Source organism: Georgenia halophila (assembly GCF_039541595.1).
In genome coordinates, this window is sequence record NZ_BAABGN010000009.1 from 57,672 (window position 1) to 238,093 (window position 180,422).

168 protein-coding genes, 1 tRNA gene, 7 pseudogenes and 2 riboswitches (1 of these 178 only partly in view) are annotated in these 180,422 nt (G+C 71.3%); of the genes and pseudogenes, 94 read left to right on the forward strand and 82 right to left on the reverse strand.

Going from position 1 to position 180,422, the window contains the following annotated elements:
- Nucleotides 1-571: the 3' portion of a ribulose-phosphate 3-epimerase gene (rpe, locus tag ABD907_RS10635; RefSeq protein ID WP_345216233.1), read on the forward strand. 95 nt of this gene lie to the left of the window's left edge; 571 of the gene's 666 nt are visible here — the last part of the coding sequence; its start codon lies off the left edge, out of view; the stop codon is at nt 569-571.
- A gap of 43 nt (nt 572-614) precedes the next feature.
- Here rpe and ABD907_RS10640 read toward each other — a convergent pair whose 3' ends face one another.
- Nucleotides 615-1,466, reverse strand: a complete 852-nt coding sequence (locus ABD907_RS10640; RefSeq protein WP_345216234.1) for a DeoR/GlpR family DNA-binding transcription regulator — start codon at nt 1,464-1,466, stop codon at nt 615-617.
- 50 nt (nt 1,467-1,516) lie between these two features.
- Here ABD907_RS10640 and ABD907_RS10645 point away from each other — a divergent pair, with 50 nt between their 5' ends.
- The 10 genes from ABD907_RS10645 (at nt 1,517) to betC (ending at nt 14,506) form a co-directional block, all read left to right on the forward strand.
- Nucleotides 1,517-2,968, forward strand: coding sequence for an FGGY-family carbohydrate kinase (locus tag ABD907_RS10645; protein WP_345216235.1), 1,452 nt, complete (start codon nt 1,517-1,519; stop codon nt 2,966-2,968).
- A complete protein-coding gene (locus ABD907_RS10650) occupies nt 2,965-3,861 on the forward strand; it encodes a hypothetical protein (protein ID WP_345216236.1) in 897 nt (298 codons plus the stop codon). The genes ABD907_RS10645 and ABD907_RS10650 overlap by 4 nt, the downstream gene beginning before the upstream one ends.
- Nucleotides 3,858-4,544, forward strand: coding sequence for an aspartate/glutamate racemase family protein (locus ABD907_RS10655; protein ID WP_345216237.1), 687 nt, complete (start codon nt 3,858-3,860; stop codon nt 4,542-4,544). The genes ABD907_RS10650 and ABD907_RS10655 overlap by 4 nt, the downstream gene beginning before the upstream one ends.
- Before the next feature lie 266 nt (nt 4,545-4,810).
- Nucleotides 4,811-6,235: an extracellular solute-binding protein gene (locus ABD907_RS10660; protein WP_345216238.1), complete on the forward strand. Its 1,425-nt coding sequence runs from the start codon at nt 4,811-4,813 to the stop codon at nt 6,233-6,235.
- A gap of 5 nt (nt 6,236-6,240) precedes the next feature.
- Nucleotides 6,241-7,194: a carbohydrate ABC transporter permease gene (locus tag ABD907_RS10665; protein ID WP_345216239.1), complete on the forward strand. Its 954-nt coding sequence runs from the start codon at nt 6,241-6,243 to the stop codon at nt 7,192-7,194.
- Complete coding sequence (locus ABD907_RS10670; RefSeq protein WP_345216240.1) at nt 7,191-8,114, forward strand: carbohydrate ABC transporter permease; 924 nt, start codon at nt 7,191-7,193, stop codon at nt 8,112-8,114. Before ABD907_RS10665 ends, ABD907_RS10670 begins: the two co-directional genes overlap by 4 nt.
- Nucleotides 8,115-8,223: 109 nt before the next feature.
- Nucleotides 8,224-9,606 carry a GH1 family beta-glucosidase gene (locus ABD907_RS10675; RefSeq protein WP_345216241.1) on the forward strand — a complete coding sequence of 461 codons (1,383 nt, stop codon included), beginning with the start codon at nt 8,224-8,226 and terminating at the stop codon, nt 9,604-9,606.
- A gap of 21 nt (nt 9,607-9,627) precedes the next feature.
- Nucleotides 9,628-11,487, forward strand: a complete 1,860-nt coding sequence (locus tag ABD907_RS10680) for a hypothetical protein (RefSeq protein ID WP_345216242.1) — start codon at nt 9,628-9,630, stop codon at nt 11,485-11,487.
- The gene (locus ABD907_RS10685) at nt 11,484-13,040 is read left to right on the forward strand and encodes an FAD-dependent oxidoreductase (RefSeq protein ID WP_345216243.1); all 1,557 of its coding nucleotides are present in this window, start codon (nt 11,484-11,486) and stop codon (nt 13,038-13,040) included. Before ABD907_RS10680 ends, ABD907_RS10685 begins: the two co-directional genes overlap by 4 nt.
- Nucleotides 13,037-14,506 carry a choline-sulfatase gene (gene betC / locus ABD907_RS10690; protein ID WP_345216244.1) on the forward strand — a complete coding sequence of 490 codons (1,470 nt, stop codon included), beginning with the start codon at nt 13,037-13,039 and terminating at the stop codon, nt 14,504-14,506. Before ABD907_RS10685 ends, betC begins: the two co-directional genes overlap by 4 nt.
- Here betC and ABD907_RS10695 read toward each other — a convergent pair.
- Nucleotides 14,463-16,940, reverse strand: coding sequence for a glycoside hydrolase family 84 protein (locus ABD907_RS10695; protein ID WP_345216245.1), 2,478 nt, complete (start codon nt 16,938-16,940; stop codon nt 14,463-14,465). The genes betC and ABD907_RS10695 overlap by 44 nt on opposite strands.
- A 116-nt stretch (nt 16,941-17,056) precedes the next feature.
- Between ABD907_RS10695 and ABD907_RS10700 the strand changes: the two genes are divergently transcribed.
- Both ABD907_RS10700 and ABD907_RS10705 read left to right on the forward strand, forming a co-directional pair.
- Nucleotides 17,057-18,097, forward strand: coding sequence for a LacI family DNA-binding transcriptional regulator (locus ABD907_RS10700; RefSeq protein WP_345216246.1), 1,041 nt, complete (start codon nt 17,057-17,059; stop codon nt 18,095-18,097).
- A 139-nt stretch (nt 18,098-18,236) separates the two neighbouring features.
- Nucleotides 18,237-21,266 carry an alpha-mannosidase gene (locus tag ABD907_RS10705; protein WP_345216247.1) on the forward strand — a complete coding sequence of 1,010 codons (3,030 nt, stop codon included), beginning with the start codon at nt 18,237-18,239 and terminating at the stop codon, nt 21,264-21,266.
- Between the two features lie 11 nt (nt 21,267-21,277).
- Here ABD907_RS10705 and ABD907_RS10710 read toward each other — a convergent pair whose 3' ends face one another.
- Entirely contained in the window at nt 21,278-23,800 is a 2,523-nt protein-coding gene (locus ABD907_RS10710) for a glycoside hydrolase family 38 N-terminal domain-containing protein (RefSeq protein WP_345216248.1), read from the reverse strand.
- A 104-nt stretch (nt 23,801-23,904) separates the two neighbouring features.
- Here ABD907_RS10710 and ABD907_RS10715 point away from each other — a divergent pair, with 104 nt between their 5' ends.
- The 9 genes from ABD907_RS10715 to putP all read left to right on the forward strand — a co-directional run bounded on the left by ABD907_RS10715 (nt 23,905) and on the right by putP (nt 36,513).
- Nucleotides 23,905-25,872, forward strand: a complete 1,968-nt coding sequence (locus ABD907_RS10715; protein ID WP_345216249.1) for an MBL fold metallo-hydrolase — start codon at nt 23,905-23,907, stop codon at nt 25,870-25,872.
- Nucleotides 25,869-26,885 carry a LacI family DNA-binding transcriptional regulator gene (locus ABD907_RS10720; protein WP_345216250.1) on the forward strand — a complete coding sequence of 339 codons (1,017 nt, stop codon included), beginning with the start codon at nt 25,869-25,871 and terminating at the stop codon, nt 26,883-26,885. The genes ABD907_RS10715 and ABD907_RS10720 overlap by 4 nt, the downstream gene beginning before the upstream one ends.
- A gap of 217 nt (nt 26,886-27,102) precedes the next feature.
- Nucleotides 27,103-28,077 (forward strand): ROK family protein, encoded by a 975-nt coding sequence (locus tag ABD907_RS10725; protein WP_345216251.1) that lies wholly within the window; start codon nt 27,103-27,105, stop codon nt 28,075-28,077.
- Nucleotides 28,064-28,660 carry a D-sedoheptulose-7-phosphate isomerase gene (locus tag ABD907_RS10730; RefSeq protein WP_486334075.1) on the forward strand — a complete coding sequence of 199 codons (597 nt, stop codon included), beginning with the start codon at nt 28,064-28,066 and terminating at the stop codon, nt 28,658-28,660. Before ABD907_RS10725 ends, ABD907_RS10730 begins: the two co-directional genes overlap by 14 nt.
- The gene (locus ABD907_RS10735) at nt 28,657-31,539 is read left to right on the forward strand and encodes an alpha-mannosidase (RefSeq protein ID WP_345216253.1); all 2,883 of its coding nucleotides are present in this window, start codon (nt 28,657-28,659) and stop codon (nt 31,537-31,539) included. Before ABD907_RS10730 ends, ABD907_RS10735 begins: the two co-directional genes overlap by 4 nt.
- A 2-nt stretch (nt 31,540-31,541) precedes the next feature.
- Nucleotides 31,542-33,566, forward strand: a complete 2,025-nt coding sequence (locus ABD907_RS10740) for a hypothetical protein (RefSeq protein WP_345216254.1) — start codon at nt 31,542-31,544, stop codon at nt 33,564-33,566.
- Between the two features lie 161 nt (nt 33,567-33,727).
- Nucleotides 33,728-33,982 (forward strand): STAS domain-containing protein, encoded by a 255-nt coding sequence (locus ABD907_RS10745; protein WP_345216255.1) that lies wholly within the window; start codon nt 33,728-33,730, stop codon nt 33,980-33,982.
- Nucleotides 33,983-34,034: 52 nt separating this feature from the next.
- On the forward strand, nt 34,035-34,799 hold the full coding sequence (locus tag ABD907_RS10750) for an SDR family NAD(P)-dependent oxidoreductase (protein WP_345216256.1): 765 nt from the start codon (nt 34,035-34,037) through the stop codon (nt 34,797-34,799).
- 199 nt (nt 34,800-34,998) lie between these two features.
- On the forward strand, nt 34,999-36,513 hold the full coding sequence (putP, locus tag ABD907_RS10755) for a sodium/proline symporter PutP (protein WP_345216257.1): 1,515 nt from the start codon (nt 34,999-35,001) through the stop codon (nt 36,511-36,513).
- Nucleotides 36,514-36,646: 133 nt separating this feature from the next.
- Here putP and ABD907_RS10760 read toward each other — a convergent pair whose 3' ends face one another.
- The 5 genes from ABD907_RS10760 to tkt all read right to left on the reverse strand — a co-directional run bounded on the left by ABD907_RS10760 (nt 36,647) and on the right by tkt (nt 44,195).
- Nucleotides 36,647-37,570 (reverse strand): glucose-6-phosphate dehydrogenase assembly protein OpcA, encoded by a 924-nt coding sequence (locus tag ABD907_RS10760; protein WP_345216258.1) that lies wholly within the window; start codon nt 37,568-37,570, stop codon nt 36,647-36,649.
- 16 nt (nt 37,571-37,586) lie between these two features.
- The gene (gene zwf / locus ABD907_RS10765) at nt 37,587-39,113 is read right to left on the reverse strand and encodes a glucose-6-phosphate dehydrogenase (RefSeq protein WP_345216259.1); all 1,527 of its coding nucleotides are present in this window, start codon (nt 39,111-39,113) and stop codon (nt 37,587-37,589) included.
- On the reverse strand, nt 39,110-40,807 hold the full coding sequence (locus ABD907_RS10770) for a glucose-6-phosphate isomerase (protein ID WP_345216260.1): 1,698 nt from the start codon (nt 40,805-40,807) through the stop codon (nt 39,110-39,112). Before ABD907_RS10770 ends, zwf begins: the two co-directional genes overlap by 4 nt.
- Entirely contained in the window at nt 40,804-41,943 is a 1,140-nt protein-coding gene (gene tal / locus ABD907_RS10775; protein WP_345216261.1) for a transaldolase, read from the reverse strand. The genes ABD907_RS10770 and tal overlap by 4 nt, the downstream gene beginning before the upstream one ends.
- 65 nt (nt 41,944-42,008) lie before the next feature.
- Nucleotides 42,009-44,195: a transketolase gene (tkt, locus tag ABD907_RS10780; RefSeq protein WP_345216262.1), complete on the reverse strand. Its 2,187-nt coding sequence runs from the start codon at nt 44,193-44,195 to the stop codon at nt 42,009-42,011.
- A 148-nt stretch (nt 44,196-44,343) separates the two neighbouring features.
- Between tkt and ABD907_RS10785 the strand changes: the two genes are divergently transcribed.
- Together ABD907_RS10785 and xerD are read left to right on the forward strand one after the other, a co-directional pair.
- Nucleotides 44,344-45,360 carry a heme o synthase gene (locus ABD907_RS10785; protein ID WP_345216263.1) on the forward strand — a complete coding sequence of 339 codons (1,017 nt, stop codon included), beginning with the start codon at nt 44,344-44,346 and terminating at the stop codon, nt 45,358-45,360.
- Between the two features lie 11 nt (nt 45,361-45,371).
- Nucleotides 45,372-46,307 (forward strand): site-specific tyrosine recombinase XerD, encoded by a 936-nt coding sequence (xerD, locus tag ABD907_RS10790; protein ID WP_345216264.1) that lies wholly within the window; start codon nt 45,372-45,374, stop codon nt 46,305-46,307.
- Nucleotides 46,308-46,396: 89 nt separating this feature from the next.
- Here xerD and ABD907_RS10795 read toward each other — a convergent pair whose 3' ends face one another.
- Entirely contained in the window at nt 46,397-47,332 is a 936-nt protein-coding gene (locus ABD907_RS10795) for a type IV toxin-antitoxin system AbiEi family antitoxin (RefSeq protein ID WP_345216265.1), read from the reverse strand.
- A 392-nt stretch (nt 47,333-47,724) separates the two neighbouring features.
- Between ABD907_RS10795 and ABD907_RS10800 the strand changes: the two genes are divergently transcribed.
- The 11 genes from ABD907_RS10800 (at nt 47,725) to ABD907_RS10850 (ending at nt 57,070) form a co-directional block, all read left to right on the forward strand.
- Nucleotides 47,725-48,585: a ParA family protein gene (locus ABD907_RS10800; protein ID WP_425555754.1), complete on the forward strand. Its 861-nt coding sequence runs from the start codon at nt 47,725-47,727 to the stop codon at nt 48,583-48,585.
- A 7-nt stretch (nt 48,586-48,592) separates the two neighbouring features.
- The gene (locus ABD907_RS10805; RefSeq protein WP_345216266.1) at nt 48,593-49,549 is read left to right on the forward strand and encodes a segregation and condensation protein A; all 957 of its coding nucleotides are present in this window, start codon (nt 48,593-48,595) and stop codon (nt 49,547-49,549) included.
- Nucleotides 49,546-50,160 carry an SMC-Scp complex subunit ScpB gene (scpB, locus tag ABD907_RS10810; RefSeq protein ID WP_425555750.1) on the forward strand — a complete coding sequence of 205 codons (615 nt, stop codon included), beginning with the start codon at nt 49,546-49,548 and terminating at the stop codon, nt 50,158-50,160. Before ABD907_RS10805 ends, scpB begins: the two co-directional genes overlap by 4 nt.
- Nucleotides 50,157-50,897, forward strand: coding sequence for a pseudouridine synthase (locus ABD907_RS10815; RefSeq protein WP_345216267.1), 741 nt, complete (start codon nt 50,157-50,159; stop codon nt 50,895-50,897). The genes scpB and ABD907_RS10815 overlap by 4 nt, the downstream gene beginning before the upstream one ends.
- On the forward strand, nt 50,894-52,012 hold the full coding sequence (locus tag ABD907_RS10820) for a prephenate dehydrogenase (RefSeq protein WP_345216268.1): 1,119 nt from the start codon (nt 50,894-50,896) through the stop codon (nt 52,010-52,012). The genes ABD907_RS10815 and ABD907_RS10820 overlap by 4 nt, the downstream gene beginning before the upstream one ends.
- Before the next feature lie 13 nt (nt 52,013-52,025).
- The gene (gene cmk / locus ABD907_RS10825) at nt 52,026-52,793 is read left to right on the forward strand and encodes a (d)CMP kinase (RefSeq protein ID WP_486334076.1); all 768 of its coding nucleotides are present in this window, start codon (nt 52,026-52,028) and stop codon (nt 52,791-52,793) included.
- Nucleotides 52,790-53,494 (forward strand): lysophospholipid acyltransferase family protein, encoded by a 705-nt coding sequence (locus ABD907_RS10830; RefSeq protein ID WP_345216270.1) that lies wholly within the window; start codon nt 52,790-52,792, stop codon nt 53,492-53,494. Before cmk ends, ABD907_RS10830 begins: the two co-directional genes overlap by 4 nt.
- 32 nt (nt 53,495-53,526) lie before the next feature.
- The gene (der, locus tag ABD907_RS10835; protein WP_345216271.1) at nt 53,527-54,978 is read left to right on the forward strand and encodes a ribosome biogenesis GTPase Der; all 1,452 of its coding nucleotides are present in this window, start codon (nt 53,527-53,529) and stop codon (nt 54,976-54,978) included.
- On the forward strand, nt 54,978-56,006 hold the full coding sequence (locus ABD907_RS10840; protein ID WP_345216272.1) for a hypothetical protein: 1,029 nt from the start codon (nt 54,978-54,980) through the stop codon (nt 56,004-56,006). The genes der and ABD907_RS10840 overlap by 1 nt, the downstream gene beginning before the upstream one ends.
- Nucleotides 56,007-56,105: 99 nt before the next feature.
- Nucleotides 56,106-56,179, forward strand: a tRNA-Pro gene (locus ABD907_RS10845).
- A gap of 243 nt (nt 56,180-56,422) precedes the next feature.
- The gene (locus tag ABD907_RS10850; protein WP_345216273.1) at nt 56,423-57,070 is read left to right on the forward strand and encodes a group I intron-associated PD-(D/E)XK endonuclease; all 648 of its coding nucleotides are present in this window, start codon (nt 56,423-56,425) and stop codon (nt 57,068-57,070) included.
- Here ABD907_RS10850 and ABD907_RS21260 read toward each other — a convergent pair.
- Nucleotides 56,997-57,494 (reverse strand): annotated as a pseudogene (locus ABD907_RS21260) (cation:proton antiporter); the annotation flags it as partial. The gene ABD907_RS10850 and the pseudogene ABD907_RS21260 overlap by 74 nt on opposite strands.
- A 315-nt stretch (nt 57,495-57,809) precedes the next feature.
- Here ABD907_RS21260 and ABD907_RS10855 point away from each other — a divergent pair.
- Entirely contained in the window at nt 57,810-59,459 is a 1,650-nt protein-coding gene (locus tag ABD907_RS10855; protein ID WP_345216274.1) for an NAD(P)/FAD-dependent oxidoreductase, read from the forward strand.
- Nucleotides 59,459-60,847, forward strand: a complete 1,389-nt coding sequence (locus tag ABD907_RS10860) for a sensor histidine kinase (RefSeq protein ID WP_345216275.1) — start codon at nt 59,459-59,461, stop codon at nt 60,845-60,847. Before ABD907_RS10855 ends, ABD907_RS10860 begins: the two co-directional genes overlap by 1 nt.
- A 29-nt stretch (nt 60,848-60,876) precedes the next feature.
- Here the strand turns inward: ABD907_RS10860 and ABD907_RS10865 are convergent, their stop codons facing one another.
- Entirely contained in the window at nt 60,877-62,067 is a 1,191-nt protein-coding gene (locus tag ABD907_RS10865) for a cation:proton antiporter (protein WP_345216276.1), read from the reverse strand.
- A 394-nt stretch (nt 62,068-62,461) separates the two neighbouring features.
- Between ABD907_RS10865 and ABD907_RS10870 the strand changes: the two genes are divergently transcribed.
- Nucleotides 62,462-64,615, forward strand: coding sequence for a DEAD/DEAH box helicase (locus tag ABD907_RS10870; protein WP_486334077.1), 2,154 nt, complete (start codon nt 62,462-62,464; stop codon nt 64,613-64,615).
- 56 nt (nt 64,616-64,671) lie between these two features.
- Here ABD907_RS10870 and ABD907_RS10875 read toward each other — a convergent pair whose 3' ends face one another.
- A complete protein-coding gene (locus tag ABD907_RS10875) occupies nt 64,672-65,184 on the reverse strand; it encodes a DUF421 domain-containing protein (protein WP_345216278.1) in 513 nt (170 codons plus the stop codon).
- Between the two features lie 601 nt (nt 65,185-65,785).
- On the opposite strand from ABD907_RS10875, the gene gdhA reads away from it, so the two are divergent.
- Nucleotides 65,786-67,123: an NADP-specific glutamate dehydrogenase gene (gdhA, locus tag ABD907_RS10880; protein ID WP_345216279.1), complete on the forward strand. Its 1,338-nt coding sequence runs from the start codon at nt 65,786-65,788 to the stop codon at nt 67,121-67,123.
- Nucleotides 67,124-67,191: 68 nt separating this feature from the next.
- Entirely contained in the window at nt 67,192-67,479 is a 288-nt protein-coding gene (locus ABD907_RS10885; protein ID WP_345216280.1) for a hypothetical protein, read from the forward strand.
- Between the two features lie 176 nt (nt 67,480-67,655).
- On the opposite strand, the gene ABD907_RS10890 is transcribed toward ABD907_RS10885, so the two are convergent.
- The 6 genes from ABD907_RS10890 to ABD907_RS10915 form a co-directional block, all read right to left on the reverse strand.
- On the reverse strand, nt 67,656-68,957 hold the full coding sequence (locus ABD907_RS10890) for an ADP-ribosylglycohydrolase family protein (protein WP_345216281.1): 1,302 nt from the start codon (nt 68,955-68,957) through the stop codon (nt 67,656-67,658).
- Between the two features lie 58 nt (nt 68,958-69,015).
- Nucleotides 69,016-69,867, reverse strand: coding sequence for a carbohydrate ABC transporter permease (locus tag ABD907_RS10895; RefSeq protein WP_345216282.1), 852 nt, complete (start codon nt 69,865-69,867; stop codon nt 69,016-69,018).
- Nucleotides 69,864-70,850, reverse strand: coding sequence for a carbohydrate ABC transporter permease (locus tag ABD907_RS10900; RefSeq protein WP_345216283.1), 987 nt, complete (start codon nt 70,848-70,850; stop codon nt 69,864-69,866). The genes ABD907_RS10895 and ABD907_RS10900 overlap by 4 nt, the downstream gene beginning before the upstream one ends.
- Nucleotides 70,850-72,136 (reverse strand): ABC transporter substrate-binding protein, encoded by a 1,287-nt coding sequence (locus ABD907_RS10905; protein ID WP_345216284.1) that lies wholly within the window; start codon nt 72,134-72,136, stop codon nt 70,850-70,852. Before ABD907_RS10905 ends, ABD907_RS10900 begins: the two co-directional genes overlap by 1 nt.
- Nucleotides 72,137-72,296: 160 nt before the next feature.
- The gene (locus ABD907_RS10910; RefSeq protein WP_345216285.1) at nt 72,297-73,454 is read right to left on the reverse strand and encodes an ROK family protein; all 1,158 of its coding nucleotides are present in this window, start codon (nt 73,452-73,454) and stop codon (nt 72,297-72,299) included.
- On the reverse strand, nt 73,447-74,499 hold the full coding sequence (locus ABD907_RS10915; protein WP_345216286.1) for a zinc-dependent alcohol dehydrogenase: 1,053 nt from the start codon (nt 74,497-74,499) through the stop codon (nt 73,447-73,449). The genes ABD907_RS10910 and ABD907_RS10915 overlap by 8 nt, the downstream gene beginning before the upstream one ends.
- 211 nt (nt 74,500-74,710) lie before the next feature.
- Between ABD907_RS10915 and ABD907_RS10920 the strand changes: the two genes are divergently transcribed.
- The 8 genes from ABD907_RS10920 (at nt 74,711) to rlmC (ending at nt 85,634) form a co-directional block, all read left to right on the forward strand.
- Nucleotides 74,711-75,121, forward strand: coding sequence for a glycosyl hydrolase 53 family protein (locus tag ABD907_RS10920; protein ID WP_345216287.1), 411 nt, complete (start codon nt 74,711-74,713; stop codon nt 75,119-75,121).
- Nucleotides 75,122-75,232: 111 nt separating this feature from the next.
- The gene (locus ABD907_RS10925) at nt 75,233-77,134 is read left to right on the forward strand and encodes an ABC transporter ATP-binding protein (RefSeq protein WP_345216288.1); all 1,902 of its coding nucleotides are present in this window, start codon (nt 75,233-75,235) and stop codon (nt 77,132-77,134) included.
- The gene (locus tag ABD907_RS10930; RefSeq protein WP_345216289.1) at nt 77,131-78,957 is read left to right on the forward strand and encodes an ABC transporter ATP-binding protein; all 1,827 of its coding nucleotides are present in this window, start codon (nt 77,131-77,133) and stop codon (nt 78,955-78,957) included. Before ABD907_RS10925 ends, ABD907_RS10930 begins: the two co-directional genes overlap by 4 nt.
- 15 nt (nt 78,958-78,972) lie before the next feature.
- Nucleotides 78,973-79,743 (forward strand): LamB/YcsF family protein, encoded by a 771-nt coding sequence (locus tag ABD907_RS10935; protein WP_345216290.1) that lies wholly within the window; start codon nt 78,973-78,975, stop codon nt 79,741-79,743.
- Entirely contained in the window at nt 79,743-81,374 is a 1,632-nt protein-coding gene (locus ABD907_RS10940; protein ID WP_345216291.1) for a 5-oxoprolinase subunit B/C family protein, read from the forward strand. The genes ABD907_RS10935 and ABD907_RS10940 overlap by 1 nt, the downstream gene beginning before the upstream one ends.
- Nucleotides 81,371-83,110, forward strand: coding sequence for an acetyl/propionyl/methylcrotonyl-CoA carboxylase subunit alpha (locus ABD907_RS10945; protein WP_345216292.1), 1,740 nt, complete (start codon nt 81,371-81,373; stop codon nt 83,108-83,110). The genes ABD907_RS10940 and ABD907_RS10945 overlap by 4 nt, the downstream gene beginning before the upstream one ends.
- Nucleotides 83,111-83,183: 73 nt before the next feature.
- On the forward strand, nt 83,184-84,464 hold the full coding sequence (locus tag ABD907_RS10950; RefSeq protein ID WP_345216293.1) for a cation:proton antiporter: 1,281 nt from the start codon (nt 83,184-83,186) through the stop codon (nt 84,462-84,464).
- 30 nt (nt 84,465-84,494) lie between these two features.
- Entirely contained in the window at nt 84,495-85,634 is a 1,140-nt protein-coding gene (gene rlmC, locus ABD907_RS10955; protein ID WP_345216294.1) for a 23S rRNA (uracil(747)-C(5))-methyltransferase RlmC, read from the forward strand.
- Nucleotides 85,635-85,637: 3 nt separating this feature from the next.
- Here rlmC and ABD907_RS10960 read toward each other — a convergent pair whose 3' ends face one another.
- From ABD907_RS10960 to ABD907_RS10985, 6 genes are all read right to left on the reverse strand, one after another.
- Nucleotides 85,638-86,927, reverse strand: a complete 1,290-nt coding sequence (locus tag ABD907_RS10960) for an MFS transporter (protein WP_345216295.1) — start codon at nt 86,925-86,927, stop codon at nt 85,638-85,640.
- Entirely contained in the window at nt 86,924-87,508 is a 585-nt protein-coding gene (locus ABD907_RS10965) for a winged helix-turn-helix domain-containing protein (protein ID WP_345216296.1), read from the reverse strand. Before ABD907_RS10965 ends, ABD907_RS10960 begins: the two co-directional genes overlap by 4 nt.
- A 66-nt stretch (nt 87,509-87,574) precedes the next feature.
- Nucleotides 87,575-88,504: a nucleoside hydrolase gene (locus tag ABD907_RS10970; protein ID WP_345216297.1), complete on the reverse strand. Its 930-nt coding sequence runs from the start codon at nt 88,502-88,504 to the stop codon at nt 87,575-87,577.
- 2 nt (nt 88,505-88,506) lie between these two features.
- Nucleotides 88,507-90,957, reverse strand: a complete 2,451-nt coding sequence (locus ABD907_RS10975) for a transglutaminase TgpA family protein (protein ID WP_345216298.1) — start codon at nt 90,955-90,957, stop codon at nt 88,507-88,509.
- On the reverse strand, nt 90,954-92,201 hold the full coding sequence (locus ABD907_RS10980; RefSeq protein ID WP_345216299.1) for a DUF58 domain-containing protein: 1,248 nt from the start codon (nt 92,199-92,201) through the stop codon (nt 90,954-90,956). The genes ABD907_RS10975 and ABD907_RS10980 overlap by 4 nt, the downstream gene beginning before the upstream one ends.
- 5 nt (nt 92,202-92,206) lie before the next feature.
- The gene (locus ABD907_RS10985; RefSeq protein WP_345216300.1) at nt 92,207-93,175 is read right to left on the reverse strand and encodes an AAA family ATPase; all 969 of its coding nucleotides are present in this window, start codon (nt 93,173-93,175) and stop codon (nt 92,207-92,209) included.
- 89 nt (nt 93,176-93,264) lie between these two features.
- Here ABD907_RS10985 and lhgO point away from each other — a divergent pair, with 89 nt between their 5' ends.
- Nucleotides 93,265-94,449, forward strand: coding sequence for an L-2-hydroxyglutarate oxidase (lhgO, locus tag ABD907_RS10990; RefSeq protein WP_486334079.1), 1,185 nt, complete (start codon nt 93,265-93,267; stop codon nt 94,447-94,449).
- A gap of 34 nt (nt 94,450-94,483) precedes the next feature.
- Here the strand turns inward: lhgO and ABD907_RS10995 are convergent, their stop codons facing one another.
- On the reverse strand, nt 94,484-95,029 hold the full coding sequence (locus tag ABD907_RS10995) for a DUF6328 family protein (protein WP_345216302.1): 546 nt from the start codon (nt 95,027-95,029) through the stop codon (nt 94,484-94,486).
- Between the two features lie 165 nt (nt 95,030-95,194).
- Between ABD907_RS10995 and ABD907_RS11000 the strand changes: the two genes are divergently transcribed.
- The gene (locus tag ABD907_RS11000) at nt 95,195-95,953 is read left to right on the forward strand and encodes a ribonuclease H family protein (RefSeq protein WP_345216303.1); all 759 of its coding nucleotides are present in this window, start codon (nt 95,195-95,197) and stop codon (nt 95,951-95,953) included.
- 116 nt (nt 95,954-96,069) lie between these two features.
- Here the strand turns inward: ABD907_RS11000 and ABD907_RS11005 are convergent, their stop codons facing one another.
- Nucleotides 96,070-97,059 carry an LLM class F420-dependent oxidoreductase gene (locus tag ABD907_RS11005; RefSeq protein WP_345216396.1) on the reverse strand — a complete coding sequence of 330 codons (990 nt, stop codon included), beginning with the start codon at nt 97,057-97,059 and terminating at the stop codon, nt 96,070-96,072.
- An 80-nt stretch (nt 97,060-97,139) separates the two neighbouring features.
- Here ABD907_RS11005 and clsA point away from each other — a divergent pair, with 80 nt between their 5' ends.
- From clsA to ABD907_RS11045, 8 genes are all read left to right on the forward strand, one after another.
- Nucleotides 97,140-97,736: a cardiolipin synthase ClsA gene (clsA, locus tag ABD907_RS11010; RefSeq protein WP_345216304.1), complete on the forward strand. Its 597-nt coding sequence runs from the start codon at nt 97,140-97,142 to the stop codon at nt 97,734-97,736.
- On the forward strand, nt 97,733-98,695 hold the full coding sequence (locus ABD907_RS11015) for a DUF881 domain-containing protein (RefSeq protein ID WP_345216305.1): 963 nt from the start codon (nt 97,733-97,735) through the stop codon (nt 98,693-98,695). Before clsA ends, ABD907_RS11015 begins: the two co-directional genes overlap by 4 nt.
- Nucleotides 98,696-99,028, forward strand: a complete 333-nt coding sequence (locus tag ABD907_RS11020; protein ID WP_345216306.1) for a small basic family protein — start codon at nt 98,696-98,698, stop codon at nt 99,026-99,028.
- Nucleotides 99,029-99,035: 7 nt separating this feature from the next.
- Complete coding sequence (locus ABD907_RS11025; protein ID WP_345216307.1) at nt 99,036-99,842, forward strand: DUF881 domain-containing protein; 807 nt, start codon at nt 99,036-99,038, stop codon at nt 99,840-99,842.
- Nucleotides 99,843-99,960: 118 nt separating this feature from the next.
- A complete protein-coding gene (locus ABD907_RS11030; protein WP_345216308.1) occupies nt 99,961-100,452 on the forward strand; it encodes an FHA domain-containing protein in 492 nt (163 codons plus the stop codon).
- Nucleotides 100,449-101,246: a transcriptional regulator FtsR gene (gene ftsR / locus ABD907_RS11035; RefSeq protein ID WP_345216309.1), complete on the forward strand. Its 798-nt coding sequence runs from the start codon at nt 100,449-100,451 to the stop codon at nt 101,244-101,246. Before ABD907_RS11030 ends, ftsR begins: the two co-directional genes overlap by 4 nt.
- A 93-nt stretch (nt 101,247-101,339) precedes the next feature.
- Nucleotides 101,340-101,939 carry a bifunctional nuclease family protein gene (locus ABD907_RS11040; RefSeq protein ID WP_345216310.1) on the forward strand — a complete coding sequence of 200 codons (600 nt, stop codon included), beginning with the start codon at nt 101,340-101,342 and terminating at the stop codon, nt 101,937-101,939.
- A gap of 279 nt (nt 101,940-102,218) precedes the next feature.
- Nucleotides 102,219-102,740 carry a MerR family transcriptional regulator gene (locus ABD907_RS11045; RefSeq protein WP_345216397.1) on the forward strand — a complete coding sequence of 174 codons (522 nt, stop codon included), beginning with the start codon at nt 102,219-102,221 and terminating at the stop codon, nt 102,738-102,740.
- A 49-nt stretch (nt 102,741-102,789) separates the two neighbouring features.
- Here the strand turns inward: ABD907_RS11045 and ABD907_RS11050 are convergent, their stop codons facing one another.
- Nucleotides 102,790-103,884 (reverse strand): hypothetical protein, encoded by a 1,095-nt coding sequence (locus ABD907_RS11050; protein ID WP_345216311.1) that lies wholly within the window; start codon nt 103,882-103,884, stop codon nt 102,790-102,792.
- Nucleotides 103,885-104,039: 155 nt separating this feature from the next.
- Here ABD907_RS11050 and ABD907_RS11055 point away from each other — a divergent pair, with 155 nt between their 5' ends.
- Nucleotides 104,040-104,435 carry a DUF2695 domain-containing protein gene (locus tag ABD907_RS11055; RefSeq protein WP_345216312.1) on the forward strand — a complete coding sequence of 132 codons (396 nt, stop codon included), beginning with the start codon at nt 104,040-104,042 and terminating at the stop codon, nt 104,433-104,435.
- Nucleotides 104,436-104,459: 24 nt separating this feature from the next.
- On the opposite strand, the gene ABD907_RS11060 is transcribed toward ABD907_RS11055, so the two are convergent.
- The 3 genes from ABD907_RS11060 to ABD907_RS11070 all read right to left on the reverse strand — a co-directional run bounded on the left by ABD907_RS11060 (nt 104,460) and on the right by ABD907_RS11070 (nt 107,240).
- Nucleotides 104,460-105,317: an NAD-dependent epimerase/dehydratase family protein gene (locus ABD907_RS11060; RefSeq protein ID WP_345216313.1), complete on the reverse strand. Its 858-nt coding sequence runs from the start codon at nt 105,315-105,317 to the stop codon at nt 104,460-104,462.
- A 7-nt stretch (nt 105,318-105,324) separates the two neighbouring features.
- Nucleotides 105,325-106,341 carry a ketopantoate reductase family protein gene (locus tag ABD907_RS11065; RefSeq protein WP_345216314.1) on the reverse strand — a complete coding sequence of 339 codons (1,017 nt, stop codon included), beginning with the start codon at nt 106,339-106,341 and terminating at the stop codon, nt 105,325-105,327.
- 92 nt (nt 106,342-106,433) lie between these two features.
- Nucleotides 106,434-107,240, reverse strand: coding sequence for a carbon-nitrogen hydrolase family protein (locus ABD907_RS11070; protein WP_345216315.1), 807 nt, complete (start codon nt 107,238-107,240; stop codon nt 106,434-106,436).
- Between the two features lie 134 nt (nt 107,241-107,374).
- Here ABD907_RS11070 and ABD907_RS11075 point away from each other — a divergent pair, with 134 nt between their 5' ends.
- Together ABD907_RS11075 and ABD907_RS11080 are read left to right on the forward strand one after the other, a co-directional pair.
- Complete coding sequence (locus tag ABD907_RS11075; protein WP_345216316.1) at nt 107,375-107,794, forward strand: GNAT family N-acetyltransferase; 420 nt, start codon at nt 107,375-107,377, stop codon at nt 107,792-107,794.
- 57 nt (nt 107,795-107,851) lie between these two features.
- Nucleotides 107,852-108,139 carry a hypothetical protein gene (locus ABD907_RS11080; RefSeq protein WP_345216317.1) on the forward strand — a complete coding sequence of 96 codons (288 nt, stop codon included), beginning with the start codon at nt 107,852-107,854 and terminating at the stop codon, nt 108,137-108,139.
- Nucleotides 108,140-108,166: 27 nt separating this feature from the next.
- Here the strand turns inward: ABD907_RS11080 and ABD907_RS11085 are convergent, their stop codons facing one another.
- Together ABD907_RS11085 and ABD907_RS11090 are read right to left on the reverse strand one after the other, a co-directional pair.
- Nucleotides 108,167-108,952 carry an aminoglycoside 3'-phosphotransferase gene (locus ABD907_RS11085; protein ID WP_345216318.1) on the reverse strand — a complete coding sequence of 262 codons (786 nt, stop codon included), beginning with the start codon at nt 108,950-108,952 and terminating at the stop codon, nt 108,167-108,169.
- Nucleotides 108,949-109,584, reverse strand: coding sequence for a TetR/AcrR family transcriptional regulator (locus tag ABD907_RS11090; RefSeq protein ID WP_345216319.1), 636 nt, complete (start codon nt 109,582-109,584; stop codon nt 108,949-108,951). The genes ABD907_RS11085 and ABD907_RS11090 overlap by 4 nt, the downstream gene beginning before the upstream one ends.
- 140 nt (nt 109,585-109,724) lie before the next feature.
- Here ABD907_RS11090 and ABD907_RS11095 point away from each other — a divergent pair, with 140 nt between their 5' ends.
- Together ABD907_RS11095 and ABD907_RS11100 are read left to right on the forward strand one after the other, a co-directional pair.
- The gene (locus tag ABD907_RS11095; RefSeq protein WP_345216320.1) at nt 109,725-110,429 is read left to right on the forward strand and encodes a DUF981 family protein; all 705 of its coding nucleotides are present in this window, start codon (nt 109,725-109,727) and stop codon (nt 110,427-110,429) included.
- 125 nt (nt 110,430-110,554) lie between these two features.
- Nucleotides 110,555-111,136 carry a dihydrofolate reductase family protein gene (locus tag ABD907_RS11100; RefSeq protein WP_345216321.1) on the forward strand — a complete coding sequence of 194 codons (582 nt, stop codon included), beginning with the start codon at nt 110,555-110,557 and terminating at the stop codon, nt 111,134-111,136.
- Between the two features lie 68 nt (nt 111,137-111,204).
- Here the strand turns inward: ABD907_RS11100 and ABD907_RS11105 are convergent, their stop codons facing one another.
- Nucleotides 111,205-112,041: a VOC family protein gene (locus ABD907_RS11105; protein WP_345216322.1), complete on the reverse strand. Its 837-nt coding sequence runs from the start codon at nt 112,039-112,041 to the stop codon at nt 111,205-111,207.
- 168 nt (nt 112,042-112,209) lie between these two features.
- Here ABD907_RS11105 and ABD907_RS11110 point away from each other — a divergent pair, with 168 nt between their 5' ends.
- Nucleotides 112,210-113,019 (forward strand): nucleotidyltransferase domain-containing protein, encoded by an 810-nt coding sequence (locus tag ABD907_RS11110; protein ID WP_345216323.1) that lies wholly within the window; start codon nt 112,210-112,212, stop codon nt 113,017-113,019.
- Nucleotides 113,020-113,084: 65 nt separating this feature from the next.
- Nucleotides 113,085-113,789, forward strand: coding sequence for a hypothetical protein (locus tag ABD907_RS11115; RefSeq protein WP_345216324.1), 705 nt, complete (start codon nt 113,085-113,087; stop codon nt 113,787-113,789).
- 70 nt (nt 113,790-113,859) lie between these two features.
- On the opposite strand, the gene ABD907_RS11120 is transcribed toward ABD907_RS11115, so the two are convergent.
- The 4 genes and pseudogenes from ABD907_RS11120 to ABD907_RS11135 form a co-directional block, all read right to left on the reverse strand.
- Nucleotides 113,860-115,002, reverse strand: a complete 1,143-nt coding sequence (locus ABD907_RS11120; protein WP_486334081.1) for an RNA polymerase sigma factor — start codon at nt 115,000-115,002, stop codon at nt 113,860-113,862.
- An 8-nt stretch (nt 115,003-115,010) separates the two neighbouring features.
- A pseudogene (locus ABD907_RS21265) lies at nt 115,011-115,417 on the reverse strand (YciI family protein).
- Nucleotides 115,418-115,598: 181 nt separating this feature from the next.
- The gene (locus ABD907_RS11130; RefSeq protein ID WP_345216325.1) at nt 115,599-116,639 is read right to left on the reverse strand and encodes a hypothetical protein; all 1,041 of its coding nucleotides are present in this window, start codon (nt 116,637-116,639) and stop codon (nt 115,599-115,601) included.
- Entirely contained in the window at nt 116,636-117,169 is a 534-nt protein-coding gene (locus ABD907_RS11135) for an RNA polymerase sigma factor (protein WP_345216326.1), read from the reverse strand. The genes ABD907_RS11130 and ABD907_RS11135 overlap by 4 nt, the downstream gene beginning before the upstream one ends.
- 222 nt (nt 117,170-117,391) lie before the next feature.
- Here ABD907_RS11135 and ABD907_RS11140 point away from each other — a divergent pair, with 222 nt between their 5' ends.
- Nucleotides 117,392-117,712: a hypothetical protein gene (locus tag ABD907_RS11140; RefSeq protein ID WP_345216327.1), complete on the forward strand. Its 321-nt coding sequence runs from the start codon at nt 117,392-117,394 to the stop codon at nt 117,710-117,712.
- Nucleotides 117,713-117,743: 31 nt separating this feature from the next.
- A complete protein-coding gene (locus ABD907_RS11145) occupies nt 117,744-118,367 on the forward strand; it encodes a Pr6Pr family membrane protein (protein ID WP_345216328.1) in 624 nt (207 codons plus the stop codon).
- Between the two features lie 314 nt (nt 118,368-118,681).
- On the opposite strand, the gene ABD907_RS11150 is transcribed toward ABD907_RS11145, so the two are convergent.
- Entirely contained in the window at nt 118,682-118,927 is a 246-nt protein-coding gene (locus ABD907_RS11150) for a hypothetical protein (RefSeq protein WP_345216329.1), read from the reverse strand.
- Between the two features lie 209 nt (nt 118,928-119,136).
- A complete protein-coding gene (locus ABD907_RS11155) occupies nt 119,137-119,661 on the reverse strand; it encodes a GNAT family N-acetyltransferase (protein WP_345216330.1) in 525 nt (174 codons plus the stop codon).
- Nucleotides 119,662-119,754: 93 nt separating this feature from the next.
- Between ABD907_RS11155 and ABD907_RS11160 the strand changes: the two are divergent.
- Together ABD907_RS11160 and ABD907_RS11165 are read left to right on the forward strand one after the other, a co-directional pair.
- A pseudogene (locus ABD907_RS11160) lies at nt 119,755-119,874 on the forward strand (DUF2332 domain-containing protein); the annotation flags it as partial.
- Nucleotides 119,829-120,737, forward strand: coding sequence for a DUF2332 domain-containing protein (locus tag ABD907_RS11165; protein WP_345216399.1), 909 nt, complete (start codon nt 119,829-119,831; stop codon nt 120,735-120,737). The pseudogene ABD907_RS11160 and the gene ABD907_RS11165, both read left to right, overlap by 46 nt.
- Here ABD907_RS11165 and ABD907_RS11170 read toward each other — a convergent pair.
- The 5 genes and pseudogenes from ABD907_RS11170 to ABD907_RS11190 form a co-directional block, all read right to left on the reverse strand.
- Nucleotides 120,719-122,221: a recombinase XerD gene (locus tag ABD907_RS11170; protein WP_345216331.1), complete on the reverse strand. Its 1,503-nt coding sequence runs from the start codon at nt 122,219-122,221 to the stop codon at nt 120,719-120,721. The two genes, ABD907_RS11165 and ABD907_RS11170, sit on opposite strands and share 19 nt — an antisense overlap.
- Entirely contained in the window at nt 122,211-122,543 is a 333-nt protein-coding gene (locus ABD907_RS11175) for a helix-turn-helix domain-containing protein (RefSeq protein WP_345216332.1), read from the reverse strand. Before ABD907_RS11175 ends, ABD907_RS11170 begins: the two co-directional genes overlap by 11 nt.
- Nucleotides 122,544-122,546: 3 nt before the next feature.
- Nucleotides 122,547-123,648, reverse strand: a pseudogene (locus ABD907_RS21270) (tyrosine-type recombinase/integrase).
- A gap of 646 nt (nt 123,649-124,294) precedes the next feature.
- Nucleotides 124,295-124,795, reverse strand: a complete 501-nt coding sequence (locus tag ABD907_RS11185; RefSeq protein ID WP_345216333.1) for an HIT family protein — start codon at nt 124,793-124,795, stop codon at nt 124,295-124,297.
- A gap of 138 nt (nt 124,796-124,933) precedes the next feature.
- Nucleotides 124,934-125,386: a GNAT family N-acetyltransferase gene (locus ABD907_RS11190; protein WP_345216334.1), complete on the reverse strand. Its 453-nt coding sequence runs from the start codon at nt 125,384-125,386 to the stop codon at nt 124,934-124,936.
- A 497-nt stretch (nt 125,387-125,883) separates the two neighbouring features.
- Here ABD907_RS11190 and ABD907_RS11195 point away from each other — a divergent pair, with 497 nt between their 5' ends.
- Nucleotides 125,884-126,600: a DNA alkylation repair protein gene (locus tag ABD907_RS11195; protein WP_345216335.1), complete on the forward strand. Its 717-nt coding sequence runs from the start codon at nt 125,884-125,886 to the stop codon at nt 126,598-126,600.
- Nucleotides 126,601-126,812: 212 nt separating this feature from the next.
- Here ABD907_RS11195 and ABD907_RS11200 read toward each other — a convergent pair whose 3' ends face one another.
- From ABD907_RS11200 to ABD907_RS11230, 7 genes are all read right to left on the reverse strand, one after another.
- Nucleotides 126,813-127,301 carry a pyridoxamine 5'-phosphate oxidase family protein gene (locus ABD907_RS11200; protein WP_345216336.1) on the reverse strand — a complete coding sequence of 163 codons (489 nt, stop codon included), beginning with the start codon at nt 127,299-127,301 and terminating at the stop codon, nt 126,813-126,815.
- A gap of 60 nt (nt 127,302-127,361) precedes the next feature.
- Entirely contained in the window at nt 127,362-129,764 is a 2,403-nt protein-coding gene (locus tag ABD907_RS11205) for an ATP-binding cassette domain-containing protein (protein ID WP_345216337.1), read from the reverse strand.
- Complete coding sequence (locus ABD907_RS11210; protein ID WP_345216338.1) at nt 129,761-130,249, reverse strand: nitroreductase family deazaflavin-dependent oxidoreductase; 489 nt, start codon at nt 130,247-130,249, stop codon at nt 129,761-129,763. Before ABD907_RS11210 ends, ABD907_RS11205 begins: the two co-directional genes overlap by 4 nt.
- A 5-nt stretch (nt 130,250-130,254) precedes the next feature.
- A complete protein-coding gene (locus tag ABD907_RS11215; RefSeq protein WP_345216339.1) occupies nt 130,255-130,665 on the reverse strand; it encodes a VOC family protein in 411 nt (136 codons plus the stop codon).
- 5 nt (nt 130,666-130,670) lie between these two features.
- The gene (locus ABD907_RS11220) at nt 130,671-131,120 is read right to left on the reverse strand and encodes a helix-turn-helix transcriptional regulator (protein WP_345216340.1); all 450 of its coding nucleotides are present in this window, start codon (nt 131,118-131,120) and stop codon (nt 130,671-130,673) included.
- A gap of 83 nt (nt 131,121-131,203) precedes the next feature.
- Entirely contained in the window at nt 131,204-131,767 is a 564-nt protein-coding gene (locus ABD907_RS11225) for a GrpB family protein (protein ID WP_345216341.1), read from the reverse strand.
- Between the two features lie 58 nt (nt 131,768-131,825).
- On the reverse strand, nt 131,826-132,263 hold the full coding sequence (locus tag ABD907_RS11230; RefSeq protein ID WP_345216342.1) for a hypothetical protein: 438 nt from the start codon (nt 132,261-132,263) through the stop codon (nt 131,826-131,828).
- Nucleotides 132,264-132,556: 293 nt separating this feature from the next.
- On the opposite strand from ABD907_RS11230, the gene ABD907_RS11235 reads away from it, so the two are divergent.
- The 3 genes from ABD907_RS11235 to ABD907_RS11245 are packed head-to-tail and all read left to right on the forward strand — an operon-like array spanning nt 132,557 to nt 133,469.
- Nucleotides 132,557-132,787: a hypothetical protein gene (locus ABD907_RS11235; protein WP_345216343.1), complete on the forward strand. Its 231-nt coding sequence runs from the start codon at nt 132,557-132,559 to the stop codon at nt 132,785-132,787.
- Nucleotides 132,788-132,835: 48 nt separating this feature from the next.
- A complete protein-coding gene (locus ABD907_RS11240; RefSeq protein WP_345216344.1) occupies nt 132,836-133,222 on the forward strand; it encodes a hypothetical protein in 387 nt (128 codons plus the stop codon).
- A 22-nt stretch (nt 133,223-133,244) separates the two neighbouring features.
- Nucleotides 133,245-133,469 carry a VOC family protein gene (locus ABD907_RS11245; protein WP_345216345.1) on the forward strand — a complete coding sequence of 75 codons (225 nt, stop codon included), beginning with the start codon at nt 133,245-133,247 and terminating at the stop codon, nt 133,467-133,469.
- Between the two features lie 90 nt (nt 133,470-133,559).
- On the opposite strand, the gene ABD907_RS11250 is transcribed toward ABD907_RS11245, so the two are convergent.
- Nucleotides 133,560-134,372 carry an APH(3'') family aminoglycoside O-phosphotransferase gene (locus ABD907_RS11250; RefSeq protein WP_345216346.1) on the reverse strand — a complete coding sequence of 271 codons (813 nt, stop codon included), beginning with the start codon at nt 134,370-134,372 and terminating at the stop codon, nt 133,560-133,562.
- Between the two features lie 141 nt (nt 134,373-134,513).
- Between ABD907_RS11250 and ABD907_RS11255 the strand changes: the two genes are divergently transcribed.
- The 4 genes from ABD907_RS11255 (at nt 134,514) to ABD907_RS11270 (ending at nt 137,402) form a co-directional block, all read left to right on the forward strand.
- Entirely contained in the window at nt 134,514-134,933 is a 420-nt protein-coding gene (locus ABD907_RS11255; RefSeq protein WP_345216347.1) for a MarR family winged helix-turn-helix transcriptional regulator, read from the forward strand.
- A complete protein-coding gene (locus ABD907_RS11260) occupies nt 134,930-136,027 on the forward strand; it encodes a flavin-containing monooxygenase (protein WP_345216348.1) in 1,098 nt (365 codons plus the stop codon). Before ABD907_RS11255 ends, ABD907_RS11260 begins: the two co-directional genes overlap by 4 nt.
- A 58-nt stretch (nt 136,028-136,085) precedes the next feature.
- Nucleotides 136,086-136,637 (forward strand): P-loop nucleotide/nucleoside kinase family protein, encoded by a 552-nt coding sequence (locus ABD907_RS11265; RefSeq protein ID WP_345216349.1) that lies wholly within the window; start codon nt 136,086-136,088, stop codon nt 136,635-136,637.
- 120 nt (nt 136,638-136,757) lie between these two features.
- Nucleotides 136,758-137,402, forward strand: coding sequence for a DUF2238 domain-containing protein (locus ABD907_RS11270; RefSeq protein WP_345216350.1), 645 nt, complete (start codon nt 136,758-136,760; stop codon nt 137,400-137,402).
- Between the two features lie 55 nt (nt 137,403-137,457).
- Here ABD907_RS11270 and ABD907_RS11275 read toward each other — a convergent pair whose 3' ends face one another.
- Entirely contained in the window at nt 137,458-137,871 is a 414-nt protein-coding gene (locus ABD907_RS11275; RefSeq protein WP_345216351.1) for a hypothetical protein, read from the reverse strand.
- Nucleotides 137,872-137,898: 27 nt separating this feature from the next.
- Nucleotides 137,899-138,414, reverse strand: a complete 516-nt coding sequence (locus ABD907_RS11280; RefSeq protein ID WP_345216401.1) for a DinB family protein — start codon at nt 138,412-138,414, stop codon at nt 137,899-137,901.
- Nucleotides 138,415-138,595: 181 nt separating this feature from the next.
- On the opposite strand from ABD907_RS11280, the gene ABD907_RS11285 reads away from it, so the two are divergent.
- Together ABD907_RS11285 and ABD907_RS11290 are read left to right on the forward strand one after the other, a co-directional pair.
- A complete protein-coding gene (locus ABD907_RS11285; protein WP_345216352.1) occupies nt 138,596-139,369 on the forward strand; it encodes a sugar isomerase domain-containing protein in 774 nt (257 codons plus the stop codon).
- Nucleotides 139,370-139,384: 15 nt separating this feature from the next.
- Nucleotides 139,385-140,401, forward strand: coding sequence for an N-acetylglucosamine kinase (locus tag ABD907_RS11290; protein ID WP_345216353.1), 1,017 nt, complete (start codon nt 139,385-139,387; stop codon nt 140,399-140,401).
- A 128-nt stretch (nt 140,402-140,529) separates the two neighbouring features.
- Here ABD907_RS11290 and ABD907_RS11295 read toward each other — a convergent pair whose 3' ends face one another.
- On the reverse strand, nt 140,530-141,549 hold the full coding sequence (locus ABD907_RS11295) for an LLM class flavin-dependent oxidoreductase (protein WP_345216354.1): 1,020 nt from the start codon (nt 141,547-141,549) through the stop codon (nt 140,530-140,532).
- A gap of 103 nt (nt 141,550-141,652) precedes the next feature.
- Here ABD907_RS11295 and ABD907_RS11300 point away from each other — a divergent pair, with 103 nt between their 5' ends.
- Nucleotides 141,653-142,213: an MOSC domain-containing protein gene (locus ABD907_RS11300; RefSeq protein WP_425555755.1), complete on the forward strand. Its 561-nt coding sequence runs from the start codon at nt 141,653-141,655 to the stop codon at nt 142,211-142,213.
- 65 nt (nt 142,214-142,278) lie between these two features.
- On the opposite strand, the gene ABD907_RS11305 is transcribed toward ABD907_RS11300, so the two are convergent.
- Both ABD907_RS11305 and ABD907_RS11310 read right to left on the reverse strand, forming a co-directional pair.
- Nucleotides 142,279-143,544 (reverse strand): RNA polymerase sigma factor, encoded by a 1,266-nt coding sequence (locus tag ABD907_RS11305; protein ID WP_345216356.1) that lies wholly within the window; start codon nt 143,542-143,544, stop codon nt 142,279-142,281.
- Between the two features lie 3 nt (nt 143,545-143,547).
- The gene (locus tag ABD907_RS11310; RefSeq protein ID WP_345216357.1) at nt 143,548-143,985 is read right to left on the reverse strand and encodes a YciI family protein; all 438 of its coding nucleotides are present in this window, start codon (nt 143,983-143,985) and stop codon (nt 143,548-143,550) included.
- A gap of 545 nt (nt 143,986-144,530) precedes the next feature.
- Between ABD907_RS11310 and ABD907_RS11315 the strand changes: the two are divergent.
- A pseudogene (locus ABD907_RS11315) lies at nt 144,531-144,665 on the forward strand (DinB family protein); the annotation flags it as partial.
- A 62-nt stretch (nt 144,666-144,727) separates the two neighbouring features.
- Here the strand turns inward: ABD907_RS11315 and ABD907_RS11320 are convergent.
- On the reverse strand, nt 144,728-145,561 hold the full coding sequence (locus ABD907_RS11320) for a hypothetical protein (RefSeq protein WP_345216358.1): 834 nt from the start codon (nt 145,559-145,561) through the stop codon (nt 144,728-144,730).
- Between the two features lie 62 nt (nt 145,562-145,623).
- Between ABD907_RS11320 and ABD907_RS11325 the strand changes: the two genes are divergently transcribed.
- A complete protein-coding gene (locus ABD907_RS11325; RefSeq protein ID WP_345216359.1) occupies nt 145,624-146,082 on the forward strand; it encodes a GNAT family N-acetyltransferase in 459 nt (152 codons plus the stop codon).
- Between the two features lie 94 nt (nt 146,083-146,176).
- Nucleotides 146,177-146,707, forward strand: coding sequence for a ferritin (locus ABD907_RS11330; protein ID WP_345216360.1), 531 nt, complete (start codon nt 146,177-146,179; stop codon nt 146,705-146,707).
- Nucleotides 146,708-146,719: 12 nt separating this feature from the next.
- Here ABD907_RS11330 and ABD907_RS11335 read toward each other — a convergent pair whose 3' ends face one another.
- Nucleotides 146,720-147,082 carry a VOC family protein gene (locus ABD907_RS11335; protein ID WP_345216361.1) on the reverse strand — a complete coding sequence of 121 codons (363 nt, stop codon included), beginning with the start codon at nt 147,080-147,082 and terminating at the stop codon, nt 146,720-146,722.
- 221 nt (nt 147,083-147,303) lie between these two features.
- Here ABD907_RS11335 and ABD907_RS11340 point away from each other — a divergent pair, with 221 nt between their 5' ends.
- Nucleotides 147,304-148,164 (forward strand): dioxygenase family protein, encoded by an 861-nt coding sequence (locus ABD907_RS11340; RefSeq protein ID WP_345216362.1) that lies wholly within the window; start codon nt 147,304-147,306, stop codon nt 148,162-148,164.
- Nucleotides 148,165-148,176: 12 nt separating this feature from the next.
- Here the strand turns inward: ABD907_RS11340 and ABD907_RS11345 are convergent, their stop codons facing one another.
- Entirely contained in the window at nt 148,177-148,764 is a 588-nt protein-coding gene (locus ABD907_RS11345) for a biotin transporter BioY (RefSeq protein WP_345216363.1), read from the reverse strand.
- Between the two features lie 327 nt (nt 148,765-149,091).
- On the opposite strand from ABD907_RS11345, the gene ABD907_RS11350 reads away from it, so the two are divergent.
- A complete protein-coding gene (locus tag ABD907_RS11350) occupies nt 149,092-149,445 on the forward strand; it encodes an RNA polymerase-binding protein RbpA (RefSeq protein ID WP_345216364.1) in 354 nt (117 codons plus the stop codon).
- 103 nt (nt 149,446-149,548) lie between these two features.
- Here the strand turns inward: ABD907_RS11350 and ABD907_RS11355 are convergent, their stop codons facing one another.
- The 13 genes and pseudogenes from ABD907_RS11355 to ribD all read right to left on the reverse strand — a co-directional run bounded on the left by ABD907_RS11355 (nt 149,549) and on the right by ribD (nt 162,800).
- Nucleotides 149,549-150,298: a polyprenol monophosphomannose synthase gene (locus ABD907_RS11355; protein WP_345216365.1), complete on the reverse strand. Its 750-nt coding sequence runs from the start codon at nt 150,296-150,298 to the stop codon at nt 149,549-149,551.
- Nucleotides 150,295-152,085: an apolipoprotein N-acyltransferase gene (lnt, locus tag ABD907_RS11360; protein WP_345216366.1), complete on the reverse strand. Its 1,791-nt coding sequence runs from the start codon at nt 152,083-152,085 to the stop codon at nt 150,295-150,297. The genes ABD907_RS11355 and lnt overlap by 4 nt, the downstream gene beginning before the upstream one ends.
- A gap of 345 nt (nt 152,086-152,430) precedes the next feature.
- On the reverse strand, nt 152,431-155,301 hold the full coding sequence (locus ABD907_RS11365; protein ID WP_345216367.1) for a DEAD/DEAH box helicase: 2,871 nt from the start codon (nt 155,299-155,301) through the stop codon (nt 152,431-152,433).
- Nucleotides 155,298-156,299, reverse strand: a complete 1,002-nt coding sequence (locus ABD907_RS11370; RefSeq protein ID WP_345216368.1) for a diacylglycerol/lipid kinase family protein — start codon at nt 156,297-156,299, stop codon at nt 155,298-155,300. The genes ABD907_RS11365 and ABD907_RS11370 overlap by 4 nt, the downstream gene beginning before the upstream one ends.
- A gap of 19 nt (nt 156,300-156,318) precedes the next feature.
- Nucleotides 156,319-157,059, reverse strand: coding sequence for a twin-arginine translocase subunit TatC (gene tatC / locus ABD907_RS11375; RefSeq protein WP_345216369.1), 741 nt, complete (start codon nt 157,057-157,059; stop codon nt 156,319-156,321).
- 51 nt (nt 157,060-157,110) lie between these two features.
- Nucleotides 157,111-157,437 (reverse strand): twin-arginine translocase TatA/TatE family subunit, encoded by a 327-nt coding sequence (gene tatA, locus ABD907_RS11380; RefSeq protein ID WP_345216370.1) that lies wholly within the window; start codon nt 157,435-157,437, stop codon nt 157,111-157,113.
- An 89-nt stretch (nt 157,438-157,526) separates the two neighbouring features.
- A complete protein-coding gene (locus ABD907_RS11385; protein ID WP_345216371.1) occupies nt 157,527-157,868 on the reverse strand; it encodes a hypothetical protein in 342 nt (113 codons plus the stop codon).
- Between the two features lie 5 nt (nt 157,869-157,873).
- The gene (locus ABD907_RS11390) at nt 157,874-158,866 is read right to left on the reverse strand and encodes a helix-turn-helix transcriptional regulator (protein ID WP_345216372.1); all 993 of its coding nucleotides are present in this window, start codon (nt 158,864-158,866) and stop codon (nt 157,874-157,876) included.
- The gene (locus ABD907_RS11395; protein WP_345216373.1) at nt 158,859-159,926 is read right to left on the reverse strand and encodes a helix-turn-helix transcriptional regulator; all 1,068 of its coding nucleotides are present in this window, start codon (nt 159,924-159,926) and stop codon (nt 158,859-158,861) included. Before ABD907_RS11395 ends, ABD907_RS11390 begins: the two co-directional genes overlap by 8 nt.
- Nucleotides 159,927-159,961: 35 nt before the next feature.
- Nucleotides 159,962-160,432, reverse strand: a complete 471-nt coding sequence (gene ribH, locus ABD907_RS11400) for a 6,7-dimethyl-8-ribityllumazine synthase (RefSeq protein ID WP_345216374.1) — start codon at nt 160,430-160,432, stop codon at nt 159,962-159,964.
- A gap of 44 nt (nt 160,433-160,476) precedes the next feature.
- Nucleotides 160,477-161,130 (reverse strand): annotated as a pseudogene (gene ribB / locus ABD907_RS11405) (3,4-dihydroxy-2-butanone-4-phosphate synthase); the annotation flags it as partial.
- Nucleotides 161,127-161,714, reverse strand: a complete 588-nt coding sequence (locus ABD907_RS11410) for a riboflavin synthase (RefSeq protein ID WP_345216375.1) — start codon at nt 161,712-161,714, stop codon at nt 161,127-161,129. The gene ABD907_RS11410 and the pseudogene ribB, both read right to left, overlap by 4 nt.
- Nucleotides 161,715-162,800, reverse strand: coding sequence for a bifunctional diaminohydroxyphosphoribosylaminopyrimidine deaminase/5-amino-6-(5-phosphoribosylamino)uracil reductase RibD (gene ribD / locus ABD907_RS11415; RefSeq protein ID WP_345216376.1), 1,086 nt, complete (start codon nt 162,798-162,800; stop codon nt 161,715-161,717). It abuts the gene before it with no gap.
- An 82-nt stretch (nt 162,801-162,882) separates the two neighbouring features.
- A riboswitch (FMN riboswitch) is annotated at nt 162,883-163,012 on the reverse strand.
- A gap of 93 nt (nt 163,013-163,105) precedes the next feature.
- On the opposite strand from ribD, the gene ABD907_RS11420 reads away from it, so the two are divergent.
- Nucleotides 163,106-164,254, forward strand: coding sequence for a DUF3866 family protein (locus ABD907_RS11420; protein ID WP_345216377.1), 1,149 nt, complete (start codon nt 163,106-163,108; stop codon nt 164,252-164,254).
- A 7-nt stretch (nt 164,255-164,261) separates the two neighbouring features.
- Here ABD907_RS11420 and ABD907_RS11425 read toward each other — a convergent pair whose 3' ends face one another.
- The 8 genes from ABD907_RS11425 to pcaH form a co-directional block, all read right to left on the reverse strand.
- Complete coding sequence (locus tag ABD907_RS11425) at nt 164,262-164,720, reverse strand: PH domain-containing protein (protein ID WP_345216378.1); 459 nt, start codon at nt 164,718-164,720, stop codon at nt 164,262-164,264.
- Between the two features lie 3 nt (nt 164,721-164,723).
- Nucleotides 164,724-165,566, reverse strand: a complete 843-nt coding sequence (hisG, locus tag ABD907_RS11430; RefSeq protein WP_345216379.1) for an ATP phosphoribosyltransferase — start codon at nt 165,564-165,566, stop codon at nt 164,724-164,726.
- A 46-nt stretch (nt 165,567-165,612) separates the two neighbouring features.
- Nucleotides 165,613-165,876: a phosphoribosyl-ATP diphosphatase gene (locus ABD907_RS11435; protein WP_345216380.1), complete on the reverse strand. Its 264-nt coding sequence runs from the start codon at nt 165,874-165,876 to the stop codon at nt 165,613-165,615.
- Nucleotides 165,877-165,886: 10 nt separating this feature from the next.
- Nucleotides 165,887-166,936: an ABC transporter substrate-binding protein gene (locus ABD907_RS11440; RefSeq protein ID WP_345216381.1), complete on the reverse strand. Its 1,050-nt coding sequence runs from the start codon at nt 166,934-166,936 to the stop codon at nt 165,887-165,889.
- 10 nt (nt 166,937-166,946) lie between these two features.
- Nucleotides 166,947-167,696: an ABC transporter permease gene (locus ABD907_RS11445; protein WP_345216382.1), complete on the reverse strand. Its 750-nt coding sequence runs from the start codon at nt 167,694-167,696 to the stop codon at nt 166,947-166,949.
- A gap of 92 nt (nt 167,697-167,788) precedes the next feature.
- A riboswitch (FMN riboswitch) is annotated at nt 167,789-167,916 on the reverse strand.
- Between the two features lie 61 nt (nt 167,917-167,977).
- Entirely contained in the window at nt 167,978-169,327 is a 1,350-nt protein-coding gene (locus ABD907_RS11450; protein WP_345216383.1) for a lyase family protein, read from the reverse strand.
- Between the two features lie 3 nt (nt 169,328-169,330).
- Nucleotides 169,331-169,945: a protocatechuate 3,4-dioxygenase subunit alpha gene (gene pcaG / locus ABD907_RS11455; protein WP_345216384.1), complete on the reverse strand. Its 615-nt coding sequence runs from the start codon at nt 169,943-169,945 to the stop codon at nt 169,331-169,333.
- The gene (pcaH, locus tag ABD907_RS11460; RefSeq protein WP_345216385.1) at nt 169,938-170,717 is read right to left on the reverse strand and encodes a protocatechuate 3,4-dioxygenase subunit beta; all 780 of its coding nucleotides are present in this window, start codon (nt 170,715-170,717) and stop codon (nt 169,938-169,940) included. Before pcaH ends, pcaG begins: the two co-directional genes overlap by 8 nt.
- A gap of 379 nt (nt 170,718-171,096) precedes the next feature.
- On the opposite strand from pcaH, the gene ABD907_RS11465 reads away from it, so the two are divergent.
- The 7 genes from ABD907_RS11465 (at nt 171,097) to ABD907_RS11495 (ending at nt 177,875) form a co-directional block, all read left to right on the forward strand.
- Nucleotides 171,097-172,086 carry an ABC transporter substrate-binding protein gene (locus ABD907_RS11465; RefSeq protein WP_345216386.1) on the forward strand — a complete coding sequence of 330 codons (990 nt, stop codon included), beginning with the start codon at nt 171,097-171,099 and terminating at the stop codon, nt 172,084-172,086.
- 23 nt (nt 172,087-172,109) lie between these two features.
- Nucleotides 172,110-172,934 carry an ABC transporter permease gene (locus ABD907_RS11470; RefSeq protein WP_486334082.1) on the forward strand — a complete coding sequence of 275 codons (825 nt, stop codon included), beginning with the start codon at nt 172,110-172,112 and terminating at the stop codon, nt 172,932-172,934.
- Nucleotides 172,931-173,752, forward strand: a complete 822-nt coding sequence (locus ABD907_RS11475) for an ABC transporter permease (RefSeq protein WP_345216388.1) — start codon at nt 172,931-172,933, stop codon at nt 173,750-173,752. Before ABD907_RS11470 ends, ABD907_RS11475 begins: the two co-directional genes overlap by 4 nt.
- Nucleotides 173,752-174,615 (forward strand): ABC transporter ATP-binding protein, encoded by an 864-nt coding sequence (locus tag ABD907_RS11480; protein ID WP_425555753.1) that lies wholly within the window; start codon nt 173,752-173,754, stop codon nt 174,613-174,615. Before ABD907_RS11475 ends, ABD907_RS11480 begins: the two co-directional genes overlap by 1 nt.
- Complete coding sequence (locus ABD907_RS11485) at nt 174,612-175,820, forward strand: 4-hydroxybenzoate 3-monooxygenase (RefSeq protein ID WP_345216389.1); 1,209 nt, start codon at nt 174,612-174,614, stop codon at nt 175,818-175,820. The genes ABD907_RS11480 and ABD907_RS11485 overlap by 4 nt, the downstream gene beginning before the upstream one ends.
- Nucleotides 175,821-175,887: 67 nt before the next feature.
- A complete protein-coding gene (locus ABD907_RS11490) occupies nt 175,888-176,691 on the forward strand; it encodes an IclR family transcriptional regulator domain-containing protein (protein ID WP_345216403.1) in 804 nt (267 codons plus the stop codon).
- Entirely contained in the window at nt 176,688-177,875 is a 1,188-nt protein-coding gene (locus ABD907_RS11495; RefSeq protein ID WP_345216390.1) for an MFS transporter, read from the forward strand. Before ABD907_RS11490 ends, ABD907_RS11495 begins: the two co-directional genes overlap by 4 nt.
- A 111-nt stretch (nt 177,876-177,986) precedes the next feature.
- Here ABD907_RS11495 and manD read toward each other — a convergent pair whose 3' ends face one another.
- Entirely contained in the window at nt 177,987-179,225 is a 1,239-nt protein-coding gene (manD, locus tag ABD907_RS11500) for a D-mannonate dehydratase ManD (RefSeq protein WP_345216391.1), read from the reverse strand.
- A 320-nt stretch (nt 179,226-179,545) separates the two neighbouring features.
- On the opposite strand from manD, the pseudogene ABD907_RS11505 reads away from it, so the two are divergent.
- Nucleotides 179,546-180,422 (forward strand): annotated as a pseudogene (locus ABD907_RS11505) (hypothetical protein); the annotation flags it as partial.

The following is a 180,422-nucleotide window of genomic DNA, read 5'->3' on the forward strand; positions in this document are numbered from 1 at the left end:
GGACGTGATGGACAACCACTTCGTCCCGAACCTCACGCTCGGCCTGCCCGTGATCGAGTCGATCCTGCGGGCGACGGACGTGCCGGTGGATGCCCACCTGATGATCGAGGAGCCTGACCGGTGGGCCGTGGCCTACGCCGAGGCGGGCTGCGCGTCGGTGACCGTGCACGCCGAGGCGGCCGCCGCGCCGGTGCGGCTCGCCCGCGAGCTGCGCCGCCAGGGGGCGCGGGCCGGTCTGGCGCTGCGGCCGGCCTCGCCGGTGGAGCCCTACCTGGACCTGTTGTCGGAGTTCGACATGATCCTCGTCATGACGGTCGAGCCCGGATTCGGGGGCCAGTCCTTCATCGACGGGACGTTGCCCAAGATCACCCGCACGCGGGCGGCCGTCGAGGAAGCAGGACTCGACGTGTGGGTCCAGGTCGACGGCGGCATCTCCCAGGAGACGATCGAACGCGCCTCGGACGCGGGCGCCAACGTGTTCGTCGCCGGCTCGGCCGTCTACAAGGCCGAGGACGCGGCCGCCGAGGTGTCAACCCTGCGCGAGCTCGCCACGGCGGCCCACCAGCACTGAGGGATGGCACGCGCCATCCGAGCTGCGCCGAGGCGCGGGACGATCACGCGGGTCGTGCCGCGCCGGCACCGGTGCCGGCACCGGCGTCATCCCTACCGACCTCGGTGAGCACCAGGTCCGGTCGGTGCCCGTCGGGCCCGCCCAGCCCGTCCAGCCAAGGCGGGGACTCGTCCGTCACGATGACGTCGATCTGGTCCAGCGCGGCGAACCGGATGGGTGCCCGGCTCTGCAGCTTCGTCCCGTCCACCATGAGCACCGCACGACGGGCGACGGCGAGCATGGCCTGCTTGATCTCGGCGTCGCGAGCGTTGGCGCAGTAGAGGCCGTCGGGCCCGTAGGCGGTCGCGGCGAGCAGCACGACGTCGGCCGCGAGGTCGCCGAGCGCCCGCCGGGCCTGCGGGCCGGTGAAGCTGCGGGTGCTGTGCTCGTAGCTCCCGCCCAGCGCGATGAGCTCGACGTCCGGCCGACCGGCGCACCCGGTGAGCACCGGCAGGGAGTGCGTGGCCACGGTGATGCCGGCCGGGAGCGAGGGCGTGATCGCCGCGACGGTGGTCCCGGCGTCGAGGGCCAGCGTCCGGGCGCCCTCGATCACCGGCAGCGTCGCCGCGGCCACCGCCCGCTTGGCCCGGGTGCTGCTGGCGTCGCGCTGCTCGAAGGGGGCGCCGCCGGAGTCCGGCAGGAGCGCCCCGCCCAGCACGCGTTCCACGGCGCCCTCGTTCTCCAGCCGTAGCAGATCCCTCCGGATGGTCATCTCGGAGACACCCATCGCCGCGGCCAGGTGCTGGGAGGAGACGTAGCCGCTCTCGGCCAGGCGCCGCAAGAGCTCCTCGCGACGCAGCGGGGCGGACGCGTAGCGCACGCCAACCAGCGAAGCAGTGTCGGCGAACTCTGTCAATGCACGAACATCCTGTTGCCAGACTGTTCGACCACGCACAGACTGGCCCCATGCTCGCCCTGGGCCTGGACATCGGCAGCACGAACCTCAAGGTCGCGCTGGTCGAGATCGACGCCGACCCCGAACCACGCGTGCGGGCCGTGGAGAGCCGCCCCACCCCGCGCGACGGCGCCGCCCTGCTCAGCACCGCCGGACGGCTGCTCGAGTCGATGACCGCCTGGTCCGAGACGCCGCCGCGGTGCGTCGGGATCGCGTCGATGGCCGAGAGCGGAGTCCCCCTCGACGCCGACGACCGACCGCTGGGGGAGGTGGTCCGGTGGGACCCGCAACGGGCGCAGCAGCAGGCCGAACGGCTCAGCGCGAGGCTCGGGCGCGAGGAGCTCGTCCGCGCCACGGGGGTGCGACCGAGCGGCAAGGTGCCCCTGGCGACCTGGGCCCACCTGCGTGAGCACGAGCCGGACCGATGGGCCACCATGCACCGGTGGGCCGGCGTCGCGGACCTCGTCGCGCTCGGACTGACCGGACGGCTCGTCACCGACCACACCCTCGCCGGCCGCACCATGGCCTACCGCCTCCCCGCGCCCGGGGCCGGCCTCCCGCCGTCGTTCGACGCCGACCTCCTCGCCGAGGTGGGCCTCACACCGGACAAACTTGCCGAGGTCGCCCCTCCCGGCCAGGTGGCCGGCGGCGTCCGTCCCGGAGCGCCGTTGGCCTCCGGCCTGCCGGTCGGGACGCCCGTGATCGTGTCCGGGCACGACCATCCGGTGGGCGCCTGGGCCGGCGGGGTCCGGGAGCCGGGACAGGTGGCGGACTCGGTCGGGACCGCCGAGGCCCTCGTGCGGGTGCTCCGCGCACCCGTCGACCCGGTGTCGGCGGCGGACGCCGGGATGAGCCTCGTACGCACCGTCGACGGCGAGCACGAGGCACTGCTCGCCGGGGCCTCCAGCGCGGGTGCCATGGTGGCGTGGTGGGCCGAGCACATGGCCGACGGCCACGACCTCGCCGAGCTGTTCGATCGAGCCGCCAAGCGCGGCGCCCCGTCCGCCAGCCTGCTCGTGCTGCCGTATCTCAGCGGCCGGCAGACCCCGCGCCCGGACCCGTCGGCCCACCTACGCATCCTCGGTGAGCCCGCCGACCACGACGTCGTCGGCGGCGCCCGCGCCCTCCTGGACGGCCTGAGCCTGCACGCACGCTGGATGCACGAGGAGCAGGCGCGGCTCGCCGCCGAGGACCCGGCCGACGGTCACGTGCACGTGCTCGGTTCCGCGGCCGGTCCCGGGACGCCCTGGCTGGCGACGAAGGCCGCCGTCGGCCCGGCCCGGCTGCGCGCCGTCCACGTCGGCGAGCCCGTCGCCGCCGGCGCCGCGCTGCTCGCCGCCCACCGGGCCGGGCTGGCCCAGGCGCCCATGCTGCCCGGCGGGCCCGTGGCGCAGGGACCGGACCCGACCTACGAGCCGCTCTACGACCTGTTCGTCCGTGCCGCGAGCCAAGGAGGACCATGACCGACCCACCGATCGACCTCGACCCGATCGCTCGTCCCGCCGGCACCCTGGCCATGGTGGCCATGGACCAGCGTGAGAGCCTGCGTGCGATGTTCGACGAGGCGGGCGCCGGGCGGGTCGACGACGCGCGCCTCGTGGACTTCAAGGTCGCCGTCGCCCGCGCCCTGGGCCCGCTGGCCTCCGGCTTCCTCATCGACCGGCACTACGGCTTCGAGACCGTGCGGGACGACCAGGTGCTGCCGCCCGACACGGGGCTCATCCTGGCCGCGGACGCCCTCGAGCAGCACCCCGGCGGCCCCGTCGAGGAGACCGCCCTGGACGACGTCGTCGTCGCCCCGGAGCTCGACCTGGAGCCGGTGGCCGCGATCAAGCTGCTGATCATCTGGCGCCGGGACGACCGGCGTACCCGGCGCGTCGACCTGGCGCGGGAGTTCGTGGCCGCCGCGCGGCGGCTGGGGGTGCTCAGCGTGCTCGAACCGGTCGTGCGCGCCACCCCCGCGGAGCTGGAAGCCGGGACCTGGGATCTCGACACCGCCATCCGGGAGGCCGCCGAGGAGCTGTCCGGCCTCGGGCAGAGCCTGTACAAGGTCCAGGTACCGCGCCAGGGCCGCGGCACCCCCGCGGAGCTGCGAGCTGCCTGCGGCCGGCTCGACCGGTCCATCACCGGGCCGTGGGTGGTGCTCTCCCAGGGGGTCGACAGGGAGAACTACCTCGGTGCCGTGACCGCCGCGTGCCAGGCCGGCGCCAGCGGCTTCCTGGCCGGTCGTGCCCTGTGGAGCGACGTCGTCGGCGCACCGGACGTCCCCGCCCGGCTGCAAGAGGTCTCGGTGCCCCGCCTCGAACGACTGGTCGCCGCCGTCGACCGCTACGCCCGACCCTGGAGGGAACCATGACCGAGCGCATCACCCTCGGGCTCGTGCACACCGCGCCCGCCCTCGCCGACAGCTTCGAAAGACTCGCCAAGGAGATCGGCCCGGACGTCCAGCTGCTCCACGTCGTCGACTCGTCCTTGCTCGCCGCAGCCATCGAGGACGGCGTCACCGAGGACCTCAGCGCACGCACCACCGCGCACGTCGGCTACCTCGCCGGGCAGGGCGCGGACGCCGTCCTGGTCACCTGCTCCTCGATCGGCGAGTGCGCGGACGTCGCCGCCGACCGGTCCGACATCCCCGTCCTGCGGGTCGACAGGCCGATGGCGGTGCGGGCCGTCGAGACCGCTGCGGCCGGGCGGGGGCGCGTCGCCGTGCTCGCCACCCTGAGCACCACTCTCGGCCCCACGCGGCGACTGCTGGAGGCCGAGGTGGACCGGTCCGGCGAGGAGATCTCCATCGAGGCCACCGTGGTCGAAGGCGCAGCCGCAGCACGGGCCGCCGGCGAGCTCACGAGACACGAGGAGCTGATCCGCGCCGCGGTGGCCGAGCTGGCCGACCGCTGCGACGTCGTCGTCCTGGCTCAGGCGTCCATGGCGGCCGCCCTGGACGAGGCGGGCGACGGCGGAGGCGCCGACGTCCTCAGCTCGCCGCTCTCCGGGCTGACCGAGGCCGTAACGATCGCCCGCGCGCACGAGCCCGGATAGGTTCGGCCGGTCCGAGCGGCTCCGGCCGGGCCGGAGGCTGTCGCCAGATCGTTAGGTCGGCGGCGTTGACGGACCCACCACGTGTGGGTACGTTCTCATACACGGCGACGGAGCCATCGGCGGCGCCGCCCCGCATCGGCGATCGAGGGGGTCCGACGACGCAAACCTTGACCGGGACGACCGAGCGTCCGGAGGCCGGGTGCGCGAGAACCGCACCATGCCGATGTGCCGACCGGCACGCCCTCATCACTTCGAAGGAGAGGTTCATGAGCACTCGAACCACACGGGCCGGGGCCGTCGCGATCGCGGCGTGCCTGACCCTGGCGGCCTGCGCGGAAGGCGCCTCGCAAGACCCCGACGACGTCGGCGGTGGCCAGAACGGGAACGGCAACGGCGCTGAGGGATCGGCTTTCGACGCCGGCGCCGAGCTGTCCGGCGAGCTGCAGATCATGGGCTTCGGCCTGGGCGACGACGTGGCGACCTCGCGCTTCGACATCGCCAAGGAAGCCCTCGGGCAGGACGTCACCATCAACCACGTCGAGGGCGCCCTCGACATCCAGCAGTTCCTCACGTCGGTGGCCTCCGGCAACCCGCCGGACATCGTCTACGCCGCCCGGGAGGAGATCGGTTCCTTCGCCTCGCGCGGCGCGATCATGCCGCTCACCGAGTGCATCGAGGGCGAGGGCATCGCCATCGATGACTTCAAGGACAACGCGATGAACCAGGTGACGTTCGACGGCACCGTCTACGCCATCCCGGAGTTCAACACCGTCCAGATCACCTACGCCAACTCGGAGCTGCTCGACCAGGCCGGGCTGACGGTCGAGGACGTCAACGGATCGGACTGGGAGGCGCTCAGCAGCGCCAACGAGGCGCTTACCCAGACCGAGGGCGGCGACCTCAGCGTCATCGGTTACGACTCCAAGCTCCCCGAGTTCTTCCCGCTGTGGGCCCGGTCCAACGGCGTGGATCTCATCTCCGAGGACTCCCGGACCTCCCAGCTCAACGACCCGGCCGTGGTCGAGGCCCTCGAGTACGCCGTCGGCATCTACGAGGCCCAGGGCGGCTTCGGGGCCGTCAAGGCGCTGCGGGACTCGGCGGACTTCTTCGGCGAGGGCAACCAGTTCGCCAGCGACACGCTCGGCGCGATGCCGATGGAGCAGTGGTACCTCAACGTCCTCAACGACGTCACTCCCGACGTGCCGCTCGCCTTCGACGCCTACCGCGGGAAGGACGGCGAGCCGATCGCCTACGCCGGCGGCAGTGCCTGGGCCATCCCGGCGGACAGCGACAACCCCGAGGCAGCCTGCCGGTTCGCCCGGAGCATGACCGAGGTCGACACCTGGATCGCGGCCGCCGAGAACCGGATCCAGCTGCGCGAGGAGGACGGCGGGATCTTCACCGGCCTGCTCACCGGCAACGAGGTGGCCGACCAGGAGATCTACGAGATGGTCGAGCCCACCGGCAGCGAGGTGTGGGACGCCGGCATCGAGGCGATGTACAACGCGAACGACTACGCGTTCAACTACAACGCCAGCCCGGCCGACGCGCAGTTCAAATCCGCGTGGGAAGACGCGGTCAACTCGGTCCTCAGCGGGCAGCAGAGCCCGCAGGACGCCCTGGACAAGGCTCATGAAGAGGCGCAGGCAGCCCTCGACGAGGCCTGGGCGGTCTGGGACGAAGAAGGCTGAGCAGCGTGAGCTCCACCCAGTCGAGCACCCGGGGCGTTTCCGGCACCGACCGGAAACGCCCGGGGCTGCGCAAGAAGGAACGACGCAACCTGCGCGCCGCCCTGCTCTTCATCAGTCCGTGGCTCGTCGGAGCGGTCGTGTTCACGCTGTGGCCGATCTTCTACAGCGGGTACCTGTCCTTCACCGACTACGATGTGATCAACGACCCCGAGTTCATCGGGCTGGACAACTACCGCCGGCTCATGGAGGACCCCAAGGTGCGGTCGGCGCTGTGGAACACGACGTTCTACACCGTGATCCTGGTGCCGTTGCAGATCCTGTTCTCGTTGGCGCTGGCGATGCTGCTCAACGAGGCCGGTCGCGCCGCCGGCTTCTTCCGCACGGCGTTCTACCTGCCCAACATGACCCCGCCCGTGGCCGTGGGCATCATGCTGCTGCTGCTGTTCAACGGCAACAACGGCCTGATCAACGAGGTCCTCGGCTTCTTCGGCGTCAACGGCCCCAACTGGACCACCGACCAGGACTGGGTCAAGCCCGCGCTGATCATGATGAGCCTGTGGTCCGTGGGCTCCACCGTCATCATCCTGTTGGCCGCTCTGCGCAACGTGCCCGCCGAGATGTACGACCAGGCCAAGGTGGACGGCGCGAACTTCTGGCATCGCACCACCCGGATCACCGTGCCGATGGTCAGCGGCACCATCTTCTTCTTGGTGGTGGTCAACACGATCGCCGGCTTCCAGACCTTCACCGAGGCTTACACGGCCTTCTTCGGGACCGACTACGCGAACGAGGGCGCGCTGTTCTACGCGATCTACCTCTTCCAGCAGGCCTTCGAGTTCCTGCAGATGGGGTACGCCTCGGCGCTGGCCTGGCTGCTGTTCGTGATCATCATGGCGATCACCGCGGTGCAGTTCGTCGTCAGCAAACGCCTGGTCTACTACGAGGGAGAGCAGAAATGACCTCGACGGAGACCGGCACCGGCGCGCGGCTGGAGGCCGCCGAGAAGGCTGCGCTCCCCGCGCACCTGCAGCACCGGCCCGATCGCTCCAAGCGCCCGATGTGGCTCAAGGTCCTCATCGGGATCCTGCTGAGCGCCTTCACGCTGATCTTCATCTACCCGTTCGTCTGGCTGGTCAGCGCCTCGTTCAAGCCGCGTGGTGAGGTCTTCGACAACAAGATCATCCCGGAGACCTTCGTCCTGGAGAACTACGTCCGGGTGTGGCAGGAGGCCCCGCTGGCGCTGTGGATCTTCAACACCGTGCTGGTGACCGTGCTGGCCGCGACCGCCGTGACGATCTCGAGCGCGATGGTGGCCTGGGGCTTCTCGTACTTCCGGTTCAGGGGCCGCGGCCCGCTGTTCGGCGTGGTCCTGGCCACGATGATGCTGCCGGGCGCTGTCACCATGGTCCCGGTATTCTTGATCTGGAACCAGCTCGGGCAGGTCGGGACGCTGACCCCGCTGTGGGCGCAGAACCTCTTCGGGAGCGCCTTCTACATCTTCCTGCTGCGCCAGTTCTTCCTCGGCCTGCCGAGGGACCTGTTCGACGCCGCGAAGGTGGACGGGGCGAACAACTGGGGGATCTTCTACAAGGTTGCGATGCCGCTGTGCAAACCGGCGTTGATCGTCACGATGATCTTCGAGTTCCAGGCCTCGTGGACCAACCTGATGGCTCCGCTGATCTATCTGCGGGACTCCGACACCTTCACGGTCCCGCGCGGTCTGAAGGCGATGCTCGACCAGTTCGGGTTCGGCGGGAACTGGCACTGGGAGATCATCGTCACCGCCAGCGTGATCACGACAATCCCGATGATCGTCCTGTTCTTCCTCGCCCAGCGGCACTTCGTGGAGGGCATCGCGACCACGGGCGTCAAGGGCTGACGTCGCCTGGGGCCGCCGTCCTGCACGGCGGCCCCTGCCGCGTGCCCACAGAGTGCCGTTGTCCTCGAACGACCCTCGAACCACCCTCGACCTCAGGAGGATCCGACCCATGCCCCTGCAGATTCCCCCGGACTTCCTCTGGGGGGCGGCGACCTCCGCCTTCCAGATCGAGGGCAGCCTGGACGTCGACGGCCGTGGGGAGTCGGTCTGGGACGCATTCGCCCGCCGGCCCGGGGCGATCGAGGGTGGGGCGGACGGGTCACGGGCCTGCGACTCCTACCGCCGGTGGAGGGAGGACCTCGCGCTGCTGACCGAGCTCGGCCTGGGTGCCTACCGGTTCTCCGTCGCGTGGTCGCGGATCATGCCGGAGGGCACGGGCCGTGTGGAGCAGCGCGGGCTGGACCACTACGAGCGGTTCGTCGACGGGCTGCTCGAGCGTGGCATCGTCCCCGTGCTGACGCTCAACCACTGGGACATGCCGCAGGCGCTGATGGCGTCCGGCGGCTGGGCGGGGCGGGAGAGCGTCGCCGCATTCGGGGAGTACACCCAGGAGGTCGCGGAGCGGCTGGCCGACCGGGTCGAGTGGTGGATCACTCAGAACGAGCCGTGGATCATCGCCCTGCTGGGCTACCGGTTGGGTCTGCACGCCCCGGGTGTGACCGACCTGCGCGCCTCGGCCGCTGCCGGTCACCACGTGCTGCTCGGCCACGGCGCCGGCGCGGACGTCCTGCGGTCCTTCCCCGGGACCAGGGTGGGGGCCGCGCTCAACCTCCTGCCCTGCGTACCCGCGACCGACAGCGCGGCCGACGCCGAGGCCGCCGTCGGCTCGGACGGCTACTGCAACCGCTGGTACCTCGACCCCCTCCTGCGGGAGGGCTATCCCGAGGACATGCACCGGCACTGGGAACGGGCGATCGGCGGCCCGCTGGACTTCATCCACGACGGCGACGAGGCCGCGATCAGCGGCCGCAGCGACTTCCTGGGCGTGAACTACTACACCCGCCGGGTCATGGTGGCGGCGAAGCCGGGCCCGGGCCGGCCCTTCCCCTGGCAGGTCGTCAGTCCCGGCGGGGACGTCGCCCGCACCGACGACGGCTCCGAGATCGCACCGCAGGCCTTCGAGGACCTGCTGCTGCGGATCCATCACGAGTACCCCGGCACGCCGGTGATCGTCACCGAGAACGGCGGCGCGTTCGGCGAGACGCCCACCCACGACGGCCGGGTCCACGACACCCGGCGCATCGCGCAGCTGCGCGACCACGTGAGCGCCATGTCGCGCGCGATCGAGGCCGGGGCCGACGTCCGCGGCTACACCTACTGGTCCCTCATGGACAACCTCGAGTGGGCGATGGGCTACCGCCCCCGGTACGGCCTGACCTACATCGACTACCCGACCGGTTGCCGCACGATCAAGGACTCCGGGCACTACTACGCCGAGCTGGTGCGGACGGGGCAGCTCCCGCCGCCGCCCACGGTGGAGCCGTTCGGCTGACCACAACACCGAGGGAGACCCATGGAGATCGATGCCCACCCCGGGGCGACGACCATCACCGCCGAGACGTACCTGGTCGAGGTGCGCCGCGACGCTCCCAAGGCCGTCCTCGCCGATCTCGACGGACGGATCTGGTCCCACCTGAGCCTCCTCGCCTCCGTGGACTGCGCGGACGGGGCCGACGAGTCCTACCCGGACGGGCCGGCCGTCGTCGAGCGCACCGAGGAGGGCGCGGTCGTCCGGGCCCGGTACCGCACCACGCGGTGGGCCGAGAAGGAGGTCCGGCTGCTGTGCCGCCCGCAGTCCCTGGAGCTCACCGTCACGGTCCGCGGTCGCGGCGACCTCACCGACGTCACGCTCCTGGGCGGGTGCGCCGTCAGGGCGAGCGGCGCCAGCGGCACCTTCCGCTCCTCGATCGACTTCCGCAGCGTCTTCAACCCCACGCCCACCGAACCGGTCCAGGTGGTCCGGCCGGCGCACAGCACCGCCGTCCTCGGCGTGGTCGGGGACGCCCACGCCGGCCGGCTGCACGCCGTGTTCTCCCCGCCGCCGCTGTGCCTGGTGCTCGGCCGGCACGAGGCCGCGCACGCCACCGACATCCCCGCCGGGCCGTGGCTCGCCCTGGCGCTGCGCGCCGGCGTGGAAGCGATGACCTTCACCGAGCTGCGCTACGAGCCGGTCGACGGCGGGTTCCTCCTGACCCTCGATTACGACGGGCACACGCGCGTCGACGGCGAGCTCACCACCCCGGCGCTCGTCCTGCGGCCCACCACCGACCCGCTCACCGCCGTCGCCGAGCACCGCGAGGACCTGATCGCCCACGGCCTCGCGCCCACCAGCCCCTCGTACCCGCCGGCCGCCTGGTGGTCCGAGCCGATCTTCTGCGGCTGGGGCGCCCAGTGCGCCCGCGCACCGCTGCCCGGGGCGCCACCGAGCCACCCCTACTTCCTGGCCGACCTGGCCCCCGCCGTCGTCCCCGACGGCGTCCCCGTCGCCGCCGACGTCGCCCGGCAGGACGTCTACGACGAGCTGCTCGCACACCTGGCCGACCACGACGTCGTCCCGGGCACCATCGTGCTGGACGACCGGTGGCAGGCGGCCTACGGCACCGCGTCGCCCGACGTCACGCACTGGCCGGACCTCAGGGCCTGGATCGCCGCCCGGCACGAGGCCGGCCAGCGGGTGCTGCTGTGGTGGAAGGCCTGGGACCCGGCCGGGGTGCCCGCCGAGGAGTGCGTGCGAGACCCGTGGGGCCGGCCGGTCGCCGTCGACCCGGGGAACCCGGCGTACCGCCGTCGACTGGCGGACATGGCCGCCTACCTCGTCGGCTCCGACGGCCTGGGCGCCGACGGCGTGAAGGTCGACTTCACCCAGCGGGCACCGGCCGGGCGGTCGCTGCGCGCCCACACCGGGCCGGGGACGTGGGGCATCGCCGCCCTGCACACGATGCTCGCGGTGATGTACGAGTCGCTGAAGACGGCCAAGCCGGACGCGCTGATGATCACCCACACCCCGCACCCCGGCTTCGCGAACGTGTGCGACATGGTGCGGCTCAACGACGTCCTCGAGCGGGACCCGTCCACCGAGGTGGTGCCCGTCGCCGCGCAGCTGCGCTTCCGGAACGCCGTCGCGCGAGCCGCCCTGCCGCACCACCTCGTCGACACCGACCAGTGGCCCATGCCCGACCGGGCCCAGTGGCGCGCCTACGTCGCGGAGCAGGCCGGCCTCGGGGTGCCGGCCCTGTACTACGCGGAGGCCATCGACCGCTCCGGGGAACCGCTCGACGGCACCGACCTCGCGCTGGTCGCGCAGAGCTGGGCACGGTACCGGTCCGCCCGCTCCACCGGCGCGACGCCAACCGGCACGACGAGGCAGTCATGAGCACGCCCGGCGCCGCACCGGCACGCTCGGCCGAGGTCGTGGTCTACGCCGCCACCTCGGCCGGGGTCTGCGCCGCCCTCGCCGCCGCCCGGCACGGCGCCCAGGTCGTACTGGCCGAACCCGGACGCCACCTCGGCGGCATGACCAGCGGGGGCCTCGGCTACACCGACATCGGCGACACCCGGGTGCTCGGCGGCGCGGCCGCCCGGTTCCGCCAGGCCGTCGCGGACCACTACGGTGTGGCCCCGGGCACCTACGCCGGCCCGGAGCCGCACGTGGCCGAGGCCATCTTCCGCCGCTGGCTCGAGGAGGCCGGCGTGGAGGTGCTGCTCGAGCACGAGCTGGGAGAGGTCGCCGCCGAGGACGCTCGGATCCGGTCGGTCGTCGTCGGCGGCGTCCGCATCGAGGGCGGGGTATTCGTCGACGCCAGCTACGAGGGCGACCTGCTGGCCCGCGCAGGGGTGCCCTACGCCGTCGGCCGCGAGGACCGCTCCCGGTACGGCGAGACCTACGCCGGCCGGCAGGAGGTCGTCCCGGGGCGGCACACCATGCCGCCGTGGATCTCACCGTTCGCCGGCGACCCCGACGGCCACGAGGAGGGCCCGCTCCTCCCGCAGGTCAAGCCCGGACCCATGGCGCCGGTCGGCGCCGGCGACGGCGGCGTCATGGCCTACGGCTATCGGGTCTGCCTGACCACCGCCGACGACCGCATCCCGTTCACGCGCCGGGACGGCTACGACGAGAGCTACTGGGAGCTGGGCCGGCGGCTCTTCGACCACTGGGCACGCCAGGGCGTCGAGGAACCGGCCGGACGCCTGCTCGGCCTGGAGCCGAACCTCCCGGGTGGCAAGTGCGACGGCAACTCGCTCGGACCGTTCTCCCTCAACGTGCTCGACGGCTCCGCCTGGGAGTATCCCGAGGCCGACGCCGCCCGCCGGCAGCAGCTGCGGATGCACCACCGGCACCACACCGAGGACTTCCTGTGGTTCCTCGCCAACGATCCCGCCGTGCCGGCCTCGGTGCGCGCCGAGATGCAGCGCTGGGGGCTCCCGCGCGAGGAGTTCGCCGACACCGGCCACCTCCCGCACCAGCTGTACGTCCGCGAGGCGCGCCGGATGATCGGGGAGCTGGTGCTCACCGAGGACGACCTGCTGGCCGGCCGGGCGTTCTGGGACGTCGTGGCGATGGGCTCCTACCACCTGGACGTGCGCGAGGTGCAGCGCACCTGGCGGTGGGTGCACGAGCACCCGCGCCCCGTGGCGATGGTCTTCACCGAGGGGTACCTCTCGGTGCCGGTGCCGCCCTACACCGTCCCGTACCGGGCAATCGTGCCGCGTGCGCAGGACTGCACGAACCTGCTCGTCCCGGTGTGCGTCTCCGCGTCCCAGGTGGCCTTCTCGTCGGTGCGCATGGAGGTGCAGTACCAGATGCTCGGTCACGCCGCCGGGCTCGCGGCCGCCCGGGCCGCCGCCTCGGGACGGGCCGTGCAGGCGGTCGACGTGACCGAGCTGCAGGAGACCCTCCGCGACGAGGGGCAGGTGTTGTCGCTGTGAGCCGGGACCGGCCGAACATGCTGATGATCGTGGTCGACCAGATGGCCCACGACGTCATCGCGGGCCTGGGGCACCCGTGCGTGCGCACCCCCAACCTCGATGCGTTGCTCGCCCGCGGCACGGCCTTCACCAACGCCTACTGCAGCTCGCCGATCTGCCTGCCGTCCCGGATGGCGCTGATGACGGGCCGGCTTCCGCGGCGGGACGACATCTACGACAACGGCTCCGAGCTGCCGGCGAGCGTGCCGACCTTGGCCCACCACCTCAACAGCGCCGGGTACACCACCGTGCTGTCGGGCAAGATGCACTTCGTGGGCCCGGACCAGCTCCACGGCTTCACCGAGCGGCTCACCCCCGATCTGCCGCCGGCAGGTCTGGACCTAACCCCGGACTGGACGCTGGGACCGGTGGCCAACCCGGGCACCAGCGTCGACCTGCTGCGCCTGCCGCCGGTCCAGGACTGGAGCCAGCAGCTGTCCTACGACGACGAGGTGCTGCACACGTCGCTGGCGAGCCTGCGCAGGCTGAGCCGCGAACCCGGCCCGTTCTTCCTGTGCGCCTCCTTCGTCCACCCGCACGACCCGTTCCTCGTGACCCGGGAGTACTGGGACCGGTACGCCGACCGGGACATCCCGCCGCCGACTGTGCCGGGTCCGCCGGCGGACCACCCCTTCGTGCGGTGGATCCAGACCCACCACGAGGCCGACCGGGTCCCGCTCACCGAGGCCGAGGTGCTGCGGGCCCGCCGCGCCTACTACGCCGCGGTCAGCTACGTGGACGACGTCCTGGGCACGCTCGTGCGGGAGGTCGAGCGTCTGGGGCTGGCCGAGGAGACCGTGGTGGTGTTCACCAGCGACCACGGGGAGATGCTCGGTGAGCACGGGATGTGGTTCAAACGCACCTTCCACGACGGCGCCACGAAGGTGCCGCTCGTCATGACGGTGCCCGCCGCCGTGGGCGGGCGGCGCCGGGACGAGATCGTCTCGCTGCCGGACCTGACCGCCACCCTGCTGGACCTCGCCGAAGTGCCGGACAGGACCGAGCGCCTGGCCGGGCTCGACGGCCGCTCGCTCCGCTCCGTGCTCGCCGGTGGTGACGGCGAGGGCGGGTGGCGGGACCGGGCGGTCGTGGAGTACCTGGCCGAGGGCACGATCGCGCCGATGCTCATGCTCCGCACCCGCCGCCACAAGTACGTCTACGTCCACGGGCACGCGCCGCTGCTCTTCGACATGGTCGAGGACCCGCTCGAGCAGCACGACCGCGCGGCAGACCCCGACCTGGCCGAGGTGCGCGCCGCGCTCCACGAGGAGCTCGTGGGTGCCGTCGACGTCGACGCGCTGACCGAGCAGGTGCTGCGCAGCCAGCGAGAACGGTTGCTGACCCTTGCCGGGACCCCGCCGGGACGGTCCTGGAAGCTTCAGGTCACCCGGGACGCGACCCGGCTGTTCCCGCGGCCCGGCTCCTGAGCTCCCCGCCCGTGACCGTCCGACCCGTGACGCCGCCGACGAGCTCGGTCAGCGCGGCGTCCACCAGGGCCAGGCCGTCCGCGCTCAGCAACCACGGCGCCAGCGCGGGACGGCCCAGGAAGATCCCGATCCTGGGAGCCGCCGCGGCCGAGCCGTCGGCCAGCGTGGCGCCGGCGGGGTAACGGAAGATCGCCGGACGGGCGCCCTCCACGGTGCGGGCGACCACGGTGGCCCCGGCGGCGGGTTCGCCCCACGTCACCTTGCCCGGCCCGCGGTAGACCGTCACCCGACCCGAGAACCCGGCCGCCAACGGGTCCTCCGGCGCTACGACGTCCACCCGGTCGTCGACGAGGATGACCGCGGACTCGGTGGCCAGTCCGGCGTCGATCAGGTGCGCCCAGGCCAGCAGCGGCACGGGTGCCCCGCCGGCGGTGGCCGCAGCCGCCGGGTCCGCGCTGCGCGCCACCACGACGAGGGACGCGGGATGCGTCGGGTCGTGCTCACCGAGGTCGCCGGTCGCGCTGAACCGGACCTCCAGCCCCCGACGGCGCAGCGCCCGCGCGAAGGTCTCCTCGCCGGCCTCCGGCTCGGGCGCCGTCACGATCATCGCCCACGGGCCGGCCGGCGCGCCGGGTGCCGAGGCGCGTGCCGGGCGCAGCACTGCCCGCACGAACGGGGGCACGACCTCCCGCAGCACGTTCGGGTAGTGACGTTCGGCGGCGTCCAGGGCGGCCTCCGCACTCGCTACCAGATCGGTGACGCCCGTGCCATCACGACCCGTGCCCTGGTCCGCGCCGTCGAGCCGTGCGAGCAGCAGCTCCACGCCGCGGCGGCCGGCTCGCGCCATGTCGGTCCCGGCGACGATCCACGGCTCGAGCTGCCGCACGAGGACACCTGCGTCCGTGGCGGTGTCGGTGACCGCGTCGTGGACCGCCTCGAGGCCCGCCAGCGCGGCGTGGATCTCATCGGCGGCTGTCCGGGCCGCGTGCCGGTCGGGCCCGAGCGCGATACCGCTCAGCTCGACCAGCCGGGCGTCCTGGGCTGCCCCGGGCGGCCACGCGCTGCATGCGTGGACCAGCGGCGCGATCGCCTCGGCGGCCGGACCGGCCACCGCAGCCAGAGATCGCGAGGCCGACGCCGCCGGGTCGTAGGCCGCCGGGTTCCAGGCGTAGTCGGCCACCGCCGCCAGGGCGAGCTGGGAGGGCGCCTCCTCGATCATCGGGTTGGCGCTGATCCCCGCCAGCGCGGAGCCCTCCAGACGGGTGGTCCGTCCGGTGAGCGGCCCGAGGAAGAGGCGGGTGCGGTCGAAGTCGTTGACCGGGAAGTTGTCCCACAGCAGCAGCCGGCGGCCGTAGCTGGCGGCGGCGGCGTCGATGTCCTGTCGAGTGACCTCGCCGACGACGATGTCCCGCCCGGTCCACCACACGAGCGCGTCGGCGGGCAGCGTGGCGGCCAGGTGCTCGCGGTAGCGCGACGTCGTCGTGCCGGCGTAGTCGGTCGGGACCATCAGCAGCGGTTCGCTCACCGTGCGCGGCGCGAGGAAGTGCTCGACGAACTGTGCGCAGGTGTATCCGTGGGCCGCGCCGGCGGCGCCGGTGCCCTTGCCGAACCTCGCCCGGTCCCCGGGGTGAGTCAGCTCGGTGGGGATGTCGTCGAAGAGCAGCGCGAAGTCGCGCACCCCGATGTCCCAGAGCTGCTCGGTCTTGGCCCGCAGCAGCTCGTGCTCCCGGGGGTCGCAGTAGCGCATCGACAGCCCGGGGGAGAGGGCGTAGACGAACCGGACGTGCTGGGCCCGCGCGGCGGCGGTGAGCTCGGCCAGCCGCGCGAGCTCCTCCGGCGGGTACGGCTCCCGCCACCGGTCCCGGTGGAACGGGTCGTCCTTCGGTGCGTAGACGAAGTGGTTCAGCTTGTGACGGCCGGCGAAGCGCAGGTGCTCCAGGCGGTCGGCGTGCGTCCACGGCGGCCCGTAGAAGCCCTCGACCGTGCCACGCCATTCGAGGCCGGGCCAGTCCCGGACGGTCAGCCGTGGGACGTGACCTGGTCGTTGGCGTACCAGCTCCACCAGTGTCCGCGCGCCGTAGAACGCGCCGGCCGGGTCGGCGGCGCGGATGGTGGCCGTGGGACCCTCGCCCGCCGGCGCGACATCGAGCGTGCAGCCCTCCGGCGGCAGGCCGGTGTCGACGTCGATGGTGACCGTGAGCGGCTCGATCGTGCCGCTGGACGAGGTCCCTCCGGATGCCGAGCCTTCGAGCGCTCGACCCGGACGCTCGAGCTCGTCCGCCAACAGCCGGCGGGCCTGCTCCCAGCCCGAGGGAGCGGACACCTCCACATCCCGGAACGCCAGCGGCTCGCCGTCGCCGCTCACCTCCCGGGGGACGGGCGTCAGACCCGCGGCGACGGACGGAGCGGACCTGGGCACTCGTTGCCGCTGCATCGCACGGACGCTATCGAAGTCGGGTCCGCCGGTCCATGGGATCGATACCACTTTGTTGCCGCGGCAGGCTTATAGTGGCGCTCCCTGTACGGAAGCACGCAGACGAAGGGTGCGCAGTGGCCGAGGCGGGACCTGGCACGGTGACCGTCCCGCCGCGTCGCATCACGATCAACGACATCGCCGAAGCCGCCGAGGTGTCCCGCTCGACCGCGTCCCGGGCACTCACGGACCGCGGCTACGTGGCCGATGCGGCCCGCCGGCGGGTGCTCGAGGTGGCCGAGTCGCTGGGATACGTGCCCGACGCCACCGCCCGGCACCTGCGTCGCCAGCGCAGCAACTCCATCGGCGTGCTGCTCTCAGACCTCACGAACTCCTTCTACGCCGAGCTCGCCGCCGGCGCGAGCAAGCAGGCGAGGCAGCGCTCGTACACGATGGTGCTCAGCGACGCCGGCGGCGGCGACGAGGTCGAGGCGGCGAAGGCGTTCGTCGGCCTCCGGGTCGCCGGGGTCATCGCCACGGCCGTCTCCGAGGACGTCGGCACCTACCTGGGCCGGCACGGCGTCCCGGTCGTCGAGGTCGACCGGCAGTTCGCCGAGGGCATCTCCGACGCCGTCGTCGTCGACAACGTCGCGGGCGCCTACCGCACGACCGAGAACCTGCTGGAGCAGGGGCACCGGCGCGTCGCCCTGTTCATCGACGAGACCACCTGGACCACCGGACGCGACCGGCACGCCGGCTACGCGCAGGCGCTCGCCGCCGGAGGCCTGGACCTCCTTCCCGAGCTCGTGGTCTCCTCCGGATGGGACGTGCGCACCGCCCTCGCCGCAGCCCTGCGCCTGCTCGCCGACGACCACCGTCCCACCGCCGTGTTCGCCGCCAACAACGTGCTGGCCGAGGGCGTGTGGCGAGCCGCCGCGGAGCTGGGCCTGCGCATCCCCGAAGATCTGAGCCTCGTGTCGTTCGACGACGCCCCGTGGATGTCCATGGTCACTCCGGGAGTCACTGCTGTGGCCCAGGACGTCATGGCGCTGGGGGAGACCGCCGTCGAGATGCTGCTCGAGCGGTTGGCCGAGCCGGACGCACCGGCCCGTACGATCGTCCTTCCCGCGCCGGTGGTCCATCGCGGCTCGACCGCTCCGCCGGCGATCCGGGCCTGACCTCGGCCGCCGGCCGTTGACCCCTCCAGAGCGTATGGGTACGTTCTCATAGAGCCGCGGACCTGCCGACCGGTCCGGGCGTTCCCGCCCGGAGCACGCGCGACCGCTGCCCGGACACCCCAGCTACGACGGAGCAGCCATGCACCGGACCGTGTCCGACCTGACCGAGCGAATCGAGCGGACGCTGCGCGAACGGATCGTCCCGGCGCGGTACAGCGACGCCGTGCCGGTCGCCGTCGGCGTCGCCCACCTGCCCGGCGAACCGGTGCCACCGGCCGAGGCTTTGGCGATGGAGTACGCGCCGACCACGGTGGGCGAGCGCTGGGGCCGTGCCTGGGGCACGACCTGGTTCCACCTGACCGGTGCGGTGCCCGAGACCATGCGGGAACGGCGGGTGGAGCTGTTGGTGGACCTCGGCTTCGGCACCGGCGGACCCGGCTTCCGGTGCGAGGGGCTCGCGTACACCCCCGACGGCGAGCCGATCAAGGGCATCGAACCGCGCACGAGCTACGTGCCGGTCACCGGCTCCGCACGAGGCGGAGAAGAGGTGGACGTGTACGTCGAGGCGGCCGCCAACCCCACCTTCCGCGGCGAGGTCTCGCCGCTCGGTGACCTCGCCACCGTGCCCGACACGTTGCTGTACGAGCTCGAGCAGGCGGAGATCGCCGTCGTCGAGGACGAGGTGCACGCCCTGGTCCTCGACATCCAGGTGCTCCACGGGTTGGCGCAGGAGCTCGCGGACAACGACCCGCGACGTCACCAGATCCGCCGCGCCCTCGAGCTCATGCTCGACGAGCTGGACGTGCAGGACGTGGTCGCCGGCGCCGCCTCGGCACGGGCGCGGCTCGCACCGGCCTTGGCGTCCCCGGCGGCGCCGAGCGCCCACCGGATCGCCACGGTCGGGCACGCGCACATCGACTCGGCATGGCTGTGGCCCGTGCGGGAGACGATCCGCAAGTGCGCCCGCACCTTCACCAACGTCACCACGCTCGCGGAGGAGTACCCCGAGCTCGTCTTCGCGTGCTCCTCGGCGCAGCAGTACGCCTGGATGCGGGAGCATCACCCGGCCGTCTACCGGCGCATCACGGACAAGGTGGCCTCCGGGCAGTTCCTGCCCGTGGGCGGCATGTGGGTCGAGTCCGACACGAACATGCCCGGCGCCGAGGCGACGGTGCGGCAGTTCACCTACGGCAAGCGCTTCTTCGCCGAGGAGTTCGGCGTCGAGCCGGAGGAGGTCTGGCTGCCGGACTCCTTCGGCTACTCCGGGGCGCTGCCGCAGCTGGCCCGCCTGGCCGGCTTCCGGTGGTTCCTGTCCCAGAAGATGTCCTGGAACCAGACCAACCCGTTCCCGCACCACACCTTCTGGTGGGAAGGCATCGACGGCACCCGCATCTTCACGCACTTCCCGCCGGCCGACACCTACAGTTCCAAGCTGTCCGCGGACGAGCTGGCCCGCGGCGTCGACAACTTCACCGAGCACGGCCGCGCCACGCGCTCGCTGCTGCCGTTCGGCTACGGCGACGGCGGCGGCGGCCCCACCCGGGAGATGCTGGAGGTCGCCAAGCGCGTCGCCGACCTCGAGGGCTCGCCGAAGGTGGCGATCCAGACGCCCGCCGCGTTCTTCACCGCCGCCCAGGAGGAGTACCCCGACGCCCCGGTGTGGTCCGGCGAGATGTACCTCGAGTTCCACCGCGGCACCTACACCAGCCAGCACGAGATGAAGCGCGGCAACCGGCGCACCGAGCACCTGCTGCGGGAGGCGGAGCTCTGGGCGGCGACCGCCGCGGTCGCCGGCGCGACCGACTACCCCTACGCCGAGCTGGACTCGCTGTGGCAGGAAGCGCTGCTGCTGCAGTTCCACGACATCCTGCCGGGCAGCTCCATCGCCTGGGTCCACGGCGAGGCCCGGGAGACCTACGGCCGGCTGGCCGAGCGGCTCGAGCGGATCGTCGACACCGCCCTCGACGCGCTGGCCGGTGGCGGCGAGCAGCCCCTCGTGTTCAACGCCGCCCCGCACGAGCGCGACGGCGTCCCGGCCCTGGGCGCCGCCGTCCCCACGGCCCCGGCCGACCAGGTCGAGGCTCGCGAGGATGCCGCCGGAGTGCTCCTGGACAACGGTCTGGTGCGGGTCCGGGTCGGGGCGGACGGCACCGTGACCTCGGTGCGTGACCTGGTCGCCGACCGCGAGGTGCTCGCCGGACCGGCGAACGTGCTGCAGCTCCACCCGGACACGCCCAACCGCTTCGACGCCTGGGACATCGACGAGTTCTACCGGAACCGGAGCCGGAACCTCATCGATGTCACCGAGCTGTCCCTGGACACGACCGACCCGTACCGGCCGGTCGTACGCGCCCACCGCGTGGACAAGAGCTCCGCGTACAGCCAGAGCATCGCCCTGGCGGCCGGGCAGCGCCAGGTGGAGTTCACGACGGAGGTGGACTGGCACGAGCGCGAGGCGCTCCTCAAGGTCGCCTTCCCCCTCGATGTGCACGCCGAGCGTTCGACCTCGGAGATCCAGTTCGGACACCTGCACCGCCCCACGCACACGAACACGTCGTGGGACGCGGCGAAGTTCGAGATCTGCGCCCACCGCTGGGTGCACGTGGCCGAGCCGGGGTACGGCGCGGCCCTGGTCAACGATTCGACGTACGGCCACGACGTCACTCGTCCCGGACCCGGCGAGGCCAGCGGCGCAGGGCCGACCACCGTGCGCCTGTCCCTGCTGCGCGGCCCGCGCTACCCCGACCCGGACACCGACGAGGGCCGGCACCGCCTGGGTTACGCACTGGTCGTCGGTGCCCAGATCGACGACGCCGTGCGCGCCGGGTATCGCGCCAACCTGCCGGCGCGGCGGCGCACGGGTGCGGGGCCGGTCGAGCCGCTCGTGCGGGTGAGCTCACCGGCGGTGGTCGAGGCGGTCAAGCTCGCCGACGATCGCTCCGGCGACGTGGTCGTGCGCCTGTACGAGTCCCTGGGAAGCCGGGGAACCGTCCATCTCACTGCCTCGTTCGCTTATCAGCGCGCCTGGGTGTGCGACCTGCTCGAGCGCGAGGACGCAGAGATCGCCGCCCTCGCACCGCTGAGCGCGGAGCCGGGCGCCGGGACGATGGAGCTGGCCCTGCGGCCCTTCCAGGTGGTGACCCTGCGCCTGCGGCCGACCGACTCCTGACGCCGGCCACGTCACGACCGGCGGGCGAGGAGATCGACGACGCCGTGGCGTGGCACCACGACCCGCACGGCGCCCCGACCGTCGTCGCCGCCGGGGCGGCCGGCCGGCCCCGCCTCGAGCTCCACGCTGCCCGGACCCGTCCACCGGACCGTGGCCGGGACGTCGCTGTCCCGAACGGCGCGTAGCCGGATGCGCACTTCTGCCTCGTCCGCGCCGGGAGCCAGGTCCACCAGCACGTCCTCCGCCGGCTCGACCTCCAGCCCGGCGCTGCCCCGCATCGCCGTCGGGCCGGTCATGACCCGTGGCGCGAGGGGCTGGAGGACCGCGCGCCCCAGGTGGCGCACGTCGGCCCGGTCCAGCCCCCGCCCTGGGGCGAAGCGGTAGCGGAACGTCGCGGTCCCGCCCTGCGCGGCCCGGAAGTTCGTGAAGTGCAGGTTGTTCATGATCCAGCTGTTGAGGTGACCGGTGGGGGTCCGGAGCTCGCGGGCCCACCGCCCGGTGTGGACGTCGCCGACCTGCACCAACGGGGCGTCGAAGCTGCCCCAGAGCACGCCGTCACCCGCGCCGTCGACGACCGCGGCGGCGTGCTGGATGGAGTACCAGTCCATGCAGGTGTCCGGCAGCTGCTCGTCGCCGGCCCGGAAGACCGCTCCGGCCGTCTCGAGCCAGAAGTGCCGTCCGGGCACGTCGAAGGGGAAGGCGACGAACACGCTCTCGGGCGCGAAGACCTCCGGCTTGGTCACCCGGACCTCGACGTCGACCAGGTCGACGTCGTCGTACAGGCGCACCGTCGTCCGGACCTCGTCGAGGTGCGGGCCGCTCGCGCGCCAGGTGATGGCGGCATGACCCGGTCCGTACTCCGTCGTCGGCTCCGCCTCCTGCCGGGCCAGGGCGAGCACGAACTCCGGCCCCGGGTCCTCGGGACGAAAGTGCTTCGGGTCGCGGGTGACCATCGGGTGATCCGAACCGGGCGCCACCTGCTCCACCACGACGGCGCCGAGCCCGTGCTCTGCGTCGCCGTCCACCAGCTCACGCCCCGTCGCACGCTCCACCAGGGAGGCGACGCCGCCGCGCCGCGGATCGACGGTGAGCTCGTACCTGGCCGTGGCGATGGTCCGCGCCGGCGGACCGGGCCGGGGCGAGGGCGGCAGGTCGAACCAGGCGACGCCGAAGGCGGGGACGTCCCGCGCGAGCAGCACGCGTCTCCGCAGATCGACCTCCACGCTCACCGGCTCGGTCCGTGGACGCGCCGTCGGGTTGAGCACCGCCACGCGGGTGGTGTCGGGTCCTCCGCCGCCGGAGTCACCGAGCAGGCGGACCATGCCTTCCACGGCGACGTCCCGGCCCCAGTCGTGCGCGGCGCAGGCGAACCCAGCCTTGGCGTTCCAGTGCGAGTGGGTGAAGTCCGAGCCGGCGCTCGAGTAGCTCTCCCAGGAGCCCCAGGTGTGCTCGTCGAAGAGGAGGAGCTGTTCGTCGACCATGGCGAGGTCGGCGGAGAGCTCGGCGGCGTCGCGGAGCTGGACGGGCCCGCGGCGGTAGCCGATGACCTCCGCCGTGGGCACCGGGACCGGCTCGCGCAGGCGCGCGAGAGCGTGCGCCACCCGCCCCGTCAGCGCGAACGTGCGAGCCGAGCGGTACAGGGCGACGTCGCGGGCGGTCGAGCCGTGGCCGTGGGACCACCAGTCCGACCACTCCCCGCGGACCGTCGGCGCCGCCGTGCGCTCGGCCGTCGGCAGCACCCGGTCGAGGGCCTCGTCGACGGTCGCCGTGCGCATCGGGGTCTCGGGATGGGTGGCGTTCCAGTGCCGGACCACGTCGAGGAACCTTGCGGTCGGCCACCGGTTGTCGTTCGCCGCGTGCACCAGCGCGACGCCGTAGGGATAGTCGGCGCGCGACTCGAGCTCGCAGACGAACCGCGCGATGTGCTGCTCGGCGGTCTTCACCTCGCCGTCGACGATGCCCCACTGCTCGCCGATCCCGTAGTGGGTGGACAGCCACACGAAGACCGCCTCGCCGTCGGGCCCCTCCCACCAGAAGCCCGTCGGCTGGGTGAAGGGCGGTCGACCGTGGTCCGGGTTGAGCGCCATGACGAGGCGGTCGATGCCTGCCCGGCGCATGGCCGTGACCGCTCCCCAGGCGATTCCGTTGACGTCGCCGTGCTGCTCGGTCCGCACGCGGATCCCGGCTCGGGCCAGATCGTCGAGCTGCTCGTAGGAGGCGTCGAGCTCGTGCTCGCCGATGAGCTGGGTCATGTTCAGGTAGCCGCCGGTGACGCTGATCCGGCCCGCACGCACCAGCTCGGCCAGGCGCTCGACGTCCCGCCGCGGGGCGGTCCGCACGAACTCCAGCACGGGCCGGGCCACCTCGAACGTCCACCGGAACTGTTCGGGGCCCGGCTCGGCGTGCCGGTCGCACAGGTCGAGGACCTCACCGACGGCTCGGCGGTGCCTCCGGTCCACCACCCGCGGGCTGCCGGTGTAGCCGACGTCGTGATGGGTGTGGCCCAGGAGAAGGATCTCCGTGATCCGCGGCATGACGGCTCCAGGTCGGCATCGACTGTGGGATCGTTGTCAGAACGTTACCAGCGCCGGTGGCCCGTGCTTGGAGCGCACGTGTGGAATCGATACCATCGACAATCGTGAGCACACCGACGGAGGTAGCGCCCGGGGTCTTCTGCCTGGAAGACACCTGCAACGTGTACGTGGTGCTGGCGGAACCCCGAAGTGGTGAGCAGACCGCCGTCGCGATCGACTTCGGGTCCGGTGACGTGCTCGACCACCTCGAGACCATGGGTGTCGACCGGATCACCGACGTCCTGATGACACACCACCACCGGGACCAGGGGCAGGGTCTCTGGCGGGCGGTGGAGGCCGGTGCGGCGGTGCACGTGCCGCCGGTCGAGCGCGATCTCTTCGGCAACGTCGACGAGATGTGGCGCACGCGCAACGTCGTCAACGACTACAACCTGCGCCAGGACCGGTTCTCCATCCTCGAGCCGGTCGAGGTCGCGAGCACCGTGCCGGAGTATCGCTCGGCCGACTACCACGGCGTCACGGTGGAGGTGCACGTGACGCCTGGGCACACCCCGGGCTCCGTCACGTACATCGTCGAGCGTTCGGGCGAGCGGATCGCCTTCACGGGCGACCTGATCTACGCGCCCGGGAAGGTGTGGTCGCTCGCGGCGACGCAGTGGTCCTACACCGAGAACGAGGGCCCCGCCATGACGGTGCTCAGCTGCTACCTGCTCCTGCGCGAGCGGCTGGACCGTGCCCTCCCCTCGCACGGCGAGCCGATGGAGGACCCGATCACGGCGCTGGAGCTCCTCGCCGAACGCATGCAGAGGTACGTGGACTCCCGCCGCCCCTACCCCTGGGACCTGCGTCCGCGCCTGCACTCGCCGTACGTGCCGATCACCGACCATCTGCTGCTCAACCGGACGAGCGTGTCCTGCAGCTACGTGCTGATCTCCCGCTCCGGCGCGGCGATGATCATCGACTACGGGTACGACATGACCACCGGGCTCCCGGCGGGTGCGGACCGGGCCTCGCGCCGGCCGTGGCTGGCGTCGCTGTCCGCGTTGCGCAAGAACCACGGGGTCACCGACCTCGAGGTCGCCCTCGCGACGCACTACCACGACGACCACGTCGCGGGGCTGAACCTGCTGCGGGACGTCGAGGGCACGCAGGTGTGGACGGCGGAGAACGTCGCGCCGATCCTGGCCGAGCCCATGCGGTACGACCTGCCGTGCCAGTGGTACGACCCCGTCCCGTCCGACCGGGTGCTGCCCGTCGGCGAGTCGTTCACCTGGCGGGAGTACGAGATCACCGTGCACGATCTGCCCGGACACACGCTCTTCCACACCGGCTTCGAGGTCGAGGTCGACGGCGTCCGGGTGCTCGTCACGGGCGACCAGCAGAACGGCCTCGGTGTCCCCGGGGAGCGTCGCGAGATCCTCAACTACCAGTACCGGAACCGCTTCCGGGTCCAGGACTACCGCGCCAGCGCCGACCTCTACCGACGGATCGCGCCCGGGGTCATGGTCAGTGGCCACTGGGAACCGCGCTGGGTCGACGAGGCGTACCTCCAGATGCTCACCGACGAGGGCGAGGAGCTCGTCCAGACCCACCACGACCTGCTCCCGCTCGACGAGATCGACCTCGGGGCCGACGGCACGATCGCGAGGATCGCCCCGTACCTGTCACGGGCCGAGGCCGGCAGCACGGCGACCTTCGACGTGACGGTGCGCAACCCGCACGCGCACACCGCTCGGGCACGACTGGTCCCCGTCCTGCCCCGCGACTGGCAGACCGACCGGCCGGCGTTCGAGACGGAGCTGCCACCCGGAGGCGAGCGGACGGTGCGGATCGGTGTGACCATCGGGGCCCAGCTGCTCCGCCGCGCGCGGCTGGCGATCGACGTCACCGTCGGTGACCTCCGCCTGGGCCAGCACTGCGAGGCGATGGTCGACGTCGTCGCCTCGTCCGTCCCCGACGGCCGGGAAGGCGCGGTGCACGGCGGCGCCGCGGACGGTGCGGCCGGCGACGACGCAGGAGACGGTCAGCAAACGCCGGCCCCCGCCGGCCCGGCGATCGCGACGTCACGGTGATCCCGCCGGAGAAGCGGGCGACGATCCGTGACGTCGCCGTGGCCGCGGGCGTCTCGCAGTCGACGGCGTCGCGTGCCCTGACCGGGCGCGGCTACGCCGCGGAGGCCGTGCGCGAGCGGGTGCAGGAGGCCGCGCACCAGCTCGGCTACGTCCCAGACGCGATGGCACGCCACCTCAAGCAGCGCGTCAGCCGTTCCGTCGGCGTGCTCGTCCACGACCTGCGCAACTCCTTCTACGCCGATCTCGCCGCGGGCGCCGGCAACGCGGCGCGTGCCCGTGGGTACACCATCACGCTCACCGATCTCGGCGGCGGCGCGACGGACGAGGTCGAGGGCGCCGAGGCCTTCGTCGCCATGCGGGTCGCCGGCGTCGTGGTCACCCCCGGCTCCGCCGCGATCACCGATTATCTCGGCAGGCACCGGGTGCCGTCCGTGGAGGTGGACCGCCAGTTCGCCCCGGCAACGTGCGACGCCGTCGTCGTGGACAACCGCAAGGCGGCGCGGGAGGTGACCGAGCACCTTCTCGACCTCGGCCACCGGCGCGTGGCGCTGCTGATCGACGAGACCGATTGGACCACGGGACGGGAGCGCTACGAGGGCTACTGCACCGCGCTGGAGGCGCGCGGCCTCGAGGTGGACCGCGGCCTCGTGGTGGCCTCCGGCTGGGATGTCGCCGCGGCGAAGGCGACCGCGACCACGCTCTTCGCCTCGCCCGCCCGACCGACGGCGCTCTTCGCCGCGAACAACGTGCTCGCGGAGGGGGCCTGGCGCGCTGCCGCGGACATGGGCCTGCACATCCCCTCCGATCTCAGCCTGGCGTCCTTCGACGACGCCCCGTGGATGACGATGGTCACCCCGACCGTGACCGCCGTGGTCCAGGATTCGGTGGCGGTCGGTGAGGCGGCCGTGACCCGCCTGCTGGACCGGATCGAGGACCCGGCAGCGCCTCCGCGCACGGTGGTCCTGGCCGCCCCGCTGACTGTGCGCGGATCGACGGCGCCGCCCGCCTCCTGAGTCGCTCGTCCTGGCACAGTGGTGCGGGTCCGGCAGGAATGGCCTTCGCATGTCGCCCCGCTGTTGCCCCGCTGTCGTTGGCGGCGGTCGAGAGCGCAGGAGCAAACGATGTGGCAACGTTGCCATGGTCGGCCGGTGCTGCGTAGCATGCGTGTGGTAACGATGCCAGATGCCGTCGCGCGGCCCGCACCTTCGCAGGCCTGACCGAGGAGACCCAGTGGGAGCAACGTCGCCCCCGGTGCTTGCGCTCGATATCGGCGGCACCAAGCTGGCGGCGGCCGTCGTCACCGCGGACGGGCGCACGCACTCGTTACGCATCGTGCCCACGCGGCGTGAGCAGGGGCCGGACACGGTGATCACCCGGCTGCTGGAGGTGGGCCGGCGCGTGCTGGACGACGTCGGCACCGCGGTCGCCGCCGTCGGCGTCGCCTGCGGCGGACCCCTCGATGCGACCTCCGGTGTGCTGCTGCGCCCGCCGCACCTGCCCGGATGGGTGGATGTCCCGATCGGTAACCGGGTCAGCGAGGCGTTCGGCGTGCCGTCGTCTCTCGAGAACGACGCGACGGCGGCCGCCCTGGCGGAGCACCGGTTCGGCACGGGCCGGGGAACCTCGACGATGGTCTACCTGACCGTCTCGACCGGCGTCGGCGGCGGCGTGGTCGTACACGGCCGGCTGCACCGCGGAGCGGCCCTGAACGGCGGCGAGCTCGGGCACCTGATGGTGCGCCGCGGCGGCCGCCGGTGCACCTGCGGACGCACCGGGTGCGTCGAGGCGTACGCCGCGGGGTCCTCGATCGCCGAACGGGCCGCCGAGGCGCTGGCCTCCGGGGCCGACGGCCACGAAGCGTCGCTGCTCCGCGCCTCGGACACGCCCACGGCGGAGGACATCGCCCGTGCCGCACGCGCAGGGGACCCGCTGGCGAGGTCCCTCTGGGCAGACGCCGTCGACGCGCTCGGCAGCGCGGTCACCGACCTCGTCAACGTGTTCGAGCCGGAGCTGGTGGTGCTCGGCGGGGGAGTGGTCCGCTCCGGCGAGCAGCTGCTCGCACCGGTGCGCAGGATCGTCGCCGACGAGGCCATGGGGCCGGCCGGGCGCGCGGTCCGGATCCGGGCGGCCGCCCTGGGCGAGGAGGTCTGCGTGGTCGGCGCGGCTGCCGTGGCCCAGGACATGCTGGAGGATGTCCGTGTCTGAGGTGACCAGCTGGATGGAGCGGCATGTCGCCGACCACGTGTCGGCCGCAGAGAGCCTGCACGGGCTGCTCCCTGCCGCGGCCGCGGTCGGGGACCTGCTGTGCCGGGCCTATGCCACCTCGCCGTCCGGTGTGCTCTACACGTTCGGCAACGGTGGCAGCGCCGCCGACGCGCAGCACCTCACCGGTGAGATGGTCGGCCGGTACCGCCGGGAGCGCCGCCCGTTGCCGGCGGTGACCCTCACCGCTGACGCCACGGTCACCTCGTGCATCGCGAACGACTACACCTACGGAGACGTCTTCGCACGCCAGGTGACCGCACTGGCGCGTCCGGGTGACGTCGTCGCCGGTTTCACCACCAGCGGCCGCTCCCCGAACGTCGTCGCCGGTCTCGCGGCGGCGCGCGGTGCCGGCGCGGCCACCGTGCTCTTCGGTGGCGGCGACGGCGGCCATGCGCACGACCACGCGGACCACGCCCTGCTCGTACCGTCCACGACGACCCCCCGGATTCAAGAGATGCACACACTTCTGCTGCACGTGATCAGTGAGATGGTCGATGCATGGGCCGCGAAGGAGGACCTATGAGTGCCGCTCGCCGGACGACCGCCCCCGGCTCGACCGCCGGGGACGCACCGTCGCGGAGAGGACCGCTGTCGAACGCGCCGCTGGGGGAGCAGCCGAAGGACCTCCAGCCGGAGCGGCCGCTGGCCACGCCGGACCGCACGCTGCACATGGTCGGTAACGCCCACCTCGACCCGGTGTGGCTGTGGCCGTGGCAGGAGGGGTACCAGGAGGCGCGGGCGACGTTCTGGTCGGTGATCCACCGGATGGAGGAGTACCCCGACTTCATCTTCACCTGCGACCAGATCGTGCTGCTGTCCTGGGTGGAGGAGTCGGACCCGAAGCTCTTCGCCAAGATCCAGGAGCGTGTCCGCGAGGGCCGCTGGCAGATGGTCGGTGGCTGGTGGGTGGAGCCGGACTGCAACATGCCGTCCGGGGAGTCCTTCGTCCGGCAGGGCCTCTACGGGCAGCGGTACCTCGCGGAGAAGTTCGGGGTGACGGCCGACGTCGGCATGAATGTGGACCCGTTCGGCCACAACGTCATGCTGCCGCAGATCCTCCGGGGCCAGGGGATGGACTCCTACGTCTTCCTCCGGCCGGGGCCGCACGAGTCCGAGCTCGACGCGACGGCGTTCTGGTGGGAGTCCCCGGACGGCAGCCGGGTGCTGGGCTACCGGATCCCTTACGAGTACGGCAGCCCGCCCGGGCAGGTGGACGGGCAGACGGACAAGTCGCTCGGCCAGGCCGACCGCGGCCTCGGCGACCTGATGGTCTTCTACGGGGTCGGCAACCACGGCGGCGGGCCCACCCGGGCGAACATCGAGTCGATCTACCGCTACGACCGGATGGGGTCCTTCGGACGGCTGAGCATGTCCTCGCCGCGGCGCTACTTCGACGCGCTGGCCGCGGCCAAGGGCCCGGAGGGTATGGCCGAGCTACCCGTGTGGCGCGAGGACCTGCAGCACCACGCGGCGGGCTGCTACTCGGCGCACTCGGGCATCAAGGCGTGGCAGCGTCGCGCGCAGGCGAAGGTCCTCTCCGCCGAGCGGTGGGCGGCCCTCGGGGCGCTCTGGCAGGGCATGGACCACCCGCGCGACGAGCTGGCCCGCGCGTGGAAGGAGGTGCTGTTCAACCAGTTCCACGACGTCCTGCCCGGCTCGGCGATCGAGCCGGCGTACGACGACGCACGCGACCAGCTGGGTGAGGCGATCTCCATCTCGCAGCGGATCATCACCCGCGTGCAGAACGTCCTGGCCGGTCAGCTCGAGATCCCGCAGGACGAGGGGACCCAGCCGGTCGTGGTCTTCAACCCGCACCCGTGGCCGGTGACCACGCAGGTCGAGCTGCAGTACGGCGCCCAGCAGGGCGGCGTCCACGTGGTCGACGGTGACGGCCGCCAGACCGCGTCCCAACGCATCCAGCCGGTGGCCACGACCAACGACAAGGGACGGGCGGCGCAGGCCTTCCAGGCGGAGGTCCCGGCGCTCGGCTACCGCCTGTACCGGTTGCGCGGCGGGGCTGCGCCCGAGGACCTCGCGTGGAGCGGCGAGGCGCCCGGGCCGCTGCACGCCACCACGGCGGTGCTGGAGAACGACTTCCTCCGCGTGGAGGTGGATCCGCGGACCGGATGGCTCAGCTCCCTCCTCGACAAGCGTTCCGGTGCCGATCTGGTCGCCGGGGCACCGGGCGAGCACCTGCAGGTGTGCGAGGACCCCACCGACACGTGGGGGCACCGGGTGGTCTCCTACGCCTGGCCCGGAGAACCGATGAGCACCACCCGGGTGGTGCTGCGCGAGGCAGGACCGCTGCGGGCACGGCTGCGTGTCGAGCGCGAGTGGGGCCGCTCGACCATGGTCGAGGAGCTGGTCCTGGGGCACGCCAGCGACCAGCTCGAGGTCCGCGTGACGCTGGACTGGCGAGAGCGCTCGCACCTGCTCAAGATGCGCTTCCCGACAGCGCTCGAGCAGCCCACGGCCACCTACGAGGTCCCCTTCGGCTCGATCGAGCGGCCGGTGGACGGCGCCGAGGAGCCCGCCCAGTCCTGGGTCGACCTGACGGGCACGCTGCCCGGCCGCGACGCCGACGCGACGGCGGGTCTCGCCGTCGTCACGGAGACCAAGCACGGCTACGACGTCTCCCCGGCGGACGAGCGCAGCGGCGCGAGCATCGGCGTGACCGCGGTCCGCAGCCCGGTCTACTCCTGGCACGACCCGCGACTGCTGGACCCGGACGGGATCTACGCCTATCAGGACCAGGGCATCCAGTCCTTCCGGTACCTCGTGGTGCCGCACGCGGGGGACTGGCGGGCGGCGGGGCTCACCCGGCGCGCCGCGGTCCTCGAGTCACCGGTGCGCGCCATGCTGGAGAGCTTCCACGCCGGCCCGCTCCCGGACGCGCTGTCCTGCGCGAGCGACGGCGACGGTCAGGTGATGATCACGGCCGTGAAGGCGAGCGAGGACGATGTCGACGTCGGCCTCGGCGACGGTGACGGTGGCGACGCCGGCGAGGGACAGGCCCGCCAGGACCTCGTGGTGCGTGCGGTGGAGACCACCGGCCGGCCGGCTCGCGCCAGGCTGGAGCTGCCCGTCGTGGGCCGGACCCTGGAGACGGACTTCGGGCCGAGCCAGATCCGCACGTTCCGCGTCCCACGCGACGTCGCACGTCCCGTGGTGGAGGTCGACCTCGTCGAGTGGGAGCTCGCCGACGGCCCGCGTGGCGACCTCGAAATCACCGAGCTGGGTACCGGGCCGTTCGAGCGTGGCGCCGTCCTGGCCCCGAGCAAGGGCAGATGGTCCACCCGGGCGGAGCAGCAGTCCGGCCGGGACCAGTCCACCGACCGCGACGCCTCCGACACCCTCGACCAGGCCGAGCGGAACGCGCCGGGACAGCGGGAACGTCGCTGACGATGACTGACCGGCCGATGACCGAGCTGGCAGGCACCACCGTCCGTTTGCGCTCCGACGACGGCCGGCGGCCCGCGTTGGATCTCCACGCCGAGCTGGTCAGGCCGGACGGCACCGTGGCACCGCTCGACGAGACCCTGGCGGGCGCCGTGACCGTGACGCCACGAGGTGCCGGGTGCCACGACGTCGTCGTGACGGTCGAGAACGCCACAGCCGCGGCCGTCGAGGGTGCCGTGCGGGTGCGCCTGGAGATGGCGCACGTCGACGACCCGTGGTGGCTCGTGCCGGGCGCGTTCTACGGCGAGAACCGCCCGCTGGACTGCGAGCGGCTCTACCCCCGCTTCGCCGTCGGGCACCGTGACCCCCGAAGCATGGTCAGCGACCACTGGGAGATGCGGGCGGACCGGGCGGCGTCGCCGGCCGTCTTCGGCTGGGGCGCCGGAGCCGGGATGGCGCTCGTCGGGGAGGAGCTCTCCCCCCTGGGGATGGTTGGCCTCGGTCTGCGGCACGACGACGACGCGAAGACGGCGAGCGTCCACCTGACCTTTCCGTACCGCGAGGACCCGATCACCTACGACGGGTCCGAGACGCCGCGCCCGGCGGACGTGCGTACCTGGACGTGGCAGCCGGGGGACCGCACGACCCTCCACGCCCGGGCCTACGTGCTCGGCGAGGACCGGCACGGCTACGCCCCGGTGCTGCGCGAGCTCCGCGACGGCTTCGCGGCGCACGCACCCGTCGAGCCGTGGGTCTCCGTCGAGGAGGCCGCCGGAATCGCCGCGCACGGGCTGTACCGGTGGCACTACGACCCCGATCCCGGTGTGCTGCTCGAGACGGTCGGCTTCGACCGGGGCGTGCGCGGCGGCGACGGCGCCCCGGTGGACCGCCAGGCGATGCACGTCGGGTGGGTGAGCGGCATCCCGTGGGCCTTCGCGCTGCTCGCGCACGCCCGCCGGGTCCGCGGCACGCGCGCCGCCGGGGACGACGCAGCCGTCGACGACAGCGCGGCCCAGGCCCTGGCCGCGGAGTCCGTCATCGACCTCATCTGCTCCGAGCGGGCGCCGTGCGGCACCTTCTGGGGCCGGTGGGAGCGCGAGACGGGGTGGTCGCAGAGCTGGTCGCCGGTCGCGGGCGCCCTGCACGCGCGCACTCTCGGCGAGGCCACGCTGTTCCTCCTGCGTGCGCTGGCGCTCGGCGACGACGTGGGCGGGCCGTCCCGCCCGACGTGGGTCACGGCCGCGCGCGCGAACCTGGACGCGATGGCCGCCCGGCAGCGCGAGGACGGCAACCTCGGGGCGATGCACCACGCGGCCACCGGTGAGGTGCTCTCCTGGTCCGGAGCCTCGGCCCTGATCTGGATCGCCGCGCTGTGCGAGGCGGAGCCGCTGGACGCCGACGGGCGATACCTGGTGGTCGCCGAGCGGGCCGGCCACTACTACGCCCGGTTCGTCGAGCAGGAGTTCATCCACGGCGCACCCGAGGACGTCGACCTGGCACCCAGCTCCGAGGACGGCTACGCCGCGGTGATGGCTTACGTGGCCCTGCACCGGCGCACCGGGAAGCCGCGATGGCTGGAGCTCGCGCGTCGCGCGGCGGACTGGATGCTCACCTTCCGCTACACCTACAACGTCACCTTCGAGGCGCTCACCACCCTGGGTGTCTACGACTTCGCGACGCGTGGCGCGGACCAGGCGTCGCCGCCGAACCAGCACCTGCACGCCTACGGACTGGTGTGCACCCAGGAGATGGTGGAGCTCTCGCGCGCCTGCGGCGACGACCATTACGCCGAGCGCGCCCTCGAGCACCTGGCGTGCTTCCGACAGCTCGTCCCCCGCACCGACGGCGAGCTCAACGCCTACCGCGGCATGATCACCGAGCGGTACTACCAGACCAGCTGCTTCCAGCCGAAAGGCATGCTGCTGACGCTGTCGCACGCCTGGAGCGTCGGGGTCCTGCTGCTGGGGTGCGAGCAGGTGATCGCGCTGGGGCTGGCCGATGCGCCGGCCACCGACCCGCCGGACAGCTGACCCCAGCACGAACAAGCCCGAGCTGCCCGTCCACCCGCCCGCACGAGACTTGAGGGCTTGTTCGGCGGGGCGGTCGTGACGGACCGCTTCGAGTCGCCGGAGCGGCTCGTGCGTCGTACCGTCGCCTCAACGTGGTGCTGCCGCGATTCGAGGAGGTGTGCGTGTTGAACTTCAACGTCCGGATGGACGATCCGATCGGGACCACGCGGGTGCAGGTCGCCGGCATGCTCGACGTCCACAACGCCACCGAGTTCTCCCACATGGTTCACCAGGTCAGCGAGGCCGCCGGGACCAGGGCCTGCTACGACTTCACCGAACTCGACGTGGTCGACAGCGCCGGGTGGGCCGCCGTGCGGACCTTCGTCCGCGACGCGCAGGAGTACGGCGGCGACGTCCGCCCGCCCGCGAACGCCTGACGCGGCCCATCGTGGCGGGCACGTCCGCCGGTACCGGCCAAGGAGGACGGTCATGAGCACGGACGCACTCTCGCAGGACGTCACGGGCAAGGTCGCCGTCGTTACCGGCGGCGCCCAGGGCATCGGCCGGGCGATCTCGGAGGCGCTGGTGGCGGGCGGCGCCCAGGTGGTGATCGCCGACCGCGACGGCGAGACCGGCAGGGCCACCGCCGGGCAGATCGGCGGCAGCTACGTCGCCCTCGACGTCACGTCCTCGGCGTCGGTCGCCGACGCGGCGGACGAGGTCGTCGCCGCTCGTGGCGGCATCGACATCTGGATCAACAATGCCGGGGTCGCGCGGAACGCCCCGGGCGAGGACATGAGCGACGAGGACTGGCGGACCGTGATGACCGTCAACCTCGACGGCGTCTTCTACTGCTGCCGCACCGCCGGGCGGCACATGCTCGAGCAGGGTGGTGGCGCCATCGTCAACATCGCCTCGATGTCCGGCATCGTCTCGAACCACCCCCAGCCCCAGGTCGCGTACAACGCCTCGAAGGCGGCGGTCATCATGGTCACCAAGTCGCTCGCGGGGGAGTGGGCCCAGCGCGGGGTCCGGGTCAACGCGGTATCACCCGGGTACACGGCGACGGCGATCCTCGACCAGGTGACCGCGAGGCAGCCGGAGTGGACCCGGACGTGGTTCCGCGAGACGCCGATGGGGCGCCCGGCCGAGCCGGCGGAGGTCGCCGCGGTGGTCCGGTTCCTCGCCTCGGACGCGGCCAGCTACATGACGGGAAGCAACGTCGTCGTCGACGGCGGCTACACCAGCTGGTGAGCCGCCGGCACGGAAACTCTTCTGTCGAACGTCCCGTACCGGGAAGTCCGCGGGAGTACGGTGAGCATCATCACCGAACCGGGCTCCCGAGAGTGGTCCGGCCCGGGGCACGGGGTAGTGTCGCCGGGCCCCAAGCCCACGGGAGCGCCGATGGCACGGCGTGGTGCCACCGGGCTCGCGAAAGGAACAGGACCCACACATGAGTGAACAGGCGTACGAGATTCTCGCGCTCGCCGTGTACTTCCTCGGCATGCTCGGCATCGGGTGGTACTTCCTCCGGAAGAACACCAGCCTTGACGAGTACATGCTGGGCGGTCGAGGGCTGCCGACCCCGGTGGCGGCGTTGAGCGCCGGGGCGTCCGACATGTCGGGCTGGCTCCTCCTGGGTCTGCCCGGCGCGATCTACCTCACCGGCCTCGACGGGGCCTGGATCGCCATCGGTCTGACGATCGGTGCGTGGCTGAACTGGAAGTTCGTGGCGCCGCGGCTGCGGATCTACACCCAGGTCTCCCAGAACTCCATCACCATCCCGAGCTTCCTGGGCAACCGCCTGCGTGACAAGACCCGGATCCTGCGGATCGCCGCCGGTCTCATCATTCTCGCGTTCTTCACGTTCTACGTCTCCTCCGGCATGGTCGCCGGCGGCGTGTTCTTCACGGCCTCCTTCGGTCTCGAGTACCGCGTCGGTATGCTGCTCGTCGCGGGTGTGACGGTGCTGTACACGCTCGGGGGCGGGTTCCTCGCCGCCAGCTACACCGACTTCGTCCAGGGCACGATGATGTTCTTGGCCCTCGTCGGTGTCCCGATCGCGGGCCTGATCGCCGTCGGCGGCTTCGGTGAGGCCGCCGCGGCCATCCGCGAGGTCGACCCGGAGCGGCTGTCGTGGTTCGCGGGCGCCGGTGTGCTGGGCATCATCTCCGCCCTCGCGTGGGGCCTCGGATACTTCGGGCAGCCGCACATCCTCGTCCGGTTCATGGCGCTGCGGAACGGTCGGGAGGCCGTCGCCGGCCGCCGCATCGGGATCGGCTGGATGCTCGTCGCCGTCATCGGCGCGATCTGCACCGGCCTCGTCGGACTCGCCTACACCCAGCAGCAGGGCCAGGTGCTCGAGGGCAACGACGCCGAGACGATCTTCCTCGTCATGGGGCAGATGCTGTTCCACCCGCTCGTGGCCGGCTTCATGCTCGCCGCGGTGCTGGCCGCCATCATGAGCACCATCTCCTCACAGCTGATCGTCACCTCCTCCGCCCTGGTCGAGGACATCGGCAAGGTGGTCCTCGGGCGCCGCTTCTCCGACCGCGGGCAGGTCATGCTCGGCCGCGCCGGCGTCCTGCTCGTCTCGCTCGTCGCGGCCACCATGGCGTGGACCCAGAACGAGACGATCCTCGCGCTCGTGGCGTTCGCCTGGGCCGGGTTCGGCGCCGCCTTCGGCCCGACGATCCTGCTGTCGCTCTACTGGCGCAAGCTCAGCACCGCGGGCGCCCTCGTCGGCATGGTCGCGGGCGCGGTGACCGTCGGCTGGTGGGGAAACACCACCGGCGGCATCTTCGACCTCTACGAGATCGTGCCCGGATTCGTCATCAACCTGGTGCTCGCCGTCGTCGTCAGCCTGGCGACCCACCGTCTCCAGTCGGGCGTGACGGACGAGTTCGACGAGACGATGCGGGTGCTGAAGGAGTCCTCCGAGGCGCCCACCGCGCCGGCGAAGGCCTGACCTCTCGCACCTCACCCACGAGAGCGGCCCGGGCGGCGAGCACCCGCCCGGGCCGTTCTCGCGTGCACGGCGTCCCCCCTTGGATGTCGTCCAGCGCGGACGTCGTCGTTCCGTGGCGACGTCCTCGACGCGCTCAGGCCTCCTGGAGCTGGGTGAGTCCCTGCGTCAGGACCCGTCCGTACGTCCGGTCCGGGTCGAGGCGGCGAAGCTCCTCGATGAGCGTGGTCTCGGTGTTCCGGCGGGGCAGGTTCACCGGCTGGTCCGGACGGTGCGGCCTGGTCAGCGTCGCCACGGTCGACCCCGCGGGCCGGACCAGCCGGATCGCACCGGAGGGTCGTTCGAGGACCACTTCACGCATCGCGTCATTGCCCACGTAGTCGACGGAGACCACGCAGCCCAGCGAGACCCGCAGCCACGCGGCGAGCAGCTCCACCGACGGGTTGCCGGCCTCACCGGAGACCCGGGCCGCGGTGATCTGCTCGCTCGGCGACTCGTCCACGGCGGCGGCGAGCAGGCCGCGCCACAGCGTCAGGGCGCCCCAGGCGAGGTCCGTGTCGCCGGGCGCGTAACCCTGGCAGAGGGCGTGGAGCGTGCGCACGGGGTCCGGCGTGCGCCGCGACTCCGTGATCCGGCGCTGGGCCATCGCGCCGATGGCGTCCGCCGACGGGCGCGCCGGGGGCGTCGAGGGCCACCACGCCACGATGGGCGCGTCGGGTAGCAGCAGGGCCATCACGAGCGTGCCGGGGGAGGCACCAGCACCGCCGCGCGGACGCAGCACCACGACCTCGGACGCACCGGCGTGCCCACCGACACGGATCTCCGCGTCGAGGCCGGCCTCGCGGTCGGCGTCGTCGGGCAGCACGACGATGACGCGCATCGGGTGCTCGTGCGAGGCGCCGTTCGCGGTGCGGATCGCCCGCTCGGTGGATTCGTCGTCGTCGGGCTGGACGACGAGGGTCAGAACCCGTCCGAGGGCGACGGCGCCGCCCTCGTCACGAAGCGACACGAGCCTCGAACCGACCTCGGCGGCGTTGGTGTTGCGCAGGGTGACGATCATCGGGTGCGCTCCTCCGTCAGGGCCGGCGCCATGCGCGGCCGTCGCGGGCAAGCATGCGGTCGGCCGACGGCGGACCCCACGTTCCGGGCTCGTACTGCTCCGGCCGGCCGCGCCGCGACCAGTGCGCCAGGACGGGGTCGAGGATCTGCCAGGACAGCTCGACCTCCTTCTGGCGCGGGAACAGGGGCGGGTCTCCCAGCAGCACGTCGAGCATGAGCCGCTCGTACGCCTCGGGGGAGTCCTGGGTGAAGGCGTGGCCGTACCCGAAGTCCATCGTGACGTCGCGGACCTCCATCGCCGTCCCGGGGACCTTCGCGCCGAACCGGATGGTGACGCCCTCGTCGGGCTGGACCCGGATCACCAGGGCGTTCTCACCGAGCTCCTGGGTGGCGGTCATGTCGAACGGCAGGTGCGGCGCGCGCTTGAAGACGACGGCGACCTCCGTGACCCGGCGGCCCAGCCGCTTTCCCGTGCGCAGGTAGAAGGGCACGCCCGCCCAGCGGCGGGTGTCGACGTCGAGCCGGACCGCTGCGTAGGCCTCGGTCTCGGAGTCCGGCGAGATCCCGTCCTCCTCGAGGTAGCCGCGCACCTGCTCGCCGCCCTGCCACCCGCCGGCGTACTGCCCGCGGGCGCTGTGCGCGTCCAGGTCGTCGGGCAGGCGGAGCGCCGAGAGGACCTTCTCCTTCTCGGCGCGCAACGCGTCCGCGTCGAAGGAGACCGGCTCCTCCATGGCGGTCAGCGCCAGCAGCTGCAGGAGGTGATTCTGGATGACGTCGCGGGCCGCGCCGATGCCGTCGTAGTAGCCGGCGCGGGAACCGATCCCGATGGACTCGGCCATCGTGATCTGCACGTGGTCGACGTAGTTGGCGTTCCAGATCGGCTCGAACAGCTGGTTGGCGAACCGCAGGGCGAGGATGTTCTGGACGGTCTCCTTGCCGAGGTAGTGGTCGATCCGGAAGACGGCGTCGGGCGAGAAGACCTCCGAGACCACGGCGTCGAGGTCACGCGCCGAGGACAGGTCGTGGCCGAACGGCTTCTCGATGACCACCCGTCGCCAGCTGTCCCCGTCCGAGCCCGAGAGCCCCGACCGTGCCAGCTGGCGCAGCACCAACGGGAACTTGTCGGGCGGCACGGAGAGGTAGAAGGCGTGGTTGCCGCCGGTTCCGCGCTCGGCGTCGAGGGCCTGGACCGTCCGGGCGAGCTCGTCGAAGGAGGCGTCGTCGTCGAGCTCGCCCTGGACGAAGCGGAAGCCGGAGGCGAGCTGCTCCCAGGCGCGCTCGTCGAACGGCGTGCGGGCGTTCGCCCGGACGGCGTCGTGGACCACCTGCGTGAAGTCCTCGTCGCTCCAGGCCCGCCGGCCGAAGCCGGTGAGCGCGAACGACGGCGGCAGCAGGCCACGGTTCGCCAGGTCGTACACGGCCGGCATGAGCTTGCGCTTGGCAAGGTCGCCGGTGACCCCGAAGATCACGAGCCCGGCGGGGCCGGCGATCCGCGGGAGGCGTCGGTCTCTGGGGTCCCTGAGCGGGTTGTCGGAAATCGTCACGCCGGGGGTCCCGTGAGGACGCCCGCCAGCCACGCCAGGGAGTCCTGGTCATTCACGTGCAGCCGGAGCACCGGACGGCCCAGGTCGGCGAGCACGTCGGCGTCGCCGTCGGCCTGGGCGGCGATCAGGGTGGTGAAGTCGAAGTCGCTGCCCGGGATGTCGACGACGGCGGACGGCGTACCGGTGAGCTGCAGGAACACGCCGGTCGCCGGGCCGCCCTTGTGGTACTGGCCGGTGGAGTGCAGGAACCGCGGGCCCCAGCCGAAGGTCACGGGCCGCCCGGTGCGTCGCGCGAGCGCGGGCCGCACGCCGCTCAGGATGGTTGCGGCGGGCCCCTCCCGGTCGAGGTAGGCCATGACGGCGAGGTAGCCGCGGTCGCTGTCCAGCCGGCCGAGGAGCGCGCCGAGGGCGTCCGCCACGGAGGTCGCGCCGTCGAGCAGGCCGTCGGAGCCGCGGACCTCGACGCCGGAGTCGGTGAACGCCGGCGGCTCCGGCGTCGGGGTGGACTCGAGCATGCCGCGGGCGGCCTTCTTGGCGGCCTCCACGTTCGGCTGGTCGAACGGGTTGATGCCGAGGATGGCGCCGGCGACGGCGACCGCGTGCTCCCACAGGAGGAACGCCCCGCCGAGGGAGCCGGACACCGTGACCTCGGTGGTCTCGGCGCCGCTGTCGTCGACGTCCGCGGCGTCGTCGGTCATCGGCGTGAGCAGCACGGGCAGGATGTCCCCGGCCCTCGCCCCGTCCCTGAGCTCGGGGGCGCCGGGCTCGACGGCCACGGGAAGCAGCCCCGTGCCCTCCTTGCCCGTGGACTCCGCGATGAGCTGCTCCGCCCAGTCACCGAGATGGAACAGGCCGGAACCGGCGTCGCGGATCACCACCTTGTCTCTGAGCGGTGATGTGCCCGCGAGGGCCGCGCCGAGGACGAGCGCCGGGTTGGCCTCGTTGTCCTCGGCGAAGAACTCGGCCACGGCCGCGGCCTCGTCGAGCAGCTGCTCGACGTCGGCGCCCGCCAGAGCGGCGGGCACCAGGCCGAAGGCGGTCAGGGCGGAGAAGCGGCCACCGACGTTCGGGTCGGCCTCGAACACGGCGCGGTAGCCCGCGTCCTGCGCGGCCCGCTGCAGCGCGGAGCCGGGATCGGTGACAGCGACCATCCGGCTGGGTGCGTCGATCCCGGCCGCCGTGAAGGCGGCCTCGAACGCGCGTCGCTGGGAGTCGGTCTCCACGGTGGAGCCCGACTTGGAGGAGACGACGACGACGGTCGCCGACAGGTCGCCGTCGAGCGCGCGGCGGACCTGGTCGGGATGCGTCGAGTCCAGCACCACCAGCTGGCAACCGGCCGTGCCCGCGATGACCTCCGGCGCGAGCGACGAGCCGCCCATGCCGCAGAGCACCACCCGGTCGACGCCCTCGGTGGCCAGCTCGGCGCGAAGCGCCCTGAGCGGCTCGAGCAGCGCGCGGGACGTCTCGTGCAGGTGCGTCCAGGCGAGCCGGATCGACGCCTCCTCCCGCGCCGCCTCGCCCCACAGGGTGGGGTCCTGGCCGCTCAGCCGGCTCGCGGTCCGCTCCGCGAGAAGGCCCGGCAGGTGTGCGGAGACGGCGCGGGCGGCGGCGCCGGTGGCGCTGACCTCGATGACGGCACCCTCGTCGGGCCCCGCCCAGGCGATGGTCGCGGCGGCGCCTGGCCCTTCACTCACGACGCCGCCCCCGCGCGGGCCGAGTCGAGCGCGGTCCGGACCGTCTCGAGGAGCTCGTTCCAGCTCTTCTCGAACTTCTCCACGCCTTCCCTCTCCAGGAGCGCGGTCACGTCGTTGTAGGAGACCCCGATCCGCTCGAGGTCGTCCAGGACGCGCCGGGCCTCGGCGTACGTGCCGTGCACGGTGTCCCCGGGCACCTCGGCGTGGTCGGCAGCGGCGCGCAGCGTCTTCTCCGGCATCGTGCTGACCACACGCTCGACGATCAGCTGGTCGACGTACATGGTGTCCGGGTAGTCCGGGTCCTTCACACCGGTGGACGCCCAGAGCGGGCGCTGGGGCTTGGCCCCGAGCGCGGCGAGCTCGTTCCATCGCGGCGTGGCGAAGATCTGCTCGAACGCCTCGTAGGCGAGCCGGGCGTTGGCGATCCCGGCCCTGCCCTTGAGCTGCTTCGCCGCGTCGGTCCCGATCTTGTCGAGCCGCGTGTCGATCTCGCCGTCGACCCGGGAGACGAAGAACGAGGCCACCGACCGGATGGTGCTCAGGTCGATGCCGGCGGCCTGGGCACGCTCCAGCCCGTCGAGGTAGGCGTTGGCGACGGCCCGGTACCGGTCGAGGGAGAAGATCAGGGTCACGTTGACGCTGATCCCCTCGCCGATCGCCTGGGTGATCGCGGGAAGACCCTCCATGGTGGCGGGGATCTTGACGAAGAGGTTCGGCCGGTCCACGGTCTGCCAGAGGACACGGGCCGCCTCGATGGTCCCCTCGGTGTCCTTGGCCATGCGGGGGTCGACCTCGATCGAGACCCGACCGTCCTCGCCGCCCGTGCTCTCGTAGACGTCCGCGAACAGGTCGCAGGCGTCACGCACGTCGTCGGTCGTGACCGCGAGAACGGCGTCGTCGACCCCGGCGCCCTGGGAGGCCAGGGTCTCGATCTGGGCGTCGTACGCGGTGCCCTTGCCCAGGGCACCGGCGAAGATCGTCGGGTTCGTGGTCACACCGACCACGTGGTAGTCGTCGATCAGGGCGCGCAGCGCCCCCGACTTGAGGTTCTCGCGGGAGAGGTCGTCCAACCACACGGAGACCCCGAGCTCGCTGAGTCGGCCGAGCCGGTTCGTGCCGGTGCTGCTCTCGCTCATCGTTGCTCCTTGCTCGTTTTGATGCTCGTCGGCGCCGGCGCACCCGGCGCCGGCTTACCTGGCGCTCACTTGGGCAGGTCGCCGGTACCCGCCTGGGTCGGTGCCTCGCCACCGCTGGGCGGGGCGTCGCCGCGCGCGGCGGCGAGCGACTCCTTCGCGGCGGCGGTGACCGCCTCTGCCGTGATGCCGAACTTCTCGTAGATGATCTGGTACGGAGCCGACGCGCCATAGTGCTCGAGCGAGACGGAACGTCCGGCGTCGCCGAGCAGGTGGTGCCAGCTCATGGCGATGCCCGCCTCGACGGAGACGCGGGCGCGGACCGACGAGGGCAGGACCTCCTCGCGGTAGCTCGCGTCCTGCTCCTCGAACCACTCCTGGCTGGGCATGGAGACCACGCGGGCGTTCACGCCCTCGCCGGCGAGCTGCTCGCGGGCCGTCAGGGCCAGCTGGACCTCGGAGCCGGTGGCGAGCAGGAGCACGTCGGGCGTGCCGCCGGGCGCCTCGGCGAGCACGTAGGCGCCCCGCAGGGTGCCCTCGGCGCTGGCAAGCGTGTCGCCATCGGCCGGCCCGTCGCCGCGCTCGGGGTTGGGGACGTTCTGCCGGGTCAGGACGAGGCCGGCGGGGCGGTCCGTCCGCTCGAGGATGCCGCGCCAGGCGTAGACCGTCTCGGCGGCGTCGGCGGGCCGGACGACGTCGAGCCCTGGGATGGCCCGCAGCGCCGTCAGCTGCTCGACGGGCTGGTGCGTCGGCCCGTCCTCACCCAGACCGATGGAGTCGTGCGTCCACACGTAGGTGGCCGGCGCGCCCTCGATCGCGGTGATCCGGACCGCTGGGCGCATGTAGTCGGAGAAGGTGAGGAAGGTGCCGCCGTAGGGCCGGGTCAGGCCGTGCAGGGTGATGCCGTTGAGGATGGCGCCCATGGCGTGCTCGCGGACGCCGAAGTGCAGCGTGCGGCCGTACTCGTGACCCGGGAACATCTTGGTCGAGCGGGCCACCGGGTGGAACGACGGCTCGCCCTCCATCGTCGTGTTGTTCGACCCGGCGAGGTCGGCGGATCCGCCCCAGAGCTCGGGGAGGGTCTCGGCGAGCGCGCCGAGCACCGCTCCGGACGCCTTCCGGGTGGAGACGTCCTTGCCGGGCTCGGGGGTGGGCAGCGAGTCGGTCCAGCCCTCCGGGAGCTCACGTGCGCGGAGGCGATCGAGGAGGGCCGCGCCGTCGGCGTTGGCGGTGCGCCAGGCGTCGAAAGCGGTGTCCCACTCGGCCTTCGCGGCCGCGGCACGCTCGCGGGCGTTGTTGCGGGTGTACTCGAGGACCGCGGGATCCACCTCGAAGTTCTTCTCCGGGTCGAAGCCGAGGATCTTCTTCACGGCGGCGACCTCGTCCTCGCCCAGCGCGGAGCCGTGCGCGGCGCCGCTGTTCTGCTTCGTCGGGGCCGGCCAGCCGATGATCGTGCGCAGCGAGATGAGCGAGGGACGCTTGGTCTCGGCCTTGGCGGCCTCGATCGCCGCGTACAGCCCGTCGACGTCCTCGGAGTAGTCCGTGCCGCCGTTGGTCCAGTCGACCCGCTCGGTGTGCCAGCCGTAGGCCTCGTAGCGGGCGAGGACGTCCTCCGTGAAGGCGATGTTCGTGTCGTCCTCGATGGAGATGTGGTTGTCGTCATAGATGACGACGAGGTTGCCGAGCTCCTGGGTGCCGGCGAGCGAGGACGCCTCGGAGGTCACGCCCTCCTGGAGGTCGCCGTCGGAGGCGATGACGTAGATGTGGTGGTCGAACGGGCTGGTTCCCGCGGCGGCCTCGGGGTCCAGCAGACCACGCTCGCGGCGGCCCGCGTAGGCCATGCCGACGGCGGCCGCGAGGCCCTGGCCGAGCGGACCGGTCGTGATCTCGACACCGGTGGTGTGCCGGTACTCGGGGTGGCCGGGGGTCTTCGAGCCCCAGCTCCGCAGGCCCTTGATGTCCTCCAGCTCCATGTCGATACCGGCGAGGTACAGCTGGATGTACTGGGTCAGCGAGGAGTGGCCGGCGGAGAGCACGAAGCGGTCACGGCCGAGCCACTGGTCGTCCGTCGGGTCCAGCCGCATGATCCGCTGGTAGAGCAGGTAGGCGGCGGGGGCGAGGGCCATGGCGGTGCCCGGGTGCCCGCTGCCGATCTTCTGGACCGCGTCGGCGGCCAGCACCCTGACGGTGTCCACCGCCTTCTGGTCCAGATCCGTCCATGTGAGGGGAGTGGTGGTTGCGGGCGTCGCGTTCACTGATCCTCTTTCCTTGTCCCGGACCGGGAAGGGGTCTTCCGTCTACCTCCGCGACTCTACCGGGGTGTGTCGAACCTGTCGGGCCGAGAGAACGGATCGTGGACACCTCGACCTGTAACGCCGCGCGAGGGCACGTAGACTCGCGGCCGTGCCCACCGCTCAGCCTGCCGCCACACCTGACAGCGAACCTGTGGCCGGCGCCGGTAAGCGGGCCGAGCAGAACGCCGGGCCGTCGGCGGCGCGACACGACGGGGCTGCACGGGCACCCTCCTCAGCACCTCCGCGCCGGTCTCGGCTGCGTGCTTACCTGGCGCTGACCAAACCGCGCATCATCGAGCTGCTGCTCGTCACCACGATCCCGACCATGATCCTGGCGGCGCAGGGCTGGCCCGGCACCATGCTGCTGCTGGCCACACTCGTGGGCGGGTCGTTCGCGGCGGGATCGGCGAACGCGTTCAACATGTACCTCGACCGCGACATCGACCGGGTCATGAACCGCACGAAACAGCGGCCGCTGGTCACCGGCGAGCTGAGCGAGCGGCAGGCGCTCGTGTTCGCCGCCACGCTCGGTGCCGTGTCGATCGCCTGGTTCGCGGTCCTCGTCAACGCGGCATCGGCGTGGCTGACCCTCGCCGCCATCCTGCTCTACGTCGTCCTGTACACGATGGTGCTCAAGCGACGTACCTCCCAGAACATCGTCTGGGGCGGGGTCGCCGGGTGCATGCCGGTGCTCATCGGCTGGTCCGCGGTGACCGGCTCGGTGGGCCTGCCGCCGCTGCTGCTGTTCCTCGTGGTGTTCTTCTGGACCCCGCCGCACTACTGGCCGCTGTCGATGAAGTTCAAGAGCGACTACGCGCGCGCCGGCGTGCCGATGCTTCCCGTGGTCGCCGACGACCTGCGCGTCGCCCGGCAGATCCTCTTCTACGCGGCACTCATGGTGGCCTGCTCGTTGGCGCTCCTTCCCCTCAGCGATCTCGGCTGGGTCTACGGCGCGATCGCCGCCGCCGCCGGCGTCTGGTTCCTCGTCTCGTGCGCGCTGCTGTACCGGCGTGCCCGGCACCCGGAGCGCGGCAAGCTCGCCGCGATGAAGGTCTTCCACGGCTCGATCACCTATCTCACGGTGGTGTTCCTGGCCGTCGCGGTGGATCCGCTCCTGCCGCTGTAGGGCGCGGGGGGATGACGATGACGTCGCTCGAGCGGGCGCGTGGGGAGTACCTCGCCCACCTGGGGGTCGAGCGAGGGGTCAGCGATCACACCTTGTCCGCGTACACGCGGGACCTGGAGCGGTACTGTGCCTTCCTCACCGTCCGCGGCCGCACGGCACTCGGTGAGGTCACGGAGGACGACGTCGTCGCGTTCACCGAGGCGCTGCGCACCGGGTCCGACGGCGGCACCGTCCTCGCTCCGTCGTCCGCGGCCCGAACAGTCACGGCCGTGCGGGGCTGGCACCGCTTCGCCCTCGCGGAGGGGACGACGGCGTCCGACCCCAGCGCATCCGTCAAGCCGCCGCCCAGCTCGCGCCGCCTGCCGAAGGCGATCCCGGTCGACCGGGTGGAGGCGTTGCTGGAGGCGGCGTCCATCGGGGACGGAGCGGTGCCGCTGCGCGACCGTGCGCTGCTGGAGGTGCTGTACGGCACGGGCGCGCGGATCAGCGAGGCGGTCGGGCTGGCCGTCGACGATCTGGACCTCGACGGCGACGTCGCCGCCGTCCAGCTGTTCGGCAAGGGGCGGAAGGAGCGGGTCGTGCCGGTGGGCCGGTACGCCGTCGACGCGCTCGAGGCGTACCTCGTCCGTGGCCGTCCGGAGCTGGCGCGAGCCGGACGCGGCAACTCGGCCGTGTTCCTCAACACGCGTGGGAACCCGCTGAGCCGCCAGAGCGCCTGGGCCGTGCTGCAGACGGCCGCCGACCGTGCCGGACTCACGGAGCACATCAGCCCGCACACGCTGCGGCACTCCTTCGCCACGCACCTGCTGGCCGGGGGAGCGGACGTGCGCGTGGTCCAGGAGCTCCTCGGGCACGCGTCGGTGACCACGACGCAGATCTACACCCAGGTCACGGCCCAGACCATGCGTGAGGTCTACGCCGCAGCACATCCCCGAGCCCTGGCCTGACCGACCCCCCACCCACCCCGTGAGTCGTCATTCCCGTGCCGATTCGTCATCGATGTGCCGATTCGTCATGCGTGTACGGCCGTCCGGCCTCAAGCCCAACGCAGCCGGGAAGGCACCATCCCGAGGCCGAGGTCCTGGATGATCACCTCCTCCACGGCGGGCCTACGACCGAGGACGTGCCCCGCGTGGAACGAACGGACGCGCCATCTCCAGCGCTCTTCGATGTCCTGACTTCGGCGCCCGTTGCGATCCGACTGATCCATCGCCGAGTAGTGGTAGGCGACACCGTCGTACTCGATGGCCAACCGGGCCTCCTCGTACCCCAGATCGAGCCGGTAGACGACGTGACCGTCACGGCCGACGAGCTCGACCTGCAGGTCAGGCAGGGGCAGGTCCGCCTCGACGATGCGCAGCCGTAGCCACGACTCGCCCGGTGACTCGGCCCGCGGATCGGCCATCTTCCAGACGCAACGCGCACGACCGATCCACCGGTGCCCCGTCAAGCGCGCGATCCGCTCGCCGATCTCGTCCAGATCCACAAGTCCCCGGTTGCTGAACATGTCCAACGCGGCGAGACCCATGTAGCGCTCACTGAACCGGGCAAGGTCGAGCGCGGTCCGCGAAGGCGTGGTGACGGCAACGCCGGCGATCGTCATCAGGTCCGACGGCGGAAGGACGACGAGATGTCCGTGAACGCCGTCGCGCCTGATCGCGTTCAGCGCCAGAGACGACGCCGACGCCACCTCCAGCACCGGTGGCGCACGGAAGCGCTCGGGAGGCCGAACGTCGACCCCGTGCACCCAGGCTGCCGATTCTCTGACCAAGGCTGTCCCGGGCGGCAGCAGACGCCCGAGCGCACGGATTCGTTCACCGACGTCGTCCGCGACGGCGGTGGGCAGGTAGACGCCGATGAACGGACGCTCGAGCACTCCCTCGTCCAACAGCATCCGTAGATCGCGGGGTGACAGGTCGGCGGCGACCGCTTCGGCTCTGGTGAATGGGCCCTGGAGGAGAGAGTCGTCCATCGGAGCACCATCGGACCTGGTGCTGGCGAACGTCGCGCGGGCTTCGTCGTGCTGGGGACGAGTTGACGTTCGGGGGTCGCCTGTGGACGCACGGCTGCACGGCGCCGTCCCGCCGGAGGGCAGCTGTCGGGCAATCTCCCGGCAAGGGCTCGGCGCGGACCACCGGCGGCACGTGCCCGCGAATGACAAATGAGCACACAGATGACGAGTCGGCACGTAGATGATGACGAGTCGGCACGTAGATGACGAGTCGGCACGTAGATGACGAGTCGGCACACAGATGACGAGTCGCGGCAGGGTTGGGCGGATGTGCGGGCGACTCGCGCCGGGGGTGTTAGGGCCGGTGCGCAGCGTCTACTAGCGTGTGGGCGGTGAGCAGTGAGCAGCCAGGACTGATACCGGAGAGCGCCGTGGGAACCGCCGACAGCTCGGCGGACCCGGCGGACTTCCCCGTCCCCGCGCCGCTGAGCAGCCACGGGCCCGCCCGCGTGATCGCCATGTGCAACCAGAAGGGCGGCGTCGGCAAGACCACCACCACCATCAACCTCGGTGCGGCGCTGGCCGAGTACGGCCGCAAGGTCCTGCTCGTGGACTTCGACCCGCAGGGCGCCGCCTCCGCGGGGCTCGGCATCAACGCTCATGAGCTCGACCGCACCATCTACAACCTGCTGATGGAGCCGCGCGCGGACGTGCGCGAGATCATCAGGCCCACCGAGGTCGACAACCTGGACCTCGCGCCGGCGAACATCGACCTCTCCGCCGCGGAGGTCCAGCTCGTCAGCGAGGTCGCCCGCGAGCAGGCCCTGGCACGGGTGCTCCGGCCCGTCCTGGACGACTACGACGTCATTCTCATCGACTGCCAGCCCTCGCTCGGACTGCTGACCGTCAACGCGCTGACCGCGGCGCACGGCGTGCTCATCCCGCTCGAGGCGGAGTTCTTCGCGCTGCGTGGCGTCGCCCTGCTCGTGGAGAGCATCGAGCGCGTCCAGGAGCGGATCAACCCGCGGCTGCGCATCGACGGCATCCTCGCCACGATGGTCGACATGCGCACGCTGCACTCGCGCGAGGTGCTCGACCGCGTCCGCGAGGCCTTCGGGGAGAAGGTCTTCAAGACGAAGATCTCCCGCACCGTGAAGTTCCCGGACGCGTCCGTCGCCACGGAGCCGATCACCACCTACGCCCCCACCCACTCGGGCGCGGAGGCGTACCGCAGGCTGGCACGCGAGCTGATCGCCCGCGGCGACGCCGCCTGAGTCGCCGATGCCGCAGTCCGAGGCCGCGACGGCGCCCGGGGGTGACGCCGCCGCGACCGGTCCGCGCACGCTCGGCTCCTTCGCCATCACCCTGGAGAACTTCGAGGGTCCCTTCGACCTCCTGCTGTCGCTGATCGCCAAGCACCGGCTCGACATCACCGAGGTGGCGCTGGCGACGGTGACCGACGAGTTCGTCTCCTACATCAGCGCGCAGCAGGACTGGAATCTCGGCCAGGCCAGCGAGTTCCTCGTCATCGGCGCCACCCTGCTCGACCTCAAGGCCGCCCGGCTGCTGCCGCGCGGCGCGGTGGAGGACGAGGAGGACCTCGAGCTGCTGGAGGCCCGGGACCTCCTGTTCGCGCGGCTGCTCCAGTACCGCGCGTTCAAGCAGGTCGCGGGCGCTCTGGCGCAGGAGTGGGAGCTGGGCGCGCGCACGTTCCCGCGCAGCGTCTCCCTCGAGCCGCAACTCGCCGCCCTGCTGCCCGAGCTGGTCATGCAGGTCACGCCCGACGACGTCGCTCGCCTGGCGGCCGGAGCCCTCGCCCCGAAGCCGGGCCCACCGACCGTCGACATCACTCACCTGCACAATCCCGTCGTCCCGGTCCGGGAGCAGGCCGCCCTGCTGGTCGACCGGCTCCGGCGGATGCGCCGGGCCAGCTTCCGTACCCTCACCGAGGACGCCGAGTCCCTGCCCTACGTCGTCGCCCGGTTCCTCGCGCTCCTCGAGCTGTTCCGGGAGGGCGCCGTCGCCTTCGAGCAGGCGGAGGCCCTCGGCGAGCTGACGATCCTGTGGTCGGGCAGCGACGAGGGAGAGGTCGACGTCGGCGACGACTACGACGACGACGAGCGCGAGCGAGGAACGAGCGGAGCGCGAGGAGGCGGCGACATCGGGCACGACGACGACGAGCGCGACGAGACGGCCGCCGATGCAGCGGTGCCGGCCCCAGAGGAGGACGACAAGTGACCGACCCACCGCGTGAGGGTGAGCCGCAGTACGAGGCCGTGCCCGACGACGCGCTGCCCCAGAAGCAGCTCGCCGCCGTCGAGGCCGTGCTCATGATCGTCGACGAGCCGGTTCCGGCCGCGCAGCTCGCCAGCGTGCTCGGGCTGCCCACCGGGCAGGTGACCGAGCTGCTCGAGGAGCTCGCGGCGGAGTATCGCGGGGAGCACGGGGGCCGGCCGCGCGGGTTCGAGCTGCGCGAGCTCGCCGGCGGGTGGCGGGTCTACAGCTCGCCCGCGTACGCCGACGTCGTCGGGAAGTTCGTCGTGGACGGGCAGACCGCGCGTCTGACCCAGGCCTCGCTCGAGACGCTCGCGGTCATCGCGTACCGACAGCCGGTCAGCCGCGGCCGCATCGCCGCCATCCGCGGGGTGAACGTCGACGGCGTGGTGCGTACCCTGCTCGCACGGGGCCTGATCGAGGAGGCCGGGGCGGACGAGGAAGGCGGCGCGATGCGCTACCGCACGTCCGCCTACTTCCTCGAGCGGATCGGCCTGTCCTCCCTCGAGGACCTGCCGCCGCTCGCCCCCTACTTGCCGGACACGGCAAGCCTGGACGACGGAGAGCTGCGATGACCGACCCTGCCGACGAGGGCGTACGTCTGCAGAAGGTGCTGGCGGGCGCGGGCGTGGGTTCCCGCCGCGCCTGCGAGGCACTGATCAGGGCGGGCCGGGTCTCGGTCGACGGCAAGGTCGTGCGCGAGCTCGGCACGCGGGTGGACCCGGACAATGCCGTCCTCCACGTCGACGGCATGCGGGTCCAGCAGGACGACTCGATCGTGACGATCGCGCTGAACAAGCCGGTCGGCGTCGTCTCCACGATGTCCGACGAGCAGGGCCGCCCCTCACTGGCCCAGTACGTCGAAGACCGGCCGGAGCGGCTGTTCCACGTCGGCCGCCTGGACGCCGAGACGTCCGGCCTGATGTTGCTGACGAACGACGGCGACCTGGCGCACCGTCTCGCGCACCCCTCCTACGAGGTGCTCAAGACATACCTGGCCACGGTGGAGGGCCGCGTGCCCCGCGGCCTGGGCAAGCGACTGGCCCAGGGCGTCGAGCTCGAGGACGGACCGGTCACCGTCGACAGGCTCACCGTCAAGGAGACGACGCCGGACGCCTCGATCGTCGAGATCTCCCTCCACGAGGGCCGCAACCACATCGTGCGGCGGCTGATGGCCGAGGTCGGCCACCCCGTCACCCGGCTCACGCGCACCCGAGTCGGCCCGGTCTCGCTCGGCAGCCTGAAGGAGGGCCGCACGCGGGTCATCGGCGGACGCGAGCTCGGCGCACTCATGAGGGACGTGGGCCTGTGACCGTCCCGACCCGGCCCGTGGCCACGGTCGGGCCCGTCAAGATCGTGGGCACCGGCCTGCTCGGCGCGAGCCTCGGCCTGGCGCTGCGCGCCGCCGGCGTCGCCGTCCAGCTCGACGACGCGTCCCCCTCGGCCCTGGCCCTCGCCCGGGACATCGGCGCCGGCACACCTGTGGAGTCGGGCGATCCCGAGCCCGCCCTCGTCGTCGTCGCGGCACCGCCCGACGTCACGGCCGTCACCGTCCTCGCGCAGCTGGAAGCGCACCCGGACGCCGTCGTCACGGACGTGGCGAGCGTGAAGGCACCGATCGTCGCCGAGGTCAGGGCAGGCGGCACCACCGGGGCCGGCCGCTACGTCGGCTCCCACCCCATGGCGGGCCGGGAACGCTCGGGTGCCGCCGCCGCGGACGGAGACCTGTTCGCCGGTCGGCCCTGGGTGATCGTGCCGGAGGACGCGTCCGGCGACGCGGTCCTCGCCGTGCGCAACCTCGCCGCGGACGTGGGCGCGGCGCCCGTCACCCTCGGCGCCCAGGAGCACGACGACGCCGTCGCGCTCGTCTCGCACCTGCCTCAGCTCGCCGCCTCGCTGGTGGCGGCGCGGCTGCGCGAGACCCCGGAAGCGGCGCTCGGCCTGGCCGGTCAGGGCCTGCGTGACGTGACGCGGATCGCGGCCTCGGACCCGCAGCTCTGGTCGATGATCCTGGTCGGCAACGCCGCTCCCGTCGCCACGGCGCTTCGCGAGGTCCGCGCGGACCTCGACGAGCTGATCACCGCGCTCGACCTGGCCGCGCAGCACGGTCCGCTCACACCAGGTGCCGCCGGACCGCTGGCAAGCCTGGTGGCAGCCGGGAACGCCGGTGCCGGCCGCATCCCCGGCAAGCACGGGGGAGCGCCGCGCCGGTACGGCGAGGTCACGGTGCTGATCCCCGACGAGCCCGGCGCGCTGGGACGACTGTTCTCAGACGTCGGCGAGGCCGGCGTCAACATCGAGGACCTGCAGCTGGAGCACTCGGCCGGCCAGAAGGTGGGTCTCGCGGTGGTGTCCGTGCTGCCGGCCGCCGTCGCACCGCTGGAGGCCGAGCTCGACAGGCGAGGATGGCGGCTCGTCGCCCACTGAGCGGCGGTGACCGATGAACGACACGGCGCGCAGGCGCAGCAGGAGGAGATCAGTGGAGAACGTCAGCGACCGCGGCGTCGTCGTCGCGATCGACGGGCCGTCCGGCTCGGGGAAGTCGACCGTCTCGCGGCGCGTGGCCGCCGAGCTCGATCTGGCGTACCTGGACACGGGTGCGATGTACCGGGCCGCGACCTGGTGGTGCCGGCGGGCAGACGTCGACCTCGACGACGCCCCGGCCGTCACCGGTGCGGTGCACGCGATGCCGCTGCGGATGGTCACCGACCCGGCCGACCCGCGCGTGGTGTGCGACGACGTCGACATCACCGCTGCGATCCGCGAGGCGGTGCTGACCGCCGTCGTCTCGAAGGTCGCCACCAACCTCGACGTGCGCACCGAACTCGCCCGCCTGCAGCGCGCCATCATCGCCGAGGAGACGACGCCCGGCACCGATTCCCGCAGCGGCGGGCGGGGTGTGGTCGCGGAAGGCCGGGACATCACCACCGTCGTCGCGCCGGACGCGGACGTGCGGATCCTGCTGGTCGCGGACGAGCAGGCCCGCCTGACGCGCCGGGCCCGTGAGCGGCACGGCAACGCCGACCACAGCACCCTGGAGGCCACGCGGGACGAGGTGCTGCGCCGCGACGCCGACGACTCCACCGTCTCGACCTTCCTCACGGCCGCCGACGGCGTGGTCACCGTCGACTCGAGCGCGCTCGGCATCGACGAGACGGTCGACGCCGTGCTCACCGTCATCGCCGGCGCACGGCAGGCCCGGCCGTGAGGGCACCGACCCGCGGTCAGCGTGTGCGCGCCGAGGACATCTACCGCTGGGGACCGAGCTGGTCCCGCAGAGTGGGCTGGGTGCTCGACCACGTCTGGTGGAACACCGTGGTCCACGACGCCGAGAACGTCCCGGCGTCCGGGCCGGTCATCATCGCCTCGAACCACACCGGGATCATCGACGGACCGCTGCTGCACGGTGCGCTGCCGCGCGACAGCCACATCATCGTCAAGCAGGAGTTCTTCGACTCTCCCATCGGGTTCCTGATGACCTGGGCGGGTCAGATCCCGGTCGACCGCCGTTCCGGCCGCGCAGCGCTGACGGTGGCCCGGCAGCTCCTCCTCGAAGGACGGGTCGTCGGGATCTTCCCCGAGGGCACCCGCGGCCGGGGCGACCTCACGTCGGTCCGGGCGGGGGTGGCCTGGCTCGCTGTCCAGACCGGCGCACCGGTCGTGCCGGCAGCGATCCTCGGGACCCGCCGGACCGGGAACAAGCGTGGGCACGTGCCGTGGCCGCGCAGCCGCCTGCACGTCGTGTACGGCGAGCCGATCAACCTCGACACGGCGGACCGGACCGGCCGCCAGGCGATGGCGACGGCGATGACCGCGATCGGCGCGGGGATGAAGGCCCACGTCGAGCACGCGATCGAGCTGACCGGCGTGGACCTGCCGGTCGACAGTGAACTCGGTCTCGGCGAGTGAAACACCCGCCGTCCGGCTGAGACAATCGTCCGATGAGCACCGACCCCGCCGCCGACTCGCGGCACGCCGAGGCGCTGCGCGCCGGCCTGGCCGACTACGCCCTCGAGGACGAGGACCTGGACGTTCTCGAGTCCGGGGAGTCGTCCGAGGACGCGCAGAGCCAGGCCGCCCTTCCCGTGCTCGCCGTCATCGGCCGGCCCAACGTCGGCAAGTCGACCCTGGTCAACCGGGTCCTGGGGCACCGGGAGGCGGTCGTCCAGGACGTCCCCGGCGTAACCCGGGACCGTGTCATGTACCCCGCCGAGTGGGCCGGTCGGAACTTCACCCTGATCGACACCGGCGGGTGGGAGCTCGACGTCGCCGGTATGGCCGCCTCGGTCGCCAAGCAGGCCGAGATCGCGGTGGAGCTGGCGGACGCCGTCATGTTCGTCGTGGACGCCACGGTCGGGCCGACGGACACCGACGAACAGGTGGTGCGACTGCTGCGCCGGTCGGGCAAACCGGTGGTGCTGGTCGCCAACAAGGTCGACTCGTCGATGCAGGAGGCGGACGCCACCACGCTGTGGTCGCTCGGACTGGGGCAGCCCTGGCCGGTCTCCGCGCTGCACGGCCGGGGGAGCGGTGACGTCCTAGACGAGGCCATCCGGGTGCTGCCCGAGGTCTCCGCCGTGGCCGACCGGATGCCGGAGGGCGGGCCGCGGCGCGTCGCCCTGGTCGGACGCCCGAACGTCGGCAAGTCCTCGCTGCTGAACAAGCTGGCCGGCAACGAGCGGGTCGTCGTCGATGAGGTCGCCGGGACCACGCGCGACCCGGTGGACGAGCTCATCGAGCTCGACGGGAAACCGTGGTGGTTCGTCGACACGGCCGGGATCCGCCGTCGGGTGCACCAGACCTCCGGTGCCGACTACTACGCCTCCCTGCGGACCCGAGCGGCCCTGGAGAAGGCGGAGGTCGGCGTCGTCCTGGTCGACGCGTCCGTGCCCATGACGGAGCAGGACACCCGCGTGATCCAGCAGGTCATCGACACGGGTCGGGCGCTCGTGATCGCGTACAACAAGTGGGACATCCTGGACGAGGACCGCCGCCCCTATCTGGAGCGCGAGATCGAGATGGACCTCGTCCAGGTCCAGTGGGCCCCGCGGGTGAACCTCTCCGCCCGCACCGGCTGGCACACCAACCGGCTCTCCAAGGCCCTGGACACCGCCCTGGAGTCCTGGGACACCCGCATCCCGACCGGGCGGCTGAACGCCTTCCTCGGCGAGCTGACGGCAGGTCACCCGCACCCGGTCCGGGGTGGCAGGCAGCCACGCATCCTGTTCGCGACGCAGGCGTCCAACCGGCCCCCACGATTCGTGATCTTCGCGACCGGCTTCATCGAGGCCGGCTACCGACGGTTCATCGAGAACCGGCTGCGGGAGAACTTCGGCTTCACCGGCAGCCCCATCGAGATCAGCGTCCGCGTCCGGGAGAAGCGGCGGCGCTGATGGCCGCTGAACGGTTCCGGGGCTCACGGCACCGGCTGCTGCGCTGGGGGCTCCCGCGAGATCCTCGCGCGGCCGAGCACGTCCTCGGCTTCGCCGTGGTTGCGGTCGTGACCATCGTCGTCACCCGTGGCTTCCTGGCGCTGACGGGATTCCCGCAGATCGGCGGGGAATCGCTGCACGTGGCGCACGTGCTCTGGGGCGGGCAGCTCATGGCCGTGGCCGTCGTGCTGGCCCTGTCCTTCGCGGGTCCGGTGGTACGGCCGATCGTGGCGTTCGTCGGTGGCGTGGGTTTCGGGCTGTTCATCGACGAGATCGGCAAGTTCCTCACCGCGGACAACGACTACTTCTACGCACCGGCGCCGATGATCATGTACGTCATCGTTGTGCTGCTCATGGTGGCGGCCGACGCGGTGCACGGCCGACGCGTGCACGACGGGACGGAGTACGTGGCGGCCGCCGCCGACTACGCCGTCTCGGGCATCGCCGGCGGCCTGAGCGAGGAGCGGCGCGCCGTCGCGGAGGAGATGCTGGCACGTGGTGCGGGTTCACGCGGAGCGGCCGAGACCGAGGCCCTGCTCGCCGCAGTGCCCGCGGACGAGACGCAGGCTCCGGATCCCCTGACCGCGGTGGCCTACCGGCTCCGGGCGTTGTTCCGTGCGGTCGTCACCCGACGCTGGGCTACCGTGGCGACCGTCTGGCTGGTGGTGGCCGTCGCCGCCGGCACCGCGATCACGGTAGCGCTCACCTGGGGCAAGGACCCGGTCTGGGCGGAGCTGGTCACCGTGGTCTCCGTCCTGCTTTCGCTGGTCGCCGGCGTGCGGGCGTGGATGCTGCTGCACGAGGACCGGTACGCGGCGTTCCAGTGGCTGCGGCGCGGTGTGCTGGTCAACGTGCTGGTGACGCAGGTGGCGCTGTTCCGGATCGAGCCTTGGCCCGCGACGGCCGCACTGCTGCTCGCGCTCGCCACGCTCGGCGTCATCGCGGCGGAGAAGCACCGTCTCGAACGGCTTCACGAGGCCGACGTCTGAGAGCTCGCGGGTCGTCAGGGTCACACCTCCAGCGATTCGGAGAGGACCCTGCCGCTGGGGTAGCATCGTCCAGTCCGCACGGCAGCAGCCGGCGGGCCACGGGCTGTGGCGCAGCTTGGTAGCGCACCTGACTGGGGGTCAGGGGGTCGTGGGTTCAAATCCCGCCAGCCCGACAGACCGAGAGGCCTGGAACCATGCAGTTCCCGGGCTTCTCGCCTTCGATGCCCTCGAACGCTGAGACCTAGCGATCGAGACCGGCGGTGGCAGAGCCGGATGTCAGTAGCGCCCCATAGGTTCCGACCATGGTCCATGGGAGAAAGTACTCGGACAGTCAGCTTGTCGAAGCTATCGCCGCGTCCGTCTCATGGCGGGGAGTGCTCCGTCACCTCGGGCTGGCCGGTACGTCCGCTGCCGCGATGCGGTCGATCCGTGCTCATGCTGATCGGCTGGCCCTCGACTACAGCCACTTCACCGGTCAGCGTCGGTGGACCGAATCCGCGCTCCGCGAGGCCGTCGCTGCCGCCGGCAGCTGGTCCGACGTCGTGACGACCCTCGGGCTGCGCGGCGGGTCCGCCGTCGCCTCGGTCAAGGGCCACGCGGCCCGGCTGCGCCTCGACACGACCCACCTCGCTGTGCAGGCAATCGAAACGGCGCCGCATGGCCTCCGCCCCGCCCTGGACTGCCTCGGGAGCGCCGGCTCGATGATGGCGGCCGCCTGGTTCAAGCTCTGCGGTTGTGGCGTCGCGTGGCCGCTCGAGCCGGCTCGTTACGACCTACTGGTCACGAAGGGCAAGAGGATCCGGCGCGTACAGGTAAAGACGACGACCGTCGCAGCCGGCAAAGCAGGTTGGAAGGTTCAGCTCTCGGTCAGTCGGAAAGAATGCAAGACCTACGACCCCGACGAGATCGACGACTTCTTCATTATCGACGGCGATTTCAACTACTACCTGATCCCCGTCGAAGCGGTGGGTGGTCTCTACGCGATCCACGTCAACGCCTACGCTCGCTACCGCGTGAGCCAGCTCGCCGTGGGCACCGCGGCCATAGACCATGCGGCTTCCTGACCGGATGCGTCGGGGCCGTAGGTTCGAATTCCGCTGCCAGACCGTGTGAAGTCTCAGGACTTCGCGGACGGCCGCACTGACGCGCGAGGACCACGTCCGTCGAGGAATGGGCGACGACCGACAGCACGATCAGGCCGTACACCACTGACGCGAACCCCTTCGGGCCGAACCACATGGCCGCCAGCTGCTCACGTACCGGCAACCTGGTCCCGACGAACGCCACCAGCAGCGCCAGTGGCCTGGCGAGCACCAGGGCCAGCACCGCGAAGATCCAGCCCACCAGTGGGATCTCCCCGAACAGGAATTCCGGGGTGATCAGGGCACCGAAGACGAGGATCGCCGCCAGCTTCAGCAGCTCGGTGACCAGCTCACCAAAACGCTCCAGCCAGGGGAAAGCACCGCGGCGGACAGCACCGTGCGATGCGCCCGCTCGGATATCAGCACGGCGACGACGGGGAGCCCCGCGAAGGACAGCAGTGGGGCATCGTCACGCGTTCCCTCGGTCTCACGTCGATTCTTCAGCCCCACCCTTCCAGCAGCCGGCTGACTGTGCTCATGCGGGAGGTCCTCGAGCCACCATGCTCATCCCTTCGGCGATGTCGTCGGTCCGCATACCGAGTCTTGTGCCAGTCCACGGCTATTGCTCATACCCCTGACCAGGGGAGGACAGCGGCGGTACTGTCCCCGTGTCGGACAGCGGATTCCCGTATCGGTCCGGCACAGCTTCCAGGAGGAGCCGATGGCCAAGCCGGCGATCCTCGCGGTCGACGACGACGCCGCGGTCGCCGCGGCCGTGGTCCGGGACCTGCGGGCGCACTACGGGGCCGACTATCGAATCCTTCGCGCCACCTCGGGCCCGGAAGCCCTGGAGATGATGGCGGCCCTCGTCCTGAAGGACCAACCGCTCGCCGCGGTCGTCACCGACCAGCGGATGCCGGCGATGACGGGCATCGAGGTCCTCCAGGAGGTCCGGCAGCAGTCACCGGCGTCGAAGCTCGTGCTGCTGACCGCATACGCCGACACCGACGTGGCCATTCAGGCGATCAACGACATCGCGCTCGACCACTACCTGGTCAAGCCGTGGGACCCACCCGAGGAGCGGCTCTACCCGGTGCTGGACGAGCTCCTCGGCGACTGGGTCCGGGCGCACCCGGACCGCGACTCCGAGGTACGCGTCGTGGGGCACCGGTGGTCGGAGCGCACGCACGAGGTGAAGTCCTTCCTCGCGCACAATCACGTTCCCTATCGCTGGCTCGAGGTCGACCAGAGTGAGGAGGCCCGGCGGCTGCTCGACCTCGCGGGCGCCGACAGCGCGGAGCTCCCGGTGGTGACGCTGCCCGAGGGCGCCTGTCTGCGCGCCCCGACCACCCTCCAGCTCGCCCACGCCCTCGGACTGCGCACCCGGGCCGAGCGCCCGCTGTACGACCTGTGCATCGTGGGTGCAGGGCCGGCCGGTCTCGCGGCAGCCGTGTACGCGGCTTCCGAGGGCCTGCAGACCGTGGTTGTCGAGCGTGACGCCCCCGGGGGCCAGGCTGGTCAGAGCGCCTCGATCGAGAATTACCTCGGCTTTCCCAAGGGACTCTCCGGTGCCGACCTCACTCACCGCGCGGTGGCGCAGGCGTCCAGGTTCGGTGCTGAGATGGTCCTGGCGCGCGACGTGGTCGGCTTCGAGACGCGCGGGCCGGTTCGCGCGGTGCTGCTCGACGGCTCGGCCGACATCGAGGCGCGGGCGGTGCTCGTGGCCAGCGGTGTCTCCTACCGCCGGCTGGAGGCTCCGGGCCTCGACGATGTCGTCGGTCGCGGTACCTACTACGGAGCGAGCGCCAGCGAGGCGAGCCAAGCCATGGGGGAGGACGTGTACGTCGTCGGTGCGGCGAACTCCGCCGGCCAGGCGGCACTGAACCTTGCCCGCTACGCCAGGCGCGTGGTGCTCGTCGCTCGGGGGGTCACGCTCGAGGCTTCGATGTCGCAGTACCTGGTCAGCCGTATCCGGGCCACCTCGAACATCGACGTACGGCTCCGGACCGAGGTCGTCAGGGCCCGCGGTGGGGACCACCTCGAAGCCATCACGTTGGCCGACCGGGCCGCAGGGACCGAGGAGGAGGTCGCCACGAGCTGGATGTTCGTCTTCATCGGGGCCGCCCCGCGGACGGACTGGCTCGGGACGGACGTCGCCCGCGACGCCCGCGGCTTCATCCTCACCGGCCCCGACCTGCCGCAGGAGATCGGTTGGCCACTCGAACGCACGCCCTTCGCCCTCGAAACGAGCGTCCCGGGCGTCTTCGCCGCCGGGGACGTTCGCCTCGACAGCATGAAGCGGGTGGCCTCGGCCGTCGGCGAGGGCGCCATGGCCGTCTACCTCGTGCACCGTTACCTGGCGACCGTCTGATGCTGTACGACGACTTGCGTGGCATCCCGCTCCTCGACGGGCTCACCGACGAGCAGGTCGCCGAGCTCGCGGCCTCCGGGGAAGAGGTGTTCTTCGAGGACGGTGAGCACCTGTTCGACGAGGGCCGGCCCGCCGACCACTGGTGGCTGCTGCTCGACGGCAGCATCGACCTCGTGCGACGGATCGGCCACGAGGACACGGTGCTCGCCACGATGCAGACGCGCGGGCAGTGGGCGGGCGGGCTACGGGCCTGGCACGAGCACAGTGTCTACATGGGCAGCGGCCGAGCCAACCAGGCCGGCCGGGCGTTCCGCCTCGCCGCCGATCGGCTCTCCGCACACGGTGAGGAATGGTTCCCGTTCGCGGTCCACCTGCTCAGAGGGCTCATGGGCACGGCGCGCCAGATCGAGCAGAACGCTCGTCAGCGCGAGGCGCTGGTGGCCCTCGGCACCCTGGCGGCCGGCATGGCCCACGAGATCAACAACCCCGCCGCCGCCGCGGTGCGCGCCGTCGACACGCTCCGCGACAGCAACGACGACGTGCGCGACTCACTGCACCGGCTCGCCGCGGAATCGGTGAGCACCTCCCAGCTGGTCGCCCTGGACGAGCTGCGCCGCGAGCTCGACGGGGCACCGGCATCGACGGGCGTCGCGCTGGCCGAGCGCGAGGACGCGCTGTCTGGCTGGCTGACTGACCATGGGGTCGACCGGGACTGGCTGCTCGCTCCGGCGCTGGCGGCCGCCGGCGCGGACGTCGGTTGGTGCGAACGGGTCGCGGCGACGTTGGACGGCGCGGCGCTCCAGGCGGGCTTCGAGTGGGTCGCCGGCGCGGTCACGACCACCGCGCTGATCTCGCAGGTGCAAGACTCGGTCCGCCGCATCTCCGAGCTCGTCGCCGCTGTCAAGTCCTACTCGCAGCTCGATCGGGCCACCGTCCAGCAGGTCCGGGTCACCGACGGGCTCGAGAGCACGCTGGTGATGCTCGGCCACAAGCTGCGCGCCGGCGTCACCGTGCAGCGCGAGTATGCCGACGACGTGCCCGCCGTCGACGCCTCGCCCGGCGAGCTCAACCAGGTCTGGACGAACCTCATCGACAACGCGATCGACGCCATGGAGGGCACCGGGACGCTGCACGTGCGCACCTACGCGGACGACCGCGCCGTCATCGTGGAGATCGCAGACACCGGTCCGGGCATGACCGACGACGTCGCCGCGCACGCCTTCGAGCCGTTCTTCACCACCAAGGAGGTGGGCAAGGGCACAGGCCTCGGGCTCGACATCTCACGGCGGATCGTCGCCGAGCGGCACGGCGGGGAGATCACCGTGCACTCCCGTCCCGGGGACACCGTCGTCCGCGTACGCCTGCCACGGACCCGCCCACACGCCTGAGGCGCTCCCCGCACGACGTCGCGGGCTACCTACTGCTCCTGCTCGCCCCACTCCTGGAGCTCCTCGTCCGTGTCGAACTGACGCGCGAGGACCACGTCCGTCGAGGAATGAGCGATGATCGACAGCACGATCACCAGAGCGATCAGGTGATAGAGCTGGTCCGCCGCCGGGATCCCGGACTCCAGCACGATCAGGCCGTACACCACTGACGCGAACCCCTTCGGGCCGAACCACATGGCCGCCAGCTGCTCACGTACCGGCAACCTGGCCCCGACGAACGCCACCAGCAGCGCCAGTGGCCTGGCGAGCACCAGGGCCAGCACCGCGAAGATCCAGCCCACCAGCGGGATCTCCCCGAACAGGAATTCCGGGGTGATCAGGGCACCGAAGACGAGGATCGCCGCCAGCTTCAGCAACTCGGTGACCAGCTCACCAAAACGCTCGAACTCCACCCGGAACTCCGGACCACTGGTGGCGACGGTCACGCCGGCCGCGAACGCGCCGAGGAAGAGGTTGGCGTGCGTGGCCTCGCAGACACCCAGAACCAGCAGCCCGATGGAGACCGCCACCAGCGGTTGATGCGCGCGGACGGCCGCGAAGGCCGGGAGCCGTTCCAGCCGCAGCACCAGGTACGGAACCACCACGCCGACGGCGATGCCGAGCCCGATCTCTTCCGCCAGCTGCCAGCCGCTTGCCTCCGTGCCACCCGCGAGCGCAAGCAGTGCAAGCACCACCGGGAGCGCCAGGCCGTCGTTGACACCGGACTCGACGTTGAGCATGTGGCGCAGTCGCCCGGGTACCTCCTTGCGCCCGACGATGGCGGCCGCGAACACCGGGTCGGTCGGCGCGAGCACGGCACCGAGCAGGAACGACTCCAGCCAAGGCAGCCCGACCACGAAGTGCCCGAGGAGAGCAGTGATCCCGAGCGTGAGAGGCATCCCGAGAGCCAGAGCCCTACCGGGCAACCGCCAGGCCGCGCGCAGGTCAGCAAGCCCGACGCGCATGCCGTCGGTGAAGAGCACCGAGAACAAGGCCAGCTCAGCAAGGCCGCCGACGATCGGGTCACCGGCCTCGATCTGCAGCACATCCGTGACGCCTGGGCCCAGCAGGAACCCACCCAGCAGGAACAGCACCGCGGTGGACAGCACCGTGCGATGCGCTCGCTCGGATATCAGCACGGCGACGACGAGAAGCACCGCAAAAGGCAGCAGCAGGTGCATCGTCACAGTTCCTCTCACGTCTCGCGTCGACTCTGAGGCCTCACTCTCCCAGAACCCGCCGTGCCTGCCCATGCGGGAAGGACGAGACGCCCTTGTGCCGCCCGCGCCGGCAACAGACGGTAGGGTGGAATTTCACCGGCTTCAATCTCGTTGTGCTACTGAAGAGGGCTGGTGCACCGAGGTCGGTGAGGGTGCCCTCGTTCGAGGGCCGGATTCACTGGTCGGCGGGCCGTTCGGCCCGAGCGTCGATCTCCCGGAGATCCGCGTGACCAGCGCACGATCCGGTCCGGGCGGCCAGCAGGCCGCACCGTCGGACGCCCGTCGGCCCGATCTCGGTGCTGTGTGCGGATTGACCCGGCCCGATGAGCGGCCGGACATGCTAGAGGAGGACTCTGTGGCTCGAGGAGCCCAGCGCCAGTCAGGCGCGCGCAGTACCAGTCAGCGCAACCAACGACGTCGCCACCGCGACGAGGACGGCATCATGCCCGTGCTGGCACGAGTGTCGCGGGAGGTCGAGGGCGCGGTGCAGCGCGCTCGCGTGAAGCCATCGGTGCGGACGAAGTTCCAGGTCACCGCGCTACTGATGCGCGAGGAACGCGCCCGGGTGAAGGCCGACCCGGACCTTACCGAGGCCGGTCGGGACGAGCAGCTCAAGCGGCTCGACGGGATCGCCACGATCCTCGCGAAGACCGCGGCCCGCGACACCTCGCTGCTCGGGCTGCTCGACGAGCACGCGGTCGTCTCGGACGCCGCGAGGTCCCTCAAGCGTGAGCTGCTCGAGGACGCCGGCGTCGAGGCCCCGGCGGAGGAGATCGAGCCGTCCGAACCGGAGCTGGCCTCAGCGCCCGCCCAGCGTCAGGTCGTGCCCCAGTCGGTCGTGTCGCGACAGCTCGCCAACCCGTTCCTCGCCCCGGACTTCTCCTCAGCCCAGAACCGCCGCGTCCAGCCGCGCCGCCTGGCCGGCTGGGAGCTGCTCGGGCCGCTGTTCAAGTCCTTCGAGTACGGCGGGGCCTCATCGTGCATGGAGCTCCCCGAGCAGTCACCCGTCCGCGCCCCCAGCGACCTCGAGCTGATGCCGCACCAGGCACGGATGGTCGCTGCCGCCGCGGGCGGGCACCGCACCTTCCTGCTCGCCGACGAGCCGGGTCTCGGCAAGACGGCGCAGGCGCTGCTGGCCGCGCAGGCGGCGAACGCCTACCCCCTGCTGGTCGTCGTACCGAACGTCGTCAAGACCAACTGGGCACGTGAAGCCGCGCTCTGGACGCCCAACCGTCGGGCAACGGTGGTCCACGGCGACGGCGACACGATCGACGGCTTCGCGGACGTCGTCGTCGTGAACTACGAGGTGCTCGACCGGCACATCGGTTGGCTCGGTGACCTCGGGTTCCGCGGCATGGTCGTCGACGAGGCGCACTACATCAAGAACAAGAAGTCGCAGCGTTCCCAGCACGTGCTGGAGATCTCCGAGCGCATCCGCTCGCGCACCGGCAACCCGCTGCTGATGGCGCTCACCGGCACTCCGCTGATCAACGACATCGAGGACTTCAAAGCCATCTGGCAGTTCCTCGGCTGGATCGACGACAAGAAGCCGCTCGGCGAGCTCATGGAAGCCCTGGAGGAGACCGGCCTGACCCCCGCCGACCGCGGGTTCTACCCGGCGGCACGCACCAGCGTGATCGAGCGCGGGATCGTCCGTCGCCGCAAGGTGGACGTGGCGGCCGACATCCCGGCTCGGCGCGTCGCCGACCTGCCCGTCGAGCTCGACGACAGGGCCGGTCGGTCCATCCGCGCGGCCGAGCACGAGCTCACCCGTCGCCTCGTGAGCCGCTACGAGAGCGCCCTGGAGGCACGTCACGGCGACACCGTCGTCGAGGAGATCGATCGCGATCTCGTACGCCAGGTCGCCCGTTGGGAGCTGGCCGACAAGGCCGCCAAGTCCGACGAGAACGTGTTCTCCATGATGCGACGCATCGGTGAGGCGAAGGCCGGTCCCGCGGCCGACTACGCCGCCCAGCTCGCACGCAACGTCGGCAAGGTCGTGTTTTTCGCCAAGCACGTCGACGTGATGGACGCCGCCGAGGCGATCTTCGCCGAGCGCGGGATCCGGTTCGCGTCCATCCGCGGCGACCAGACGGCGTCGGCACGGCAGAAGCACATCGACGCGTTCACGAACGACCCAGACGTCGCCATCGCGGTCTGCTCGCTCACCGCGGCCGGCGTCGGCCTCAACCTGCAGGCCGCGTCCGACATGGTGCTCGCCGAGCTCTCCTGGACGGACGCGGAGCAGACACAGGCGATCGACCGCATCCACCGCATCGGGCAGGAGGAGCCCGTCACGGCGTGGCGCATCATCGCCGCGCAGACCATCGACACACGGATCGCGGAGCTGATCGACAGCAAGGCCGGGCTGGCCGCAAGGGCGCTCGACGGTTCCGACGAGGAGATGTCCTCCTCGACCGACGTGCAGCTCGACGCGCTGGTCGCTCTCCTCACGGACGCGCTCGCTGAGTCACTGCCGACGCCGCGACTGACCCCGGTCGGGGACTGATCCGGCTCGCAGCGTCCGCACGGCGGGCGACCGAGTCGCGCCGTCATCAGCAGCGCCTACCGCTCTCGGTCGGAAGGCTCGAGAGCCGAGCCGTCACCAACTTTGCCGACGGGGATCACGCTCAGCGTCCCGTCCGTCTCGAGGACCACGCGGGCCACCTTGTCCAGGCCGCCCACCCCGTTGCTGCGGACCGCCTGCCGGACCTCGGCGGGGGTCAGGCGTTGTCTGCGTAGGGCCACATGGTCTACGACACCGTCCCTGAGCACCGTGGTGGGCCCGGCCGTGACGGCCAACCGCCCGGGGCCCGTATGCGCAGTCGTCCAGGACACCGCCATCTGCAGGACCACCAGGACGGCCAACGCGATCGCACCCTCGCTCCACGAGACGTCGGCACTCAGCAGGATCGTCGCGAGCGTCGAGCCGAGCGCGACCGTGACCACGAAGTCGAACGCGTTGAGCTTGGCCAGCGTGCGTTTGCCGGAGATCCGAAGCAGCACGACCAGGACGACGTACGCTGCCGCGCCGACGGCGACGACACGTCCCAGGTCTGCCCACGAGTCGAACCACATCGCGTATCACCTCCGTCGACCGGCTGCTGCCGGAGCTCAAGTGCTGCCGGAGCCACCATGGCCCGGCACGCGGCAGGGCGCAGGCCGAGGGCCGCGCCCGCTGGTCCGTGAACCCGCCCGGGGAATCGATCACCGGAAGCAGGACCACCAGTTCGCCGGTCCGGCGGAGTACCGTCACGGTTCTCGGCGGACGGTGCGAGACGCGGGAGAGATCATGACCGACGGGGACGCGATACGCCTGAAGCCCGTCTACGAGCCGGCGGTGTACGCCGCGCGCGAACCACGCCGTGGTGCTTGAAGAATTCCTCGAGGAGCGCACGTGAGACCGGACCAACCCGACGTGCCGCCCGGTCAGGAGCCGAGCTGGGAGGGCGAAGCGAGCTGGGAGCCCGAAGGAGGGGAGGCCGCGTGCTGGCTCGGCAACGTCTGCACCGAGTGCGGTGCGCTCGTCGAGGACCGCGGCACTCCGTGCTGGCGGTGCGGCGAGCCCCCAACGGTCCATGGCTAGCAGTGTCGTCTCGCGTCTTGAGGGACAAACGAGCACACTCACTTCCTACACGCGTATGGTCTGTTGGCGTTTGTCCCCGCGTGAAGGAGTGACATGGATCCCCAGCTAGAGACCGTCCTCGACGAAGTGCTTCGTCGCAACCCGGGAGAGGCCGAGTTCCACCAGGCCGTCCGGGAGGTCTTCGATTCCCTTGGCCCGGTGCTCCGCAAGCACCCGCAGTACGTCGAAGCGGCAGTGCTCGGGCGGATCTGCGAGCCGGAGCGCCAGATCATCTTCCGCGTCCCGTGGGTCGACGACGCCGGTCAGGTCCAGATCAACCGCGGGTTCCGGGTCGAGTTCAACTCCGCCCTCGGCCCGTACAAAGGTGGCCTTCGGTTCCACCCGTCCGTGTACCTCGGCATCGTCAAGTTCCTCGGCTTCGAGCAGGTCTTCAAGAACGCCCTCACGGGCATGCCGATCGGTGGCGGCAAGGGCGGATCCGACTTCGACCCTCGGGGGCGCTCCGACGGCGAGATCATGCGGTTCTGCCAGTCCTTCATGTCTGAGCTCTACCGGCACATCGGCGAGTACACCGACGTCCCGGCCGGCGACACCGGCGTCGGTGGCCGCGAGATCGGTTACCTGTTCGGCCAGTACAAGCGCATCACCAACCGGTACGAGTCCGGAGTGCTGACGGGCAAGGGCATCACCTGGGGCGGCTCGCTCGTGCGCACCGAGGCAACCGGGTACGGCACGGTCGTCTTCGCCGAGCACATGCTCAATACCCGCAACGAGAGCCTCGACGGCCAGCGCGTCGTCGTGTCAGGATCCGGCAACGTCGCGGTACACGCGATCGCCAAGGCCCAGAAGCAGGGCGCCCAGGTGGTCTCGTTCTCGGACTCCTCGGGCTACGTCGTCGACGAGGGCGGTGTCGACGTGGATCTCCTCCGCCAGATCAAGGAGGTCGAGCGCGGCCGCGTCGCCGACTACGTGGAGCGCCGGCCCGGGGCGCGGCTGGTCGAGGACGGCCGGATCTGGGACGTCCCGGCGAACGTCGCCCTTCCCTGCGCCACCCAGAACGAGATCACCGAGGACGACGCGAAGCGCCTGATCGCGAACGGCGTCTCCGCCGTCGCCGAGGGTGCCAACATGCCGACCACGTCGGAGGCCGCCTCGCTCCTGCAGCAGGCGGGCGTGCTCTTCGGCCCCGGCAAGGCGGCCAACGCCGGCGGCGTCGCCACATCGGCGCTCGAGATGCAGCAGAACGCGTCGCGGGACTCGTGGTCCTTCGAGTACACCGAGGAGCGCCTCGAGGGAATCATGGCGGACATCCACGACCGGTGCATCGAGACCGCGGACGAGTACGGCGAGCCCGGAAACTACGTGCTCGGCGCCAACATCGCCGGCTTCACAAAGGTGGCCGACGCGATGATCGCCCTGGGCGTGGTGTGAGCGGCGGGGCGCGCGGGGGACGGGTACCACGCCGCGCGCCCCGGCCTGGGCAGTGGTAGACAGAAGCCATGTCGCAGGCCCACCCCTTCCAGCCGAACCTGCATCCCGACGACGAGCAGGGCATCCCGGCGGCGGACCCGGGCCCGGGCGCGCCGCCCACCGCACCGGGGTTCGGCGAGGGTTACGAACCCTCGGAGTACGACGACGAGGAAGCCCAGGACGAGGGCTCGGACGACCGCGAGTCGGACGACGAGGACGTTCCGGGCAAGGACGACGAGCCCTCCGGCACCGAAGCGAACGTGTTCGAACCACCTGACCCGGATGATGTCCGGCGCGACGGTGCATCGTCCGAGTGAGCACGCCGCCGCACTGCCATGACCCAAGGCTGTCAGGCGAGCAGGAGCAGCACCGCCGCGAGCGCCAGGAACGCCGAGGTGGCGCCGTGGATGCCGTAGACGCCACGGGGTGCGGGCCGGGACATTCTTGACCACCCCGACGCGTCCGGTCGGCAGTGAGCTGCGTCCACCCCGTCTCATACCCGCCCGGAGCCGATCACAGCGAGCGTGCGCCGCGTCAGCTCGTCGATCGTGATCCGGTCGAAGTCGCGCACGGCGCTGCGCACGTGCACGTGCGTCGTGCCCACGAGCTCGCTCGGCACGGCAGCCGCACCGTGTAGAGCGCCGTAGACGCTGCCCACGGTGGCGCCGTTCGAGTCGGTGTCACGACCGCCGGCGATCGTCAGACCGACGGCCTCGATGAACGACCCACCCCACAGCAAGCCGATCGCGATGAGGGCGGCGTTGTTGACCGTGTGCACCCACGGGTACCGGGAGAACGTCCGGTCCACCGAATCGAGGGCCTCGGTGGCGGTCGCACCGCTCGCGCGCAAGCGCAGCATGTCGTTGATCGCGACCGCCAACCGGGAGCCGGCCGGCACCAGCTGGAGCGCGGTGGTCACGACCTCCTCGATGTCATCCGCGGCGAGGGCGCACGCTGCTAGCGCCGCCGCCCAGAGCTCGCCGAACACGCCGTTGCCCGTGTGGCTCAGCCGGGCGTCGACCAGCGCGAGCCTGGCGGCGGCAGCGGGATCGCCGGGGTTGACGTATCCGAAGGCATCGCCCCGGATCAGTGCTCCGATCCACTCGCGGTACGGGTTGGCGCGCGTCGCGGTCTCCGGCGGGCGAACACCGTGGACGAGGTTGCGGTACGCGGCCCGCTCCGCGGTGTAGGTCTGCGTGAACGGCACCCGGTCCAGCCACTCGCGCGCCACGTCCTCGGTGGTGAGGTCCGTTCCGTAGGTTTCCAGCAGGTGCAGAGCGACGATGGTCCAGTCGATGTCGTCGTCCCGGGGGACGTCGGAGAAGCGGCCGGCGGTGGCGACGGGCGCGGAGGGGTGCAGTGCCGGCACGCCCTCCGGGAGCGGGTCGAGCAACGGCAGGTAGCCCCGCAGCGGCCACTGACCGGCGGCACGCAGATAGATCTCGACCTGGCGGGGGTCGAGCCCCTCGATCGGCTTGCCGAGGGTGTTGCCCACGCAGCGCCCCAGCCACGCTCCGCGGATACGCTCGGCGAGCTCGAGGGACTCGTACGGTGCCGGCGCCACGATCTCGGCCAAGGCGTGCAGCGTCGCGTCGTCGTCCGGCTCGTCGAAGGTCCAGTCGGGGGAGCGGACCGCCCGCGCGAGCCGGACGGCGATCAGGTCGAGACGCGCCAGGTCTCCGTCGGCGGCCGCGGCCCTGGCTTGCTCCTCGAGGTCGTCGACCACGAAGCCGCTGATTCGCAGCTGCTCCGCCTCGTCGGGAACCAGGTCGCGCGGGTCCAGGACATCGTGCACGGTGTTGCTCCCTCGTGGTTCGTACGTCTTCCGGATGCTTGCCGCCGCGCCGGCGGGCTCACCCCTTGACGGCCCCGGACAGGAATCCCTGGGTCACCTGCTTCTGCAGGACCAGGAAGACGAGGACGACCGGAAGGATCGTGATCAGCGTTCCGGCCGCCAGCGGACCGATGTCGATGGAGCGGCCGCCCATGAAGACGTACAGCCCCGTGGTCAGGGGGCGATAGTTTCCGCCAGGCAGGTACAGCAGGGGGACGAGGAAGTTGTTCCAGTTCTGCACGAACGTGAAGACGGCGAGAGCGGCGGCGCCGGAGCTGACCAGCGGCGTCATGATCCTGACGAAGATCTGCCACTCCGACGCACCGTCGATGCGCGCGGCCTGCTCCAGCTCGTTCGGAAGATCCGTGAAGAAGGCCCGCATGAAGAACGTGCCGAAGGCGAGCCCCGTCGAGGCGAGCACGAGGTTGACGCCCAGCAGGGTGTCGAGCAGGCCGAGGCCGCGGAGCTGGAAGTAGAGCGGGATCATGTAGGTGAAGAAGGGGACGAGCAGCCCGGCGACCACCAGGTAGAACACGATCGTGCGGCCGGGGAAGGGCAGGCGCGCGAACGTGTACCCGGCCATGGTCGAGAGCACGACCACGAGAAGGGTGCTCGGCACGCTCAGCAAGAAGCTGTTCACGACGTAGCCGCCGAACCCGCCGACGGTCCAGGCCGAGATCAGGTTCTCGGCCGAGACCGAGGAGAAGAACCCGAACGGGTTCACCTGGACGTCCTCCGGCGTCTTCAGGGTCGTGGACAACGTGAGGATGACCGGGAAGAGAGCCATCAAGGAGAGCACGATCAACAAGGCGTGCTTTCCGGTCAGTGTGGCGAGGCGCCGCGACGGTGTGCGGTTCTGCTGTGCGGTCATGCTCCGGTCCCTTGCATCGACATCCGCCGCTGGAGGCGGTTGAGCGCGACGGTGAACGGGATGGCCAGCAGCGTGATGACCAGGGCGAGGGCTGTCCCGTAGCTGATGCGGTTGAGCTCGAACGCGCTCGAGTACGCGTACGTCCCGAGGACCTCCGTGGCGCCCGCGGGACCTCCGCCGGTCATCACGAAGACGATGTCGAACACGCCGAACCCCCCGATCAGCGTGACGGTCGTGACCATCAGGAACACGGGCATGATCTGCGGCAGGATGACGTACCAGAGGCGCTGGACGTTGTTGGCGCCGTCCAGGGTCGCTGCCTCGACGAGCTCGATGTCGACGTTCCTCAGCGCGGACAGGAAGATCACGAAGACGAACCCCGCGGTCGCCCAGATGGCGGTTCCCAGGACGGCGTAGAGCGCCGTGCTCGGGTTGCCCAGCCAGCCGGTCTGCAGCTCGCCGAGACCGATGACCTCGAGGACCTGGTTGAGCCAGCCGCGGATGGGGTCGTAGATCCATCCCCACACCACACCGATCGCAACCTGGGGCAGGACGTACGGCAGGAAGAACGCCACCCGGTAGACGGCGTGCGCGCGCCGAACGTTCCACACCATCAGCGCGAGCACGAGCCCGATGACGAGCGGCGCAGCCGTACCCAGTGCGATCCAGATCGCGTTGTTCTTCAGCGCTTCGCCCACCCGCGGGTCGACGAGCAGCTCCGCGAAGTTGGCGAGCCCCACGAACGGGGGGCTCGGGTCCAGACCGTCGAAGTCGACGAGGGCGAAGTAGACGGCGTTGACGAGCGGCACGAGGAAGAACAGGGTCACCATGACCGCCAACGGCGCCACCAGCAGGATTCCGAGGCGGGCCTGCGCGCGTCGGGTCACCCGCGGCGCCTGGTACGTCGCCGAGCGCTTGCGGGTCCGCCGGCTCCGTGCCGATCTCGTCCCGGCCGCCGGCCGGACGTCGGTCTGCGCCGTCATCAGCCCTGGGCCGCGTCCTGCAGCTGCTGCGCGACCTCGTCGGCCGTGGCCTGGTCGGACAGGATCGCCTGCATGCCGTTGAACATCACCTCGTTGAAGGCAGGAGTGGTCAGCACGTCGATGTTGAGGCCGAAGTCACCCTGGCCCGACCCGAACGCCTCGGCGTCCGCCAGCACCTCCTCGAACAAGGGCGAGATGTCCACGCCCTCCGTGTCGGCCGGGAACGGCGGGATGACGGTGAGGTTCTCGACCATCCACCGCCCGTGCTCCGGGGAGGCGAGGAAGTCGAGCAGCTTCAGCGCCGCGTCGGGATGCTCGGTCTCCGCTGTGATCATCGGCCCGGACCCGAGTCCGGCGCTGAAGATGCCGGGGCCGTCCGGGGCGGGGAAGGGGATGTAGCCGACCTCGAAGTCGGTGTTCTGCGTGATGCCGTCGGCGAGCCAGCTGCCGGTCGGGATCATTGCCGCGTCGCCCGAGTAGAACAGCGCGTTCCCGGAGTCGTACGAGATCGACGTCGGCGACGGCGGCAGGTATCCGGCCTGCTGCCAGCGCTCCCACAGCTCGAGCGCCCCGACCACCTCGGGGGAGTTCCACGACCGCTCGCCGTCGATGAGCTCCTGCATTCCCTCCGAGCCGATGCTGCTGGACAGCGCGATGCTGAGCAGGTGACCGCCCTGCCAACCCTCCTGGTCGCTCACCGCCAAGGGCACGAGATCGGCCTGGCGGACGGTCTCGGCCGCGGCCTCGAGGTCGGCGAGGTCCTGCGGTTCCTCGATGCCGAGCTCGTCGAAGACCTCGGCGTTGTAGAAGATTCCGAGGGTCTCCATCTCGCCCGGTATCCCGTAGACCATCCCGTCCTGGGTGACGCGCTCTCGTGCGAAGTCGTAGACCTCCCAGCCGTACTCCTCGTAGGCGTCCGTCAGGTCGTAGAGGAGGCCGGCCTCGGCCAGGGCGCCGCCGAAGCTCGGTCCCGATCCCCAGCTGATGACGTCCGGCGCATCGCCGGAGCGCAGCTGGGTCTGCAGGACCGTACGCATGGTGTCGAACGGCATGGTGTCCAGCTCCACCGTGATCCGGGGGTTCGCGGACTCGAACTCGTCGAGCCGGGAGCGCAGCCGGTCCTCCGCGGCCGCATCCTCGAGCTGCTCGACGAGGTAACGCAGCGTCACGCCCTCGCCATCGGCCGAGGGTTCCGATCCGGTGTCTGTGTTGTTGGTTCCGGTGCACGCCGTGACCGCCAGCATGAGGGCGGTCGCGAGCGGTACGGCAAGAGTCCGAGGCTTCATCGTCGTCGCAATCCGTTGGCGTTCGTCTGCCGCGGCCCGAGGTTCGATCGCTGCGGCATTGATCAGGGCGATGCCGGACCGGCGGCCGGCTGTTTGCCGGACTCTATCTTTTCAGCGCGCAATCAATTGTGTCAACCGTCACACTCGCCCGCGTACAGCGTCAGGCGGTCGCGCCGGCGGAGCCGCGCACCCGCGGGAACTCGGCCTGGATGGCGAGCGACGCGGCGCCGCGCGCCCACTCCAGGAAGTCCATCGGTCGCACGATGAGCTCGGCGCGCGGTGTCGGGTGGATGTCGTACTCCCGGAAACCCTCGTGCAGCGCGTCCGGCGCGATCTCGGCGAGGTGAACGCCCTCGCCGGAGAGGATGATGCGCTCCACGCCGGTCAGCACGGCCACCGCGTTGGCGGCGCGGCCGAGCGCGTGCGAGGCCTCTCGGACGACACGCAACGCGACGACGTCGTCCGAGGTGGCCAGGCGGAGGGCCTCCGCGAAGCTCGTCGCGCGATGGTGCCCGACGGACACGGCCGCCGCGATCGCGTCGGAGACGAGATAGGCGCTCATGCATCCGCGGTGGCCGAGCGGGCACAGCGGGCCCGAGGGCTCGACCGGGAGGTGGCTCACCGGCGTCGCCTCCGTCGGGACGATCTCGTCGTTGACGACGAGGCCGTAGCCGATCCCCGCTCCCACCGTGAGCAGGGCGAAGCTCTGATGCCCTCGTCCGTGGCCGAACCAGTGCTGCACCGTGGTGAGGCCGACGACGTCGTTGTCCACGTAGACCGGCACGTCGAGCCGTTCGCGGAGCAGAGCACGGAACGGGACGTCCTGCCACCCGAGGAAAGGGGAGTCGACGACGTTCTCACCTTCGGCCACGTGGCCACCCACGGTCACGCCGACGGCGTCGAGCGGCACGTCACCGCCGGCGCGGAGCTCGGCGACCACGCGTGCCACGGTCTCCACCACGTCCGAGGTCCGGCTCGGCCGGATCGGCACCGTCACGGTGTCCAGGACGCGTGCCCGCAGATCGGTCGCCACCGCGTACAGGGTGTCGGTCGTGAGCTTGACGCCGATGTACCGGTGCCGTTCCGCGAGCACGTCCAGGGCGAGCGCGGTCCTTCCGCGCTCGGCCGTGCGGACGGTGGCCGACTCCACGAGGAGTCCGGCGTCCAGCAGCGGTCGTACGATCCGTGTCACCGTCGCGGCAGAGATGCCCATGCGGTCGGCGAGGCTTGCCCTGGACTGCGCGCCGTGGACGAGGATGTCGACCGCGACGTTGCGCGCGAGGTTGGGCAGGCCGACGTCCGGCCGGATCTCAGACAACGTCGGCCTCTGCGCGATAGTCGAGGACCACCTGGAGGACGTCCTGGTCGGCGTCCAGCATCTCGAACGCCGCCGGGGCCTCATCGGCAGGCACGGTGTGGGAGATCAGACCGACCAGGTCGATCGACCCTCGGCGGGCGAGATCCAGGACCGTTCGGGACATCCGCAGCTCGTCCCAGCGGTGCTGCAGAGCCGGCGCGACGCCGGAGATCTGGGAACCGACGATCGCCACGCGGTTGTGATGGAACTCCTCGCCGAGCCGCACGGCGTCGGCGCCGCCCTGGTAGAAGCCGGCCGCGACCACACGCGAGCTGTACGCGACCGAGCGCACCGCCTCGTGCAGCGCGCCATGGTTCCCACTCATTTCGATGGCGACGTCCGCGCCGCGACCATCGGTCAGCTCGCGGACCTGGACGGCGATGTCCTGGGAGACGGGATCGAGCACGTGCGCGGCGCCTAGGTCAGCGGCGGTGTTCCGGCGGATCGCGACGGGGTCGACCACGACGACGTCCGCCCCGTTGAGTCGGGCGAGCTGGGCGGTGAGCTGACCCGGGACACCACCACCGAAGACGACGACCGCCTCACCGACGTGGATGTCGGCGTCCAGGACGGCGTTGAGGGCGATGGCGCCGATCTTGGCGAAGACTCCCGTAATGTCCTGGGCCCCTGCCGGCATGACCCTGGGCGCGACCCAGGCCGCGTCCCGGACGACCGATGAACGATGCCCCCACGTCCCCCAGACGAGGGCACCGGCAAGGGCCGGGTCCACGCCGGGGCCGAGCTCCGAGACCCAGCCCACCTCTTCGTATCCCCAGGCGTCCAGCGGGTAGGTGTGGGTCGCCTCGCCGGGGACGAACAACCGGCGCTCGGCGTCCCACCGGTTGCTCAGGTAGGGGTTCGTCCCTCGGTATGCGGTCAGCTCTGTGCCGGCCGAGATGCCCGACCATGCAGTCGTGAGCCGGACCTGACCTGGCCCGAGCGGCTCGTCGTCGACATCGACGACCTCTGCCTGACGCGGCCCGCTGAATCGGACGAGTCGTCCCACGAGGAAATCCCTTCTCGGTCGGCCCGCACCCGGCGGCCTGGACACCATTGCCGCGTCAATCCTTGCAACATGCAAAGAAGGAGGTCAAGGGGCCATGCCACCCGTGGGTCCGCCAGCGCCCCGCTCAGGCCGACCGGCGCCGCACGAACGTGGCCGAAAGCCACCGACGGCGACGTCACCTCCATGAGCGAGCGATAACGGGGCTGCCCGCGTGGGAGGACACGACGACGACCTCGTCGACGTGCGGCGGCTCGGTCACCAGCAGCACCACCGAGTTGGACCGCCCGGTTGGGAGAACATCAACGACCTCGAGCCCGAGCTCCTCGACGACTACCCGGCCACGCCCGAGGGCCAGGCATCGTGGTTGCGCGCCGGCCGGGACGTCGTCGCCGGCGCCCTCGGCGGGCGGGGCCCGGGGATCGTCTACCGGGAGCCGGCCTGGACGGCCGTGCACGGCGCCGGGTGGGATCCCGAGGACCCCACGTCCGGCCCATGCGGGCTGAACGGGCGAGCATGCCGTAGCGGTCCCAGCTGTTCCATCCCTCGGCGGGGCAGCGGCTGGGGAACGGTACGGGTCGGTCTGGTGGTTCACGCGACGCTCCTCGCCGCCGCGGGCAGTTGATGATTCCTTCTCCACAAGATGGCGCATTCTTTATGCGCGAAATTGTCCGTTCGTCTCATTCTGAGAATTGACGCGGCACATGTGGGCGGGTTGGGGAACAATGTGAGTGCGATGCCCCCTGATACCCCCGCCGGGTCCCACCTGACGACCCCTGCCTCCATCCGCCGTCTCTACCCCTATGTCCGCTCGGCGCTGCCGCATCTCCTCGGCGGCATGCTCGCGGCGCTCGGTGCCAGCCTCGCCGCGCTGGCGATCCCGCGGGTGCTCGAGAGGATCGTCGACGGCCCGCTGTCCGCGGCCGTCGGCGAACGCGACTTCTCCGCGCTCGTGTGGCCGGTGGTCCTCGTCCTCGCTCTCGGGATCGCGGAGGCGGGCCTGATCCTGCTGCGCCGGACGCTCGTGATGTTCCCGGGCACGCGCGTCGAGTCCGAGATGCGCATGGCGATGTTCCGGCACCTGCAGGACCTGCCCATCGCCTTCCACGACCGCTGGTCGGGCGGGCAGCTGCTGTCCCGGAGCATGGCCGACCTCGGCCTGCTGCGCCGTTGGCTCGTCTTCGGTGCGCTCCAGCTCGTCGTCAGCTTCCTCACGATCATCGTCGGTATCGGGATCCTGCTCGCCACGGCCGGGTGGCTCGGCCTGATCTATCTGGCCGGCTCCATCCCGGTCACGGTCATCGCTTATCGGTTCTCCCGCAGGTACCGGGTCATCGCCCGCATGTCGCAGGACCAGTCCGGCGACCTCGCGAACACCGTCGAGGAATCCGTGCACGGCATCCGCGTGCTCAAGGCGTTCGGACGCGGCCGGGACGCCCTCCACTCGTTCACGGGCCAGGCCGAACAGCTGCGCCAGACCGAGATCCAGAAGGCCAACACGCAGTCGATGGTGGTCGTCGCGCTGCAGCTCATCCCGGAGGTGACGCTGGCCGTCTCGATGGTGGTCGGTGCGGTGCTCGTCGCCGACGACCAGATCAGCGTCGGTGCGCTGGCGGCGTTCTTCGCGACGGCGGCCGTCATCAACGGCCCCGTCGTCGACCTCGGGATGACGCTGTCGATGACCTTGAACGCCCGGACCGCCATCGACCGCTACTTCGAGGTGCTCGAGACGACCAACGCCGTCACGGACCCGGCCGACCCCGACGAAGCGGGCACGCCGGCGTCCGAGAAGGGCTCGCACGTGCGCCTGCGTGAGGTGACGTTCGCGTACGACGACGCCTCCGCCCCCATCCTCGACAGGGTCGACCTCGAGCTGCCCGCCGGGACCACCACCGCGCTGGTCGGTCTCACCGGCTCCGGCAAGTCCACGCTGTCCATGCTGGTGCCCCGGCTCTACGACGTGACGGGCGGCGCTGTCGAGATCGACGGCGCCGACGTCCGGCGGCTTCGGCGCGCCGACGTGCGTTCCGCCGTCGCCGTCGCGTTCGAGGACCCGACGCTGTTCTCCGCCTCCATCCGCGAGAACGTGCTCCTCGGGGTCGACGACGCGATGCCCGACGAGGACAAGGAAGCGCTGCTGCACGAGTCGATCGACGTCGCCCAGGCAGCTTTCGTCTACGACCTGCCGGAGGGCGTCGAGACTCGCATCGGGGAGGAGGGTCTGTCGCTCTCGGGCGGGCAGCGCCAACGCCTCGCCCTCGCCCGGGCGATCGCCTCCCGGCCTCGGGTGCTGGTGCTCGACGACCCGCTCTCCGCGCTCGACGTCACCACCGAGGAGGCGGTCAGCGTCCGGTTGCGGGAGGTGCTCGCCGGCACCACCAACCTGATCATCGCCCACCGGCCCTCGACCGTGGCGCTGGCGGACCGGGTCGCGGTCCTGCAGCAGGGGCGCATCACCGCCGTCGGAACCCACCGCGATCTGCTGGCCACCGACCCGCACTACCGGTACATCATCTCCACCCTGGAGGAGGACGCCGCCGACCACGGCGTCGGACACCTGCCCGACGGCGACGCCTTCCCCGACGAGGACGGTTCCGCCTCCGGGGCCGAGGACCGGACGAGAGGAGCGCGGCTGTGAGCGCGACGCCACAGACCCGGCGCGTCACCGCGACGACGAACGAGGACGAGACACTCCTGAGCCTCGAGCAGAGCCACGCGGTCCGCAGCCGTTCGCTCGGGCTCCTCGGCAACCTGCTCTCTCCGCACAAGAAGGCCCTCGCCATCACGGGCATCCTGGTCGTCCTCTCCACGGTCGGCCAGGTCGCCGGCCCGGCGCTCGTCGCGCTCACCATCGACCGGGCTATCCCGCAGCTCGTCGAGGGCGACGCGACCCTCCTCAGCGTCTACGGGGCCGCGTACGTGCTGGCCGCGGTGGTCGGCGGGCTCGCCGGCGGTGCCTTCATCCGGCACGCCGCGCGCATCGCGCAGGGCGTGCTGCTCGACCTGCGCCGCCGCGTCTTCCGCCAGACACAGCGGCTCTCGCTCGAGTTCCACGAGACCTACACCTCGGGGCGGATCATCTCTCGCCAGACCTCCGACCTCGAGGCGTTGCGCGAGCTCCTCGACGGCGGCCTCACCGGCGTCATCTCCTCGATGATGCTCATGGTCTTCATCGCCGGGAGCCTCACCCTCCTCGACTGGCAGTCCGGCCTCATCCTGGCGGGTGCCATGGTGCCGGCGGGCATGCTGACGCGCTGGTTCCAGAAGCGCTCGCAGGTCTTCTACCGCCAGCAGCGCACCGCCTCGGCCCGGCTGATCGTCAAGTTCGTCGAGACCATGACGGGCATGCGCGCCGTCCAGGCCTTCCGGCGCGAGTCGACCACCGAGGGCGACTACGGCGACCTGTCGAACGACTACCGGGAGGCGAACCTCAGGACGTTCGGCCTCAACGGCCGGTACCAGCCCGGGCTCATGCTGATCGGCAACGTCACCGTCGCCGTCGCGCTCGCCGTCGGCGGGTGGCGGGTGCTGAACGGCACGATGGACGTCGGTGTCCTCGCCGCCGCGCTGCTGTACGTCAAGCGCTTCTTCCAGCCGATCCAGCAGGTCGGCATGTTCTACAACGCGTTCCAGTCGGCGGCGGCCGCCCTGGAGAAGGTCTCCGGCCTGCTGGCGGAGGAACCGACCGTCGTCGAGCCCGAGAAGCCGAGACCGCTGGAGAAGCCCCGCGGGGACCTGCGCCTCGACCACGTGCGATTCGCCTACGGTGACGGGCCGGTCGTCCTGCCGGACCTGGACCTGCACATCCCGGCCGGGCAGACGGTCGCGCTGGTGGGGACCACGGGCGCGGGCAAGTCGACGCTGGCGAAGCTCGTCACGCGGTTCTACGACACCACCGACGGTCACGTGCTGCTGGACGGCATCGACCTGCGCGAGCTGTCCTCGAAGGACCTACGGCGCGCGGTCGTCATGGTGACCCAGGAGGCGTACCTGTTCAGCGGCTCGGTCCGGGAGAACATCGCGCTGGGACGGCCGGACGCCCCGCAGGAGGACATCGAGGCCGCTGCCCGGGCGGTGGGCGCGCACGAGTTCATCCTGAACCTGCCGGACGGTTACGACACCGAGGTGAACAAGCGCGGCGGCCGCGTCTCCTCGGGCCAGCGTCAGCTGCTCTCGTTCGCCCGCGCGTTCCTCGCCGATCCCGCCGTGCTCGTCCTGGACGAGGCGACATCGTCCCTCGACATCCCGGGGGAGAAGCTGGTCCAGCACGGGCTGCAGACGCTGCTCTCGGACCGCACCGCGATCATCATCGCGCACCGCCTGTCCACGGTGGCGATCGCGGACCGGGTGCTCGTCATGGCGCACGGCCAGGTCGTCGAGGACGGTACGCCGGCCGACCTGATCGCCGGGGACGGTCGGTTCGCCGCGCTGCACACGGCCTGGCAGGACTCGCTGGTCTGACCCGGGAGGAGCCACGTGGCCACCATCGACCTCAACTCCGACATGGGGGAGGGCTTCGGGCGCTGGGAGCTCGGTGACGACGAGGCCATGCTCGGCGTGGTCACCAGCGCCAACATCGCCTGTGGTTTCCACGCCGGGGACCCCGAGGGCCTCGGCCGCACGGTCGAGGCGGCACACCGACGCGGCGTCGTCATCGGTGCCCACCCGGCGTACCGGGATCTCGCCGGCTTCGGCCGCCGCTACGTCGACGCCACGCCCGCGGAGCTGCGCGCCGACGTGATCTACCAGGTCGGCGCCCTGCAGGGACTGGCCCGCTCCGTCGGCGCGACCGTGCACTACGTCAAGGCGCACGGCGCCCTGTACAACACCATCGCCCACGACGAGTTGCACGCGTCCGCCGTCCTCGCCGCCGTCAAGGACGTCGACCCCTCCCTCGTGGTGCTCGGCCTCGCCGGTTCCCCACTCCTGGACAAGGCACGCGAGGCCGGCCTGGCCGTGTGCGCGGAGGCGTTCGCCGACCGCGCCTACACCTCCGGCGGCGAGCTGGTCTCGCGGCGGGAGCCCGGCGCGGTGCTGCACGACCCCGACGTCGTCGCCGAGCGGATGGTGCGGCTCGTCGAGTCCGGCACGATCGAGGCCATCGACGGTTCCGCGGTCCGGGTCCGGGCCGACTCGATCTGCGTGCACAGCGACTCCCCGGGCGCCGTGGCCATGGCGCGGCAGGTCCGCTCCGCGCTGGCACGCGCCGGCGTGGGACTCCGGGCCTTCGCCGGCCCAGCCGGCTGATGCGCGTGCTCCGCGCCGGCCTGGACGCGGTGCTCGTCGAGGTCGACACCCTGGACGAAGCCCTGGCGCTGCTCGGCTCGCTACACGAGGATCCGCCCGACGGCGTGACCGACCTCGTGCCCGGCGCGCGCACCGTGCTGCTGCGCTACGTCCCGGCACGCACGACGGCGGAGCGGCTGGCCCAACAGGTCGGCCGGCTACGTCCGGGCTCGACCACGCCCGCCGCCTTCGAACCTGCCGCCGGTGAGCCTACCGCCGGCGAGCTGGTCGAGGTGCCGGTCGTCTACGACGGCGAGGACCTCGCCGAGGTGGCCGAGCTCCGCGGCCTGAGCACCGGGGAAGTGGTCGGCCGGCACACCGCGCCGGTGTACTCGGTCGCGTTCACGGGTTTCGCCCCGGGCTTCGCCTACCTCTCCGGCGGCGACCCGGCGCTTCGTGTGCCGCGGCGAGAGACCCCGCGCACCTCGATCCCAGCGGGATCGGTGGCGATCGCCGGCGAGTTCAGCGGTGTCTACCCACGCGCCGGCCCCGGCGGCTGGCGACTGATCGGCCGCACGGACGTCGTGCTGTTCGATCTGGACCGGGAGCCGCCGGCGCTCCTGCGTCCGGGCGGGCGCGTCCGGTTCCTCGCCGTGCGCGAGGAGGTCCGAGCACGACCGACCGCGACGGGCACCGGCTCGGCGCGGCTTTCCACCGCTGCCACCCAGCCGACCGGTCAACGACCGCGGGGCACCCTGGAGGTCCTCGACCCCGGGGCGCAGGCGCTCCTGCAGGACCTCGGCCGCTCCGGCGTCGCCTCGCTGGGTGTCTCACCGTCCGGCGCCATGGACCGTGGCGCGCTGCGGCGCGCGAACCGCCTCGTCGGAAACCCGCCCGCGGCGACGACGGTCGAGGCTGCCCTCGGTGGGCTCACCCTCCGCGCGCACGGTGACGTCGTGGTGGCCACCGCCGGTGCGCCCGCTTCCGTCACGGTCGCCGGCCGAGCTTTCCCGCCCGGGACCGCCGTCGCCGTCGACGACGGCGAGACCCTCGAGCTGGGTGCCCCGGCCACCGGCGTCTACACCTATGTCGCGGTCCGCGGCGGGCTGGACGTGCCGGTCGTCCTGGGCAGCGGCTCCCGCGACGTGCTCGCGGGCCTCGGTCCGGAACCCCTGCGCGGGGGCGACCGCCTCGCCGTCGGGACGGACGCCGTCGCCGCGGTCGCCATCGAGGAGGTGGCCCCTGATCTGCCGGCGCCGGGGGAGACGGTGACGCTCGACGTCGTCCTCGGCCCGCGGACCGACTGGTTCCCGCCCTCGGCGCTCGACCTCTTCATCGCGCAGGACTGGGCCGTCAAGAGGTCGAACCGGGTGGGGCTGCGCCTGGCGGGCGAGGTGCCGCTCGAGCGCATCGACAACGCCGAGCTGCCGAGCGAGGGGACCGTACGCGGCGCGCTGCAGGTGCCGCCGGACGGTCAGCCGGTGCTGTTCATGGCCGACCACCCGCTCACCGGCGGCTACCCGGTGGCAGGAGCCGTCGCCGCCTACGATCTCGACCGTGCGGCACAGTTGCCGGTCGGGGCCTCCGTCCGGTTCCGTATCGCCATCTCGTTCGCCGAGCTGGCCACGACCGAGCAGGAGGGCGCTCGATGAGGAAGGTGCTCATCGCGAACCGGGGCGAGATAGCGGTGCGCGTCGCCCGGGCCTGCGCCGAGTACGGGGTCGCGTCGGTCGCGGTCTACGCCGACGCGGACGCCGACGCGCCCCACGCCAGGCTGGCCGACGAGGCGTACGCGCTGCCGGACGGTTACCTCGACGTCGACGGTCTCCTCGACGTCGCCGCACGCGCCGGCGCGGATGCGGTGCATCCTGGGTACGGCTTCCTGTCGGAGAGTGCCGCGGCCGCGGCGCGGGTCGAGGAGGCCGGCCTGGTCTGGATCGGGCCGACGCCGGCGACGATCGCCCGGCTCGGGGACAAGGCCCTGGCCCGCGAGGTGGCCCGCTCCGTCGGCGCGCCCCTCGCGCCGGGCAGCGACGGACCCGTGGGCTCGGCCGATGACGTCGTGGCGTTCGCCCGCGAGCACGGGCTGCCCGTGATGATCAAGGCCGCCCACGGCGGCGGCGGCCGCGGGCTCCGGGTGGTCCGGCGGCTGGAGGAGGTCACCGGCCTCTACGACGCCGCTGCCCGCGAGGCCGCGGCAGCGTTCGGCCGCGGGGAGTGCCTCGTCGAGAAGTACCTGGAGCGACCCCGGCACGTGGAGGTGCAGGTTCTCGGTGACGGCACCGGCGGCGTCGTGGTCCTCGGCACCCGGGACTGCTCGGTGCAGCGTCGCAGCCAGAAGCTCGTTGAAGAGGCGCCGGCCCCGTTCCTCACCTCCGAGCAGGAGCAGGTGCTGACCACGGCCGCGCGGGACATCTGCGCGGCGGTCGGCTACCGCAGCGCCGGAACCGTCGAGCTGCTGCTCGACGCCGACGGCCTCATCTCCTTCCTCGAGGTCAACACCCGCCTGCAGGTCGAGCACACCGTCACCGAGGAGACCACGGACATCGACCTGGTCCGCCAGCAGCTCCTCCTCGCCGACGGCCGACCCGTGGAGGTCACCGAGGACGTCCGACCGAGCGGGCACGCCATCGAGCTGCGTATCACCGCCGAGGACCCCGGCCGTGGGTTTCTGCCCGGACCCGGCACGCTCACACGCTTCGACCCACCCGGCGGCCCGGGCGTGCGGGTCGACGCCGGGGTGGTGGCCGGGTCGACCGTCCCGGCATCGTTCGACTCCCTCGTCGCCAAGCTCGTCGTCCGCGCACCCGACCGGACGACGGCGCTGCGGCGCGCCCGCGCGGCGGTCGCCTCGTTCACGGTCGAGGGGGTGCCGACGGTGCTGCCGTTCCACGTCCGGCTGCTCGAGGACCCGGCCTTCACCGCGCCGTCGGCCCGCTCCTTCGCGGTCCACACGCGCTGGGTCGAGGACGAGTGCACCTGGCTGGACGAGCTGGGGGAGAAGCGCGCGGAGCCGCCCCACGAGGACCCGGTGGTCCGCACCTGGGTGGAGATCGACGGCCGCCGCAGTCTGCTGGGACTGCCGACGGCGCTGCTCGCCCAGCTCTCGACGACCGGTCACGCGCAGTCGCCAGATCCGGCGCAGGAAGCCGGCACGGCGCCGGACGCCTCGTCCGACGGCGACGTGAGCGCACCGGCGGCCGGCATCCTGACGTCCTGGTCGGCGCCCGACGGCGAGCGCGTCGAGGCAGGCGAGCGGGTCGCCGTCGTCGAGGCCATGAAGACGGAACGCCCGATTGCCGCACCGCTCGCCGGCGTGCTGCGTCACGTCGTCACCGAGGGTGCGCAGGTCGGTGCGGGCGACCGGCTGGGCGTCGTCGAGCCGTAGCGCGTCCGGCCTCCGGGGGCCGAACCGGTCCGACCGTGGTTTCCTGAGCGGCACCGCCGAGGAAAGGGCACACGTGGAAGCGAGCGCGATCGTCTACGTCGCGGCAGGACTCACGGCGCTCCTGGCCGCCATGCTGCCCCGGGTGCTGAGCCGCGCGCCGGTGTCGATGCCCATGGTGCTGCTGGCCGCCGGCGTCGTGGCCTTCGCGCTGCTGGACCACCTCCCGGACCCAGACCCGGTCGCGCACCAGGCGATCGCCGAGCACGTCACCGAGATCACCGTGATCGTCTCCCTGATGGGTGCCGGACTCGCGCTGAACCGACCGATCGGGTGGCGCCGGTGGATCAGCACCTGGCGGCTCCTCGGCATCACGATGCCGCTGACCATGCTCGCGGTCGGGCTGCTCGGTGGCTGGTTGCTCGGAGTGGGCGCCGCCGCCGCCGTCCTGCTCGCCGCGTGTCTGGCGCCGACCGACCCCGTGCTCGCCAGCGAGGTCCAGGTCGGTGAGCCGTCCGACGAACCGGACGAGGAGGACGAGGCGAGGTTCGCTCTGACCTCGGAGGCGGGACTCAACGACGGCCTCGCCTTCCCGTTCACCTATATGGCCATCGCCATCGCCACCGCCGGTCTCGCGCCCGCCGGTTGGCTCGGGCGCTGGCTCGCCGTCGACGTGCTCTGGCGGATATCGGCCGGTGTCGCGGTCGGGCTCGCGGTGGGCTGGCTGCTCAGCAAGCTGTTCTTCCGGGCGCCGTCGCGCCGGCTCCGCCTGGCCGAGCACGGCGAGGGCTTCGTCGCGATCGCCGCCACGTTCGCCGCGTACGGCATCGCCGAGGTGATCGAGGGATACGGGTTCATCGCCGTCTTCGTGTGCGCGGTGACCATCCGGGCGACCGAGCGTGACAGCGGCTACCAGCGGGTGCTCCACGAGTACGTGGAACAGATCGAACGCCTGCTGACGGTCGTGGTGCTGGTGCTGCTCGGCGGCGCCGTGGCCCGGGGCCTGTTCGCCGAGCTCACCTGGCAGCAGGTGGTCTTCGCCGTGGTGGTGATCGTCCTGGTCCGCCCCCTCGCCGGCTGGGTCGGTCTCGCACGCGGCGACACCGATCTGCGCGAGCGGGGCGCCATCTCCTACTTCGGGGTCCGGGGGATCGGCTCGCTGTACTACATGTCCTACGCGTTGGGTGAGACCGCGATCCCCGAGGCGCGGGACCTGTGGGCCGTCGTCGGGCTCGTCGTCGTCAGCTCCGTGGTGCTGCACGGCAGCACCGCGACGCCGGTGATGTCCTTCCTCGACCGGCGACGACGGCAGAGCCTCCCCGCTCGCGACGACGAGGCGCCGGGGCCGCCCGCCTGACCGGCCTGATCCGCCTAGACTCGACCCGCCATGCAGTGCTCCTACTTCGACGCGGCCCTGTGCCTGTCGTGCACGCTCATGGGACAGCCCTACGCCGACCAGCTCGCCGCCAAGCAGCGCCACTGCGCCGACCTGCTGACCGCGTACCCGGACACGGAGTGGTTGCCGCCGGTGGCGAGCACCGAGTCGGGATATCGCAACAAGGCCAAGATGGTCGTCACGGGGACGGTCGAGGCCCCGCGACTGGGAATCCTCGACGCCGCCGGCAACGGCGTCGACCTGCAGGGCTGCGGCGTCAACAGTCCCGGCCTCCGTGCGGTGCTCCCCACGCTGGCGGCCTTCGTCACGCGCGCACGGCTCATGCCCTACGACGTTCCCGCACGGCGCGGTGAGCTGAAGTACCTGCTGCTCACCGAGTCGCCCGACGGGCAGGTCCTGCTCCGGTTCGTGCTGCGGACCGACGAGTCCGTGCCGCGCATCCGCAAGCACCTCGGATCTCTGCTGGCGGAGCTGCCGCAGCTGGCCGTCGTCACGGCCAACCTCCAGCCCGAGCACAAGGCCGTCCTCGAGGGCGAGCGCGAGATCCCGCTGACCGCCCGGACCACCATGCGGATGCCGGTCAACGGTCTCGGGCTCCAGCTGCTGCCGAAGAGCTTCTTCCAGACCAACACGCAGGTCGCGGCCGCCCTGTACCGCCAGGGCCGGGACTGGGTCGACGAGGTCGCGCCGTCGGACGTGTGGGACCTGTACTGCGGCGTGGGCGGCTTCGCGCTGCACAGCGCCGGACCCGGACGGACGGTGACCGGCATCGAGATCAGCCGGGAGGCCGTGGCCGCGGCCGAGGCCGCCCGGGACGAGGCCGGGTTGACCGGCGTCCGGTTCGCGGCCAGGGATGCCACCGCGTTCGCTGTCGGGGCCGCGGACGTGCCGGACCTGGTGGTGGTGAACCCGCCGCGGCGCGGCATCGGGGCGGCGCTGAGCGGGTGGCTCGAGTCCTCGGGCGTGCGCCACGTCGTCTACTCCAGCTGCAACGCCGTCTCGCTCGCGAAGGACCTGGCGGCCATGCCGTCGATGGTTCCGCGGCGCGCCCGGGTGCTCGATATGTTCCCGCAGACGCGCCACTACGAGGTGATGGTGCTGCTGGAGCGGACGGCGGCAACCGTCGGGTGACGGCTACACGCTGACGGCCGTTCTCAGGGCCCGCAGCTCACGCTCGCGACGGACCGCCGGGACGAGAAACACCGCACCCGCCACGCTCGCCAGCCCGCCGATCAGCATGGCCGCCGGCGTGGAGATCGCCTCCGCTGTCCATCCGAGCGCCGGGGAGGCTACGGCGTAGGCGGCGAACCCGGTCATGGAGGCCATGGACAGGACGGTCGCGCGGTTGCCCGCGCCGGCCTCGCGGTGGATCAGCGCCCGCAGCAGCGGTCCGCCGGAGCCGTGCAGCCCGTACGTCACCAGGTACGCGGCGACCAGCGCGGCCGGCCCGGCCACGAGTCCCATCCAGGCCGCGCCGAGCCCGTTGAGCACGCGGGCGAGCACCGCCGCGCGTGCGACGCCGATCCGCCGCGACGCCGCACCGCCCAGGGCGGCTCCGAGGGCGAAGACCGCCCAGCCGACCGAGGCCACGGGCCCCATGAGCGCCCCGGCCCGCTCCTCGCTGTCGAGGAGCTCGGCGAGCCGGATCGGCTGGAACGACTCCATGACGACCATCGCGACCGCCCAGAACGCCTCGACGACCAGCAGGCCGAGCAGCACCCGGTTGCCGCGCGCGAGCCGCAGCCCGGACATGACGACGGACGGGGTCCCGCGCGCCGAGAGCACGGCTCGGCGCAGACCCGTGGCGGCCGACGGGGACGCCCTTGTCGACGTGCTGGTCTCGCGCAGCAGCACGCAGACCATGACCAGGTGCCCGACGGCGAGCGCTGTGTACACCGCGTAGGGGAGCGTCAGCGCGGACCAGAGCGGAAGCGGGTGCCACCACACGAGCCCGCCCGACATGAGCGCTCCGAGGGCGATCGAGACGCCCAGGACGGTGCCTTGGCGGGAGAGCGTCCGGTCGACGTCGGCGCCCGGCGTCGTGGCGTGCACAGTGTCGACGAACCACGCCTCGAGCGGCCCCGAGTCCAGCGCCCGGAAGATGCCCATGGCCACCGCGGCGACGGCAAAGGCCCAGAACGACTGGGCGACCAGGTACAGCGACGCGGCGACCACCTGCACCGCCGCGGCGGTGATCAGCACGGGACGGCGTCCGAGGACGTCGGCCGTGCCTCCGGTGGGCAGCTCGAGGACGAACACCGCCAGGCCGGTCAGCGACGCGAGCGTGAGGGTCTGCGTCACGGTCAGGCCGCGCTCGATCGGCAGCAGGGTGACCGCCGAGACGATGAGCCCCACCGGGAACCAGCGAGTGGCGGTGAGCAGCAGGAAGATCCGCCGGGCGGCCGCCGGGGAGAGCGCCGTCATCGCCGTGCGTCGCCGGGGACGGCGTCGGGCTCGAGCGGGAAGGCGAAGCGCCACACGTGGATCCGGCGTGCCCGCGGGTCACCCGTGCCGGCGTTCTTGTACCGCTCGACGACGGCGGTGAGCTCCTCCCGCATCTCGGCCGCCTGCTCCGGGTTCACCTCGACCCAGGCGTCGCTCATCCCGATGGCGTCCTGCCACTCGGCCGGCCAGGCCTCCTCCACGTCGAGCCAGCGCGAGTAGGCGGTGTCGAACTGGCGGTGGTAGTCGCGCACGAGCCAGCCGGCGGCGGTACGGGCGTCCTCGTCCCCGGAGAAGGCGGAACCCTGCCAGCCGTGGCTCTCGGTGGTCGGCCGCCAGAGCCGCTCCTTGCCGCGGCCCTCGCCGGTGTCCTCGACTAGGCCGACGGACTCGAGCCGGCGAAGGTGATAGCTGGTGGCGCCGGTGTTGGTGGCGAGCTCGCGCGCCAGCGCGGTCGCGGACGAGGGTCCGTCCCGGCGCAGCAGGGTCAGCAGCCGCGATCTCAAGGGGTGCGCGAGCACCTTGACGGATTCGTTGGTGAGTTCGGTGTGAGACCACGACATGTGGGCACAATAGTTCTGCACAACATGTGTGCACAAGAATTGTGCGAGGTTTAGCGAGGTGTCAGTTCAGTGCCGGACGAGGACCTGGGTGTACCGGGACACGAGGGCCGCGGCGTCCACCTCGGTGGCCACCCGCACGGGCGACCAGGCCTCGCGGGCGTCGATCTCGTGGTCCGGACCACGGCGGTCGGCCACGGTCATACCGCGGGTGAGCCCGGGCCGGGTGTCGACCGTGACCGGCAGCTCAGTCCAGGTCACGGCGTCGACGCCGAGGCTCGCCACCAGCCCGGCATCGCCGAGGTAGGCGCGGCCGGAAGGCCCGTTGACCGCGAGGTTGTGCAGGATCTCGCCCGCCAGACGGCCGGCCACGTCGGCGGAGCCGCGCAGCGCCGCGACGCCCGAGGAGTCGAGCGCCGGCCGGTAGAAGACGTCCATGCCGTACATGCTCACGGGCCAACCGGCGGCGAGGACCACGGCGGCCGCCTCAGGGTCGCTCCACACGTTGAACTCCGCGACCGGGGTCACGTTGCCCGGGCCGATGCTGCCGCCCATCAGCCGCAGCTCCGCCACCCGCGGCACGACCTCCGGGTAGGTCCGCGCGAGCAGGGCCAGGTTGGTCAGCGGTGCCAGCGCCACCACCGTGACCGGATCCGGGGCGCCCAGGATCGTCTCGCGCAGCAGCTCGACGGCGTGACCTCCCTCGAGCGAGCACGGCTCACCGGGCGGTACGACGCCGACCATCCCGTCGTCGCCGTGCACGCGCGTGAACTCCCGGCGCTCGGTCAGGAGCGGCCGGCCGGTGCCGGCGGCGACCGGGACGCGGGATCTCAGCGCACCGACGACTGCGGTGGTGTTGCGGACCACTCGGTCCAACCCGACGTTGCCGGCCACGCACGTGACGGCACGTACGCGCAGGTCGGCGCAACGCAGCGCGTAGAGCAGGGCCAGCGCGTCGTCGGCGCCGGTGTCCACGTCCAGGACGACGTCGCGGCTCATGATCAGCTGCGCCGGGGCCTGCGCGAGGGGTCGGCCGACCGCAGCGCGGCGCCGGCCTTGTCCGCGAGGATGCGCAGCTGGTCCAGTCCGCTGGTCGGCCACAGAGCCAGGCGGAACCGCTGCCCCCGGCCGAGCCGGGACCGCGCGTGGTCGAGGATCCTCCCGACGTCGTCAGCCACGGGCCCGGCGCCGGCGTCGGGGCCCGAGCGGGCCAGGCCGCCGGGGGCGTACCGGGCGTTCTCCACCCTGGCGACGACCCGGTCGAGCGCTTCCGCGGTGTCTCCGGACAGGCCGGCGGCCTGCGTGTAGTGGGCGCCCACCTGCCGGGGCGTGGCGCCCCGGGGTGCCGGCAGGCCCAGGTCGGCGAGCGAGAGCACGAACGCCTGCCACTCGCCCTCGACACGCCCCGCGTCGTCGGTCGCGCGCCGCCGGGCGGCAGACCTTCGCCATCGGCCGGCCGTCGGCACCAGGAGCAGCAGCAGGACGACGCCGAGGACGACGAGCCCGACCGTCGGTGCGGCCCGTCCGACCGTGTCGGTCCAGCTCGACTGCGACACGGTCACGTCGAGGTCCGGCGTGGTGGGCTCCTCGGTGGGCCGTTCGCCCGCCGGGCTCGCCGAGGAATCGGGTGCCGGCGCGGCGTCGTCGAAGTCGGCGGACCGGAGGTACACCGGAGCGGACCCGGACCGGACGGCAGGCGTCGGCTCGAACCGGGTCCACCCCAACCCGGAGATGTACAGCTCCGGCCACGCGTGCGCGTCGGCCGCCACGACCGTGTAGGAGCCGTCGTCCTGACGTTCGCCGGGCAGGAAGCCCAGCGCCAGCCGCGCCGGGATGCCGATGGCCCGGGCCATCATCACCATCGCGGTGGCGAAGTGCGTGCAGTAGCCGGTCTTCGTGGTGAGGAAGTGGGTGATCGGGTCCTCCTCCGGGCTGGTCAGCTCGGACCCGCCCGCGCTGCCGTCCTCGTCGAGCCCGGCGAGATCCTCGGCCGGGCTGCCGGCCGGGTCCCCGGCCGGCGTGGCCTCCTCCTCGGCCGGGCCGTCGACCGGTGCGGGATCGGCAAGGGTGAGGGAGTAGGTGAACTCCGGGCCGCGCAGGTAGGACTGGATCTCCCTGGCGACCGAGATCTGGTTGGACAGCACCTCGTCGTCCGCCGCGTTCAGCACCCGCGTGACCGTGCTGCTCACGATGTCTCTCGACAGCGGGTCCACCCGGAGCAGGTCGTCCTCGAGGTCCGACGCCACCGGCCCGGTGCCCACGCTGTCCGGGAGCCGGCCGCTGACCTCGCTGAAGGTGGCGGAGTAACTGTCGGGACGCTCGCTGATCCGGACCGTCCCGGTTCGCTCGTCGGCCTGCCACTCGATGTCTCCGAAGTCCGCCTCGACCAGCGGGTACGGCACCGCGACCTGGGGCGCGGCCAGACCGTTGGCCATGACGGTGATCTCGTGCTGCTCGTGCTCGACGTCGTCGCGCTGGACGACGTCGGGCGGGACCGACGGTGGCGCGTCGTCGCCGTCCACCGGGCGCCAGCTGCCGTCGGCGAACCGGTGGGTCGCCAGGACGCGCAGGGGCGTGGTCCGGCCGTCCTCGGCGCGGTACTCCAGCACCGGACGCTGGCTGCGGTCCCTGAGGTCGGCGGCGAGGTCGAGCGTCTCGGTGAAGTGCACCAGTCCGCCGTCGTTCCCGACCGGGGCGTCGCCCAGTCCTCGCAGCACCGCCCGCGGCGCCATGTGGGGTATCGAGCCCGCCGCGACGACCGCCAGGACCACTCCCGTCACGCCGAGGGTGACGGCCCACCGGCCGTGGCCGCCGGTCGGGTGCACGTCGCGGTCCGGGGCGACGCCCGACGCCGAACTGCGGCGCCGGCTGGACCAGGCGCGGACGGCACCCAGGCTCTGCCGGGCGAGCAGCATGAGCCACACGGCCGCGGCGGCGAGGAAGTAGCGCGGATGGAGAGCGTCGCCGGTTCCCGACGCGCTGAAGACGAGGACCAGCAGCAGGGGCATGCCGGCGAGCGCGGGCGAGCGCAGGGTGACGGCGAGCGCGTCCACCGCCCACCCGACGGCGACCATCGAGGCCGCCACGATGAACGACAGTCCCTGCACCTCGGGTGCCGGCACGGTCTCGACGCGGATCGTCTCCGCACCGGCGCGCACCAGCGCCGCGGCGTGCTCGAACGACTCCATCATCGGGACACCGAGCACGAGACTGCCGGGCACGAACACCCAGCCGAGCACCACCCAGGCCGCGAACGCCTGCACGAGCAGCACCAGGCCCGCGGGCGCGCGCAGCCCCCGGGCGACGGTCCCGCTGACCGCGACCCCGAGAAGCCCCGCCAGCATCCGCCAGACCCAGTCGGTGCCGTCCACCAGCTGGCCCACCGGCCAGCTGACCACCGTCGTCGCGACCAGGACGAGAACGGCGTCGAACCAGGCGCTGCGGGCGATCACCGGCTCACCGCCCCGCCGGACGCCGCGAGCCGGGCGGCGCGCACGGTCGTGATGTCACGCCAGAGCGCCCCGACGTCGGTCTCGCCGGTGACCGGCCGGACCCGCCATCCGGCGGCGAGCGCGGCGTCCGTCACCGCGGCCACCGAGCTTGGTCCGGACCCGTCGAAACCGGTGCCGTCGAGGGCGAGCATGATGCCCGTGGTTCCCGAGCGCCGATCACGGGCGAGCTGGCGGGCGGGCTCCGGCGGGCCGTCACCGACGACGGCGACGACGAGGCCCGCGTCGAGCGGCCGCGCGGCGGCGACCACGGGCTCGAGGTCACCGGCCTCGGGCAGCGCCAGCGCCAGGTGCCGCAGGATCTCCGGCAGCGGGAGGGCGGACCCGGCCCGCTCCTCGCGCACCGTCTCCGTGCTGACGAGGTGCAGCGAGTGCCCGCGCGCGTCGAGGTGCACGGCGACCGAGGCCAGTGCGCTGACGGCCCACTCGAAGGAGCCGCTCTCCCGGCCGTGGTGGGCCAGGCGGCGCGAGTCCAGGACGAGCACGGCGCGGCGGCGGGCCGGCTGCTCCTCCTGGCGGACCATGAGCTGGGCGCGATGGGCCGTAGCGGGCCAGTGGATGCGCCGGAGCTCGTCGCCGTGCTGGTAGGCACGGGTGCTCACGTCGTCCTCGCCGTGCGCGGCCACCTGGTTCGGGACCGGCCAGTCACCGGCGCCGCCGTGCCGGCGCAGGTCCGAGCCGTCGAGCGGGACGATGCGGGGCAGCACGACGATCTCCCCGGACGCCGGCAGGGTCAGCCTGGTGCGCGCCAGCGAGAACGGGTCCTGGAGGGACACCGCCAGGGGGCCGGGCCGGTACAGGCCTCGTTGGTGACCGACCACCTCGTACACCGCGGTGCGGGTCTCGCCCGGCACGGTCCGGGGAAGGACGAAGCGGGTGGGGCCGCCGAGCGCGTGGTCGAGCTGTTCCTCGGCGAGGTGCTGACGCACGGTCCGGCGGCCGGTGTTGCGCACCTGGAGCACCACCCGACCGGCGTCGCCGGGGCGCAGCAGCGCGGGCCGGGCGTCGCGGCGCACCTCCAGGCGTGGGCGTGCCCGCCACACGGAGACGACGGCGAGGACCGGCAGGGCGGCGAGCAGGGCACCGATCCGGGTGATGTCGGGAAATCCGAGCAGGGCGGCGACGGCGATCACGGCGATGCCGAGGGTCAGGAAGGTCCGCCCCCGACCGGTCAGTCGAACCCGCACGGCGCTCAGCCCGGCACGGGGACGGACTCGACGATGGAGCGCAGCACCTCGTCGGCGGAGGCGCCCGCCAGCTCCGCCTCGCCGGAGAGGATCACGCGGTGGGCGAGCACGGGACCCACGAGGTGCTGGACGTCGTCGGGGAGGACGTGCTCGCGTCCCTCCAGGGCGGCGTGGGCGCGGGCCGCGCGCAGCAGCTGCAGGCCGGCGCGCGGGGAGGCGCCGAGGCGCAGGTGGCGGCTCTCGCGGGTCGCGGTGACGAGGTCGACGACGTACCGGTGCAGCGACGGCGCCGTGTAGAGCTGCTCGACCGTGCGGATGAGGTTCGAGACGGTGGCGGTGCTCGTGACGGGTTCGAGCGCGTCGAGGGGCGAGCCGGACCCGTGGCTGGCGAGCATGCGCAGCTCCGCCTCCGCGTCGGGGTAGCCCATGGAGACCCGCGCCATGAAGCGGTCGCGCTGCGCCTCCGGCAGCGGATACGTGCCCTCCATCTCGAAGGGGTTCTGCGTCGCCATCACCATGAACGGCTCCGGGAGCGCGAACGTGCGCCCGTCCACCGTGACCTGGTGCTCCTCCATGGCCTCCAGCAGCGCCGACTGGGTCTTCGGCGAGGCCCGGTTGATCTCGTCCCCGACCACGACGTTCGCGAAGACCGCGCCGGGCCGGAACTCGAAGGAGTGCGAGTCCTGGTTGAACACGTTGATGCCGGTGATGTCCGAGGGCAGCAGGTCCGGGGTGAACTGGATCCGGTGCACGGTCGAGTCGACGGTGCGGGCGAGCGCCTTGGCGAGCATCGTCTTGCCGACCCCGGGCACGTCCTCGATGAGCAGGTGCCCCCCGGCGAGCAGGACGGTCAAGGCCGTCCGGACGACGCCGTCCTTGCCCTCGATGACGCTGGTCATCGCGCGCCGGGTGTCTGCGGTCACGGTGTGCAGCTGATCGAGGCCTGTCTCGGAGCCGGCCACAACGGATTCCATGCACTGATCGTGCCGCATGTGCGGTCCACGTGCGTACCGATCACGAGATCGTCGGCACCCGTCTCGCTGCCCTGGGAGAATCGGCAGCCGTGAACGGTCGCGAACGCGTGGTCGTCGTCGGCGGTGGTCTCGTCGGGCTGGCGACAGGTCTGGCCCTGCAGGAGCAGGGCCGTGACGTCGTGGTCGTGGAGAAGGAGGACGGCTGGGCGGGCCACCAGTCGGGACACAACTCCGGCGTGATCCACAGCGGCCTCTACTACCGGCCCGGCAGTCTCAAGGCACGCTTCGCCACCGAGGCCGCTCGCACGTTGCCGCGGCTGTGCGCGCAGTGGGGCGTCGCCGCCCGCCGGACGGGAAAGATGGTGGTGGCAACGCAGCCGGAGGAGCTGCCACGTCTTCGCGCGCTGCTCGAGCGGGGGAGGGCGAACGGCATCCCGGTCCGTGAGATCGCCGCCGCGGAGGCCCGCGAGCGCGAGCCCCACGTGCGCTGCGTCGGGGCGCTCGTGGTGGACTCCGCCGGGGTCTGCGACTTCGTCGGACTGGCGCAGGCCCTGGCCGGGCGCCTGGCTGCCGGCGGTGCCGAGCTCCGACCGGGGGAGCGCGTCGACCGGCTGCAGGTCGGCGGGCGCCGGGTCCGGGTGACGACGAGCCGCGACGTGATCGTCGCCGATCACGTCGTGAACTGCTCCGGTCTGCACAGCGACCGCCTGCTGGGCCCCGAGGACCGGCACGCGGTGCGCATCATCCCCTTCCGTGGCGAGTACTGGACGCTGCGCTGCCCCGAGCTGGTGCGCGGACTGATCTACCCGGTGCCCGACCCGCAGCTACCGTTCCTCGGCGTGCACCTCACGCGCGGCTGGGACGGCCGGGTCCACGTCGGTCCGAACGCCGTGCTCGCCCTCGCGCAGGAGGGCTACCGGTGGCGGGACGTCCGGGCGGACGACGTCGCACGGACCGTCGGCTATCCCGGCCTCTGGCGGCTGGCGCGCCGCCACCTGCGCTACGGCGCGCAGGAGGTGTGGCGCTCGGTCGTGCCGGGGGCGTTTCTGCGCACGGTGCGGACGCTCGTGCCTGACGTGCTGGCGGCGGACCTCGAGCGCAGCCCCGCCGGAGTCCGGGCGCAGGCGGTGCTGCGCGACGGCACGCCCAGCGACGACTTCGTGATCCGCGGCGGGCCGCACGTCACGCACGTCGTGAACGCGCCCTCGCCCGCGGCGACCGCCTGCCTGCAGATCGGGCGCCACGTCGCCGAGAAGGTGGTGTCGGGCTCGTAGGCCGGACCGCGCCACCAGGGCCGGACCCCGGACGTTACCGGTCGCCGTCCTCGGCCTCGTCGTGATCGCGTTGCCGCCGCTGGGCACGTGAGCCGAACACGAGCGGCACGACCAGCCACCCGACGGCGACCACGGCGAGCACGCCGCCGGCTACGGCGATGCTCGTCGTGCGGCCGACGACGACGTCGAAGATGAGCAGGACCGTGCCCACGACCACCAGGCCGAGGGACGCGAGGCCCACGGTGGCGACCCGGTGCCCGGCACGGACGGTCTCGGTCTTCAGCCGCCGTTGGAACAGCACCCGGTGCATGCTGACCGGCGCGATGACGAACATCGTGGTGAGCGCGGCCAGGAGTACGAGGGTCAGGTAGATCCCCACCTGCACCGTGTCGAGCTCGGTGAACCGTCGCTGGAACGGCAACGTCAGCAGGAAGCCGGTGAGGAGCTGCACCCCGGTCTGGGTCACACGTAGCTCCTGGAGGAGCTCGACCCAGTTGCGGTCGGCACGCTCGTCGTCCGTCTCGTGCCGACCTCGCGAGAGCGGCGGACCGCCGGCGGCACGGTGGATGGCGTCTGTCACGGTGTCCTCCCTGGTCGGATCTCACGCTAGGGCGGCATGTCCGTTCTCGCGCGGTGAGCGGTGGCATGGACGGTCAGCCGTGCCGTCCATGGACGTGGGCCGTGCCGTGCGCCTGCCCGCGCCGGTTAATGTTGACGGTCGCCGGAAGCACGAGGAGAGGCACGCGTGGCAGCGAAGACCCAGAAGGCCTGGTCCACCCAGACCGAGCTCGGGAAGCAGTTCGGACTCACCGCCCGCGAGGTCGGCGCGTATCTGACCGAGCTCGGGCTCAAGGACGGGCCGCGCGCCACCGAACGGGCCCTGTCCGCGGACCTGGCGACCGAGCGTGCCCTCAAGGACGGCACGCCGTTCTACGTCTGGCACACCGAGCGGGTGACCGAGCTGCTGACGTCCCGCGGGCTCGAGCCGGTCGCTGCGGAAACTGCGACGTCGTCCGGCGGCGCGCCGTCCGGACGCCAGGACGCGCCCCCGCGGCCGACGGACGGGTACGCCACCGTCATCGCGACCGACGGGTCCGCACTGGGCAACCCCGGGCCGACGGGATGGGCCTGGGTGGACCAGGCGACGGGGGAGTCGGGCGCCGGCGGACTGGCGCACGGCACCAACAACATCGGCGAGCTCATCGCGCTGCGCGAGGCACTGCGGCACGTGGGCCCCGACGGTGACCTGCTGGTGCGGGCGGACTCCCAGTACGTCATCAACGTGGTGACGAAGTGGGCGCCGGGCTGGCGCCGACGTGGGTGGCGCAAGGGCGACGGGAAGGCGCCGGAGAACCTCGAGCTGGTCAAGGAGATCCTCGAGCTCGCCGAGTCCCGGCGAGGTCGGACGGACTTCGAGTGGGTGCGCGGGCACGCGGGAGACGTGCACAACGAGCGCGCCGACGAGCTCGCCGTCGCGGCGGCCAGGGCGGCGGCCGCCGGCTGAACGAGCGAGGGCTACTCGCAACGACGCGGGCTACTGGTGCGCCTGTAGCCCTCGGTCGCGCGTGTAGCCCTCGCGGAGCGTGGTCGCGGTGCGTGGTCGCGCACCGCGAGCGCCCGTCAGACCAGCGCCGGCATGACCTCGCGCTCGAAGAGCTCGATCTGCTCGGTGGAGTAGGCCGTGTCGGCGAAGTAGAAGATGCCGTAACTCATGCCCAGGTCCTTGACGGCGCTGAGCTTCTCCACGACCTGCTCGGGGGTGCCGTGCGCGGGCATGCCGCGGTAGCCGGCCACCTGCTTGTCGAGCTCGTCGGAGGTCAGGTAGGGGTTGAGCCGCGCCGCGTGCTCGCGCTGGCGCTCCTCGACCTCCGCCTCCGTGGCGCCGATCATGACGTTGTAGTTCGAGGACCGGGTGATCTGGTCGAAGTCGGTGCCCACGTTCTTGCAGTGCTCACGCAGGACCTCACTCTTGTGCGCGAAACCCTCCGGCGTGCCGTCGAAGTTCGTGTACCTGCCGTGCTCGGCCGCGATCCGTAGGGTGACCTTCTCGCCGCCGCCGGCGATCCACAGCGGAACCCCGCCGGGCTGCAGGGGCAGTGGGCGGCAGATCGCGCCGTCGACCTGGTAGTGCTCGCCGTCGAGCGTGGCGACGCCCTTGGTCCAGGCCTGCTCGAAGATCTGCACGCCCTCCTCGAGCATCTTCAGCCGGACGCCGGCGCGCGGGAAGCCGTAACCGTAGGCGCGCCACTCGTGCTCGTACCAGCCGCCGCCGATACCCATCTCGAGCCGGCCGCCGCTGATGTGGTCGATGGTGGCCGCCATCTTCGCCAGGTACATCGGGTTGCGGTAGGCCATGCACGTGCACATCTGGCCGAGACGGATGCGGTCGGTCGCGGCCGCGAGACCGGCCATCAGGGACCACGCCTCGTGGGTCGCCTCCTCGGACGGCTTGGGGGTGGTGTGGAAGTGGTCGTAGACCCAGAGCGACTCCCACAGCTCACCCGCGTCGGCGCGACGGGCCAGCGAGGACATGGTGGCCCAGTGCTGTGAGTCGTCGATGCCGACGAGGTCGAAACGCCAGCCCTGCGGGATGAAGAGTCCGAATCGCATAGAAGTCATGGCCGCGAGTCTATGGCTGGCACCACGGCGAGGGCCCGCCGACCCATCGGTTGGCCATCTACGCTGGTGCGGTGGGCACCGACACCTCCCGGACGGACCAGGACCTCGCCGTCGAGCGCGTCTGGACGGTCCCGAACGTCATCTCCTTCCTGCGCCTGCTCCTGGTGCCGGTCTTCGGTGCGCTGCTGTTCGCGGAGGAGGACGTCGCCGCACTGGTGGTGCTCGTCGTCGCCGGCTTCTCCGACTGGCTCGACGGCGTCATCGCCAGGCTGTTCCACCAGACCTCCATGCTCGGCCAGCTGCTCGACCCGGCGGCCGACCGCCTCTACATCCTCGTCACCCTCGTCGGCCTGGCCTGGCGAGACTTCGTGCCGTGGTGGCTGGTGCTCGTCATCGTCGGCCGCGACGTCGTCCTCGCCTGCTTGCTGCCGCCGCTGCGGCGGCACGGCTACGGGCCGCTACCCGTGCACCTGGCGGGCAAGGCCGGGACGTTCGCCCTGATGTACGCCTTCCCGCTACTGCTCCTCGCCGGCGTGCCGGGCACCGTCGGGACGCTGGCGTGGACGTTCGGCTGGGCCTCGGCGCTCTGGGGCGTCGGCCTGTACTGGTTCGCGGCGTTCCTCTACGTCGAGCAGGTGGTACGGATCGTGCGAACGGCGCGCGCGTGACCGGGCCCGACGAGCCCGGCACCAGCAGCACGTCCACCCGCCCGCCGGCCGGGACACGGCCCGACGCGTCCATGTCGCTGCTACGGAACCTCCTCGAGAACCCGCTCGACGGCGGCTACCGCAGTGTCGCCGAGCACCGCCCGGCGGGCCCGCCACGCCGCGTCCCGTGGTGGCACAAGGCGCTGGTCGTCGTCGTGAGCATCGCCATCGGCATGGGTCTCGTCTGGGCGGCGGAGGAGCTGCGTGCCCCGCAGGACGGCTCGGTGCCCGCGCGTTCGTTGCTCGTGGAGCAGATCCGGGAGCGCACCACCGAGGGCAACGAGCTGGCGGCGGAGAACGCGCGGTACGCCGCCCAGATGGCGGCGATCGAGCGGGCCGGGCTCGCGCTCGTGGACGACGACCTCGCGGCCGAGCTGAAGCGGCTCGCCGTCCCCTCGGGGACGGTCGCCGTCTCCGGGAGCGGGATCGTGGTCCGGCTGACGGACTCGCCGGCGGCGCAGCAGGGTCTGCCGAACACGGAGGAGGAGCGGGTCACCGACGTCGACCTCCAGGTGCTCGTCAACTCGTTGTGGGCGTCCGGCGCCGAGGCCATCGCCGTCAACGACCGCCGTCTCGGTTCCACCACGGCGATCCGACGAGCGGGCCAGGCCATCCTCATCAACCTCTACCCCGTGATGTCGCCGTACGAGGTGGAGGTCATCGGCGATCCGTCGGAGCTGCAGACCGGCCTGGCCCGGAGCCCCGCCTCCAGCCACCTGAGTGTCCTGCAGAGCACGTACAACATCACCGTCGAGATCGAGGCGGTGGAGGAGCTCGAGATGGCTGCCCTGTCCGGGAGCGATCCCCGGCTCGCCGAACCGCTCGAGGGAGAAGACGTGGCGTCCGCGCGATCCGGTGTGCGACCCTCGGCGCATCAGTCCGCGGACGCGAACGACGCTGTGGGCGGGGAGGTGCGGTAGGTGCTCGCAGTCCTCGGCCTGGCGGTCGGGATCATCGCCGGCGTGATGCTGGACCCCACCGTTCCGGCACTGGTCCAGCCGTACCTGCCCATCGCCGTCGTCGCCGCGCTCGACGCCCTGTTCGGCGGTCTGCGCGCCCGCCTCGACGGCATGTTCGACGACCGTGTCTTCGTCGTCTCGTTCATCTTCAACGTCGTCATCGCCGCGTTCATCGTCTTCCTCGGTGACCAGCTCGGCGTGGGGACGCAGCTGAGCACGGCCGTCATCGTGGTCCTGGGCATCCGGATCTTCTCGAACGCGGCCGCGATCCGGCGCCACATCTTCCGGGCGTGAGACAGCCATGACGGACGACGACGGAACCACGTCCTCGAAGGGCGCGCGCCCGGGCTCGGAGCGCCCGGAAGGAGCTGACCGGACCGCCCGCTCCCGCCGCGTGCTCAGGTCTCTCGTCGTCGCACGCGTCTCCGTGACCCACGTGATCGTCGCGCTGCTGTGCGTCGGGCTCGGGTTCGCCGTCGTCGCGCAGGTGCGCCAGACCCAGGGGGACGCCATGACCGGGATGCGCCAGGACGACCTCGTCCGCCTGCTCGACGAGCTGACCCGGCGCAACGAACAGCTGGAGGCCGAGCAGGAGCAGCTCCAGCAGGATCTGGCGGCCCTGCGCTCGTCGGCGACGTCCCGGGAGGCCGCGCAGGAGGCGGCAGAGCTGCGTGCCGTCACCCGCGGTGTCCTGGCCGGCACCGTCCCGGTGCACGGGCCGGGGATCACGCTGACCATCTCCGACCCCGGGCACGACGTGCAGGCGCAGGTACTCGTCACGGTCGTGGAGGAGCTCCGCAACGCGGGCGCCGAGGCGATCGAGCTGTCCGGCCAGCGCCTCGCGGCCGACAGCTGGATCCTGGACGACCCCGACGGCGGGGTCGTCGTCGACGGGGAGAGCATCGACCCGCCCTACCGGTGGACAGCGGTCGGCGAGCCCCACGCCCTGGCCGTGGCCCTCAACATCCCGGGCGGCGCGCTCGCGTCGATCCGCAACGCCGGCGCCAGCGCCTCGCTGACCGAGGCGGAGGACGTCGAGATCACGGCGGTGCGTGACATCGATCCCGCAGAGGTCGCCACACCGGTAGAGTCCGACGGCGAGGGGTGACCACCCTGGACGCCCGTGGCCCGGTTGCGGCGGTCGCCTCACCCACCGGGCGCCTGCTGCCTCTATTGTTGGTCACGACGGCCGACGCCCGGACCACGAACACCCAGGAGGATGGCCCATGACGACGCAGCCGCCGGACCGCGCCGGGGAACAGGGCGAACGCCCCGAACCGACCACCACCGCGCGCTTCGGGGCTATCGGTGCGGACCTCGAGGCCGAGCTCCTCCACCAGGGCCTCGGCCCCGACGACGTGGCCGCCATCGAGGCGCTGCCGACCTCGTCCGCGCTGCTCATCGTCCAGCGCGGGCCCAACGCGGGTGCGCGGTTCCTGCTCGACGCCGAGCGCACCACGGCCGGACGCCACCCGGGCGCGGACATCTTTCTCGACGACGTCACCGTCTCACGCAAGCATGCGGAGTTCCTCGCCGAGGAGGGTGGCTACAGCGTGCGTGACGTCGGCAGCCTCAACGGCACCTACGTCAACCGCGAACGGATCGACACCGCTGTGCTCAGGGCCGGCGACGAGGTGCAGATCGGCAAGTATCGCCTCACCTACCACCCGAGTCCGAACCGCGGTTCGGCGGGTCCGGCAGGTACCGATCAGCGGTGAGCACCGCCGCACGACGCCGACCCCTCGAGGGGGACGCGAACCGCTCAGAGCGCATGTCCGAACAGGCCCAGCGGGGGCGGGACGAGGCGCTCAGCTGGCCCCAGGAGGTCTCGCACGACCCCTCGATGAGCATCGGGGCGGTGCTCGCTGTGCTCAAGCCCGAGTTTCCTGCGGTCACGATCTCCAAGCTCCGCTTCCTCGAGGAGCAGGGCCTCGTCTCGCCGCGACGCACGGGCTCCGGCTACCGGATGTACTCGCGAGCCGATGCGGAGCGGATCCGCTACGCCCTCACCGCGCAGCGCGACAGCTACCTGCCGCTGCGAGTGATCCGCGAACAGCTCGAAGACCTTGATGCCGGTCGCGAGATCGAGCCGACCTCGCACGCCCGCGTGGTGACCCGCGACGGTGAGCTCGTGCGCCCCGCCACCGGCGCCCGAGTGAGCGCGAAGGAGATCTGCGAGCTGACCGGCTGCACGGAGAACGAGCTCGACGACATGGCGCGCGCCGGTCTCGTGCTGGCGGACACGCGTGGCCGGTTCCCCGGCCGTTCTGTGCAGGTGGTCCAGGCAGCCATGGCGCTCGAGCGGCACGGCGTCTCGGCACGGCACCTGCGCCGGGTCCGGACCAGCGCCGAGCGCGAGGCAGACACGATCGACCAGGTGGTCGCGCCGACGCGGGCCCAGCGCTCGGGAGCGGCGCGTGAGCGCGGCGCCGCACAGGCCGCCGAGCTCGCCGAGCTGTACGCCCGGCTGCATGCCGAGCTGCTGCGCTCCGCCGTCGACGAGCTCGGTTGATCACCGGCCGCGCACGCGGCGGTGGCGGCGCTGGCGTGACGCGAACCGCGATTTCCGGGCGCGTCTACCAGGAGCGGGACGTACGGTTGCCGCATGCGCGAGATGGTGGTCCTCGGAGTGAGGGTGTCCGTCCCGGGGAACGAGGTCGTCGTCGTCCTCGGCGAACCGGGAGGCTCCCGCGTGCTGCCGATCGTCATCGGTCCGCGGGAGGGTGCGGCGATTGCGTCGGCGCAGGCCGGTCTCGTCCCGCCCCGGCCGCTGACCCACGACCTGCTCGTGTCCGTGCTCGAGCATCTGGGCGCAGCGGTGACCGAGGTCCGTGTGACCCAGGTGATCGACGGGATCTTCCACGCCGAGCTGGTGCTCAGCGGGGGACAGGTGGTCGACGCGCGCCCGTCGGACGCGATCGCCGTCGCGCTCCGCTCGAAGTGCGCCGTGCTGTGTGACGAGGACCTCCTCTCCGTCGCCGGAGTACCCGTCGAGGAGGCGGGCCTGGAGCAGGAGGAGGCGCAGGCCCTGCCGGCGGGGGAGACGGGTGCGGCGGTCATGGAGGAGTTCCGCGCCTTCCTCGAGGGCGTCGAGCCGGAGGACTTCGCCACCGACGAGCCGCCGGCCGAGGACGGGCCGGGCGGTCCGACGGACGATGAGCCCGGACTGGGCACGCCCGAGGAGGGACCCGACGACCAACGCTGAGGGGGGAAGTCTTGACCTCAGGTCGAGACTGAGACACGCCGGAGCAACACGCCGACCGTCGAACGGTGCGCCTCGTTGACCCGGAGGGGGGTCGGCCATACGTTGTGAACGTCCATCGACGAGCCGGAGGATGGGACGCGGCACGACGAGCGCGAGTATCCTGGAAGATGGCTAGTGGCGGGCACGGACATGGCGAGGCACCGAGAGTAGGAGTTCCCTGTGAGCGGCACTGATGCGACGGCGGGTGCGGCCCCGGGCGTGCCCCAGCGGGCCCAGGGGATGCTCTTCGGCGACACCCTGCCCGATCTTGACCAGGACACCGGCTACCGCGGCCCCACGGCGTGCGGCGCCGCCGGGATCACGTACCGCCAGCTCGACTACTGGGCCCGCACCGGGCTAGTCGAGCCGAGCATCCGTACGGCCTCCGGCTCCGGCAGCCAGCGCCTGTACAGCTTCCGCGACATCCTCGTCCTCAAGGTGGTCAAGCGCCTGCTCGACACGGGCGTCTCGCTCCAGCAGATTCGTACGGCGATCACATCGCTGCACGAGCGGGGAGTGGAGGATCTCGCCCAGATCACGCTCATGAGTGACGGCGCCTCGGTGTACGAGTGCACCTCCGCCGACGAGGTCATCGACCTCGTCCAGGGCGGGCAGGGCGTCTTCGGGATTGCCGTCGGCCGCGTGTGGCGAGAGGTCGAGGGCGACCTGGCGCAGCTGCCGACCGAGCGGATCGAGCAAAACGGCGAGCCTGCCGTCGAGGACGAGCTCGCACGCCGCCGCGCCGCCCGCAACGCCGGCTGAGGTCCCACCCGCGCAGCGATCCGGTCCCCGCCGATCGGCGGGGACCGACTCATGCGTCCGGGCAGTGCGTCGCCGTGGCGCCGTCCTCCGGCTCCCCGCCGGCCACGACCCACGTCTTCCAGACGGCGCGTGAGCGTCCGCTGTCGTCGGCCCAGGCCTGCGCACAGTTGGCGGAGTAGAAGGCGGCGACCTCGACGTAACCGGCGTCGTTCGCCACCGTGAGGTCGTACATGGCCCGGCCGACAGGCGTAGCCATCGTCTCCGCCAGGTGGTGCGCCGGCTCCATGATCGCTGCGTCGTCGGCCCGGTCCTCGAGCGTTCGCGCGTCGGCGTCCCGCAGCTCGGTCGGCTCGAGAGCCATCCGCAACGAGAGGTACTGGTCCTGAGGCGCGGTACCGACGCCGTCGACCGACACGCCGAGGTCCGTGCCCCCGCGCCAGCCCTCGGGCACCGGCGAGCGGAGCAGGGCGTCCGCACGGTCGACGAGCTCGGGAGCGGCGCTCGACAGCGCCACGAACCGGCGCCGATGGCCGGGCTCGGTCTCCCAGTCGTCGTACGCCAGCGAGAACCTCGTCTCCTGGCCCTGGTCGGGCAGCTGGGTGCGCAGGATGTCGTAGAGCCGGACGAACGCCCGGCCGGGCGTGTTCACCGGGACGGTGATGTCGATCTCGCGTGCGTACCGGGCGTAGGTCGCGTTGTCCGAGACGTTGAGAAGGACGCGCTCGAAGTCGTGCCGCTCGAGCAGCGTCATCGCGGCGACCTCGTTGGAGAGCGCACCCAGCGTGCGGGCCGGGCCGTACGCGTTCATCTCCCGCTCGTGCTCACCGTCGGTCCACGCGATGGTCGCGATCAGGTCGTTGTCGCGGTAGTCCGACGCCTCCACCGAGCTCCGGACGGCGTGCGCCAGTGGCGGGACCGCGGCGGCCTGCCGCCCGTTGCCGAGGTCGAGGTCGATGGAGAGCCAGTCGTCGTCCTCGTCGAAGTACCTGACGCTGGCCTCGACGACGCCGTCGAGCCGGCCCAGCTCGTCCTCCATCGCTCGGGTCTCGTCCGTCTCGTGCTCGTCGCCGTCGCACGCGGTGAGCACGAGCACGCAGAGGAGGGAGAGCAGCGCGGCCACAGGACGCGGACGTGAGCGGGGCACGGCCTCAGGCTAGCGGCGTTCCGTCCGGCGCAGCTCATCGGTCCGCGCCGCGAGTCCACAGCTCGCCGGCCGCCGTGTCAGACCTCTCGACCAGACTGTCGCACAGACGTTCGAACTGGTTCGGGCGTGGCGATTCGAGAGCTGAGGAGAGAACGATGTCGGTCGACGACGGGATCCGGACGCTGGAGCTGGAGCTGGCCAGCCTGTCGGACGAGCTGACCGCGCCCGCGTGGCGGGAGTGCGTCCTGTGCTACGTGAACAGGATGGTGGTCGCGTTCGGGTGCGACGGCCGGTTGCGGTGGACGCGAGAGTGGCGCCGTCGGCGCGCACCACGGGCCACCAAGCTGGAGCGGCGGGCAGGAAGGGCAGGTGCGTACTGCGACTGCGAGCTGTTCGTCTCGGGATGGGACGTGGCCGTCGACGTGGTCCACGACCCGGCGACGGGGCTGGACCTGTGGCCCGACAGCATCTCGGGATGCCGCGGCGTGCCGGCCGGCCGCATCCAGCCCTGCGCGCTGTGGGTGCGTCGGAACGGGCGGCCGGACTGGTGAGCCGACACGGCGGCCCCGATCGGTTCAGGGACCGACGTGGTGTTGCCAGCGGTGCTCCGGCGCGTAACCGAGAAGGCGGCGGGCCTTGTCGATGCTCAGCAGCGTCTCGCGGCCCGTCACCTCACGGCTGCGCGGCACGTCCGGATACGCGGCAGCCAGCAGCTCGGCCGAGGGGGTAACCATCACGGTGTCCTCCGCGGCGATGATGAAGGGCTCGAAGCCGGTCAGGTCGCTCTCGAGCGCCAGACGCACGGCCTGCGCACCGTCGCGCGCGTCGATGTAACCCCACAGGTTCCACCGGCGCACGCTCGGGTCCGCCTGGAAGTCGGAGAAGCCGGCGTAGTCCTCGGGTCGCATGACGTTGGAGAACCGCAGACCGATCAGCTTCAGCTGGGGGTCCCACCTGGTGAAGTGACGGGCCATCTCCTCCTCGACGGCCTTGCCGAGCGAGTAGGTGGACTGCGGCAGCACCGTGTACTGCTCGTCCACCGGCGCGTAGGGCGGCGGGACGTCGAAGGGTAGCCCGAGGACCGTCTCGCTGGAGGCCCAGACGACGTTGCGGATCCCGGTGACCTGCGCCGCCCGGAACACGTTGTACGTGCTCGGGACGTTGTTCTGGAACGTCGCGGCGTTCGGGTGCCGGCCGGGTGCCGGGATGGCCGACAGGTGTGCGACCGCGTCGACGGGACCGGTCTCGTCGACGCCGGCGAGGAGCTCGACCACCTCACCGAAGTTCGTCAGGTCGGCGGTCACGAACTTGCCGGGCAGCTCGGGCGGGGGCGGCGTGCGGTCGGTCGCCACGACGTCGTAGCCGCGCTCGGCGAGGTGGGCGACGACGACGCGGCCCAGCTTGCCGCTCGCTCCGGTGACGAGGACTCTCATGTGTCGATCATGCCGAACCGGTCGCCGTGGTGGCTATGGGAGCTCGGGCATCGGACTCCTCCTCGATGAGCCGCTCGACCTCCGTCACGTCGACCGATCCCGGCTCGCCACCGTTTGCCGCGAGGGCGTTGGCGAGGCGCTGCAGGACGGCGTTGACCGGTGTCGGCACACCCTGGAGGCGGCCGAGCAGGACGATCTCGCCGTTGAGGTAGTCCGTCTCGATCTCGGCGGAGTGGCGAGCCAGTGACTGCCAGGACGAGCTGCCCGGGTGCGACGCGCCTGCGACGTCGCCCATCGTCAGGACGCCGGCACGGCGGCCCTCGTCCTCCTCGATCGTCGCGACATCGGTGCCGGCCGCGGCCAGGCAGGCGTCGGCCTCGGCGGCGGCGCGCCGGTAGAGGCCGCTGCCGCGGGCCGCCGACCCGCAGACCGCGCCGATGGCGTTTCCGAGGTTGGTGATGAGCTTGCGCCACTTCCAGCGGCCGATGTCGGCGAAGACCCGCGAGTCGAAGCCGGCGCTGGTGAATGCGGCCGCGGTGGCGTGGGCGGTCTCGTCGGTGCCGTCGGGCCGGCGGCCGATGTCGAGGATCCCGGTCACGGGGGAGGAGTACGCCTGAACCAGTCCGGGCTCAAGGTGCACGGCCGGGAGGCCGACCATCACGCCGTAGACGTTCGGGAACCGGCGCAGCGCCTGGCGCTCGTTGTCGATCCCGTTCTGCAGGCACACCACCGGGACGTCGTTCGGGGCCACGGCGCCGAGGTCCCGCAGCACCTGGGCCGTCTGCTGGCTCTTGACCGCCAGGAGCACGACCTCGTCGCCATGCCAGTCCAGCGCCGAGGGATGGGGGACCGCGGGCAGCGGCACCTTTTGCTCGCCGGTCGGGTCCTGCAAGCGCAGACCGCCCGTTGTGATCGCCTCGAGGTGCGGGCCGCGGGCGATGGCCGTGACGTCGTGACCGTGCTGGTGCAGGCGGGCGGCGACGACTCCGCCGATGGCGCCGGCGCCGTAGACCACGAAGCGCATGAGACCCCCCGTCCGTACCGGTGTGAGCGGGCCTCAGCGTTCCATCCCGGCGATCGCCCGGCAAGCGCCCCGCGGTCGCCGTCGGATTCCGATCAGGCTCGAGACACCTCCACGACGACCAGCTCCTCGGCCCGCTCGCCGAACGACCCGCGTGCCAGGACGGCGCCGTCGGGACCGACCGCCAGCGACGCTCCGATGCACCGCCAGCCGTCCCAGTCTCCGCCGTCGATGAGGCCGACGTTGCTCACACCGATGAGGGCCGTGCCGGTGCGTCCGGCGATCCGTCGATAGGAGCTCACCCAGTCGGCGCCGTAGGGGGTGACCGTGTTGTCGAACTCCGGGCGGACCGCCCAGGAGCACGGGGACAGCAGGATGTCCGCGCCCATGGTCGCGAGCGCCAGGCCCAGCTCCTGAGCCTCCGGCAGGTTGTCGGCGCAGATGTTCAGGCCGACGACGCCGACCGGGGTGTCGGTGACACCCAGGGTGGTGCCCTGGTCGTAGATCCGTCGTGCGAACGCGACCTCGTTGATCTTCCTGTGCCGCAGGAGGAGGCGGCCGTCCGGCCCGAAGAGCAGAGCGGTGTTGTAGACCGACGCGTCCGCGCGTTCGGTCATCCCGGCGGCGAGGACGAGACCGTGCTCCCGAGCGATCCGGGCCAGTTCGTCCGACACCGGCCCAGGGACCGGCGTGGCCAGCGAAGCGGTCGTCCCGCTCGTCCAGCCCACGTCCAGGCACTCCGGCAGCACGAGCATGTCGCAGTCGTCGGCGCGGGCGCGTCGCGCCATCGTCGCCGCACGTTCGAGATTGGCCTCGGGCTGTCCCGCCGCGACGAGCATCTGGCCCATTCCCACACGCACCGGAAGGAGACCGGACCGTCTCCGGGCGTTCGTCTCGTCCACCCGACCGCCTCTCGTGTCGATGTTCACCAGCGTGCCACCAACGAGCGCACCGGTGCGGCGGCCTCACCATAGGATTCGGACGTTTCCGGCGGATCCGGAGGTCTCCGGCGGAGTTGAACCAGGAGGTTGGGGCGTTGAACGACGGGTACGAGGTGCACACGGGGTTGGATCGGCTCGATCTGGACCGGGTGCATCGCTGGTTGTCCACTGACGCCTACTGGGCGATGGGGCGCACGGCGGACGCCGTGCGGCGCGCCGCCGAGAACTCGCTCAACTTCGGCGCCTACGCCGCCGACGGGAGACAGGTGGCGTACGCGAGAGTGGTGACCGACGAGGTGGCGGTCGCGTGGATCTGCGACGTCTATGTCGATCGGGGCCACCGGGGCAGGGGGATCGGTACACGGCTCGCCGAGGAGATCGTCCGGCACCTGGCTCCGCTGGGACTCAAGCGCGTGATGCTGGCGACCGACGACGCGCACGAGGTCTATGCCCGCGCCGGCTTCGTGCCCGTGCCCAACCCCGAGCGGCTGATGGAGCTCGCAGCTCCGGCGTGATGCCGTCACCGGGTGGACGCGGTTGCTGTGACGAGCCGGGCGAGGAGCATGGGTGTCATGGAGATCTACATCGTTCCCGTCACGTTCCCGGACCTCGACACGGCGAAGCGCGACGCGGCGTCACTGGTGGACGCCTTGCAGACCGCCGGCGTGCGGGCCGAGGTGGGGGCCGCTCCCGAGCTCGAGTCGGGCGACGACTCCGCACAGACGGACCCCGGCCCGACGACGCGCGAGCTCCGAGTGCACGCGAGCGGCGAGGACGAGGCCGGCAGGCAGGTCCAGGAGGTCGTGGAGGGGCAGTTTCCCCCGGGCATGGTGCTGCTCGGCCGACCCACGAAGGCCTGACCGGGCGACGATGGGCGGTGGCGGAAGTCAGAACATCTCGTCGAGCGCGCGGTAGTAGCCGAGCCGCCACGGGTCGGCCTCGGTCCGCTCAGTCACCGCTTCCGCGATGGTCCGCCCGTAGGACGGATTGAGGTCGACGGCGGCCATGGAGCGGGTCAGGAGCGCCAGGTCGAGGTGCCGGTCGGCGACGCCGAGCCGTCCGACATCGACGATTCCGGTCACCACGAGCGTCACCGGGTCGAGGACGACGTTCGGCAGGGACAGGTCGCCGTGACACACGGCCATGTCCTCCGGTTCGAGTCGTGCGGCGCGGTCCCGCTCCTCGAGCAGTGTGTCGAGCACGTCGTGAGCCGACCATCCGCGGCGTTCGTCGTCGAAGTCGTCCTCGTCGACGCGACCAGCGTCGAGGTTCTCCCGCGCCAGCGCGAGCGTGGCGGTCAGACGCCGGTCGAACGGGCACTCCGCCGTCGGGAGCGCGTGCAGGACGTCGAGGAAGTCGACGATGGTGCTTGCGGCGCGGTCCGCCCGCTCGACCGGCACGCTGCTCGCCGGCACGCCCTGTACGGCCGAGGCGACGAGGCTGCCGCCCTCCGTCGTCTCGAACCAGTCGAGAACCCGGGCCGCGATGACCTCGGCCGTCGTGGCGAGCCAGGCCAGGCGGTCCCGCTCGTCACGGAGCTCGGCCGCCTGCGTCGGCGTCCGGGCGATCTTCACGTAGGTGTTCCCGTCCTTGCTACGGCGCACCTCGGTGCCGCTGTCTCCGAGGGTCACCGGTTCCCAGTCGTCGAACCTGCGCTCGCGTCCGGCGCTCATGGTTCGTCCCGCGGCACGACCCGGGTGAGCAGCCGGGCGACCTGGTCGACCGCATAGGCCAGCACGTCCTCGGCGCCGGCCGTGGTGGCGTAGAGGAGACCGGAGTCGACCGTCAGCCTGAGCAGGACGACGTCCTCATCCGCCACACCGGAGTAGCCGGACTTGTCCAGCACGGTGCGGAACACGTCGAGCAGCTGAGGCCAGGAGGCCCGCATGGTCGGCGCGGTGCCGCGACTCCGCGTCGCCTCCAGCATGGGCGCGAGGCGGGTGGCGACGACGTCGGGTTCCAGGTGGGGGGCGTACAGCGCCTCGACGAGGTGGCTCGCCGTCTTCCGCGCCGAACGGGACCGACGGGTGAGCCGTTCGGCGTAGGCGCGCGCGGTCGCCACCCGCAGCGACTCAGCGGCCTCCACCGCGGCCTGGAAGAGGCCGTCACGGCCGGGGAAGTAGTACGAGGCGGAGCCGATCGGCACGCCGGCCTCGACGGCCACGCGACGGTGCGTGACGGCTTCCGGTCCCTTGTCGATGAGAAGGCGCGCGGCTGCCGCGCGCATGGCGTCCTGCTTCTCGGCCGCTCGGCGCTGGCGGGTGGGTCGCGGGCCGGATGACGCCGCTCCCGACCTCGTGCTCATGGTCGGGGAGTCTAGATGAGCGCCAGGACCCATACGAGTGAATAATTCATACTTGCGTCTTGTTACGACGTGCGGGTCGCACCGAACCCGCACCACAGGACCGGGACGGGACCGTCTCCGGCCGAAGGAGGAGAGCAGATTTGACGATCGACTGGGCATCCATGCCGACGTACAACACGATCATGGCGGTAGCGGCGGGCGTGGGGCTGCTGGGCCTCGTGCAGTTCTTCCGGGACGTGCTGCGGCGTCGTGACGGCGTGAGCACGGACGGCTGGGCGCTGAACTTCGGCGTCCTGGGGACGATCCTGACGACCACGGGGCTGCACATGACGCTGACCTGGCCGCTGGCAGCGGGCGGGTTCCCGTTCGACAACATCATCTTCGGCGAGACCAGCCTCGGCTTCGGAGTGCTGCTGCTGGCTGCGGCGCTGTACCTGTGGCGTCGGGGGAGCGACGCCCTCGTGGGAGCGAATGTGGCCGAGCACCTGGCACGCGTGGCACGGCCGGTCAGCATCTTCGTCGCCTTCCTCGGCGGCGCGCTGATCGCGATCGCCATCGCCGGCGTGCGGTACCAGCTGTTCGCCGCACCGCCGCAGGAACCGATCTCCGGCGCGTTCGCGCAGTGGCCGCTGGTCGAGGCGATCTTCATGTCCGGCCTGCTCGCGCTGGTCGGCGTCGGTGCCATCGCGTTCCCGTTCGCGGTCCGCTCCGTCGAGGCGGGCCGCACCAAGGCGGCGCCCGTCGTCATCGCCGGCTGGTCCTGGGCGGTCTCAGGCACGGTCGTCGGCCTGTTCGGGGTGATGAACTTCTTCACCCACATCGGCCTCATCGTCAACACGATGTGAGGACCGAGGCCGCCGACGGCGGTATCAGGTGATAGCCGACCTAACTAGTTGCATACTAGTATCGGTGCGGCTCGGCGCGTCCGGACGTACGTCTCGAGCGGTAGTGCACCGACGAGGAGGCCGCCATGGGGAAGCTGATCTACTCGATGATCACGTCGCTCGACGGCTACGTGAGCGACCGCGAGGGCAACTTCGGCTGGGGCGCCCCTGAGGAGGAGTCGCACGAGTTCGTCAACGAGCAGTTCCGGTCGGTCGGCACGTACCTCTACGGCCGCCGGATGTACGAGACCATGGCTTACTGGGAGACCGCGCACACGGTTCCGGAGATGCCGCCGTTCGGCCTCGAGTACGCACGGATCTGGCAGGCGGCAGACAAGGTCGTCTACTCCACGACCCTGTCCGAGGTCGCCAGCGAGCGGACCCGGATCGAGCGGGTCTTCGACCCCGAGGCGGTGCGCCGGCTCAAGACCGAGTCGGAGCTGGATCTGACCGTCGACGGGCCGACCCTGGCGGCACACGCGATCAGAGCAGGTCTCGTCGACGAGTACCAGCTCATCGTCGGGCCGGCGATCGTCGGCGGAGGCAACCGGTTCTTCCCGGACGACGTGCGGGTCGACCTCGAGCTGCTGGATCTGCGCCGGTTCGCCAACGGCGTCGTGTTCCTGCGGTACGGCGTCGCAAACGACACGTCTTCTGCGCCGAACTGACCTGTCTCGGCGATGACGCCGTAGTGGCGCGGCTGGGTGTCACGGAGTGCTGACAGCCCGCCTGCCCCTCAGCCGGTGGGCGGTGCGAACTGGCTAGCGGTGAACGTTGCTCCCTGGGGGTCGCGGACCACTGCGGCACGGGTCCACTCGGTGTCCTTGGCGGCGATGATGGTGCCGCCCAGTCGTTCGACGGCGGCAGCGGTGGTGTCCCGGTCCGCCACGGCGAAGGTCACGTGCCAGGAGGGCTCCTCGCCCTCCTCGGCCGTCGCCAACCAGCCGATCGCATCCGCGAAGCCGGCCGGCGCCCCGACCGACGCTTGCCGCTCGTGGATTCCCGGATCGACGGTCGCCGCGAGGTGGTCGCCGTACCCGGGGCGACGGATCATCGCACCGAAGCCCATGTCGGTGGTCTCCCAGCCGAACACCGACGCGTAGAAATCTCTGGCCGAGGCTGGGTCGGCGGCGTGTAGGTCGCTGAAGTTCCAGGTTCCCGGAGCATTGGTGAGTTGTGCGCCACGACGATTCTTGGCCTCCCACAGCCGGAACGGCACGTCGCCGGGGTCCTCGCAGAGGGCCAGTCGACCGCCCTCACCGGCCGCCGTCGGCCCCGCCACGACCCGGCCGCCGGCCGCCGACACTTCCGCGGCGACCCGATCGGCGTCGTCGACCGCCACGTAGGTGTTCCAGCTCCCGATGCCGTCGACGGTCTCATCGCCGGCCCGGCCCAGACCGGCGACGTCCTGGCCATCGAGCTGGGCGACGAGGTACTCCTTTCCACGGCCGCCGACCTCCAGGTAGGTCCAGCCGAACAAACCGGCGTAGAAATCACGCGCCCCAACGAGGTCTCGGTGCACGACGTCGACCCACGAGGTGACACCTTCCGGGTACGTCCTTATGGCGCTCATGCCGTCCTGCCCCTGGTCTTCATGGGCCCAACACTATGGCCCGACCAGGCCAGATCCTGACCGCAATGACGAGGTGCTGAGTCGAGGACTGGGGGTGGTTCCGGACTTGGTAACGCACTGTAGGGGAGAATTCGGAGTTACCGCACCCTGTCGACGAGGTCCCATCGCATGCGCAGACTCCACTCACCGCCACGGCTCCGGCCCGTACTCATGACCGTGGCAGATGCCTGTGAACGCGACGAACGGGTGCTGGCGGGTTGGTTGGGAGGATCGCTGGCCCGAGGCGTCGCCGACGACTGGAGCGACATCGATCTTCACGTCATCGTCAATGACGAAGCCGCCTTCACCGCCGCAGTGCTTGACTGGTTCGGTCAGTTGATGCCGCTCGTCCTGGCGGACGAGATTCCCGGCGTCCCGGGCGGCTTCATCTTCCTCACGCCCGGCTGGGTGCATGTGGATTTCGTGGTCCACGGCGCCGATACCTTCGAGCCGGACGGGCATCCGGTCAAGGTGCTGTTCGACCGCGCAGGGCTCGTTCACGACGTCGAACCGGCCGGAGACGACCCCCACGGCGGCCCGTACCTGCCTGACACCCCGTCGACCACCTTCCTTTACTTCATGGGCAATCTCGTCACGGTCGCTCGCCGCGGCGAGTGGTTCGCCCTCGCACAGGGCACGGCCACGATGCGGGACTCCTTGCTGATCCCTCTGATGCTGGCGCAGAACGGCGTACGGAAGAGCGACGGCGCCAAGCGACTCAACCGGTACCTCACTGACGAGCAGCAGGCGGCGCTCCGATCGATCCCGGCGATCGGCTCTGACCCCGAGGACCTGTTCGCCGCCCAGCGGGCCATCGCGCACGAGTACCTGAGACGTGGGCGCCGGCTGGCAGCGCAGGTCGGCGCCGAGTGGCCGGACGCGCTCGAGTCCGCCGTACGAGAACTGTGGGCCAGAGAGCTCGGGATGGCCATCGAATGAACGCGCGGCGCGACGTCGACAGCAAGCGGGCCACTTGCTGGTGAACGGCGCACTACGCTGCAGGTGTGGACGGCTTCTGGACGTTTCTCGGCTCCTTCTGGTGGCTGGTGTTCCCGCTCGGTGGCGTCATCGGTGGAGGCATCAAGGGCCTGCAGGAGTGGGACGAGCGTCGCCGGAAGGACAAGATCGAGCTCGCGCGGATCAAGTACGGACAGTCGGCGCAGCCGCCCGTCGCTCAGGCCGGCACGCTCGGCAAGGTGACCGCCGATGACGTGCAGCGCGTGGTCGCCGAGCACGACGAGGTGCAGCGTCGCTGGCTCAGCTATGAGCTGGACGTGGCGAGGCTGATCGACTTCCCGATGATGAGCGACATGCGGGAGCCGCTCACGGTCGACTTCCACCGTGCGAAGCGTCATGCGGACAGCTTGAAACCGGCGGACGCCAAGGAGCTGAAGGATCCGGACCGGTTTGTCGCCTACCGCAGCGCCGTGCAGGATCTCGCGGTCGCCTTCGACGTCGCTGAACGAGAAGCGCGCAGGCGTCGTACCTCCGACTTCACGGGGACGGAGCGCGAGGTGCTTTCACGCGCGAAGAACCTCATCGCGATCGCCGAGGATCGCGGCGCCACCCATGCCGAGCGCCAGACCGCCTACCGGCGCGCAATGCGCGAGCTCGAGGGACTCGTCGCGGTGCCCGACGTTGCAAGCGAGGCGATGGAGCATCGGATCGCGGGTGCCCTCGGCGAGGGCAGTGCCCGCCAGGAGACTTAGCGACCGGTACGGGCAGCGTCCCGGTCGGCGCGGGCGGGGGAGCGGGCGGGCCCGGATGTTACGAAGGGGCTCAGCCGAGCTGCGCGTTGAGGCGGGCGGCCTGCCGCACGAGATGGTCTCGTTCGGCGAGGTTCGGTGCCGATCGGGCGGCCTCGGCGTACAGACGTGCTGCCGTCGCCCGATCGCCATCACGCTCGTGCAGATGTGCTGTGACGGCGGTGTACCTGGGCAGGGACGGGTCCAGCCCCGCGAGCGCCGCCAGGCCGGCCCGCGGTCCGTCGGCCTCACCGACCGCCACCGCCCTGTTGAGGCGGACCACCGGGCTGCTGGTCAGGCCCACCAGCTCGTCGTACCACTCCACGATCTGGACCCAGTCGGTCTCGGCGACCGTGCGCGCGTCGGCGTGGAGGGCGGCGATGGCGGCCTGCGCCTGGAACTCGCCGAGCCGATCGCGGGCGAGGGTTGCCTGCAGGATCTCGATGCCCTCGGCGATCAGTCGGACGTCCCAGAGGTCGCGGTCCTGCTCGGCGAGGGGCACCAGGCTGCCGTCCCGGCGGGTGCGGGCCGGCCGCCTCGCCTGGTGGAGGAGCATGAGCGCCAGCAGTCCTGCCACCTCCTCGTGGTCCGTCATCGTCGCCAGCTGCCGCGTCAGCCGGATGGCTTCGGCGCTGAGGTCGACGTCGCCCGTGTAACCCTCGTTGAAGACCAGATACAGGACGCGGAGCACCGTGGCGACGTCGCCGGGCTGGTCGAACCGCACGCCCGACACGGTGCGCTTCGCCCGGCTGATGCGTTGTGCCATGGTCGCCTCCGGCACGAGATAGGCCTGCGCGATCTGGCGCGTGGTCAGCCCACCGAGCGCGCGCAGCGTGAGCGCGACGGCCGAGGCCGGCGTCAGAGCGGGGTGGGCGCAGAGGAAGTAGATCTGGAGCGTGTCGTCCACCGCCTGTCCGGGGCCAGCCGGGGGCTCCGCCTCCACGCGCTCCTCACGGCGACGCCTTGCGGCCTCGGCGCGGACGGCGTCGAGGTATCGGCGCCACGCCACCGTGACGAGCCAGGCCGTCGGGTCCCTGGGCCGGTCGTGCGGCCACACCCGCAAGGCCTCGACGAGGGCGTCCTGGACGGCGTCCTCGGCCGCCGCGAAATCGGCTCCGCGGCGCCCGAGGATCCCGATCACCTCTGGCGTGAGTGCCCGCAGCAGGGTCTCGTCCACCAGGACTCTCACTCCGTGACGGTCGGCTCCGCGCCCATGAACGGGCGCAGCTCGAGCCACTGTGGATCGGGCGCCCGCCGGCGCCGGGAGCGGCGGACAGCTCCCCGGCCAGCTCGACGGCGCGTTCGCGACTCTCGACGTCGATCACCATCCAACCGGCGATCAGGTCCTTGGTCTCGGCGAACGGGCCGTCGGTGACCGGTGGGCGCCCCACGCCGTCGTAGCGAACGAAGGTTCCGTCGGGGGAGAGGGCCTGGGCGTCGACGTACTCACCGGTGCCTTCAAGCCGCCGGGCGAAGTCCTCCATGTACTGCACGTGTGCCGTGATCTCCTCCGGCTTCCACTGGCCCATCGGGACGTCGTTCACGGCAGCCGGCGCGCCGCGGTAGTGCTTGAGCAGCAGGTACTTGGCCATGGTTCTCTCCTCGGCTCGGTACGGCCCATTGTGGCCGTGCGCACTCGGGGGACGGAGCCGTGCCGGCGTTCTCGACATCGCGGCGTCAGATGTCTTCAGGAGATTTCCGCCGACCATCGGACGCACGGGCGGCACGCCGAACCGCCCCGGCATCTTGCCGGGGCGGTTGGGTGGTTGGTTGCTACCCGTTCGTGGTGGCACCGGGGCACGTCTCGTTCCCGCAGGGCGGCAGCGTGTCCGTGTACCGGGATTCGACCACGAGGTCATATTCCTCGACGACGGCAGGTGCTCCTGGGAGGTCGTTCGGGTAGATCGTGTCCGTCTCGAGCACCTTTCCCGTGGTCGGGTGGAGGATCATGATCGTCTCGATCTCGACGCTCTGACCTTCCTCGTTTTCACCGAAGCGCGAGGCGCCGAAGGCCACACCATCACGGCCCTTGCGGTCTGTGACCTGACCGTACGAGGAGACGCCGTCCGCTAGGGCGATCGCCTCGAGGAAGGTCGCCCGATCCTCGTGGCCGAGCAAGTTGGCTTGAAGGTTGTAGGCGTCGATGAGGTAGTGGCCGGGGTAGCGCTGGTGCTGGTCGTTGTTCCGCATCACCAGGTCGTAGAGGGCCTGGGGCGTGGCGGGCACCTCGATGTGACCGCCGTACGCCTCGCCGGCAGGAATAACTGAACCCCTGGCTTCGCCGTCATGGACATACAGCCGCCCGCCGGAGAAGTCGGTCGTGTCGAACCAGGAGTACGAGTCGTCCTCCCTGGGCTCGAGCCTGTCAACCTCCCAGTACCCCTCTGAGACCTCGACCTCGTGCATCGAGTAGCCGACGTACCGTCGGTGCTCGAAAAAATATCGACCGGTCTCGGCCGGTGAGGAGTCACGCAGCTGCTCGGCGAGCTGTTGGAGGTTGGTGGCGGCCTCGGCACCGTCCGGCTGTGAGTACTCGAGCATCGGAATGGCGGCGGCCGGCGGCACTGCGCTCTCACCCAGCACGGATGGCAGGGTGACGGAACCGAGGACGGCGAGTGCGGCGGCCGCGGCGACCCCGACGAGGATCTTCCGCCTTCCGAAGCGGACCTCAGTTGCTTGCGGCTGCTCGGTGCGGTCGTGGGCGAGCACCCACTGGAGCGTGGTCTCGGCCTCCTCGGGGGACGTGCCGCCTTCGACGCGCGAGGGGTCGAGGTCGGCGAGTCGGCCCAGGACGGTCCGGTCAGTCGTGGTCATCGGTGCGCTCCCTCGTTGAGCGGGGTGGCGGGAAAGAAGTCGGTGAGCGGCATGTGCTCGAGGAGGTGGAGAAGGTGGCGGCGAGCTCGGAGGAGCCGGACCCGGAAGGTGCCTGGTTGGCAGCCGAGGACGGTCGCCGCCTCGCGGACCTTCAGCCCGTCCCAGGCGACCAGGGTGAGCACCTCGCGTTCGCCGTCGTTCAGCCGCTGCCACGCCCGCGCCAGGTCGGTGCGCGAGGCGACCTCGCTCGCCAGCTCTCCGTCGAACGGCTTCGGCTCGGCGGCGACACGAACCTGGAGGGCATTCCAGCGTCCGTGCGACCGGGAGGTCGAAAGCATGGTCCGGCGTGCGATACCGAACAGCCACGGGCGTGCGGGGTCGGGTGCGTCGTCGAGGCGGCGCCAGGCGACCAGGAAGGTGTCGGCGACGACATCCTCGACCTGCGCCGGAGCGACCCGCCGCCGGACGAAGCGTTCGACGTCGGTGCGATGTCGCCGGTAGAGATCCTCGAACCGGTCTTCGTCGGACATGCGGTCTCCTGTGCTCGGTAGCGCCTGTTACCCCTACATGGCCGGCACGGCCAGGAGCGTTACACGGGCGGGTTGTCCGGCGGGGCGTTTCGGGATTGATCCGACGGACGCACTGCCCGGGCGCCGTTCGGCCGCACCCCAAGGCCATCGGATCTACCGTGGTGGCACAGGCTGGCAAATGGGCTCTACGTGTGAGCCAACGCCCTCCCGAGAGGAACTGCGGTGACTACCTGCAAGCGACGAGCCGTGTGGGGCGTCCTCGCGATCGGCGTGCTGAGCGCCGCAGGATGCGCACAAGGAGAGGTTCATGTGCTGAACACCGCCGAGGGTGGCGTGGACGTGCAGCTCGGCGACGACGAGGTGAATGACGTTACGGCCGACGGCGGCGCCCTCCTGTATACGAACGAGTGCTTCGACGGTCCGATCGTCGTGACGTACGCAGGCGGACGAACGGTCAAGCTGGCCGTCCCGATCTGCCCGGGACAAGAGCTCGTCGTCACCGACGAGGGGGTCGAGCTCGTCGAGGCGGAGAGCACGACCTGAGCCCGTCGTGATGGCGTCGAACTCGCACCGCATGACCGCACGGAGGTTTGCGGTCGTTCGGATCACCGCCGGGCTGTTGATCATCGCCGTGCTGGGGTACGGCTACGGCGCGCAGGTCGAGGCCGGAGGCAGCAGTCCCTTCGACTACTTCGGCTACTTCACGAACCAGACGAACCTGCTGGCAAGCGTCGTGCTGATCATCACCGGCACCGTCGTTCTCACGGGACGGCGGATTCCCGTCTGGCTCAGCAACGTGCGAGGGGTCGCGACGACCTGTCTGCTCGTCGTGGCGGTGATCTACAACCTCCTCATCCCCGGCGCTGGGTCTGCACCGCCGGTTGTGAGTGCCATCCTGCACATCGCGTTCCCGCTCGTTGTCGCCCTCGACTGGCTGCTCGTGGGGGACCGGCGGCCACTCGCCTGGCCGCGGCTCTGGCTCGTCGTTCCCTACCCGCTCTTGTGGCTCCTCGTCGTCCTCGTTCGCGGAGTCACCGACGGCTGGGTTCCATACGGATTTTTGCTCCCTGAGCGGGGGCTGGTGTCGCTGGGCGTTCACGTCGTCGCGCTGCTCGGCACGCTGCTCGCGGCCGGTGCTCTCGTCTGGGCGGCCAGTCGGTCACCCGGACTATGGCTCCGCGCCCACGTGGACTGGTGACGCTGCGGTCACCCTCGTGGACGGCGCGCGTATCGACTTTGTGCCTGACTGAACGGATACAGGCGCGCAGTGGAAAGCGGACTGCTCGGCAACAACGACCTTGGCCAGCGGCTCAAAATGGCGCGCCGAGCATCCGCGCGTCGCGTAGGGGAGTGAGGCACACCTGGTGCTCACAGGCCAGCGGAGTGCAGCCTGCACCCGATTTCGTCGGAAGCAGTACACCGCCCCTGGCACCACGTACGTATCGAACGTCCGTTCTACCCGGTTGGTGCCGCGGGATGGTGGATCGGCTCTTGACCGTGGCCTCATAGCCGTCACCAGCCTGGGAAGAGCTGAGCGACAAGGCTCGGCACGGCGGCGATAGTCAGAACAAGAATCCAGGAAGCCATGAGATAGCACACGGCCAGCGAGATGTAGGCGAGGATCGCGCCGCGTTCTTGTCGCTCGTTGATTTGTCGCAGGGCGACGTGGCCCGCACCGACAGCGAACATGGCGAGGGCGACGGAGCCGAAACCGAACCTCGCGAGCAGCGCGACGACGGTGATGGCGAGCGACGCCACTCGAACCGGTTCAGCCGGATCTGATTGCGCGATCCACCTGCGTGCTGCTTCCGTTGCCTCGGTCGAGGGCCGCCGCCGGGGCGACTGGTAACAGTCAATATCTGGTTCGACATTGTTCGGGAACTGTGGCGACTTGATGCGGCAGGTCGTGTGAGCTGAAGAAGTTGGCGTTGCCGGGTAGCTGGATCAGGGGCGCTCCCGGGAGATGGTCACACCGGCTCCAGCGGCCGGTCGGTCTGACGAAGTTGGCGGACGCGCCAGACCTGAGCGAGTTCGGGGTCGCCCGTGGGGCTTGGTTCGATTCGTTCGACAGTGAATCCCTCGCGTTCATAGAACGCGCCAGCGCGCTTGTTGGCTGCGACGTGTTCGATATACAGCCGATCGGCACCGGTCGGCAACTGCTTGGTGAGTGCGTCGAGGAGCTTCGGACCGACGCCTTGTCCACGATGCTGGGGGTGGACGTAGAGCTTGTAGATCACGTGGTCGTTTCCGTTGCGGCCGCGTTGCCCGACACCGAGGAGCTGCCCGTCGGCGACGGTGACAACCACCAGCGCCTGGGTCACGGCGGCTCCGATGTGGGTCTCATTCCACCAGTTGCGGACCTGATCGTCGGCGGCTTCAACGCCGATCAGTGGCGCGTAGTGGGGTCGGATGTGCGCCTCACCGAACCGAGTGATGGCCGCGATGTCCTGGAACTCAGCTGTTCTGACGGTCGGCTCAGCATTCGATGTCATCGCACGCTCCCTCGGCGACACTCGGAGTTCGTCGGACCACACTAGGAGAACCGGGGACGAGTGTGAGCCGCGTGAGCTGACTACGGTGCAGTGGTGAGCAAGACGGCAGTCTTCTACCGGCGATGGGCCCAGCTCGAGGCCGAGGGCGTCTCGCGGTTGTATTACGACTGGGCTCTCGGCGTCGCGGCCGACACCGCTGTACTGGAGGTGGTCGAGGCTCTCCCACCTCGAAAACGTCAACCGAACCTCGTCTTCGCCGCGGCTCGCGCGGCAGGAGCTCCCTCGGCGCGCCGTACCCAGTTCTACGGTCGTGGCTCCTCGAGCACTGGGGCGAGGTTCGCGAGATCGCGCTCACGCGCATGACCCAGACCAATGAAGCAGGCCGGTGTGCGGTACTCCTGCCCGTTCTGAGCCGTCTGCCGGGACCGTTGGCGTTGATCGAAGTCGGTGCGTCCGCCGGCCTGTGCCTGTACCCCGACCGGTACAGCTACTCGTACGCAACCCCGTCCGGGACAACTGTCGTCGATCCACCCGGCGGGCCGAGTCCGGTGCGGATCCGGTGCGCGATCGACGCCGACAGCGTCCCCGAGACGGTGCCGGAGGTCGCCTGGCGCGCGGGCATCGATCTCAACCCCGTTGACGTGCGCAACGAGACAGAGCTCAACTGGCTCGAGACCCTCATCTGGCCCGAGCACGAAGAGCGCCGCCAGCGTCTCCGTGCCGCCGCGGCGGTCGTCGCGGCAGACCCGCCGCGCCTGCTCAAGGGCGATCTCTTCGACGTCCTACCTGCGCTGGTTGAGGAAGTCCCAGCCGGCACCCAGCTCGTGATCTTTCACAGCGCTGTTCTCGCCTATCTCGAGCGGGCGCAGCGCGAGCGGTTCGTCGAGCTTGTGCGCGATATCGACGGCGTCTGGCTGAGCAACGAGGGCGCCCAAGTCCTGCCTCGAGCACATGACTTGCCCGAGGTCGAGAAGAACGGGCATTTCGTCCTCACTGTCGACGGCACCCCGGTCGCTCGAACGGGACCGCACGGACAGGCATACGACGCCCTGGCCAGTTACCCCGAGCCTCTCTGACTCGCTCTCTGAAGGGCTGCGTACTGCGCCATGGGCGTGGCTGCCGCTTGCGCATGGCGTTGGGTGACTTGGTCGCTGTAGCCGAGGAGGCTGGCGACGACGGGTGCGGGAATCTCGCTGACGAGGTCTCGCATCGCTCGGTTCCGTGCTCCACGCAGGTTGATCCCGAGATCGCGGAGGCGGTCCATGATCGTCTGCGAGGTGACGTGTCGCCCGGCACGGGTGCTGGGAAAGAGCCAGTCGCTGTCGCGGTTCGCGCCGCGCTGGTTCGGGCGCGCCGAGAGGTGCTGCGCGAGCATGCCTGCGAACGGCTTCGGGACGGCGATCGGGGTGTCGGTGAACCGGATCGCGATGCCGTCAGGTGTGAGTACGGTGTTGCTTAGCTTCAGTTCGGCGACTCGGACCAGTGGCTGGGCGTAGAGCAGGAGGAGGACGCCGGCGACACGGTAGGGAAGGCTCTCCGCGGTCCCGGTCACCAGCTCTCGGATCCAGGCAAGACGCTCGTCCTGCGTGAGGTGTGGAGCGGTTCGCGCTGTGCGGTGTCCGATGGTGATCCCGCGTTCCAGGCTGGTCTTCCTGGACCAGACGAAGAACGTCCGGATGAGGTGTCGAGTTGTCGGCCCTTCGGCGAGGTACTGGTCGACGTCCTGCTGGGTACAGGCGTCGAGATCCCGGCCGTGAGTGTCGCGGAGCCAGGTCAGGAACTTCAGGGTCTCCGTGACCTGCTGCTTGGAGGCATGCACGGAGCCGCGACTGCGCCGGCCGGGTTCGCTCCGTGCCCTGATCCGCGCCAGGTGGTGCCAGCGTGCGAACCGTTCCACCGGATGTCGCAAGGCGGGATCGTCGACGAGAGCCAATCTGGCGTCGAGCCACCGCTCGAACTGCGCGAGATGGTGATCACGTGGGTCGAGGAAGCCATGCGTCTCCAGGATGCTGCGCAGATGCTCGACACGGAGACTGTGCGGTTCTGCGTCGAGCCCGGCGTGGCTCATCGGGGTGGCGTTAGTCGCGATCCGGTGAAGTAGGTCTTTCACCTCCTGCGGTCTCATCCAGGCCAGCACACTCTCTCGACGATCGGCTGCGGCGAGGACGTCGACGACGCGTTCCATCATCGCCGTGTCGACGGCCGGTTCCACCAGCAGGGCGCGCAGATCCGCCCGCAGGGCGCAGCGTGCGCAGGTACCGCGGCGATAGTTCTCGCCTCCCTCGCCGCAGTGTGCGCAGCGGCTGGCGGGGATCCCGGCACACGGAGCGCAGATGGGGGAGCGGTCCCCGTCGATGCCGGGCAGGAGTCGTTCCTCGCCACAGCTGGCGCAGCTGCCGCGGGTCCGCATGGCGTGGTGGAAGCAGATGCCGCAGATCGCGCCTTCGGGCCACCGAGTGCGGATCTTGGCGGCGTCGCGCCCGCACCTGTCGCAGCGGTGGTCGCCGGTCGTGCGCGGGCGCCCCTGCACGATGCCGCGGGGGTTGACGTCAATCGGCATCGGGGATGACCCGTGCTCGTTTGGGTCGGATCGTCTTGTTCAGGTCGACCACGTTCGGTGACGCGGCGGCCTTCCTCGTGACCTGGTCCGATGCCGTGTAGGTGATGACGTCCTCGAGGCCGCAGTCGAAGATGTCGCAGACCGCGACGAGGAGCTGGATCGAGACGCGTTCCGGGCGTCCGGTCATCAGCCGGTAGATCTGCGAGGGCGATAGTTCGATGCCTCGCTCCTTCAGGTGGGGGAGCAGGTCGGTGCTGTTGTGCATGCCGGCGCTGGCCATGAGTTCGGCCAGGTGCCAGGTGTAGGTGAGTTGTCTGCGCATCGGTCAATCCTCCTCGGCGCCGGCCAGGGCCGACTTGATCGTTCCGTCGAGTGCCCTGCGTAGGGTCTTGACGCGGAAGTCGCTGGAGACACACGTGTAGATGGCTGTGGTCGACGCGTGCTCGTGTCCGACCTGCTGCTGGACGAACAGTGCGTCCATCCCGGCCTCGATCAGGTGCGTGACGTAGCTGCGGCGCAGCGAGTGAAAGTCGAGTTCGCGGGGGAGTGCGAGGTCATCGCAGTACCGGCGGAAGCGGGCCAGGAGGGCGGTCTGCGAGACGAGGGTCCCGCGCTCGGTGAGGAAGAGGTCGAGGTTGGCGCCGGTGTGTGCGTGCCCGACCGCGAGCCAGTCCTCGAGGATCTCGGGTGGCCCAGTCGAAGACCGTCAGGACGCTGCGTCGTTTCGGGGGTGATCCCTTCTTCGCCTTGCCCCACCGCACCTGGAGCACGCCGTACTTGCCGAACTCGCGCGCGTGCGGATTGCGGGAGAAGTCGACGGTCTGAAGGTGACGCACCTCGTTGCGGCGAAGCCCCCACGCGTAGGCGGTCTTCAGAATCACCGAATCGCGGTAGGCGGCGAGCCAGCCCTTACGACCACGCGAGTGGATGTCACTGACCTCCTCGTCGGCACGGTCGAAGAGCCGCTGTAGCTCCTCACGCGTGAACGCGCGACGGGACGGATCGGCCTCGCTGTCCTGGACGTGACGGGCAGTGTTCCAATCGAAGCAGACCTGAACCGGATGCGTGCCGAAGTAGCGTCCACACACCGACGGCCAGCCATACGTCGGAGTCGCAACGTAGTCGCAGAACAGCCGGAGGCTGTTCTGGTAACCGCGAACGGTTGAAAGCCTGGCATGACGGATCGCGCGGAGATCGCCGAAGAACTCGTCCACGTGTGCCGGCGACCAGGACCACGGGTACTCGTTGGTCGCGTCGACGAACCTGCGAACGAAACCTTCGCGGGCATCGATCGTCGAGTGCTGAAGGTTGCGGCTCAGCTGTTGGTTACGCCAGCCCGCGAGCATCTCGTTGAACACGTGCTCGTCGGGGCGGAGGAGGTGCAGGGCGCTCGACTCGACGTACCGTCCCGACGCATCGACGCCCACGATCCAGCCTCCTCAACGAGCCCATCAGATGCTCGTATCGTGCATCCAATGCACGATTGGCCGCAAACTCGCAGGTCAGACGACCACACCACAGTCATCCACCACGAGTCATGCTCCAGTGACGAAATCCCCGGCACCGCTCGCCGCCGCGGTAGACGTACACGCGTCACTGCAGGTCAGAATGAACCATTCCAAGACCAGAGCACCGCCCGCCGCACTCGACAGAGGGGAGGTGTCGCGGTTGCATCCGTTGCAATAATGGACGCTTAGTTTGACATAATGCACCTTATCGGATCGCTACCGACCGGGGGTTGAGTTGCGGCAGACGAAAGAACTCCCGTCCCAGGTCGGTCTAGGTGTCGTTGCATGTCAGGACCAGTATTCGTTGCCGCGCCTCTTGTGCGCCCGGCGTGTCGTGGAGCGGGTATCGGTGCAGGTGGCCGTAGGTTTCCTGCATTAGATGCATGATTCCGCGATGAAGTGGAGTACGCGTGGATGCGGTCCCGGGCAGGGTTCCAGCGATTCTCAGCGACGCCCGCGGGAACGATCGTCCTCGGAATCATGCTCGGCCGCTTCTAGCTCTATTAACGCCCCGACAGATGTCGCCAAGACGGGTTCAGTACGGCGGCCCGGCCTGGAAGGATCTCTAGGTCCCAGTCGCCGGTGACGGCGGTTTGGCGGAACATCCAGCAGCCAGTAAGTCTGTCGATGCGATGGCGTCCTTGATCGCTTGCGCGTGGCCGTCGAGGACCGACCGCTCGCTTTCCTGCTCGTCGGGAATGATGGTCCAGCCATCTCCCGTGTAGCGCGGGATTACGTGAAGGTGAAAGTGGAAGACCGTCTGAAAGGCGGCTTCGCCGTCACAGAGGAAGACATTGACCCCCTCGCAGCGCATGCTGGAGCGTCGTAAGACTCGTGCCATGTCATGACCGACCGACCACACGTGAGCGCTGGTGGTTCCATCGAGGTCTTCGAGGCCGACCGCGTGCTTGCGCGGCACCACAAGAAGGTGACCGGGTGTAACCGGGTGCAGAGCCATGAAGACCACGACGGTCTCGTCCTCGTAGACCACACTGGCCTCGGCCTGTCCGGCTGCAATGGCGCAGAAGATGCAGCCCTGCGCCGCTGATGTCGTGTTCCCCGTCATGCGCGCCAATAGTCCCAGTGCACCCGAGAAGGTTGCCAATCAGTTTGAGGACCCGACTCCCGGCTCAGCAACTCCCGTGCCTGCCAGTTAGCGCGCGACGAGTAGAAGCAGCTGAGGGAAGTTGCCTCATGCCACCGCCTACGACAGCCGCAGGTGCATCATGATCTGGCGGCCTGCTACAGGATCGTCACGGTAACTGCCCCGCTCAACAAAGCCGTGGCGACGGTAGAATTCGATGGCGCCGATACGCGCATGGCACCACACATGACGACCGCGATGCTTGCTCACATGCTCAAGCACGGCTGCCAGGATCAACGACCCGCAACCTTGCCGCCGGTACGACGGATCGACGGCCATACCCATCAGCCACCAAGAGAACCCGGGCGCCGGGCCGCCGTCGGGTGGCTCCTTCTTGACGACAACACCGGTCGCCACCACGACGCCACCATCACGCACCACGAAATGGGCATGGGAGCCAGCGTTGCCGGATACTTCGGCATCGGTCGGCACTCGTCTCAGGACGGCAAGCCGCAACGGGAACGTCACCCCGGGCGCCACCTGGGCGACGCTGAGAGATCGGGCCGTGTCCACCGACCAAGTCTGGCATCCGATGTACCGCGCCACGCCGAGGTCCATCGAGTCGGATATTGGCCCGTCGGTCAACTCCCGGCTCGTCAACTCCCGTCCCTGCCAGTTTGCGGACAGCCTCGGCAGTGGCTGTCACGCGCTCTCGCGCGGCCCGAGACGGGCCCCGGACATCAGGCACGAGCCCAGCTCCCGGAGCGCCGCCGCCGCGCCGACGGTGATTGCCTCGCCGTAGCCCTGACGGCGATGCTCCCGGTGAGCAACCAGCTGCTACGCCAGCTCCTCGTCCTGCTGGGCACGTACGCGACCGTCAGCCGCAACTTCCTAGGACGCCTAGAGCATCTCGCTCCGGCCGCTGTATAAGGGCCCCTTGATAGACTAGCCGGGTGGAACGCCGCGGCGCCGTCGTCGCCCAACGCCATGCACTCTGTACACAGAACACAGAGGGCCGGACGCGCCCGGGCACCGGGCAGTCAAGATCAGCAAGCGTGGAGGGCCGATACATGACCGACAACGTCTCTGTCGACGACGTCATGAGCGAGCTGGCGTCGCTGGAGCAGCCCGCGCTTCGCGAGGCGAACGAACGCCGTGGTGACGATCACGGCGTGAATCTCACGCAACTGCGTGCCCTCGCGAAACGACTGAAGAAGCAACATGCGTTGTCGCTTCAGTTGTGGGAGACCGGCGACACGGCCGCACGTCTCCTCGCGACGCTGATCTGCCGACCGAAGTCCTTCTCCCCCGACGAGCTCGACGCGATGGTCCGAGAGATCCGTTCCCTCAAGGTCCTCGAGTGGTTCGTCGTCAACGTGGTGAAACCCGGGCATCACGCCGACGAACTGCGGCAACGCTGGGTAGACGCGGACGACCTCATCGGGCGAGCCGGCTGGACCCTGCTCTCCGACAAGGTGGTCAAAGAGCCCGACGACCTGGACCTCGACGCCCTCCTGGGCCAGATCGAGCAGGAGCTGAAGGAGACGCCCGAAAGGAAGCAGTGGGCGATGAACACCTGCCTGGCCCAGATCGGCATACACCACCCAGAGCATCGTGCCCGAGCAATCGGTATCGGCGAACGCCTCGAGGTCCTCATCGACTACCCAGCGTCACCAGGCTGCACACCGCCCTACGCACCGGTCTGGATAGCCACGATGGTACAGCGCCACGACGAGTCGCGGTCCGGAGCTGCGGCGAGCCGGCGGGTCGGGTCCTCGACGTCGTGATCAGGGTCGATGGATGGGCGTCGACGGATCCCGATACGGTCGGTCAGGGCCTATGGGACGCGTGGTCAACCCCTTCATCGCGAGGCTGAACGCCTGATCTCCCTCGGCGCTCAGCGTGGACCGGACGTGTGAATGTGGCGACCAGGCAGCATCCCCACATCCGAACCGCTGGTGCGGTCTGCGGGCGTTCCGGCCGGATCACACCTCGCGGCTCAGACCAGCCAACGACCGTCTCGCATCAGCTCACGACCGGGCAGCTCGTTCACCTCACGCCACGCCTGGATCCGCCGCGGGACGATCCTGAACCAGCAGTAGCGCCCCTCCTGCGCTCGCGGGTCGAAGCCGGCGCGTGCGGCGAAACGGTCTCCACGCTTCCGCGGAAGCGCGTCCATCTCGAGGACCTCGACGTCACCGTCGACCATCGACACGTCACGCGTGTCTCCAAGCCCCAGCCGCACGGTTCGCGTCGCGGTCAGGTTCCTGCCGGTAGGACTGTCTGCCGGCGTGGCCACCAGGAGCTCCTCGCCGTCCCAGTCGAAGGACAGCGGCACCAGATACGGGGCCCCGTCCTCTGAAGCGGTCGCGACCCAGAGGTCGACATCCCATTCGAGCCGATGCTCGGTGTCACGGCGACGTTCCTCGCGGGAGCGGGCTCTTACCGCGTCCGCCGTCGCGACGTCCTGAGCGGACGGTCTTGTCACGGTCAATCACCCCCATCTATCGGACCGAAGGTCGGCCCTGCCGGCGCCTGAATGCCGCCGTCAGCTGGCCACGTACTCCGCGAGGTGCTCGCCCGTGATGGTGGAGCGCTCGGCGACGAGGTCGGCGGGCGTGCCCTCGAAGACGACTCGTCCGCCGTCGTGACCGGCGCCCGGACCGAGGTCGATGATCCAGTCGGCGTGCGCCATGACGGCCTGGTGGTGCTCGATGACGATGACCGACTTCCCCGACTCGACGAGCCGGTCCAGCAGCGCGAGCAGCTGCTCGACGTCGGCGAGGTGCAAGCCGGTGGTCGGCTCGTCCAGAATGTAGACACCGCCCTTCTCCCCCATGTGGGTGGCCAGCTTGAGTCGCTGCCGCTCACCACCGGACAGCGTCGTCAACGGCTGCCCGAGGGTCAGGTAGCCGAGCCCGACGTCGGCGAGCCGGTCGAGGATCTTGTGCGCGGCCGGCGTGCGGGCCTCACCCGTACTGAAGAACTCCTCGGCCTGGGCCACCGACATCGAGAGCACCTCGCTGATGTCCTTGGCGTCGTCCCCGCCGCCGAGCTTGTACTCCAGCACCGCGGGCTGGAACCGCTTGCCCTCGCACTCCTCGCAGGTCGTCGCAACCGTCTCCATGACCCCCAGCTCGGTATAGATCACGCCGGCGCCGTTGCAGGCCGGACACGCGCCCTCGGAGTTGGCGCTGAACAGCGCCGGCTTGACGCCGTTGGCCTTCGCGAAGGCCTTGCGGATCGGCTCGAGCAGTCCTGTGTAGGTGGCGGGGTTCGAGCGTCGCGAGCCCTTGATGCCGGTCTGGTCGATGACGATCACGCCGTCGCGTCGTGCGAGGTTTCTGTGGATCAGCGAGGTCTTGCCGGAGCCGGCGACGCCGGTCACGACGGTGAGCACGCCCATCGGGACGTCGACGTCGACGTCCTGCAGGTTGTTCTGCCGCGCCCCGCGAATCTCCAGCGCACCGGTGGACGTCCGTACGGATTCCTTGAGCGTGGCCCGGTCGTCGAGGTGACGGCCGGTGATGGTGCCGCTCCCCCGCAGACCCTCGACCGTGCCCTCGAACATCAGCTCGCCGCCCGCGGTGCCGGCACCGGGACCGAGGTCGACGACGTGGTCGGCGATCGCGATCGTCTCCGGCTTGTGCTCGACGACCAGCACGGTGTTGCCCTTGTCCCGCAGTCGCAGCAGCAGGTCGTTCATCCGCTGGATGTCGTGCGGGTGCAGACCGATCGTGGGCTCGTCGAAGACGTAGGTCACGTCCGTCAGCGCCGAACCGAGGTGACGAATCATCTTGGTCCGCTGGGCCTCTCCCCCGGACAAGGTGCCCGCGGGCCGGTCGAGGCTGAGGTACCCGAGCCCGATCTCGACGAACGAGTCGAGCGTCTCCCCCAGGGTCGTCAGCAGGGGCGCCGCCGACGGCTCGTCGAGATCGCGGACCCACTCGGCCAGATCGCTGATCTGCATCGTGCACGCGTCGGCGATGCTGATGCCTCGGATCTTCGAGGACCGAGCTGCCTCGCTCAGGCGGGTGCCGTCGCATTCGGGGCACGTGGTGAACGTGATGGCACGGTCGACGAACGCCCGGATGTGCGGCTGCATCGCCTCCCGGTCCTTGGAGAGCATCGATTTCTGGATCTTCGGGATCAGGCCCTCATAGGTCAGGTTGATGCCATCGACCTTGATCTTGGTGGGGTCCTTGTAGAGCAGGTCGTTGAGCTCGCGCTTGGTGTAGTCACGGATGGGCTTGTCGGGGTCGAAGAAGCCCGACCCGGCGTAGATGCGGCCGTACCAGCCGTCGGCGCTATACCCCGGAACGGTGAACGGACCCTCGTTGATCGACTTGCTGTCGTCGTAGAGCTGCGTCAGGTCGAAGTCCGTCACCCGTCCGGTGCCCTCGCACTTCGGGCACATGCCGCCCGTGATGCTGAAGTCGCGCCGTTCTTTCACCGTCCTGCCGGCCTTCTCGAAGGTGACGGCGCCGGCGCCGCTGATCGAGGCGACGTTGAACGAGAACGCCTGCGGGGACCCGATGTGCGGCTCGCCGAGCCGGCTGAACAGGATGCGCAGGAGCGCGTTCGCGTCCGTGGCGGTGCCCACGGTCGAGCGCGGGTTGGCCCCCATCCGCTCCTGGTCCACGATGATCGCCGTCGTCAGTCCCTCGAGGACGTCGACGTCGGGCCGTGCCTGCGTCGGCATGAAGCCCTGCAGAAAGGCGCTGTAGGTCTCGTTGATCATCCGCCGCGACTCCGCGGCGATCGTGGCGAAGACCAGCGAGCTCTTGCCGGAGCCCGAGACACCGGTGAAGACCGTCAGCCGGCGTTTGGGAAGCTCGACGTCGATGTCCTGGAGGTTGTTCTCGCGCGCGCCATGCACGCGGATCAGGTCGTGGCTGTCGGCGGCGTGCAGCCCTGACGGCTGCGCCTCCGGCTTCGTGGCGGTGCTCATCGGGTCTCCATCTGCTGCCGCGGGCTGAGCCGGATCACGGGGTACTCGCGCTCGCTCTTGCCCTGGTACTTGGCAATTCGGGGCTGGACGGCGGCGATGTGCTGCCAAGCCTTCTCACGATCCGCCGCGTCGAGCCGGTGCGGCGTCACGGGCACGGGCGTGCTCCCGTGCAGCTCGACCGCTGCCTGGTCGGGGTTGGCCATCAGGTTGAGGCACCAGTCCGGGTTCCTGCTCCCGCCACCCGATCCGACGATCAGCCAGCCGTGCTCGCCGTCGTCGAACCAGGCGACGGGCGATTCCCGCGGCTCACCGCTGCGGCGGCCGACCGTGTGCAGGATCAGCACCTCCATGCCCATCATCGCGCCGCCCTTGCGCCGGATGCGGGTGCAGGTCCGGGCGTTCGCCCGCCGCTGGATCCAGCGCGAGAGAGCCCCGGGGCCGCCCTTGCGTGGCGCGTTGCTGCGGGTCTGCTGGTTCTGGGTCATCGTGATCAGCTCACTTGCTGGATGCGGACGGTGTTGCCGGCCGGGTCACGGAAGGCGCAGTCGCGCATTCCCCAGTCCTGGTCGGTCGGTTCCTGCATCACTTCGCCGCCGGCGGCCTGGATCCGTTCGAAGGCCTCGTCGACGTCGGTGGTGGCGAGCATGATGCTGGCGAACGTGCCCTTGGCCATCATCTCCCTGATGGTGCGGCTCTCCTCGTCCGTGATGCCGGGGTCGGCGCCCGGCGGGTAGAGGACGATCGAGGTGCCGGGCTGGTTCGGCGGTCCCACGGTGATCCATCGCATCCCGCCGTACCCGACGTCCTTGCGGACCTCGAAGCCCAGGGTGTCGCGGTAGAACCCCAGGGCTGCCTCGGGGTCGTCCTGCGGTAGGAATGTTGCGTCGATGGTGATGTCCATGGCGGTCACGCTAGCCGCGACGGCTCGGCGCGGGCTTCTCGATTCCTGACCGGTCTGGTGACCTGTTTTGCGACGCACGGCGGCATCCCCGCCGCCGCGTCCGCAGCCTCGCGTCTGTAGGTGCTGGGCGACATGCCGACCAGCTCGGTGAAGCGCGTGCTGAAGGTGCCGAGCGAGGAGCAGCCGACGGCGAAGCAGACGTCGGTGACGCTGAGGTCACCACGACGCAGCAGCGTCATCGCTCGCTCGATCCGCCGTGTCATCAGGTAGCTGTACGGGGACTCGCCGTAGGCAGCCCGGAACTGACGGCTGAGGTGCCCGGCCGACATGTGCGCGTCGCGAGCCAGCGCCTCGACGTCCAGCGGCTGCGCGTACTCCCGGTCCATCCGGTCACGCACCCGGCGCAGCCGCACGAGATCGTCCAGGTGCTGCTCCGCTGCAGGTCTGCTGGTCACCCAAGTGATCGTGGCACGTCGCACGAGAGTTGCCTAGAGCCATCAGCCGAGCTGCCGTCAGCCCTCTCCCGTGCGTCGTGGTCTCATCCGCTCAAGCTGGGACCGCAGTCCGCCTCTCGACGATCCGCGGCCCATCGCCGCGCGTCGATCATCATTGCCTCCACCACGCCTTGCTTCTCCGTCACGTACCGATCCCTTTCCCCACGGAAGCGGCCCGCCAGCTCACGCTTCTCGCGCTCGTATGCCGCGGCGGCGCCGGGATGTGCGCGGAGATAGTCGCGGAACAGAATTCGCGCTGCATAGGTGTCGGAGTCGCGGCGCATGACGTGCACGTGGTCAGGGCGGTGCCCGTCGACGATCCGGTGCAGGAAGCCGTGGTCGTCGTTGTGCGCGAACGACGCCGGCACATGCTCGAACCCGAGCTGTGCGAGGGCCGCGATCGTTGCCGGCGCCAAGGCCGAGGAGACGTCGTCGACGCCGACGGCCACGTCGATCGTGTCCTTGGACGCCAGTCCTGGGACGCTTGTCGATCCGATGTGCTCGATGCGCGCGTCCGTGAGGACCGACGCCAGCTCCTCACGCGTACGAACGAACCGCTCGTGCCATCTCGGGTCGAACGGCACGACCTCGACTCGGGTGAAGGCCATCGACCTCATGCTCGGCGCTCCATGCCCACCATCATCACCCGCTCGCGAGGCGCCCACGTCACTTCTTCCGCCCCCGGGGCTCTTCGGGCGGTGACAGGCACCACCTGACGGTCAGCCACAGCACGACGGCCGAAAGCACGGCGGCGCCTCCCAAAATCACGAGCGCTCGCATCGTGCTCGCCAGACCGCTCCAGGTGGCGACCCAGCCGGCCGCCACCATGGCGGCGCTGAACGGCACGACGACGGCCACCACGTACCGCGACCGCACCCCCGCGGACGGCCGCAGCCTCCGCATCCCCATGATCAGCACGTGTGCCACTGCTTGGATCGTGAGGCCGAAGAAGAGCCCGAGCGCCACGCCAACACTGGCGCCGAGGACCAGATCGCCGGGCCGGCTGGCGGACCAGGTCGCCACTCCCCCGACGAATCCGCCAACGAGGCTGCCGCCGATCAAGCCGGCGAAGAGCAGGCGGCCGAGGGTCCGGAAGGACGCCATCCGATCACGTCCGGCGGCCGAGTCCGCCACCTGTCCCCCTGGAGTCGTCCTCACGCGGCCAACAGCTCGAGCAAGTGTGCACCTGGTGCGCCAAGAATGGTGAGAGCGCCGACAACCGCGTGGAGAGGGCCGGCTCGCAGCGCCGCGTCCCGCACGAACGCAGCCCGGACCGGCGGTTGACACACCTGGGAATCGTGACTCCGCGCGCCGAGCTTGCCCGGCGCGTCCGTACACCGGTGCTGGTAGTCGATATTCGATGGCTGCGCCATGGTCGTCGAGGTCACGCTTGACTCATGCCCCTGGTCAGGATCGAGCTGGTCGCAGACAGTCGCGAGCACGGGAGGCGCGTCCTGGATCGCTACCGCAAGGGCGAGCGCGAACATCGCCTGGAGGACGAGGTGCTCGCGGAGCTGGCGCTCAGAGGCTTCACGCCACGGCGCCGACCTCGACTCACCGGTATCAGCAGTGCGAATCCCCCACTGCTGCTGTTCGACACGGATGTCGATGTCGGCACGGTCCCCTAGGGATCTGCCCGAGAAGCAGAGAAGTTTCCGGGCAATAGGATGTGAGCCATGCAAAACCGAGTCCTCACCGCGTCCATCGGCTCGGTCGTCTCGGGGGCGTTCACGCTCTACCCGATCTGGCGCGCACCGAGCTGGGTGAAGGTGACCTACATCGTCCTCCCAGCCGCTGCGGCCGGCGTGGCGATGACATTCGTGCGGCGCGGCGGGGACGCCAGCCCGTCCGGCCGCACCAGCGCCTACGCCGCGGCTGCCGTGGCCGTGATCGGCACGGCATCGTGGGCATCGATCAAGCTCGACAAGGGCGTCGAGTCCCTCGTGTCCAGGACGGGCGCCAGGCGTCCACGCGTCGTCATGGCGATCGGCGCGGCAGCACTCTCGGCTGCACTGGACTACGCCGACGCGCGCCGGCAGAGCCTAAAGGGCCGGTGCCGGTAACACCCGAGCCGCGAGGAAGCTTGTGACGACGATCGACGCCATCACACTGGTCGTGCAGGAGCCTCGCGAGGTGCAGTGCGGCGGCGTCGTCCACTGCCAGGTGCCCGACGTCAGCGCAGCCACCGAGAGAGCCCGCGCGTCCGGAGCGACGATCGTTCGTGAACCCACACGCATGGACTTCGGAATGGAGTCCGCCTACGCGCAGGTCGACGGTGGTCCGATCGTCGACCTCACACGCCCGATCTGACGGCTCATCCGGTCCGACCACGAACACCGACATATCGATGATGACCAGCGCGCCGGTCCGGTGGCGACCGCCTCAGCCTGGGGCGTCGATTCAGGCGTACCTCGTCAACGGGTCGAGCCACTGGTAGAAGCGCCGCCGCCCGGCATCGAGCGAGGCGCCGTACCGCGTCGCGAAGACGGCGTCGGCGCCGCGGGCACTGTCGTCGTCGGGCCAGGTCTCGCGAGCGCTCGCGAGCAGCAACGCGATGTCCGCGTACGGGTCCGCCAGGCCGAGTCGCCCCACGCCTACGAAGCCAGTCACCCGGGCCGTCTCTGGATCGACCATGACGTTGGGCAGGCACAGGTCACCGTGACAGACGACCGTCTCGACGCGCTCGTCCGCCAGGCGTTCGCCGTACGCGCTCTCGAGCCGCTCCAGCACGTCCTGGACCGGCAGGTCCTGCAGCTCCACGGGCAGGAGCTCGGTCGCGACCAGATTCTTTGCGACGACATCGCGAGCGCGATCCATCATCGCGGCCAGGTCGCGGCGGAACGGGCAGTCGTCCGGTGACAGCTCGTGGACGTCGCGGACCATCTCGGCCAGGTGCGGCCATACGGCGGACAGCTTCTCGACGTCGAGCAGGTTCGCGGGGATCCCGGGCACGGCCGTCATGACCAAGCACGCACCGTCGTCGTCGCTCGACCAGTCCAGGACCGCGGGTCCGCCGATCCCCGTCCGGCTCAGCCACGCGATCCGGTCTCGCTCCCCCGCCAGGTCCTCTCGCCCCGCGGCGGTCGCGACCTTCGCGTAGGAGCGTTCGTCCGGGCTGCGCAGCACCCTGGCGCCTGACTCCCCCGCGGTGATCGTGGTCCAGTCCTTGGCACCGCGGACGACCCGGCCGAGCACGGTGTCCTGATTCCCCATGCCAGCACTGTGCCATCCCAGGGGTCTGGTGCGTCCACTCGGCCGCCCCTACACTCCGCCGCCGCACGGCTCGACTCCTTGGTCGAACCGTCTCCCCTGGCGGAAGAGGCGAGCCGACGAGTTTCATGTACCTTGCACATGGTGACCTCGGTACACCATTCCCTCGACGGCCTGCTGTCCCTCTCCTTGGCGGTTGCCGAGCACACCGAACGCGGCCTTCGCGAGCGCGATCTGAGTCGCTCGGAGGCCCGACTGCTGTGGTCGCTCGCCGAAGCCGCGCCGGCCAGGCAGCAGCGGCTCAGCGAGCTGCTGGGGGTGACGCCCAGGTACGTCACGCGGCTGGTCGACGATCTCTCCGACAGAGGGCTTGTCGAACGCCGGCCCCATCCCTCGGACCGCCGCTCCATGCTCGTGACGCCGACCCGTGAGGGTGAGCGGCTGCTGAGCCGCATGCGGGCCGATCACGACCGCCTGGCCGACGCGCTCTTCGGGGACATGAGCCCTGACAAGCGAGCGACGTTCCAGGAGATCGCGAGCGGCGTGATCGAGAGGCTGTCATGACCCGCCCCGCCACCCCCACGGTCGACGTGCTGGTCGTCGGCGGCGGCCAGGCCGGTTTGTCGATGGGCGAGCAGCTGCGGCGCACCGGCTGCAGCTTCATCATCCTCGACGCCGGCGACCGCATCGGTCACCGCTGGCGGTCACGGTGGGACTCGCTGCGTCTGTTCACTCCCGCCCGGTACTCCGAGCTGCCCGGTAAATCCCTGCCGCTGTCGCCGTGGTGCTACCCCACCAAGGACACGGTCGCCGACTATCTCGAGGACTACGCCGCCCACCATCGGCTTCCGGTGCAGCTGGGCACCCGCGTCACCGCCCTGCACCGGTCCGCGGGCGGGTTCCGCGCCGACACGACTTCCGGGCCGTGGCGGGGCGGGCAGGTCGTGGTGGCCACCGGGCCGTTCCAGACGCCGGCCGTGCCGCCCGCGGCTGATGGGCTGTCCGCCGAGGTCGTGCAGCTGCACAGCAGCGAGTACCGCCGTCCCGAACAGCTCCCCACGGGCACCGTCCTGGTCGTCGGCGGCGGCAACTCCGGCTACCAGATCGCCCTCGAGCTCGCCGCCTCCGGACGCGAGGCGCACCTCTCGCGTGGCAAGCACAACGTCAGCGTGCCGCAACGCTTCATGGGTCGTGACCTCTTCTGGTGGCAGGACGTGCTACGCGTGCTCGACATCCCCGGCGACAGCAGGCTCGGTCGGCGGATGCGTGCCAACGACAGCACCGTCATCGGCATCCCGCTGCGCGGACTCACCGACGCGGGCGTCGCCCTGCACGAGCGAGTCACGAGCGCCGGAAGCCGGTCGGTCCGCTTCGTCGACGACACCAACGTTGACGTCGACGCCGTCGTCTGGGCCACCGGATTCCGGAGCGACCACTCCTGGATCCGGGTCCCCGGCGCTCTCGACGACGACGGGAGCCCGGTCCATCACCGTGGCCACAGCGCCGTCTCGGGCCTGTACTTCCTGGGTCTGTCATGGCTGCACACCACGGGGTCGGCACTGCTCGGCTTCGTCGCGCGCGACGCCGCCCACCTGGCCGAGACCGTCAAGACACGATGCCCGGATGAACGTCTCGGAGACCCGCCCGCGCTCGACTGACCCAGCGACCCGCAGCGAGCCGGTTGCCTCCCCCGCGTGGTGGCGGAAAGGTGTCGCTGTGACGACTCCGCCGACTCTCTTCCTGATCGTGGGGCTGCCCGGGGCGGGCAAGACCACCTTGGCGCGTCGGATCGCTCGCGAACGGTCCGTCCTGCGTCTCACACCGGACGAGTGGATGTTGCCTCTGCTAGGTACCGGCGGCACGGACAGGCAGCGGGACATCCTCGAGGGACGGATGATCTGGGTCGCCCACGAGGTCCTGCACAGCGGTTCCTCGGTCATCCTCGACTTCGGGTGCTGGTCGTCCGACGAGCGCTACGCGATCCGGGCCATCGCCGGCCTCGCGGGCGCCGCGTTCAGTTTGCAGCACGTCGACGTGGCGGAGGAGGAGCGCCGGACGAGGGCCGCGCGGCGTTGGCGGGACTCGCCGGAGAACACCTTCGAGCTGACCGACGCGGACCACGAGCGGTTCCTCACACTCTACCGGCCCCCCTCCGAGGCGGAGCTGACGTACGCGCCCCTGCCCGATCCACCGGCGGGCTTCCAGAACTGGCCCGACTGGGCCACGCACCGTTGGCCGACGCTCCCGCGCCTCGACACGTCCGACTGAACACGTAGGCTGCGCCGCGGCCGGGAGCGGCCGCTCCTCGCATGTCCCACGATGGCCACCCGCACGCCACGATGCGAGACTGGAGGTCCGGCCCCTGACGGCCGCGAGATCGGGGTGACGATGAACAGGCTCATGATGGCCGGCCGTACCGCGCCCAGCGGTCTCGCCTGGGCCGATCTCACGGCCAAGGCCCTGTTCTTCGTGCTCACTGCCGCAGTGCTGATCGACCCGGGGGCCAGCAACCTGGAGGGCAAGGCGCCGGAGCTGAGGGTGGTGGCCTACCCACTCCTCGCCGTGACCGTGCCAGTGATCTGGTGGGTGTGGTGGAGGCACCGGGCGCCCTTCCCGTGGCTGGTCGACCTGCTGGTCACCCTGGTGTGCTTCACGGACCTGCTCGGCAACCGGGCGAACCTTTACGACACCGTGGTGTGGTTCGACGACTGGATGCATTTCGCCAACACCGGCCTCCTCGCCGCAGCCCTCGTGCTGCTCACCATGGATCGCGAGACCAGACGTATCCGGGCCGTCGAGCGCGCGGTGGCGTTCGCCGCGCCGGCATCGATCGGCTGGGAGATCGGCGAGTACTTCGCGTTCGTCCATGGCTCGCCGGAGCGGACCGTCGCCTACACCGACACGCTCGGTGACCTCGCGCTCGGCACCCTGGGGGCGGCAACGGCAGCCGTCCTCGTCCACACCCTCTGGCGGCACGGGCGCCTGCTGTGGACCGACCCGCTCGTCACCGGCGCGCGGGCTCGACCCTACTGACGCCATCTCGGTCCGGCGGGAGACCCCAGAGCGGGACGATCGGTGTAGGCGGCGGCTACCGCAGCTCGATCCGCATCACCACGCGCCGCGTCGTGGGACGGCTGGCCTCGGTGAATCCGGCGTCGGCGAAGGACCGCACCGTGCCGACGTGCAACTCCTCGGCGACGACCTTCGTCGTGGTCATCGGGTAGCCCTCGAGGGCACGGGCGCCGCCGTCGTCCTCGTCCCGGCCGTCCCACGGCACGCGGTAGACACGGAGTAGACCGTGATACACCGTCCGCGGCTCGACGGCGCACCAGCCGGCGGGCTCGCCGGCGAGGTAGGCGATCAGGCCGCTGGTGGTTCCCGAGCACGGGTGGCCGGCTTCGGTCTGCTCGCGCAGCCGCGCGGCGCGCTCCTCGACCGGGAACCCCGCGAACGACTCCCCCGGCTGCAGCTTGTACCGCTGGCACTGGCACCGCGCGCCCATGCACGATGTGGATCGGCTCCGTCGCCGTCATGACCGCCCCTCCTGACCCGTCCGAAGGTTGTGCCGGATGTCCATCTCGTGGTGCACGAGCTCGTGCACCACGTTGGCGGCCAGCCACTCGAGCGTGCGCTCTGCTCGCTCCGGATAGGTGTAGACCAGGCGTCGTTGCCAGTGGTCGGGGCCGAGGAGGGAGAAGGTGCGTGCGAGCCAGTCCGCGCAGTCCCTCACCTGCCTTGCGAGCTCCGAGGCGTCCAGCCCTTCGTACTCGGCCCACTCGGCGCGCTCGTCGCGCCCCATGGGCGTCGCCTCCGGGACGTCGTGCATGCGAGCCATGAGGACGCGCTCGCGCTGCACGACGAGCATGTCCCGCACGTGGCCGCCGTACTCCAGCGTCGTCCACCGACCGCCGACGCGCCGCGGCCCCGCCTCCGGATCCGCCCGGTCCAGTACCGACGCGAACGATTCCGCGCGGGCGACGATCTCGCCGGAGGCGACGGCGGACGTCACGTCCGCGAAATCGAACCCGCACTCCTCGCATCGCATGGCCACGACCACGATCCTGCCGGACACGGACGGCGACGCGCAGCGTTCCGACGTCGGATGGCCGTACCCGTCGTCTACGCTGACCGAGGCCACGGTTGTCCACCGGGCCGGACCGGCGCTCGTCCCATCCGTGCGACTCGCACTGGGCGACGCGCATGACCTCGGAAGAAGAGTGCGAACTGTGCCGAACGACGAGATCCGTGACGACGTCGCTGCGTACGAGCGGCAGGTCAGCGACCGCATCTCGGCCCTGTCGGCGGCCGCCGCGGCCGGCGAGCTGGACCCCGCCGTCGACATCATGGCGTCCGCCATCGAGCGTGGTGGAGTGATCCAGGCGTTCGGGACGGGTCACTCCGAGGCGTTCGCGATGGAGATCGCCGGGCGCGCCGGGGGTCTGATCCCGACGAACAAGATCGCCCTTCGCGATGCGGCCCTCTGGGGCTCGCACGAGCTCTCCGAACTCATCGGCAAGCCCCCGCTGGAGCGTGACCCCAACATCGCCGCGGACCTGCTGGCGACGGTCGAGCTGCATCCCGAGGACGCGTTCATCATCGCGTCGAACTCCGGTGTGAACGGCTCGATCGTCGGGCTGGCCCTGCTGGCCAAGGAGCGCGGGCACCGCGTCATCGCAGTCACCAGCCTGGAGCACACGCGGGCCGTGGAGCCCAAGCACCCGAGCGGCAAGCGGCTCTCCGAGGTCGCCGACGTCGTCATCGACAACCTCGCCCCGTACGGCGACGCCACGCTCCACGACGTGCTGCCGGTCCCGGTCGGTGCGGTCTCGTCCATCACCGCCGCCTTCATCGCGCAACTGCTCACCATCGGCGTCTCGCGGCGCCTGTCGACGCCGGAGCAGGTGGCCCCGCTGTACCTGTCCGCCAACATCCCGGGCGGCGACGACCACAACAACGTGCTCGAGGCGCGGTACGGCAGCCGGATCAAGCGCGGGGCTTGACCGCCGGCCACCGACGTGAGTCCACAGGGCACGCTCGTTCTCGCCATCGATGCCGGCGGGTCCAACACCCGCGCCGTCGTCGTCGACGCGGACGCACGCTGTCTCGGGTACGGCGCCTCGTCCAGCGGCAACCCGACCGCTATCGGACCGGTCGCCGCGCTGCGAGCCATCGGCGCCGCCGGGCGGGCGGCGCTCGAGGAGGCGGGAGCCGCACCGGAGCAGATCTCACGTACCGTCCTCGCCGCCGCGGGCGCGACCGACCAGATGCCCGACCCCGCCAGGGAGCTCGGGCTGCACCCCGGGGCGATCCAGCACGTCGGGGACGTCCTCGGCATGTACCACTCCGCGGCCGTCGAACCCGCCGGGATCGCGATCGTGTCGGGGACCGGTGCCGTCGCCGGACGCATCTCCACCCTCGTCGTCGAGCGCGTGCACGACGGACTGGGCTGGCTGCTCGGCGACGCCGGTTCCGGCTTCTCGATCGGTCGCGACGTGGTTCGTGCCGTGGCGGCCGACCTCGATGGGACAGGACCGACGACCGCGCTGACGCCGCTCGTGCTCGGGCACTACGGTCTGGCCAACGGCGGGACGTCGCGCAACGGGAGACCGGAGGTTCTCCTGGCTTTGCTGCGCGCCGTGTACGACGACGCACCGGTCCGGCTCGCCCGGCTCGCCCCCCTCGCGTTCCAGGCAGATGACGACGCAGTCGCGTCCCGCATAGTCGACGAGGCGGATGCGGCGCTCGCCAGCCTCGTCCGCCGCGTCCGGGACGGCCACGGGGAGCTCCCGGTCGTGGTCGGCGGCAGCGTCCTCACCGAAGGGATGCTCGCGCGGGGCGACCTCGGCGCCCTCGGCGACGCCCTCGCCGGTGCAGATGTACGCCGGGCGCGGGACGGTGTCGCCGGTGCCGCGGTCGTCGGTCTGCTCGCGCTCGGCGTCCAGCTCGACGCGGACCGCCTACGACGACTCGCGGCGGACATCGCCGGGCGGCAGGGGCCGCCTCCTGCGTCACTACCGCACGGCAGCTCCTGAACCAGGAGGGCTGCTCTCCCGGTTGGCTCGCGGGTGCACCCGTCAGAGTCCTCGGTCCGTAACGGGTTCGGTCGCTGGATCGGCCGAGCGAGCGGCGTCCCGCGTCGGCGTCAGCGTCAGCGTCAGCGTCAGCGCCAGCCGAGCTCCGGCGCGACGTGGCGCACGATGCTGTCGAGCACGTGGGCGTTGTAGTCCACGCCGAGCTGGTTCGGCAGGGTGAGCACCAGCGTGTCGGCCGCGGCGATGGCCTCGTCCTGGGCGAGGTCAGCCACGAGCTTGTCCGGCTCACCGGCGTAGGTCTTGCCGAAACGGGCGCGGCCGTCCTCGAGCACACCGACCTGGTCCTGGCTGCCGGTCTCGGCGCCGAAGTAGGCCCGGTCGGTGTCGTTGACGATCGGGAAGATGCTGCGGCTCACCGACACCCGCGGCTCCCGCTCGTGCCCCTCGTCGGCCCACGCGTCGCGGAAGCGCTGGATCTGCTCGGCCTGCAGCTGGTGGAACGGCACTCCGGTGTCCTCGGTCAACAACGTCGAGCTCATGAGGTTCATGCCCTGCCGGCCGGTCCACTCCGCCGTCCCGCGCGATCCGGCTCCCCACCAGATCCGGTCCTGCAGACCCGGCGAGTGCGGCTCGATCCGCAGCAGTCCCGGCGGGTTGGGGAACATCGGCCGCGGGTTGGGCTCGGCGAAGCCCTGGCCCTCGATGACCTTCCGGAAGACCTCGGTGTGGTCACGCGCCATGTCGGCGTCGCTCGAACCCTCCTGCGGCACATAGCCGAAGTACTTGTAGCCCTCGATCACCTGCTCGGGCGAGCCGCGGCTGATGCCCAGCTGAAGCCGGCCCCCGGCGATGAGGTCGGCCGATCCGGCGTCCTCTGCCATGTAGAGAGGGTTCTCGTAGCGCATGTCGATCACGCCCGTGCCGATCTCGATGCGGCTCGTGCGAGCACCGACCGCTGCGAGCAGCGGGAACGGTGAGGAGAGCTGGCGCGCGAAGTGGTGCACCCGGAAGTAGGCGCCGTCCGCGCCGACCTCCTCCGCGGCCACGGCCAGCTCGATCGACTGCAGCAGCGCGTCGGAAGCGGACCGCACCTGCGAGGCGGGCGACGGCGTCCAGTGGCCGAAGGACAGGAATCCGATCTTCTTCACACCAGGGACAACCCCGACACCGCGCAGGCATTCCCGGACGGCGCCACGACGTGCCACGACGAGCCCGCACCGCCGTTCGCGTGCGCGATGCTCTCCCGGGATGATGGCCTGCCATGATGGCGTGGTGCCCGCCTCAGTCGTCGCCGTCCACGTCAGTGAGACGCACTCGTTCAGCAAGTCGAGCAGGGAAGCGATCACGCTGCTCGAAGGCCAGGGCGTCGAGGGTGACGCCCACTGCGGCACCACGGTCAAGCACCGCTCGAGGGTGGCGGCCGACCCGTCCCAGCCGAACCTGCGGCAGGTGCACCTGATCCACGGCGAGCTCTTCTCGGAGCTGGCCGCCGCCGGGTACGAGGTGAGCCCGGGCCAGCTGGGCGAGAACATCACCACCGACGGCCTGGACCTCCTGGACCTGCCGGTGGGCACGCGCCTGACGATCGGCACCGCCGTGGTGGCGTTGACCGGCCTGCGCAACCCGTGCCAGCAGATCAACGACTTCCGTCCCGGGCTGCTGAAGCAGGTGCTCCGCAAGGGCGCCGATGGCGAGGTCGAGCGACTCACCGGCGTCATGTGCGTCGTCGCCCGCAGCGGGACGGTGCGGCCGGGCGACTCGGTCGCCGTCGAGCTGCCGCCCGAGCCCCACCACCGGCTCACCCGGGTGTGACGAGCTCGACGACGACGCCCAGCAGCTGGCTCGTTCGGGGACCTGAGCCCACGACGTCGGGGTAGTCAGCGCGCCGGCTGCATCTGCCGGGCGAGGGCGTCCGCCATCCGGGTACGCAGCAGGTCGTGCTCGTGGCGCGTGGGCGCCAGGTCGGCGGCACGCTCCAGCTCCTCGGCGGCCTCGGCGTACCGGCCGAGGCGTAGCAGCACGTCGGCACGTACCGCACCCAGCAGGTGGTACCGGGCGAGTCGTTTGTCGTCACGGATCTGGTCGACGGCGTCCAGGGCCGCCTCGGGGCCGTCGGCGTGCAGGAGTGCCACGGCCCGGTTGAGATCGATCACCGGTGAGGGCGTGAGCTGGGCGAGGGCGTCGTACAGCGCGACGACGGCATCCCAGTCCGTCGCGGCGAAGGTGCGCGCCCGGGCGTGACACGCCGCGATGGCCGCCTGGATCGTATACGGGCCGAGCGGGCGACGCAGGTCCGTCGCACCGTTGAGCATGCGCAGGCCGTGCGCGATGAGGGTGCGGTCCCAGCGGTTGCGGTCCTGGTCCTCGAGCAGGACGGGTGCACCGTCGGGGTCGGTGCGGGCGCCGAACCGTGAGGCCTGCAGCTCCATGAGCGCCACCAGACCGAGCACCTCCGGCTCCCTCGGCAGCAGCCCGGCGAGCACCCGCCCGAGCCGCATCGCCTCCTCGGCGAGCTCTCGGCGCACCCAGCTCTCGCCGGAGGTCGCCGCGTAGCCCTCGTTGAAGATCAGGTACACCACCTCCAGCACCCCGCCGAGCCGCGCCGGCAGCTCGTCCGCCGCGGGCGTCTCGAACGGCACCTTCGCCTCGGCAAGGGTCCGTTTTGCCCGCGATATCCGCTGGCCCACGCTGGGTGAGGGCACCAGGTACGCGCGGGCGATCTCGTCCGTGGTGAGGCCGCCGAGCAGCCGCAGCGTGAGGGCGACGCGTGACTCTCGGGGCAGCACGGGGTGGCAGGCGGTGAAGACCAGGGCGAGCAGGTCGTCGTCGATGGCCTCCAGCGCCTCGTCGGCGGGGTCGGCGACCTGGTCGCGCTCGATCTCGGGTATCAGCTGGGCGTACTTGCGGCGCAGGTTCTCCTCTCGCCGGATCCGGTCGACCGCCTTGTGCCGGGCGGTGGTCATCAACCAACCGCCCGGCCGTGGCGGGATGCCCGTGGTGGGCCAGGCCTCCAGCGCGGCGACGAAGGCCTCGGCGGCGAGGTCCTCGGCCAGACCCACGTCGCGGACCAGCCGGGTCAGCGATGCGACCAGCCGTGGCGACTCCATCCGCCAGACGGCGTCGAGGCTGCGCTGGATGTCCATGGCTCAGGGGTGCCCGTGCTGTGCCTCGATCTGGTCGGCGAGGGCCCGTTCCTTCTCCTTCAGCTCGGGCGTCAGCGCGTCGCCGAAGTCCTCCTCCTCGAACAGGGGCCGGATCTCGAGGACCTGGCGTCCGTACTGCGCGTCGGAGGGGCACCGCTTCGCCCACTCGACCGCCTCCTCCAGGCTCTTGACCTGCCACAGCCAGTAGCCGGCTATGACCTCCTTCGACTCGGTGAAGGGACCGTCGACGACGGACGTCTCACCGGCGTCGAAGACCACCCTGGCTCCGTTGCTGCTCGGCCTGAGCCCGTCGCCACCGACCATGACGCCCGCCTTGACGAGCTCCTCGTTGTAGGCGTTCATCTGCTCGAACATCTCGGTGGTCGGGGTGATCTTGTCCTCGTCGGCTCCGGCGCCCTCGATCATCACCATGACGCGCATCGCTCTGTTCCTCCCGTCGGGGCCGCCCCGGATGAGCGACCGTCATCCCTTCTTCGAACGACGGGCGCCCTTTTCGACGGACCCGCCACGATTCGTGCGAGACGTCGTCCAGCATGCCTCGTCGGTGATGTGCCCAGCGGCCGACGTCCCACCGCCTGCAGGACGTCCTGCGACAGATCCTGGCAGGCGCCGCGGCGCCGCGGAAGGGTCAGCCTACGAGTCGGCCTCGGTCGGTCCGCCTGTCCAGGTCCGCAGACCTGGACAGATCCCGAGGGTGCGTTCCAGCTCCCGTCGGTCGTCGGCCGGCAGGGTGCAGATTTGGCTGGCATCCGGAGCCGCTCACGGGCTAGGTTCCGGCAAGCTGGCACGCACCGCCTGGAGGACGCATGAGCACCGAACTCTGTGAGCCACCGTCGGCGTCTCGACGATGACGCTCGGCGGGATCCTCAAGCACCTCACCTGGGTGGAGGACTTCTGGTTCTCGGTGCGCCTGCACGGACACGACCCGCACGTCGGGTGGACCGACGTCGACTGGGACGCGGACCCTGACTGGGGAGTGGACCTCCGCGGCGCGCGACACCCCGGATCAGCTCCGTGCGGAGTGGTCGGCGGCGACCGAGCGTTCGCGGACCCTGGTCGAACGAGCGCTCGACGACGGCGGCCTCGGCCAGCTGGCGAAGCGCCCCTGGGCGGACGGCCGGTCGCCGAGCCTGCGGTGGATCCTCGTCCACATTGTCGCAGCTCAGAACCCCAGGATGGTCGGCGACGTACCGCTCGGCGATACCTCGCCTGCGGCGGCACACACCCGTTCCACCGCCGCCCGGTACGGCGTCAACGCCTCGTGCCCCGCGCCGCCGAGCAGGTCGGTGGCCATCCTGAAGAGCAGGGCCCGCAGGAGGTGCTGCGAGAACTCCGGGTCGTCGTCAAGCTGCTCCGGGAGGTCGAGCGGGGCGCCCGCGAAGCAGACCGCGTCGACGGCCACGACCGCGGTGCCGTACGGGACGGGTCGCCAGTACAGGCTCAGGTCGATCAGGGCCGGCGGGAGCTCCGGGTGGAAGAGGACGTTCCCGGTCAGGTCGCCATGGACGATGCCCGACGACGCGTGGAGGGCGCTCCGTCGCGCCACCAGTGCCGCGATCGAGGGTTCGTCACGCAGGCCGGACGGGTCGGCCTCGCCCCAGGCGAAGCGGTCGGCGACCGCCCACGGGTCCGTCCGCGCGTCAAGGAAACCGGGGCGGTCGAGGCCGGCGGTGAGGCGTGCGAACCGCCGGCCGACGGCGGCCACGTCACGCCACCTCCCGGGCTCGTGCCGGCCGGCCAGGAAGGGGAACGCGCACCAGCCGTCGACCTCCAGCCGCCCGGTGCGGCTGCGCCGGGGCAGACCGAGGCGCAGGTCGGTGCCATCGGCACGCGGCCGGAGGACCGTGTCGAGCCAGACCAGCGCGTCGGCGGGCATGTCCACCGGCTTGAGCACCAGGTCGGCCGCGCGCCAGGCGACGTCCTGACCGCCGCGGAGCCTGGTCGGCGCGGCCGAAGCGACGCCGAACGCGGCAAGGACCTGGGCAGAGGGAGGCACCGTCCGAGGGTAGGGCCCTGCGAGCCGGCTGGAGCGCCCACCGTGCGATTACGCTGCGTGGCATGCGGATCATGCTCGACGACCTGACGTCCCCGGCCGTGCAGGCGCTGATCTCCGACCACCTCGCCGACATGCGCGCCACGAGTCCGCCCGAGAGCATCCACGCGCTCGCGCCGGAGCAGATCCTCCAGGACGGCGTGACGTTCTGGACCGTCTGGGACGGCGACCGCCTCGCCGGCAGCGGCGCGCTCAAGGCTCTGGGTGACCATGAGGCGGAGATCAAGGCGATGCGCACGGCCGAAGACCGACGAGGCCAGGGGGTCGGTGGGCTGATGCTGGACCACCTGGTCACGCAGGCCCGGACGCGAGGGCATCGTCGTCTCAGCCTGGAGACCGGGTCGCAAGCGTTCTTTGCCCCGGCGCGGCGCCTGTACGCGAGGTACGGCTTCGTCGAGTGCCCGCCGTTCGGTGACTACGTCGAGGATCCGAACAGCGTCTTCATGACCCTCGAGCTCACGTGACCCCAGCCGGGCCGCCCACGTGGAACGATGAACGCACCACCACCGAGCGGGATGTGGGCGACCACGCCCCTCGCACGAGCAGAAGAGGATCGTCATGCCTGCGGAGCGCTTCGTCACCCAGCTGAACGAGCAGATCGGCAACGAGTTCGCCGCCCATCAGCAGTATCTGGCCGCGGCGGTCTACTACGACGCCCTCACCATGCCGCAGACGGCGGGGTTCTTCTATCGCCAGGCCATGGAGGAGCGCGGGCACGGGATGATGATGATCCGCTACCTCCTCGACCAGGGTGAGCCGGCCGCCATCCCCGGGATCGCGGCGCCCGTGACCGATTTCGCCGACGTCGTCGCGCCCATCGAGCTCGCGCTGGAGCAGGAGAAGCGGGTCACGGAGCAGATCAACCAGCTCACGAAGACGGCGCGCGAGGAGTCCGACTTCGCCTCCGACCAGTTCATGCAGTGGTTCATCAAGGAGCAGGTCGAAGAGGTCGCCACCATGGGCGACCTGCTCATGGTGGCGGGTCGGTCGAGGGACAACGTCGCCTTCATCGAGGACTACATCCTGCGGGAGCAGCAGGACGAGGCGGCAGACCCGACCGCGCCGCCGGAGGCCGGCGCCGAAGCCTGACGCGAGGCTCGCTCAGCCCCAGCAGAGGCAGAACGGGTGTCCCGCCGGGTCGGCGTACACCTGGAAGCCCGACGGCGCGTCGACGTCCTCGGCCGCCTGGAGCAGCCGCGCGCCGAGCGCCATCACCTCGTCGTGCGACCCACGGACGTCCGTGACGTAGAGGTCCAAGTGGATCTGCTGCGGCGTGCCGTCCGGCCACTCGGGTGGGACGTGGTCCGGCGCCAGCTGGACCGCGAGGCGCGGCTCGCCGTCGACGGTGACCGTGTACCAGTCGTCGTCGGCTTCGACGGTCCCGCCGAGCAGCCCTGCCCAGAAGTCTGATTCCGCGGCGATGTCGGCCGCGTCGAACACGATGAGCTCGCGCGTGATCTCCATCGCGTCATCGTGGCACGGCGGACCCACACCGGCTCGTCGGACACCGAGCGTGCCCACACGGTAAGCACGCGAACCACGTGAAGTAGGGAAAGCAGGGCAAGCACAATGTAGCCCTGAATTCGGCGACCCGCTGTCACGCCCAGGAAACCGGAAGGCTGTTCTCAGGTGGCTCCCATCTTTGCTGCCTAGCGTCCGTTCCAGGAATGGAACGGAGGTCCGTCATGACCACCACGGCGACCAGGCCCACGTACGAGGGCCGACCGCTCCCCCGGCCCGACGAAGAGGTCGTCGACCAGGGGCTCGGCTTCGACATCTCGACCCTGCTCGCCCGCCGTCAGGTTCTGGAGGCGCTCGGCAGCATCTCCGGCTTCCGGGCGGCCAATGGCGCTTCCGCCGACCCGTTCTCGACGGCCGACGGCGAGGTCCTCGACGAGACCGCAGGCCCCTCCGGCGCCGGCTCGCACGGACACGACCTCCTCGCGCGCAGCGGCATCGTCCGCGCCGACATCCGCTCGAGCCTCGGACCCGCCGGCGGCACGGCCGAGGGAGTGCCCATGGAGCTCGAGCTCACGGTGATCGACCTGGCGTCCGGCGGCGCGCCCTTGGCAGGTGCGGCCGTCTACGTCTGGCACTGCGACCGCTCGGGCGGCTACTCGATGTACTCGACGGGGATCGCCACGGAGGACTATCTGCGGGGCGTGCAGGTCGCGGACGCAGACGGAGCCGTGCGGTTCACGAGCATCGTGCCGGCCTGCTACGCCGGGCGCTGGCCGCACATCCACTTCGAGGTCTATCGCGACGAGGCGAGCGTCACCGACGTCGCCAACGTCGTCGCCGGCTCACCGGTGGCGCTGCCCCAAGACATGTGCCACGCCGTCTTCGCCGAACCGGGCTACGAGCAGTCCGTCACGAACCTCACGCACGTCACCCTCGGCACCGACAACGTGTACAGGGACGACGGCGGGGCGAGCCGGCCGGCCATGGTCTCCGGCGACGTGGACACCGGCTACCACGTGTCGCTGGCGGTGGGCGTCGCCGTCACGTCCACCGCCACCGGCGCCGGCGCGCCGCGATCGCGCTGAGCCTGCTGACCCTCAGCGGCGGTCGCCGAGCAGGCGCCAGGCGCCCGGGAGCAGCAGGGCGGCTCCGACGGCCTTGACCGCGTCGCCGATCAGGAACGGGACGACGCCGATGGCAAGCGCCTCGACCATCCCGACGCCGGTAAAGGCCATCAGCCACGCCACACCCGGCAGGTAGATCACCGCCGTCGCGGCGATCGCCGCCGCCGCCGTGCGCGCAACGGAACGGTCCGCGCCACGACGGGCCAGGTGGCCGAGCAGCGCCGCCGCCGGCAGGTAGCCGAGCGCGTACCCGAAGGAGGCCAGCGCCCAGCCGCTCGCACCGTCGGCGAACACGGGCGCGCCCGCCACTCCCACGGCGAGCAGCAGCGCCACGCTCAGCGCCGCACGGACCGGGCCGAGGGCCGCGCCGACGAGCAGCACCGCGAACGTGCCGAGGGTCAGCGGCACCGGGGTGAACGGCAGCGGGACGGCCAGCTGGCCGATGCCGGCGACCAGGCCGGCACCGGTGACGACGAGGGCCGCGTCACGCACGCGGGCACCGGGCAGGACGTCGGCGAGGACATGGCGGCGGACCGGTGGTGAGGCTGCGGTGGCGGACACGTTTCTCCTTGGATCAGCTTCGGCGGACAAGGTCGGCGGGCAAGGTCGGCGGGCAGGTTCGGCAGCGCAGCCAGGGAAAGGACATGCCGCGCACTGAAGGTACCCGCCCCAGCATGCCGCACCCCAACGCGCCGCCGAGTGGCGCCTCCGGCCAACCCGGTGGCCGTTTCGTTAGACGGAGGTCACAATTTTGGGCAGGGAACGCTGGAACACCGGCAAGTGTCCGCTCGTTGTACTCGTCGGAAACACCAGCGGGTGGTGTGCCTGTACGGCACCCACGTTCCGAACGGCACGCGCCTGACGGACCAACGAGCGAGGGAGATGCTCATGGCGGAACGCTCATTACGCGGCATGAAGATCGGCGCCAACAGCATGGAGTCGGAAGAGGGCGTCGACCTGGCCCCCCGGATGCGCGCGGACTTCAGCTGCCCGGACGGGCACAGCTTCAGCCTGCCGTTCTCGGTCGACGCCGAGCTGCCCCCGGTCTGGGAGTGCAAGGTCTGCGGCAAGGAGGCGCTCCTGCGTGATGCCACCAAGCCGGACCCGAAGAAGCCGGTGAAGCCGCCGCGCACCCACTGGGACATGCTCCTGGAGCGGCGTTCGATCCCTGAGCTCGAGTCCCTTCTCGAGGAGCGGCTCGAGATGCTGCGCAGCGGCGAGCTTCGCCGCCGCAGCGCCTGACCGCCCCAAACCGACTTCACGGCCCGCCCGGTGCTACCGGGCGGGCCGTTCCGTCGTGCTGGCGGGCCGTTTCCGTCGTACGGATCGGCATCCGGCCGGCGACTCACCTGCGTAGCAGGCCGGCCAGCTGCCGGCCCCGATAGGCCAACCCCCACGCGGTGGTCCGCACCAGCGCCTCGACGACGATCGCGCGGCTCATCTTCGACCGCCCTTCGGCGCGCTCGACGAAGGTGATGGGGACCTCGACGGCGAGCCCGCCCGAGCGTTGCACGCGCCAAGCCATGTCGACCTGGAAGCAGTAACCCTGGGACTCGATGTCCTCCAGCGGTAGACGAGCGAGCGTGTCGGCTCGGAAGACCCGGAAGCCACTCGTGGCGTCCCGGACGGTCAGGCCGAGGACCAGGCGGACCCAGACGTTGCCGCCGCGGGAGAGCAGCTCGCGATGGCCCGGCCAGTTGATCACCTCTCCCCCACGCACCCATCGCGAGCCGAGCACCAGGTCCGGGCGGTCGAGCTCCGCAGAACGGGCGAGCAGCCGGGGCAGATCCTCCGGACGGTGCGAGCCGTCCGCGTCCATCTCCACCACGGCCTCGTACCCGCGTTCCAGCGCCCAGCCGAACCCGTCGACGTACGCGCGGCCCAGACCCTCCTTCCCGGCCCGGTGCAGCACGTTCACCGCCGCGTCCTCACGAGCCGCGTCGTCGGCGATCCGGCCCGTGCCGTCCGGGCTGGCGTCGTCGATCACGAGCAGGTCCACGTCGGGCACCGCCGCCCGGGTCCGGCGCAGCACGTCCGGAAGGGCGTCCCGCTCGTTGTAGGTGGGGATGAGCACCACCGTCCGCACGCCGGTCACCGGCGCCGGCCCCGGGACCCCGACGTCTTCGTGCGCGGAGCCGGGGAGCTGGCCTTCGGGCGCGAGCCGCCACCGCGCGAACCACGGCCGGCGGCCTTGCCCCGTGAGCCGGCGCCGCGCGAGCTGGATCCGCGGGACGGCTTGCCCGACGGACCCCTGCGTGAGCCGCCGGAACGCTTGCCGCCCGAGGACCCACCCGTCCGAGCGCCTCCCCCGCCGGGTCCGGCGCGGCGCAGCGATCCCACGACCCCGGCGAGCACGCCGAGGGCGGCGAGCGCACCCGTCACCAGTGCCGGCCACTGGCCGAGCCGGTCGGCGAGCGTCAGCGAGGTCCGCAGGGGCATGGTCTCCACCATCTGCTCGGCCGTCCACAGCTCGGTGGTGTCCGTGTACACCCCGTTGGGCGTGATGATGCCGCTGACACCCACGGTGGAGACCTGGGCGACCGCCCGCCCGTGCTCGACGGCGCGGAACCGGGACATCGCCAGCTGCTGCGTCGACTCCTGCGTCATCCCGAACGACGCGTTGTTCGTCGGGATGACGATCAGCTCCCCGCCGGCGACGACCGACTCACGGATGAGCTGGTCGTAGGCCACCTCGAAGCAGATGCCGACGCTGATCGGGACGGCACGGTCCATGCGCTCGACCGGCACCTTCAGCAGACCCATCTCGTCCCCGGCGACCATGTCGACGGTGATCAGATCGACGGCCTCGGTGAACGTCCGGAAGAAGTCCCGGTGCGGCATGTACTCCCCGAAGGGCACCGGGTGCTGCTTGGCGTAGACGAGGTCCTCGGCCGCTCCACTGCCGGCCTGCCAAAGGATCAGCTCGTTGTACCGGACTCGCTGCTCCGGGTCCTCGGGATCCTGCAGATACCGCTGGGTGCCCAGCAGGATGGGGGCCTCGACGGCGCGAGCCGCCTGGTCGACGATCTGAGCGACGTCGGGGTCGGTGCGCGGGTCGATGTCGGCCGAGCTCTCGGGCCACAGCACGAGATCGAGCTCGCCCGGCGCGACCTCCTCCAGGAGCGCCTCGGTGCCGGCGGCGTGGTTGGCGGTGACATCGCGGGCCTGATACGTGGCGTCGGCTCCCGCCTCGGGCACACCGCCCTGCACGGCACCCACCCGCAGGCTGCCGCTCTCCGGCTGCGTGTCGAGCGGGATGAGCCACGGCCCGAACGTGCAGGCGGCCGCCACGAGGACCATGGCACTGGCGCCACCGACCTGCAGGCGACGCAGCCGCGTCACGGCGTGCGCCAGCGCCGCTCCGATGACGACGACGACGCCGCTGACGGCCACCGTCGAGCCCACGGAGGCCAGCCGCAACAACGGCGCCTCGGTCTGCGAGAACGCGAGCAGACCCCACGGGAAACCCTCGAAAGGCCATCGTGCCCGCAGCTGCTCCGCCGCCACCCACAGGACGGCGACGGCGAGCACCTGGGCCCACGGGCGCCCACGGATCGACGGAGCGCGGCGGACCAGCACGGCCGCGGCACCGAAGCAGCCCACCACGGCCGCCTCCGCGAGCGACAGCGCCACCCACCCGATCGGCTCGCCCACGGCATGGTTCGCCCACCACAGGTGCGGCAGGAAGAAGCCGAGACCCCACACCCAGCCGACGAACCAGCCCCACGGGACGGAGTCGCGGCGCAGCGCGAGCAGCAGGAGCGCGATCCCCACGTAGGCCATCGGCCACCATGACTTGCCCGGGAACGCGGTATCCGTGGCGAGGCCCCCGGCGGCGGCGAGCAGCAGCGTCCACGAACGGGACGGGACGGTAGGGGGCACCACGTGAGTTTAGGAGATACGACAGGCCCGCGTGCCCCTCGGTCCGGATGGCTGCCCGAGGGCGAACCAGCCGTTATCTAACGAGCACGCGGGCCTTGTCACTGTTGATCCCGCAGAACCGGTCCGAGCACAACAGCGAACCGTCTTCGATGCCGGCCGGCGGGGGAAACAGGTAACGAACGTAGCGCTGGTGACGCCCCATCGACAACCCTTCGATCGTGCAGGTCATCGGCGTACCGGCTGGTCAGCGCGGAGTCACGGATCGTGGCGAGGCGCAGGTCACCGGCGTGTCGCAGGGCGTGTCGTGGCCAGTGTGACTGGGTGTGGTCTCGGCGGTCACGCACGTCACACGCTGGACCAGGCGACGACCCCGCGACGCACCAGCCCCATCGCCTCGTGTGCGCGGACGGCGAGACCGGCGCTGGGGGCGGCGACCGAGAGCTGGTCCAGCACGTCGAGGATCTGCTTGCACCAGCGCACGAAGTCCCCAGCCCCGAGCTCGGCGACGTCGAGGGCGTCGCTGAGTCGTGCACCGGTGGCCCACACGTGGACGGCGGAGACGAGACCGGGATCCACGGGTGCCGTCACCGAGACGCCGTGCAGGCGTTCGAGCTCGGAGAGGTCGTTGGAGAGGCTCACGGTGGCGGACAACGCCTGCCCGAGCATGCCGTGACGACCACCCGGCAGGGCACCGACCCCGCCGGCCTCCGGCGAGCGTGCCTCGTACACCACGGTGGACACGACCGCCGCGAGCTCCGCGGCCGAGAGCTCGTCCCAGGCACCGGAGCGCAGGCACTCGGCGAGCAGCAGGTCCTTCTCGGCGTAGACCCGCCCGAGCCATTTCCCGGCCTCGGTCACGACGGTGCGGTCGTCCTCCTCGGCGAGGTAGCCGAGCTCGGCCAGCACGGCGCACACCTTGTCGAAGTCCTGGGCGATGGTGCCGGTGCGCTTCTCGATCCGGGCGAGCAGGTTCTCGTGCTCGGTCTTGGCCTTCTCCCACCGGTTCGCCCACCGGGCGTGGTCCTCGCGCTCGGCGCACCCGTGGCAGGGATGGGCGCGGATCTGCCGGCGCAGCTCGGTGATGTCGGCGTCGGGTCCTGAGGGCCCCGACCCGCCGCTCCGGGGGGACGGCCCCTTACTCATCGTCAGGCGCCCCTCGGCGAGGGCGTTGCGCAGGGTGGAGGCGAGGTCGCGGCGCTGGGCCGGGTTGCGCGGGTTGAGGTTCTTGGGCACACGCACCCGGCCGACGTTCTCGACACCGTGCGGCACCTCCGCCGAGGTCAGCGTGCGCAGCTGGCGCTCGTCGGTCAGGACCTCGAGCTGAGGCCCCTCCAGGATCTCGGTGGCCTGCAGGACGACGGCGTGCGCGGTCCGCCGGCCTCGGCGGTACGCCACGACGTCGCCGCGGCGCAGCCCGGCAAGCGTGCCGCGTGCGGCGCGCCGCCGGTCGGCCGCGTGCTCCTTCGAGGCGTCCGCCTCCCGCTCCTTGAGGCGGCGTCGCAGCTCGGCGTACTCGGTGAAGTCGCCGAGGTGGCACTGCATGGCCTCGGAGTACCCCTCGACCGCCTCGGCGTGCCGGCGTGCCTGGCGGGCGAGCCCCACCACGCCGCGGTCGGCCTGGAACTGGGCGAAGGAGGACTCGAGGACCTCGCGGGCACTGGTCCGCGACATCGTGCCGAGGAGGTTGACCGCCATGTTGTAGGTCGGCTGGAACGCCGAGCGCAGCGGGTAGGTGCGCCGCGACGCCAGCCCCGCGACCGCGACGGGGTCGATCTCGTCGCTGTAGAGCACGACGGCGTGGCCCTCGACGTCGATGCCGCGCCGGCCGGCCCGACCGGTGAGCTGGGTGTACTCCCCCGGCGTCAGCTGGACGTGGGCGCTGCCGTTCCACTTGACGAGCTGCTCGAGCACCACGGACCGCGCGGGCATGTTGATGCCCAGCGCCAGGGTCTCGGTGGCGTACACGACCTTGACGAGACCAGCGGTGAACAGCTCCTCGACCGCCTCCTTGAACACGGGCAGCAGCCCGGCGTGGTGGGCGGCGACGCCCCGCTCGAGGGCCAGGGACCAGGTGTCGTAGTCCAGGACGGCCAGATCCTCCGGCGGGATGCCGGCCACCGCGCGCTCCGCGATCTCGCGGATGCGGCGCTGCTCGGCCGCGGTGGTGAGGCGGATGCCCGAGCGGGCCAGCTGCTGGACGGCAGCCTCGCAGCCGGCCCGGGAGAACACGAACACGATGGCGGGCAGCAGCCCGTCCCGGTCCAGCCGCTCGACGACGACCGGGCGTGGCGCGGGCCGTATCCGCGCCGAGTAGCGCGGGTTCCCTCCCCGGCCGTGCCGACCGGCCTGGTGGCGGGACCGGCCGCCGTGACCACCGCGGCCGCCGCCGCGCCGCCCCGACCCGCGTCCGGTGCCGGCGTGCCCGCGTCCGCGGCCGGGCGAGTCCTTGGCCGAACCGGTGCGCTGGGCGCCGCGGATCGCGTCGAGCAGGTCGGGGTTGAGCGGCGGGTCGGGCCCCACGTCGGTCGGGTCCACGTGGGCGCTGTAGAGGTCGTGCAGCCGGCTGCCCACCATCATGTGCTGCCACAGCGGTACCGGCCGCGTCTCGGTCACCACCACCTCGGTGTTCCCGCGAACCAGGGTGAGCCACTCGCCGAACTCCTCGGCGTTGGACACCGTCGCGGACAGGGAGACGACCTGGACGCTCGGGTCGAGGTGGATGATCACCTCTTCCCAGACCGGCCCGCGGAACCGGTCGGCCAGGTAGTGCACCTCGTCCATGACGACGAAGCCCAGCCCCTGGAGCGTGTCCGAGCCGGCGTACAGCATGTTCCGGAGCACCTCGGTGGTCATGACGACGACGGGCGCGTTGCCGTTGATCGAGGTGTCGCCGGTGAGCAGACCGACGTGGTCGCGGCCGTGCACGGCGACCAGGTCGAGATACTTCTGGTTGCTCAGCGCCTTGATCGGCGTCGTGTAGAACGCCTTGCGGCCGGTCACCAGCCCCAGGTGGACCGCGAACTCGCCCACCACCGTCTTGCCCGCCCCGGTCGGGGCAGCGACGAGGACCCCGTGGCCGGACTCGACGGCCTCGCAGGCCTGCACCTGGAAGGCGTCCAGCTCGAAGCCGAGCCGCTCGCGGAAGGCCGTGAACTCCGTGGCCTCCGCCTGTTTTCGGCGGCGGAATGCTGCATAGCGTTCAGCCGGCGAGCTCATGCCCCGAGCGTACGTGCCAGCACCCCGATCGCACGTGGGTGCAGGTCGCACTGGAGCGGCAGCTCGGCCAGCGGCTCGCCGTCCGCGAAGGCCATGGGCGGCATGGTGCCGAGCGCGGGCAACGGCTCGATGAGGACGGAGCGTGCGCGGCGTACGTGCACGGCCGGGTGCGACACGTGGGTGCCGCGGTAGACCTTGGGGAAGACGCTCATGAGCTGGCCGCGGGTCAGGCCTTCGGCGTGGACCACCTCGAGCAGCCCGTCGTCGGGCACGGCGTCGGGCGCGATGCGCATCCCACCGCCGAAGCACCGGGTGTTGGCGACGGCGACGAGTGTGCCGGCGGACTCCCAGACCTCGCCGTCCATGGTGACCCGGTACCCGAACGGCCGGAACGTGCGCAGCTCGGCGAGGAGCGCACGGACGTACCGGGCGCCGCCCGGCGGCCACGACATGGCGTTCGTGCGGGCGTTGACGGCGGCGTCGATGCCGCAGGACAGCACGGCGAGGTACCAGTGGTCGACGGCGCCGCCGGGCCGGGAGACGGCCACGGCGTCGAGCATCCGGACACCCTCGCCGTCGGGCCCGCGTCCGCGGTTGCGGCGCGCGGCGAGACCTTCCCGGATGACGGCGAGGGACGCAGGCACGTCGTGCACGGGCAGCCCGAGGTCGCGGGCGATGTCGTTGCCGGAACCGGCGGAGACGATGCCGAGCGGCACACCGGTCCCCGCCACGGCGTTGACACCGGCGTGCACCATGCCGTCGCCGCCGACGACGACCAGCGCGTCCAGCCCCAGCGTCAGGCCGGTGCGCGCCCGCGCGGTGGCACCGGGCAGGTCGGTGCCGGAGAGGTCGTGGACGGTGAACCCGTCGGCGGCCAGGCCGTCGAACACCTTCTCGCGGACCTTCAGGCCACGGCCCTTGCCGGACGTCGGGTTGAGCACGACGCCGACACGACCGGCCGCTCCGGGCGCGGCCGGGCCACGCACCGGTTCCCTCACGTCGTTACCAGCCGGTCGCCTACTCGTCCGCCGCGGTCTCGGCGGTCGCCGTGGCCTTGCGACGGTCGGCGCCCCGGTCGTGCAGGAAGCAGACGCCGACGGCCAGGAAGAACAGCGCCGAGAGGGACCCGCCCATGATGATCATGGACCACACGTCCGGGAGTGGGTTGGCGATCGCCGTGAACGCGAACGCGGCAACCACGGCCCAGCGCCAGGCCTGGAGGAACGTCGCGGCGCGGACCACGCCGAGGAAGTTGAGGCCCACCATGGCCTCGGGAAGCAGGAACGCGACCCCGAAGAAGAGGATGACCTTGGTGAAGAACGCGAAGTACTCGCGCGCCGTGAACAGGTTGGCGCCGCCCTCCGGCGTGAAAGAGGCGAGCATCTCGACCGCGTGCGGCAGAACCCACCACGCAAGTGCTCCGCCACCGACGAAGAGCAACGCCCCCGCGCCGGCGAACGCCATGGAGTAGAGGCGTTCGCTGCGGGTCAGGCCCGGGGTGACGAACATCCACAGCTGAGCGATCCACCACGGGCAGCTGAGGAACACCCCGAGGAGCAGCGCGACCTGGATCTGCAGATCGAACGCCTGGCCGACCGTGGTGAAGTTCAGGTCTCCACCAACGTGGTTGACCGGTGCCGCGATCTGCTCGAACAGCAGCGGGTAGAGGATCCAGCCACCGATGGCGCCGACGACGATGCCGGCACCGGCGAGCATGATGCGCTTGCGCAGCTCACGGAGGTGCTGACCGAGAGGCATGCGCCCGTCGGGATTGGCCTTCCGTGGCGGGGCGCTCGTGGCGCCCACCTCTCAGGACTTCGGCGGCGTGCTCGCCGTCGGGTGCTCGGCGGCACCTGACGCGCCGGAGGACGTCCGGTCGGAGTCTGGGGGCCGCTGGTCGTACGTCCCGTTGCCCTGCTGCGGGGGCTGCCCGCCGGTGGCGGTGTAGGAGCTGGTGGCGCCCGACTCGCCGCTGACGTCGGTGTCGTCGCGGAGCTCCTTGACCTCCTTCTTGAACACCTTGAGCGACTTGCCGATGTTCTCGGCGATGGAGGGCAGCTTGGTCGCACCGAAGATCAGGACGATCACCAGCACCAGGATGAGGATGTGCGTTGGCTGCAGGCCGTTGCGGAGCATCGATCCACCTTCGGTCGTGAGAGGTCGTACTACGAGGATAACGCCATTGACCAGTAGACCTGGTCCGTTCTCACCAGGCTACCGGCCCGTCAAGCCTTCTGGTCGACCAGACCGACCGATCGCCAGCGCGTCACGGCCCGTGCCAGGCGCGCGCCCCGGGCCTCGTCCCGCTCGGCCGCCACCCGCTCACGCGTCGCCCGGGCGGCCGCCAGGGTGGCCGCGTCCCGCACCGGACCGGGCAGGTACGTGGTCTGCGCGCTTCGGTGCCGGCCATGCTCGCCCACGGACGCCGTGCCCAGCCGTTCCAGGGCGCGCGAGAGCTCGCGCATCTCGCGGCCGATCGCCTTCGACCGCCGCCACAGGTTCAGGGCGAGCAGCACGAGCGCACCGGCCGCCGCGAGCACGAGCATCACCCACAGGACCCACCACACACCGCTCAGCGTAGGTGGTCGTACTCCTCGATCGCCCGGCGCGCACGGCCGGCGACCTCGCGGGCGAGCTCCGACGGGGAGACGGCGAGGACGGAGTCACCGAGGGAGAGCAGCAGGTTGGTGACCCAAGCCTGGTCCCAGACCCGCAGGACCACTCGGTACGTCCCGCCGGGCAGGTCCCCGACGTTCTCGACGGGGACGTACTCGCTCACCCACCGCGCGGTCGAGGCCAGCTCCAGGGTGACGAGCCGGCCCTCGCTGCCGAACCGGGGGGTCTCCCACTCCAGGTCGGGGTGCCGCTCGGCGGGGGTGTCCAGCTCGACGATCTCGAGGATGCGGTCGAGCCGGAACGTCCGGGCGCCGAGCGCGCGGCGGCACCATGCGCGCAGCGCCCACGTCACGCCGTCGGAGTGGACCTCGACCGGGTCGACGTCACGCTCGGTGACGACATCGGCCGCCGAGACGTACCGCAGGTGCAGCCGGTGGCCACGTTCGATGGCGCCGCGGACGGTCGCCAGCCGTGACGCCACCGCCGCGGCCTCCCCGGTGGTGGCCTCCTGTCGCACGCGCACCTGGACGGAGGCGGCCTGCTCGGCAGCCCTCCCGGTGGCGCTGCTGAGCTTGTCGATGGCGGAGGCGAGAGCGCCCGGCTCCCGCTCCAGGCCGGGCTGGTCGGTCATCAGCTCGCGCAGCGAGCGCAGCGCCAGCAGCAGGGCGAGCGCCTCGGAGCTGGACAACCGCAGCGGCCGGTCCATGCCGCGCGCCTCGGTCAGCGTGAGGACGCCGTGGTCGAGCGCGTCCGCCGAGAAGTCGATGAGGTCGTCGTGCAGGTACCCCGGCGTGCCGGTGACCCACAGCAGGTTGACGTCGGCGAGGACCTGCGCCTCCGTGATGCCGAAGTGCTCGGCGACCTGACGCACGGCGGCGCCCGGGTGCTCGCTGAGGTAGGCCACCAGTGCCAGCAGGCGGGTGAGTCTTTCCGCGATGGGCTCAGCCATCGTGCTCCTCCCCCATCCTCGGACCGGCCGTGTCGATATCGGGGTCGACGTCCGGGTCGACGACGTCCGGGTCGACGTCGAGCGCAGCCACGGCCCGCAGGCGCCGCAGGACCGCGTCGCGCAGCTCGGGAGGGTCGAGCACCAGCACGGAGCCCGCGTAGGCAGCGATCTCCTCGGCCACGAGCTCGGCGTCGGCGTACGGGAGGTCCACGATGTCGCGGTCCGCCAGCGGGCCCTCGTTCTCCGGGCTCTCCGTCGGCGGCTCCGCGACCGTCGCCCGGGCCCGCAGGGCGGCGGCACGGCCGGAGAGCACCGCCAGGCGTGCGGTGCCGGGCCGCGGCGAGGCGACGGCGACCAGTCCGGCGACGTCGACGTCGTCGGGGACCTCGAACGCACCCCTGGGTCCGGTGGCCCGGACCCGGCCCTGGATCCGGGAGAGTCTGAAGGCTCGGGGCGCGGCCCGGTCGACGTCGTGGCCGACGAGGTACCAGCCTCGACCGCTGCTCAGCAGGCGCCACGGCTGGACGGTGCGGCGCGTGACCTGGCCGGTGCTGGCCGCGCGGTAGGTGAAGGTGACGACTCGGCGGTCGTCGACGGCGTCGAGGATCGGCGCGAACGCGGCCTCGGGGCCGCGCACCCGCAGGGCGAGACCGGCGTGCGCGCCCGGCTCCGGGGCGGGCCCCACAGCACGCAGCTTCGTGACGCCGCGGCGGGCGGAGGAACGCAGGGTGGCGTCCTGCCACAACTCGGCGGCCAGGGAGAGGACGCCGACCTCGGCGGGGGTGAACGAGACGGGCGGCAGCGCGTAGCCGGCCGGGTCCACGCGGTAGCCGACGTCGTCGTCGTGGACGGGGTCGTGCTCGACCACCAGCGGGACGCCCATCTCCCGCAGGAGGTCCTTGTCGCGCTCGAACATCCGCTCGAAGGAGGTGTCGCTGGTGGCGTCGGCGTAGCCGTGCACGCGCGCCCTGATCTCCTGCTTGGTCATCCAGCGGCGGGTGTGCGACAGCGCGATGACGAGATCGAGCAGCCGTTCCGCCGCCTCCACACGCTGAGCCACCCCACCACGCTAGCTGGCGTGGCGACCCCCCGGTCTCAGGCGCGCAGGTCGCGGAGCGCGACGGCGGTCGCCATGGCCGCCTCGGCGGCCTCCGCGCCCTTGTCCTCAGTGGATCCGGCGAGCCCGGCGCGCGCGAGCGCCTGGGCCTCGTCGTCGACTGTCAGCACGCCGAAACCGACGGGCACGCCGGTGATCACGGCCACCTGGGTGAGCCCGTCGGTGGCCGCCCGGCAGACGTAGTCGAAGTGCGGGGTCTCGCCGCGCACGACCACGCCGAGGGCGACGACGGCGTCCGCACCCGCGCGGGCGGCGGCCGCGGCGGCGACCGGCAGCTCGAAGGAGCCGGGCACCCGCACCACCTGCGCCGTCGCTTCGGCACGGGCGAGGGCACGCTCGGCACCGGCGAGGAGGCCGTCCATCACCGTGGCGTGCCACTGCGCGGCGACGACGGCGACCCGCAGGCCCGTCCCGTCCGCCGTCGTCCGTGGTGCTCCGGTACCGCTCATGAGGCTTCTCCTGTCTGGTGGGCGTGCGGCTGGTGGGTGTGCGGCTCGTGGGTGTGCAGCCAGCCGGCGAGGTCGGCGACCGTGATGAGCGCGAGACCGTCGCGGGCGGCGAGCCGTTCGGCGTCCGAGTGGCGCATCATCGTGCCGTCGTCGTTGGTGAGTTCGGCGATGCCGGCCACCTCTCCGGTGCCGGCGAGACGGCACAGGTCCACGGCGGCCTCGGTGTGGCCGGCCCGCCGCCGGACGCCGCCGTCCACGGCGCGCAGCGGGACCACGTGGCCGGGACGGATCAGGTCGGCCGGTCCGGCGTCGGGCGCGGCGAGGGCACGCAGGGTGCGGGCGCGGTCGGCGGCCGAGATACCGGTGCCGACACCGTCGGCCGCGTCGACGGTCACCGTGTAGGCGGTGCGCCGGGGGTCCTGGCTCGCGGGCACCATGAGCGGCAGCTCGAGGGCGTCGGCGCGGCCGGCCGGCATCGGCGCGCAGAGGTAACCCGAGGTGTGGCGCACCGTCCAGGCGACCCACTCGGCCGTGGCCGTGGCGGCGTCGAGGACCACGTCGACCTCGTCCTCGCGGTCGTGATCGTCGGCGACGAGCACCGGCCGCCCTCGGCGCAGCTCGCCGAGTGCCTCGGCGACCGCCGCGGTCCGCGCCTCGGCGTGCGTCCCGGTCCGACCGTGCGTGTGTGCCGCCGTCATGCCGTCACCAGCCGCTCGACGTACTTCGCGACCACGTCGACCTCGACGTTCACCGGGTCGCCGACGGCGAGGGAGTCCAACGTCGTCGCCGCCAGGGTGCTCGGGATCAACGACACACCGAACCGGGCGCCGTCGACCAGGGCGACGGTGAGCGAGACGCCCTCGACGGCGACCGAGCCCTTCTCGGCCACGTACCTGGCGAGCGGGCCGGGCAGGTCGAGGTCGACGTCGTCCCAGCGGGCGCCCGGTGCGCGGGCCGCGACGGTGGCGACGCCGTCGACGTGCCCCTGGACGATGTGCCCGCCGAGCCGTCCGCCGGCCTGGACCGCGCGCTCGAGGTTGACGCGGGTGCCCGAGGCGAGCCGGCCGAGCGTGGTGCGGGCGAGGGTCTCGGGCACGACGTCGGCGGTGAAGCCGCGCGCGTCGTGGCCGGTGACGGTGAGGCACACGCCGGCGACGGCCACCGAGTCGCCGACGCGCAGCTCCTCGGTGACGGTGGTGGCGTCGATCCGGAGGACGCCGGTGCCGCCGGTGTCCTGCCGGCCGCCGACGGTGCCCACCTCCTCGACGAGTCCGGTGAACATCTACTGCGCTCCCTCCGGTCGGGCGATCAGGAACAGGTCGTCACCGAGGCGCTGGGTGCTGACGGTGCGCCAACGCAGCGCGTCGGTGATCGTGGTAACGCCGAGGTCGCGGACCGCGGCGGTGCCGCCGCCGACCAGCACCGGTGCGACGTAGGCGTGCAGCTCGTCGACCAGGCCGGCCCGCAGGGCGGCGCCGAGCAGGGTGGGGCCGCCCTCGAGCAGCACGTGGCGTGCCCCGAACCCGTACAGCTCCTCCAGGACCGCGGTGAGGTCGTGGGTGCGCACGTGGTGCCACTGCCCCGGCCCCCGGCGGAGCCGGGCGGCCGGCGGCACGTCCCGCTCGCCGACGACGACGCGAAGCGGCTGCTCCGCGAGCGGCCCGTCCGCGTCGCGTGCGGTCAGCGCGGGGTCGTCGGCGGCGACCGTGCCGGTGCCCACGACGACGGCATCGGTGTCGGCACGGACGGAGTGGGCATGGGCACGCGAAGCCGGGCCGGTGATCCATCGGCTGGTGCCGTCGGCGGCGGCCACGCGGCCATCGAGGCTGGTGGCGGTCTTGGCGACGAGCCAGGGCCGGCGACGACGTACGGCGGCGGCCCACGAACGGGTGAGCTCCTCGGCACGTGCGGTGGCGGCCGGGGCGATGCCGGCGTCCGCGCTCGTCAGGGCCTCGACGCCGACCGAACGGAGCCAGGCCGCCCCGCCGGCCGCCGTCTCGTCCGGGTCGGCGACGGCGTGCACGACGCGGGTCACACCCGCGTCGTGCAGGGCCTGGGAGCACGGTGGCGTGCGGCCGTGGTGGTGGCACGGCTCGAGGGTGAGGACCGCGGTGGCACCGGACAGCTCGGCCCGCCGCGACGCCGGGACGGCGCTCAGGGCGACGGCCTCGGCGTGCGGGCTGCCCGCGCCGAGGTGGAGGCCTTCCCCGAGGACCGCGCCGGTGGGATCCAGCAGGACGCAGCCGACCCGCGGGTTGCCCCCGGCGATCGGGCCCCGCTCGGCGAGCTCGACGGCCCGGTCCAGCGCGTGACCTTCGGCGCGCGCACGCACGGTGCTGGTGGTGGTGGTGACGGTGCTCGTGACCACGGCGGCCCTCCTGCCTCTCGGCACGGCAGCCGGGTGGGAGGGGTCGCGGCGACGCATGGCACCGACGGCTGTCGCCGGCGCCACGTGCTTCCTCCCATCCGGACTCTCACCGTCGGTCCCGGAGTTCCACCAGGTCCACCGTCCGCCCTGTCGGGCGGCCGGGTCGCGGACTGTCACCGCCGGCTCGGAATTTCACCGACCCCGGAGCACGTGCTTGCTCTGCGGCGATGATGCCACAGCGAGTCGGCAGGTGGGGCGTCGCTCGGCCGCTCGGTGCGGTGTTCCCCGCCGGTACCGTGGCGCCCGTGATGATCTGGCGGGACGGGGTGGTGCGCGCCCGAGGCGCGTCGTGGGGGCAGGCGGTCGGGCTCGAGGTCGAGGTCACGGCCGTGCCGGACGCGGACCGGCCGGATGGTGCCGTGCCGGCCGGGACGCACCTGAACGCGCTGGCCTACGTCCCCGTGGTCGGTGACCCGCAGGTCGGCGACCGCGTGCTGCTCTCCGCGGCCACGCTCGCGCGCGGGCTCGGCACGGGCGGCTGGGCCATGGTCGTCGCGCTCCCCGACCGGCTGCCGGCGGACCCGCCGGTCGGTCCGGGTCACCTGGTCAAGGCGCGGTACACACCTCTGCAGACGATGGTGCTCGGCGTCGACGAGCAGGAGTCCGAGCACCACGAGCTGCTGCGGGACGCCGACAGCATCGACGGCATGCCCGTCGTGGTCGCGGACCTGCACTCGGCGCTGCCGGCCGTGATCGCCGGCGTGCGGTCCGTGGACCCGGGCCTGCGGGTGGCTTACGTCATGACGGACGGTGGAGCCCTGCCCGCGTGGTTCTCCCGCGCGCTCACGGGGCTGCGCCAGTCGGGATGGCTGGGCGGCTCGGTCACGGTCGGGCAGGCCTTCGGCGGCGACCTGGAGTGCGTCAACCTCCACACCGGGCTGCTGGCGTGCCGCCTGGTCCTCGACGCCGACGTCACCGTCGTCGCGCAGGGACCGGGCAACCTCGGCACGGGCACCCGGTGGGGGTTCTCCGGGACCAGCTGCGGGGAGGCGGTCAACGCCGCGGCGACCCTCGGCGGGCGCCCGGTGGCCTCGCTCCGGGTCTCCGGCGCCGACCCTCGCGAGCGGCACCGGGGCGTGAGCCACCACTCGCTCACCGCGTACGGGCGCGTCGCCCTGGCACCGGCGGACGTCGTGGTGCCGAGCTTCGACGGTGGTGACATGGAGCCTCGGCTCCCGGCCGGGTTCGGGGCCCGTGTCCGCGACGAGGCGGAGCCGCTGGGTGCGCCGTCGGGCATCCACCGGCTCGTGCCGGTCTCGACCGGCGGGCTGGACGATCAGCTCCGCGCCAGCCCGGTGCGGCTCTCGACGATGGGTCGCGGCCTCGAGGAGGACCCGGCCGCGTTCCTGGCGGCCGCGGCGGCCGGCCGCCACGCGGCGCAGCTGGTCCCCTGACGGGGCGCTACCTCTCGCGGGGCTCGTGCAGCGCGACCAGGGTCGCTAGGCGGCGGGCCTCGTGCTGCCCGCGCTCGCCGTCGGCGCGCTGGACGGCCATGACGGCCAGGGTGTCGCCGTCGGAGAGGTCGAGGTGGACCCACGGGTCACCGGACCCGAAGTTCACCGCAACGATCTGTGCCCACTCGACCTCTCGCGTGCTGATGAGGTTGCGCACGACCAGGCCCCGGTGGTGCGGGTGGGCCGCGACTGCTCCCTGCCGGTACAGGAACCAGCAGATCCCGGCGGCGAGGGTGAGGGTGGCGACCTGGTCGCCGACGCCGAACCCGCTGTTCGCCGTCCGCGGGAGGCCGATGACGAGCGCCAGCCCCCCGGCGACCGTGAGCGCCCCGAGGGCCAGGGCGACCGCGCGCGCCGACCTCGGCCGGAAGGACGCGTGCAGGTCACCGTCGGTGGACGACGCCACCGATCAGATCCGGCACGCGTGGATGGAGGTGACGAGGATCGCCCGCGCGCCGACCTCGTACAGCTCGTCCATCACCCGGTTCGTGGCCTCCGTGCGGACCATGGAGCGCACGGCGTACGACTCGCCGTTGTGCAGCGGGGAGACCGTGGGCGACTCGAAGCCGGGGGTGACCCGCACGGCGTCCTCGAGCTTGTCGGCCGGGACGTCGTAGTCGACGAGCACGTACCCGCGGGCGACCAGCACGCCCTGCAGGCGCCGGTCCAGGACGGTCAGGCCGTTGTTCGTGTCCGCGGTGGTGGAGCGGATGAGGACCGCCTCCGACTCGAGGATCGGCTCCCCGAAGGTCTCCAGGCCCGCGGAGCGCAGTGTGCTGCCCGTCTCGACCACGTCCGCGACGACGTCGGCGATGCCGAGGCGCACCGAGGACTCGACGGCGCCGTCGAGGTGGACCACGTGCGCCTCGATGCCCCGCTCGCGCAGATAACCGGCCACGAGCACGTCATAGCTCGTGGCGACCCGCTTGCCCGCGATGTCCTCCACGGAGCTGACCTCGCCGGACGGCGCCGCGAACCGGAACGTCGAGCGCGCGAACCCGAGCGGCCGGTGCTCCACCGCCTCCACGCCCGAATCGAGCAGCAGGTCCCGGCCGGTGATGCCGACGTCGACGGTGCCGGACCCGACGTACACGGCGATGTCCCGGGGCCGGAGGAAGAAGAACTCGACGTCGTTGTCCGGGTCGGGGAGGACGAGCTCGCGTCCGCGGCGTTGCCGGTAGCCCGCCTCGGCGAGCATGTCGGTGGCGGGTTGGGACAGCGAACCCTTGTTGGGCACGGCGATACGCAGCACGGGGGCTCCTGCGGAACTGGTTGGTCGGGCGGTCCGGGGCGGTGGGTCAGAGGTGGCGGTAGACGTCCTGGAGGCTGAGCCCGCGGGCGATCATCATCACCTGCAGGTGGTACAGCAGCTGGGAGATCTCCTCGGCGGCGGCCTCGTCGGACTCGTGCTCGGCGGCCATCCAGACCTCGGCGGCCTCCTCGACCACCTTCTTGCCGATGGTGTGGATCCCGGCGTCGAGCTCCGCGACGGTCCCCGATCCCTCGGGCCGGGTGGTGGCCTTGTGCTGGAGCTCGGAGAAGAGCCCCTCGAACGACTTCACGCGGGCCAGCCTAATCGCTCGGCGTGACGCCCGACGGCAGGTACTCGTCCGTCCAGGCCTGGCCCGCCGGGACCGGCTGGGTCAGAAGCCCGTGGTCGGCCATGAGGTCGGCCATCGCCGCCCAGGTCTCGGCGTCCTGGGTGCCCAACTCGCCGTCGTCGCCGTACAGCGGGACGGTGGCCTCGATCGTGGCGAGCGCGGCGGCACGCTGGTCGGGCCGGTTCAGGTCCGGGACGTGCTCGGCGCTCAGCTCGACGGCCCGGTCGGGGTCGTCGATGACGTCCTGGACGCCGCGGAGCGTGGCCTCGACCATGGCGGCCACGGCCTCCGGGTCCTGCTCCGCCGTGGAGTCGAGCACGCCGAGGCCGATGCCCACGAGCGGAGTCTCGCCGTCCGTGACCGGGATGGTGCGCACCGGCAGGTCGGCCGCCTCGAACCGGACGGCGTCGTTGTTGACGAAACCCATGACGGCGTCGACGTGACCGGCGGTCAGCGCCGCCTGCTGCGTGTAGCCGATGTGCTCGACGGTGACGTCGTCCTCGGTCAGCCCGGCGTCGGCGAGAAGCGCGAGAAGGCCGAAGTACGTCTCGCCGTACGGCCCGGGGATGCCGACGGTGTTGCCCCGCAGGTCGCCGGCGGTCTCGATGTCGCTGTCGGCGGGGACGATCGCGGCCACCGGGTACTCCTGGTAGAGCGTCGCGACGTCGAGCAGCGGGATGCCGGAGCTGCGAGCCTGGAGCATCTCGTCGCCACCGGCCACGACGACGTCCTCGCGGCCGGACTCCACGGCGGTGAACAGGCCCTCGCTGCTGCCGTGGTGGCGCAGGGTGACGTCTAGGCCGGCGTCGGCGTAGTAGCCCTGCTCCGCGGCGACGTAGAACGGCGCGAACTGGACGTTCGGCGTGTAGGTCAGGCCGATGGTCAGCTCGGTGGGGGTTTCGGACCCGCCGGACTGCGCCGTCGGGCCGTCACCCTCCTGATCGCCCTCGGGAGCGGAGCAGGCGGCGAGCCCGAGGGCGGCGGCAGCGGTCGCCGCGACGGCGGCGTGACGAAGGTTCACGGGTTCTCCATCAGGTGTGCAGACGCTGCTCGAGCGTGCCGAGCAGGCCGTAGACGGACATGGCGAGCGCGCACAGGACGGCGAGCGCGACGAAGAGGCCGGTGGTGTCGGCGGAGTCGGCGCGGGCGGCCACGAGCATCCCGAGCCCGCGGCCGCCCATGACGAACTCGCCGACGACGGCGCCGGTCACGGACAGGGTGAAGCCGTTGCGCAGTCCGGTGAGGACGGCGGGCAGCGCCAGCGGTGCCTCGACGTGGCGCAGCATGTCCCACCCGCCCGCGCCGTCGAGCTTGGCGGCGTCGAGAACGTCGGGGTCGAGCGAGCGCAGGCCGAGGATGGTGGTCAGGAGGATCGGGAAGAACACCAGGAGGGCGCAGAGCACCACGATCGGCACCAGGCCGTAGCCGATCCACAGCATCAGCAACGGCGCGAGCGCCACGGCCGGCACCGCCTGCGAGGCGGCGACGTAGGGGTCGAGCGCGGCGGCGGCCCTCGGGCTGCGGAAGGCGAGGTAGCCGAGCGGCAGTGCGACGGCCGCGCCGACGAGGCAGCCGAGACCGGCCTCGACGAGCGTGGGGACGGTGTAGGCGAGGAGACCCGCCCCGAGATCCTCTCCCAGGCGGACGAAGACCTGCGACGGGGCCGGGAGGAAGAAGGTGTCCACCAGCCCGGAGCGGCAGGCGACCTCCCAGACGACGAGGACGACGGCGCCCAGCAGCAGCGGGGGCGCGATCCGCCGTCGCCTGGCTGTGGTGCTCAAGTCCTGTCCTTCCGGTCCGACACGTGGACCGGGGACGACGGGGCCTGGGTGCCTGGTGCACCGCGGCGCCCGCAGCGGCACGCTGGGCGTGCCTCGTGCTTCCTCCCATCCGGACTTTCACCGTCGGTCCCGGAGTTCCACCAGGTCAACCGTCACCCGAAGGCGCCGGCTCGCGGACTGTCACCGCCGGTTCGGACTCTCACCGACCCCGGAGCACGTGCTTGCTACCCGCAGATGATAGCGCTCCGCGTCGGACGCGAGGTCGCGACGTGGCAGACGTCTCAGCGGGCGACGTCCGGGTGCGTGACCGACTGGAGGGCCGAGTCGACGATGGCTCCGCACGCGGTGAGCGTGGCACCCGGGTCGAGCGCCTGGTGCAGCTCGGCCGCGCCCAGACCGGCGCCGGTCCCAGCGGCATCCGCTGCGACGCTGTCCAGCACCGCGGCGACGACGGCGGCGTCGTCCCCGGCCGTCATGGCGGCACCGACGACGCGTTGCGCCTCGTCGCGCCCGAGGCGTGGCTTCAGGGCTGCCGTCAGGTGCTCGGCCATGACGGCCGGCCGGGCGGCGGCGAGGGTCTCGGCCATGCGATCGGCGTCCACCTCGAGGCCGGCGAGGACGTCGGAGATCCGCGTCGCCGCGCCACCGGCGAGCGAGAGCAGCTCCAGCAGCGGCTGCCACTCGGCGTGCCAGCTGCCGGTGGCGCGCTGGTGCTCCTGCAGGCCGGCGGCGTGCAGCGTCGACACGAGCCCGGGCGCCCGCACGGCCGCTCCCCTGACGAGGACGCTCGTGACCGGGTTGCGCTTGTGCGGCATCGCGGAGGAGCCGCCATGGCCGGCGCCGCCGCCCTCGGCGACCTCGCCCACCTCGCTCGCGGACAGGGCCACGACGTCGGTGGCGACCTTGCCGGCCGCCATCACCGCGCCACCGAGGGCGGAGGCCAGCGACCGGATGCGGGAGCGGTCGGTGTGCCAGGGCAGCGCGGGTGCGGCGAGACCGAGCTCCTCGGCGAAGGCGGTGACGACGGCAGGCCCTGCCGGTCCGTAGACGCCCAGGGTGCCGGCGGCGCCGCCGAGCTGGACGGCGAGCGAGGACCGCACGGCCTCCAGCTCACGGCGGGCGGCGTCCAGGCCGACGGCCCAGCCGGCGGCCGTCACCCCGAAGGTGGTGGGCACGGCGTGCTGGCCGAGGGTGCGGCCCACCTGGCGGGTGGCGCGGTGCCGGTCCGCGAGCGCCGCGGCGGCGTCCCTGGCCGCTGCCAGGAAGCTCAGCTCGACGTCGACGACGACGGCGGCGCGCAGCATCAGCGCGGTGTCCAGGATGTCCTGGCTCGTGGCGCCGTGGTGCAGCCAGGCACGTGCGTCGTCGGGCACGAGCGTCAGCAGCTCTTTGACGAGCGGCACGACGGGATTGCCCGCGGAGGTCGCCGCCGCGCCGAGCGCGGCGGGGTCGAAGCGGTGGCCGGTCACGGCCGCGGCGGCGGCGTCGGCGGTGCCCGCCGGGACGAGGTCGGCCCGCTCGCAGGCCCGCAGCAGCGCGATCTCGGCCGTGACCATCGACTGCACGAGCGCCGGATCGTCGAGCAGCTCGTCCACCTCGGCCACGCCCGCGACGGCCCCCAGCAGCGTCATGGCTCAGACCTCGAAGAAGACGGTCTCCCCCGCCCCCTGGAGCTTGACGTCGAACCGGTAACCGCTGGAGCTCTCGCCCGTGTCCCGCCGTGCGATCAGCGTCTGGCGACGTTCGGCCGGCACCGAGCTGAGGACGGGGTCGGTATCGTTCAGCGGCTCGTCCGGGAAGTAGATCCGCGTGACGACACGGTTGAGCATCCCGCGGGCCAGGACGCTGACGTCGATGTGCGGGGCCTCGACCGGGCCGTCGTCGACGTCCGCGGGCAGCGCCCCGGGCCGCACCGTGTGGACGGCATAGCTGGTCGTGTCGTTCCACGTGGTCGAGCGGGCGAAACCGGTGAAGCCCGGGATGCTGCTGGGCCGGGCGCCGCGCGGGTCGTCCGGGTGGTCGAAGCGTCCGTCGGGGTCGGCCTGCCAGATCTCGACGAGCGCGTCCGGCATGGGCTCGCCCTCGCCGTCCAGGATCTGCCCGGTGATCCAGAAGGCGCCGGGGGTTCCCTCCGGGACGGCCAGGCGGCCCTTCTCGCCCCACTCGAGGCCGATCTTCAGGAAGGGGCCGACCGTCTGCGAGGGGGTCACACCGAGGCGGGTCGTGGGCTCGCTCGTCCGCTCACTCATCGTCGTCGTCCGCCTCGTCGTCCTCGAAGATGCTGGCATCGGGCCCGCGCAGCACGATGTCGAACTCGAAGGCCAGCGCCCAGTGGTCCTGGGTCTGCTCGTAGTCGAACCGGGAGACCATGCGTCGCCGGGCGTTCTCGTCGGGCACAGAGTTGTAGATCGGGTCCTGGAAGAACAGCGGGTCGTCCGGGAAGTACATCTGCGTCACGAGCCGCTGGGTGAAGGCGCGGCCGAACAGCGAGAAGTGGATGTGCGCCGGGCGCCATGCGTTGGGGTGGTTGCGCCACGGGTACGCGCCGGGCCTGATGGTGGTGAACCGGTAGCGCCCGTCGTCGTCGGTCATCATGCGGCCGACACCGGTGAAGTTCGGGTCTAGCGGAGCGGGCCAGGTGTCCCACTGGTGGGCGTACCGGCCGGCGGCGTTCGCCTGCCAGACCTCGACGAGGGTGTTCGGGACTGGGCGCCCGTCCTCCTCGAGCACACGCCCGTGGACGATGACGCGCTGACCCTGCGGCTCCCCGGTCCCGCCGTGGTTCTTGGTCAGGTCGTTGTCGTCCTCTCGGATGACGTCCTCACCCAGCGCCGGACCGGTCACCTCGTTGAGCCGTTGGGGCAGCGCCACGAGCGCTTCGTCGGGGTGACGCAACGCGGTCGACCGGTAGCCCGGGCTGTCCAGTGGTGGATGGACCCCTTCGGGTACCGGGTAGTGCGGCAGCATCACGCCGCCGCGCGTGCTCGCTCCCGGCACGAAGATGTCGTCCAGTCCGCTCATCGCTCCTCCGTCACGTCCTCGTGCCGCAGCACGCCCGCCTCAGACCCGTGAAGACGCGGCCGGTCACCATCGATCCTCGCAGGAGGGCGCCTCGCTGGTTCGCAGGGGGTACACCCGTTCTCGGACGAGAATGGCCCGCGCCAGGACGTGCGTCAAGCGGGCCCGCGGGGTGCTTGACGTCACATCGGCGGTCCAATACGTTCTCTATGCGCACGCTTGTTCAGGACTCTTGCGCCGGCAACCAGGGGGATTCCGGTCCGCCGGTACCGAGGCGCTCGACCTCCGTCTCCACCGTCGCGACGAGGACCCCGACAGCAGCAAGTCTTCCTCCCGGCCCTGCCGCCGTGGCTCACGGCGGCACACGAACGAAGGAGTTCCGATGCGACGACGCGCAGGAGTCGCGGCAGTCCTGACCTCGCTGGCCCTCGTCGCCGCGTGCGGCGGCGGATCCGGCGACGCCGGACCCGACGCGGGCGGCGGCGAGGGAACCGCTCAGGGCGGGGACGAGCTGATCCCGATCACGGTCGGCTCCCTGCCCATCGTGGACACCGCGCCCCTCCACATGGGCGTCGAGGAGGGCATCTTCGAGGAGCACGGCCTCGACGTGACCCTCCAGCTCGCCCAGGGCGGTGCCGCCGTCATCCCGGCCGTGGTCAGTGGTGAGTACCAGTTCGGGTTCTCGAACGTCGTCTCGCTGCTGCTGGCGTCCCAGCAGGGCCTGGACCTACAGATCGTCGCCTCCGGCAACTCCACGAGCGGCGACCCGGACGCCGACATCGGCGGCGTGCTCACGCTCCCCGACTCCGGTATCGAGACGCCCGCCGACCTCGAGGGCAAGACGGTGGCGGTGAACACGCTCAACAACATCGGTGACGTCACCATCAGCGAGGTCGTCGCGCAGGACGGCGGGGACCCGGACGCCGTCGAGTTCGTCGAGATGGGTTTCCCCGACATGCCGGCCGCCCTCTCCGGCGGACAGGTCGACGCCATCTGGGTCCTGGAGCCGTTCTTCACCATCTCGAAGGGCGAGGGCGCCGAGGTCGTCACGCACAACTTCGCCGAGGTCGACCCCGACATGATGGTCGCCTCGTACTTCACGTCCGGGCAGTACGCCGAGCAGAACCCCGAGGTCGTCGAGGCGTTCACCGCGGCGATGAAGGAGTCGCTCACCTACGCGCAGGAGAATCCCGACGCCGCGCGCGCGGCGCTGTCCACGTACACGGAGATCGACCCGGCCGTCACCGAGACGATGACGATGCCCCAGTACCCGCCCGAGATCAACGCGGAGTCTGTCCAGATGCTGGCCGACCTGGCGCTGAAGTACGGACTCGTCGAGGAGGAGGTCGACGTGCAAGGGATCCTGCCGTGAGGGCGCCGGCGGCGACGGCCGGGATGGCCGACGCTCCGCCGGCGCCGGCCCCGCGGCGACGGATCGGCGGCGGTGCCGGTGGCGAGCGCGCCGTCCTCGGTCTCGCCGGCGTGGCGACCCTCGTGCTGCTCGTCGAGCTGTTGCCGCGCACCGGAGTGGTCGACGCGCGGTTCCTGCCGCCCTTCAGCGAGATGCTCGGGGCCCTCGTCGAGCGGCTCGGGACGTCGGAGTTCTGGGTGGCGCTGAGTGACACCCTCGTGACGTGGGCGATCGGCCTGACGATCGCGATGGTGGCGGGCATCGTCCTGGGTATCGTCATCGGGTCCGTCGACGTGCTGCGGGAGGCGACGGCGTCGACCATCGAGTTCCTGCGTCCGATACCGTCGGTGGCGCTGATCCCGCTGGCCGTGCTGCTGTACGGCACCGGCCGGGAGGCGACCCTGCTGCTGGTGGTCTATGCCTCGTTCTGGCAGGTCATCGTCCAGGTGCTGTACGGCGTGCAGGACGTGGACCCGGTGGCCCGCGACACCGCGAGGTCGTACCGGTTCTCGGCCTGGACCCAGGCGCGGACGCTCATCTGGCCCACGGCCCTGCCGTATATCGTCACGGGCTTCCGCCTCGCGGCGACGGTGGCGCTGATCCTGACGGTGACCGGTGAGCTGATCATCGGCACCCCGGGGATCGGGCGGCTGCTCTCCGTCGCGCAGTCCTCCGGCGCCGTCGCCTCGATGTATGCGCTGGTCCTCGTCACCGGCCTGCTCGGGGTGGCGGTCAACCTGGCCGCCCGCGCCCTGGAGCGTCGCATCCTGCGCTGGCACCCGTCCGTGAGAAGGGAGACCGCGTCATGAGCGCGAGCACGACGGTCGGTGCCGTCCGCCGGTCCCGCGGAGGCTCGCTGCTGCGCCGGATCGTGATGGTGCTCGGTCTTCCGTCGGTCCTGATCGCCGCATGGTGGTTCCTCTCCGCCGACAGCGAGTCCTTCTTCGCCCCACCGCTGCAGACGATTCTCGAGGCGTTCCCGTCCACGTGGCTCGAGGGCCGGCTGGTCTCGGACGTCCTGCCCTCGGTGGTCCGACTGCTCGTCGGCTACGCCGCGGCCCTCGTCGTCGGAATCGGCCTGGGCGTCGCCATCGGCATGTCGCCGCGACTGCGGGCGTTCTGCGAACCGCCGCTGGAGTTCTTCCGGGCGATCCCGCCGCCGGTGCTGATCCCGATCCTCATGCTGTTCCTCGGGATCTTCACCACGATGAAGATCGTCGTCATCGCCACGGGCTGCCTGTGGCCCATCCTGCTCAACACCATCGAGGGCGTCCGCGCCGTCGACGAGGTCCTGCGCGACACCTCCGCGATCTACCGGCTGCGCCGGATCACCGTCTTGCGCACTCTCATCCTGAGGGGCGCGTCCCCGCAGATCATGACCGGCGCCCGGCAGGCGCTGTCGGTCGGGATCATCCTCATGGTGATCTCGGAGATGTTCGCCGCGAACAACGGCCTCGGCTTCACCATCGTCCAGTTCCAGCGCTCGTTCGCCATCCCCGAGATGTGGACCGGCATCCTTCTGCTCGGTCTCGTCGGCGTGCTGCTCTCGATCGTCTTCCGGGCCGTCGAACGTCCCGTGCTCGCCTGGTACACCGGACTGCGGCAGTCCCAACGAGGAGGCAACTGATGACCACGGAGTTCGCGACGACGTCGGAGGCGGGCCGCCCGGCGCCCGGCACCGAGATGCTTCAGGTGGCGCGCCTGAACAAGACGTACCACTCCCCGCAGGGCGACACCGAGGCCATCCGCGACCTCACGTTCACCGTGCGTGCCGGGGAGATGGTCTGCATCGTCGGCCCCTCCGGTGCCGGCAAGACGACGCTGCTGCGCTGCCTGTCCGGACTGCTCCCGCCCAGCGCAGGAACGGTCACCCTCGAGGGCCAGCAGGTGACCGAACCGCCCAAGGGCATGGCCATGGTGTTCCAGGAGTACGCCCGGTCGCTGTTCCCGTGGCTGACGGTGGAGCAGAACGTCGAGCTGCCCTTGAAGGAGAAGGGACTCAGCAAGGCCGAGCGCGGACCGAAGGTGCGTGCCGCAATCGAGGCCGTCGGGCTCGACGACGTGCCGAACTCCTACCCGTGGCAGCTGTCCGGCGGCATGCAGCAGCGCGTCGCCATCGCCCGGGCGGTGGCCTACGAGCCGCACATCCTGCTCATGGACGAGCCGTTCGCGGCCGTCGACGCGCAGACGAGGGCGGACCTGGAAGACCTTGTGCGAGACCTGTGGAAGCGACTCGGCCTCACGCTGCTGTTCGTCACCCACGACATCGACGAGTCGGTCTACCTCGGCCAACGGGTCCTGGTCCTGTCCGCCCGTCCGACCGTGATCATGGAGGACGTCGCCGTCGGCCTGCCCGACGAGCGCGACCAGCTCACCACCCGCGGCGATGCCGAGTTCGCCCGCCTGCGCACCCATGTCTACGAGCTCGTCCAGGAGGCCAAGCGGGGTGGCCGGGGCGAACACGACGCGGACGGAGCAGGCCAGGAATGATGGCTGGCAGCGAGAAGGCAACGAGCAGTGGTCTCGCCACGAGCACCGAGCGGACCAGGGTCGTCATCCTGGGCGCTGGGCCGGCGGGACTGCTGCTCTCGCACCTGCTGCACCGGGCCGGCGTCGAGTCCGTCGTCGTGGAGGCGCGCGACCGCGAGTACGTTCAGGCCAGGGTGCGTGCCGGCGTCGTCGAGCACGGCACCGCGGACATCCTGCGCGAGGCGGGCGTCGGGGACCGTCTGGACCGCGAGGGCCTGCCGCACGGCGGCATCGAGCTGCGGTTCGACGGCGAGGGCCACCGCATCCCCATGTCCGACCTGACCGGCCGACACATCACCGTCTACGGGCAGCAGAAGGTGGTGCACGACCTCACCGAGCAGCGGTTGGCCGACGGCGGAGACGTCCGCTTCGCGTGCGGACCGGCCCGGATCCACGACGTCGATACCGCAGAGCCGTCTGTGACGTACACCCTCGACGGTGAGGAGCATCGCGTGGTCGCGGATTTCGTCGTCGGCTGCGACGGTGCGCACGGCTCCGGCCGGACCGCGATGGGGCCGGCCATGAGCGCGCTGGAGAAGGAGTACCCGTTCGCGTGGCTGGGTATCCTCGCTCACGCGTCACCGCGCGTGGACGAGCTCGTCTACGCCAGCCACGAGCGGGGATTCGCGCTGTACTCGATGCGCTCGACCGAGATGACCCGGTTGTACCTGCAGGTGCCGTCGTCGGACCGGCTCGAGGACTGGCCGGACGACCGCATCTGGGAGGAGCTGTCCGTGCGCTTCAGCCTCGGCGGTGAGCCGTGGTCGCCCACGCGCGGTGAGATCTTCGAACGTTCGCTGGCGCCGCTGCACAGCTTCGTGGCTGAGCCGATGCAGCGTGGCCGCCTCTTCCTCGCCGGCGACGCCGCGCACATCGTGCCGCCGACGGGTGCCAAGGGGATGAATCTCGCCATCCGGGACGTCGCCCTCCTCGCCCCGGCAATGGCGAAGCAGCTGACCGACGGAGACGAGTCGGACCTGCGGACGTATTCCGAACGCGCGTTGCAGGACGTGTGGCGCGCCGAGTATTTCTCGTGGTGGATGACGACCATGCTGCACCGGTTCGAGGGCACCGCGTTCGACCGTCGGGTGCAGACGGCACAGCTGCGTAGCGTCGTCAGCTCGCGGGCGCACTCGACGGCGCTGGCCGAGGCGTACGTCGGATGAGGGGGCAGTCATGACAGAGCTGAGCAGCACGGCGACCGAGGACGCGGCGGCCGAGGGGCCGGCTACCATGGGATCGGCGGCTGAAGGGCCGGCTGCCGAAGGGGGCGGATCCGGCCGTTCGGCGGGCTACGTGCAGTCGCTGGACCGTGGTCTCGCGGTGATCCGGGCGTTCGACGCCGACCACCCTCGGTTGACGCTGAGCGACGTGGCCCGGCGCACGGGCCTGACCCGTGCGGCCGCCCGCCGGTTCCTGCACACGCTCGTCGACATCGGCTACGTCGACGCCGACGGCCGGCTGTTCACCCTGCGCCCGCGCGTGCTCGAGCTGGGCTTCGCGTACCTCTCGGCCCTGGGATTGCCGGAGATCGCCCGGCCGCACCTCGAGCGGCTCGCCGCCGTCGTCGGGGAGTCGGCGTCCCTGTCGGTCCTGGACGGCACGGACATCACCTACGTCGCCCGCGTGGCGGCGCGGCGCATCATGAGCGTGGACCTGGGGGTCGGGACACGGCTGCCCGCGTACGCGACGTCCATGGGACGAGTGCTGCTGGCCGGTCTTCCGCCGTCGGACTTGAACGAGCATCTGGCCGAGCTGGAGCCACTGACCCGCTACACCATCACCGAACGCTCCCACCTCCTGGCCGAGCTGGACCGGGTGCGCGGTCAGGGCTGGTCGGTCGTGGACGAGGAGCTCGAGGAAGGGCTGCGGTCGATGGCGGCGCCGGTGCGGGACGGCCGGGGCGTCGTCGCCGCCGCCGTCAACGTCTCGACCGCCGCCCGCCGCGGCTCCGTGACGACGATGGCGGCGGAGATCCTCCCCCACCTCCTCGAGGCCGCGGCCGCGATCAGCGACGACCTCGCCGCCAGCCGTTGACCGCGCGGAGCGCCGGCCTCGGCGCGCTCATCGTCGCGGTCGTGCTGGTCGGGCTGAACCTGCGGGCACCGATCGTCGGCATCGCGCCGCTCATCCCGGCGCTGTCCGCCGATCTCGGTCTCGCGCCGACGACGGCCGGGTTGCTGACGTCGCTGCCGCTACTGTGCTTCGCGCTCGTCTCGCCGCTCGTGGCGCCGCTGGCGCGGCGGCTGGGTCCCGACGGCGCGCTGCTCATGGGCCTCGGCCTGCTCGCGGTCGCGACCGTGTTCCGACCCTGGGGGTCCGGCCTGGTCCTGCTGGCCGGCACCGCGCTGGTGGGCGTGGCGGTCACGGTGGGGAACGTCGTCGTCCCGGTGATCGTGCGCCGCGACGCCGGCACCCGGGCGCCGATGGTGATGGCAATCTCGACGAGCGCGTACGGAGCGGGCCAGGGGCTGACCGCGGCAGCGGCCGTGCCCGTGGCGGACGAGATCGGGTGGCGGGGCGCGATGACGTTCCTGGCCGTGCCGATCGTGATCGCCCTGGCGGTGTGGCTGATGCGGCTGCGGGCCGCCCGCGGCGGACCGGTGATCGTGCCGGCGGCCGGCGTTCCCCGCGGGGCTGTGTGGCGGCAGGTCGACGCCTGGTGGCTGGCGTTGTTCTTCGGGATGCAGGCCACCCTGTTCTACAGCGCGAGCACGTGGCTGCCGACCCAGCTCGCGCAGGAGGCCAGTACCGGTGAGGAGCTCGCCGGGACGGCGCTGTCGATCTTCCACCTGATGGGCATCACCGGGACGCTGGCAGTACCGGCGGTGATGCGACTGCTGCGCGGCGGGGTGCGGGCCGGCATCGCCTTCGGTGCACTGTGGTCGCTGTTCTTCGCCGGGCTGGCGCTGGCGCCGGAGCTGTGGCCGATCTGGGTCGTCGTCGGCGGGTTCACCCAGGGCGCCGGGATCGGGCTGGGCCTGACGCTGATCGCCATGCGACCCGTCGACGCCGACTACGGGCGCGACCTCTCCGCCATGGTCCAGACCGCCGGGTACGCGCTCGCCGCGGCCGGGCCGGTGCTGCTCGGCTGGGTCCACGAGGCGAGCGGCAGCTGGGCTCTGGTCGCGTGGCTGTGCGCCGGTGGTGGCGCGGTGATGTGCGTGGCGGCGCCTCGGGCAGGTGCTGCACGTCCGATCGGTGCGCCGGCGGGTCGGTGAGCCGTGCGTTCAGGCGCACGCCGGCGGCCGGTCCTGTGCGTTCGCGACCGGCCGCCGACGACGGTGCCGTCGCGGGACCGTCGGCGCCGGCCACGCATCGCGGACGTCACGTCACCAGTCGTGCACGGTGCCGTCGGCGAGTCGGTTGTACGGGAGGTAAGCGCGGACGTACGGGTACTTGCCCGCCTCGTCGACGTCCAGGTCGACACCCAGTCCCGGCTTGTCACCAGGGTGCAGGAACCCGTCCTGCCAGGTGAAGGACTGCTGGAAGACCTGGTCCGTCTTCGTGCCGTGCTGCATGTACTCCTGGATGCCGAAGTTGTGGATCGCCAGACCCAGGTGCATCGCGGCGGCCATGCCGACCGGCGAGACGTCCGTCGGGCCGTGCATGCCCGACTTGATCTGGTACTGCGAGGCGTAGTCGAGGACCTTCTTCAGGTGGGTGATGCCGCCCGTGTGGGTGACCGCGCTGCGGACGTAGTCGATCAGCTGCTCGCGCACGATCTGCTGGTAGTCCCAGATGGTGTTGAAGATCTCGCCGATCGCCAACGGCGTCGTGGTGCGCTGACGGACCAGACGCAGCGCCTCCTGGTTCTCGGCAGGCGTGACGTCCTCCAGCCAGAACAGGTCGTAGGGCTCGAGAGACTGACCCAGCTTCGCCGCCTGGATCGGGGTGAGCCGGTGGTGCGCGTCGTGCAGCAGCGGGAGCTCCGGACCGAACTCGTTGCGCACCGCCTCGAAGACCGTCGGCACGTGACGCAGGTAGCTGCGGGTGTCCCAGTCCTCCTCGTTCGGCAGGTCACCACGCTGCGCCGGCTCGTGGTCGTAGCGCACGCCCTCCATGCCCTCGTAGGTCGCGTTCGACGCGATGCCGTAGATCGACTTCAGGCCGGGGACGCCGGTCTGGACCCGGATGGCGCGGTATCCCTGCTCCTGGTGCGCGCGGATGCTGTCGAACAGCTCCTCGGTGCTCTTGCCGGATGCGTGGCCGTAGGCGAGCAGCCCTTCGCGCGAGGCACCGCCGAGAAGCTGGTACACGGGCATCCCCGCGGCCTTGCCCTTGATGTCCCACAACGCCATGTCGACGGCCGCGATCGCGGCCATGGTCACCGGGCCGCGGCGCCAGTAGGCGCTGCGGTACAGAAACTGCCACGTGTCCTCGATCCGGTGCGCGTCACGACCGAGCAGCAGCGGGACGACGTGGTCTTCGAGGTAGCTCACGACGGCGAGCTCACGGCCGTTCAACGTGGCGTCGCCGAGACCGGTGTGCCCGTCGTCCGTCGTGAGCTTGAGGGTCACGAAGTTCCGGTCCGGGCTCGTGACGATGACTTCAGCCTTGTCGATGATCATGACCACGCATCATGGCCGATCAAATGCGTCCGAAGTGTGGTTCGCTCACGTTGTGGCCCTGATCTGGTGCGTCCGCTTCTCGTGTCGAGCTTGGAAGTGGTGACCAGGAGCGTCATAGCTCGGCTGCGATCCGGGTCAGGCCAGCCGCTCGATGCTCTGCCGCCTGCTGGCCGTGGTCCACGGACGACGGCGAACCTCGGCCGAGGTGTGCCGTCGCCGCCCTCGCGGCTTGACCTGCTTCCTGCCACAGCAGAACTGGTTATCCACAGGTCTGGTCACCGTCCGGCGCGATGTGGGTGGGCTCGTCTAGTGTTGTACGTATGTTCGAAGCATCGGAGTCGGGGCGTGGGGGTCCTGGCGAGCGGCCCGCGGCGGGTGTGGTCCGTCCGGGTGGGTGGAGTGTGCTGGAGCAGCTGATGTTCCGGGCGGTCAGGATCGTCGCCGCACCGGCCGGTGATGCTGGTGACCCGCACGTCGTTCTCGAGGGCTTCGTCAGGTCGGTCGATGCCCGGCGAGGCGAGGGGTGGCGGACCGCGTATCGGCTCGCGCGGCACGTGGGCCGCGAGGCCGGGGCGGGGTCCGGGCCAGGTGAGAACGCATCTCCCGATGCTGCCGATGTCACCGACGCCCCCGATGCCGGCAGTGTCGCCAATGCCGCCGATGCCGCCGATGCCGGCAGTGTCGCCGATGCCGCCGATGCCGGCGGTCCCGCGGATATCGTCGATGCTGCCGCGGGCCCGGTCCCCACCGACGCCACCGACGCCACCGACGCCACCGACGCCGACGGTGCCGGTGGTTGCGCTGGTGGGTCGGCTGCGGAGGTGGTCGCGGCTGCGGCGTCGGTCACGGGGGTGGAGCTGGCGGTCCTGCTCGAGCGTCTGGATCTGAACACCCTGGATGAGGGCGACGCGGTCGACGCGGTCGTGGCCTGGGGACGGGTCGTCTCCTACGCCCAAGCCAAGCAGGGCCAGGCCGCGGCCCGGCTGGAGCAGCGCCTGGGTGACCTGTACGGCCTGCCCGATGCCGACGCGACCCGTACCGGACGCCCCGGCACTGGTGTGCGGCGCTCCACGATGCCGCGGGCCGCGACCGAGGTCGCGATGTGTCTGGGCCTCACCCGCCAGGGCGCTGCCACGCTCGTGCGGACCGCGATGATGCTCAACGGGCCGTTGTTCGCCACCGGTGAGGCCCTGGAGA

Bases quoted from the DNA above. Each gene is read 5' to 3' on its own strand.
- ABD907_RS11170 (WP_345216331.1), bottom strand. From the start codon at position 122,221: ATGCCGATTGACGTCAACCCCCGCGGCATCGTGCAGGGGCGCCCGCGC.
- rlmC (WP_345216294.1), top strand. From the start codon at position 84,495: ATGCAGTGCTCCTACTTCGACGCGGCCCTGTGCCTGTCGTGCACGCTC.
- ABD907_RS10675 (WP_345216241.1), top strand. From the start codon at position 8,224: ATGCCCCTGCAGATTCCCCCGGACTTCCTCTGGGGGGCGGCGACCTCC.
- ABD907_RS11250 (WP_345216346.1), bottom strand. From the start codon at position 134,372: ATGGGGAATCAGGACACCGTGCTCGGCCGGGTCGTCCGCGGTGCCAAG.
- ABD907_RS11055 (WP_345216312.1), top strand. From the start codon at position 104,040: ATGTCGGTCGACGACGGGATCCGGACGCTGGAGCTGGAGCTGGCCAGC.
- ABD907_RS10960 (WP_345216295.1), bottom strand. From the start codon at position 86,927: ATGACGGCGCTCTCCCCGGCGGCCGCCCGGCGGATCTTCCTGCTGCTC.
- ABD907_RS10805 (WP_345216266.1), top strand. From the start codon at position 48,593: ATGCCGCAGTCCGAGGCCGCGACGGCGCCCGGGGGTGACGCCGCCGCG.
- ABD907_RS10705 (WP_345216247.1), top strand. From the start codon at position 18,237: ATGCACCGGACCGTGTCCGACCTGACCGAGCGAATCGAGCGGACGCTG.
- ABD907_RS11105 (WP_345216322.1), bottom strand. From the start codon at position 112,041: ATGAGCGCCATAAGGACGTACCCGGAAGGTGTCACCTCGTGGGTCGAC.
- ABD907_RS10970 (WP_345216297.1), bottom strand. From the start codon at position 88,504: ATGAGCCGCGACGTCGTCCTGGACGTGGACACCGGCGCCGACGACGCG.
- ABD907_RS11230 (WP_345216342.1), bottom strand. From the start codon at position 132,263: ATGGCGTCCTTCCGGACCCTCGGCCGCCTGCTCTTCGCCGGCTTGATC.
- ABD907_RS10855 (WP_345216274.1), top strand. From the start codon at position 57,810: ATGGCCAAGCCGGCGATCCTCGCGGTCGACGACGACGCCGCGGTCGCC.
- ABD907_RS11240 (WP_345216344.1), top strand. From the start codon at position 132,836: ATGCAAAACCGAGTCCTCACCGCGTCCATCGGCTCGGTCGTCTCGGGG.
- ABD907_RS11300 (WP_425555755.1), top strand. From the start codon at position 141,653: ATGGCCTGCCATGATGGCGTGGTGCCCGCCTCAGTCGTCGCCGTCCAC.
- ABD907_RS10900 (WP_345216283.1), bottom strand. From the start codon at position 70,850: ATGACGGCGCAGACCGACGTCCGGCCGGCGGCCGGGACGAGATCGGCA.
- ABD907_RS10925 (WP_345216288.1), top strand. From the start codon at position 75,233: ATGCCCCCTGATACCCCCGCCGGGTCCCACCTGACGACCCCTGCCTCC.
- ABD907_RS11225 (WP_345216341.1), bottom strand. From the start codon at position 131,767: ATGGCCTTCACCCGAGTCGAGGTCGTGCCGTTCGACCCGAGATGGCAC.
- ABD907_RS11335 (WP_345216361.1), bottom strand. From the start codon at position 147,082: ATGGAGATCACGCGCGAGCTCATCGTGTTCGACGCGGCCGACATCGCC.
- manD (WP_345216391.1), bottom strand. From the start codon at position 179,225: ATGATCATCGACAAGGCTGAAGTCATCGTCACGAGCCCGGACCGGAAC.
- ribH (WP_345216374.1), bottom strand. From the start codon at position 160,432: ATGAGCGGTACCGGAGCACCACGGACGACGGCGGACGGGACGGGCCTG.
- ABD907_RS10650 (WP_345216236.1), top strand. From the start codon at position 2,965: ATGACCGACCCACCGATCGACCTCGACCCGATCGCTCGTCCCGCCGGC.
- ABD907_RS11275 (WP_345216351.1), bottom strand. From the start codon at position 137,871: ATGGGCGCGCGGTGCCAGTGCCAGCGGTACAAGCTGCAGCCGGGGGAG.
- ABD907_RS11390 (WP_345216372.1), bottom strand. From the start codon at position 158,866: ATGGCTGAGCCCATCGCGGAAAGACTCACCCGCCTGCTGGCACTGGTG.
- ABD907_RS10850 (WP_345216273.1), top strand. From the start codon at position 56,423: ATGCGGTCGATCCGTGCTCATGCTGATCGGCTGGCCCTCGACTACAGC.
- ABD907_RS11100 (WP_345216321.1), top strand. From the start codon at position 110,555: ATGGGGAAGCTGATCTACTCGATGATCACGTCGCTCGACGGCTACGTG.
- ABD907_RS11210 (WP_345216338.1), bottom strand. From the start codon at position 130,249: ATGACCCAGAACCAGCAGACCCGCAGCAACGCGCCACGCAAGGGCGGC.
- ABD907_RS10985 (WP_345216300.1), bottom strand. From the start codon at position 93,175: ATGGAATCCGTTGTGGCCGGCTCCGAGACAGGCCTCGATCAGCTGCAC.
- putP (WP_345216257.1), top strand. From the start codon at position 34,999: ATGAGTGAACAGGCGTACGAGATTCTCGCGCTCGCCGTGTACTTCCTC.
- ABD907_RS11135 (WP_345216326.1), bottom strand. From the start codon at position 117,169: ATGTCCGACGAAGACCGGTTCGAGGATCTCTACCGGCGACATCGCACC.
- ABD907_RS10695 (WP_345216245.1), bottom strand. From the start codon at position 16,940: ATGCAGCGGCAACGAGTGCCCAGGTCCGCTCCGTCCGTCGCCGCGGGT.
- ABD907_RS11045 (WP_345216397.1), top strand. From the start codon at position 102,219: ATGCTCTTCGGCGACACCCTGCCCGATCTTGACCAGGACACCGGCTAC.
- ABD907_RS11280 (WP_345216401.1), bottom strand. From the start codon at position 138,414: ATGCGATGCGAGGAGTGCGGGTTCGATTTCGCGGACGTGACGTCCGCC.
- ABD907_RS10735 (WP_345216253.1), top strand. From the start codon at position 28,657: ATGAGTGCCGCTCGCCGGACGACCGCCCCCGGCTCGACCGCCGGGGAC.
- ABD907_RS10740 (WP_345216254.1), top strand. From the start codon at position 31,542: ATGACTGACCGGCCGATGACCGAGCTGGCAGGCACCACCGTCCGTTTG.
- ABD907_RS10885 (WP_345216280.1), top strand. From the start codon at position 67,192: ATGTCGCAGGCCCACCCCTTCCAGCCGAACCTGCATCCCGACGACGAG.
- ABD907_RS11305 (WP_345216356.1), bottom strand. From the start codon at position 143,544: ATGGACATCCAGCGCAGCCTCGACGCCGTCTGGCGGATGGAGTCGCCA.
- ABD907_RS11040 (WP_345216310.1), top strand. From the start codon at position 101,340: ATGCGCGAGATGGTGGTCCTCGGAGTGAGGGTGTCCGTCCCGGGGAAC.
- ABD907_RS10965 (WP_345216296.1), bottom strand. From the start codon at position 87,508: ATGTCGTGGTCTCACACCGAACTCACCAACGAATCCGTCAAGGTGCTC.
- ABD907_RS11330 (WP_345216360.1), top strand. From the start codon at position 146,177: ATGCCTGCGGAGCGCTTCGTCACCCAGCTGAACGAGCAGATCGGCAAC.
- tatA (WP_345216370.1), bottom strand. From the start codon at position 157,437: ATGCTCCGCAACGGCCTGCAGCCAACGCACATCCTCATCCTGGTGCTG.
- ABD907_RS11490 (WP_345216403.1), top strand. From the start codon at position 175,888: ATGGGATCGGCGGCTGAAGGGCCGGCTGCCGAAGGGGGCGGATCCGGC.
- ABD907_RS10685 (WP_345216243.1), top strand. From the start codon at position 11,484: ATGAGCACGCCCGGCGCCGCACCGGCACGCTCGGCCGAGGTCGTGGTC.
- ABD907_RS11030 (WP_345216308.1), top strand. From the start codon at position 99,961: ATGACGACGCAGCCGCCGGACCGCGCCGGGGAACAGGGCGAACGCCCC.
- ABD907_RS11025 (WP_345216307.1), top strand. From the start codon at position 99,036: ATGACGGACGACGACGGAACCACGTCCTCGAAGGGCGCGCGCCCGGGC.
- ABD907_RS11215 (WP_345216339.1), bottom strand. From the start codon at position 130,665: ATGGACATCACCATCGACGCAACATTCCTACCGCAGGACGACCCCGAG.
- ABD907_RS11340 (WP_345216362.1), top strand. From the start codon at position 147,304: ATGACCACCACGGCGACCAGGCCCACGTACGAGGGCCGACCGCTCCCC.
- ABD907_RS11350 (WP_345216364.1), top strand. From the start codon at position 149,092: ATGGCGGAACGCTCATTACGCGGCATGAAGATCGGCGCCAACAGCATG.
- xerD (WP_345216264.1), top strand. From the start codon at position 45,372: ATGACGATGACGTCGCTCGAGCGGGCGCGTGGGGAGTACCTCGCCCAC.
- ABD907_RS10655 (WP_345216237.1), top strand. From the start codon at position 3,858: ATGACCGAGCGCATCACCCTCGGGCTCGTGCACACCGCGCCCGCCCTC.
- ABD907_RS10645 (WP_345216235.1), top strand. From the start codon at position 1,517: ATGCTCGCCCTGGGCCTGGACATCGGCAGCACGAACCTCAAGGTCGCG.
- ABD907_RS11175 (WP_345216332.1), bottom strand. From the start codon at position 122,543: ATGCGCAGACAACTCACCTACACCTGGCACCTGGCCGAACTCATGGCC.
- ABD907_RS11470 (WP_486334082.1), top strand. From the start codon at position 172,110: ATGGCCGACGCTCCGCCGGCGCCGGCCCCGCGGCGACGGATCGGCGGC.
- ABD907_RS10860 (WP_345216275.1), top strand. From the start codon at position 59,459: ATGCTGTACGACGACTTGCGTGGCATCCCGCTCCTCGACGGGCTCACC.
- ABD907_RS11185 (WP_345216333.1), bottom strand. From the start codon at position 124,795: ATGACGGGGAACACGACATCAGCGGCGCAGGGCTGCATCTTCTGCGCC.
- ABD907_RS10940 (WP_345216291.1), top strand. From the start codon at position 79,743: ATGCGCGTGCTCCGCGCCGGCCTGGACGCGGTGCTCGTCGAGGTCGAC.
- cmk (WP_486334076.1), top strand. From the start codon at position 52,026: ATGAACGACACGGCGCGCAGGCGCAGCAGGAGGAGATCAGTGGAGAAC.
- pcaG (WP_345216384.1), bottom strand. From the start codon at position 169,945: ATGAGTGAGCGGACGAGCGAGCCCACGACCCGCCTCGGTGTGACCCCC.
- ABD907_RS10670 (WP_345216240.1), top strand. From the start codon at position 7,191: ATGACCTCGACGGAGACCGGCACCGGCGCGCGGCTGGAGGCCGCCGAG.
- ABD907_RS11475 (WP_345216388.1), top strand. From the start codon at position 172,931: ATGAGCGCGAGCACGACGGTCGGTGCCGTCCGCCGGTCCCGCGGAGGC.
- tatC (WP_345216369.1), bottom strand. From the start codon at position 157,059: ATGCCTCTCGGTCAGCACCTCCGTGAGCTGCGCAAGCGCATCATGCTC.
- pcaH (WP_345216385.1), bottom strand. From the start codon at position 170,717: ATGAGCGGACTGGACGACATCTTCGTGCCGGGAGCGAGCACGCGCGGC.
- ABD907_RS11060 (WP_345216313.1), bottom strand. From the start codon at position 105,317: ATGAGAGTCCTCGTCACCGGAGCGAGCGGCAAGCTGGGCCGCGTCGTC.
- ABD907_RS10840 (WP_345216272.1), top strand. From the start codon at position 54,978: ATGGCCGCTGAACGGTTCCGGGGCTCACGGCACCGGCTGCTGCGCTGG.
- ABD907_RS10730 (WP_486334075.1), top strand. From the start codon at position 28,064: ATGTCCGTGTCTGAGGTGACCAGCTGGATGGAGCGGCATGTCGCCGAC.
- ABD907_RS11005 (WP_345216396.1), bottom strand. From the start codon at position 97,059: ATGCGATTCGGACTCTTCATCCCGCAGGGCTGGCGTTTCGACCTCGTC.
- ABD907_RS11410 (WP_345216375.1), bottom strand. From the start codon at position 161,714: ATGTTCACCGGACTCGTCGAGGAGGTGGGCACCGTCGGCGGCCGGCAG.
- ABD907_RS10680 (WP_345216242.1), top strand. From the start codon at position 9,628: ATGGAGATCGATGCCCACCCCGGGGCGACGACCATCACCGCCGAGACG.
- tal (WP_345216261.1), bottom strand. From the start codon at position 41,943: ATGAGCGAGAGCAGCACCGGCACGAACCGGCTCGGCCGACTCAGCGAG.
- ABD907_RS11310 (WP_345216357.1), bottom strand. From the start codon at position 143,985: ATGCGCGTCATGGTGATGATCGAGGGCGCCGGAGCCGACGAGGACAAG.
- ABD907_RS11270 (WP_345216350.1), top strand. From the start codon at position 136,758: ATGAACAGGCTCATGATGGCCGGCCGTACCGCGCCCAGCGGTCTCGCC.
- ABD907_RS10815 (WP_345216267.1), top strand. From the start codon at position 50,157: ATGACCGACCCTGCCGACGAGGGCGTACGTCTGCAGAAGGTGCTGGCG.
- ABD907_RS11465 (WP_345216386.1), top strand. From the start codon at position 171,097: ATGCGACGACGCGCAGGAGTCGCGGCAGTCCTGACCTCGCTGGCCCTC.
- ABD907_RS11480 (WP_425555753.1), top strand. From the start codon at position 173,752: ATGACCACGGAGTTCGCGACGACGTCGGAGGCGGGCCGCCCGGCGCCC.
- ABD907_RS10905 (WP_345216284.1), bottom strand. From the start codon at position 72,136: ATGAAGCCTCGGACTCTTGCCGTACCGCTCGCGACCGCCCTCATGCTG.
- ABD907_RS10795 (WP_345216265.1), bottom strand. From the start codon at position 47,332: ATGGACGACTCTCTCCTCCAGGGCCCATTCACCAGAGCCGAAGCGGTC.
- ABD907_RS11110 (WP_345216323.1), top strand. From the start codon at position 112,210: ATGCGCAGACTCCACTCACCGCCACGGCTCCGGCCCGTACTCATGACC.
- ABD907_RS10760 (WP_345216258.1), bottom strand. From the start codon at position 37,570: ATGATCGTCACCCTGCGCAACACCAACGCCGCCGAGGTCGGTTCGAGG.
- ABD907_RS11080 (WP_345216317.1), top strand. From the start codon at position 107,852: ATGGAGATCTACATCGTTCCCGTCACGTTCCCGGACCTCGACACGGCG.
- ABD907_RS11235 (WP_345216343.1), top strand. From the start codon at position 132,557: ATGCCCCTGGTCAGGATCGAGCTGGTCGCAGACAGTCGCGAGCACGGG.
- ABD907_RS11365 (WP_345216367.1), bottom strand. From the start codon at position 155,301: ATGAGCTCGCCGGCTGAACGCTATGCAGCATTCCGCCGCCGAAAACAG.
- ABD907_RS11450 (WP_345216383.1), bottom strand. From the start codon at position 169,327: ATGACGCTGCTGGGGGCCGTCGCGGGCGTGGCCGAGGTGGACGAGCTG.
- ABD907_RS11090 (WP_345216319.1), bottom strand. From the start codon at position 109,584: ATGAGCACGAGGTCGGGAGCGGCGTCATCCGGCCCGCGACCCACCCGC.
- ABD907_RS11130 (WP_345216325.1), bottom strand. From the start codon at position 116,639: ATGACCACGACTGACCGGACCGTCCTGGGCCGACTCGCCGACCTCGAC.
- ABD907_RS11145 (WP_345216328.1), top strand. From the start codon at position 117,744: ATGACCGCACGGAGGTTTGCGGTCGTTCGGATCACCGCCGGGCTGTTG.
- ABD907_RS10750 (WP_345216256.1), top strand. From the start codon at position 34,035: ATGAGCACGGACGCACTCTCGCAGGACGTCACGGGCAAGGTCGCCGTC.
- gdhA (WP_345216279.1), top strand. From the start codon at position 65,786: ATGGATCCCCAGCTAGAGACCGTCCTCGACGAAGTGCTTCGTCGCAAC.
- ABD907_RS10660 (WP_345216238.1), top strand. From the start codon at position 4,811: ATGAGCACTCGAACCACACGGGCCGGGGCCGTCGCGATCGCGGCGTGC.
- ABD907_RS10945 (WP_345216292.1), top strand. From the start codon at position 81,371: ATGAGGAAGGTGCTCATCGCGAACCGGGGCGAGATAGCGGTGCGCGTC.
- ABD907_RS11065 (WP_345216314.1), bottom strand. From the start codon at position 106,341: ATGCGCTTCGTGGTCTACGGCGCCGGCGCCATCGGCGGAGTCGTCGCC.
- ABD907_RS10895 (WP_345216282.1), bottom strand. From the start codon at position 69,867: ATGACCGCACAGCAGAACCGCACACCGTCGCGGCGCCTCGCCACACTG.
- ABD907_RS11260 (WP_345216348.1), top strand. From the start codon at position 134,930: ATGACCCGCCCCGCCACCCCCACGGTCGACGTGCTGGTCGTCGGCGGC.
- ABD907_RS10710 (WP_345216248.1), bottom strand. From the start codon at position 23,800: ATGCCGCGGATCACGGAGATCCTTCTCCTGGGCCACACCCATCACGAC.
- der (WP_345216271.1), top strand. From the start codon at position 53,527: ATGAGCACCGACCCCGCCGCCGACTCGCGGCACGCCGAGGCGCTGCGC.
- ABD907_RS10875 (WP_345216278.1), bottom strand. From the start codon at position 65,184: ATGTGGTTCGACTCGTGGGCAGACCTGGGACGTGTCGTCGCCGTCGGC.
- ABD907_RS10865 (WP_345216276.1), bottom strand. From the start codon at position 62,067: ATGCACCTGCTGCTGCCTTTTGCGGTGCTTCTCGTCGTCGCCGTGCTG.
- ABD907_RS11155 (WP_345216330.1), bottom strand. From the start codon at position 119,661: ATGACATCGAATGCTGAGCCGACCGTCAGAACAGCTGAGTTCCAGGAC.
- ABD907_RS11085 (WP_345216318.1), bottom strand. From the start codon at position 108,952: ATGAGCGCCGGACGCGAGCGCAGGTTCGACGACTGGGAACCGGTGACC.
- ABD907_RS11205 (WP_345216337.1), bottom strand. From the start codon at position 129,764: ATGAGCACCGCCACGAAGCCGGAGGCGCAGCCGTCAGGGCTGCACGCC.
- ABD907_RS11195 (WP_345216335.1), top strand. From the start codon at position 125,884: ATGACCGACAACGTCTCTGTCGACGACGTCATGAGCGAGCTGGCGTCG.
- ABD907_RS11325 (WP_345216359.1), top strand. From the start codon at position 145,624: ATGCGGATCATGCTCGACGACCTGACGTCCCCGGCCGTGCAGGCGCTG.
- ABD907_RS11485 (WP_345216389.1), top strand. From the start codon at position 174,612: ATGATGGCTGGCAGCGAGAAGGCAACGAGCAGTGGTCTCGCCACGAGC.